Raw genomic sequence first — 230686 nt, 5'->3', positions numbered from 1 at the left:
CCTGCGCCTGGGCCACCACCGTCACATGATAAGTGGTGCCCATCGTATTGCCCGAGAAGCGTTCGAACGCCAGAGCGGCATCCGCTTCGCGTTCACACCCGACAAGCAAGGACCCAAAAATCAGACCTATAAATAAAAACGAGGCCAGCGGAACCGGCCTCGTTTTTATTGTTGTGAGAACCTTGAACAAAGTCTGTCCTCGTCTAGCCGCCAAAGTCATCGAGCATGATGTTCTCATCTTCCACGCCCAGATCCTTGAGCAACTTGATCACAGCGGCGTTCATCATCGGTGGACCACACATGTAGTATTCACAGTCTTCCGGAGCCGGGTGGTCCTTCAGGTACATGTCATACAACACGTTGTGAATAAAGCCGGTGGGGCCTTCCCAGTTGTCTTCAGGCAGGGGGTCCGACAGGGCCACATGCCATTCGAAGTTCTCGTTTTCTTCGGCCAGTTGATCGTACTCTTCGTGATAGAACATCTCGCGCATGGAGCGAGCGCCATACCAGAAGGTGATCTTACGATCGGTCTTGATCCGACGCAGCTGGTCGAAAATGTGCGAACGCATCGGTGCCATGCCCGCACCACCACCGATGAACACCATCTCGGCATCGGTATCCTTGGCAAAGAACTCACCAAAGGGACCATAAACGGTAATGGTATCGCCCGGCTTCAGACTAAAGACATAGGAGGACATGATGCCCGGCGGAATGTCTTTGGCACCCGGGGGCGGTGTCGCGATACGGATGTTGAACTTAACAATGCCCTGCTCTTCCGGATAGTTGGCCATGGAGTAGGCCCGCATGACCGGCTCGGTTACTTTCGACTCCAGGTCAAAGAACCCGAAACGTTCCCAGTCGGGGCGGAATTTCTCTTCGATGTCGAAGTCCTTGAACTTCACATGATGAGGCGGGCATTCCAGTTGGACGTAACCACCCGCCCGGAAGTCCACATTTTCACCTTCGGGAAGCTTAAGCGTCAGTTCCTTGATGAAAGTGGCCACGTTCGGATTCTTCTCGACGGTGCACTCCCATTGCTTAACACCGAAGACGTCTTCCGGCACTTCAATGACCATATTCTCTTTCACCGGCGTCTGACAGGACAGGCGCCAGCCGTCACGCGCTTCGCGCTTGGTGAAATGGCCTTCTTCGGTGGGAAGCATGGCGCCACCGCCCTCTTCCACGACGCATTTGCACTGAGCGCAAGTACCGCCGCCACCGCAGGCGGAGGGGAGGAAAAGGCCGGCGTTCGCCAGGCTTTGCAGCAATTTTCCACCGGCCGGTACCGTAATGGTTTTTTCGTGATTAATTTCAATACTGACGTCGCCACTGCTGACCAGTTTGGCGCGGGCGCTCAGGATCACAGCCACCAGTACCGCCACAATGACGGTAAACATGACCACGCCCAGAATAATTTCCAAATTCATCTAGCTTACCTCGCTGGTTACAGGTCGATGCCGCCGAAAGACATGAAGCCCAGGGACATGAGACCGACAGTAATGAAGGTAATGCCCAGACCCCGCAGGCCCTCTGGCACATCGCTGTACTTCATCTTTTCCCGAATCCCCGCCAGAGCGGTGATGGCCAGAGCCCAGCCCACACCGGAACCGGCGCCGAAAGCGACACTCTCGGCGAAGTTATAGTCGCGCTCCACCATAAACAGCGAACTACCCAAGATCGCGCAATTCACGGTAATCAATGGCAGGAAGACGCCAAGCGCGTTGTAGAGGGACGGAACGAACTTATCCAGAACCATCTCCATGATCTGAACCAGTGCCGCAATCACACCGATGTAGGTGATCAGGCCCAGGAAGCTCAAATCCACATTGGGTAGACCCGCCCACGCCAGGGCACCATCATCCAGGATATAAGTGAACAACAGGTTGTTTACGGGTACGGTCACAACCTGTACGACGATCACTGCAATGCCCAGACCCAAGGCAGCGCTGATTTTCTTGGAGATGGCCAGAAAGGTACACATCCCCAGGAAGAAAGCCAGAGCCATGTTTTCAATGAAAACGGTCCTTACAAAAATGCTCAGTAACTGTTCCACGATCAGGCCTCCTGCGGCTTGGTATTAGGCGCCATTTTGAACTCTTCCTCTTCAACTTGCTCGGGCTTCCAGGCACGCAGCGCCCAGATAAAGAAACCGATCAGGAAGAAGGCGCTCGGCGGCAACAACAGCAGACCGTTGGGCACATACCAGCCACCGTCAGTCACTGGCGTCAGGATGGTTACGCCGAACAGACTACCGGAGCCGAACAGTTCACGGATGAATGCGAGACCCAGTAGAATCACGCTGTAGCCCAGACCGTTGCCGACGCCATCAAAAAAGCTCGCAACCGGCGGGTTTTTCATGGCAAAGGCTTCCGCCCGCCCCATCACGATGCAGTTGGTAATAATCAGACCGACAAACACCGACAACTGCTTGCTGATGTCGTAAGCCACCGCTTTCAATACCTGGTCGACCAGAATCACCAGAGAGGCAATGATGGTCATCTGCACAATGATCCGGATGCTGCCCGGGATGTGGTTGCGAACCATTGACACAAACAGGTTGGAAAAGGCGGTCACTGCGGTCAGTGCAATACACATCACCACGGTGACACTCAGACTGTTGGTCACCGCCAGAGCGGAGCAGATCCCCAGAATCTGGAGCGCAATCGGGTTGTTGTCAAAAATGGGTTCAATCAGAAGTTGCTTGAGCTTCTTCATGGCTTAGGCCTCCCCTTCGCGCAAGTTCTTTAAAAACGACTTAAAGCCCAGGTCGCCCAGCCAGAACTCAACCAACCCGTCCACACCGCGGCTGGTCAAGGTGGCGCCGGACAGGCCATCGACTTTGTACTGGGACTCGGGAGCGGAAGGATCGACGCTGCCCTTCACCACGGACAGTTGGACATTGCCATCCTCACCGTAGATCTGTTTGCCCTCCCAGATTGACTTCCATTTGGGGTTGTCCACCTCGCCCCCGAGCCCTGGGGTTTCCGCGTGCTCGTAGAACGTCAGCCCCGCAACGGTATTACCATCAGGTTTGACCGCCATAAAACCGTAAAGGGTAGACCAGAGACCATAACCGCGAACCGGCAGCACAACGCTCTGCAACTCCCCTTCCGGGGTGCGAATCATGTACACCTCGGCGTAGTTCTCGCGACGGCCGATGCTGGCGATATCCTGCGCCTGAGACAGGTCCAGAGACTCACTGGGGTCATTCGCTGCCTCCCACTGATCGTAGCTCTGCGGATCCTTGGCATCGGTAAACTCGCCGGTTTCCAGATTCACAACGCGCGTTTCTACGCGCTTGGCGAACACTTCGTCCACGCTACCTTCAACGTCTTGAAGGCCTGCAGCCGAGAGAATGTTACTCCTGAAGTCCAGCTCCTGGTTTGCCTCCTGCATGGGCCGCAACAATACCGCTGCGGTCGACACCACGACAGAACAGACAATGCACAGCAGCAATGTCACCGTCACGGTTTTTTTGATCGTATCATTATTAGCCACGTGCCAACCTCCGCTTAATATTCGCCTCTACGACAAAATGGTCAATCAGGGGTGCAAACAGGTTGGCAAACAGAATCGCCAACATCATCCCCTCCGGGAACGCGGGGTTTACCACACGAATCAAAATACACATCAAACCAATCAATGCACCGAACCAGATCTTGCCGGTGTTGGTCATGGAAGCAGAAACCGGGTCGGTGGCCATGAAGATCATGCCAAATGCAAAACCGCCCACGACCATGTGCCAGTACCAGGGTACGGCAAACATGGGATTGGTGTCCGAACCGATGGCGTTGAACAGCAAGGTGGTGGCGATCATGCCCAGCATGACGCCCCCGACGATACGCCAGGAGGCAATGCCCATGGTCAACAGCACCGCGCCGCCGAGGAAAATCGCCAGAGTGGATACTTCACCAATGGAGCCGGGAATACGGCCAATGAACGCATCCATCCAGGAAAACTGCTGGGTCAGCCCCTGCATACCTTCCTGAAACGCCACTGAGAGCGCGGTCGCGCCGGTGTAACCGTCGACCGCGGTCCAAACCGCGTCGCCGGACATTTCCGCCGGATAAGCGAAGAACATGAAGGCTCGGCCAGTCAGTGCCGGATTGAGGAAGTTTTTCCCTGTGCCACCAAATACTTCCTTACCGACGACAACGCCGAAGCTGATACCCAATGCCGCCTGCCACAAAGGAACGTCGGGCGGACAGATCAAGGCAAACAGCACGGAGGTTACAAAGAACCCCTCATTCACTTCGTGACCGCGAACGGTGGCAAACAGCACTTCCCAGAAGCCGCCCACGACGAATACGACAAAGTAAATGGGAACGAAGTACGCTGCTCCATGCCAGAAAGAATCCCAGATGCTACCGGCGTCATAACCACCCAACATCTCGATGAAGGTACCGCGCCAGCCATCGACGGCCGCGATCCCCATGTCAGCCATGATGGTGTTGGCCTGAAAGCCAAGGTTATACATGCCATAGAACATGGCCGGAAAGGTACACAACCAGACGGTGATCATTATCCGCTTGAGGTCGATCCCATCGCGTACGTGGGCCGTGGTCTTGGTCACGCTGGAGGGGCGATAGAAAATGGTATCTACCGCCTCGTACAGGGCGTACCACTTTTCGTACCGGCCGCCCTTGTGAAAGTTCGGCTCGATTTTGTCGAGGAAATTGCGCAGAGCTTTCATACGTTAGCCCTCCTTCTCAATACGGGTGAGGTTGTCACGAAGGATGGGCCCATACTCGTATTTACCGGGGCAAACAAAGGTACAGAGCGCCAGGTCTTCCTCGTCCAGTTCCAGACAACCGAGTTTCTGTGCGGTATCGGTATCGCCCACAATCAGCGAACGCAGCAGTTGGGTCGGCAATATGTCCAGCGGCATGACTTTTTCGTAAGCGCCCACGGGGACCATGGCACGTTCACTGCCACCGGTGGTGGTCGTGAAGCTGAACCGCTTGCCCTTGAACAGTTTGGAGACGTAAATGCCCATGACCGAGAATGCGTTGAAACCCGCACGCAGATAATGAAGCATCGGGCGATCATTGCCCTCTTCCAGCACAGAGACCTGCTGGTGATACCGTCCCAGATAGGCAAAGGGCCCCTGGGCCGCACGCCCGCCGAACACTGAGCCGGAGATCAGACGGTTGTCAGCCGGTTTAAGCTCACCGGCGGTCAATTCTTCCAGGTTGGCACCGAGCCGGGTACGCACCAGGCGCGGCTTCTCAACCTGGGGGCCACCCAGAGCCACAACGCGCTCGACATTGAGCTTGCCGGTCGTAAACAGTTGACCGATGGCGATCACGTCCTGGTAGTTCACCGTCCAGACGCTCTTGCGCTCACTGACCGGGTCGAGATGATGAATGTGGGTACCAGCATTGCCTGCGGGATGCACACCACCAAACTCTTCGGCAACAAACTGTTCGCCGGAGGCCAACGGAACGTCCGCGCCCGCCGCCTTGCAGACAAATACCTTGCCTTCGGTCATCCGGCCGAGAACGGCAAGCCCACTCTTGAAGGCGTCCTTTTGCTCAGCGATGATAATTTCAGGGTTCGCCGCCAGGGGGTTGGTGTCCATGGCGGTCACGAAGATCGAGTGAGCCTTGTTGTCGAGCGCGGGCACCTTGCTGTAGGGGCGAGTACGCAACGCCGTCCAGAGACCGGATTCGTTCAACAGTGCACGGGCGTCCTCATCGGAGACCTGAGCCGGCTCGGCTCCCTTGTAGGCCTCGAAGGACTCGGCGTCGTCGCCTTCCACGTCGATCACAACCGACTGCAGTACGCGCCGTTCGCCACGATTGATAGCCGCTACCGTGCCGGCCGCCGGCGAGGTGTAACGCACGCCTTCGGTCTTCTTATCGGTAAACAGCAACTGACCGAGCTTGACCTTGTCCCCCACCTGCACTGTCATGGTCGGTTTCATACCGTGGTAATCAAAACCGATGACAGCCACAGAGCGGATTTTGGGACCCTCGCTGATGGCCTGCTCGGGTGCACCGGATATAGGTAAATCCAATCCCCGACGGATCTTTATCATACGTCTCTGCCTAATCACTCGTTGGATAAACTGACCTTTCGGGAACAGACCCGAACGGCCGGTGTCATATGCCGGACTTCCAGACAACACCTCGCCCACCCCATTCCTGCCACCCGGCTCAGGCCGGAATGCGTTTATGTGTGCGAAAGCGTTATTTGATCTTAGAAGCGTGTTTCAGGGTGCCCACTTGGGCGGCGCGCGCTCCTTTGAAAAGCGCAAATGCCGTGAGATTTCTCCGTCTCAACACCCTTTGAGGAGTCAGTATGGGCGAAAAACGCGCCCCGACCCATGGAAAAATCGCCGCAATTATAAAGATCACAGCGCCGAAAGGCCAGTGCGCAAGCACCTTTTTTATGCTTGCAGGACCAATACTTACCTTCCTGAGGGCCTGTTGGCGACACCGGGTTCATCACCCCCGACACAAAGCCACAAGGTCGGGTACAATGGCGCCTTTTTGGCCCGGTCAGCCGTCTTATGAGTCAATCCACTCCGCTGAATCCTCCCGTATCCAACCGCCCCGGCAATCGCCAGCATTGGGGCCAACTGCAGGGCGCCGCCCAGGCTCTCGCACTGGCCAATGCGGCCCGCCAGCACCCGGGCCTCAGCCTGGTCATCACGCCCGACACCTCGGCGGCCCAGCGGCTTGAGAGCGAGCTCAACTACTTCTGCGATGGGCAACTGCCCGTGCTGCACCTGGCGGATTGGGAAACGCTGCCCTACGACACCATCTCTCCGCATCAGGACATTGTCTCTGAACGGCTGAATACGCTCTACCGCTTGCCACAGACCCGCCAGGGAGTGCTGGTGGTGCCGGTGACAAGCATCCTACAGCGTCTGATGCCCCAACGTTACCTGCTGGCTCACAGCCTCCTGCTGGAGCCGGGCGAACGATTGGACATTGACAGCCTGCGGGTCAATCTGGAGAAGGCCGGGTACCACTGCGTGGATACCGTGTACGAGCACGGCGAGTTCGCGGTGCGTGGCGCTTTGATCGATCTGTTCCCCATGGGCAGCGACCGGCCCTACCGCATCGACCTGTTTGACGATGAAGTGGAGACCCTGCGCAGCTTCGACCCGGAAACCCAGATGACCGTGGAGCAGGTCGAGCGCATCCAACTGTTACCCGCCAGGGAATTCCCCCTGGACAAAGCGGGCATCGCGCGCTTCCGGGATCACTGGCACGCCCGATTCGACGTCGACCACAAGGCCTGCCCGGTTTACCAGGACGTGTGCAGCGGTATTGCGCCTCCCGGTATTGAGTACTATCTGCCACTGTTTTTCGATCAGTCCAGCCATCTGTTTGATTATCTGCCCGAGGATACCCAGGTCTACGCCCTGGGCGAGCTGGAAACGGCCGCCGAGCGCTTCTGGGCCGAACTTCAAAACCGTTACGAAAGCCGCAGGGTGGATCCGCAACGGCCCATCATGCCGCCCAGAGACATCTATCTCGGGGTCGATGAACTGTTTGGGCTTCTGAAGCCCATGAGCCGTACCTTCATCGAGAGTGGGCCGGTGGCCGAGGGCGAGGGACGAACCAATTTCGCCACGCAAACGCCACCCAGCCTGCCCATCAACCATCAGGCCGACAACCCGCTCACGGCGGTGGAAGCATTTCTGATGGAATATGAGGGCCGGGTTCTGTTCTGCGCGGACTCCGCCGGTCGGCGCGAAACATTGCTGGAGCTTCTCGGACGTATCCGTGTCAAACCGACCGTGGTCGAGGGCTGGTCCGGCTTTGTCGATGCCACTGAACGGCTCGCCCTGACGGTGGCACCGCTGGACCAGGGCCTGTTGCTCAACGATCCCGAGCTGGCGGTGATCGCCGAGTCACAGCTGTTTGGCGACCGCGTTCAGCAGCAGCGCCGGCGGCGTCAGGCCCAGGACGCCAGCGACCTGGTGGTCAAAAACCTGACCGAACTCAAACCCGGTGCCCCGGTGGTTCATATCGACCATGGCGTGGGGCGCTATCGCGGGCTGGAAACACTTGAGGTCGACAGCCAGGCGACCGAATTTTTGACCCTCGAATACGCCGAGGGCGCCAAACTGTACGTTCCGGTGACCAACCTTCACCTGATCAGCCGCTTCAGCGGCGCCGACGAGGAACTGGCACCGCTACACAGGCTCGGCAGTGAGCAATGGCAAAAGGCCAAACGCAAAGCGGCGGAGCAGGTTCGCGACGCCGCCGCCGAATTATTGGACATTTACGCCCGTCGGGCAGCGCGCAAAGGCTTCGCGTTCGATGATCCAAAGACCGCCTACGAAAGCTTTTCCGCCGCCTTTCCGTTCGAAGAAACACCGGATCAGCAGCGGGCCATCGAGTCGGTGGTGAGCGATATGCTGTCCCCTCAGCCGATGGACCGCCTGGTGTGCGGTGACGTCGGCTTTGGAAAAACCGAAGTGGCCATGCGCGCGGCCTTCATCGCCAGCTACAGCGGCAAGCAGGTCGCCCTGCTCGCCCCCACGACTCTGCTTGCCCAGCAGCACTTTGAGTCCCTGAAGGACCGCTTTGCCGACTGGCCCATCACCATCGAAGTGCTCTCACGCTTTCGCACCACCAAAGAGGTCAATGCGGTGCTCAAGCGGCTTGAGGAGGGCAAAATCGATATTGTGGTCGGCACCCACAAGCTGATTCAGGGCGATATCCGCTACAAAAATCTGGGGCTGCTGATCATCGACGAGGAACACCGATTCGGTGTGCGGCAAAAGGAAAAACTCAAAGCGCTGCGCTCGGAGATCGATATCCTGACGCTGACGGCCACTCCGATACCCCGGACGCTCAACCTGTCGATGTCCGGCATCCGGGATCTGTCCATTATCGCCACCCCACCGGCACGCCGCCTCTCGGTAAAGACCTTTGTGCGTCAAGAGGACGACGCCGTGGTGAAAGAAGCCATTCTGCGGGAAATTCTCCGGGGCGGGCAGGTCTACTATCTGTACAACGAAGTGAAGAATATTGATCGGGTGGCGCGCGAGTTGGGCGAACTGATTCCCGAGGCCCGCATCGGTATCGGCCACGGCCAGATGCGCGAGCGCGATCTGGAGCGGGTCATGTCCAACTTCTACCACAAACGCTTCAACGTCATGGTGTGCACCACCATTATCGAAACCGGTATCGACATCCCCAGTGCCAACACCATTATCATCCACCGCGCCGACAAGTTCGGCCTGGCGCAACTGCACCAGCTGCGCGGCCGCGTCGGGCGTTCGCATCACCAGGCCTACGCCTACCTGTTGACGCCCGAGCGCCGGGCCATGACCGGCGACGCCCTCAAACGCCTGGACGCCATTGCCGCCGCGCACGATCTGGGGGCCGGCTTTACCCTGGCGACCCACGACATGGAAATTCGCGGTGCGGGCGAACTGCTGGGCGAGGAGCAAAGCGGTCAGATCCAGACCGTGGGCTTCTCCCTGTACATGGATATGCTCGATCGGGCCATCAAGGCCATTCGCGCCGGAAAAACACCGGATATCGAGTCGCCACTGGACACGGGCATTGATGTCAATTTGCGGATTCCCGCTCTGATACCCGCCGACTACCTGCCGGATGTGCACACCCGTCTGGTTCTCTACAAGCGGCTGGCGAACGCGGAATCCGATGAGGCCTTGCGCGAATTGCAGGTAGAAATGATCGACCGCTTCGGGCTATTGCCGGAACCCACCAAAAATCTGTTCCAGGTCACGGCCTTGAAACTGCGCGCCCAAGCACTGGGTATCGCCAAGCTCGAAGCCGGCGATCGCGGCGGCCGCGTGGAATTTTCCGAACAGACCGAGGTCGATCCCCTAACCATCGTGCAATTGGTGCAAAGTGATCCACAAACCTACCAACTGGCCGGTGCCAATCATTTAAAATTCGTTCGAAATATGGAAAATGGCGAAACACGTCTGAACGTTGTTTCAGAACTGCTGGACCACCTGACGCCCGGAAAACGCTCATGAACCACGCCCTGCGCTTTACCCTTCCGCCCCTTATCAGCCTGGTCTGCGGACTGGCTCCCGCCGCCATCGCCCAGGAAACGGAGCAGGAGGCCGCCAATTGGTTTCAGGTCGAAATGATCGTGTTTTCCCGGGAGAACGCCGTCGACGGCGCCGAACAGTGGCCACGTAACCTTCAGTTGCGCTACCCCTTCAACTGGGTCGAACTCAAGGACGCGCCGGGCGATCAAAGCCGGGAGCAGCCGGAGGAAGAACTCCCCTCCTGGGACCGAGGACTGGCCCGGCTTGAGCAGGCTAAAAAGACGGACAACACTCTATACCGGCTGCCCGAGGAAGAGCGCTCCATGGACCGCTACGCCAACGCGATGGCCCGCTCAGGCGAGTACCGGATTCTGTTTCACGAAGCCTGGCGTCAGGCCATGGTTGAGCGGGAGAACTCTCCTGCGATTCTCATTACCGGTGGAGAGGCGTTTGGCAAGCACTACGAACTCGAAGGCAGCGTGACGCTGACCGTCTCCCGCTACCTGCACCTGTATACCCGACTCTGGCTCACCGAGTTCGAGCCGAATTTCGGCCAACCCCCGGGCGCCTGGCCGGAACTTCCCCGCCGCCCCAATCAACCTTTGCCCGAAGGGGCGACACCGGTAACCTCTTCGCCCGCCCCCTCATGGTCCGGCACCGAATGGGACCAGGACTGGGGCGGTGGCAACGCCTGGGACAGCAGCCTGAACACCACGTCCAGCCAACCCGATTTCCTCGGCAAGGAGTATCTGCCCAGCCGCATCGTCACCATGACCCAACAGCGGCGCATGCGCAGTGAAGAGCTGCACTATATTGACCACCCACTGTTCGGTCTCCTGATAAAAATCATTCCTTACGAACCGGAAGCCGAAAACGGAACATCGTCACCGTAATGCGAGGAAAAGGCCTGGGGAATGGAGGCAGCCCGAGAGAGGGCGGAAGAACATCGGAAAAGGAGTGGAACGGAAAAGACGAAGCGTCTGGCATGTTCAGAAGGAAGCACCCGTCCGCTACCGGCGACGGGTGGCCGCTGTTTCAGCGGCGGTCAGGCGACAGATACCACGTCGTCAGCCTGAAGTCCTTTATCGCCCTCGAGCAGCTCAAACTCCACGCTCTGACCTTCGGCCAAAGAGCGGTAGCCCTCTCCTCGAATGTTGCGGTAGTGTACGAACACGTCGTCACTGTCTTCGCCACGGGTAATAAACCCGTAACCGCGGGCGTTGTTGAACCATTTTACGGTTCCTGATGCGCGCTCAGCCATAATGATACCTCATTATTCTTATCAAAAGTCCTATCAAAATACCGATGAGACCGACGAGAACGCCGGTCTCCGCTCCGTCTCTGCGCACTCCAGCTTCACAAAAATCTCACAAAACTTTGCAAATCTGGGGTTGCAAAAAAAGGAGCTGATGTTCCGCCTTTCGCAGAACGCACACTTTTTAAGCTAAATCGATGCAATTGTCCAGAGTCAATTGCCATTTTTGCGACTTTCTTAGCTTTTTTGGTTATAAAAAACCACAACAAACGTTTGGGGCTTTAGCCACCCATTCAGTCAGACTGAGTCCGGAGCCACGTAAATTCCCGGCGCATTGCGCCACAGGCCCTGCCAATCCATCCCGAAACCAAACACAAAACGATCGGGCACCCTGAGCCCGACAAAATCGGCTTCAATGGCGGCGGGTTCGGGTAACTCTTTTTGCACCAACGCCACCGTATGCACGGAACGAACCCCCGCTTCCCGGGCGTGTTCCACCAGCGCCTTGAGCGTCAACCCGCGATCGAGGATATCGTCCACAATAAGCACCCGTCGCCCTGTAAGCGGTGTCTCAGGCCGATGCAACCAGCGCAGCTCGCTGCCCTCGGTGTCCAGACCGTAGCGAGTCGCATGAACGTAGTCGGTTTCCAGGGCCATCGGCAAGCGGGTCAACAGTTGTCCCGCCGTTACCAGCCCTCCATTCATTACCGTCAACACCAGCAGCGGATCATCTGCAGGTAGTGCCGTCGTAATCTCCGCAGCCAGTCGATCCAACGCCTGGTGTAGGCTCGTCTGATCGTAAAGACAGGTTGCACCTTCAGGCAGCTGATTATTGCTCACTTTCTTCCCCTGTCTCAGAATCATTATCGCTCACTTCGGGACCCGCTTGCGGGTCGTGCGCTGAACGGTTGCGCGACTTCCGCGGTGACTGTTTTGAGGGACGTTCCTCCTTATCGCCACTGCCCGCCACATCCTCTTTGGCATTCTCATTGTTCCCGTCATCCGTCGTCTCCCGCGTGCGATCAGCTCCTTTGGCCTCGCGCTCCGAACCGGCCCTGGCCAGGGCCACCGGGTGCGGAACATGCAGGGTTGATGTGGGGAACGCAATCTCGGCACCGTGCTTGGCGACAATCTCGGAAATCGACAGCATGACTTCCTGCTTGATCTGGTGAAACTCAACCCAGTTCACCGTTTTGGTAAAGGTGTACACGAAAAAGTCGAGGGAGCTGGCACCAAAGGTCGTGAAGTTGACGATCAACGTCTGCTTCTCCGTTTCAATCCGGTCATCGTCGATCAGCATCTGTCGGACCTCGTCGACGATGGACTTTATATGGATGACATCATCGTAACGAATGCCCACCGTTTCCAGAATTCGACGATTTTCCATCCTGGACGGATTCTCTACCGAGATCTGGGTGAAGGTGGCATTGGGAACGTAGAGTGGTCGGCGATCGAAAGTGCGAATACGAGTCTGCCGCCAACCGATATTCTCCACCACCCCTTCGATTTCCTGGTCGGGAGAGCGAATCCAGTCTCCGACCGCAAAAGGGCGATCCATATAGATGGTGAGACCACCAAAGAAATTGGCCAACAGATCCTTCGCCGCAAAACCCAAGGCGATACCGCCCACGCCACCCAGGGCCATTACCCCTGAAATGCTGTACCCGAGCGACTGCAACAGCACCAGGCCCGCCGTAACGATTACCGCCACCCGCAACAGCTTGCTGACGGCCCCGACAGTGGTCGGGTCTCCGGGATCGCCTTTGCGCGGATGCAGGAACTCTTTCTCCCCCAGGCGTATAAACCGCACAAGGAACCAGACAATCATCAACACAATGCCAACCTGGCGTACGGTTTTCACAGCATTTACCAAGTCGAATTCCATCCCCTGGTGCGTCAGGTAACCAGCCCAACTGATACCCACCAGCCAGATGATGCCTTTAGTGGGCGAACGGGCGGCCTTGAACAACATCATCAGCCAGGTGGCATCGTTATTGTCGGCCTTCTTCTCCAGCCGCTTCAAAATGAAAGTAACCACCATGGCAACAGCCAAGGTGGCCAGCACAACTCCAAAAGCGTGCACAATCCACAGCTGCTCCCGATCAGCCAGACCGGTGAGCCACTGCTTGCTCAATTCCAAGAGTTCCATGGTGTATACAGGCTCCAGACGTTAGACAAAGTTTTTATGTAAAACCCGCCCAATAGAATTTTTACGACTTGCGGCAGTATACCGACGGTCGTGAAAAAACGAAAACTGTGAGAAAAATTAGGTAATTAGCCGCGAACGTCCCGACACAGACCCTGTTGGCGAGCCCCCGTGCGCGGCCGTTACCCCCTCATGAGTCCTGGCAAGAGCCGTGGTATGGTAACTCACACTCAACCCGCTAAGGGAACCGCGTCATTTCACTCAACCTGGAGAAGTGCGTTATGGGCGTTCAATCACCAAGCATTGGTGCCTGGTACTTCGATCGAGAGGACCAGCAAGTGTTTGAAGTGGTGGCACTGGATGACGAACAGGGCACCATTGAAGTTCAATACCTGGACGGTGCGATCGGCGAATTTGATCGGGAGGCCTGGCCCCAGATGCCGCTCGTCTCCGCCGCCGCCCCCGAAGATTCCGATGCGGCCTATGAACTCAGCCAAGAGGACCGATGGCGCGACGATGACGCCATGTCCCCAGACAACTGGAACAACCCCCTGCATACCATTGAACCCGACATTTTCCCGGGGTACGACGAATAACCCCGGGGCAGCTCCCTCGGTGGGACTCCCCGCCCAATGGCTGTGACCGCAAAAGGCTTGCATACAGCGAACAACTGTATATAATCACAATAGCTGTATAAAAACCCAGATGGGCGGATTGCCGGTATCGGCAAACTGACTGCCTACCCCGGGCTGCTTTGGCGTGCACCTCATGGTGCGCCCCTTATTACACAAGCAGACCTTGCGCAAGCGATGCATAGGAGCAAGCCATGTTCAATTTGACCCCGCGCCAGGAAAAAGTGCTCCAGCTCATAAAGAGCTATGCCGAGGAAACCGGCTACCCTCCCACCCGGGCGGAAATTGCGCGGATTCTGGGCTACAAATCGGCCAACGCCGCCGAAGAGCATATCAAGGCCCTGGCCCGCAAGGGCGCGATTGAAGTCATTCCCGGCGCCTCGCGAGGCATCAAGCTGGTAGAGCCCCAACAGGGCCTGCCTCTGATCGGTCGAGTGGCAGCCGGCAGCCCGATCCTGGCACAGGAACACATCGAGGACTACTGCCAGTTGCCCCATAACTTCTTCTCACCCAGCGCGGACTACCTGCTCCGGGTACACGGCATGAGCATGAAGGATGCCGGCATTCTGGATGGAGACCTGCTCGCCGTGCACCGGACGCAGCAAGTACGCAATGGCCAGATCGTCGTGGCCCGTATCGGGGAGGAAGTGACCGTCAAGCGTTTCAAGCGAATCGGCAATCGGGCTCAGGTTGAGCTCTGGCCTGAGAACCCTGATTTTGATGTCATTGAAGTCGATTTGCGAGATCAGGAGTTTACGATCGAAGGTTTGAGTGTAGGAGTCATCCGCCGTGATTAATGCCAATGTTTTTGCCCCCACCCCCCAAGCGCCTTCGGGCGGTGTGACCGAGCTGGTACTGACCCACAATGCGCCGGAACAAACCCAACTGCTACTGCCCATGGTGGCACATCTGAGTCGCAGCCACGGGGACCGCTGGCTGACCTGGATCAGCCCCGGTCCTGTCGACCGGAGATTACTGGAGAGCTACGGGGTGGACCTGAGGGCCATCCGGGTCATTCACGCCCCGGAAACCCAGGACAACCGTTGGATTCTTTGGGAAGCCCTGGCCAAAGGCAACAGCCACACAGTGATTGCGACTCCAGGAGCATTGACCGAACGTGAACTGAAACAATTGGAGGCCGCTGCTTTGAAAGGGCATTGTCAGGCCCTGTTGCTGAGAATCCGCTAGGCGACGCGAATGACAGACAGACTTTGAAAAGAGCCGACCTAACCCCGGAAGGACAACTCGTCAGGGATGAGCGTATTGGGCGACCGATAAGGTCGCCGACTGTCAGTTTGCAACCCTCCCCCGCCGCTGAAAGCTTTACAGATGACGGAACATGGAGGGTGCCCCCTCAGTGGTAAACCGGTTTTTCCTCATCGGAACCGAATTCACCCAGGAAATCCTCGACGCCGTCATCGGCCATCTCACTGGCCGCCTCCATACCCGCTTCAATCATGGCCTTGGCCACATCCAGCTTTCCCTCCCGCATATACGACAGGGAGTCGGCGGAAAAACGAATACAGACTAACGGCTCGGCCTCTTCATCGGCCCGCTGCAGGACCACATCACCGTTTGACAGCTCTACGATTTCGTACAGGGATGATGACATAGATACTCCTCACAAGCCGCCCGAGGGTGGCGCAGTCATCTGCATTAACAATTTAATGATAGTTTAACACAGACCCGAACGTTCAGTGAGGCGTGGTCAGTACTCCGCGCTGGTCTCACGCTGGCGCTCGACGAGGTCATTGAACGCGCGATACCAGGCCTCCAGGTTCTCTCGGGAGACCTGTCGGGCGGCACCTGCGGGGGAATCCAGATCGACCACCTCAATGCGTTGCAGAGACTCCGCGACGGGCGGCTGCCAGAAGCTGTGGTAGGCGTTGTGAAGGCCGGACAGCCAGCTCTGGGCGTCCTCGCTCAACGCCTGTAGCTCACGGGCTTCGAATGAGGTCTTCCCCAACCGGTCGAGCGCCTGAAGCAGGTCCTGTTCCGTCAGGATCCGCGAGGTATCGGCCACGGTATGGTGTTCCGCCAACTCCCGCAGGTAATGACGATAAGCGCAGAGCAGGTGAAAAGCGCCGGCATCCAGCAGCGCCTGCCGCCTCAGTCGATCATCCGCCCGTTTGGGAACAGACTCCGACTGAACCAGTTTCATCAAAGCGCGGCAGTACGCCAGCTTCTGGTTTACCAGCGTAAGGCTGGAGGCGGCCATACATCTACCTCACTATCAATCTACTTGTTGGGAACCCATTTACCCTTCTGGTAAAACGCCTTCCAGCCGGTGGCCTTTCCCTCCACTTCCGACTGGACATACTGTTCTTTGGTTTTTCGGCTATAGCGAATCACCGTTTTGTTGCCATCGGGGTCCTCGGTGGGTGCCGAGAACAGGAAGTTGTACTTCGGGTCGATCGCTTTTTTGTGGGGCAATAATTCGGCCACCAACGGTGCGCGAGTCTCCCGGTTTTTGGGAAACTGACTCGCGGCCAGAAACAGGCCAGACGCCCCATCGCGCAGAACGTAAGTGTCGTCCACTTTCTCGCACTGCAGCTCCGGCATGGGCACCGGATCCATTTTCGGTGGCGCCGGCTCGCCACTTTTCAAAAGCTTGCGGGTATTTTTGCACTCGCTGTTGGTGCAGCCAAAGTATTTACCAAAACGGCCAGTCTTGAGCTGCATTTCACTGCCGCACTTGTCACACTCCAGCGTCGGCCCTTCATACCCTTTAAGTTTGAAGCTGCCCTCTTCCACTTCGTAGCCGGGGCAGTCCGGGTTGTTACCACAGATATGCAACTTGCGCTTACTGTCGAGCAGGTAGCTGTCCATGGCGGTGTTGCACAACTTGCAGCGCCGCTTGGTACGCAGCAACCGGGATTCCGCTTCCTCATCGGCGTCAGCATCCAGGGCTTCCTCCCCGGAAACCAGGTTCATCGTATTCTTGCACCGCTCCTTGGGCGGCAAGCCGTAACCGGAGCACCCAAGAAACACCCCGGTACTGCCGGTGCGTATCTGCATGTGTCGGCCACACTGGTCACATTTGATGTCGGTATCGGTGGGCGAGTTGGCCCGCATGCCCTGCTCACTGCTTTGGGCCTGTTCCAGTTTGCGAGTGAACTCGGCGTAGAATTCGTCGAGCAGTTGCTGCCAGTTCTTCTCGCCCTGGGCGACGTCGTCCAGCGACTCTTCCATACTGGCGGTGAAGCCGTAGTCCATCAGATCATCAAAACTTTCCACCAGGCGCTCGGTCACAATATCGCCCATCTTTTCCGCGTAGAAACGGCGATTTTCCAATCGGACGTACCCCCGGTCCTGAATGGTGGAAATGATTGAAGCGTAGGTCGACGGACGGCCGATAGCCCGTTTTTCCAGCTCTTTGACCAGGCTCGCCTCGGTAAACCGGGCCGGCGGTTTGGTGAAATGCTGGGACGGTTCCAGCTTGATCAGAGGCAGCGTCTGCCCCACTTTGATGTCCGGCAGCACCACGTCCTCGTCTTTCTTGGCCACCGGAGGCAAGACTTTGAGAAAGCCATCAAACCGGATGACCCGGCCGCGGGTGCGCAATTCAAAGTCAGCCGCCTTGACCACAATCGAGGTGCTCGTGAACTCGGCCGGACTCATTTGACAGGCAACAAACTGTTGCCAGATCAGGGTGTATAAGCGCTCGGCGTCACGCTCCATGCCGCTCAACTGATTCGGCTTGACCGTTACGCTGGAGGGACGAATGGCTTCGTGCGCTTCCTGTGCGCCCGCTTTACTCGAATAGACCGCAGGCGACTCCGGCAGGTAGCGTTTGCCGTACTCCTCCTGAATGTAATCACGACAGTTGGCCACCGCTTCCTGGCTCAGGTTGGTGGAGTCAGTCCGCATATAGGTGATGTAGCCTGCTTCATACAGCCGTTGGGCCATCATCATGGTTTTCTTGACCCCGTAGCCAAGGCGGGTGCTGGCGGCCTGCTGCAGGGTGGAGGTGATGAACGGCGCGGGCGGTTTGGACTTGGTGGGTTTATCCTCCCGGTCCGTCACCTCGTAACTCGCGCCCTCAAGCGCTTTGACCGCCGCCATGGCCTGGGCTTCGTTGAGCGGCTTGAAGGCTTGTTCGCCCTGCTTTTTCACTTCAAAGCGCACGGCCTCGCCTTTACCGGCGTTCAGTTGGGCCGCCAAGGTCCAGTATTCTTCGGGAACAAAGGCGCGAATGTCACGCTCGCGTTCGACCACCAGGCGCACCGCCACCGATTGAACCCGCCCGGCCGACAATCCCCGGGCGATTTTTTCCCAGAGCAGCGGCGAGAGCATGTAGCCCACCACCCGGTCCAGGAAGCGGCGGGCCTGCTGGGCGTTGACCCGGTCCCGGTCCAGCCGGCCGGGCTCCTTGAAGGCATTCTGGATCGCGGTCTTGGTAATCTCGTTAAAGACCACCCGGCGGTATTGCTCCGGCTCACCGCCGATGGCTTCCTGCAGATGCCAGGCGATGGCCTCACCCTCGCGGTCCAAGTCCGTCGCGAGGTAAATGGTATCGGCCTTGGCGGCCAGTTTGCGCAGCTCATCCACGACTTTTTCTTTGCCGGGCAGGATTTCGTAGTGGGCCTGCCAGCCGTGCTCGGGGTCGATCCCCATGCGCTTGACCAGTTGATCTTTCTGCTTCTTGGCTTTGTACTTGGCTTTTTCCGCAGGCGAGAGCTTGCGGGTCTTCGCCGCCTGGCGGGCACGCTCTTTCGGATCCACCGGTTTGGAGTTGCCGCTGGTGGGCAAGTCCCGGATATGGCCGACGCTGGACTTCACAACATAGTCGTTGCCCAAGTACTTGTTGATGGTCTTGGCCTTGGCCGGGGATTCGACGATAACTAAAGATTTACCCATGCGACTCTACTTTTCCGTTGCGATCGTGAGTGGATGGCCCGAGGCCAGAGCGCTGCAAAATGTCGGTTGAGGTGCGCATATATAAGTCCTGAACCGGGCTGGGTCAAGTCAGACCTTTTCCGAGGCCCCGTCAAGCGGACCTCGGAAATGCGCCTCCGGGGCGTAAAAGCAGGGTTTTCAGCCACCGCCGAGAGAGGTTCTATCTGCTTGATTTTGAAGGTTTTGATAACAATAATGCATAAAGCTTCGTCGCCTCCCGCCGACAACCTCTGGGGGCCAATGTCGCCCTTGTGACTTTCTCACCCTTAGCCGGACCGTATTGGGAGCCATGACCAGCCTACTGCTACTGACCTCGCTGATGCTGTTATCGCTGTTCGCGGTTCACATGGTGAACAAGCGGGAAGAGAAGTCTCGCCGGATTCGGCTGCAGCAGCGCCGTCTGCGCTGGCGCATCGATGCGCTCGAAGAGGTCTTGGTGGGCGTCGAGGAAACCCTGCCCACCCGCACCATTGCACGGTTCATCAATGCCGAGATCCTGCATTTGCTGGAACAGGCGCTGGAGCTGGAAAAAGGCCAGAACAGCCACCTGGAGACCCGCATCAATCATGTCCAGCAACGGGATGAGGAGATGGCGCAGAAGCTGCAGCAACCTTCCGCCAACCGTTTGCGGGAGAGCGATGCGGAGATGGCCCGCACAAAGGAGGCGCTGGAGCAGGCCGCACAGGTGCTGCGCCGGCAGAGTCAACAGGGGCGGCTCGCCAGGGAGTCACTGGATGACCACCTCCGGGAACTGAGCTGGACCAAGCTGATGGTGGAAGTGGTGACCTACATTGCCGAGGGCCACAAAGCAGTCATGCACGGGGATTTCACCACCTCTCAGGCCTACTACAAGAAAGCCCAGAGTCTGTTGATCAGCTCAGATGACCCCAACCCGAAACGGATGGAAGTGATTCGGGAACTCGGGGAGGTCATTCAGGGCAAGCGACAAGCGCTGAGCCAGGAGTTGATGCCGGAAGACGACTATAACCCCCACCCGTGACAAACGCTCCAGCGCTTCGGGCGTTTTCACGCAAGCTCGTTCTACGAGCCCGACTTTAAATCGTCCAGGAACGTCAGTACCGCATTCAGCGACTCCTCCCCGCCTGCTTCCGTCCAGTAGACCGACCAACCTCTGACATCGCCACTCACCGCCTTGACCGACCGGGGCAGCCTAGGCAACCGCTGGGCGAGCCACTGTTGCTCCCGGGCGCTGGCTCTCCCAGGCCCCTCCCAGGCCCAATTTTCCAGAAAATGCGATTCGTGCCGATAGGCTGACCGGATCAACATCCAGGATTGGGTGGGGCCGCCGCCTTTGGCCGCCGGGAGCTGGTAAGCCGGCATACGGCCCGGCTCTTCCATATCGGTCGCCTGGCGCGGTAACGCCTGCATGGAAACCGCAATGCCCTGCTCTCGCGCCCGCTCTCGCAGCCCGGCCAGTCGCCGATCATGAGCGCTGGGCTGTAGCAACATGACCGGCCCAAGGACCATTGCCACCACGCCCAGAAGTACCACCAGAACCCAAATATTCACTCACCACTCTCCTTCACTATCCGCTTTTCAAGCACCATAAAAGTGCTACTATCACTAATGGACGCCCGCATCGAAAGGCGTTTCCGCCGACTGCAACCGTGCATGGAGATCCAACTATATGGCCACCTACAAACACATTATCGCCGGCTTGGATTTGTCCGAGGAGTCCCCTCAAGTCCTCCAGCGCGCCACCGAACTCGCTCGGGACTGTGGCGCCACGCTAAGCCTGGCGCATGTGATCGAGCCGCTGACGTTTGCCTATGGCGGTGACATGCCCGTCGACCTGTCGGAAGTGCAGGAACAACTGCAACTGAAAGCCGAACAGGAACTGCAGCGGCTGACCCGCCAGACGGATTTTACGATCCAGCGCGAGCACGTGCTCGTGGGCCAACCGGCAACAGAGTTGCATAACCTTGCCAGTCAGGAGGGTGCGGACCTGATTATCGTCGGCAGCCATGGGCGCAAGGGCTTTGCCTTGCTCCTGGGTTCGACCTCGAACAGTGTGCTGCACGGCGCCAGCTGTGATGTGCTGGCGGTGAGGGTGGCCCACGAGGACGAGAAGGAGGGCTCCTGAAAAAACCGCTCCAAGACGCGCACCTCGGGGCTGGAAGGACAGTTAAGCGTCCTGCATGTCTTCCAGCTCCGCCCAACGTTCAAAGCATTGCTCCAGTTTCTGCTCCGTCTCCGCCAGTACCTTCAGGTGTGCATCCACGACGTCCTGAGGCTCGCTATAGAAGCCCGGGTCTGCCGCCCGGCCCTGCAGGGCCTCCAGCTCCGCTTCGAGTGCCTCGATGCGCTCGGGCAGTTGATCAAACTCCCGCTTGAGCTTGTAACTCAGTTTCTTGGTTTTAGCCTTGGGGGCCGGCTTTGTCTCCGCCGAAGCGCCGGGCTGGGCCCGGTCGTCGGGCTCGTCGGTCCGGGGCGCTCTATCATCGGTCCAACGCCCGCCCTGGCGCAGCCAGTCGTCGTAGCCCCCCACGTATTCTCGCACCTGCCCGCGGCCTTCAAAGGCGATAACACTGGTCACGATATTGTTGAGAAAGGCCCGATCGTGACTCACCAGAAGGACGGTGCCGTCATACTCGGTCACCAGATCTTCCAACAACTCCAACGTTTCCACATCCAGATCGTTGGTCGGTTCGTCCATCACCAGAAGGTTGGCCGGCTTGCTGAACAGCTTGGCCAGCAATACGCGGTTGCGCTCTCCCCCGGAGAGCGCCCGCAGGGGCGTCCGCGCTCGCTCTCCGGTGAAGAGAAAGTCGCTGAGGTAGGAGATGATGTGCCGGGACTTGCCGTTGAGCTCGATAAACTCACGCCCCTCGGCAATATTGTCGACCGCGCTCTGGTTCAGGTCCAACTGCTCGCGCAACTGGTCAAAGTAGGCGATCTGCAGGTTGGTCCCCAGGCGAACCCGCCCCTCTTGCGGTTCCAGCTCCCCCAGGATCAACTTGAGCAGCGTACTTTTACCCGCACCGTTGGCACCGATAAGGCCAATGCGATCGCCGCGCATCACCACCGTGGAGAAGTCGGAGACGATTGGTTTGTCCGGGTAGTGATAGGACACCCCCTCCAGCTCAGCCACCAGCTTGCCGGAGCGCTCACCCGTGGTGACCGAGAAACTGGCTTTACCTTGCAGTTCGCGCCGCTCACGCTGGGTTTCCCGCATGGCCTTGAGCGCCCGCACCCGACCTTCGTTGCGGGTGCGACGGGCCTTGATGCCCTGCCGGATCCAGGTTTCCTCCTGAGCCAGTTTCTTGTCAAAGAGCGCATTGTGCCGCGCCTCTTCCGCCAACGCCTGCTCCCGGTACTCCAGGTAGCGGTCGTAGGTCCCTGACCAGGTGCGCAGGTGCCCTCGGTCCAACTCGGCAATATCCGTGGCCAGACTCTGCAATAACGAGCGGTCGTGGGTAATAAAGACCAGCGCCCCCTGAAACTGCAGCAGTTGCTGCTCGAGCCACTCGATGGCGGCAATATCCAGATGGTTGGTGGGCTCATCGAGCAACAGCACATCGGGCTGCGAGACCAGGGCCCGGGCCAGAGCGACCCGACGCCGCCAGCCGCCCGAAAGGTTCGCCATCAACCAGTCTCCGTTCAGATCGAGGCGGGTTAGCGTGGTATCCACGGTCTGCTGAAACTGCCAGCCGTCCACGGCTTCAATTTTTTGCTGGAGGCGGGCAAGCTCATCCATGTCTGTGTCGCCCCCGGCCATGGAGAGACGATGAAACGCCTGCAGTAGAGCACCCACGCCGTCAAGACCGGCCGAGACCATATCAAACACGGTCTGATCGTCGGCTTCCGGCAGATCCTGAGCCAATCGGGCCACCTTCACTTCCGGGGCCAACTGAACCTTGCCGCCGTCCAGATCGACCTCGCCCGAAAGGACTTTCATCAGGCTGGATTTACCCGCACCGTTGCGCCCGATCAGGCACAGACGGCGGCCTTTTTCAATTGAGAGGTCGACGCCGTCAAGCAATACTTGAAGGCCGTAACTGAGCTGGGCATTTTCGAGTCGAATCAAAGACATGAGAGAGTTTCTTGATGTGAAGCACAAAGGGAATAAAAACCCGGTTTTTATCGCGTAACAACAGTGGCAGCGCCCTGGGCGGACTGATATGCTGATGTTATGACAACCCGGCGGACGAGCATCATACAGCCTATCGAGGCTGCACAGAAGAACAATCCCGCCCACCCCAGAGAGAACATTGAGGTAGCCGCAACTATGCGCTCGCAACGCCTTGCCACCCGACTGGTCCGTCTGACGCTGTGTGTCGCCCTGGCCATTCCGGGCATCCGCGCCGCCGCATCCGATTCACCGGCACTTTCTACCGACCTTCTGGCCACCGACCCTCTGGCCGCCCAGCGAGCCTTGTACCTTGAGGCGCGCGACGCCCTCTCCAAGCGCCAGATGACCCGTTACGAGCAACTGCGCGAGCAGTTGGGCGACTACCCGCTGACCCCTTACCTGACGTATCGTGAACTCACACGCACCCTACCCCGGGCGGAGCCCGAGCGGATAAGCCGTTTTGTCAGCGAACATGAAGGCTCCTACCTGGCGCGCCAACTGCAGCGACAGTGGTTGAACACGCTGGCCCGGCAAGAGCGCTGGGAGCAGTACCTGTCCGCCTACCGCGGCGAACTGGGGGATACCGACCTGCAGTGTTATGCCCTCCAGGCCCGGCTCAAGCAAGGCGATACCGATGTACTGGCCGAAACCGATGCACTGTGGAACGTCGCACACTCCCAACCCGAAGCCTGCGACCCGCTGTTCAATGCCTGGATGAAGGCCGGGCGCCTGACCGGGGAAATCGCCTGGGACCGGCACCGCAAGGCGGTGCAGGCCCGAAACTTGGGCCTTGCCAGCTATATCGCCCGGCAAATGCCCGAGACCGAGGGGGATTTCGCGCAATTGATGCGAGAAGTCGATCGCCATCCGCAGGTGCTGGCTCAGAACCACCGCTTCCGTCATCAGTCCGAGGCGATGCAAAGCATCATCAGCCACGGCCTGCGGCGCCTGGCCCGGCACGACGCGGTCAAGGCCCTGGAGCTGTGGCGAGGGTATGATGCCCAGCAGCTTTTTCCGGATTCCGAACGACTCCTGACCCAGGAGACCATTGCCCGCCGACTGATCGATCAGGGTCACCGCGAGCACGCTGACCGGCTCCTGGCCACCATTCCCACCCTGAGTGGCACGGACCTGGTGGAGTCCATCATCCGCGATGCGCTTCGCCAACTCGACTGGGCTCGGGCCTACACCTGGCTGAACCAGCTGCCGCCGGAGGAACAGGACAGCGAGCGCTGGCGCTACTGGCGCGCCCGCCTGATCGAGGAGCTGGACCTGAAAAATACCGGGCCCGAACCGCGGGACCTGTACGCCGCCGTCGCGGCCACCCGCAGTTTTTACGGCTTTCTCTCCGCGGACAAACTGGGGTTTGAATACCGCCTGATGGATCACCCAGCCGAGGTGTCCGAGGCCACTTTGCATACTGTGGAGAATTTGCCCGCCTTAAGGCGTGCGCGCGAACTGTTGCTTATCGGCGACATCAACAATGCCAGCCGGGAGTGGTACTACACCGTCCCTTCATTGGAAAAGACTCAAATTCTCGCGGCCGGCAAGCTGGCTGAGCGCTGGGGTTGGCACCGCAAGGGCATTCAGGCCATGGCCAGCGCCCGCTTCTGGGATGATCTGGAGGTGCGTTTTCCACTGGCCTACCAGGAACACGTGAAAACCGCCGCGGAGGCGACTTCCATTAACCCGCACCTGCTGTTCGCCATTGCTCGCCAAGAGAGTGCCTTTATGGCTCACGCCCGCTCCCCCGCCGGAGCGCTCGGCCTGATGCAGTTGATGCCGGCAACGGCGCAACAGACCGCCCGTCGGGCCGGTGTGCCCTACCGGCGCGCCGACCTGCTCAGCCCGGACACCAACATCACTCTCGGCAGCCGCTACCTGCACGAGCTGTTGAACGAGTTCAATGGCAACCGCATTCTGGCCACGGCGGCCTACAACGCCGGCCCCTATCGAGTGAAACAGTGGTTGAAAGACGGCGAGCAGAAGCTGCCTTACGATGTCTGGATTGAAACCATTCCTTTCCGGGAGACCCGGGGTTATGTCCAGAACGTGCTTTCTTATTCGGTGATCTACAGCTATCGGATGGGAGAAAAGAGCCCTTTCATTACCGACGAAGAGGCCGGCCACTCGTTCTGACCCACCTGTTGGCCACAGGCGCCGAGCCTGCGGCCGTTCAGAGAAAGCCGGGTGAGCTCACTGTGAGAGAAAGGCCCCCAACCGGGCCTGAACCACGGCCGCCAGTTCATCCGGAGCAAACTTCGACAGAAAGGCATCACAACCCACCTTCTCCACCATTGCCTGGTTAAAGCGGCCACTGAGCGAGGTATGCATGACAATGTGAAGCGAACGCAACGACGGATGTTTGCGAATCTCCGAGGTCAACCGGTAGCCATCCATTTCGGGCATTTCCGCATCGGTGATCATCATGACAATCTCCTCCTCGACCGACTTCCCCTGCGCCACCCACTCCTGCAACAGATTGAGCGCCTTGAGCCCGTCTCTGACCACAATCAACTCAAGCCCCAGGTCATTCAAGGTTTCCCTCACCTGCTTGGCCGCCGTGGCCGAATCCTCGGCCAATAGCACCTTGAGCCCCCGCGCCCTGGCCTGCTGCGCCAGAGTTTTGTCCAGGGTCTGGTCCGACACTGAGGTGTTCAACGTCGCGATCTCGGCCAGCACCCGCTCCACATCGAGAATTTCCACCAGCCGGTCATCCACGCGGGTAATGGCGGTTAAAAAGTGTGCCCGTCCCGCTCCTTCCGGCGGCGGCCGTACCTCCTCCCAATTGAGGTTCACGATTCGATCCACCGGCCCAGTCATGAACGCCTGAACCGTCCGATTGTATTCGGTCACGATGAGATTCCGCTCCAGGTCCTCCCCCAGCGGCCGGGCGCCAATAGCCTGGCTCAGATCCACCACGGGAATGGTCTGCTCACGCCAATGGGTCACGCCCACCACCTGACCGTGACTGTGAGGTATTTGACGCAAGCGCGGCATCTTGACCACTTCTTGCACTTTGAAGACGTTGATCGCAAACAGCTGGGCGCCGCCCAAGCGGAATAACAACAGTTCCAATCGGTTTTCACCGACCAACCGGGTGCGTTGATCGACATTACTGATAAAGCTGCTCATAGTCTTTTCACCCCGCTTTAAGCGGCTGTGTCGTTATGTAATCAGGGCTAGTGTAGCAGTTTTGGCACAATTTTCATCTTGTATGATGTTTTCCTGCCCACCGCCTGTTCTCTCGTTGTGCTACCCATTAACCGCGAGCTACACTGTGCAACCGATTCGCATTAAGGAAGTCGTCGTTGGTCCATGTCTGAGCTACTCCCGCTATTGGCGCGGCAACCCATATTCAACCGTTCGATGCAAGTGGTGGCGTACGAACTCCTGTGTCGGACCAGCCATCTGAATTACGCCGACTTCAACAACGGCGACTCCGCCAGCTCCCAAGTATTGCTTCACACCTTTACCGAGCTTTCGCTCGAAAGCGTTGTGGGCAAGCTCAAGGCCTACATCAACTTTACCCGCACGCTGCTGGTGACCCCGCCCCCCTTTGACCGGCGCCAATTGGTCATTGAGGTACTCGAAGACCAGACGGTGGACCAGACACTTCTGGACGGTTTGGCCCAGCTCAAGACCCAGGGCTATACCATCGCTCTGGACGACTTTGTGCTGACCGAGCGCACCCGCCCGCTGCTGGCCTATGCCGATATTATCAAGCTCGACGTTCTGCAGTTGACTGAGGCGGAACTCATTGATCATATTCAGACATTGAAACCGATGGGCCACACCCTCCTGGCGGAGAAGGTGGAAACTTACGAAATGCTTGAGCGTTGCAAGACGCTGGGCTTCGATCTGTTTCAGGGCTACTTCCTGGCACGACCGAAAATTCTCAAAGGCCATAAGGTCACCGAGAGCAAGCAGGCAGTACTGCAGCTGCTGGCCGCCCTGCACGACCCGGAGGTCCCTATTCTCCGGGTGGAGCAACTGCTGTCCCAGGACCCGGTGCTCAGCTACAAGCTCCTGCGGCTGGTCAATTCGGCCGCCTTCGCCCTGCCCCGCACCATCGACTCCCTGCGCCAGGCCATCACACTGCTTGGCCTGGATATCATCAAGAACTGGGTGAACCTGCTGGCCATGGCCAACCTGGGGAACAAACCCAAGGAACTCAGCGTGGCGGCCCTGAACCGGGCGCGCATGTGCGAGGCCCTGGCCGGTGTCATGCGCAACGAAAAACGCCAGGACGCCTTTTTTACCGTGGGCCTGCTCTCTACGCTGGATGCCTTTATGGATATTCCCCTGGAGGTGCTTTTGGCCAATCTGTCTCTGAGCCGCGAGCTTTCCGAAGCGCTGCTGCAGCACACCGGCCACGAGGGCCGGGTGCTCGATATCGTCGAGCATTACGAGCGCGGGGAGTGGGAGAAAATCGACTGGGCGTTCCTGGACCAGTTTGGCATCAGCCCGGAGTTACTGTCACAAACCTACCTCGAGTCGCTTCAGTGGGTGTCGACCACTCTGGACCAGATTGGATTGAACCGCTGACGCAGAAAACCGGTTCAGTCGCTGAGCCATTGTGCGAGCTGTCGCTCATCGAATGGCCAGTCCAGTTCCTCTTGACTGCCGGCCCGGACAACCACAGGGATTCTCACGCCGTAGCGTTCCACCAGATCGTCCGAATCGGCAATATCCACCTCTTCTAGCCTCCACCCTCCCGAGGAGAGAGCGGGCCAGAGTCGGTCCTTGGCCTGCTCGCACAGGTGACATCCCAGGGTGGTATAGAGAATGAGCGTGTTATCTCTCAATTACGCCTCGCGGTTGGTGTCGCCCGGTTCTGGGGTGGTCTCACGCTGATCCGTCACCGAATCCGTAGTGAGCGTCTCCAGCATCCGCGCCATAAACTGCCGCAGAGAGCCGGCCTCGTCAACCGTTTCGCCCACATCGCCAGAGGCCATCCGCTCACTGGTGTCCAGCAACAGTTGTTGGGGTTGGGCACTGATTTGTTCCGCTTGCGCCAAGGCCGCCTCCATATCTTTGAGGAACTGCCCAACCGGCGCCAGGCGCTCCTGCAGGCTCGCGGCGCCTGAAGGCATGCCATCGGCGCGCCCCACCTGGCCATAGCTCTCACTGACCCGGCGAATGTCCGTCTGGCTCAAGCTCAGCGAAAATTGCGCAACCTGGTCACGGTCATAGCCAAGATCCATCGCAGAGGCCATGGCGCCCTCCAGATCTCCCCCAAAAAACTGCTCGGACAAGGAATCCACCTGCCCCAGAAGTGACTCGATTGCGGCCCGCTCGTCGTCATTCAGATCGCCCTCGACACTCCAACTGGCCGAGCGGCTTGCGGCGGCGGAGAAGGACTGCCCCTGGGGGTTGCCGCTGAGCGACGCAGCGCCACTGCTGTTCGCCTGAATCGAGACCAGATCCCCTTCCGCCGTGGTCAGCTCAAAGCTGAACGAGCTGGCTCGGGCCTGCTCATAGGCATAGGCAAGCGGGGAGCGGCGAACGCTCTGGTCGGCCTCTACCTTATCGCCCTGTTCGTCACTCTCGGGGCGGTTGAAGGCGTTCTCAAGGATTCGCTGTCTCAGGTCGTCAATGCCCGACAACACCCGATCCCGGGTATCGTCGATGTCGGCCTGAATCTGCGGCGTAAACTGGCTGAGCGCCTCCAACTGCTTCTGCGCCTCGGCAAAGCCTTTTTTGAACCCGGCCAACCCTTGCTCCAGTCGATCCTGCAACTGTTCCTGGGTGGCACCCTCAGCGGCATCTTTCTGCAGGCGGCGCTCTATGAAACCGAGAATATTGCCCGCCACTTTTTCCGCTGACAGAGGTTCGAACTGGGCGAACTGACCCGCCGAGCCAGTACTTTTGGCCGCGAGCTTCTCGTACCCCATCTGTAAGGTCCGCTCAATCACCTGAAAAGCCCGCTGACGGTTTTCTTCCAGGCTGGCTCCCTTGGCATTACCGCTCGACTCCTGGCTCTTGGAGGATTGGCGATTGGACTGAATCAGATCGCGCGCTCCGTCGTTGGCGCGCGCATCGGCGGGACGTCCCGAGGAGTGGATATTGGAGACTGACATGGCGACCTCCCATGAGGCAAAAATTGCGTTCCAGCCGGGTTATCGGCCGGAAGCCCGACATCTTTAGCTCCCCTGGAACAGCCACACCCCCATCACCGCCGCCACCAGAGTAATCAGCACCAAGCCGCCAACCCAGCCCCGATAGCGGGGGCCGACTTGTGTCTCCCCGAAAGCGGGGGCGGACTCGAGTCGGGTGCGGGCGTTGGCCGCAGCGGGAGAGCGGGGCTCGGAGTCCATAGGCCGGGGGCGACGGGGCGCCGCCTGACGGGCGACGGCGGAGCTCACCTCACGGGTGGAACGCACGGTGGTCTTGCCCAGATCATCCGCCGGACCCAGCACCCCGAAGCTCAGGGTGTCAAAACGTAGCTCGTCACCTCGGCGCACGCGGGACTCGGTGATTTTTTGCCCATTGAGGAAAGTCCCATTGGAGGACCCCAGATCTTTCACATACAGGAGATCGTCAATGACCTGTAGTTGGGCGTGGCGACGCGAGAGGTGAGCCGCGGCCAGGTGAATGCCGCACTCCTTTGAGCGACCGACCAGGGTGACATCCTCCAGGGGAAACACCCGCCCGCCCATGACCGCGCTATTGGCCTTCAGGCTCCACTCGGAAGGCACGGGCATTTCCTGCTCAAGGTCTTTCTTCGGATCGATGACTTCCAGCTCCAGATCACCCAGGGCGATCTGGTCCCCCTCGCGAATCGCACAGCGATCTTCAACAGGCTCACCGTTGACGGTCAGGGGGTTGTCGGGCGCACGGTTTTTCAGTACCAGGCGGTCACCGCGAACCCCGATAACGAACTGAAGACTGGCAACGGCAGGGTTATCCAGAATCAGGTCATTTTTGGCAGATCGCCCGACCTTTACCCCGGGTTCCACCAGCCAAACCGCTTGATGTTTGTTATGTCGGGCTCGGAGTTTCAGCATAATCGTTCGTCGCAATCGTTCTTTTAGTGGTCGTTTTGTGGCCGACGGGGTGGGGCTCGGCTGCGCTACGGCAACCGCAGCGTCAGTACCCCGCCACCCAATGGGCCGTCATTTTCCAGGTGAAGGGAGCCACGGTGGCCCTTCACCTGATGAAGCTCCACCACTCGGTGGGCGAACAACAAACCGAGATTGGTACTGCCCCGGGAAAACGAGACACCGGCATTGGGCTCAAAGGGGGCATCCAGCATGGATTGGGGATACCCCGCTCCGTCATCGGCAATGGCGATGCAAAGTGTACCCTGATCCTCACTGACGCGCACTTGTAGGCGCTCTTTGGAATACCGGGCGCCGTTCACGAGCACATTGTTGATAACGCCGCCGATCAGTTCGTTGTCGTAATACCACTTCAGATCGGGATCACACACCACCTCGGCAATGATTCCCCGGGCCTGGAACAATACATCGTTGCGATCGATCTGGTCTTCGAGCGTATCGATCACAAAATGCTCATCCAACTGGACCCGAAGGGACTCGTGCTGCATTCGATACAGGGACAACAACTGAACCAGCTCGCTGTTGATTCGGGAGGCTTCGTACCCCAGCACCGCGAAGGTTCTGCGCTGACTGTCGTTCTCCGGAGGGGTTTCGGCGAGCATCGATTCGAGCGTCTGCAACAGCATTCCGAGCGAGTTCTTCATATCGTGCACGCTTGAAGCCAGCACAAAGCTGAAATCGAGCTGGTCGTCTGTGTCTTCCAGAGGCGAGTTCGCCATAGCATCTCCGTTTTTTAAACCCTTCAATGATTCAGGCACCGGTTTTCAAACGTCTTTCGCTCTGCTTCTGCAGATCCTGTAACTGTCGGAAACGGCGGAATTGTTCGTGATTCGGGGTAATGGTCTCAGAAACAAACAACAGTATTTCATTGAGTCTTTCGACTTCGGTTTCGTTGGTCTGTTCGGCCCCCATCTTGTCCAATAGCGCCTGCGCCAGGTTCAACCGCACACCGATATGTCGGGGAAACTTGCGCAGCGCCTGATCAAAGCAGTCGATCGCGTCCCGATACTGGGCGTTTTCATAGTGACCGATTCCGCGTTGATTGATTTCTGCGACCAATTGGCGATTTTTTTCACTGACCGGTTCTTCAAGCAGACGATCAATTTTTTCCAGGTCGGCCTCGCTCTGCCCATAGACCGACACCAATTCCTTAAGCAGATCTGCCGCCTCATCAAAACGCCCCAACGCCCGATAGCTTTTCACCAACTCCAGTGAGGCATCCAACCCCAGCACCACCGCCTCGTCGACCATCAGCTCTTGGGCATCGGCCAGCAACTGCTCGGCTTTTCGTTTATCCCCCTGCCCTGCGGCAATCTGGGCCTCCACCATCTGGCCCTCGGCGCGCAACTCCGGGGTTTTCCCGAAGCGTTGCTCGTACTCTCCCAACGCTCGCAGGGCGTCCCGCGAGAGCTGTTTGGCCAACGTCTTGTCTTCCTGAAACAGGCTGGCGGTGGTCCGCGCCAGGTTCAGGTGCACGTCCGGTAAATCGTAGACGGAGTTCTCCCCCAGCCGCACCGCTTTTCGATACGCCAGGGCGGCGGTAGAAAGATCGTGATTCTCCAGCGCGACCTCCGCCAGTCGTTGTTGGCGTTGAATCGCCAGAGGGGACACCTCGACCGCATCGCGCAGCACTTTCTGCAGCCGGTCCCGCGCCCCCTGCTCCCGACAAAGCTCGGCCTGCAGGTCGTAGGCGCGCATACACAGCGGATGTTCCTGCAGGGTTTCCTCCAGCCACTGCTGGGCACTCAAAGGCTCTCCCTGAGCCCGCTTGACCTCCGCCATGCCCAACATGGCCCAATCCAGCGGGCGCTGCTCGAGAGCCTCCCGGTACAGATTCTCCGCCGCCTCCAGGTCCCCCTGGTCCAGATAAACCTGGCCGAGTATCTTTTGCGCCTGGGGGGCAAACCGGCCCTGGGCTTCCATTTCTTTGCGACACAGTGCAACCGCGGTATCGATCTCTCCGGCTTTGATGGCCCGGTGAATGGGGCCGAGCTTCTCCCGCCTTGCCATCAGGCGATCGAGCCGCCGCTGCAGGGAGCGTGTGGTCACCGGCTTGGTCAGATATTCGTCCGGCTCGTAGTCGTAGGCCGCCATGACAATGCTGCGGCTGGACTCAGCGGAGATCAGGATAAAAACCGCCAGGGGATCCAGAATCCGGTGGTAACGCAAATCCTCCAGCACCTGTTGGCCGGTCTTGCCCTTGCCCAGATTGTGATCGCAGAGAATCAGGTCATAAGAGGAGGCTTTGCACAGCCTTAGCGCTTCGGCGCCGTTGCCGGCGGTATCGATGGACGAAACTCCCATGTCCATCAGCATTTTGCTGACGGTCATGCGAAAGCTGTCGAAATCGTCCACGATCAGGGCGCGCAGTTTGCTGTACCCGGCGTAGGCCATACAGTGTCTCCGAAACGGGGGAACTCCACTTTTAACACAGAATAGCGCAAAACCCCGGACGGGTAACAGAAAAGGCAGGAAATTCAAAAACCTATAGGTCGAGCGCGGACCCGATAGACCGCTCAGAAGCCGGCACGCTGGCGGGTGCCCGGCGGCGGGACTCAAACAGGACGCTACCGCCCTCGCGTTTGGCGCTGTGTTTGGCGTCGGCCAACAGATGAGCCACCTGGTGGTGGGTTTTGCAATAACGAGGGTCCGGCGTGACGCAGCCGATGGCCAGGGTCAGAGACCCGAAACGCTGACGCTGCCCGACCCGATCCAGGCTCCAGTAATCTTTCTGGCCTTCGGGCATCAACGCCGAAGCGGCCCGGGAGAACTCGGACAGAACCCGTTCACAGCGTTCGCGCCAGTCGGAGCTGCGGAACACCAGGACGAAGTCATCGCCCCCCACGTGGCCGACAAAATCCCTCACGCTGTCCACATGGCGTATCAGTAGCTCTCCGAGCATCAGAATGACATCATCCCCCATGCCGTAGCCGAAGGCATCGTTGAACGGCTTAAACTGGTTAATGTCACAATAGGCGACGGTAAAAAGCTGCCTCTCCAGCAACAGATGGTCGATCCATTCGTACAGCGGTACATTCCCCGGCAGTTGCGTGAGCGGGTTGCTGTGCCGGGCCAGGCGAAGCTTCTCCTCGGTAATGCAGCGCAGCAGTCGCCCGATGCGCACCACGCCGGCGTAAGAACCCTCCTGAGACACCAGCAGATCCACGCTCAGGTTCTGCAGCGGGTCCTCGGTGACCATCTGGCCGGCTTCCTTCAGCTCACACCCCACCTCCACCAGAATCGTGCGTTTGCAGATGAAGGTCTCGACTGGCTTGTCGGCGTGCAACTCATAGGAGTAGCGGTGGGAGAAAATATTGAGCAGTTCACTACGGCTGACCATTCCCAGCGGCCGGTCCCCCTGGACCACGGGCAGACAGGTCAATTGCGGGTCGGCCCGGAAACGCTCAACCACGGTGAGAGTCTTGGTGGAGGGTTCGATAGACGCGGCGTACTGAGTGATGTCTCCCACCGTCTGGCGAAAGCTGTCGTGGTGACGGACACGGAAACCATCCAGGGACAGCCCCTGGGTCAAGTTCACCGGTGGCGTGGCGCTCGGGCGGGCGAGCAAAAACCCCTGCACATAGTCCACGCCCAGCGAGGCCAGGGTACGCAGCTCTTCTTCCCGCTCAATGCCCTCGGCAATCACCCGGTTGCCAATACGGTGGGCGATATCCAGCATGGCGCGCACGAACTCCCGCTTGACCGGATCCGCATCAATGCCGCTGATGAAATGCCGATCAATCTTGACGTAATCCGGGTTGAGCTCGCTCCATACCCGAAGCCCGGCGTAGCCGGCACCAAGGTCATCCAGCGCCACGGCAAAGCCCTGATGACGGAAATGGTCGGTCGCCGCCCGCAAGGGGCCGAACTCATCCAGCGGCTGACGCTCGGTCAGTTCAAATACCACCCGCTCGGGCGCCAGCCCGACGCGCGCCAGTATTTCCCGGGTCACACCTTCCCGATAGTGCTTGTCGGTGAAACTCAAGGGCGACATATTGAGAAAGAGCTTGCCCGGCAGCTTCAGGTCGACAAACTTGCGACAGGAAACCTCCCGACAGGCAAATTCCAGGGCCGCCAACTGCTGACTGCAGCGGGCGGCGTCAAACAGCTGTGCCGGTGTGTAGAGGTCGCGGCCCTGCTCGCCTCGAATCAGTGCTTCGTAGCCAATAATCCGGCGATTGTCCAGAGAAACGATGGGCTGGAACAGTGGCTGGAGACGCCGCTCGTCAATCAGGCGCTGTAGCTGTTCCGAGAAGCGTCGCAACGGCTCCGAGGGCTCGGTGAGGGATAGGACCGACTCAATATCGGGAGAGGGATTCTGTATGGCAGACATATCGACATTCTGAGGCATCTTTATGAACGTTTTATGACAGAGCGCCCCTGCCAATTGCGGGCGGCAACCGGTACAATTCGCGCTCTCCGAGATTCCCGGTTGCAGGTTTATCCATGTCAGACATCCGCCCCGACCAGTTGTACGCCAACCCTTTGGGGGAGGTCAGCCGCTTCGCTTTTGATCGGGCGGTAGTCGAGGTGTTTCCCGACATGATCAAGCGCTCCGTGCCCGGCTACGCCACCATCATCAACATGATCGGGGACCTGGCCGAGCGCTACGCGCTCAGCAACAGTCGCTGTTATGACCTGGGCTGCTCCCTGGGGGCCGCTACCTTGGCCATGCGTCACCGGATTCGGGCCAGCCACTGCGAGATCGTCGCCGTGGACAACTCCCCCGCCATGATCGAGCGCTGCCGACAGGTGCTGGCCGCCGATACGGCGGAGCCGCCGGTTGAGCTGGTCTGCGAGGATTTGCAACGGGTCACGCCCGAAAACGCCTCGATGGCCGTGCTCAACTTTACCTTGCAGTTCATTCCCGTTGAGGAGCGACTGGCCGTACTCAAACGCATCGCCGATGGGTTGCTGCCCGGGGGCGTGTTGATCCTGTCGGAAAAAGTCGCCTTCGACGATCCGATTCACAATGACTTGATGATCGAGCTGCACCACAATTTTAAACGGGCCAACGGCTACAGTGACCTGGAAATCGCCCAGAAGCGCAGCGCTCTGGAACAGGTACTGATTCCCGAAACTCTGGGTGCCCACCGCGAACGGCTGCGTGAGGCGGGTTTCACCAGTGTTGATGTCTGGTTCCAGTGTTTCAACTTCGCCTCCCTGATCGCCATCAAATGATGAACTACCAATCGTTATTGACCGTCCTGCGGGACCACCCCAAGCTCGCCGCCTGGGCCGAATGCCTACCCCAGCAGATCGCCCAGGGGCTGGATACACAACGCTACGGGGACCTGCCCCGGTGGCTTGAGGCACTGGAGGCCCTTCCCACCCCTCAACCCACCACCGTGGAGCTGGAACAGGCGGTGCGCATCGACGGGGACATTAGCGAGGCCACCCGCCAGCAACTGCGGGAGGCGCTGGAAGCGCTGATTCCATGGCGCAAAGGGCCCTATCAACTCCACGGCATTGATCTGGACACCGAGTGGCGCTCGGACTGGAAATGGGACCGGGTGCTCCCCCACCTGGCGCCACTAAAGCACCGCTGGGTGCTGGATGTGGGGTGCGGCAATGGCTATCACTGCTGGCGAATGCTGGGAGCCGGGGCGGAGCGGGTCATTGGCATCGACCCCTCGCCACGTTTTGTCGTGCAGTTCGAAATGATCAAGCGGTTGATCGGCGGCGCGCCACCGGTCGATGTGCTACCCGTGGGAATCGAGGCACTGCCGCCTAAAATGGAAGCGTTTGATACCGTTTTCTCCATGGGTGTGCTCTACCACCGACGCTCGCCCATGGACCATTTACGCGAACTCAAGGAGGCCTTGCGCCCCGGTGGGCAACTGGTGCTTGAGACGCTCGTGATTGAGGGCGAGGACGGAGACGTCCTGGTGCCCGAAGGCCGCTACGCCAAAATGAACAACGTCTGGTTCCTGCCCAGTGGCCCCAGTCTCTTGCGCTGGCTACGCAAAATGGGATTCCGGGCGCCGAGAATGGTGGACTTCTGCCCCACCACCACGCAGGAGCAGCGCGCCACACACTGGATGCGGTTTCATTCGCTGGCGGAGTTTCTCGACCCGGAGGATCCGCGTTTTACCGCGGAGGGGCACCCGGCACCCATCAGAGCGGTGTTTGTGGCCGAAGCCCCTTAAACCCGGAAGTCTATTCGCTCAACGGGGTCAGCGGGGTCTTCAGGCCGAAGGCCTCGTGGATCTGGCGGCACCAGCGATTGAGCCGTTCCTGGGTCTGATCTTCCTGCTGATCTTCATCCAGCGCCAGCCCTACAAAGAGGCCCTCGCCGGGAATCTCCGCCTTGGAAGCCTCGTAGTCATACCCCTCTGTGGACCAATGCCCCACAATGCGGGCGCCACCCGCCACAATGACGTCATGAAGCATGCCCATGGCGTCCAGAAAGTAATCGCCGTAGCCAAACTGATCCCCCAACCCGAACAGGGCCACGGTCTTGCCAGAGAAATCCACGTCGGCTACGTCATCCCAGAACTCTTCCCAATCCGATTGAATCTGACCAAAATCCCAGGTGGGGATACCGAGAATCATCTGTTCGTATTCGGCCAAATCCAGTTGAGTGACATCGGCGATATCGTGCACCTCGACCTGCTCCTGCCCGAGACACGCTTGGATCAGGTAAGCCACGCGCTCTGTGTTGCCTTCATCGCTGCCGAAAAACAGACCAATTTTCGCCACATGCACCTCAGTCAAGTCAGGTCGGCCCCGCTCATTCCGGGCCGCTTTGGAGGGCGAATTCTCCCAATTCTGGCCGCCTCAGGCAAGTACCGGGTACGGGTTAGCGGCGTGTTAAAAAAGGTTAAACCCGGCGGCACGTCATGACAGACGCCCGGCACTGTTGCACACTAGCCTCACTATCCATTTTTAGAGGCTGACAATCGACGACACCATGGTGAAACTGTTACTCATCGACGACGATCAGGAACTGTGCCAACTGCTCAATGAATATTTGACCGCAGAAGGCTTTCAGGTCGACATGGCCCACGACGGGGAGCAGGCACTCGAGCAGGTGACCCGGGATAACTATGCCGCCATTGTGCTCGATGTGATGCTACCCAAGCGCAGCGGCTTTGATGTGCTCAAAGAGGTGCGGCAGAAGTACACCACACCGGTGCTGATGCTCACCGCCAAAGGCGACACCATCGACCGGGTGGTGGGCCTGGAAATCGGCGCCGACGACTATCTGCCCAAACCCTGCGATCCGCGCGAACTGGTGGCCCGCTTGCGCGCGGTCCTTCGCCGGGCCACGCCCACCCCTCAGATGCCCGGCGGCTCGGGCTCGCTTCAGGTCGAAGACCTGCGCCTGCATCTGGGCAGCCGCAGCGCCCACTGGCAGGACGAAGACGTCCCCCTGACCGGTACCGAATTCAGCGTGCTGGAGCTGTTGGTCCGCCGGGCCGGCCAGGTCATCAGCAAAGACGAACTGACCGAACAGGCACTCAACCGCAAATTGACCCCCTACGATCGCAGCATTGACGTGCACGTGAGCAACATCCGCAAGAAGCTCACCGCGGCCGGTGCCCGGCGGGAAATGATCATTAACGTCCGGGGGGCGGGCTATATGCTGACGCTCAACGAGCAGACCGAGGACGGAGCCGCGTCCGCATGACCCGGCTTTACCTGAAAGTTTTTTTCACCTTCTGGCTGATTACCGCCATGATCATCGTGGCCACCAATGTGCTCGTGCATTGGTTCGACCTGGCGCCGGATTGCAACCTCAACAGCTATCGCTACGATAAAGACTACGCACCGGCGCGCCGGCTGCTGTTCCAGATGGTCGGCTCGGCCATCAACCGCAACAAGGAAGAGCTGATTGACGACATGAAAGCCATGCCCCGCTGGTCCACACGATACTTCTATATCGTGGACGGAGAAGGCGAAGACCTGCTCGACCGCCCGCTCCCGGAGGGAGTGCGTGAGCTCTTGCCGGAACTGACCAGCATCAAGCCCTATGGCCGTCACATCGAGGGTCACCAGAAAATCTACGGCCGCTATATGTCGCTCAACGACGGCCAGCGCATCAAAGTGGTCACCGTCTCCTCCACCAAAGACGACCCCTCCGAAGCCGACATCATGCGGCAATTGTTTATCAGCAACATCTGGCCGCTGCTACTGATGTCAATCCTGATCTGCGGTGTGGCCTGCTTTTTCCTGGCACGGCATTTTTCCCGCAGCGTCGCAACCCTGCAAAAAGCGACCAAACAAATCGCCAACGGGGACCTGAGTGTTCGGGTCAGTTCGCATTTTGCTGGCCGCCGGGACGAAATTGCCTCACTGGGACGGGATTTCGATCATATGACCGAGCGCCTTGAGAAGGCCATGCTGGAGCAGAAACGGCTGATCAAGGATGTCTCCCACGAGCTGCGCTCACCCCTCGCCCGCCTCCAGGTCGCACTGGGTATCGCCCAGCAACGAAGCGATGGGCAGGTAGACAAAGAGCTGGACCGGATCAAAAAAGCGGCCGACTACCTGGGCGACGTGATTTCCGACATTCTGGCGCTGCCCGTTCACGACGCCGGCGGCTGGGAGCTGAACGACACGCTCGACCTGCGCGCCCTGATGGAAACACTGATGGACAACTACCGGGTTGACGCCGAGCGGAAAGACGTGACGCTCAAGCTGGTAACGTCACTCGACGAAGCGCTGGTCTCCACCCACGGCAACATGCTGGTAGGCGTTTTTGAAAACGTGCTGCGCAATGCGCTGCACTACACCTACCCGTCCACCACTATCCGACTGGTACTCGAGCGCCGGGAGGGCCAAAAGCCGGAAGATACCCGGTACTGCGTGAAAATCTGTGATGAGGGGCCCGGCGTACCACCGGAGAGCCTCTCCGATATCTTTCAGCCGTTCTATCGCACGGATGAAGACCGCAACCGGGAAAGCGGCGGCTATGGTCTCGGACTCGCCATCGCCCAGCGCAGTGTGGCCCTCCATCAAGGCACCATTCAGGCCTCCAACCGCCAGGGCGGCGGTCTGTGCGTAGAGGTCTGCCTGCCCACGGAAAACAGTCAGGGGTGACAAGAAACGCCCGCGGCGGTGAAGTTTTTCCGCCCGGGCGGCAACTCTTGTCGGGTTTCTGACGCTCCTGTCCCGCTCAGTCTCCCCAAAAGCCGGATAGACCGCGATGACCGGGCAAACTCTCCTTACAAATCAGTCAGTTAACACCCTCGAATGATATATGGCACAGAAATCGCTAGGTTGGGTCATCGGGCCCGAATACCGCTTTGGGCAGACCTCATAACCCCGACTGAGCGACGAACTCCCATGGTCGACGATGCGCAACAATGCCGCCCTGCCTTTGCCCTGAACTCGAAGCCGGACTCCGCCTCGCAGCGGCTGCAACTGCTTCAGCGCCTGCTGAGTTCACAAGAGCCGGCCGTGATGGTGTCTCACTTTTTTGATGCCCTGGCACCCAGGCTGGGGTTCGCCGGTCTCACTTACACACCGCCCTACCAGCGCCCACAGGTGGAATTGGGGACCGAGGGTCGGCATCAATCAGACTACGCTCTGAAGGGTGAAAACCAGAACCTCGGACACATGACGTTTCATTGGGATCGCCGTTTCAACGAACGGCAACTGGCAGAGGTGGAAGAGTGGCTCAGCGTCCTGTTCCTGCCACTGAGCAACGCCCTGCGCTACCAGGATGCACTGCGCCTGGCACTGGTGGACTCACTGACCGGGCTCGGTAATCGGGCAGCGCTGGATACCGCGTTGCATCGGGAGCTGCGCCTGGCGGAGCGTCAAGAAACCGAGTTGTCGATGCTGATCGTCGACGTGGATCATTTCAAGAAAATCAACGACCACCTTGGCCACAGTCGAGGCGATGAAATTCTCAAGCAGGTAGCGAACCTGATGTCCGACACGCTAAGGGACTCGGATCTGCTCTACCGCTACGGCGGGGAGGAGTTTGTGGTGTTGCTGAGCAACACGGGGCCGGCCGGCGCCGCTGTCATTGCCGAGCGGCTGCGCCGGACCGTGGCCCAGGTTTTCGCCCGCTCCGACCGCCCGGTGACCGTCAGCATGGGGATCAGCAGTCGCCGGCCGGAGGGGGAGATTTCAATGCACAGCCTGTTCGACCGGGCCGACCAGGCCCTCTATCGTGCGAAAGCCCAGGGGCGCAACCGGGTGGAACCGGAAATCGGTGCCACAACCCAGGCGCTCTTTTCGGCCCAAGGTTGAGCCAGCGACTTCAGAGCCCTGCAAGCCCTCAGGAGGGCTTGCGTTTGCTCGATCGCGGTGGCAGGGAGCGCTTGCCGGCGCCGGAGCGCAACCGCTTTTCCTGACGTTCCAGGCGTCGCTGCTCGTCAGGGGTCAGCTTCTTGACCGACGGGCGATTCAGACCCGCAGTCAATAACAGGTCCCGGATTTCCTTATCATTGAGCTCCACCCATTGCCCCACACGGACATGGGAGGGAATGAAGATGTTGCCATAGCGCACCCGCTTCAGACGGCTGACCTTCACCCCCTGGGATTCCCACAGGCGTCGCACTTCGCGGTTTCGCCCTTCCATCACCACACAGTAAAACCAGCGGTTACGGCCTTCGCCAGCACCTTCGACAATATCGGTAAAGCGGGCCACGCCGTCCTCCAGCAAGACCCCTTCCACCAATTGGCGTTTCATTTCATCGTCCACCGCGCCCTGAATCCGTACCAGGTACTCCCGGTCAATGACCGACGAGGGATGCATCAGCTTATTGGCCAACTCACCATCGTTAGTGAACAGCAGCAGGCCGCTGGTATTGAAGTCCAGGCGCCCGACCGAAATCCAGCGTTCGCCCGAGAGCGCCGGCAGATTTTCGAACACGGTACGGCGCCCTTCCGGGTCTTGGCGCGAACAGATTTCCCCTTCCGGCTTGTTGTACAGAATAACGCGCTGGCGGGAGACCTGTGTCCGCACCTCAACTCGCTCATCGCGGTAAAAAATGGCATCTTCCGGCGTGACACGGTCGCCCAGATGGGCCACGCGGTCATTGACACGTATTTCGCCGGCCTCGATCGCCCGCTCCATTTCACGGCGCGAGCCCAGCCCGGCACGCGCGAGGACTTTCTGGAGTTTCTCGTCCGCCGGAGCGGGTGCCCTGCCCCTACCCACCTTCTTTGAGGGAGCCTTGGTCGAGGCAGCCTCCTCGGAGGAGGGTTTGGAGGCAGGTTTGTTGCGGGAGTTTGAAGGCCCGAACGGGTTGGGTCGTTTCGATTTACTCATAGGGACGACGGCTTTGCCTCGGTGTTGGGTTCGTGCTCGGAGGAAGAGTCCGGCGATTGCGCTTGTGTCTCTGCATCGGGCGTCGACACGCTCTGGGTATCCGAAGGGTCATCGGAAGTTTCGGGTTCCTCGCCTTGGGGGTGTGGTTCATCCGCTGAGGGCTCGGATTCACCCGCGGAAGGCTCGGATTCTTCTACCGGGGAATCCGATGGTTCGGAGCCTTGATCGGCTGTTTTATCGTCGGCCTCGCTGTCATCATCGCGGTCGGTGTTCTGTCCGGCGCTGTTTCCGTCAAGGTCCAGCGCGGCATTCATGTCGCTCAGGTCCCGTATTTCACCCAGACTCGGCAGCTCGTCCAGACTTTTCAGGTTGAAATAATCGAGGAACTGGCGGGTGGTGGCATACAGTGCCGGCCTGCCCGGTACGTCGCGATGACCGACAGCCTTCACCCACTCTCGTTCGGTCAGCGTCTTGATGATATGCGAGCTGACGGCCACGCCGCGGATTTCTTCAATATCACCCCGGGTAATGGGCTGGCGATAAGCCACCAGCGCCAATGTTTCCAGCAGCGCCCGGGAATACTTCTGGGGCTTTTCCTCCCAGAGTCGGTTGACCCAGGGGGCCGTTTCCGGGCGAACCTGAAAGCGCCAGCCCGAGCCGACCTCCTTCAGTTCAAAACCACGACCCTCACAGTCGGCGGCAATGGCCTCAATGGCGGCTCGTATGTCGTCGTTTTCGGGCGCGTCCTCTTCCTCGAACAGGCCCTTCAGGCGGTTCAGGTTGAGCGGCTGGCCGGCGGCCAGAAGAGCGCCTTCAATTATCGTGCGCAGCTGGTTCAATTCCATGGTCATGCTTGGTTCACAGTGAATTCGTCGGTGACGGCGAGCGCTATTGCACTCGCGCCTTTACGTGAATGGGGCCGAAAGGTTCGCTCTGGACGATTTCCACCAACGACTCTTTGATCAGCTCCATCACCGCCAGGAAGGTTACCACGACACCCAAGCGCCCTTCTTCCGCGCGAAACAGGGCCACAAACGGCATAAACTGGTTATGCGCCAGTCTATCGAGCACCTGGGCCATTCGCTCCCGCGTGGAGAGCTTTTCTTTTTCGATATGGTGGCTTTCGAACATGTCCGCCCGGCGCAGCACTTCCGACAGCGCCAACAGGATTTCCGTCAGTTCCACTTCCGGCTCGGGCCGGGTCAGTGTGCGATCGGGGGCCTCGGCCGAGGCCTGAAACACCTCCCGACCCACACGCGGCAGTTCGTCCAGATCTTCGGCGGCTTCCTTGAAACGCTCGTATTCCTGAAGGCGACGGATCAGCGCCGCGCGCGGATCCTCCTCTTCCTCTTCTTCCGCCTGAGTGCGGGGCAACAGCATCCGGGATTTGATTTCCGCCAGCATCGCAGCCATCACCAGGTACTCTGCCGCCAGCTCAAAATGCGCGACGTCCATCAATTCCACGTAGGCCATGTACTGGCTGGTGATCTCAGACACGTCGATATCGAGAATATCAAGGTTCTGGCGCCGGATCAGATAAAGCAGAAGGTCGAGCGGCCCCTCGAACGCCTCGAGGAAGACCTCCAGCGCATCCGGCGGAATATAGAGATCCTTCGGCAGTTCCGTGTAGGCCTTGCCCTGCACGATGGCAAAGGGCATTTCCTCCTGGCTGGGGCGCCGGGCGGCCTCGCTGTCCTTCTCGGGTTCAGCGGGTACCGTTTCGGCGGTGTTGTCTGCGGATGAACTCATTAATTCTCTCGCCCCGACTACGCTCGGGATGGGTGAAAAGCACGACGGGCTCTCGCCCGGCCGCCCAGTGACCGGCATTATAACGACTAAACCCCCCGGGGCCTACTCGCCCCGCGGCGGGGTTAGTCGGGGATGAACGCCGAAGCGTCGCCCTTGCCCTGGCGGGTCACTTCCGGCACGGGGCCGGTCAAATCCACCACGGTGGTCGGTTCGAGGCCACAGTTGCCGCCGTCGATCACCAACTCAATCTGATGTTCCAGCCGTTCGCGGATGTCCAGCGGGTCACTCAGGGGCAGGTCGTGTTCGGGCATCAGCAGGCTGCTGCTCATCAGCGGCTCTCCCAGTGCTTCCATTAATGCCAGGGCGATACGATTGTCCGGCACCCGAAGACCAATGGTTTTACGTTTCGGGTGCATCAGCCGCCGGGGCACTTCCGAGGTGCCGGGCAGAATAAACGTAAAAGGGCCCGGCGTGTGGTTTTTCAACAACCGGAAGGCCTGGTTATCCACCTTGGCAAAGGTGGCCAGTTCGGAGAGGTCCCGGCACATCAAGGTAAAGTTGTGATGCTTGTCGAGTCGGCGCATCAACCGTATACGGTCGAGGGCCATTTTATCCCCGATGTGGCAACCCAGGGCGTAGGCCGAATCCGTGGGATAAGCCACGATGCCGCCGCTGCGGATAATGTCCACCGCCTGGCGTATAAGGCGGTCCTGCGGGTTGTCGGGATGAATCTGAAAAAACTGCGCCATAACACCTATGCTCTCGTCGTACTATCGGGTTTATTTTGATGGGAGCGCCCTCTTCGCCGCTCTCAGGCGGTGAAGCCGGGCAGCTCCCAGACCGGCTGGCATCCCGGCGGTAGGGGCCCAAAGTTACCCAATTCCTGCCAGGGCGCATCCGGGCGGTGGAAATCGCTGCCACAGGAAGCGGCCAGGCCCTCGCGAGTGGCAATACGCGCCAGGTCCTCGGCGGTGCCGGAGGGCTGTTGCCCGCTGATCACCTCGAGTGCATCGCCCCCCGCCTCGACAAAGTCCGCCACCAGGGCGCACATCTTGGTGCGGGTGAGTGGGTATTTTTTCGGGTGCGCGAGCACTGCCACCCCGCCAGCCTCGTGAATCCAGTTCACAACGGTGGGCATATCCGGCCACTGAAACCGGACATCGGCGGATTTACCCGCCCCCAGGTACTTCTTGAAGGCTGCATTTTGATCCTTGACGAGGCCGCGGTCCACCAGAAATTGCGCAAAATGAGGCCGGCCGATCTGCGCCTCACCCGCCAGGGCTCTGGCGCCCTCCAGCGCTCCCGGCACGCCCAGGCGCTCCAGTCGCTCAGCGATGGCCTCGGCCCGGGTAGCCCGGGCCGTCTGCTGACGTTCAATGGCCGTCTGCAGCGGGACAGAGTCAATATCGATGTCCAGGCCGACGATATGAACACCACCACGACCCCACTGACTGGAGAACTCTATGCCGGAAACCAGTGTCAGACCTTCGGCACGAGCGGCCGCCCGAGCCCGGGAGACCCCAGCGACGGTATCGTGGTCCGTCAATGCCAGAGTTTGAACCCCTTGCGCTTTGGCCCTCGACATCAGCGCCTCAGGGCTTAAAATACCGTCTGAGCAGTGACTGTGGCTGTGTAAATCAAACAAATAAGGCTCCCCGCCGCAAAAACGGCATTATGGCATGCCTGAATGCCCCAGAGCCATGAACCACCACCGAATTGGCACCAACGAGGCCCGAATGAACGACAGCAACAGCGTCACCGAGAAAAACCAAGCCCAAACCGAGCAACCGGGCAAACCCAAACGGGAGAGCCTGCTGGCGAACCTGTTGCTTAACATTGTGATCCCCACCCTGATCCTGACCAAGTTCAGCGGCGAGGATCAGTTGGGTATCAAGCTTGGCATCGTAGTGGCTTTGGCCTTTCCCCTCGCCTACGGCGCGCGGGACTTCCTGGTCAGCCGAAAGATGAACGTGTTTTCCGCCCTGGGTTTTTTCAGCATTCTGCTCACCGGCGGTATCAGTCTGCTTGAGCTGGACCCGCAGTATATTGCCATCAAGGAGGCCGCCATTCCGGCGATTATCGGGCTCGCGACTCTTCTCTCGATGAAAACCCGCTATCCTTTGGTAAAAACCTTCCTCTACAACGACAAGGTTCTGAAAGTGGATAAAGTGGCGGCCGCCCTGGAGGAATACAACAACGAACGTGCGTTCGAACGAACCTTGCAGAATGCCTCCTACCTGATCGCCGCTTCCTTTTTTCTGTCCTCAATGTTGAACTATATTCTGGCAAAAGTGATTTTGGTCAGCGACCCCGGCACCGTGGCCTTCAACGAGGAACTCGGCAAGATGACGGCGCTGAGCTTCCCGGTCATCGCCGTACCCGCGATGCTGGTGATGATGTTTGCGCTGTTTTACCTGTTTCGCCGTATCCGCGTGCTCACCCACCTGGGGCTGGACGATGTGATCAACGACGGCGGCCAATAAGAGAGCCGCTTTTAGAAGGAGCAATTATGTTTTATGCGATTATGAGTGAAGATGTCTCCAACAGCCTGGAAAAGCGCAAGGGCGCGCGCGCGGACCACATCGCTCGCCTGAACGCATTGAAAGACGCCGGTCGGTTACTGCTGGCCGGGCCTCACCCCGCCACCGACAGTGAAGACCCGGGCTCGGCGGGCATGACCGGCAGCCTGGTGGTTGCCGAGTTCGACTCGCTGGAGGCCGCCCGGGAGTGGGCTGATGCCGACCCTTACGTCGCCGCCGGTGTGTATGCAAAAGTCGTCGTAAAGCCGTTTAAGCGCGTGCTGCCCTGAGCGCTCGGCGGCGGTATGGCCGCTACAAATTTTGTGGGCCAGAACACTTGGCCCTGAGGTTGATTGACGTACAATCGCAGTCACTTGAACCACCCACCAATAAACCATGGGTATAAGCGTGAAAAAACTTTTGTCCCTCCTCTGTTTGCTTGTCCTGACGGTGCCGGCGCTCCCCGCTCTTGCTCAGGATCGCTACGTCTCGGATGTACTCTATGTCCCCCTGCGAAGCGGGATGGGCAACCAGTACCGAATTGTGCACCGAGGGCTTTCCAGCGGCACCCGGCTGGAGTTGGTGCGCGAGGCCGAAAGTGAAGACGGCGAGATCTGGAGCCTGGTGCGCACCCAGGACGGTGAAGAGGGCTGGATTCGCAGCCAGTTTCTGTTGTCCGAACCGACGGCCGCCCTCAAACTGGAACGTCTTCAACAGCGCGCCGGAAACGTCAGCGAAGAGAACCAGTCCCTGGAAGATCAACTGACCGAGGCCAGAGAGCGGGTCTCACAGCTGGAAGGTGAGCTGCAAGACGTGCGCGAACGCTACGCCGCCTTGCAGGACGAGCACGAGCGCCTGCAGTCGGTCTCATCGGACGCTGTAAGTCTGCATCAGCAGCACAAAGAGTTGAGTGAAAATTACCAGATGCTGCAGACCCGCTACGACGTCGTGCAGGCCGACAATGAACGTCTCAAACGAGACCGTCGCTATCAGGACTGGTTGTTTGGTGGCGGCATTCTCGTGGCCGGCGTGCTGTTGTCACTGATTCTACAAGCCATCGGCAAGCGCCGACGTCAGTCGGAATGGCGATAGGGGGAACCATGGGTCGTTTTGTTCAACTCAGCTATACCCTGCTCTTAAGCGCGCTGCTTGCCGCCTCGCCCTCCTGGGGACAAGAAGGCGGCGCAGCGCAGGCCGATAAACCGCGCGTCCACCTGGAGACCGATGTGGGGCCCATTGTGTTGGAGCTGTTTCCCTCTCAAGCGCCCAAGACAGTCGACAATTTTTTGAAGTACGTCGACGATGGTTTCTATAACGGAACAATTTTCCATCGGGTCATTCCCGGCTTCGTGGTTCAGGGAGGCGGCCTGACCTATGACTTTACGCGCAAGGAACCCCGCGATCCGGTCGTCAATGAATCCGCCAACGGTTTGAGCAACAAGCCGATGACCGTCGCCATGGCCCGGCATCGGGACCCGGACAGCGCGACGTCGCAGTTTTACATCAACCTGAACCACAATCAGAGCCTGGACGCGAAAGAGGACCAACCAGGCTATACCGTTTTCGGTCGGGTTGTGGAAGGCCACGAAACCGTGATCAAAATCGTCGAGGAGCCCAGGGGCAACTACAAACAGTACCCCGACGCGCCCAACACGCCCGTGCGGATTCTCAACGCCACCCGGGAGCCGACATCGCCATGACCACCCAGCTGAGCGTCAACCTGAACAAGATCGCCCTGATCCGCAACTCGCGCGAGGGGAACTATCCCGACGTGGTCCACCACGGTCAGATCTGCCTGGACGCGGGCGCCGACGGCCTGACCGTGCACCCCCGCCCGGACCAGCGCCATATACGGCCAGAGGATGTAATGGCGCTGAGCGAGCTGCTCGAGACCAAAGACGGAATCGAATTCAACATAGAGGGAAACCCCCATGCCGGAGCAACGGGCCGCTACCCGGGCTTTATGGCACTCGTACAGCAGGCTCGGCCCGATCAGTGCACTCTCGTCCCGGACAGCGACGACCAACTGACCTCGGACCACGGCTTTGATCTGACCCGTAGCGGGGAGGCTCTCAAACCCATCATTGCCGAACTGCACGATCTCGGGTGCCGGGTCAGCCTATTCATGGACCCGGATCTGGAGCAGATCGACCTGGCCCGTGCCGTGGGCGCCGACCGGATTGAGCTGTATACCGGGCCCTATGCCGCCGCCCACAAGGCCCACAACTCAGAGCTGGACGCCCTGCTCGATCGTTACCGCCTGGCGGCCAGTCACGCGCGGGAAATTGGCCTGGGCGTCAATGCCGGCCACGACCTGAACCTGGACAACCTGGAACAGTTTCTCCATATTCGCGGCATTGATGAAGTCTCCATCGGGCACGCCCTGACCGTGGATGCGCTGCAGATGGGGTTGGCCGCTGCCGTGCGCGCCTACCTGAAAATCTGCAAGGGCCACTGATCCAAACCCCACCAGCGCTGACATTATCGGCTATGCTTAAAGGGACGATCTTGCGACCAGGCCAATCAGGAGTCAGCCATGCATTCGATACTGGTGAGAGACTACATGCAGCGGAACACTCACGCGATTTCGGTCAACAGCAATACGGCCGAAGTCGTGGAGCGGCTGTTGAAAAGCGGCATGACCGGTGTACCGGTCATTGATGACAGAGAGTACGTCGTGGGCTTTGTCTCAGAGCAGGACTGCATCAAGGAAATGCTGAACGGTGCCTTTTTCTGCGACGAGCCGCCAAGCGTGCGCACCGTCATGACCACCGAGGTGCTGACGGTAACACCGAGCACCAGCATCGTCGAAATGGCGCAGACCATGCTTCATCAGAAACCGAAAAACTATCCGGTGGTCAGCGACGGCAAGCTGGTGGGCATCATTACCCGCCGCCACATTCTGCAAGCGCTGATCGACAACGACGAGGATTGCTACCTACGGGTTTGAGTTCTCCCCCCACCCGCCCGGCGTCTTTTCCAAGGAACGTCGGGCGACGCGCTTTCGCCCAATGAAGTTTGAACCGGTATAATCCGGCCCTCCACTCATCTCCCGACGCGTTTCACTATGTCCAAACCCAAAAACACCGTCGCCCCCTCCGGCGACTCCGACGCCTACCGGGCCAAAAAACAATTTTTTGATTCGCTCTTAACGGTGTACGGCCGTAAGCCGGTGCTGGAAGCCTTGCGCGACCCGGCGGTCAAGCTGTTCCGCCTGCACCTGGCGGACAGCAACAAATCCGCGTCCATTCTGGACGAGATCATCGCAATTGCCGGTGAGCACGGAGCAGAGGTGCTGTACCACGACCGCAAGGGGCTGTCGCGGATTTCGAAAAACAGTAAGCAGGATCAAGGGGTCGCAGCGGACCTTCAGTGCCGAGGCTATCAAACACTGGACGCCTTTTTGGATAAACCGCCCTCGTCGCCTTTTCGTTTGATTGCGCTCGACAGAGTCACCAACCCTCAGAATCTGGGCATGATCATCCGCTCGGCCTGTGCCGGTGACGTCGATGGTATTTTGATTCCTCAAAAAGGCGGCGCTCAGATTGATTCACTGGTGATCAAGGCGAGCGCCGGCACGGTGTTCCGCGCGCCGATCGTGCGCTGCCACTCCTTGCCGCAAGCGTTGTCGGGTCTGCGCGAGCGTGGCGCGACGGTTTGCGGCCTCTCGTCACATGCCTCACAAACCTTGGGGGATTTCAAACCGACGAGCGATTGTGTCTATGTGTTGGGCAATGAGACGGAGGGGGTTTCCAAGGAATCCAACCAATACTGCAACCAGCAGCTTCGGATTCCCATGAAAAATGGCGTCGAGTCGTTGAATGTAGCAGTAACCGCCGCTCTGATTGCGTTTCAGGGGGTGCTCTGAGCCCTCTTTGCTCCTGAGCTTCGCATTGGAGTGCTACGGGAGTGTAGGTCTGTCCGGGACACGCCGTAAACCCATCCATGGGGGCTCGATTACCCGCCGTCCAGGCGGGTAACGGTCCCGGACAGACCTACACTCCCTTCGCAGATGCCAACTGAAAGCTGGCCAGAGATAGCGCCTAAAAGTACCCCAGTTTTAAGCAGAAACACCCAAAGATTGTTCGCCAAATTGAGGCGACCTTTGCGATACCTGCGTCTACCAGCAAACGGCTCATTTGACGCGCTTTTAAAGGGTTTACTGTCTTACCTCCGCCTGATCATCAGTTGGCAGCGCGGAGGGAGGGCATCCCCCTCAGAGACCGTTACCTGCCTGGACGGCAGGTAATCGAGCCCCCATGGATGGGTTTACGGCGTGTCTCTGAGGGGGATACCCTCCCGTAGCACTCCCCTACGAAGCAAGCAGAACTATAGCTTGTACCCCTCTTCTTCATGATGGGTAATATCCAGACCAATCAGCTCTTCTTCGCGAGAAACACGCAGACCAGAAGTCACTACGCCGGTTACTTTCAGAAGGACAAACGTCACCACAGCGGTATACGCAATCGCCGCAACCACACCAATCGTCTGAATACCAAACTGCTGACCGATCGACTCCACCCCATCGGCAAAACCCTGACCACTGAACACACCCAGCTCCGTCGACGCGAAAATACCCGCCAACAAGGTGCCCAGGATGCCACCGACACCGTGCACCGGAAACACATCCAGAGAATCATCCACCTTGAACACCCGCTTCATCGCCTGAGTGGCGTAAAAGCACACCACACCGGCCGACAGACCAATCACCAAAGCCCCGCCAGGGCCGACAAAGCCCGAGGCCGGCGTGATCGTACCCAGACCGGCCACCATACCCGTGACAATCCCCAACACACTGGGGCGACTGAACTTGACCCACTCCATCGTCATCCACGCCAGAGAGCCGGCCGCTGCCGAGATATGGGTGACCAGCATCGCCATACTCGCGTCACCATTGGCTGCCAGCGCGCTGCCACCATTGAAACCGAACCAGCCCACCCAGAGCATACCGGCGCCGGTGACCGTCATCGTCATATTGTGCGGAGGCATGGCCGTTTTGGGAAAGCCGTCCCGGGGCCCCAACACCAGGGCCGCCACCAGAGCGGCCACACCGGCGGTGATGTGGACCACAATGCCGCCCGCGAAATCCAGCACGCCCATGGCGCTCATCCAGCCGCCGCCCCAGACCCAATGACAGATCGGGAAGTAGACGCCAAAGAGCCACAGCGTGGAGAAAATCAATACTGCCGAAAACTTCATGCGCTCGGCGAAGGCACCGATGATCAGCGCCGGAGTAATCACCGCAAACGTCATCTGGAACAGACTGAACAGGCTTTCGGGAATGTCGCCAGCCAGCGAATCCTCGCCCATACCGGAAAACAGAACCCGGCTGGTATCGCCAATCCAGGCGTTGCCCTCGCCGAAACTCAGGCTGTAACCCAATACCAGCCAAATCAATGAGGCAAGACAGGCGACGGCAAAACATTGCATCAGAATAGAAAGAATGTTCTTGGAGCGAACCAGGCCACCATAAAAAAGGGACAGGCCCGGTAACGTCATGAAGAGAACCAGGGCCGTGGCGGTTAAAATCCAGGCGGTGTTGGCACCGTTAAGCTCGGACTGAGCCATGGCCGAAACGGGGGCAAACGCCAGCAGAAGCAGCCCCAAGGCCGCTGTTCGCTTATTCATACGCTCTTCCTCAATTGTTCTGATTGCTTTCAAAGAAGCCATCTATTGTCAGGATCTCTTGCACTTTGTCGGTGCGCACAATGGCACCACCAGAGAGCAACCCACTGAAAATGCACAAAACCTCCCACTCTTTCCGGCTTTTACCGGAAAAGAAAACGAAGGCGTTGCACAAGAGTGCAGAGCGATTTTGAAAGCACGAACCATGCCCTTTTTATTGTTCTTATATTTCAATGACTTACGAATGGATAACGCCGAGAAACCCACAATAAAGCACCATCGTTGTGCGAAAGCCCAACAATGCGCACAATAATAATGCACTATCTGAAAGGATTGCCCCAGAATAAAGCGGAACACAAAGCAGCCGCACTATAAGTATTCATTGGCGCCGGACAGGGAGCGTTTCGGTGGCCGAAAACCGCTGGCCTCAGCCCTCAACTCCGCGAGCGCGGACCGATTGTCGGCATAGCTCACCAACTCATACAACTGCGCAATATGCGCCAGGGTTCGGCCCAGCGACGGCGAGGACCGCCCCAGCCGATGGGCCAGTGAACGGGGGGTTTCCCCCGGCTGTCTCGTCCAGCCAGCGCGCTTGAGCTTGCGCTCCACCCGAGCCCACTGTCGATCGGCGGGATAAGCGTATTGTGGCCGCTGGCGCCACAAAATCGAAAGCAGCAGCCCGAGAACCAACATTGCCCCCGCGCTCATGACCGCCAGAGCGATACGCCAGAGCTCATCCCCACCAAGCCAGTCTTCCAGGAATTGCGACTGCTGGTCCTGATCGTAACCCAGCACCCATCGGTGCCATTGGTAGTTAAAGGCATCCCAGCGCAACTGGAGGCGCTGAACCAAAGCCAGGTTGGCACCGAAGCCCCGCTCCAGCATCTGGGCGTCGGTGCTGGAGAGGCTCGAATCCAGGCCCCCTTCAACCCGCTCGGGCGCCACCGCCGCCGTGGGGTCAAACCGGACCCAGCCGCGACCTCGAAGCCAGACTTCGGCCCAGGCGTGAGCATCGCGCTGGCGAACGCTCCAGTAGTCTTCCACGGGATTTTGAGTGGCCCCCAAATACCCCACCACGACCCGAGCCGGAATTCCGGCCGCCCGCATAAAAAACACAAAGCTGCTGGCAAAATGCTCACAGAAGCCCTCCTGGCTTTGCCAGAGGAAGTCGTCCACGGTGTTCCGACCCAGTGTTTGCGGTCTTAGGGTGTACCGAAAATGGGCGCGGTAATGGGCCAGCAGCCGGTTGATCAGCATCTGCTCGGAGCCCGCCTCCTGAGCCCACTGTCGGGCGCGAGCGCGGGTCTGGGGGTTGAAATCCTGCGGTAGCTGCAGCTCTTGCTCGCGCTCCCAGTTCGCCAATCCTCCCGCCTGGAAACGATAATCAGTGTGGGAGGTGACCTGATAGGCCATTCGTTGTTGCACCGGTTCACGTCGCAGCAACCGCATTTCGTGGCCGATTCCCAAGGCGTCATCCCAGTCGGTGGGCGCCGGGAGGGCAAAGAGCCAACGCTGCCCGGTCGGCTCGAGCATCACCGAATAACTCACCGGCGAGCCAACCGGGTCGAGCAGCTTGCGCCACTGCGCCGTCGAGGCTCGATCCCAGTTGGCCAGCTCTGGGGCTTCCTGACGACGGCTGGGGCGCCACTGGCGCCCGTCAAAATAGGAGAAGACCAGCCCCCGCCAATAGCGGTCCTCGGGCGGAGGAACAGCCCCTTCATCGAACGTTACCCGAAAGGCCAGCGCGTTCGACTGCGCCAGCGCCCCAATATCCCCTGGTGACATACTGTTGCTGATGCCGGTCATGGCAGCCCGCTCATCGGAGGGCACGGACCAGAGGGCGCCGGTCCTCGGTACTGCCAGGAACAGCACCAACATCAGCGGCACCGCCTGTGCCAGCAGGATGCTGGCCTGTCTGAAGCTGGGCCAGAAACGGTGGGACAACAGCGACTGGTTGGCCGCCACTAACGTCGCTGTGAGGGCAATCAGGGACAGGCTTCCGTAGAGCCCCGCCAACGGACCCAAGTGAAACAGAAACTGCGTCGCGGCGACGAAGTACCCCAAGTAGATGGTCACCAGCAGATCCCGCCGCCCTTTGAGCTCCAACAGCTTCAACACAAACCCGGCGAGCAACAACCCCACCATGGCGGTCATATCGAACTTGACCCCGTAACTGAGCAGCAACCCTCCACCGAGCACCGCCATCATGCCGACCCGCAGCACCAACGAGGGAAACCCCCAGGCGCCACGAAAGATCTGCCAACGCCACAACACCACCCACAGCCACACCGCCCATAGCCACAGAGGTGCATGCACCGAGTGAGGCAACAGAATGATGACCTGTGCCGCCAGCAACCAGGCCAATGCCGCTCGACTTACCTGCTCGCGATCAGCCATTGCGACCGCTCCCCTGAGCCGTTGCCTCCGGCAAACCATACACCGCCAGCGCCTTCAGCACCGCCCTCTGATGCGCTGTGCCCCCGCCCTGCGCGACCGTCTGCCCCGGCAGTCGCAGACCAAACTGCGCCGAGGTCTTGCCGTACGCCACCGCCCAATAACACAAGCGACTCAAGCGACTTTCCTGATCAAGTCCTGGGAGCGCATCCCAGTCCAGCCAGACCTGCTCGCTCTGGTAGCCGCTGTAATCCTTGAGATGCATGCCCTGCTCTCGCGCATAATGCTTCCAGGCCACGTGGGCCAGTGGCGAGCCGGCCTGGTACACGCGAAAGCCCTGAAACTCTTCCTGATTCTCCCGAGACAATTCGGTGCCCTCATCGTGAGAAATACGACTTTGCGGAGACAGATCCGTGGGTCGGGGAGCCGGATAGACCAACGCGGCACCGTCCAGTTGTACCCAGGACCAGGCACGAAAGAAGCCCAGGGGGTACACGCTCTGAATGCGCAGCCGTTCCGGCACCAACCAACCGCGCCGACGTGCCTTGTGAGAGAGCGCGACACTGCGCTGAGCCCCGGCGGGAACATCCGCCTCAATCATCAGTAGACGATCCCACCCCAGCCGCAGGGCGTCGTGGCGCGAACCGGGCGCGGCCTCCAGCAGCACGTCAAATTCCGCGAACTCTCCGGCAAAAGCGGGGTGAGTCCGCACCACCGACAGGGTCAGCCCCGACAGGTTGCGGAAGGCATGGACGACCGATACCACCATCAGGCTCAGCAGCAGAAAGGTCGCGCCCAGAATGAGGTTATTTTCGTAGTTGGTACCGAGCACCCACAACAGGGCAATCACCAGCAAAAAGCCCCACCCTTGGGCCGTGGGCAACACATAAATCGATTTATGCCGCAACCGCACTGACGCCGCCCGGGGCGCACGCCGGGAGACCCAGGCCCAGAACCAGCTTTTCAGTATCGGTGAAACTCTCATGGCGTCATCATCGAGAGTGGCCTGGAAGGCTCAAGCACCAACCACATCGACGGCGTTGAGCAACTCGGTAATGAGGGTATGTTCATGGCTCTCTGAACCGGCGGAGCTGGGGGCAATACGGTGTCCCACCACGGAGGGAATCAGCGTCTGCAGGTCCTCAGCGATGACGTAGCTGCGCCCATGCATGAACGCCCAGGTCTTGGCGACTCGCAACAACGCCAGAGCCCCACGGGGAGACAACCCGGACGGAAAATCGGGGGACTGTCGGGTGTGATGAATAAGCCGCTGCAGATAATCCAGAAGGCTGTCCGAGGTTTTGACTTGCTCGGCCGCCTGTTTGATCTTGGGAAGTTGCGCGGGTTTCAGGCGCGGAGTCAGGGAAGCCAGTTGCCGACGGGGATCACCGCCCAGAAGCATTTCCCGCTCCGCGTCCGCGGAGGGGTAGCCCAGACTGATACGCATCAGGAAGCGGTCCAATTGGGATTCGGGGAGTGGAAAGGTTCCCATTTGCGACAGCGGGTTCTGGGTGGCGATCACGAAAAACGGCTCCTCCAGTTTTCGCGTCTCCCCCTCTACCGTTACCTGCCGCTCCTCCATGGCTTCGAGTAAAGCGCTCTGGGTCTTGGGCGTTGTCCGGTTGATTTCATCCGCAAGGAGCAGTTGGGTAAAAACCGGCCCGGGATGAAAGGAAAATCGACCTTTGTCCCGATCAAACACGGACACCCCGATGATGTCAGCGGGCAGCATGTCGCTGGTGAACTGGACCCGTTGATAGGACAGGCCCATGACTCGCGCCAGCGCATGGGAAAGCGTTGTCTTGCCCATCCCCGGCAGGTCTTCAATCAACAAATGCCCGTCGGACAGCAGGCAAGCCAGCGCAAGCTTGATTTTGTCTTCTTTGCCCAACAGTACTTGACTGATTTCGTTGACAATCGCCTGAACAAAATCCCGCATTCCGAAACCGTCCTCTTATCTATCCTTCAGGACAGGCCCCGCGCCAGATCCCTTTTCAGGTCTTCAACGTCTTCCAGGCCGACCGCCAGGCGGATCAGGTTATCGGCAACGCCGGCCTCTGCCCGCTGCTCTGGGGTCAGCCGACCATGGGTGGTAGTGGCGGGATGGACGATCGTACTTTTCGCATCCCCCAGGTTGGCCGTCAGGGAAAAAATCCGGGTATTGTCGATGACTTTCCAGGCCGCCGCTTTATCGCCTTTGACCTGAAATGAAAGCACTCCGCCGAACGCCGACTGCTGTTTGCGGGCCAACTCGTGCCCCGGATGGGTGGGCAGCCCCGCATAAAACACCTGCTCTACCTCCGGCCGTTCAACCAGCCATTCCGCCAGTGCCTGAGCGTTGCGCGAGTGGGCTTCCATACGCAGACGCAAGGTCTCCAATCCCTTGAGAAACACCCAGGCGTTGAAGGCGCTGAGAGTCGGCCCGGCGCTGCGGATAAAGGCGAGCACATCGCCAATGGTTTCCCGGTCACCGGCGACGACACCGCCGAGACAGCGGCCCTGGCCATCGATATATTTGGTGGCGGAGTGGATGATCAGGTCCGCGCCAAACTCAATCGGCCGTTGCAGCGCCGGGGTGCAGAAACAGTTGTCCACGACCAGCCGGGCGCCCTTAGTGTGAGTCAGGTCCGCCAGCTTTTGAAGGTCCACCACATCGCACAGCGGGTTGGAGGGGGTTTCCACAAACACCAGCCTGGTGTTGGCCCGAAACCCCTGCTCCCAGGCCGCCGGGTCCGTGGGGTCCACAAAGGTGGTGGCCACGCCGAACTTCTGTAAATATTTGGTGAAGAGCATGGTCGTGGTGCCAAACACACTGCGCGAACACAGAATGTGATCCCCCACCTGTAACAACGCCATGCAGGTGCTCAGAATCGCTGACATGCCGGAGGCCGTCGCCACGGCGCTATCGGCTTTCTCGAGAGCCGCAATACGCTCTTCGAAGGCGCGAACAGTCGGATTGGTATAGCGCGAGTAGACGTTGCCCGGCACTTCCCCTGAAAAGCGATCTGCCGCCTCCTGCGCACTGCCGAAAACGTAGCTTGACGTGAGAAACATCGCTTCACTGTGTTCCCCTTCCGGGGTGCGATGACAGCCCGCCCTGACGGCCAGGGTATCCAAGCCCGCTTCACTCAAAAAATCATCCGAATCCGTCATGCTGCTCTCGTTGAAAGTCTTCGCATTGAAAGGGTTAGTTTCAGGAGTTCTCCACCACGTCATTGTGCAGGCCGATCAAAGTCCCCTCGGCCTTGTTCGCCTTTTTACTGGCCATGCTTTTGGCGCCTTCGTTGCGCTCGGCCTCAAGCTTTTCCAGGTAGGCGTCGTCAACGTCTCCAGTCACATATTCGCCGTTGAATACCGCACAGTCAAACTCCGTGACCTTGCCGGTACCTTCCGCGGAGGCGGCGATCAGATCCTCGATATCCTGATAAATCAGCCAGTCCGCGCCGATCTCGCGACAGATTTCTTCCTGGGTCCGACCGTGGGCAATCAGTTCTTTGACCGTGGGCATATCAATGCCGTAGACGTTGGGGTAAATCACCGGGGGCGCTGCGGAGGCAAAATAGACTTTCGCCGCCCCCGCGTCCCGGGCCATCTCGATGATCTGCTGGCAGGTAGTGCCGCGGACGATGGAATCATCCACCAGCAGGACATTCTTGCCCTTGAACTCCAGCTCAATGGTGTTGAGCTTCTGACGCACGGATTTCTTGCGTTGCTGCTGACCCGGCATGATAAAAGTCCGGCCGATATAGCGGTTCTTCACCAGCCCTTCGCGGAATTTCACGCCCAGATTGTAAGCCAGCGCCTGTCCGGCCACTCGGCTGCTATCGGGGATGGGCACCACCACGTCGATGTCGTGATTGGGCCGCTCGCGCAGGATTTTGTCCGCCAGCTTCTCGCCCTGGCGCAATCGCGCCTTATAGACGGAAATGCCGTCCATGATGGAATCGGGGCGGGCAAAATAGACATGCTCGAAAATGCAGGGGGTCAGGCGGGTGTTTTCCGCACACTGGCGTTGGTGCAGTTCCCCGTCGGCGGTGATGTAAATCGCTTCGCCCGGCGCCACATCGGCAATCAGCTCAAAGCCGAGCACGTCGAGTGCCACGCTTTCCGAGGCGACCATGTATTCGGTCCCGGCATCGGTTTCCCGCTTGCCATACACCAGAGGCCGAATGCCATTCGGGTCCCGGAAGGCAATCATGCCGTAGCGGGCGATCATGGAGACCACCGCGTAACCGCCACTGACCCGTCGGTGAACACCGGCGATAGCGGCAAAAATATCATCTTCGTTGGGCTGCAGTTTGCCCTGGGACTGCAACTCGTGAGCGAACACGTTAAGCAGCACTTCGGAGTCCGAATCGGTATTCACGTGACGCAAGTCGGTCTTGAACAGCTCTTCACTGAGCCGATCCGCATTGGTCAGGTTACCGTTGTGCGCCAAAGCGATGCCGTAGGGCGAGTTGACGTAAAACGGTTGCGCCAGCGCCGGACCGGAACTCCCGGCGGTGGGATAACGAACATGACCAATACCGATGTTACCCAACAGACGTTGCATGTGGCGTGTGCGGAACACATCGCGCACCAGGCCATTGGCCTTCTGCTGAGCCAGTTTACCGCCGTCACAGGTCATGATACCCGCTGCGTCCTGGCCGCGATGCTGCAGTATGGTGAGGGCGTCGTAGAGCTGAAGATTGACATCGCTCTTACCCACAATACCGACAATGCCACACATAGAATAACCACCTTTACGTCACAAAAAACAGCGCACCGTCACCGGTGCTCCACTACTCAAACCACTGAAAAAAGAACCGGGTCGTCTCTGCCGCCAGCGCTCGGGCCCAGTGCTCGAACGCCAGAAAATGCGGAATCAATGCAGACTCCTGCCACCAGGCGTCCTGTTCCATGGGAAGGATGGACGGCAACAGAATCAGCAGCGCCATGACCACCACCAGGCCGCGCGCCAGGCCAAACAGCATTCCGAACAGGCGGTCCGTGCCGGACAGTCCCGTCATCCTGACCAGTTCGCTGATCAGGTAATTCACCATGGCCCCGACGATCAGCGTCGCAGCAAAAAGAATCACAAAGGCCGTCATTTCGCGAATGGAAGGGGTGGGGATCAGGTCCGTGAGTAACACCGCCAGGCGATCGCCGAAGAGCATGGCAATTATGAAGGCCACCACCCAGGTGGCGAGAGACAGGGCCTCTTTGACGAAACCGCGTTTGATGCTGATGAGGCTGGACACCAGAAGTATGCCCAGAATGGCCCAATCTGCCCAATTCATTCGCTGGCCCGTTTCATTAGGAAGGTCCCCGGTTTAGAGCCGGTTACCCGGCCTTGGCGCGCGCATTTTAGCAGAGGCACCGGGTATCAGATACCCCTTACCCCGCTCTGTTCACTCAACCCTAAGGCTCAAAGCGCATGATCAGGGCATCCACTTTCAACGCCTTATCCACCTCGGACTTGGTCTCTTCCGCCTCATCCCGGCTGATTTTGGGTCCGATGAAGACCCGGCTGACCTCGCCCGCACTGGTACTGGCTGAACGGATATAGGCCCGGTAGCCCTGTTTCTGGAGTCTATCCCTCAGGTCCCGGGCACTGTCCGCCGAGCGGAGGCTGGCCACCTGGATGACCCAGGCCTGACCGTCCGCCGCCTGAGTTGTGCTGTCGGATTCCGTCCCGGACTGGCTTTGCGGTTCCCGGCGTTGCTGCTCCTCCCGACTCTCCTGCTCTTGGGCCGGGGCCTCTTCAGGGGCGCTCACAGACGCCTGCGCGTCAGTCCGCTCCTCCGCCTCGTCAGCCGGCGGGGTGGACGTCTCTGGCATAAACATCTCATCCGGTTCCGGTGCCGGCTCGATGTTTTCGGGCGGTTGTGGATTATCGAAGGTCACTGTTTCCCTGGGCGGCCGATCGGGAATCAGGGTTTTGGTGCTCACAGGCTCCACCTGCCGGTCCCTGAGGAACGTCGGCACGAAGATCACCCCAATGGCCACCAATACCACCGCACCCACCAACCGCTGTGTCAAACCGCTATTCATCCAACAACTCCGTATTTTCCGCACCCGGCGCGGCCGGTTCCAGGCGCTCGCCCCGATGGGCCCATGCCGAGAGGGCCGCGCCGACGGTAAAAAAGGACCCCATTACCACAATGCGGTCGCCGGGGCTCGATCGAGACAGCAACCAATCAATCGCCCGCTCCAATGTACCACAGCCATCCGCTTCGGCCCCCAGCGTCTTAAGGTCTAGAGTCAACTGGTCCACCGTGGCGGCTCTGGGGACATCCGGCAGAGCGGCCAGCCACCAATGCTGCACCTGAGCCACCAACGGAGCCAGGGTGGCGCCCCGATCTTTATCCGCCATAATGGCAGCCAGCGCCAAGGTGCGGGGAAATGTCTCTCGAGCCAGGCGCGAGGCAAGATGTCGGGCGGCGGCGGGGTTGTGGGCCACATCCATAATAACCGTCCGCCCGCGCCAATCGAAGCGCTGATAACGTCCCGCCAAAGTCAGGGTCGACAACCCGACCGACACCGCCAGAGCACTGGCATCGAATCCCAGTTGCGCCACCGCCTGCAGTGCCGCGGCCAGACTCGGCCAGGGCAGTGTCGGCTCGGGGAGGGTCACCGACTGAGCGTTATCGTCGGCACCCGAGCCCCACCAGCGCCAACCTTCGCTCTCACTGGAAAAGCCGAAGTCAGTCCCCAAACGTTGCAGCTGCACTCCCCGTTCCGCCACGGCCGCCAACAGGCCCTCGGGGGGAGCCGGGTCGGCACACAGCGCCGGGCGACCCGCTCGGTAGATACCGGCCTTCTCGCGACCGATGCTGTCACGGTCATTGCCCAACCAGGCCTGGTGATCCAGATCAACGCTGGTAACAATGGCGACATCGGCGTCCAGAATATTCACCGCATCCAGGCGCCCGCCCAAGCCGACTTCCAATACCATCACATCGACTCGCCGACGCTGGAAAATATCCAGGGCCGCCAGAGTTCCAAATTCAAAGTAGGTCAGACTGATGTCGGGGCTGGCCTCATCAATACGGGCAAAGGCCTGGCAGAGCTCGTCATCGGAGGCGAAGGCGCCATCGATCACAACCCGTTCGTTGTAGCGCAGCAGGTGGGGAGAGGTATAGGTACCGACCGAGCATCCCGCGGCTTGGAGCAAGGCGCCGCAGGCAGCCACACAAGAGCCTTTGCCATTGGTTCCGGCGACGCTGATGACGCGGGCAGAGGGAGTCAGCAGATCCAGTCGCTCGGCCACCACACGAATGCGCGTGAGGCCGAGCTCGATTTCGGTGGGATGGTGACTCTCCAGCCACCGCAACCAGTCATCCAGACGCTCAAAGCGCATGTTTCAGACCTATCAAACGGCCTCGCGCCGGGTCAATTTGGCCAACAGGCGAGCGATCGTATCGCGCATATCGCGCCGATGAATAATCAGGTCAATCGCGCCTTTGTCGAGCAGGAATTCACTGCGCTGAAACCCTTTGGGCAGTTTCTGTCGAATGGTCTGCTCAATGATATTGGGCCCGGCAAAGCCGGCCCGGGCATTGGGTTCCGCCGCGTTGATATCCCCCAGCAGTGCGAGACTGGCCGATACGCCGCCGTACACCGGGTCGGTCATGATGGAAATATAGGGTGTGCCCTGCATCTTCAGGCGTTCGATAACGGCGCTGGTTTTGGCCATCTGCATCAGGGAGATCAAGGCCTCCTGCATGCGGGCACCGCCGGTGGCGGAGAAGCAGACCATCGGAATGTCTTCTTCCAGCGCCAGTTTCGCTGCCCGGGCAAACCGCTCGCCCACCACATAACCCATGGAACCGCCGTGAAAGGCAAATTCAAAAGCCACCGCCACGACCGGCATGCCTTTGAGCTCGCCTTTCATGGCCACAAGCGCATCCTTTTCACCGGTGCTTTTCTGGGCCGTGCTCAAGCGGTCCTTATACTTTTTAACGTCGCGAAACTTCAGCCGGTCAATCGGCTCGACGTCCGTGGCCAGCTCCTGGCGGTTGCCCTCATCCAGAAACAGGTTGAGGCGGGTGCGGGCACCGATGCGCATGTGGTGATCGCACTTGGGACACACGTCCAGGTTGCGCTCCAACTCGGGGCGATACAGTACCGCCTGACACTTGGGGCATTTTTTCCAGAGCCCTTCGGGCACTTTGCTGCTGCGCTTGACTTCGGAGCGCGCCATGCTAGGAACAATTTTCTCTAACCAGCTCATGTCGATTCTCTCTGCGAAATCGTTGTACGGTTCAATTCAAATAGTCGGTGGCATCACACCGAACCGGTGGTCGTGTGCAAACCGCTCTACTCGTCCAGGCCGCGGCGAATATCACCCACAATGGCACCAACCGCGCCCGCAATCTGCTCGGCGCTCTGATCGTGCAAACTTCCCATTTTATCCACCAGGACACTGCCGACCACGACGCCATCGGCGAGCACCGAAAGCTTTTTGGCCGTATCCGGACCCTTGATGCCAAAACCGATGCACAGAGGCAGATCCGTCAGCTGACCAAACTCCTCGAGTTTGGTTTTAACAGCATCCACATCCAGGTGGCCGGCACCCGTCACCCCCTTGAGGGACACGTAATAGATAAAGCCACTGGCCAGGCCTGCCACGCGACGGGCTCGCTCCACGCTGGTGGTCGGCGCCAGCAGCAGGATATTGTCCACGTCCACCGCTTGCAGTTCGCGCTTCAGGGGCACCGCCTCCTCGGGCGGCAGATCGACCGTCAGGAGACCGTCCACGCCGGCCTCGGAGGTCATCCGGGCAATGGTTTCGTAGCCCATGCGCTCGATCGGATTGGCGTAGCCCATCAGCACCACGGGCGTATCTTTGTCGGTCTCCCGGAAGGCTTTGACCAGTTCCAGGGTGCCGCGAAGACTGATCTTGTGCTCCAGTGCCCGTTCGTGCCCGCGCTGAATGACGGGGCCTTCGGCCATGGGATCGGAGAACGGCACACCCAATTCGATGATATCCGCTCCCTGACGCACCAATTCGTGCATGGTGGGCAGGGTGGCTTCCGGGTAGGGATCGCCGTTGACGATATAGGTTACCAGGGCTTTGCGGCCCTGCTCGCGCAATAATTTGAAGCGTTTGGCAATACGACTCATGAATTCAGTTTCCCGATACGGCGCTTATACTTCGATTCCGTCGAGCTTGGCGACGGTCAGAATGTCTTTATCCCCGCGACCGGAGAGGTTGACCACAATGCTCTGGTCCGGACGCATGGTCGCCGCCAGCTTTTCAGCGTAGGCAAGCGCGTGGCTGGACTCCAGCGCCGGCATAATGCCTTCAACCAGGGTCGTTTTGCGGAAGGCCGCCAGCGCTTCCTGATCATTGATGGCCACGTAGTTCACCCGGCCCTGATCTTTCAACCAGGAATGCTCTGGACCCACGCCGGGATAATCGAGTCCGGCGGAGACCGAGTGGGTTTCGATGATCTGGCCGTTCTCGTCTTCCATCAGGTAAGTCCGGTTACCGTGCAGCACGCCGGGAATACCGGCGCTGAGCGGTGCGGCGTGGCGCCCGGTTTCAACACCGTCGCCACCGGCTTCAACGCCATACATTTCAACTTCGTCATCAGCGAGGAAGGGGTGGAATAGGCCGATCGCATTGGAGCCACCGCCGACACAAGCCACCAGAGCATCCGGCAGGCGACCGGTCTGCTCCAGACACTGCGCCCGGGCTTCGCGTCCGATCACCGACTGAAAGTCCCGTACCAGTTGCGGATAGGGGTGAGGGCCGGCGACAGTCCCAATGATGTAAAAGGTATCATCGACATTGGTGGCCCAGTCGCGCATCGCCTCGTTCATGGCATCTTTCAACGTCCGGGAGCCGGAGGTCACGGGAATCACTTCCGCACCCAGCAGCTTCATCCGATAGACGTTGAGTGACTGACGCTGAACGTCTTCCGCGCCCATGTAAACGCAGCACTTGAGGCCCAGGCGAGCGGCAACAGTGGCGGAGGCCACGCCATGCTGACCCGCGCCGGTCTCGGCGATCACCCGCTGTTTGCCGGTGAATTTCGCCAACAGGGCCTGGCCGATGGTGTTGTTCACCTTGTGGGCGCCCGTGTGGTTCAGGTCCTCACGCTTGAGGTAAATCTGTGCGCCGCCCACTTCCCGACTCCAGCGCTCGGCGTGGTACAGAGGAGAGGGCCGGCCGACGTAGTGGGCCAGATCCTTGTCGAATTCCGCCTGGAAGTCCGGGTCGTTCTTCAGGTCACTGTAGATACGCTGCAACTCGTCGAGCGCGTAAATCAATGTCTCCGACACAAACCGACCGCCGTAGGGCCCAAAATGCCCTTCGGCATTGGGAAACTGGCTGTAGTCGGTCTCGGAGTACCGCTTTTTGGAAAACGCTTGAGTCTTAGAAGTCACCATGTTCACCGTTAATGGCATTCGCAATAAACTGATTGAGTTTTTGGGCATCCTTGATGCCCGGCTCTGCCTCGACACCGCCGCTGACATCCACGGCGTAAGGGCGCGTCTGCGCCACCGCTTGGGCGACATTCTCCGGTGTTAGCCCACCGGCGAGAATGACGGGACGGCCGCAGGACTTGGGAACCCGTTGCCAATCAAATGTATCGCCGGTTCCACCGGGCACCCCTTGACGATACGCGTCCAAGAGGAATCCGGACGCATTGGGGTGTTCAGCCATCACCGCCGCGACATTGATGTCGGGGCGCATTCGAAGCGCCTTGATGTACGGTAGACCGTACCGTTCACAGTGTTCGGCCGGCTCGTCGCCGTGGAACTGCAGCAGTTGCAAAGGCACTTGCGACAATACCGACTGGATTTCCTCCGCCGTGGCATTGACGAACAGCCCCACCAGCGTCACAAACGGCCCGACCGCCTCGGCGACTGCGCTCGCCTCTTCAACCTTCACCGCGCGCGAACTGGGCGGGTAAAACACCAGCCCCAACGCATGAGCCCCGGCCCGCAACGCCAGTCGGGCATCCTCTGGCCGGGTAATCCCGCAAATTTTAATGCGAAGGTCCTGATTCATATCGCTCCGGCGCTGATGCTCTCTTTGAGTGCGCAGGCATTCAAAGCTGCGAAAACTGAGCGCAGATACTAGCAGAAATCCACGGAAATTGCTGCCGATTCAGCACCCTGCAGTGGCCGAGGCCCTATCAACCGCCCGGCTCAAGGCCACCCAATGGCTCGGGCACAAACAGCGGCCCGGGTGCCATCGACGGCAAACCGACCTGCTCCGGGTACTCGACATTGACCAGGTAGAGGCCAAAGGGTCGAGCGGTCACGCCGCCGGCCCGGCGGTCGCGGGCTTCAAGGATATCCCGCGCCCAACCGACGGGGGCCTCACCGGCGCCAATCGCCATAAGAACGCCCACCATATTGCGGACCATGTGATGCAAGAAGGCGTTCGCCTTGACCTCCAGCACAATCAGATCGCCCCGCCGGGCGATGTGAAGATAGTCAAGGCGCCGCACGGGACTTTTCGCCTGGCACTGACTGGCACGATAGGAGGTGAAGTCATGCTCTCCCACCAGCGCCTGCCCCGCCTCCCGCATGGCATTTTCATCGAGTGGCTTACGGGACCAGGTGATCTGCTGATGGGTCAGCGCCGAATAGGTTTTGCGATCGGAAATCAGGTAGCGATAGGTCCGGGAGACGGCACTGAAGCGCGCATGGAACCGGGGCTCCACCGCTCTGGCCCAGCGTACCGCAATATCGAACGGCAGGTTTGCTCGGGTGCCGAGCACCCAGGCCTTTTCCGGCCGGTCGGCCAGGGTGTCAAAGTGGACAATCTGACCGGTGGCATGAACGCCCGCGTCGGTCCGACCGGCGCAGACCAGCGTGACCGGTTCATTGGCCACTGCACTCAGGGCCTGCTCCAGATGCTGCTGCACCGTCGCCACCCCATTCGGCTGCGTCTGGAAACCATGGTATTGGCCGCCCAGGTACTCCACCGCCAACGCGACCCGGTTCATGCCTTCGGGCCAGGGCGTATCCCCCCGGATCTCCGCATTGCGGCTGTAGGCTCGGCCCTGTCGGCCATGAGTGTCGGTCATAGTGGCTTGCGGCTGCTCTCAGTAACTTGTGGTCGCCCACAAAGGCTGGGTCAACAAAAAACAAAGCCCTGCACAGCAACTGCGCAAGGCTTTGAGAGGGTGTTGAAGCCGAAACTAGCTTTCGATGCGGCTCAGAAGCTCAGCCGCTTCCTGCTGCTGCTGCTCATTCCCCTCTTGACGCACTTCCTCAAGAATATCCCGGGCGCCGTCGGCGTCACCCATATCGATGTACGCGCGCGCCAGATCCAGCTTGGTCGCCGCCTCATCGGTATCGGCCAGGAAATCCAGCTCGGCATCCATGTCTTCGCCAGAGCCTTCTTCGGCGGTAGATTCGGACAGCGTCTCTTCAGCTTCGGGCGTCTCTTCCGTTTCCAGACCCGACAACGCTTCCTCAAACATCTGGTCTTCGTCCACATCGGCCGAGACCGATTCCTGTTCCGGGTCCTCGGATTCGAGTGACAGCTCCTCTTCCTGAGCGGGTGCCGAGGGTTTGTCATCTTCACCCAGATCCGCATCCAGTCCACTCATTTCCTCATCGAGGGAGGAGAGGTCCATATCATTCATGTCAACATCGTCGAGATCCAGATCGGCCTCACCGGCAGGCTCTGCGACCGTTTCCGGTTCGGTCGGCTGCGTATCCCCGGGCTCTTCGGTCGCCTTGGCCAGCGCCTCATCCAGCTCCGCAAACGCATCCTGGCCCGACTCCTGCTCGTCTTCTGACGTAGCGTCGTTATCCAGTCCCGCCTCGTGGACCGTCAATTCGTCTTCCCAGTCATCGGACGCTTCAGCGCTCAGATCGTCAGAGGGCTCCAGGCGAACGTCGCTGTTGCTGTGCGTTTCCTCCTCATCCAGGAGGGAGAGTTCATCGTCGAGCGTTTCCAGGTTGGCACCCGTGGAATCATCGGCTTCGAGATCGAAATTCCAGTCATCATCAGCACTGATTTTCTCATCATCGCTCTCTGATGCCAGTTCATCCTCGCCGAGCTTCAGATCGAGCTCCGGGAAGGCGTCCTCGTCCTCGTCGGTGTCTTTTTCGCGAGAGGGAGCCTGCTCTTCCAGGGTCACGGTGCTGTCTTCATCCTCCAGATCGAAGTCGAGTGCAAACTCATCTTCTTTCTCCTCGGGCGTCTCTTCGAAAGACAGGTCATAACGGCTGGAGGACGATTCAATATCCCCCTCAGAGGTGACGGCTTTGGACTCTTCCGGCGTTTCGTCCAGGTCCAGCTCATCGTCCAGATCAAAACTGAAATCATCCTCCAGGCTCAGCTCGTCATTGTCTTCGGCTTTGTCCTTGGACTCATCCAGATCAAAGCTGAAATCCAGGTCACCGTCATCCGCACTCAGGTCATAAGAGTCGTCGGAACCGGACTCGGCCGCCTTTGGTGCCTCGTCTTCTTCCAGCGCGGTAATATCAAACTCGCCTGCGCCCGGGATGGTATCCCGCAGTTCACCGGCACGCTGGATCGCCATGCGGTCGTCGGTTCCCAGGAGGTCAGCGTAGAAGCGATCAAACGCCGCCACATCGCGATTTTCGGCATACACCTCAAGCAGCTTGCTCAGAATCGCCGGTGAGCCGGGCTCTTTTTCCAGCCCTTTGAGCAACAACTCTTCCGCCTGGTCGAGCTTGCCGTAAGCAATATAGATGTCCGCTTCACCGACCACATCCCCGGTCTCGGCTTCAACGCCGGAGTCCGCGTCCTCTTCCCACGGCTGGGCTCCAGCTTCAAATTCCTCCTCCTGAGACAGATCGATACCGGCCTCTTCCTCGTCATAGTGCTCGGAATCGCTCTCAGCGGCAAAACCTTCTTCCTCGTAGGCTGGCTCAAAGTCTTCCTCAAATACCTCTTCAGACCGGTCGGCCTGCGAAGCGCGATACCGGATAAACCCGTAAATGGCCAACAGAATCGCCAGCAAACCCGCGGCAACCCAGAGGAGGTTGTCCATCAGGTGATCGATGATTGTTTTTTCCTCGGGGACGGAGCGCACTACCCGGGTCGCGCGATCATCGCGATCGGGCTCGGGCGCCGCTGCGGGCTCGGGTTTCACCTGCTCAGGCGCTTGAGAGGCCTGGGCCTGAGCCACTTCCGCACTCTCGGACTGCGAAGCGGAGGAGACCGCGGAGCTCTCTTGCTGAGCCACCTGGGCTTGCTGGGCAGCTTCGGAACGATTGGCCGCTGCGGCCTGCAGAGCACTCAATTGCTCGTTGCTGGCTTCGATCAGGCTCTCCATGGTCTCGATCTGGGATTCGAGTTCCTCGACCCGGTTGGACAGCTCACGATTTTCACGCCGGGTTTTGTCCAGTTCTTCCTCTGCCGCCGCCAACTCGGACTCAAGCTCGGCCCCGGAGTCGGTGCTGTTGCCACCGCCCTGCCCGGCATCACCGGAACCTCCCGGCGCGGCCAGACGAACCTGACCACTGGCCTCGGATGGCCCACTGCGGGCACTGCGCTCGCGTTGACCGGCGTCCAACTGGGCACCCATTGTGCTGCCCTCGGACCACTCGCGGTTGTGTTCCGCAACTTCCCGCACCGCGCGCTGCTGATCCAGACCCTGAATTTCGGAACGATCGGGAAGACGCAGTACCTGGCCTTCCCTGAGCAGATTGATATTGCCGTTGATGAACGCGTCGGGGTTCTTACGCTGGATAGCCAGCATGGTCTGGTGGACCGACAGGTCGCGCCCGGGACGCACTCGCAGAGCGATTTCCCAGAGCGTATCGCTGTTGCCAACCTCATAGGTCTCTCCCGCGTAGGCGGGCGTCTGGGGCGCCTCACGACGGGACTGTGACGGTTCTTCGCGCCGTTGCGGCTGGGTACTCGCGCGGGAGCGCTGATTCTGCGACGTGGCGGCCTGCACGGGCTGTGCCTGACGCTCTTCATCAAAGGTGGGGAGATCCAATAGGAAGGTGTATTCACGCAGCAGACGACCACTGGCCCAGCGCGCTTCAACCAGAAAGTTGAGGTAGGGCTCTTTGACCGGATCGTCAGTGGTGACGCGAACCATGGGTCCGTCGGGGTGATCCAGCATCAGCTCAAATTTAAGCTGATTGTAGAACGGCATACGATCCAGCCCGGCCCGCTCGAAGTCTTCGAGCGAAGCCAGCCGAACGATAATCTCGTTCTCACCGAGTCCCCGCAGGTTGGTCAGTCGGATATCCGCACGTAGCGGCTGATTGAGCGCCGAGTGCAACTCGGACTCCCCTAGCCCCAAGGCATAACCCTGTTGAGCCACCATTAACATGGCCAGCCCAATCACAAAAATCAGCTTACGAAGCAGATGCATAGGATGATCCTTTATTATCTCCCTGGCCCCCTTGTGCCCGACGACTGTCATCGACTATCCCGTCGATTTTGGCGGCACGGCGAACCCGATTTGGCTTAGCAGGAGTTAAACAAACCTAGAATAATTCTTCACTAATGGCTGTAAGTATTCATTATAAGTAGCTTTTTATCAACACTTAGGTCTTAGAAGTGACCAGCTTTGTGGCATGTTTTTATACATTATTTGCACCGCCGCACAAAAAAGAAGGGTTTTGACGCCAGCGATTGTGCTCTTGCCTGCCCTCTTTTTGTGAAAAAAGCCCGCCCGGGGCGACCGGACGGGCTCTATCAGCGAACCTGATCCGAAGGATGATCAGGCTTCTTTCAGGATCCGCAGAACCCGACGCAGAGGCTCTGCCGCCCCCCACAGGAGCTGGTCGCCCACAGTGAACGCGGACAGGTACTGGGAGCCGATATTCATCTTGCGCAGGCGGCCCACCGGTACGGTCAAGGTTCCAGTGACAGCGGTCGGGGTCAGATCCCGCAACGTCGCTTCGCGCTCATTGGGAACCACCTTGGCCCACTCATTGGAGTCCGCCAGCATGCCTTCGATCTCATCCAGTGGAATGTCTTTGTTGAGTTTGATGGTCAGCGCCTGGCTGTGGCAGCGCATGGAGCCGACCCGCACGCAGACACCGTCAATCGGAACCGGGTTGTTGCTGCGGCCCAGGATTTTGTTGGTCTCGGCGATCGCTTTCCACTCTTCTTTGCTCTGGCGGTTGTCCAGCTGCTTGTCGATAAAGGGCAGCAGACTGCCTGCCAGCGGTGCGCCAAACTGGTCGGTCGGGAAGTCGTCACTGCGCATGGCGGCGGCGACTTTGCGATCAATGTCCAGGATAGCGGAACGCGGGTCGGCCAGCTCGTCGGCGACGGAGTCGCGCAGCGCGCCCATCTGGTTGAGCAGCTCGCGCATGTTCTGGGCACCGGCGCCACTGGCGGCCTGGTAGGTCATAGCGGAGACCCATTCGACGGCGTTGTTACGGAACAGGCCGCCCAGCCCCATGAGCATGAGGCTGACGGTGCAGTTGCCGCCGATGTAGTTTTTCACGCCTTTGCTGATGCTGTCTTTGATCACGTCGAGGTTGACGGGGTCGAGCACGAGGGCGGCGTCGTCTTTCATGCGCAGGGTGGAGGCGGCGTCGATCCAGTAGCCGGTCCAGCCGCCTTCACGCAGTTTGGGGAAGACTTCGCTGGTGTAGTCCCCACCTTGGCAGGTGACGATGGCGTCGAGCACGCGCAGTTCTTCGATGTCGAAGGCGTCTTTGAGCGGCGCTACGCCGTCTGCCACGGCGGGGGCTTTACCGCCGGCATTGGAGGTGGAGAAGAAGACGGGTTCGATGTCGGCGAAGTCGTTTTCTGCCTGCATGCGCTCCATGAGTACGGAGCCGACCATGCCACGCCATCCAATAAAACCTACTTTCATAATCTGTCTCTCTTTCTTTAAGTGAGTGAATTCTGTTTGCTCTTAACCCCGCAGCGCCTCAACCACGGCGTCGCCCATTTCCTGGGTGGAGACCTTGCGGCTGCCTTCGGTGACGATGTCTGCCGTGCGCAGGCCCTGGTCGAGCACTTTGCCGACGGACGCTTCGATGGCGTCGGCGGCGTCTGTCATTGACAGAGAATAGCGCAACATCATGGCGGCGGACAGTATGGTCGCCAGCGGGTTGGCGATGCCCTGCCCGGCGATGTCCGGTGCGGAGCCGTGGCAGGGTTCGTACATGCCGCGTCCGTTCTTGTCCAACGAGGCCGAGGGGAGCATGCCGATGGAGCCGGTGAGCATGGCGGCGGCGTCGGAGAGGATGTCGCCGAACATGTTGCCGGTCACGATGACGTCGAATTGTTTGGGCGCCCGGACCAGTTGCATAGCGGCGTTGTCGACGTACATGTGGGACAGCTCGACGTCCGGGTACTCCGGTGCCAGGCGGTCCATGACTTCGCGCCACAGCATGGTGGCTTCGAGGACGTTGGCTTTGTCCACGGAGCAGACTTTTTTGTTCCGCTTGCGGGCCATTTCGAAGGCGGTGCGGCCGATGCGTTCGATTTCGCTTTCGCTGTATTTGTAGGTGTTGAAGCCTTCGCGCTCGCCGTTTTCCAGCGTGCGGATGCCGCGGGGCTCGCCGAAGTAGATGCCGCCGGTCAGTTCGCGCACGATGAGGATGTCCAGTCCGGAGACGACTTCGGGCTTGAGGCTGGAGGCTTCGACCAGTTGTGGGTAGAGCATGGCCGGGCGCAGGTTGGCGTACAGTTCCAGCGAGGAGCGTATTTTGAGCAGGCCTTTTTCGGGGCGAATGGCGCGATCAAGCTTGTCCCACTGGGGGCCGCCGACGGCGCCAAGCAGTATGGCGTCGGACTGGCGGGCTTTTTCGAGGGCTTCGTCGGCCAGGGGGACGCCGTGTTTGTCGATGGAGCAGCCGCCCATGAGGTCTTCGTCGAAGCTGAGTCCGAGCTGGAATTGGTCGTTGACCAGGTTCAGGACTTTTTTGGCTTCCGCGACGATTTCGGGGCCGATGCCGTCACCGGGCAGTAGTAGTATCTGTTTTCCCAAAACGTTGTTCTCCAGAATAATTTTGTGTGTCTATAAATCGTGGTGTTTGTAAGCTACACCGCCATCTTCTGCTTTGGTTCTTTGTTGTAGTCCGGCTCGGGAGGAGCAGGAGGGTTTGCAAGACACGCCGTAAACCCATCCCTGGGGGCTCGAATCGCGGGTCCCCCGCTCCACGGTCTTGCAAACCCTCCTGCTCCTCCCGAGCCTCCGTGCCAACTGAAGCTGGTAAGCTTTAGTCCACCCAACGTACCCAATGTGTGGCACTGAGGTCCGTGGAGGGCGTATACCCTTTCAAGACCGTGGAGCGCGGGACACGCGATTCGAGCCTACAGGGACGTATTCACGGCGTGTCTTGAAAGGGTATACGCCCTCCACGGACCGGACGCTACGGCCGCTGCCCAACTAAAAGTTTAACGCAGCCCATCAAACAACCAGGGTGCTTCCTGGCGGCGTTGGGCTTCATACGCCTTGATGGCGTCTTCATGCTCCAGCGTCAAGCCGATGTCGTCCAGACCGTTCAACAGACAATGCTTGCGAAATTCGTCGATCTCGAACTCAAACGTTTCACCGCTTGGTGTTTTTACGGTTTGCGCTTCCAGATCGATCGTCAACTCGTAGCCTTCCTGAGCGTACATTTCCTTGAACAGACGGTCGACAATGTCGGCATCCAGAACAATTGGCAACAACCCGTTTTTAAAGCAGTTGTTATAGAAAATCTCGGCAAAACTCGGCGCGATGATGCAGCGGAACCCGTAGTCATCCAGCGCCCAAGGGGCGTGTTCGCGGCTGGAGCCGCAGCCGAAGTTTTCCCGTGCAAGCAAAACCTTGGCGTTCCGGTAGCGCGGGAAGTTCAACGGGAACTCCGGGTTCAGCGGGCGACCGCTGCAGTCCTGGTCCGGTTGGCCTTCATCGAGGTAACGCAATTCGTCAAACAGGTTTTTGCCGAAACCGGTCCGCTTGATCGACTTCAAAAACTGCTTGGGGATGATCATATCGGTATCGACGTTCGCCCGGTCCATGGGCGCGGCGATGCCGGTTATCTTGGTAAAGGATTTCATGCCGCTTGCCCTCCGGTAATTTCACGTACATCGACAAAGTGGCCGGCGATGGCCGCTGCCGCCGCCATGGCCGGACTCACCAGGTGGGTGCGACCGCCGTAGCCTTGACGCCCTTCAAAGTTGCGGTTGGAGGTGGAAGCGCAGTGCTCCCCTGCCCCGAGTTTGTCGGCGTTCATGGCCAGGCACATGGAGCAGCCCGGTTCGCGCCATTCAATGCCCGCTTCGATAAAGATCTTGTCCAACCCTTCCCTCTCGGCCTGTGCTTTCACCGAACCGGAGCCCGGCACCACGATCGCCTCCTTGACGGAGTCGGCTTTGCGGTGCCCCCGAACCACAGCAGCGGCGGCGCGGATGTCTTCGATCCGGGAGTTGGTGCAGGAGCCGATGAAAACCCGATCCAACTGGATGGAGCGCATCGGCTGGCCGGCACTCAAGCCCATATACTGAAGCGCCCGTTTCATGCTCTCGCGCTTGACCGCGTCCTGTTCGGCCTCGGGGTCCGGCACGTTGTCGTCAATGGAGACGACCATTTCGGGCGAGGTTCCCCAACTGACTTGCGGCTTGATGTCTTCGCCCCGCATCTCCACAACGCGGTCAAAGTGGGCACCGTCATCGCTTTTGAGATCGCGCCAGGCTTGCACGGCCTTTTCCCAGTTTTCACCTTTGGGCGCATAGGGGCGACCTTCAACATAGTCGATGGTGGTCTGGTCCACGGCCACCATACCGGCGCGGGCGCCCGCTTCGATGGCCATGTTGCACACGGTCATGCGCCCTTCCATGCTCATATTGCGGAAGACGTCGCCGCCAAACTCCACGGCGTAGCCGGTGCCGCCGGCGGTGCCGATTTTGGCAATGATCGCCAACACCACGTCTTTCGAGGTCACGTCCGGGCGGAGCTGACCATCGACACGAATCAACATGTTCTTCATTTTCTTGGCCACCAGGCACTGGGTCGCCATGACATGCTCGACTTCACTGGTCCCAATACCGTGGGCCAAGGCACCGAGGGCACCGTTGGTGGCGGTATGGGAGTCGCCACAGACGATGGTCATACCCGGCAGACTGGCACCGGACTCGGGCCCGATGACGTGAACAATGCCCTGACGCTGGTCGTTGATTTTGTACTCGGTAATCCCGTACTCGTCGCAGTTGTCGTCCAGGGTTTTCACCTGAATCAACGACACCGGGTCCTGAATACCGGAAACACCGGAGGCCCGCTCTTTCAGGGTCGTGGGCACGTTGTGGTCCGGCGTGGCCAGGATGGAGTCCGCGCGCCAAGGTTTGCGACCGGCCAGACGCAACCCCTCAAACGCCTGGGGCGAGGTCACTTCGTGAATGATGTGCCGATCGATATAGATCAACGCGGAGCCGTCGTCGCGCTTCTGCACGAGGTGGGCGTCCCAGAGTTTGTCGTAAAGGGTTCTCGCACTCATAACCGCTCGATTCCAAATCACAGTTGCTGTTCAAATTGCTTTAGTGAGGCTATTTTAAGGGCGGCCAACCAATAAAACAAATTTATAATTTTTATCTATTGCATTCCAATACGGAATGGATAAACTTCCACCCTTATGGACACTCAACACTTACAGGCCTTTCTGGCCGTCGCCGAAACCGGTTCTTTTTCCGCGGCCGGCCAGCGGCTGCACCTGACGCAGCCAGCGGTCAGCAAGCGCATCGCGACGCTTGAGCACCAGCTCGACAGCCTCCTCTTCGACCGGGTGGGCCGTCAGATCAGCCTCACCCACGCCGGTCTGTCGCTGCTGCCGAACGCCAAGCGTATCCTCCAGGAAGTCGCCGACGCCGAACGGGCCATCACTGACCTACGGGGTGAAGTCCGGGGGCGGCTGAGCATCGCTACCAGTCACCATATCGGTCTGCACCGACTGCCGCCGACACTCCGGCACTTCACCGAGCGCTACCCCGACGTGAAGCTGGATTTGCACTTTCTCGACTCCGAACAGGCCTACGAGGAAGTGCTTCAGGGCCGCTTTGACCTGGGTATTGTCACTCTGGCTCCGGACGCCGACCCGCGAATGACCGAGGAAGTGATCTGGCGCGACCATCTCTACTTCACCGTCGCCCACAATCATCCGCTGGCCGAACGCGAGTCCGTCAGTCTGGAAGATCTGAGCCCCTGGCAGGCCATTTTGCCCGATGCGAACACCTACACCACCCGACTGATACAGACGCTGTTTGACGAGCGCGGTCTGGCGCTGACGGTAGGCATGGTGACCAACCATCTGGACACCCTGAAAATGATGGTCTCAATCGGTCTCGGCTGGGGGGTACTGCCGCAAACATTATTGGGGGACGGACAGGTCCAGGTGCTCAATACCGAGCAACCGATGATCACCCGCAACCTGGGGGCCATTCATCATCGCCAGCGCAGCCTGAACAATGCGGCGCGCGTGTTCCTGCAACTGCTCAAAGGATAGCGTGGATCACACTTTGGCCGATCGATCGGGAACCTTACAACGTACACTCCGTCACACTTTTCACGCAGAGCTCTGCTAAGATACAACACAGTCCACTCACCCAACCAATGATGGGAAGATGTTATGAAAAAAGTATTACTCGCGAGCGGCCTGGTCATGGCCGCCCCTTTCGCCTCCGCGGACGTTCTGGGTGTCTACGCCGGCGCCGGTCAGTGGCAAAGCGACTACTCCGGGCAACTGGGTGATACCGACAACGATATTGATGTCAACAAACTGGGTTTGAGCGAGAGTGACAACAATTACTTCTATGTCGCTTTCGAACACCCGATCCCCCTGATTCCCAACGGTCGCATACAGTACACCGATCTCAGCAGCCAACAGTCTGCGTTCGTTGACGAGACGTTTACCCTTGACGGTCAAACGTTCGTACCCGGTGACGTCGAATCCGATGTTGACCTGACACACATCGATTACACCCTGTATTACGAGCTGCTCGACAACTGGGTGAGCCTGGATGTCGGCCTGACCATGCGCCAGTTTGACGGCCACGTCTATGCCGCCAGCGAAGCCGCCGGCGCCACACTGGTAGAGCAGAATGTCACTCTGGATGAAACCCTTCCCATGGTGTACGGCAAGGCACAATTCGACCTGCCCTTGACCGGTTTCTCCGTGGGTGTACAGGGTAATGCCATCAATTATGACGACGACAGCTTGAGCGACCTGAGCGCCAACATCAGCTACAACTTCGTCGAGTCGGTGTTGGACCTGGGTATCGAGCTGGGCTATCGCCAGATGAACCTGGAGATCAATGAAGACGTCACAGCAGACGTGGAAGTGAAGGGTCCCTACGCGGCGGTCAAGCTGCACTTCTAAGCGGGCCAAAGACGACCAAAGCACTTTCCGATATCGGCCCGCTGCCAGGCAGCGGGCCGATTGTCGTCAGGGGTCCAAGGTAAAGCGATCCGCGTCCAGATAGGCAGGGAAGGATTCGCGGTAGTTCACCAGCCGTTCGGAACTCAGCGTTCCCGTGAAGCAGCCATTGCGCTCTTCCAGGTCAAGAATGGTTTCTCCCGCCGGCCCATAGATGCCACTGTCACCGGAATATTCCTGTGACTTTTCATCCTCTCCGATACGATTCACACCCACCACGTAACTCAGGTTTTCAATGGCGCGCGCCTGCAGAAGCCGACGCCAATGAAGCGAGCGCACCGCGGGCCAGTTGGCCACGTACAGGGCCATATCGTAGTCGTTGCGGTTGCGGCTCCACACCGGAAAGCGCAGGTCGTAGCAGATCATCGGAAGGATTCGCCAGCCTTTCAGCTCGACGATCAGACGCTCACTGCCACCGGCATAGCGTTTGTGCTCGCCCGCCATCCGAAACAGGTGGCGCTTGTCGTACTGCGCATACTCGCCCGAGGGCCTCATCCAGACCAGTCGATTGCTGTACTGATCATTCTCGCGGACGACGATCGAACCGGTCACTACCGCATCGAGTTCCCGCGCCCACCGGGCCATCCATTGATAGGCGCGGCCATCCACCACTTCGGCGTGATTGCGCGCCGAGGCACTGAAGCCCGTGGTAAAGACCTCCGGCAACACCACCAGGTCACTGCCCTGAGCCCGTCGCAACAACGGCTCGTAGGCCGAGAGGTTGAGTTCGGGATCGTCGGGAGTGATAAAGGTCTGGACCAGGGATAACTTGAGGTCTTGCATGACAGGCGCTCCCGAAAAATCACAACAAGGCCCGGCAGAGGTGACCAGTGCTGCAAGCCGGACCGGGCGGCCCAGCATGCCACACTATCGAGCCACGGGAAAAGCGTTTACGGGGTCGCGGGTATGACCGGTGTATCCGTACGCACATCGGCATTCTGGGCGCGGTGGCGCAGACAGTGATCCATCAATACCAGCGCCAGCATCGCTTCGGCAATCGGGGTGGCACGAATGCCTACGCAGGGGTCGTGGCGCCCGGTGGTCACCACTTCGGTGGGCTGACCGTGGACATCAATGCCGCGCCCCGGCACCCGCAGGCTGGACGTGGGTTTGAGGGCCAGGTGAGCCACGATATCCTGCCCGGAGGAAATACCGCCAAGCACCCCACCAGCATGGTTGGACAGAAAACCTTCGGGAGTCATTTCGTCCCGGTGTTCGGTCCCCTTCTGGGCCACCGAGGCAAAGCCGGCCCCGATTTCCACCCCTTTTACCGCATTGATGCTCATCAGGCCGTGGGCGATATCCGCATCCAATCGGTCAAACACCGGCTCGCCCAGCCCCGGTTTCACCCCGGTAGCCACAACGGTAATTTTCGCCCCCACGGAGTTGCCCTCTTTGGTCAGGGCCTGCATGTAGGACTCCATTTCGGGCACCTTGTCTACGTCCGGGCAGAAGAAGGGGTTCTCGGCAATTTGATCCCAATCGACTTTTTCAATCTCAATAGGGCCCAGTTGGGAGAGGTAACCGCGGACTTCAATACCGAAGCGCTCGCGCAGGTACTTCTTGGCAATGGCGCCCGCCGCCACCCGCATGGCGGTTTCGCGGGCGGACGAGCGGCCGCCGCCGCGGTAATCGCGAACACCGTATTTGTGGTGGTAAGTGTAATCCGCGTGCGCCGGGCGGAACTGGTCTTTGATTTTGGAGTAATCCTTGGAGCGCTGGTCGGTGTTTTCGATCAGCAAACCGATCGGCGTACCCGTGGTTTTGCCTTCGAACACACCGGAGAGGATCCGCACCTGATCGGCCTCGCGGCGCTGGGTCGTGTAGCGGGAGGTACCCGGCTTGCGCCGGTCCAGATCGAGCTGAAGGTCCGCTTCCGAGAGCGCCAGGCCGGGCGGGCAGCCGTCGACAACGGCGCCCAGCGCCGGGCCGTGGCTTTCGCCAAAGGTGGTCAGGGTAAAAAGCTTGCCAAAACTGTTGCCGGACATAGTCGGTTCCGAAATTCTCTATTGCCAGTGCGTATTTAGCGCGGATTATACCTCAGAAAAGGCGGCGAGCGCCTCGGCGGTCAATACAAATACCCCATGCCCACCATGCTCGAATTCAATCCAAGTGAATGGCAACTGGGGAAACGCCTGTTCAAGAGCCGCTTGAGAGTTGCCCACCTCGACCACCAGAACCCCGTGGTCCGTCAGGTATTCTCCGGCCTCGGCCAACAGTCTACGGGTGAAGTCCAACCCATCGTCTCCGGACTCAAGCGCCAACCCAGGCTCCGCATGGTACTCGGCGGGCATGCTCGCCAGATCATTGGCATCCACGTAGGGCGGGTTACTCACGATCAGATCATAGCGATGGCCCGACAACCCGGAGAACAGATCGGACTCAATGGCGGTCACGCGTTCCTGAAGGTGGTGTTCGTGGATATTGCGCTGGGCGACGCCAAGGGCCTCGGGAGAGATATCGCTGAGGTGGATATGGGCTTCGGGAAACGCATAAGCGCAGGCAATACCGATGCAACCACTACCGGTACAGAGATCGAGCACCCGCTCGGGCTCCTGTTCCAACCAGGGCTCAAACCCCGCTTCAACCAGTTCGGCGATCGGGGAGCGCGGCACCAGTACTCGTTCGTCCACGTGAAAGCGCAAACCACAGAACCAGGCTTCGCCGGTCAGGTAGGCGGCGGGCACACGCTGGTCAATGCGCCGTTGCAGCAGCGCCGCAACCGCCTCCCTCTCCGGCTCAGTCAGCGTTGCATCGAGCCATTCCTGCCGGCTGTTCTGAACGGGCAGATGGAGCGCGTGAAGCACCAGTTGGACGGCCTCATCCCAGGCGTTGTCGGTGCCGTGGCCAAAATAAAGCCCCTCGGCGGAGAACCGACTGGCGCCCCAGCGGATAAAATCACGAACAGTAGTCAATGGCGCCCACTCGGGCGAATCCTGGGTCGGTTGCACGCGGTTGTTCCTATACGTCGGTCGAAAAAGTCTATTGTAACGGTTATGGTCGCCCCTTGTGTTCCCCCGGTCAGCCCAGTCTTTTTGCAGACCTTGCACCGAGTGGCTCTGAGGCGTGATCCGGGGCCGCCGCGCAACCGTAAAAAAGGCTTTACCAAACTGGCCGCTTGACGTAGGGTTACCGCCCTCTTAAAAAGCTTGCAGGCCCCTACAGGGTTGAGGAAAACACAATGAAAGAACATTTTGCCCGGATCATCGAAGGCATCGGCGAAGATCTGACACGTCCGGGACTGGTTGACACCCCTAAGCGGGCGGCCAAGGCCTTCCAGTTTCTCACCAAAGGCTATGAGCAACGCCTTGAAGACGTCGTCAACGGCGCCCTCTTCCCGTCCGAATCCAGTGAAATGATCATGGTCAAGGACATCGAGCTCTACTCCCTGTGTGAGCACCACCTGCTGCCGTTTATCGGCAAGGCACATGTCGCCTACATTCCCACTGGCCATGTGCTCGGATTGTCCAAGGTTGCGCGCATTGTCGATATGTACGCGCGCCGGCTTCAAATCCAGGAGCAGCTGACCCTGCAGATTGCCGAATCCATCCAGAACATCACCGGCGCATCGGGTGTTGGGGTGATTATCGAGGCGCAGCACATGTGCATGATGATGCGCGGGGTCGAAAAGCAGAACTCTCTGATGAAAACCTCGGCCATGCTCGGCACCTTCCGCAGCAATCAGGCCACCCGCACCGAATTTCTCTCGCTTCTGCGCTAACCACCCCGGGGTAAACGCACGACCTCCACCCTAGCACTGCGCTCGCCCCGACCGGCGGGCGCCAGGCTTCCCAAACCATAGATGGAAACACGCTCCTCACTGATGCCTTTGTCCTTGAGAGCGTCGAGAACTTTGCCCGCATATTTCAGGGAATGGGCTTTCTGCTCTGCAAGCGTTCCCACCCCATAGTCGTGCCCCACCAGAGCGATATGCCATTGGGGCTCCTGGCGCAACAAGGCCGCGAGCGCTTCAATCGCACCACCGGACACTGTCACCTCCCAGTTGCCATCACTGCCTGTGACGTCTAGGCCGGGCATCACAAAAAAATGCGATTCCTGCAGATTGTGATGGAAGGTGGCCGGATTCATCGCCAATGTCTCATGGCTGTCTTCGGGCGTGCGCACCAGATCCAATTGCACGTAAACGCGGCGATTGCCGCGACGCACGGCATACAGACTCGCATAATAGACCCGGCCATCTTCAACCACTTCGTAGACACCGTAATATTGGTGCTGATCCAGACCATAGAGTTGAATCACGTTGAAGTGGTTGTTGGCCCAGTTGATGCTGCCCCCGCACTCGCGTTCCCGACAGGCAAACAATTCGCGCAGTGCGAATTCACTCAGTTGTTTGCGATAAAATTCAAAGCCCTCAAGCGCACTGTAGTTTTCCGCCAGCTCCAATGTCCGGCGGCTGACATCGCCTGCAACCCGCTGCTCCCGGTCGGCCGAGGTGATGCCACCTACTTTTTTATACGTCGAGAGCGCCAGGACATAGGTGCTGTCGGGGTGATATTCACGAAACACCACCCGCGCCTGAGGGAAGTCCTTCAACCCCAGAAAGCTCGGGGGCTGAACCGGCCCCTGCGCCCACGATAGCGGCACAAACCAAAGCAACATAAAAGCTTTGAACACGGCAGCGAACAAGAAGCGCGGCAACGTTCGGTGAACTCGAATCATGCGTGTTTTCAAAAATTTCTCCAGCACCATCGGTTATCCCACTGTCAGAGTTTCACCGGCAAAAAACCGTTGCAAGCAGGTGGCCACGAGCGGAGCCTGTTCCTCCATGTGCAAATGATGGCCGCCCGGCATTTCCAGCCACTGCAACCGCTCGGGAAACCGCTGCAGGGCGTCTTGATAGTGTTCAAATAATTTCGGAATGCCGGACCGCCCCAGAATCAGACACATGGGCGCGGTGGACCGGGCCAGAAAGGCTTCCAGGTGCGCCTCGGTAAACTTCACCGCGGAGGGCAGCAACAGGCGCGGGTCACTGCTCCAGGAGTAGCCTTCCGCCACCGGCTTTAGACCGCGCTCGGTCAACAGCCGGGCCGCGCCATGACTGAGCGGGAACATGCCCTTTTCCCGCGCCCGTATGGCGCGCTCCAGATCGCCGTATACCGTCAACTTTTTCTGACTCAAAGCGCGGGTTTCCAGAATCGCACGGGCCAGTTGGCGCGGAGCATCGCTGACTTGATGAACCTCCGGCCACAAGGCCTCCACCAACCCGAGCGCCTGTATTCGCTCGGGAAAGGTTCCTGCGGCGAGCATCCCGATAATGCCACCACGGGAATGGCCCAACAAGTTGAATGACGACCAGCCAAGCTGGTCCGCCACAGCAAACACATCACCCACATCGTCCCAAATGCTATAGGGACCGACACCGAGGCGGTGGTCACTACGTCCGTGCCCCGCCAAGTCCAACGCCACCAGTTGGACCTCGCCAAGCTGTTGGGCCAGCGCGTCAAAACTGGCGCTGTTGTCCAACCAACCGTGCAGCGCCAGAACTGGCCGAGCCCCCGCCTCTCCCCACACCTGAGCGTTCAGCGACAAACCGTCAAGCTCAAACCGTTGTTCCCGTTTCATTCTGCCCTCGCTTCACTCTTCACCTCGGGCTTCCACCACAGGGCCTCACGCTTTAGTGGAACCGTGTCGGGTAACAAGGGGTTTTCCAGGCGAAAAACTCGCCGTTGCTGATACTGGCTTTTGGAAAACATCACCTTGTGGTCGGGGTGGTTGAAGAACAGTTTTTCAAGACTGCCGTCCGCCAGCGCCAGCTCCAGGCCGCGCCTCAGACGCTCGGCCAAGACCCTGTTATCGCGCTCGACAAAAAAATAATTGGCTGCCGGATAATGCAGCATCAGCGTTGGCTCGACCACCAGATCAAGCTCCGGGCGCGCGGCCACCTCTGCCCAGGGCTCGTTCAACGCTCGGGGAATGTAATCGATACGGCCGTGGCGCAACATCATGAACAGAGAGTCGTAGCCACTGGTGGTCACACTCAAACCGTTGTGGCGGAGGATGTCCGTATCCGGCCAAGACGGGCCCTGCCCCGCCACCTTTTCGGACAGCTGCTCAATCGATGTTATCTCGGCAAAGGCCGCGCGGTCTTCCGCCCGAATAACCAACAGGCGGTAGCCAATCAGGCCCCGCCCCAAAGGGATTCGCACCGGCCTCAAATGGGTTTCGCGGCTACGGCTGGTCATACTCCACAGCACATCGACCGACTCGCCGGTAGAGAGCATTCGCATCAAGCGCCCCTGCGGCACATTCAGGCCGACCGGCTGCAATTGATAGGGGCCAAACTCGGGCTCGGTTTTCGCAAGAACAAGGCGGAGTAGGTCAACAAAATAGTGGTTTCGCTGTTGTCGCACCTCAGCGGCCTCGGGGTAGCGGACGAGCGTTGGCTCCTGAGCGGCCACCACCGGGAAAGCGATCAGCAAAGAGACCAGCCAGAGGGACCAACGGAGCACCGTCAACACTTACTCCTCCCGGTGATGCAACCACTGCAGCTGGCCCAAGCCGGCCGCGACCACATCGAGGGTGACACAGGCAACCGAGGCCGTTCCCATGCTATAGCGCCCGGGCTCGGCACCGGTCAGGTAATGAAGCAACTCACCAACCAACGGCATGTGACTGACCAGCAGCAGCGAAGACTCCTGGCAATTCTGGATCTGTTCACACAGGGGCTCAACACGGCCCTCCGGCACCAGCAGTTCAGTGAGCGTAGGCTCGGCGCCGCGCCCCAGCACCTCGCTGGCGATAACCGCGGTCTGGCGCGCACGCCGGTAAGGGCTGGCCCACACTTGCTCCAGCCCCACCATTTCACCGGCCAATGAAGCAACCATCTGGCGGACCTCGGCCTCACCTCGATCAGTCAATGCCCGCTCGGCGTCAGTCGCGGCACGGGCCTGCGCCTGGCCGTGACGCATGATGTACAGGGTTTTCATAACACCACCTTACGACGGTTGAGTATCATCCTTGTCAGTCGCCCCAGGTTTTTCGTCGGGCGCTTTCGTGGCCGTTTTGGCTTTTGGCGTGGTCTTGCGACGGGGTGTCGGGCGGGTTTTAGTCGCCACCACCTGCTCTTCGGGTTCCGGCCAGTCGCTGAAAGGGAACGGCTTGTCCTCCCGGCTGTACGTCAGAAACTGGAGCACCCGGTAAATATACAGCGCGAGGGATTCGCCAAACTGGCGCAGGTTCTTGTTGGCGCTGCCACTCAACAGCGCGAACAGAAACTGCAATACAATGATAAAACCCATCACAAAGCCGGCCACATACAGCAGGACCGCAAACAACAACATGTACACCAGGCGAAGCCAGTGTTCGCCGGAGGTGATATTGGTTTTTACAGATTCGGTATCCATCAGTCCTCTCCCATGTATTCCACATCGTGGTTTTGCTCGCCCAGCATCAGCTTGCGAGCGACGTCGGCAATTGCCTCCCCCTCGAACAATACCGCAAACAGCCCGGTGACCAAAGGCATATAGACACCGAGCTCATCCGCTTTCTGCTTAACCTGACGCAAGGTGTTAACCCCTTCCGCCACCTGGCCCAACCCGTCAATAATTTCCTCGAGCGGTTTGCCCTGGCCCAGGGCATAACCAACCCGATAGTTGCGACTCAGGTCAGAGGTACAGGTCAAAATCAGGTCACCGACCCCAGACAGCCCCAGAAACGTCATGGGGTTGGCTCCCATGGCGGCGGCAAAACGGCCCATTTCGGCCAGGCTGCGGGTCAGCAGCATCGCCTGGGTATTGTGACCTGCCCCGAGCGCAGACGCCATACCGCAGATAATGGCGTAAATATTCTTCAGGGCGCCACCGAGCTCGACCCCATAACGGTCCGGGTTGGCGTAGACACGAAAGGTCTCCGAGCGCAGACACCCCTGCACGCACTTGATCAGCGCCTCGTTCTCGCTGGCCACCACCGTGCCGGTCTGCTGCTTGGCCACCACCTCTTTGGCAAAGTTGGGACCACTGAGCACACCAATCGCATGGTCGGGCAACTCCTGCTCCAGAATCTGGCTCATGAGGGTAAAGCCTTCGGGCTCAATGCCTTTGGCCGTGCTGACCACCATGGCGTCAGCCCTGAGCATGGGGGCAATCCGACGGGTTACGGCGCGAAAGGAATGGCTGGGAATGGAGACGAACACCAGATCACTCTGGCTCACCGCCCGCTCCAGGTCCGCGGTGACTTCCAGCCCATCGGCCAGACGGTGGCCCGGGAGGTAGCGCCGATTCTCGCGGCTGCTCTGCGTCTCGGCGGCGCTGGCGGGGTCCCGCATCCACAAATAGGTTCGATGGCCGTTATCGGCCACGATGTTGGCGATCGCCGTTCCAAAGCTGCCACCGCCAAGAACAGTCACCGTCAAAGCTTCTGTCATAGAATTACATCCGTCCTGCGTTTCTTGGTTCAATGCCTAAGTGTAGCCTCCCCGGGACGACGAAGTGATGACCTTCGCCCCGGACGCTTATCAGGGCCTTCTCAGACACAAAAAATTCACAATTCCATTGTCCACATTTTCTGTGGATAACTTAGTGGATACTTTTTGGGAAACTCCCCCAAGGCCGCATCAACTCTGACCACTGCACAGATTGTCCAAATTTTAACCTAGCTATTTTTTTCTATATTTATCAATAAGTTACGATTGTCAACACAGATAAAAGGCTTTTCGAAGAAGAGTGTCGAGGGGCTTGACAGTCTTCGCACCGGCAATGTGCATAAAACAGTTAGTGAACCTTAACCGCAAAACTCCCGTAGCCACAAAACTTTCACATTGCAAGAGTAAAATAGAGCGCTGTTAAAGCGCGTTTGGCAGAAAAATCGCCCCGGAAGGTGGCGCCTCCCACCACAATTCACTGCCCCGTTTCAGGTCAAATCTGTCGTCAGTCCCGACGTATCGATGCATAACCGCCATCGACGTAAACCAGAGGATCGACCCTCAACTCCCCCAGGACCACTTCCACGATACGGGCGATCACAATATGGTGGGTCCCGTAGGTCGTCACCTGATCCGACTCACAGAAGAACGTGGCCTGGGCGTCGGCCAGGTAAGGCACCGAGTCACGCCCCTGCCGCCAGTCGCCCAGACTGAAACGGGGCTCGTCGCCCATAAAACCGGCGCACAGGTTCGAGATGTCCCGCTGCTCAGAGGCCAGAATATTGATCGCAAAGGGCGTGCCCAGTGTAGAGAGATGCCCTTCCAGGGCGACCTGCTTGTTCACGCACACCAGCAGCGAGGCGGGGTTATCCGAGACCGAGGTTACCGAGGACACGGTCATGGCAAACCGATCGCCGTTGTCGGTACGCGTGGACAAAACCGACACGCCCGAGGCCAACCGGCGCATACCCAGTTTCATGGACGTGCCCAGATCATCACCCTGGTGCTTTGGTGTTTCTTGCATGCTGACTCCTCTTTCTACAGAGCAGCTATTCTGACGAGCCACCGGGTTGGACACAAGTACCCGTGGAATTCGAGCCCAATTTCCCGTTGACGGAGGCCGGTGCCATGGGTATTATGCGCACCTCGCGAATGACGGCGTTCGTTAAACGGCGGAGTGTAGCGCAGCCTGGTAGCGCGTCTGCTTTGGGAGCAGAATGTCGGGGGTTCGAATCCCTCCACTCCGACCACTCGCCTGCGAGACTTCCCAGCCATGCGCCCGTAGCTCAGCTGGATAGAGCACCCGCCTTCTAAGCGGGTGGCCGCAGGTTCAAGTCCTGCCGGGCGCGCCATTTTGGTCTCCTGTCGAGATCATCGCTTGGTGAGAAGCTCGAGCAGAACCCCCGCTCGTCACGCGAGTAAAAAGGGCTGGATTCACTCCACCAACTCCGGTAGAGTACGCGCCCTGAAAAACGCACTGCAATGGTGGCTGTAGCTCAGTTGGTAGAGCCCTGGATTGTGATTCCAGTGGTCGCGGGTTCGATCCCCGTCAGCCACCCCACTCCCCCGCGTTTCACCCCACACATCAAACACTCACGCTCTCTCAGGTTCATCTTTGCCTGAAGCAAGCACTGTGGGACAATAGCGCCCCATTTCAGTCTGCATGAGGAATTCGGTCCATGCCTGCACAGCTACTCGATGGTAAAGCCCTCGCCAAGAAAACCGAACAGGAACTGTCCGAGCGCGTTTCGGATCTGAAAGCGCGCAATGGCGGCCGTGCCCCGATTCTCGCCACCATCCTGGTGGGCGATGACCCGGCCTCGGCCACCTACGTCAAAATGAAAGGCAACGCCTGCGAGCGGATCGGCATGGAGTCCCTTCGGGTCGAGATGCCCTCGAGCACCACCACCGATGAACTGCTCGCCAAGATTGACGAACTGAACAACGACCCCAACGTCCACGGCATCCTCCTGCAGCACCCGGTACCGGAGCAGGTGGACGAGCGCGCCTGTTTCGACGCCATCAGCCTGGCCAAGGACGTGGACGGCGTCACCTGCCTGGGCTTCGGTCGCATGAGCATGGGAGAGAAAGCGTACGGCTGCGCCACGCCCAAAGGCATCATGCGCCTGCTCGAAGCCTACGATATTCCCCTGGAAGGCAAACACGCCGTGGTCGTCGGCCGCAGCCCGATCTTGGGCAAGCCCATGGCCATGATGCTGCTGAATGCCAACGCGACGGTCACCATTTGCCACTCCCGCACCAAGAACCTGGCGGAGATCATCGGCCAAGCGGACATTGTCGTGGGTGCTGTAGGCCGGCCCGAGTTCATCAAGGCCGAGTGGATCAAGGATGGCGCCGTGGTCGTCGACGCTGGCTACCACCCCGAACACAAGGTGGGCGACATCGAGCTGGCACCGCTGACCGGCAGGGTCAGCGCCTACACCCCGGTACCCGGTGGCGTCGGCCCCATGACCATCAACACGCTGATCTATCAGTCGGTCGACTCCGGCGAGAACAGCATCGGCGGGTAACGTCCATCCCTTGACAATGCGACTCGATAAATACGTCAGTCAGTGCAGCGGCCTGTCGCGCAAGTCCGTAAAGCAGGTGCTGCACCAGCGGCGTATTGCCGTCGACGGCGAGCCCGTGCGAAACGCCGGGCTCATTCTCTGCGGTGAGGAAACCGTAACTCTTGACGGCCACCCCCTGGCCCTGCCCCGCGCACGCTATCTGATGCTCCACAAACCCGCCGGCGTGGTCTGTGCCACCGAAGATTCCAGCCAGCGCACGGTCCTGGACCTACTCCCCAGCACCCTCGCGACGGGACAGCAGATTGTCGGCCGGCTCGACAAGGACACCACCGGGCTGCTGTTACTGACCGACGACGGCCAGTGGAACCATCGCATCACCTCGCCGCGCCGCGCCTGCGCCAAAGTCTATCAAGTGACAACGGCCGATCCGATTGAGCCCTCGGCAATTGACGCGTTTCACGACGGGATCGTATTGAAAGACGACCCCAAGCCGACACAACCGGCGACATTGGTGATTGAAGGTTCACATCAAGCGAGTATCACGCTCGTGGAGGGACGCTACCATCAGGTAAAGCGCATGTTCGCCGCGCTGGGCAACCGCGTCACGGCCCTGCACCGGGCTTCAATCGGTTCCATCCGACTGGATCCGGAGCTTCCCGAGGGACAATTCCGCTCACTGACCGAGGACGAAATCAACTGTGTCTGAACGAGCCGACCCGGCGACTGAGTGGCTAGTCGAAGCCATGGACCAAGAGCCTCACCTGAAGCGGCTCTGGTGCCTGGATGAAAACAGCAACGCCCGATTGCCCAGTGGTGCGCCGGAAACACTGACGATCGTCAGCAATCGGTGGGACGCGACCGAGACTGCCCGAGTGGCCGGCTTTACAGCCCTGTTCAATGACTTTGACGAGCAGACTCTGGATCAGGGCCCCTTCGACCGGGTGTATTGCCGTGTGTCCAAGGAAAAGTCTCTGGTTCACCACCTGATCAACCTCGCTGGCCGCCACCTGAAACCCGGCGGTGAACTGGTACTCTGCGGCCACAAGTCCGAGGGCATCAAGACGTACTGTGACAAAGCCGCCCGTTACCTCGGGGCTTCAAACAAAGCACGGAAGCAGGGAGAGCTTTACACCGCCCGATTCCAACGCGGTGCAACGCTCGGCGCAGCCCTGCCCGACAACAACTACGCCGACGCGCGCCCCACTGCCGACCATCAAGGGCTGACGCTCCACAGCAAACCCGGTCTTTACGGCTGGCAGAAAATTGATCGCGGCAGCGAATTACTGTGGCAACAGGCGCACCCCATTTTGCAAGAACGCCAGCCGGAGACGCTGCTCGACCTGGGTTGCGGTTACGGTTATCTGGGTTTGATGACCAAAACCCTGCCGCTCAACCGCCGGGTGATGACCGACAACAACGCCGCCGCCATTGCCATGGCGCAGCTCAACGCCGAGCGCAATGCGGTAAATGCCGAGGTTATCGCCGATGACTGTGCCCGGCATATCGAAGAACACTTTGATGCTGTGCTGTGCAACCCGCCCTTCCACCAGGGGTTCAGCACCAGTGGCGATCTCACGGAGCGGTTCCTGCAAAGCGCTTATCAACACCTGAACCGGGAAGGTGTCGCCCTGTTTGTGGTGAATCAGTTCATTCCACTGGAACGCAAGGCGAAAGAACTTTTCCGACGAATCGAAACCCTGATCGATCGTGACGGGTTCAAAGTGGTGCGCCTCGAGCTATAACGGTTTTCGTCGGTACCGAAGCCGACAGTGGGATCGGCTGGCGTCCAGCTCCGGATGGGTTTTCAGCCGTTGTTCAAAACGGCTCCAGTCCGGCGCCTGTCGGAAAAAAGCACCGATGGCGTTCTCATAATGGGGCGTCGTCAGCACCTGCCCCTCGGCCCAGCGCCGGCGCAACAGCGGATCGCGCCAGGTGGCCGCTCGACGCAGCTGTTTTTCGCTTTCAAAATTCATCACCAGGGCACCGCCGGGCGAGAGCACCCGCATCAACTGCCCACACCAGGCAGAGTCCGCCGCGATGGCCCGCGCCGCTTCGCCCTCTACATGCCCAAACAGGTCATCGATCACCAGATCGAAAGCCGGCCCGCGGTATGCCGCCAACCACTCCCGGGCATCCGCCTCCAACAAGCAGACATTGGAAGCCGCGGTCCCGAAGTGGGATTGAGCCACCTCCAGATGCACCGGGTTCAGCTCCACGCCCACCACCAGATCCGGCGATAAAAACCGGTTGAGCTGACGGATCACCGCGCCGCCACCAACGCCCAACACCAGCACCCGCGCCGGTCGTCCGGCCGGCAGCGCAAAGGCGGGCAACAGCAGCAGATCCCAGACCCCGCCGGTGACCGGCTGGGCCGGGTTGTACTGACTGTGAAAAACGCCGTTGCTGTACAGGCGAAGCGCGCTCCCGGCACTGCGGATCTCATACCGGACCCCCTCTTCCTGTCGCAACCAGCGTAGCGCCACCGCTATTGACCGCGCTCGAGAATAGCCATAGCGGCGTTGATCCGCTGCAGGCGAGCCTGGGAACCGCCACGGTCCGGATGATGGTCCATGGCGAGTCGCCGATAACGGCGTTTGATCTGCTCCGGCGCGACCGGGTCTTCCAGGTCCAACTCCGCCAGCGCCCGGGCCCGCTCCTGGGCATCCGGCGCCGTGCCCCGCTCCATCTTCCGCCAGAAACCAGCGAGCAGCTCAATCACGGTGTCCTCGGTTGCCGCATCGTACTGGCTCCAGTCCAGGTAGAAGTCACGCAGCGCGCTGTCACCCTGCTCGGCCAACGCCCGGGCGCTCTCGCCTTCTCGGAACGGACGACGGTAGGTCGCCAGGGGAGAAATCACCAGCGCCCAGCCCTGCTCGGCCATGATCGGCTGCAACCGATAGAGCGCATTGAATACCTGGAAGTGCACGCGAAACAGCGTTAGCGGGTGAAAGCTGTAATCCCGCGGTACCAGGCCACGGGCCTTCAGGCCCTGGATCAGGGTGAATTCGCTTTGCGGGGTTTCGCCGGCGCGCTCCAGGAGCGACTGCACCGGCCCGAGCAGCGGGTTACGTTCGGCCTCTTCGGGCCAGTAGGAAGACTCTTCAGACATGCCCTCAGTATAGGGCAAGACGGCCTTCGAAGCAGCCCACCAAACTCCTGACATCCCACCGGGGGTATCCGCTAACCCGTTGAAAACGCCCGGGATTTAGCAATAACTGGGTAAGGATTGCACAATTTGCATAAAGACCCACCAGAACCGGGACTTTTTCCTAAAAAAGGGTTGACCACGACAAAATCGGACTATAGGATACGCACCACTTCCAGACAGGAAGGCGCTACTCCGCCTTAGCTCAGTTGGTAGAGCAAATGACTGTTAATCATTGGGTCGCTGGTTCGAGCCCAGCAGGCGGAGCCAAATTAAGTACGAAATCAAGGGGTTAGACCTAGCGGTCTAACCCCTTTTTTCTTTCGTTTTGCCTAATAGCTGTCCAATAACACACCCCTTGCAATCACACCCAACTCCGCAAATACTGTACGTCTAAACAGTAAGTTACACCAAAGAGTGCCCTGCACCGGGCTCTACGAATGGATGAAGACTTCAAGGGGGAAGGTTAAGGTATGGTTTCACCACCGCGAGGGTGGCGCTCCTTACATGGGCGCCTTCTGGTATCCAGACGAGGCACCGGAACTAGTGGCCCCCAGGAGGGATGCGCTCAAGGAGCACATGCACATATTCATTACCAGTTCCCTGTATTTATTGACCCGTCTCAGGCAACCATATGGCTCGATGCGAGCCCAAGGAACGCCCAAGCCATATGCGCTGATCAAGGCGCAAAATTCACCTATATAGAACCAAGCCGCTACTAAAGGAGTAGGTTTGTGCAGTACGATGACCCGAACTCAACACGTCGCAATCTCGTAATGACCTCTATGGCATTCATTGTGCTCAACGCCGCTGGAACAGAGCCCGCCAGCGGTGACAGAGCACCCACCTCAATTTTCTACGTGTCCTTAAAGAACCCAGGCGCGATTGTCATAATCGGCACCATCTGCCTGTTTTGGTTCGCTTATAGGTATTGGCAGCGTAGTCCGGAGACATACGAGGAGTCGCTTAAGAAAAGGGGCTTTTCGGGGCACTCAATGCAAGTGGTCAAACTATATAAAAACGATTTCTATAGTGAAGAGGTTACTATCACGCAACCAAACCGTACCAAAGTCACGGTTTTTTTGGTTCCTCACCTCGAGTCGATAAAAACTCTAAAACCGGTGACAATGGAACGCCAAATACGGAAGGCTCCCGCCGAGGTGGTGAAGTTGTCAGGTGATAGAATGCCACTAACAGATGAACAGCGCGAAGCGCTGATTGGGAATTATAAAAAGCCTTGCGCTCTATTATGCATCCTGTTCGCCAACTCGATTCGAAAAAAAACACTAGACGCATCCCACTCATACGCGGAATGGCTTGTTCCTTGGCTTCTCTTTTTAGCCGCATCCGCACTAGCAGTGATGAATAGCTGGAGCTACATTAGCCATTGGATGTCTAATTAATCCCATCACTGAGAAAGAAGCCACCGCACAAGCAACCTCAACCATTACTTGCCTTCATGGAGTCAAGCTTGCTCAACAATGCATCACTTCCAGAATCAGGACGCTGTACTTCCCCATCGAAGAGTATGAGCTGGCGTATTCCGCGCCCGGTGCAGACTGACAACCTAAAGGAAGATTCCCCGTCTGACCTGATGTAAGCGATAACCGACCGACACCGCGACTCGGTCCCCTAGAAGAAGGCCCGGAACACCCAAAAGGCACAGGAGAAGCAGCTCGATCGCCTCGACAAGGCCTTTGGGCAAATGAGCCCCTCTGATATCCGACCGGCACACATTGCCCGGTGTCACGATCTGGTGGGTCAGTCAACGCCCTACCAGGCCAACCTCGAGCTGGCACTGATTACCCATGTGCTCAGATACGCCGTGCGGTGGGGCTACACCCGCCCAGAAGATCCAGAGGTACCCAGAGCGCGCTACATCGCCGGTCAGCGACGCGTGGATCTGCTGAGCCTAAAACATTCCCAGCTCAGCGCCGAGGGCATCGGCATCCAGCAGAGTAAAACCGGAAAGCGGCTACTGATTGAATGGAGCCCAGACCTGAAGGAGGCGATCAACAGGGCTCTGAACACACAGAACAAAGTTGGCATCGATTCTGTCTACGTGATATCTGACAACCGGGGATAGCGCCTGCGGGACGCCGCCTTCACAACTGCGTGGACGCGCCTGCAAAACAAGGCCATGACGTTGGACATCATTACCGAGAAGTTCCAGTTTCGCGACATCCGCGCCAAAGCCGGCTCTGACAGCGACGGCGAGCAGCTAGGCCACAGCAGTAGGGCAATCCTGAACCGCCACTACAAGCGCTTACCAAAGCGTGTCCAGGCTACCCGGTATCCCCGCTTCTGATCGTCAGCATCAGTCCAATTAGCGGCAGGTAAAGGATTCCTTCCACGATAGAATTCGGTTTGAAAGACTAATTTAGCGCCTTAGGAGTTTGTCTCCTTGCCCAAATCAATTTTTTACAATGCTTGCATTTTTTAATTTGCAAGCATATGCTTGCAAAATAGAAATGCAAGCATATGGTGAACTCCAATGACCGACGAACATAACTCTAGGGCTGCAGGCGGACACGCAAGAGCTAAAGCCCTCACTAGTCGAGAGCGCTCTGAAATTGCTAAACGCGCCGCTGCCGCAAGGTGGGAAAAAGACTCCCCAGAGGCTATTTTTGAAGGGGATTTTAACTTAGGCAATAAGACGATTGACTGCGCAGTGCTGCCCGATGGCACACGTGTTATTAGCCAGGCGACCTTTCTTCGAGCTTTAGGCAGGTCCCGCTCCCCCAAAGCGGGCACAGGGGTTTTGAGCTCGGGCGAGCAGCTTCCTTTTTTCCTAAGCGCAGCTGCACTTAGACCTTACATATCCGAAGACCTGATTGAATCGACTAAACCAATTTTCTATAGAAGCCAAAAAGGTGGGAAAGCGGTGGGCTACGATGCAGCAGCATTGCCCAACGTGGCCGAGGTCTACTTGAAGTTTCGGGATGATCTTTTGGAAAGCGGCAAAAAAATCCCCTTACAATTCGCTCATATCGTCAAAGCGGCGGATGTACTGATACGGGGTTTAGCCAACGTCGGTATCATCGCTTTAGTCGACGAGGCGACTGGGTATCAAGATGTAAGGGACCGGCGTGCGCTGCAAAAAATCCTAGACACCTACCTTGCAAGGGAACTCGCAGCCTGGGCCAAGAGGTTTCCCGACGAGTTCTATAAACAGATATTTAGGCTTAGAGGATGGCACTGGAGAGGCGTCAAAGTAAACAAACCACAGGTAGTCGCCAAATATACCAATGACATTGTCTATGATCGGTTAGCTCCGGGGATTCGAGAAGAGCTGGAACAAAAGAATCCCAAGGACAAAAAAGGTCGCAGGAAAGCTAGGCACCACCAATGGCTTACTGACGACGTTGGGCATCCAGCGCTAGCTCAACACTTACACGGCGTTATCATGCTTATGAAGACAAGCACATCTTGGGACGAGTTCATGGTTAGACTGGACATGGCAGCCCCTAAGAAAGGGCAGTCACTTTCCATGCCATTTGACTAATAACTCCAACGACGCATGTCTGCGAGCGAGGCGGCGTCGACATAGGGCACCCACGGTGCAGCGGATACGGCTGTTGGCATAAGTCAGCATCGTAGTCGATTTCGAGCAAAGGTTTTAGTAGAAAGATGTTTGCTAGCCTGCCCCAGATAGAGTTAGGCACGAACAAGCCAGATAACCTTATATTGCTACAAGAAACACTCTCAAATCAGGCTCAACCGGAAAATAAGCCGGCTATTGGGCATCAGCGTTTAATGGGGTACCGTCATCAGGCACCTTTCCGTACAGGTTTTTGAGCCATGATAGCTGTCCATTCCTGGCCTTCTTCTGTCCATCCTTTGTACAGATTTCTCTAAGCTGCTTCTCGGATAGACCAGCCTGTTTTGCCATCGATTTAATGAGCTTGATATGGAACGGCGAGAGATGGGCGTCGACGGTGACGACCCACTTGTGAGGTTTGTTCTTACGCCCAATAAAACCTTTCCTCTGCCACTTGGCGTGAGAAGTAGCTGTGGTGGGAAGCTTCTCGAAACCTAGGGCCGCCAGGCCCCGCTCAACATCCTTAACTTTCAGCGGAGCCTTGCCAGACATTACGCGCAACGCACCTCGTGTGTGTCCACGCGATGCTCACTCGGGCGAGTGAAGCTAGAAATCAGTTGCCCTATTGGCTTGCACTTCACGAAGAAAGTATACATAGCGTACTCAAGGCGGAAGCCAATCGGAGCCTTTCGGCTCAGCAGCTGATCTCTATATTCAGGCTCCCTAAGGGCCTCCTTAATATAGTCATCAACCTGCGCAAACAGCTTCTGTTGCGCCTCTTCAGGACTATCACCTTGGGCTGCTAATCCAAACTCGACACTTTGGGCAACCCACAGCGTCTCGCCCTTCCGCTTACTTACCAAACAGCGAACGATCAACTTTTGAGCTTTCATGCCTATCTCCAGATTAGGTATTCGGCCATTCCCCACCAAGCTTATCGGCGGAGACACCTCAATGTTTACTTTGGCCAGTTTTATTATTAGAGCTAATTGTAAACCGTAGGTTCACTTAAGTGTGGCACCGGGCGCGGTTTTTATCAAATATGATTAATAAACGTCAATAAGGCAAAAACCACGAAAAACGCCAAAAATAGCGAAAACCATGAAAAATCAACAAATTACAGCTAATTGCTATTTTTGATAAAAATTACAAATTTACCTATTTACAACCTATTACCTCCCTTTTTCCGACTTATTTTCTGCTCAAAAATCCTCTAATAGAGGGAAACCCCGGCTTGACCAGAGGGCTTCAGAAGTCAGATCATTAGACAAAACAACCGTAAATCATTGATCTGATAGATTTTTGCTATTAACTGTTAATCATTGGGTCGCTGGTTCGAGCCCAGCAGGCGGAGCCAAATTACTAGCCACGTGCTAGACCGAAGAAACCACCCAACCGGGTGGTTTTTTTATGTCCGTGTTTTTACTCCCACCACCATCACTACTCACAGGGTTCCCGCTTTCCCTTCGGCCCGCGCGGTGCCATCGGGGTCCACTGCGCTTTCGGATTATCCAGAAAGGCGCCCAGGCTGGACTCGGCGCAGGTGTCTGACCAGAGAACGGAGTGACCGATATTGTCAGCCACGTAGAGCTGCGCCGAGGGCCAGGATTGGGCGAGGTCCCGCGCCCACTGGGCGGGGGTGACCGGGTCCTGTTCACCGGCCATGATCAGGGTTGGAATTGGCAAGGGCTCCAAGGTCGGTAGCGGCTTTTCCGCCGTGCCCAGCCAGCGACAGACGTGGGAGTCCCAACGGCCGAGGTACTGGCGGTACTGTGGGTACTGCGCCAGCTGCGCAACGTATTCCGCTTCCGTACCCAGTGTGTGATCCAGGCAATCCACCGCCATAAAGGTCAGGTAGGAGAAGCTCCCGTCCAGCGCCTGATTGATAAACACTTCAATTAAGGGCTTGAGTTTTTCCGCATCCCGTTCAACCGCCCCTCTTAATCCTTCGACAATGTCGGGCCAGCGGTAGCGGTCATAGATGGCCCCGAACATGGCGGTAAACAGTCGCCGGTCATCCACTGCGACGGATCGACTTTCATCCCGGGACCAGGAGGGAATACTCAGATACATGGGCTCTTGGGCCAGTGACTCGAGAGCTTCGGCCAGCAACGCGTCCAGGTCGGCAACGGATTCGGCGCACCCTGCCCGGCCTTCACACCAGGCGAGAAAGCGCTCGACGCTGTGGGTCACCACGCCGGGCCAACTGATCAGGCCGCCCTGGTCCGGCGGGTAGACCGAATCCAGCACCAGGCTGCGAACCCAGCCCGCTTGCCGCACGGTATCGAGATCAGCGGTGGCCAGCGCCAGGCGGGTGCCGTAGGAAACGCCCACCAGGTTGTATTTCTCGTAGGGAAGGAAACCCATCAGGGCCGCGAGGTCACGGGCGCTGACAATCGTGCCGAACTGATCGGAGCGAAAAGTGCCGGACGCTTCGAGTTGTTCGAAACAACGCTGGAGAATGTCCCCCGCTTCACGATTTTCCTGTTGTTCGGAGATGGCCTCGGAGAGAATGGCTTCGCTGTAGCGGTCGTACTCCGGACATGTAAGGGCGGGATCGCTTTTGCCCACGCCGCGTCGGTCGATCAGTATCAGGTCGCGCTGACTTTGCGTGTACAGCTGCCAGGATTGCCAGAACTCGATCCCCTCTTCGGTCAGTTCCGCCGAGCCACCCGGCCCCCCCGGCAAATAGATAATGGGGTCCTCGCGCCGCTGGCGCGCATCGGATTTGAGCACGGCGACCGGCAGCCGAAAGCGTCGCGGACCTTCGGGCGTGACATACAGGGGCGTCAGTAAATCTCCGCAGAGCACGTCGGTGCGCCAGTCGGCCTCAAAGTCACAGGCTCGTTCACGCCATTGATAGCCGCTGGGGTCGGGCTGTTCAGCCAGTACGGGGTCATCAGGCGGAGAACTGAACCACCACCCGGCCTCTGTGCCTGCGATCGCGACGGCAACCAACAACAATGCTCCGGCACCAAGCGAGAGAAACCATACTTTCACGCTTTGCGGTACTCCGTTTGCAGCAGCGCCTGGTAGTCATCGGCGGGCAGTGGGCGGGACAGCAGAAAGCCCTGCAGATAATCCACCCCGATGTCCCGCAGAGCGGTTTGCTGGCCCTCAGTTTCCACGCCTTCCGCCACCACTTTCAGTTCCAGGGCTCGAGCCATCCTGAAGCTGGCCTCTACCAGCGCTCGATCTTTGGGAGAGCGCTCCATCGTCTGAATAAAGCTGCGGTCGATTTTCAAATAACGAAATGGATGGTCGCGCAAATAACTCAGGGAGGAGTAACCCTGCCCAAAATCGTCCATTGAGATGGAAACACCCAATGCAATCAACCGATGAAGCCACTCCGAAACATCATGCACGTTATTCAGGAGTACGCCTTCGGTAATTTCGAGAATGACGCAGCGCGGGTCGATCCCCGTCGAGGCCAGCGCCTGCTCCACATCGCGGACAATGCGCCCTTCCACAAAATGCTTGGGAGAGACGTTGACGGAGATGGTCAACGACACATCAAGCGTTTTCATCAACGCCACGGTGTGGGTAAAGGCCCGATTGAGCACAAAAATACCAACGGCCCGAATCTGCCCGGTTTGCTCAGCGACGGGAATAAACTCCGAGGGCGGGATAAATCCGTCCTCCGTCGGCCAACGCACCAACGCTTCCGCGCCGGTGCAGCGGCGAAGCACCGTGTCGTAAATCGGTTGAAAATAAACGGTCAGCGCTTCACTCTCCAGAGCGTCACTCAAGCGTTGTTGCAAATCGAAGCGGTGCAGGAGGGTTTCAGCGAAGGCCGGTTGATAAAAATTGAAACAGTTTTTGTAGCGTTTGCTTTGATGAAGTGCAAGATCCGCGTTGCGGGTCAACTCCGAAAGCTGACCGCCATCCTCCGGATAGCAGGCGATGCCGGCGCTGGCACTGATATTCAGTTCCATGCCCTGCAGCTCAAAAGGTTCGGCCAGAGAATCCAGAAACGCCGAGACTCTTTGGCCAATGCGGTGGCGGCCCTCTATGCCGGCACACAACAACATGAACTCATCCCCGCCCTGTCGAATCAGATGCTCACCGGTTTGCAACTGGCGCTGCAGTCGCAGTGCGACCGCGACGATGAGGTCATCCCCCGCGTTCTGATCCAGGTTGTCGTTGATACGCTTGAAGTCATCCACATCCAGCAGAATCATGCCGAAACCGCTGCCGCGCTCCTCCGCCCGCCGAATCATACGGCGCGCAGTGCGCAGCCCGAAGCGCCGGTTGGGCAATCCGGTCAGGTAGTCGGTGTAGGCTTTGCGACGGAGGACATTCAGATGGCGCCGCTTCATCTCCAGCTGCCGGGCCAGTGCCCGGTTCAAGCGCTCCGCCAAAAAATAAATGATTACGCTGGAGGCGCCCACAAACAACCAGCCCTTGGCCGTCTGCCAGAACAGAAAGCTGGTGGAATCAGCGGCAACCCATCCGAACAGCAGTCGGTCCGAGAGCAAAATCCAAAGGGAGGCGAGTGAAAGGTATATCAGTGCTATCCGAACCGGGGTCATAGAGGCGCAAGCATTCACAGGCTATCGTTGACCAGAGCATAGCAGCCATATGTCAGTGAGGCCATATGCGTCACTGTTTTTGCTCCGCAATAGACTATCCCACCGCTATCGAACCCCGCCCCAGTTGCTATACTTACAACAGGTGTCCGCCGCGGGCTGTGCAGTGACGGGATTAACCCCTATGAGTGCCCATCTCGGCGCTCCTGATGCCGGTCCCCCGCCGCCCTTTTTTTAAGTGGCAGCGGGTCTCCCCTCCGGGCCGGTCAATCAGCCATCAGACGGCAGCCCAGCGGACACCCTCTCACCTGCGGTGCCTCTAGCGGTACATGGCGGGCAAGTCACCTTCAAACAACGTCGCCGGGTGCCGGTAAAACTCCATGAAATTCTCTTCCGTTGGATGCCCCGGGTATGGGACGTAGAAATGGTCCTTTTGCTCTCGCTCGCGGTTGGCATTGCGCCAGAGTTGCACATAGGCAATTTGCCGCGTCCACTCATTGGCGAGCAATCCACTGAGCAACCGCCCCGTGAAGAAGTCGGCTTCGAACAGCGTATCCTGCCCGCCTTCGGTCATGGCCGGCAATTTTTCGTGTGTTGCAGCAAGTTTCGCCAACCCGGTCAGACTCGCGACGAACTGCTCAAGGTTCTGTTTTTTTGAGGCCTCGTTGCTCGGGTGGCCCAGGTCCCAGTAGTTGTCGATACCCATGATGTCGACGTAGTCATCCCCGGGATATCCGTATAGGTAAGCGGACTCGAAATTACTCAGTTCCAGACGACTGCGGTCCGGAGAGAAGGCGAAGAGCAGATTGTCCAGGCCCTGAGTTTTTGTCAGGTAATTCACGGTAAATTGCCAGAGGGCGATGTAGTCCTGCTCGGACGTGGCGCCTTTGCCCCACCAGAACCAGTCCCCATTGTGTTCGTGCCAGGGCCGGAAGATCAGGGGCATCAAGCCGCGCTCTCCGTCGGGCAAAGTGACTTCCAGAGAACGGGCGAACTCGACAAAACGGTCCAGAGAGGCCTTCAGGGCCCCGTGGTCTTCGCCGCCGGGTAGCAACGATTCAGCGCCGGTGTCAGTGTTCCAGGAGCCTACGCCCGTGCCCGGGTGAGTCATATGCCAGGAGACCGTGACTACCCCTCCCCGCTCAAAGGCATCCAGCATCCATTGGCGCATTGATTGAAAATTGACGCTATCGAGGTTGCTGGCATCGCCCCGCTCCAGGTGACCAATATCCCAACCATAAAGCGCCGGGTAGGCGCCCGTCACCCGCTTGATGTCAGACTGGTCGGGCTGGTTCTGCCACTGGACGCCGTACGCCATGGTGTCCTGGTGGCCAAACATAAAGCCTTCGCCTTTGAGCTCGTGCATATTGCTCAGCAGCGCCTGCGTTGCGGGCGTGGCATCGGGGTTGGCGGGCTCAGCGGCCGCCGGGCGATCGACCGATGCGGAGTGACATGCAGCGAGGAGGAGCAGTAAAGCCGGCATCAGAACCCGGCCGCCCAGGGCGTGAAAAAACGTGGTCATAAAACACCTTCATCGTTATCTGTATTAGCGGCTTATTGTAACCGGTTACAACAGGAAGCGGAAGCCTTTGGGCTTTAGGCCTGCTATTCGGTGAGTGAGTCGGGAAATCGGTAAGGCGCCCACTCCGGGCGCCTTGATCAACGGCGTGTTCAATCGAACAATGAGCGGACCTTGTCGACCGTTTCCTTGTCCTCATCGGACAGACGCTCTTCAAGCTCGTCTTTGAGCGCTCCCTCGGCCTCCGACTTGATTTCCTCCTCCACGCGAGCGCGAGCCCTTTTTAGCAGCGGGTCGAGAATGGCGCGGGTCAATTGGGCCGGTGTCAGGCCGGTCTCCCGGTCCCCCAGATCCGTCAGCCGCACATCGCCCATGGACAGTTCGCGCTGACCGAGCTCCTCGGAACGCAGGTCCAAGGTCGCATTGGTGAAATTGAGCTTTTCCACCATAAAGCGCACATCGGGACTGGCGGTGGTGGACTTGGGTGGCTGCTCGGGTGAGTCGGGGCTCATCTGGTCGAGCAGTGTCTTGACGTTGATATCCGTCAGCCCTTTATGCTCGGCGTTAAGCCGCGCTCCGTCGACGGTAATTTCGCGAATGACCACCACGTCATCGGTAATCGAGCTGGGTAAGATCTGCAACACCGCCTCGTCCACAAGGAATATCGGGCGGTCCGAGTAACCCTCGGGGTTGGCGACCGTCAGACCATGGATGGCGCCACGCCCTTCGGTCAGTTCAATATTGACACTATCGACCTGAACGTCGGTTTTGGTGACGGTGGGCCCCACCGATTCAATCGCCGCTTCCACCAGGGTATTCAGGTTTTTAAAACCGATGAATACGACAATGGCAATGACGACCAACAGCGCCACTACAATGCTGGCGATAATTTTTATGGCTTTCATGAAGAATCCTCTTTTCGCGCGTCGCATGGCCTGGGGCCGGTAAAAGCCTTATCATAGCGCCCTGTTTGTGACAGCGCCAATCCCAAACCACCGCCGGAGCCCGCGCCCCTATGTTTGACGACGCTTTTGCCCTTAAGTTGCTGACCATCATGGTCTTGATCTTTGTGACCCTCATAGGGGTCGGCCTGCTGGTCATCGCCGGCATGTACGTGGCGGACGTTACCCAGCGCCGGCATACGATTCGGCGGAATTACCCCGTGATCGGGCGCTTCCGCTACTGGTTTGAGCACCTGGGCGAGTTTTTCCGGCAGTACTTTTTCGCCATGGACCGGGAGGAAATGCCGTTCAACCGCACCGAGCGCGCCTGGGTCTACCGCGCGGCGAAGAATCTGGACCTGAACCTCGGTTTCGGCTCCACCCGGGACCTGACCCCCTCGGGTACGGTGTTGTTCCTGAATTCAGCCTTTCCCACCCTGGAGCAGGACGCCGCCCTGCCCTCGGCCGTGACCATCGGCCCCTACTGCCGCCAGCCCTACTCTACCAGCGAATTCTTTCACATATCAGGCATGAGCTACGGTGCGCTCTCGCGCCCCGCCGTGCGCGCCCTCTCCCGCGGCGCCGCCAAAGCCGGCTGCTGGTTGAACACCGGCGAGGGTGGCCTCTCTCCCTACCATGAAGAGGGCGGCTGCGACCTCGTTTTTCAATTGGGAACCGCCAAATACGGTGCGCGCGATCAAAATGGCAGGCTCTCCGATGAGCGGCTCGCGGCGCTGGCGGCGAAGGAAACGGTCAAAATGTTTGAGATCAAACTGAGCCAGGGCGCCAAACCGGGCAAGGGCGGTATTTTGCCGGGCGAAAAAGTCTCAGCGGAAATTGCCGCGATCCGCGGTATTCCGGAAGGCCATCCGTCCATCAGCCCTAACGGTCACCCGGACATTCGCTCGGTGGACGATCTGCTGGATATGGTGGACCACATCCGCCAGGTGACCGGCAAGCCCGTGGGTTTTAAAACCGTCCTCGGCGAGAAGCAGTGGCTGCGGGACATGGTGGCTGCCATTCGGGTGCGCGGGATCGATCGCGCCCCGGATTTCATCACGCTGGATAGCGCCGACGGCGGCACCGGCGCCGCACCCCAACCACTGATGGACTATGTCGGCCTGCCACTGAAAGAAAGCCTGCCCTGGCTCTGTGACCTGTTGCAGGAGGCCGGCCTGAAAGGCCGTATCAAAGTCATCGCCTCGGGCAAGCTGATCAACCCCTCCATGGTCGCCTGGGCCATTGCCTGCGGCGCCGACTTTATCAACAGCGCCCGGGGCTTCATGTTTTCCCTGGGTTGCATCCAGGCCATGCAGTGTCACCGGAATACCTGCCCCACGGGCGTCACCACCCACGATCCCAAACTGCAGAGAGGCCTGGACCCGACCGACAAGGCCGAGCGCGTCGCCCACTACCACCGCAATATGACCTACAGCGTGGGCCTGATCGCCCATGCCTGCGGTGTACCCGAACCCCGCCTGCTACGGCGCCAGCACGTGCACATGGTATTGCACTCGGGCCTGTCTCAACCCTTGGATGAACTCTACCCCGAACCCATTACTCTAATAGACAACGGCGAGCCAACGCCCGACCAGACATCCAACGCAACCCAGAAGTCCACCGAACAAGAGGTAAGCCATGAATCCTAAAGCGCTGCTGAGCCTTGGTCTGCTAGTGTCACTCTTCGCTTCGTTCGCACAGGCTCAAGAAGCCACTGTGAGCGATTTCGCCTGGATGGACCGCAACCATATGGCACAACAGATCGAAAGTATCGAAAAAATCACCCGGATCAAATTCGGTACGCCCATTCGCGAAAACAAAAGCGACCTCGACACACTCCAGCGAATTATCGACCGGGACCTGATCGACCGGAGCGACCAACTGAAACTTCAGGCGCTGGGAGCCGTGCTGGGCAACGTCATGGCCAACGAGGTTGACGAACTGGAGTGGAAGGTCTATGAAGACAAACTCGGCCGCAGCCGCGCCCTCTGCATTGAGGGCACCCGGCAGTGCCTGTTCCCGATCACCATGCTGTCCCGACGTATGGAAGTGGGCCTCAAGCCCAATGTCGAGCGGGTCTACAATGAAGCCATGGAACTGGTAGAGCCCTACCTGCCGGAAGTCCCCTACGGCGCGCCCTGACACACCGACACCCCCGAGGCGGGAGCTCCGTTACACCTCGGCCTCGGAATGCCCCTGCGCAACCAGCACTTTTCGAATAGCCGCTGCCGCCGTCGCCAGATCATCGGCGTCGGCACTGCTGGCATGCTCAAAACTCAAATCCCCCATGGAATCGAGCGGCACCAGGTGAATATGCGTATGGGGCACTTCCAACCCGGCGATCATCATCCCCACGCGCTTGGCCGGATAGGCTTCTTTCAAGCCCTTGGTCACTTTCCGGGAAACCTGGATCAAGTGACTCAGCAACTCGGGGGACAGGTCGTCCCAGTGGTCCACCTCCTCACGCGGCACCACCAGCACATGCCCTTCGCGGATGGGCTGAATGGTCATAAACACCACGGCTTTGTCATCTTTCCAGACAAAGTGGCCGGGAAATTCGCCGGAAATCACTTTGGTAAATACACTTGCCATGGGACGTCTCCTTCTTAACGATGGGTTTGTTGGGGTAAGGATAACATTGGTGGTGTTTTTGGCGGGTGCGCTTCGCTTACCGCGCCCTACGGATACTGTTGATAAGGGAGGTCCGGAAGTCGGTGCATTGTCCCAAGACTCTCTGAGGCATGGATGCCGATGAGAAGCCCCCATGGATGGGTTCACGGCGGGTCTTGGGACAATGCACCGACTTCCGAACCGGGCTAAGAACACCATAGGCCCAAGAAATAGTACTGGCAACTGACTAAAAATCCGCCTATACTCCGCGCCTCTTCAGTAAAGCCCTCTATGCGTTTGGGGAAATGGTGTTACAGGGCAGCACTGAAACCGACATGGACTTGTCCGGCTGACACCCAGCCCAGGCGAACGCAACATGCGAACCGCCCAAAACGTGCCGCGATAAGGCCCCGGAACCGCCGAGATCGCACCCCCTGTTCACCCGACAACACCCCAACACCACCGCGCCCATCTTCCCGCTGCCCTACCCGGCTGCCGCGCGCCTATTGCATATTGAGGCAATCTATGACCGAACAAACCCCCGTCCTGTTTACCGACCTGGGCCTCTCCGACGCCGTACTGAAAGCCATTCAGAGCGTCGGCTACGAGCAACCCTCGCCCATTCAGGCCGCCGCCATCCCCCCGCTGCTGGCTGGCAAAGACATCCTGGGCACCGCCCAGACCGGTACCGGCAAAACCGCCGCCTTCGCCCTGCCCCTGCTGTCCAAGTTCGACGCCAAGCAGCGTGAACCGCAAATTCTCGTGCTGGCCCCGACTCGTGAGCTCGCCATCCAGGTGGCCGAAGCCTTCCAGCGCTACGCCAGCGGCATTCCCAACTTCCAGGTTCTGCCCATCTACGGCGGTGGCGACATGGGCGGCCAACTGCGTCAGTTGAAGCGCGGTGCCCAAGTTGTGGTGGGAACACCCGGTCGCGTCATGGACCACCTGCGCCGCGGCACCCTGGACCTGTCCAAACTGCAAAGCCTGGTGCTCGACGAAGCCGATGAGATGTTGCGCATGGGCTTTATTGACGATGTCCAGTGGATTCTGGAGCACACCCCGGCCGAACGTCAGACCGCCCTGTTCTCCGCCACCATGCCCGCTCAGATCCGCAAGGTGGCCAACACTTACCTGCGCGACCCCCAACAAATCAAAATCGACAGTCAGACCTCCACCGGTGACAACATCGAACAGGTTTACTGGATGGTCAGCGGCACCAACAAGCTGGACGCCCTGACCCGCATTCTGGAAATCGAGCCGTTCGACGGCATGATCATTTTCGCCCGCACCAAAAACGCCACAGTTGAACTGGCGGAAAAACTCGAAGCGCGCGGCTACTCCGCCTCGGCGCTCAATGGCGACATGAACCAGCAGTTGCGCGAACGCACGATTGAGCGCCTGAAAAACGGCAAACTCGACATCGTCGTCGCCACTGACGTCGCCGCTCGCGGTATCGACGTGGAGCGCGTGAGCCACGTATTGAACTACGACATTCCCTACGACAGTGAAGCCTACGTGCACCGCATCGGTCGTACCGGTCGTGCTGGCCGCACCGGCAAGGCGATCCTGTTTGTCGCCCCGCGGGAAAAGCGCCTGCTTTACGTCATCGAAAAGGCGACCCGCCAGCCCATCAAGCACATGGAGCTGCCCAGCGGCGAAGCCGTGACCGCGCACCGCATCGATCAGTTCAAGCAGACCTTACAACAGGTATTTGATCAGAGCGTGGATCTGAGCTTTTACAATGAGCTGCTGGCGGACTTCAGCCACCAGACCGACCGTGCTCCTGAGGAAATCGCCTCGGCGCTGGCGTACCTGGTGCAGAAAGAACGTCCGCTTCAGGTGAAGTTTGCCGAGATCAAGAAGCCCTCGACCAAGGGTAAGAACAAGCTTGAGCGTGAGGCGAACGCCTCGAGAGAGAGCAAACCACGCGTGCCGGAGAGCGATCTGCAGCGCTACCGCATTGAGGTGGGCCGCAGCCATGAGGTTCGCCCAGGGGATATCGTGGGTGCGATTGCCAATGAGGCGGGCATTGAGAGTCAGTTTATTGGTCACATCAAGTTGTTTGATGAGTTTTCAACGGTCGATTTGCCCAAGGGCATGCCCCCTGAGGTGATGCGGGTGTTGAAGGGTTTGCATGTGCGCAATCGTCCGCTGAACATCAGTGAGGACAATGGTCCGCGCACGGCCGGTCCGGCACCGAGTGGGGATTTCAAGCGTCGTGGCCCGAAGCCGGATGCGAAGCGCGGTGCTCCGAAGAAGTTTGATGCGAAGGCGAAGAAGCCCAAGGCGAAGGTTCGGACGAAGGATCAGAAGAACAAAGGCTATCGTGGGAAGACTGGCGTTTAGCTGTAGAACGCTCTCAACTGTTGTGGTCCCGTGTGCGGCTAGACCGGAGCTCACGGGCCCATACCCATCGTAGACCCGCCGTGAACCCATCCCTGGAGGCTTCTCATCGGCATCCATGCCTCAGAGAGTCTACGATGGGTATGGGCCCGTGAGCTCCTCCGAGGCAAACTGCAAGTAATGCGTAGGGTGTGGTAAGCGAAGCGCACCCACCAATAATGGTTGCGGCTGGGACTTTTGGCGTGACGAGGTTTGGTAGGTGGCGCTTCGCTTACCTACCCTACACTCCTACGCAGCTTTTTGGGTAGTAGTGGCACTGAGGTGCGAGCGGGGGATACCGGACTCAGACTCAAAACTCCAAAACGCTACTCATCAAACATCTGAATCATGTAGCCGCCTTCAATGGCGGCTTTCATGGCTTTGTCGGCCTCGACAACGCGGGGGTCGTTTCTCAGCTTTTCCTCGACAAACTTACGCTTCTCGATCTCAATATCGGTAAAGCCTGCGCGCATCAAATAAATTTTGCACAACTGCTCCGCGCCAAACAGATCCAGAAAATCAATGTAAACGATGAACGGCTTCTTATCGCCCTTCTTGATATCGTCTCGATCTGCGCGTGCCGTGCCATTGGCGGAAAAAATATACATAAACGTCTCTCACTCACGCCTAAGCGCTACACCGTCATAATGACACGCACCGCGTCCAGACGCAGTTGCGCACGATCCAAATACTTCTCCGAATCCGACAGCTGGCGTTGCAGCGCATCGATCTCACCTTGGCGCACATTCGGATTGACCTCGGCCAGGGATTTCAAACGGGACAACTCCGCCTCCAGACTCTGCCGAACGCTGTTCTTCGCCGCCGCGACCAATTTTTCCTGTTGCGGTGCGGCCAGCGCTTCGGCCTGGTCGATCATCTCCGACAGTTGCGGGCGGGCGTGGCGGACCACGTCTTGGGCGCTCGGACGGGGAACTTTTTTCAGCAGTGAATCCAGCTTGCCCGCTTCCAGGGCCGCACTCAGGTCCTTGCCTTTCGGGTCGAGCAAAACCCTCAGTACCGACTGGGGCAGATAGCGATCCAGTTGCAGGGCTCGGGGCGCCGGGCAGTGCAGGACGAACAACCCTTCGAGCAACAGCGTCCCGGGTTTGAGCGGCGGCAGCTTGATGGTGGCCAGAGCCGTGTTGCCAAACTCGCTGTGGGCGATCATCTCCTGAGCGCCGTGTACCAGCGGGTGCTCCCAACTCAGGAACTGCATGTCTTCCCGGGACAGAGCAAGGTCACGATCGAAGGTGACGGTCATGCCCTCCTCCGGTAAGCCCGGGAAGTGAGGCACTCGCATATGTTCGCTCGGGTGCACCAACCAAGCCCGCTCCGAGTGTTCTTCCTGGTCGATGCCAAAGGCATCAAACACCCGCTCAAGATACGCCGGTAACGTCTCGTCGGTTTCGCTCAGAGCCTCCACCAGCGGTGCGGCTTTCTCGGGCTGGCAGGAATTCAGCTCCAGCAGGCGATCGCGACCGGCCTGCAGTTGCTTGCGCAAGGTCTCAGCGCGGGTGCGGGTGTCATCCAATAGTGTGTCGAAGGCCGAGTCGTCAGCGTCAGTCAACGCCGCGAGCAGCCGCGCTTCAAATTCGTCGTAAAGCGTGCGGCCGATGGCGCAGGTGTGTTCAAACGCGTCCAACCCCCGGTGATACCAATACAGCAGATGCTCTTGGGCGGTATCAACGTAATGGGGGACATGAATGTTGACCTGCCCCGTCTGGCCGATTCGATCCAGTCGGCCGATGCGCTGCTCCAGTAAGTCAGGGTTCAGCGGCAAATCAAACAGCACCAGTTCCTGAGCGAATTGGAAGTTGCGGCCTTCGCTGCCGATTTCCGAACAAATCAACACTTGGGCACCGGCGTCATGGTCGGCGAAGTAGGCGGCAGCGCGGTCTCGTTCCAGCAGGCTGAGGCCCTCATGGAAAACCGCAGAAGCAATGCCCTTGCGCAGGCGCAGGTACAGTTCCAACGCCTGGGCGCTATCCGCGCTCGCGCAGATCACCAGAACCTTCTGCCCCTTACTGTCTTTCAGAAACTGACCGAGCCAGTCCACGCGCGGGTCGACTTGCCACCAGTCGGCGCCGGCGTGCTCAAACCAGAAGTCTTCCGGGTGCAGTTGTTCCTCGAGGGGACGTTCGCACAACGCCATCAGATCTTCATCGTCCAGATCGAGCGGATGGCCGTGCAGTTTACGTTCGGGAAAGCCCGAGACCGAAGCGCGGGTGTTGCGGAACAGCACTCGGCCGGTGCCGTGTCGGTCCAGTAGCTGATGAATGGCGCTGTCCAGCGCCTCCCGGGGCTGATCCTCGGCGCGAGCCGCGAGGTCACCAATGTCGTCTTTGGACAGGTATTTCGCGAGTGAAGCTTCCAGCTCCTTTGGCCAGGCCGCCGGCTCTGCATCTCTGGCCGCCAACAGTGACTGGACCAGTTCATTCAGCGGAGCGTATTGATCCTGCTCGGCCAAAAAGGCGTCCAGATCGTGGTAGCGGTCCGGGTCGAGTAAGCGCAACCGCGCAAAATGACTCTCAACCCCGAGTTGCTCGGGGGTGGCGGTGAGCAGCAGCAGGCCCTCGGCGATTTTTGACAGGGCTTCAATGCAGCGATAAGCCGCGCTGGGCTCGCCGTCGTGCCATTGCAGGTGATGGGCTTCGTCCACCAGCAACAGGTCCCAGTCAGCCGCCAGGGCCTGTTCGTGACGCTGGGGATTGTTGGTGAGGAACTCCAGAGAGCAGAGAATCAACTGTTCGCTTTCGAACGGATTGTCTTCCGCCTCGGCAATTTCGATGTCTTCGTCGTCGGGCAGCAACGCCGGGTCGATGTCGTCCAGCCCACCCATAGCCTGACAGCGAGCCTCGTCCAGCAACGTAAAACCCAGATTGAAACGCCGCAGCATCTCCACCAGCCACTGATGTTGCAGGCTGTCAGGCACCACCACCAGGGCTCGCTTCACCCGGCCGGTCATCAGTTGCTGGTGCAGAATCAGACCGGCTTCAATGGTTTTACCCAAACCGACTTCATCGGCCAACAGCACTCGCGGCGCAGGTCGACGGCCGACTTCACTGGCGATGTACAACTGGTGAGGCAAGGGCTGGACCCGCGGACCGGTCAAGCCGAAGGCCTGGCTCTGGCGGTGACGGTGCAGGGTTTCCAGGCTCTGGTGACGAAGGCTGAAGTGGCTGTATTTATCGATCTGGCCGGAAAACAGCCGCTCTCGCGGGGTGCTGAACTGCACGAAGCTGTCCAGTTCGAACTCGGGAATCAGTTTCTCCTCACCGTCTTCCGTGTAGCCCTGATAGGCCAGCAGCAAGCCCTGTTCCAGGACTTCGGCAATGGTGATGGTGGTGCCGTCCTGGTGGCTGACCACTTCATCCACCTGATAGCGCACCCGGCTCACCGGGGCGCTGCGCAGCGCGTAGGTGCGACGCTGGCCCGCCGCAGGAAAGCTCAGTGTCACCTGGCGCTCATCCACTTCCAGTACGACACCCAGGCCCAGTTCCGCTTCGGTGTCACTCACCCAGCGCTGACCGATCATAAATTGCTGTTGACTCACGCCCGCCTCTTTTTTCGTCACTGATTTCAGGGTGCGCATGATACTGGCTGCGTCGCCGAAAGCCAAAGGGTCCTGCCGATCTTCCGTCAGGTATCCACAGGACCGTCACCCTAACTGCCCCCAAGGATAGTCCGGTTTGGGGTGAATATCGTAGAATGGACGCAATAATCTCACTTATACGATGTTTTGAGAGGATAGCCCATGGCAACGCTCGCCGAGCTCGTAGCGCCCTACAAGGGCGTGACTCTGACTGACAGCCGAACCCTTTTCCCGAGCGCGGAGGGAGAGGGTCTGCCTCTTATCCGTGTCGAAACGCACCGGTGTGAAGCCATCATTGCGCCTCAGGGGGCGCAGCTGCTCTCTTTCACCAAGGCCGATGGCACGCCTCTGCTGTGGCTCAGCCCCCAGTGCCACTTTCAGCCGGGCAAGGCGTTGCGCGGCGGCGTTCCCGTCTGCCTGCCCTGGTTCGGCCCCCACCCGGACGGCGACAAACCGCAACACGGCTTCGCCCGTACGAGCGACTGGACGCTGACCCAGGTCGCTGAAGGCGACGACGGCCGGTGCGAGCTCTGGTTCGAGCTTCGGCACCCCGGCAGCGAGCTGTTTGCAGCGCCGTTCAAGGCCGAGTTGAGAATGATGCTCGGACACCAGATTGAGTTGGAGTTGAGCCTGACCAATGAGGCGGAACAACCGGTCGAATTCACCTGGGCGCTACACAGCTACCTGCCGGTGGGCGATCTCGACAACGCACAGGTACCCGCCCTGGCCGGGCGCACGTACCTCGACAATCTGAAACACCACGAGCCGGCACAACAGTCCGGACCCTTAACCTTCGACGATGAAGTCGACCGGGTCTACCCCGCGGTTGAGACAGCGGTGACGCTCGAGCCCACCCCAAGACTCGAGATTGAACACCGGAACTGCCCAAGCCTGGTTGCCTGGAACCCCGGTGCCGACAAGGCGGCGGACATGGTGGATATGGGCGCCGGCAACGAACGCGGCTTTGTGTGCCTGGAGCGGGGGGCGGTTCTGGATGAAGGTTGGAGGCTGACGCCCGGGGAGACCCGTCGAGGCAGCGTGGTGATCAAAACCGCCTGAGGCTCACTTTCGGATCTGTACCGAACCCTTCTCAATACAGAGACCCACAATAAAAAAGGTCGGCATTGCGCCGACCTTTTTGCGTGACTTCGAAAAAACGGACCGCGCGGTTTAGGCCGGCAGCAGTTCCTTCACCGCGTCGCGCTCTTCCTGCAGCTCTTTTTCGGTGGCCTGCATTTTCTCGCGAGAGAACTCATTGATCTCCACGCCCTGAACGATTTCCCAGTCGCCGTTTTTGCACACACACGGGAAGGAGTAGATCAGGCCCTTGTCGATGCCGTAACTACCATCGCTGTAGACACCCATGCTCACCCAGTCACCCTCGGCGGAGCCCAGGGCCCAATCGCGCATGTGGAAAATGGCGGCATTGGCAGCCGAGGCAGCGGAGGAAGCACCGCGGGCTTCGATGATCGCCGCGCCGCGCTTTTGAACCACGGGGATGAACTCATTCTCGTACCAGGACTGCTCGACCAGTTCCATGGCGTTGGTGCCGGCCACTTTGGTCTGGTGAATGTCGGGGTACTGAGTGGACGAGTGGTTGCCCCAGATGGTCAGGTGGGTCACATCGTTGATGGTTTTCCCGGTTTTCTGTGCCAGTTGGGTCAGAGCACGGTTGTGGTCCAGGCGAGTCATGGCGGTGAACTGACGCGGGTCCAGATCCGGCGCGTTGCGCTGGGCAATCAGGGCGTTGGTGTTGGCCGGGTTACCCACCACCAATACCTTCACATCGCGCGAGGCGTGGTCGTTCAGTGCCTTGCCCTGGACCGAGAAGATCTTGGCGTTGGCTTCCAGCAGGTCCTTACGCTCCATGCCGGGGCCACGGGGACGGGCGCCGACCAACAGTGCGTAGTCAGTATTTTTGAACGCGACGGCCGCGTCGTCCGTGCATTCCATACCCGCCAGCAGCGGGAAGGCACAGTCATCCAGTTCCATGGCCACGCCCTTGAGGGCTTTCAGTGCAGGGGTAATTTCCAGCAGCTGCAGGATCACCGGCTGATCCGGGCCCAGCATCTCGCCCGCGGCGATACGAAACAGAAGGGAGTAGCTGATTTGGCCGGCGGCGCCGGTGACGGTAACGCGTACAGGTGCTTTCACAATGTGTCTCCGTTTTGGGTATGAATTCATTGACTTGCTCCCCGAGGTTCTCGCTGGCACTGATCCAGCGGCTCCGACCCGTGGGGATGGTCGGCTGTCTTGTTGTGGGAGGTTGAACCGATGCAGCCTGACGGCCGGTCATTATAGGGAATTCGGAGAAAATTTCACCTGAGACGCAACTTTTCGGGACCCGACCCCACAATGAAGGGGGAAAACAGAGCCCGATGCGGCCGCGACTCCCCGCCGCTACTCGCCCTCCACCCCGGTAATCGGGGTAATGCTGCCCCAGGTTTTGCAGCCGGGACACAGCCAATGCAGCTGATTGCCGGCGAAGCCGCATTTGCGGCAGTGGTGGCTGGGTTTGGCTTCCAAGACCTGATCGACGAGCTGCTTGAGTAACTGCAGGTTATCCCGGGCACGCCCCTCGGAGTGCAGCAGGTACAGCTCCACCAATCGGTTCAGCATTTTGATCGTGGGTCGGCGCCGGAGATGCTCGGCGATGAAGTCCGCCGCCGCGTAATCGTCCTTGGCCCAGCGTACCTGCTCGGCCATTTTGATCACCAGGGAACTGCTGGGGTACTGAGCCAACAGCTCTTCGAGATAGCGTTGAAGCCCCTTGTGGTCACCCAGTCGCTCGTAGCAGGCGCAAATCAGGTCCAGGCTTTCCACCAACAGTTCCGGCTCCTGGTGGGGGATGCGCTGCAGGGCTTTCAACGCTTCGCGTTCGTTACCCAGGCTGTGTTCAAGCTGGCCCCACAGCAGGCTGGCCCGAACCGACTGCCGGTCAAAGCTCAGTGCTTTCTGCAGGTACCGACGGGCGCTCAGCCCGTCATTGCGCTTCAGCATATCCTCGGCCAGCTCGCAGCAAAAGTGCGCCCGGGCGATCGCCCGGTTGCCGTTGCTGCGACCGAAGCGGCGCTGACTGAGCTGATTGGCCGCTTCGATGGCTTTGTCCCAATCCTTCTCGTCCTGGTAAATCTCGATCAGGTGACCCAGTGCCTCGGGTTTGTACTGGCTGTTCACATCAACCAGCTCTTGAAGCAGGCCTTCCGCCCGGTCGAGCAGCCCGGCACGAATAAAGTCACGAGCCAGTTCAAGCTGGGCTTCGTGCAGTTGCGGGGTCGTCAGGCTGGGGCGGGCGAGCAGGTTCTGGTGGATGCGGGTGGCTTTGGCAATTTCACCCCGGCGACGCAGCAGGTTGCCCAACGCCAGGTGGGTTTCCAGGGTGTCCGGGTTCACTTCGAGAGATTCGATGAAGGCGTCGACGGCACTGTCGGCCTGGTCATTGAGAAGGTAGCTCAGTCCCTTGAAGTATTTGGGGCCGAAGTGCTGGGTATCCTCTTGAAGGCGCCGCCCCCGCTGCCGCCACCCGAGAAAGAAACCGGCAGCGATGGCGACCACGATCAGGCCGAATAAGCCGATATCGACCATAGCGATCAGTCCCGAATGGGTTGCAGGCGCAATTGTTTGATTTCTTTCTCACACCGGGCGAGTTGCCGCTCTTTGGCCCGCAGCCGACGGCGCAGGCCCATGACGGGCAGCAGGCTTACGGCCATACCAAGCAGGACCCCCAAGCCGGTAAACAGGAGTAGCCACACGCCCAGAGAAAGGGCGGGCAGTTCCAGGCCCATCAGGCTGACGGAAATGGCCTGGGCGTTTTCCAGTGCGAACCAGATGCCCAGTACGAAGGCGAGCACGATGAGCGCAATTTTGACCCAGCGTGTGAGGGTTTTCATGGGGTCGTATCCTTGGGCCCTGGGGCGCCGGGGTTAGTGCTGAAGACTTTCGTTAACACGGTCGCGCATCTCCTTTCCCGGTTTGAAGTGAGGAACATATTTGCCGTCAAGCTCGACGGTTTCGCCGGTTTTGGGGTTGCGGCCCATGCGCGGGGCTCGATAATGCAGTGAGAAGCTGCCAAAGCCTCGGATTTCGATTCGCTCTCCGGAGGAGAGGACGTCGGCCATGTGGTCGAGCATCAGTTTGACGGCCAATTCGATGTCTTTGACGGGGAGTTGGTCTTGCTGTTCGGCGATGTACTCGATCAGTTCCGATTTGGTCATGGCGGCTGCCCTGTTATTGGAGAAGGGGGCGCTTTTGTGCCCCGTGCTGGCCCTGCACTTATTTTTGTCCAATTTCAACAACTTAGGCTTAGCTTATACCGGACTTTCGACACACGCAAGGGGGCCACTCCAGGCCCTTTAGGCGTATTCTATTGCTTTTTGCCCTCCAGAAAGTCCGGTCCGAGGTTCCGTACACCATCGGTAGACCCGCCGTAAACCCATCCATGGGGGCTTCTCATCGGCATCCATGCCTCAGAGAGTCTACCGATGGTGTACGGAACCTCGGACCTCCATGCCGCATTGAGATGTAGGGCACGGTAAGCGAAGCGCACCTGCCACAGGAGGCTTCAACTTACCACCCTACCCTTCACTTTAATGACTCAATTCCAACAACAGTTTGTTCAACCGATGCACGTAGGCCGCCGGGTCCTCCAGGTGGGTGCCTTCGGCCAGGTTGGCCTGATCGAACAGGACTTTGGCCAAGTCGGCGAAGCGGGCTTCGTCGGCTTCCTGGTCGAGTTTTTTCACCAGCGGGTGGTCCGGGTTGAGCTCGAAGCTGGGTTTGGATTCCGGCAGTGCCTGGCCGGCCTGTTCCAGTATCCGGCGCATCTGGGCGCCCATTTCGTGCTCGGCCACGACCACACAGGCCGGGGATTCGGTCAGCCGGTGGGTGATGCGTACGTCGGAGACGTCGCTTTCCAGGGCTTTTTTGACCCGCTCGATCAACGGCTTGAGCTCTTCGGCCTGTTTTTCCTGGGCTTCTTTCTCGTCTTCGCTGTCGAGTTTACCCAGATCCAGTTCGCCTTTGCCGGCGTCCTGGAAGGATTTTCCGTCGTATTCCATCAGGTGGCTCATCAGCCACTCGTCCACGCGATCGAACATCAACAGCACTTCGATGCCTTTTTTGCGGAAGACTTCCAGGTGCGGACTGTTTTTGGCGGTGTTGAAGTTTTCCGCCGCGATGTAGTAGATCTTGTCCTGCCCTTCTTTCATCCGAGCGATGTAGTCGTCCAGGGACTGGTCCTGTTCCGGCTTGTCGGTGTGGGTGCTGGCGAAGCGCAGGAGCTTGGCAATTTTTTCGCGGTTGGCAAAGTCTTCGGCGGGGCCTTCTTTGAGGACCTGGCCGAACTCTTTCCAGAAGGTCGTGTATTTTTCGCTGTCGTTTTTCGCCACTTTTGACAGCATGTCGAGCACACGTTTGGTCAGCGCGGTGCGCATGGTGTCGATGTTGGGGTCTTTCTGCAGGATTTCCCGCGAGACGTTCAGTGACAGGTCGTTGGAGTCAATCACGCCTTTGATGAAGCGCAGGTACAACGGCAGGAACTGCTCGGCATCGTCCATGATGAAGGTGCGATGTACGTAGAGTTTCAGACCCCGGGCGCCGTCGCGGTTGTACAGGTCAAACGGTGCGTGTTCGGGCACGTACAGCAGGCTGGTGTAGTCCAGTTTGCCTTCAACCCGGTTGTGACTCCAGGTCAGCGGGTCAGCATAGTCGTGGCTGATGTGCTTGTAGAACTCTTTGTACTCTTCGTCGCTGATGTCGGAGCGAGAACGGGTCCAAAGCGCGGTCGCGGTGTTGACCACTTCGTCCTCGGGCTCTTTATCCTTGTCTTCTTCGGAGCTCTGCTGTTTCTGCATGACCACGGGGATGTCGATGTGGTCGGAGTACTTTTTGATGATAGAACGCAGGCGCCAGTCGTCGGCAAACTCTTCGGCGTCTTTGCGCAGGTGCAGCTCGATGGTGGTACCGCGATCGGCTTTTTCGATGTTCTCGATGTTGAATTCGGCTTCGCCTTCGCTTTCCCAGCGCACACCCAGGTTCGCATCGGTCCCGGCTTTGCGGGTAGTCACAACGACTTTGTCGGCAACGATGAACGCCGAATAAAAGCCCACACCAAACTGGCCGATAAGCTTGGAGTCTTTTTTCTGGTCACCGGTGAGGTTTTTCAGGAACTGGGCGGTACCGGACTTGGCGATGGTGCCGAGGTTGTCGATCACCTCATCCCGGTCCATGCCAATGCCGTTGTCGCTGATGGTGAGGGTATTGGCTTCTTTATCGACGCTGACGCGTACTTTGAGGTCGCTATCGCCTTCGTACAGGGCGTCGTTTTCGAGGGCCTGGAAGCGCAGTTTGTCGGAGGCGTCGGAGGCGTTGGAGATGAGCTCCCGCAGGAAGATTTCCCGGTTGGAGTACAGGGAGTGGATCATCAGGTGCAGCAGTTGTTTGGCTTCGGTCTGAAAGCCGAGCGTTTCTTTATGGGCATCCACGGTCATGGGAGTGTTTCTCCTGTTTTTACCAATAGCGTTAAACATGGACTCCCCTACCGTCATTGGTCGGGGAGGCTGAATCTGGATGGGAAGGATTTGGGGGCACACGGGGGAATATCAAGGGGCATTGGTACTTATTGGCGGGAGAGGTAAGGACTCCGCATTTTAGCGCTACGGGAGGGCATACCGCCGCGAGACCCGCCGTGAATACGTCCCTGTAGGCTTCTCATCGGCATCCATGCCTCAGAGAGTCTCGCAACGGTATGCCCTCCCTTCGCTGGCAAAAGCCGAACGTAAGGTAGAGGTAGCACCTGTGAATAGCCAAACCATTCAGCTGTCGCCTTCGGAGCGACGTCTAAAGAAACCGGTTGGCGACCTGCTCGCCGACTGTCTCCCTAGAAACAATGGAGGTTGAGATCCTGCTACCTCCTCGAACTCTCAGCTGGCACAGCGGAGGGAGGGTAGGTGTCTGCGAGACCGTGGAGCGGGGGACCCGCGATTCGAGCCCCCATGGGCCGCTCCATGGCATCCATGCCATCGCGGCATTAGTGAATCCCTTCACGTCATGGGTTTACGGCGTGTCTCGCAGACACCTACCCTCCCGCAGCGCTCTACTTCGAAGCGCCTCTATTCCGCCACTCAAATCAAGCCCGACTCTTCTCGATCCGGATGCCCGAGAATGTCAGATCCAGAGTGCCCTCGGTGGTCAGAGTGAAAGGCTCCAGGACGCGGGTGAAGAACTCTTCGGGAGGCAATACCAGACCGAAATCCGAACCCACATCCGGGAAGCGGTCCAGGGCAATGACCAGCGTCTGCCAACCCTCCCCTTCCAAGTCCCGCAGCTCCGACGTCACATCCACCTCCGACGCCGCGGAAGGACCGCAGCCCACCAGCCACTTCACCGGTGCCGAGGGCGCGGCGTCCACCTTAATATCCACCACCAAAGCGCCTTTGGAACGCCAATAGTCGGTCAGCACCTGCCGATCCCGAGTGGCCAGCGAGACCAGACCAAAACCCTCGCCATTCCATCGGGCGTGTCGGGCGTCCTCCTGAACCTCCCGATCCACCGAGTCCACCACCACCGTGGAAACCTCAATCCGGTTGCCCGACATCACGGCGCGGTCGTTCTTGCCGCCCTCAACCTCAATCTGCCAGGCATCCAACGGACGGAACTTGAACAGCTCCCACACCGCCTCGGTGGCCGGCAGTTGCAACCCCTCCTCCGACAGGTTGTCGGCCAGTTCGTCGCGCTGCCCGTATTCCAAGCCATAACCAAACGGGAATAGCGGCTGGTAGCCCGCCTCACCCATGTTCAGCGGGGCCTGATCCGGCCTTGAGGGCCAGGAGAAGCTGAGTTTGCCTTTAACCGGGTGCTGAACCTGGCCCTGGGCGTCAGTAAAGAGCACATCGGTCACGCCCGCCCCCTCGGTACCGGGCTGCCAGATCACCATGAAGGCGTCCGAGGCGTTCAACTCGCGGTTCACCCAGAGCGGGCGGCCGGTAACGAACAGGGAGACGACGGGAATCCCCTTGGCTTTGAGCGACTTCAACAACTCCCAATCTCGGGTATCCCGGGGCTTGTATTGCACGTTCTGGACGTCCCCCTGCATTTCCGCGTAGGGGTCTTCCCCGAACACCACCACGGCCACGTCCACGGGCTGATCGGTTTCTCCCGCCGGGCTGACAACCAGTTCACCCCCGGCGTCACTGACCACCGACTCAAAGGCGGAACGGATCGTCGTCGCGCCGGGGAAATCCTCCATGCTGGTGCCGGTCCCCTGCCAGGTAATCGACCAACCGCCGACCTGCTTGGAGATGTTATCGGCGCCGTCACCCGCCAGCAGGATGCGCTGCTTGGGGTTGAGGGGCAGCAGGTCGTTGCGATTCTTGAGCAGCACCAGCGACTCCCGCACTGCACGGCGGGCCACGGCCCGGTGTTCGGCGGCGCCCAGTTCGGACTGCTTGCCCGCCAGCGCACGGCTGGAGGGCTTTTTCCGCTCGAACAGGCCCGCTCTCAACTTGACGCGCAAGATACGACGCACGGCGTCGTCAATACGACTCATGGGAATGGTGCCGTCTTTCGCTTGATCAACGGTATTGTGGAAAAGGGTTTTCCACTCGGGGTGCGGCACCATAAAAATATCCAGACCCGCATTGATGGCCTGGGGGCAGTTGAGCACTTCGGCGCCGGGAATAAACGCGTGACCGTTCCAGTCTCCAACCACCAGCCCGTCAAAGCCCAGTTGCTCTTTCAGTACGGTGGTCAACAAATGGTAGTGCCCGTGCAGCGGCTCGCCGTGCCAGCTGTTAAACGAGGCCATCACTGCCTGGACACCAGCTTCAATGGCGCTGAAATAGCCCGCGCCGTGAATGTCGCGTAGCGTGGCTTCCGAGTCGACGTTGTCGCCCCGGTCGATGCCGTTCACCGTGCCACCGTCCCCGATAAAGTGTTTGGCGGTAGCAATCACATGATGTTCATCCAGGCATTCGCCGCCCTGCCCCTGCAACCCTTTGACCATCTCGCCGGCGTAGGCCCGAACCAGGTCCGGATCTTCCGACCAGGACTCGTAAGTGCGCCCCCAACGGTCATCGCGAGCCACCGCTACAGTGGGTGAAAAGTCCCAGTCCAGGCCGGTCGCGGCGATTTCCCGGGCGGTGACTTCCCCGATCTGGCGAAGCAACTCCGGGTTCTGGGCCGCACCCAGCGCGATGTTGTGGGGGAACAGCGTCGCTCCCACCAGATTCCCCACACCGTGGACCGCGTCGGTCCCCCACATGATGGGAATGGGCAAGTGGCCTTCGGACTCATCCATGGACGCATTCCAGAACTGATCCGCCAGCGCCACCCAGTCGCTCGCCTGGGCGTAGCGGTCGTTATTGGGCACACTCCCGCCGCCGTTGAGCACCGAGCCCAAGTGATACTCCCGGATATCCTCCGGCGTCACCTGCTTGATCTCGGGCTGAATCATCTGCCCGACCTTCTGCTCCAGCGACATTTTCCCGAGCCACTCCTCGACACGGTGCTCGATGGCATTGTCCTTTTCCAGCGCGCTTTTCAGCCGGGGCCAGGTCACTTGGCGGGAGGCGTTGAACATAACGACAAACACTCCATTTTCATGGTTAATTCGACTATAAGGCCGCGCATTCTACCATAGTCCCTTCGAAAAAAAGACAGCGCTGTCAATTGTGTGACCCTGCGCAAGCTTGCACCTCAGCGGCAGTGCGTTACTCTTGAAAGCGTTTTTTGAACCGTTGAGGGTCTTTTTCCTATGTGGCAGCAAACCGAATTTCGCCTTCCCGCCAAAAGTCGTGGTTTTCATTTGGTCACTAATGAGGTGTTGAAGGCTATTCCGCCCATTGAAAACCTTCGCTGTGGGTTGTTGCATCTGTTTATTCAGCATACCTCGGCGTCGCTGTCGATCAATGAGAATGCGGATCCGACGGTACGCGGTGACCTGGAACGGCATTTCAATGAGTTTGTACCGGAACGCGCGCCCTATTACGAGCATGATTATGAGGGCGATGATGATATGCCCGCACATATCAAGTGTTCGATTCTGGGGGCGAGCGTCACGGTGCCGATCACGGACGGGCGCCTGAATCTCGGTACCTGGCAGGGTATCTATCTGTGCGAGCACCGCAACCGTGCCGGTGGCCGAACTCTGGTGGCGACGGTCCAGGGGGACGATCAAGGATAAACGCTCTATGAGTTAGTCACTTATCTGCACGTCCGGCCACCGAAGGGGTGTATGGGGCCGGGACCCGCCGTAAACCCTTCCCTGGGGGCTTCTCATCGGCATCCATGCCTCAGAGAGTCCCGGCCCCATACACCCCTTCGGTGGCCTCCGAGTAATTTGAAAGTTTGTGACCAACATTGAGTCGAAGTGCTGAGGGAGGGGGTGGGGTACACCCTTCGGAGACTCTCTGAGGCATGGATGCCGATGAGAAGCCTTCATGGATGTATTCACGGCGGGTCTCCGAAGGGTGTACCCCACCCCCGACCGGACGAAATGCATCCACAACCACTCCAAAAACACTTGATAGACATCAACACGCCCCCACAATAAAGACTGTATATTAAGAGTAAGCCACCTCGCCTACTGTATTTTCGGGTGATTCAAGAGGTCACGTATGGAATACAAGGACTACTACAAAACCCTGGGCGTCGAACGAACCGCCTCCCAGGACGATATCAAACGGGCCTACCGAAAACTGGCCCGCAAATACCACCCCGACTTGAACAAAGACCCCAACGCCGAAGACCAGTTTAAAGAACTGGGCGAAGCTTACGAAGTCCTCAAAGACCCCGAAAAACGCGCCGCCTACGACCAACTGGGTAGCCAATGGCAGCGCGGGCAAGACTTCGAGCCACCACCGGACTGGGGACAGGACCGCGGCTTCAGTGAAGGCGGCTTCTCCCATACGGGAGGCATGGGAGGCATGGGCGCCGGAGACTTCAGCGACTTCTTCGAAAGCCTTTTCGGCCAGCGAGGCTTTCGCGCCAGTGGCTTCCAACAGGGTGGCGGCTTTCGCAGCCGAGGGGAAGACCAACACGCCAAGGTCCAGATCGACCTTGAAGACGCCTACAACGGCGCCACGCGTCAGATCACCCTGCGCCAGCAGCAGGTCGATGACCAGGGGCGGGTTATTAATAAGCCCCGGACCTTGAACGTCAAAATTCCCAAAGGCATCAAGGCCGGACAGAACATTCGCCTCGCCGGGCAGGGTTCCGCCGGAATGGGGGGCGGGCCCAGCGGCGACCTCTACCTGGAAATCGAATTCAAACCCCACAGGCACTTCCGCCTGGAGGGCAAGGACCTGTTTCTCAACCTCCCCCTGACGCCCTCGGAAGCCGCTCTGGGGACCAAGGTCCAGATCCCGACGCCATCGGGCAAAGTGGACCTGAAAATTCCCGCCGGCTCCCAGTCCGGGCGCAAGTTGCGCCTAAAGGAGAGGGGGCTGCCGGGCACTCCGCCCGGAGACCTCTATGCGGAGCTGAGTATTCACGCCCCACCCGCTCACGATGAAGCGGTGGCCGAACTCTACCGGAAGCTGGCCCAGGCCGCTCCCTACAACCCCCGTCGTCATCTGGAGGCGTGACCCATGAATAGCCTGACCGGAACCATACTGGAAGAAGACATTGAGCTGACCCTGGGAGAGCTTTGCCGCAACTGTCACGTGGAAGTCGACTTTGTGGTCGAACTCGTGCAGGAGGGCGTGATTGATCCGCTTGAGCCAGACGCCAGCCGCTGGGCATTCGCCGGGCACAACCTCGTGCGGTTGCGCCGGGCGGTCAACCTCCACCGGGATCTGGGTATCAATCTCGCGGGCATTGCCCTGGTATTGGATTTACTGGAGGAGAGCGAGCGGCTGAAAACAGAGCTTGCCCGTTGGCGTTCACCCTCGTAAAACAGGCTCCCGCTAAAAAGGCGCGAGGGAAGAGAAAGTCAGTGTTTCGCCCGTCTCAGGATCTTCAAACGCCAGACTGGATGCATGCAACAGCAGACGGGGCGCCATGGCCACCACCTCCGCCGGCGCATAAAACTCACACCCCAAAATGGGGTGACCGATGGCCTGGCAATGTAGGCGCAGTTGATGGGACCGCCCGGTCACCGGGTGCAGCGCCAACCGCGTGGTGCCCCGCTGCTCATCCCGCGCCAGCACCCTGAAGCGGGTCAGCGCCGGCTTGCCGTCTTCAGTGATTTTACTGCGCGGGCGCGCTTCAGGGTCCGGTGCCATGGCCAGATTGATTTCACCCTCGTCCTCTTTCACAATGCCCTGAACGACCGCCGTATAGACCTTCTCCACCGAACGGGCCTGAAACTGACGACTGAGGTGCGATAGACTGGCTTTGGTCAAAGGCACGACCAACAGCCCCGACGTATCAAAGTCCAGACGATGCACCGCGTGCACCTGCGGGTGCTCGACCCGCAGCCGTTCAATGACGCTGTCGCGATTTGCCGGATGCCGGCCGGGAACGGTCAACAGCCTCGGGGGTTTATTCAGCACCACAAAGCTTGACGCCTCGCGTACAATCTCCAGTGATTCGTCACAGGGCGGCAGCACCGTCAGTTGGTCGATCGGTTTTGTCATAGACCTTCTACTTTCAACCCTTGGCTTTCAACAGTCTCTCGCGTAAACGGGCCTTCTAATGAGCAACCAGAACGACGACCAAACCCCTAAAAAGCCCAACGTCTTCCAGATCATACTCAGTACCCTGGCGGCCGCTTTCGGCGTGCAGAGCAGCAAGAACCGCGAGCGGGATTTTACCAGTGGCAGCGTCGCCACTTATATCATTGCGGGCGTTATTTTCACCGCCGTGTTTGTATTCGGAGTGCTCTTCATCGTACGGCTGGTGCTGGCAAACGCCGGTTAGCGAGCGGCGCGGCTATACGTGCTTCCAGAGCTGGCTGCTATCGATATCCACCGCTCGAAGCAGTTTCTGGATATTGCCCTTGAACGCTCTGAGTTCGGTGGGATGCAGCTGATTCAGGAACCGGTTCTGATGGTTGACCGCCTGCTCATTGAGATTCTGGACCAACTGCTTTCCGGCCCGCGTCAGGTGAATTTTGACCGATCGCCGATCCAGGCCATCGTGCTCGCGTTGAACCAGGTCTTTCGCCTCCAGTCGGTCCAGTAGGCGAGTGACGGCGGAGCGATCCACAGCGATATTGTCGGCGATCTGTGCCGGGGTATTGGCCAGCTCGTGGAAGAGGACGTTCAGGATCATCCACTGGGGCCAGCTGACATCGTGCTCCGCCAGCGCCTCGTTAAAGGCCTCGCGCATGCAGCTCGCCAGCCGGGCGATCCAGAACGTGAAACTGTTGTGAAGGTGAAACGCCGAACCGGCGGTACGATCGGAGCCGAGCATAAGTCCCTCGCAGGAGTGGTCAACAGATAACCTTATCCTGCCAGACATTAGTTGACAGTGCAATTATCTCAAAAAAGACCACCTGCCAAACGGAGCCTGGCGACCGTGCTTGTTATTGAGCGGGAGCTTGGCTCCTGAAGCGGAGCCAACGCGGGGTCGTCCGGCTATTGACCGCTGACCCAGTAGATACAGGTGACCACAAAAATGGCAATCAGCGCGACGGCCGCAATGGCGTCGGCGACACCGTCACCCTGATCTTCGTGTTCTGCGTTTTGGTGCATGACGTCAGTATTCTCAGCCATTATTTTTATTCTCCCCTGTCGTTCAAATGATGGGTTTCAGTCAAGGATCATCGCTGGACCTGAGCCTACCGACCAGCGCCTTTGAAGAGCAGATCTAATCACAACGTCCGGAGATTGACAAGTCCGTGCCGGGAGGCCCGGGTTCTGCCCGGCGGGGCGGCATATAACCACCGGGCATTAGATTAGCCCAAATCGATTGTTCAGTTGCCACCCCCTTTTTTGCTATTTTACGCACCTCATTAGAGTCTCGACTCGCGCCCGAGCCGCCGCCGAGGGTCGCCTCCGGCGTGGTTTTCGTGTATCCTCCGCGGCGTCTAACCACCGCCCCAGGGCTGGCCGACACCGGCTTTCCGCCCCATGGCAACAACGACTGGCAGTACAGGTAAATCAGCCCTCTATGTACATTTATGACGAATACGACCGCCGTATCCAGGGCCAACGCGTCAAGCAGTTTCGCGCCCAAATGGAACGGTATCTGGACGGGCAGTTGGAGGAGGCGGAATTTCTGCCACTTCGGCTGCAGAATGGCCTCTATGTTCAGCGCCTGGCGCCGATGCTGCGTATCTGTGTGCCCTATGGCCTGCTGAACAGCCGCCAACTGCGTAAACTCGCGCACATTACCCGTACCTATGACAAAGGCTACTGCCACGTCAGCACCCGCCAGAACATCCAGCTCAACTGGCCTCAGTTGGAAGAGGTGCCGGATATTCTGGACGAACTGCTGGAAGTGGAGATGCACTGTAACCAGACCAGCGGTAACTGCATCCGAAACACCACCACCGACCAGTTCGCCGGCGTCGCCACCGACGAGCTGGTGGACCCGCGCCCCTACTGCGAGCTGATCCGCCAGTGGTCCACCTTCCACCCGGAATTCGCCTTCCTGCCGCGCAAATTCAAGATTGCCGTGAGCGCGACCGAGGAAGATCGCGCCGCTATTCGCGTGCACGACATCGGCCTGCAGATCGTGCGCAACGACGCCGGCGAGCTGGGCTTCAGCGTTTTCGTCGGCGGAGGCCTGGGCCGCACACCGGTGGTGGGCAGTCTGATCAACGAGTTCGTGCCCGAGCAACACCTGCTGACTTATCTGGAAGCGATCCTGCGGATCTACAACCAGTTCGGGCGGCGCGATAACAAGTTCAAGGCCCGGATCAAAATTCTGGTCCGCGCCATGACGCCCGACGTTTTCGCCGAGAAAGTCGCAGCGGAGTGGGAACACCTCAAGGACGGGAGCGCCACCCTGACCGGCGAGGAAATCGACCGGGCCAAGAGCTACTTTACCGAGCCGGACTACGAAGCGGCCGATGATACCGCCATTCAGGCGGAAATCGACCGCCTGGCGAGCGAGAACAAGGCCTTCTCAAACTGGCTCAAGCGCAATGTGCGCGACCACAAAAAGCCCGGCTATGCCGCGGTCAACCTGTCGCTGAAGCCCACCGGTATCGCGCCGGGGGACATTACCGACCGGCAACTGGAAACCCTGGCAGACCTGGCCGATACCTACAGCTTTGGCGAAGTGCGAACCACTCACGAACAGAACATGGTGCTGGCGGATGTGCGCAAGGCCGACCTCTACGACCTATGGCAGAAAGCCAAGGCCGCCGGCTTCGCCACCCCTAACATCGGGACGCTGACCGACCTGATCTGCTGCCCGGGGGGCGATTTCTGCTCCCTGGCCAACGCCAAGTCCATCCCCATCGCCGAGGCGATCCAGCGTCAATTTGACGATATGGATTACCTCTACGACCTGGGCAACATCGACCTGAACATTTCCGGGTGTATGAATGCCTGCGGCCACCATCATGTGGGCCACATCGGTATTCTGGGCGTGGACAAAAAAGGTGAGGAGTTCTACCAGGTCACTCTGGGTGGCAACTCCAGCAACGACGCCTCGCTCGGTAAGGTGATTGGCCCCTCGTTCAACGCCGAGGATATGCCCGGCGTGGTCCAGAAGATCATCGATGTGTACGTCGAGACACGTACCGAAGAAGAGCCTTTTATCGACACTGTCAACCGGGTGGGTATCGCCCCCTTCAAGGAGCGCGTTTATGCCAAAGCTAGTTAAAGACGGCGCCATTGTCGACAACGACTGGACGCTGATGGCAAAGCCCGAAGGCGAAGCAGCCGAGGCAAAGGTTCCCGGCGGCAAGGTGATCGTGCCGTTGAAAGTCTGGCAGGCCCAGCACGACGCTCTGGCGGAGCGCTCCGATATTGGCGTATGGCTGGATACCGACGAGACCGCGGACGAACTGGGCGATGAAGCCAAACGCTTTCCGCTGGTGGCGGTACACTTTCCGGCGTTCGCCGATGGCCGTGCGTTCAGTACCGCCCGGCTGCTGCGCGAGCGTTTTGACTTCACCGGAGAGCTTCGGGCCGTGGGGTACTTCCTGGCGGAGCAGGCCTGCTACCTGCGCCGCTGCGGTGTCAACGCCCTGGATTTCGGACCGGAGCGAGAGCACCATCTGGAGCCGGCCATTGAGGCACTCAAAGACTTTACCGAGTACTACCAGACCTCGGTCGATCAGCCACTGCCGCTGTTCCGTCGACGAGCGTCCTGAACACAGATATGCAAAAGCGCCGTGGCTCCAACGCCCGGCGCCTATCCCTATAGCGTCACTGCAGCAGTGACTCCTGCCGATAGCGATGGATCGTCAACAATAAAAACAGTGCCGCGACCAGCGTCGTTGATACCATCGAGAGGCCCGCCTGAGACCAGGCGAGTTCTTGCCCCTGAACAATGCTACCCATCAACTGATACTGCCCCAAGAGCGGCGTTGCCGTGGTCAGGGAGTCTTTGGGAACGTCCATGAACTGAAGGACAAAGAACGGGATCATGGGCACCATCATTGCCAGGCCCAGTTGGGTCTGCGCCTCTTTGGTCGAGCGGGCAAACGCGGCGATCATGACCAAAAACGCCGTCAAGAAAAAAGCGACGGGCAAGTGCAAAACCCCTGCGGTTACAAAGGTCATTGCAGAAAAGTCGTACTGGCTGGTAAAGCCGCTGTCATCCAGCAGGTTGAACAGGAAGAATGCCGTCAACAAAGGCGCCAGGAGGGAGATCAGCACGAAACTCAGCACGGCAGTGAACTTCCCAAGCACCAGATGCACTCGCGACACAGGAAGCACCAACAACGGCTCGAGCGAAAGGCGTTCGCGCTCCCCCGCCGTGCTATCCACCGCCAGGTAGAACCCGCCCATCATCATGGAAAACAGCAGCAGAAAGGGAATCATCAGCCCCACCATCACCTCGCCACCCATTTCCCTCGACAGATCATGCTCGCTGATCTGCAGGGGTTGAAACACCTGGGGGTCCATCCCTCGGGCCAGGAAACGAAGCCGTCCCATTTGCTCATCGTACCGGTCCAGCACCCCGCGCAAACGACGCCGCTCCCGGTCGGCACCATCTTCGCTGCTGTTGTAGTGGAGCACCAGAGGTGCGGGCTCGCCCGACCGGAAGGCATCGCCATAAGAAGTGCGCACCTCCAGCACCAATTTTTGTCGCCCCTCCCTCAGAGGCGACAAAAAGTTCTCATCCGCCTCGACCACATCGATATTATGTTGAGAGAGAAAACGCATCAGGTTGGGGGCGCGCTCGCTACCGGCCACCGTCACACTCAGCGGCTGCTCGAAGTTCACGGTGTGTTTGTTGACGTTGAACACCAAGGGGCCAATCATCAGGGCGGGCAGCAGCAGCGGACCGTACATCAGGGTAAAGAACATGGACCGGCGATCGCGCAAATTATCCCGTATCTCTTTAAGAACGATGATCCAGAAGGCTTTCATGCGCTCACCTCCAGCCGCTCACCAATGGCGACGACGAAAGCGTCTTCCAGATCCTGCTGACCGGTTTTTTCCAGAATACCGGGCACCGTTCCGGTCATCGCCACCCGGCCATCACTGATGATGGCGACCTGATCGCACAGGCGTGCCACTTCCTGCATGACGTGGCTGGAAATCAGCACACAGTGCCCTTCATCGCGCAACCGCCGGAGAATGGCCCGAAGATTTCGCGTCGCCATCACATCCAGCCCATTGGTGGGCTCATCCAGAATCAGGGTGCGGGGGCGATGAATCAGCGCGCGCCCGAGTGCCACCTTGGTCCGCTGCCCCTGGGAGAAGCCATCGGTTCGCCGGTCGGCAAACGCCTCCATGTCGAGCAGTTCCACCAGATTCTCCGCACGAGCTTTTGCCTCGGTGCCGGACAGACCGCACAGACGCCCGTAGTACACAAGGTTCTCACGGCTGGTCAGGCGCGGGTACAGGCCAGCGTTGTGGGGCAAGTATCCCAGGCTGCGACGCACCGCGAGCGGATCCTTCAGAACGTCGTAACCATCCACCCGAGCGCTTCCGCTGTCGGGCCGTATAAGCCCGGCCAAAATCCGCAGACTGGTGGACTTTCCCGCGCCATTGGGGCCAAGCAAACCGGTGATTTCTCCGTCTGAGGCGCGAAAGCTGACATCGCTCAGCGCTGTGACCCGGCTTTTCTTCTGTCCCTTGGCCTTAAAACATTTGGCCAGCTGTTCGGTTTCGATCACGGGGTTGCTCCTTCAGGGAGAGGGTCCATTCACATTGAGAAATAGAGGCACGGTTTCAAGCCGACCAAGACACTCTACTTGCAGGCCTTCGGTTTGCGCCGATTCTACAAACTGAGCAATCACCCTCGGCATACAGCCGGTGATGCCTACGTGGTGACCGCGATGGGGGACGGTAATGTGACGGGCACGCTCCAGCCCCTCAAGCAACGCCTCGCCATACGCGGGAGGTGTCACCGGGTCCCGTTCGCCACTGAGTAGCAGCGTGGGAATAGCGGAGCGCAGTGGCTGCTTGTAAGAGGCGTCGATATCTCCTCTGGGCCAGACCTCACACAACCCTTTCAATGCCTCCACCATTTGCGTTCCCATGTAGGTATTTTTAAGGGCATCGGTGGGCACATTTTCAATAAAGGGAACATCTTCAGAACACATGACACTGTTGTGCATTCCCATGGCCAACTGGTCAGAAATGTCCAATCGACGAGACATCCTCGCCAACGCGGCAAAGTCGTCCTCGCGATAGGCCTGGGCGAGCATGGGCGGAAGCACCGACAGCACCTCACTGTTATAGAGGGCCATCCGCACGATCGATACCAGGTGCGCGCGACGCAAGGTTTCCTGCACTTGATCGCCGCTACTGATTTCCCGATAGTGAAATTCGACAGGCGCCGTATCAAGCCGCTCGAACAACGCCTCGAGACCGGAGCCGAGGTCGGGGTAAGCCTCTCGGCAAGCCTCGTCCGCTTGACACTGCACCACCAAAGCGTCAAGAGCGGCCTGGCTGTGTAGCGCAATTTGAGGGCCAAAATTTTCCTGGGCCGGAAGCACGCCGTCCAGCACCGCCGTGCGAACCGCCGTCGGGTAGGTCCGCATATAGCTCTGGGCCACGCGGGTCCCGTAAGAAACACCGTAGAGATTCCACTGGGCAACGCCCAAGGCTTCACGCACCCTTTCGAAATCCCGAACCGCTACAGGCGTCGTATATTGACGCGGGTCACCCTTAAACTGGGCAAGGCACTCTCGCCCCAGCTCCCGAAAGCTTTCCCGGTCATCAGCCAGCAACAGGTCTTCCCGGTGACTCAGGTCGCAGGTTTGCGCATTGGAATGGCCAGTACCACGCTGATCAATCAGGTAAATATCCCGCTGCCGGGCGAGATCCTGAAAGGCCCGATCCAGCCACAGGAAACTGTCACTGGCAGCCTGACCGGGCCCACCAGCAATCGCCAATACCGGATCATCCGTGGTGCGCGCCGCCGAGGCGGGCAAGCGAATAACCAACAGCTCCAGACGACGCTCTTCGGGCTCATCATAGTTTTCCGGAACCTCAACGAAAGCACACTGAACATATCGCTGATGATAGGGTGTAGCCAATGCACAATCTCGAAACTCGAGGCTTCCGATTCGGGCGACTACTTCATCAGTCACTGCAAGCTCATTGGCCCCGGCGATTGATGCGTAAAATAATAGTAACAGCCAACAACATCCTCGCTTCATTTACTTTTCCCTTTTTCCGGTTGTTCGACCTCAAAAAAAGAACGCAGCCGCTCCGCCTCCCACATGGTGTCCTGATAACCCAGCTCCATCAGTTCGCTAATAAAAGACTGATGAAATAGAAGATAACTGGCGGCGGTCGCCCCTCCACCTTTGGTGGTGGCCCCGATGGCCCGCAAGAAAAACCGAAGACTCTTGGGCAGGTAGCGCACTTTGCGACCCGCGATGTCGTCGAGTTCGCGTGACGGTGAAATGATTCGGTTATCCACCGCCCGCAACGGCATGCCGGATTCGGCCAGTGTGCCCGGCGGGATCATCTCCACCAGTTCGTTAATTCGCTCCAGGTGCTCCAGATCGCCTTCCAGGGCATCAATAAAAGCACTATTAAACAGCTGGCCAACAATTTGAGCCATGGAGGGTGAGTGGCGAACCGACCGGCGCTTGATCGCCTTTTTGGCTTCGCGATTACCGCTGACACCCACGATGAAAAGCGATTCCGCTCCCAGATGCAGGGCGGGGCTGATTGGCGCCAACTGCCGCAAGGCCCCATCCCCAAAATACTCGCGATTGATTCTTACTGCGGGAAAAATAGTCGGAATCGCCGAGGAAGCCAACAGATGCTCAAGCTTCAAACGGGTGGGCACGCCCACGCGGCGATAGCGGTTCCACCCATTCAATGACTCCTCACCCTGGAAGAAGCTGACGGATTGCCCCGAGCTATAGCCCATGGCGTTCACCGCCACGGCCGACAGCTTGCCGCTGGCAATCGCCGCGTCGAGGTTTTCAAAGCGAATGGCGGTGCCCAGCAGGTGCCAAAGGGGGCCGTTATCCAGCATTGACAGGGGGCGGGTCCGGCCCACCCCCTCATTAAACAGGGAGAATCCAAGCAACCCGAGCCCGCGCCCGAGATCACTCCAACCGTGCTTGTAGATTTGTCCAGGCGTCAGGTTCTGCCAGATACCCGCCAGGGAGGCGACCGAGTCCCGGAAATTTCCGGGATGACAGGCCAGTGCCAGGGCATTGATGGCACCCGCAGAGGTACCGCAAATAATGGGGAAAGGGTTGCGCGTCTCCGCCGGCAGAATGTTCGCCAGCGCCTGCAGTACACCCACCTGGTAGGCGGCGCGAGCGCCACCACCAGAGAGAATCAGGGCTCTTTTCATAAAGTCTCTCGTCAGCGTCAGGCAGAACCCGAGGCCGGCTCCTCATCCCTCAACTCGCGCCGCAACACTTTCCCCACGTTGGACTTGGGCAGCTCGTCGCGGAACTCGACCGCATGCGGCACCTTGTACGCCGTCAGATTTTCCTTGGCGAAAGCCCTGACCGCTTCCTCGGTCAGGGCCCCCGAGGTAACGATGTAAGCTTTTACCAGCTCGCCACTTTCCTCGTCGGGCACTCCCACCACCGCTGCTTCGACGATGTCCGGGTGGGTGCACAATACATCTTCCACCTCATTGGGAAACACTTTGAAACCCGAGACATTAATCATGTCTTTCTTGCGATCCACAATTCGTATGTAACCGTCCTGCTCAATGATGGCCATATCACCGGTTTTAAACCAACCATCCTCACTGAGCGACGCTTCGGTTTCCTCAGGCCGATTCCAGTAACCCTTCATCACTTGCGGCCCGTGAACACAAAGCTCGCCCGACTCACCCTGAGGCAAAACATTTCCCTCATCATCAATAACGCGGCATTCAGTTTCGGGCAAGGGAACACCGACGGTGCCCTCCCGAATGCCCCCGGGCGGATTGATGGACACCACCGGGGAGGTTTCGGTCAGCCCGTAACCTTCGTAAATCGGCACTCCGGTCACTTCTTTCCAGCGTTTGGCGGCCGCGGCGGTCAGGGCCATGCCACCGGATGCGGTCAGACGCAGATGACTGAAATCCAATGCACGGAAATCCGGGTTGCGACACAGAGCGTTGAACAGCGTATTCAAACCGACGAAACAGGTAAAGGGTTGGCCTTTCAGTGATTTCACAAAGCCTTTGATGTCCCGGGGGTTTGGGATCAGAAGGTTGTGATTCCCAAGCGACATGGCCGATGTAATGTGTAGGGTGAAGGCATAGATGTGATAGAGCGGCAGGGGCGCGACGTAAAATTCCTGGTTGACCCGAAACTGCCCTTCCATGTGCTCGTTGACCTGATACATATTGGCAACCAGGTTGCGGTTGGTCAGCATTGCACCCTTGGCCACTCCCGTCGTACCTCCGGTGTACTGCAGTACCGCCACATCCTGCGCGCTCCGGTCCACCGGCTGATACTGGCCCTTGGCCGAGCCGAGGGCCTCACGCAGGCCAATGGCGTTGGGGAAAGAGGCTTTGGGGACCATTTTTTTGATGTATTTGATGACGGCGTTCAACAGCACGCGTTTGACCGGAGGATGCAGATCCGCCAACTCGGTCACGATGACCTGCTCGACATCGGTCTCCTCAATAATCGACGCCGAGCGGTCGGCGATATTGGCCAACACCACCAGTGCCTTGGCCCCGGAGTCCTGAAGCTGATGTTTGACTTCGCGCGCCGTATAAAGGGGATTGGTGTTGACCACCACCAACCCGGCACGCAGGGCGCCGAGTAACACTACGGGGTACTGCAGGACATTGGGAAGCTGGATCGCTATACGATCGCCCGGCTGCAGCCTGGTTTGTTGTTGCAGGTAGGCGGCAAACTGGCTGGAAAGGCGGTCGATATCCCGGTACGTCAGCGTGTGGCCGAGACAGGTAAATGCCCTGCTCTGGGAAAATTCTTTGAGGGCCCCATCCAGGACCGACACCACAGTACGGTCGTAATCGTGCTTCATGGTTACAGTACTCCATTCTGTTAGCGCAAGCGCCGCGACATCCATGAGTTGCGGTATTAGGCGCCAATTGACCTGTTATCGTTGCCCCGGCACCGAGCCGAAACCGTCTTGGTTATAAAGCCTCACTGACGGTTTAGCCACCCAGCGGGGGATTCTGAGATTATCGGTGTCAGAACAGGGACTTGCAACCATGACCATGGGATTTTGCCGATTCCCCCAAAGATTCGCTCCTCAAGTGGAACCGGCAAAGGCGCGACGGGAATCAATCGAAAATGCGATTGAAGAACCGCTGGGTTTTATGCCAGGAATCAGCATCGGCTTTGGCATCATAGGCCAGAGGCAAATCGTACTGCTTGCCGGCCTCAGTCGCGGCCGGGTTGGTGAAGGCGTGCTTGGCGCCCGGATAACTGTGTACTTTGAAATCCACGTTGGCAGCGGTCATTTCCTGTTTGAAAGCTTCCACCTGCTGCGCCGGCACCATCGGATCCGCCTCGCCGGTAAATACCAGCAGGTCCGCCTCAATATCTCCGGGCTGCGCTTCGGCATCGGTTGACAGCATACCGTGATAGCTCACAACACCATCCAGATCAATTCCGGCACGGGCCATATGCAAAACCACGGCCCCACCGAAGCAGTAACCGATGGCGGCAATGTCATCATCTTCGACCATCGGCTGCTCACGCAGCACCGATAACGCTTTGAGAAAGCGCTGCTCGGCCTCGGCCTTGTTGCTCATGACCGATTGCATGAACTCGTTCGCCTTACTCGGGTGTTCGGCATATTTTCCGGAGCCGTACATATCCAGGGCAAAGGCGGCGTAACCAAGCTCGGCCAGCATATCGGCCCGCTTGCGCACGTAGTCGCCATGGCCCCACCATTCGTGGACCACCAACACGCCGGGCCGGTCGCCCTCTATCCGGTCGTCATAGGCGAAATAGCCGGTGAAGGTCTGGCCATCCACCGTATAGTCGATCTCCCGGCTCTGGGCTTCGGCCTGGCTCAGGGAAGCACTTCCTAATAGAAGTCCAATCGCGCTCAGGCGACACAAGAAAGGGGCAAACGACGTTAACAACAATGGGCGTTTCATATCGTGATTCTCCTTGAATAAAAAATTCGTTCAGACAATGTTGGTTCTATACGCCTCAAAGCACAAGCTGTATCACTGCCATGATTCAACCCCGGTTTCCAGTAACGATCAGTGTGGCAGCGGCCTCCTAAAGATCGGCCAGCTGCCAGACATCATACGCGGGCTCTTCGTAGGGGTGGGCCTCACGCAACGCCGCCAGTGCCGGGCGGATCAGGTCGTCCTCGCACACCAGCTCTACCCGAAACTCCGATACCCGCTCCACCTGCCCTGTCTGCCCGATAAAGGGCTGGCTGCCGTCAAGGGGGCGAAACTGCCCTTGGCCGAGCACTTGCCAGCAACAACTGTCGTAGTCGCCTATGCGACCGGCGCCGGTGGCGAATACCGATGCCTTTACCGATTCAACATGGGTTTGCGGAACGTAGAATACCAATTTATACAAAGTCCAGCCTCCTGATCGTACGACAAGGGGTCGGGGTCATTGCCACTGAACCGAAGGTCAGCGGGCGCGGTAGAGAATTCCCGGCTCACACCGGACCATTTCAAAGCGCCCGGCGGCGCCACCCAGGCCTTCGGATGAGCCGAGAAACAGCAGTCCCCCCGGCTTGAGGGCGCCGTGTATTTTTTCCAGAATTCGTTGCTTCAACTCGGCGTTGAAGTAAATCAATACATTGCGGCAAAACACCACGTCAAACTTACCCAGTCCGGCATAGGAGTCAAGCAGGTTCCAGGCTTTAAACTCGATCCGGTCCCGGATGATCGGCTTGACCCGCCACACATTCTCTGCAGGACTATCAAAGTACCGCTCCTGACGCTCGGAGGACAGCCCCCGAACCACCGATAGCCGATCGTATTCACCGCGCCGGGCCTGGTCCAGCACAATCGACGACAGATCGGTAGCAACGACCTGCACGGGACGCGCCAAGGCCCCCATTCTCTGCCGGCGAAACTCCTCGACCATCATGCTGATCGAATAAGGCTCCTGGCCCGAGGAACAGGCGGCCGACCAGATGCGAATCGGGCCGGCCGCCCTGTGCTCAGCCTGCATCCATTGGGGCAGGAGCTGATTGCGCAGGTATTCAAAGGGATAAGTGTCTCGAAACCAGAAGGTTTCGTTGGTCGTCATCACATCAATGACTTGTTCTTTGAGGCGGCGATTGGTGTTCTGCTTGAGTGCACGCACCAGATCACTGAACGAGGAGAGCTTATACTCCTCCAGAAGCCGGCGAATGCGATTGGAAACCAGGTATTGCTTGTTATCACCCAAGGCAATACCGCAGGCTTCCTGAAGAAATTGACGAAAGTGGTCAAACTCCGCCTGATCAAAGTTGTCGCGCTTTCCCGCTGCGTTAGTCATGCATTGATACCGCTCAAACCAAATCCTCCAGTGACCGCGGCCACCCCTGTAATTGGGACGCTGTTCAGGCGCTACCGTCCTGAATCAGGTCTACACCGGTAATCGCCTTGATCCGGTCGTTAACCTGACGCGCCAGCTCATCGGGACTGAATTTCGCCAAAAAGTTGTCTGCCCCGACTTTTTTGACCATCGCCTGATTGAACACGCCGCTGAGTGAAGTGTGCAGCAAAATGTGCAGGTCTTTCAATTCCGGCTTGTTCCGCACCTCCGCGGTAAAGGTGTAGCCGTCCATCTCCGGCATCTCGATATCGGAGATGATCATCACCAACTCCTCGTTCGGGTCTTTGCCCTGGGCAATCATATCGAGCAGATAATCCAGTGCTTCCCGGCCGTCTTTGCGCAAGGTCGTCTGCACGCCGATGGACTGCATCACGCGCTGCACCTGCTTGCGGGCAACCACCGAATCGTCCACGATCAAGACGTGCTTCTGGACCACCCGTTCGCCGATCCCGTCTTCCAGCACCCCCTCACTGATCTGCTCATTGATGGGCGCGGCTTCGGCCAGGATTTTCTCCACATCGACAATCTCCACCAGCTCGCCCTCGACTTCGGTAACCGCCGTCAGGTAGTGCGCCCTGCCAGCCCCTCGCGGTGGCGGGTGAATGTCGCTCCAGTTCATGTTCACAATCCGCTCCACTCCGCGCACCAGAAAGCCCTGCAGCGTGCGGTTGTACTCGGTAATGATAACAAAGCACTTTTTGATGTCTTCCAACTGAGTGCTGCCCATGGCCTGGTTCATATCCATGATCGACAGCGTGCCGCCGCGAATATGCGCCACACCCCGGACCACGCGGTTCCGGCCGGGAATGGCATTCAGAGGTGGACAGGGAAGAACCTCTTTGACCTTGAACACGTTGATACCGTATAGCTGCTTCCCCCCCAGCCGGAACAGCAACAGCTCCAGTCGGTTCTCCCCCACCAGTTGGGTACGTTGATTCACATTATCCAGAACACCGGCCATAAAACGCCTCTTGCTTAACCTTTGCTTTCGCTTTGTTCGACGGAACCGACGGCGCTTTCACCGCAGGGCCCCCAAGGCTTGCCACCCTGAGGCACCCAACGAAAGAGAATCCGGACCGGCACATTCTTTGCTTTAACCAATAACATACAGCCTATAGCGGCTGAAATCCGACACTCTTAAGGGGCGCCGCCTTCGCGATCGTCATCTGCTGAAAGAATAGGACAAAAAATGCGGCTCTGTCGCTTTTTGCGCAAATTCAATACAGTACCCAAAGCGCTCCCTCAAAGGGGGCGTCACCCGCTATTGGCCCTGGCACTGCTGGGGGCGCTCGTCTCCCCCGCTCTGGCGCAGGCCCCTCAGGACCTGGCCGAGCTGCAGGCCCAAGTGACTGATTATCTTCAACAATATTACCAGACCTCCGAGATTGAGCGGGCAAAAGTCACCGTCGGGCGACTGGACCCCAGACTGAGACTGGCCGCCTGTCCTTCTGCGCTTGAGCTCAGCCACCAGGACGCCGAGCGGCGTGGGGGCAATCTCACCGTGCATACCCGCTGTCCCGGACCGACGCCCTGGGCTTTATACGTTCCGGCAGAGGTGGCAGTCTACCGCCAGATCGCCGTGGCCAGCCGCAGTCTGGGGCGAGGCCACAGGCTGAGCGCCGGAGATATCACGCTGGCAGTGCGCGATACCGGGCAACTGCGTCAAGGTTTTGTCACTCAAGCGGAAACCGCTGTCGGTATGGCGTTGCGGCGCCCCCTGCAAGCCGGAGACCCTGTGCGCCTGAGCCAGTTGGAGGCGCCCACGGTTGTGCGGCGCGGGGACCAGGTGAGACTGAAGGCCAAAACCGGTACCATAACCGTCGATACCAAGGGGACTGCTCTCAGCGATGGGCGTGTCGGAGACCAGGTGCGGGTGCGCAATGACCGGTCCGAGCGGGTCGTTCGGGGGCGGGTGATTGGCCCTGGCACCGTGGAAGTGGTTCTATAACGCGAAACGCATCACATTTATGCCAAAATAGCATTAAAGTTATAAAAATGCCGGCCGATACGCGAGGTACAGGGCGAAAAATCGCCTGCCCGCAGACCGAAACCCGGTCGGCATCATCGATTATTTTGTTGGGGAACAAGATTATGGTTATCGACTCAAACAACGGCATCAAGCCCGGAAGCAGTAACAGTGGCAGCAGCCGTCCCGCCGGTGTCACGCCCAAAGACACCGGAGCACCGTCCAAAGCGGACAGCCAGAGCAGTACCACCCGCCGTGACAGTGTCAACCTCAGCGCGGAGGCCCAGAGCATGAACCGCCTGGAAGAGAATCTGGCCAAGCTGCCGGACGTGGACAGCGAACGCGTCACCAGTCTGAAGAACGCGATCGCCGAAGGCCGCTTCGAGATCGATGCTGAGCGCATTGCCCAGAATATGCTGAATCAGGACGACCTGCTCGGCTGATAGCGCTCTTTAGTGTGCCGGCGGTTCCCCCAACGCCGTCGGACACACGATTCCCTATTCGATGATTACCCGAACCGAGGTTCCCATGACACCCTCCCCCGAGCAAGTCAGCCAGATGCTGGCCCAAGACACCCAGAGTATTGAGCAGCTACAGCAGAGCCTCGAGCAAGAACGGTCCGCTCTGGAAAAACGCGACGCTGCCGCCCTGCCCCCCATTATCGAAGCGAAAAACCAGCTGATGGCCGCTTTGGGAGAGCACGCACTGCAACGTCAGGCGTGGCTGGATAGCGCCGGACTCAGTCACGACCACGAAGGCTGGCAGCAATGGTTACAACAACGACCCGAGACCGCCGCCCAGTTGGATCAGTGGCAGCACCTCGCTGACCGGTTTGCGTACTGCCGGGAACTGAACGAGATAAACGGGAAAATCATTCACCGGGCGCAGCAGACGCTCGGACAAATGCTCAACCTGATGCGGGGGCAAAACAACGAGGGTCCCTCACTGTATAATGCACAGGGGCGTTCTGGCTCCAATCCCGGTTCCCAGACGTTAGGAAAAGCCTGATCAGCCGACTCTCGCTTGTGCCCCCTGAGCGCTTTTTGTATAGTGGCGACCCTTGTCGACCCTGCCGTCCCCGTCGATTAACAGGATAAATCCTCCGCCTCCTAAGCGGAAGCTCCAGGTTCGAGTCCTGGCGGGGACGCCATTTCCTTTTTAGACTTTCTACGGACACACGGGCCATGAATCTACTCCTGCTCAAGGATCAGGAATTGATCGCCCCCGGGCTGGCCCGGGTCACCGACAAACGTCGCATCGAGCACATTACCCGCGTACTGAAAGCCGGCATCGGTGACACCCTGACGGTGGGTGAAATCAATGGCAATCTTGGACAGGGGCTCATCGAGCACCTGGACAACCACGAGTTACGGCTGGCGTTGACGCTGAACCAGACACCCCCATCACCCATGCCCCTGACATTGATCCTTGCCCTTCCCCGGCCCCAGCAGATCAAACGTATCCTGCAAACCGTGGCGAGCGCAGGCGTCAAGACGCTACACCTCATCCACTCGCGTCGTGTCGAAAAGAGCTACTGGCAATCACCGGCGTTGGCGCCCGAAGAGGTTGAACGGCAGCTGCATCTGGGGCTGGAACAGGGGCGCGATACGGTGGAGCCTCGGGTGCACTTTCATCCCCGTTTCAAACCCTTTGTGGAAGACGAACTGCCCGTTTTGATGACCGAGCGCCTGGCGTTGGTGGCCCACCCCTACCACGCGGCCCCCTGCCCGTCACAGGTGCAACAAGCGGTCATTATGGCCGTTGGGCCGGAGGGAGGATTCAACGATTTCGAAATCGAACAGTTGTCGACCCGGGGGTTTCAAACGGTGCATCTGGGGGAGCGTATATTGAAGACTGAGACGGCGATTCCCTTCTTGTTGGGGCGTCTGTTCTGACTCAAGCGGTCAGTACTGTTCTTGCTCCACTTTCTCCACCAGGAGCGCATCAAATGCTTCCAACTCGACACCCGGACTGAAGTAAAACCCCTGAAAGTAGTGGCAACCGTACTTTTGCAACAAGTCGAACTGCGCCTCTTCTTCCACCCCCTCGGCAATGACATCCAGATCCAGCAAACGACCCATGGTGATGATGGTTTCCACCAGAACCCGATCGTTCCGGTCTTCAATAATATCCCGGATAAAGCTTTTGTCGATTTTCAGCACCGTGACCGGCAACTGCTTGAGATAGCTGATGGAAGAATAACCGGTACCGAAGTCATCCAGAGAGAAACTGATACCGCGCTCTGCCAAGCGTTCCATGGTCACAATGGCTTCGTCGACATGCTGAATCACAATACCCTCGGTCACCTCCATTTCCAGCGAGTTCTCCGGAATGGGGTATCGCTCCAGTGTATTCAAGACGTCATCCGCAAACGCGGTGCGGCGAAACTGGCGGGGGCTGATATTGATGCTCAGCTTCATGCCGCGTTTCCACCAACCTTTGGATTGCCAGTGCACCAGGGTTTCACAGGCGGTTTCCAGTACCCATTGGCCTACATCCAGAATCAGGCCCGAGGTTTCCAGAATGGGAATGAATTCCGCCGGTGAAATGACACCTTTCTCCGGATGACGCCAGCGCAATAACGCCTCGGCACCCACAATCTGTCCCGTACCCAGGTCCACTTTAGGTTGATAGTGAAGCGTAAACTGCCTTTGTTCCAGCGCCCGATGCAGGTCGCCCTCCATGACCAGTTGACGGCTGACTTTGTCCGCCATTTCTTCGTTAAAGAACTCTATGGCATCCCGACCCTTTTCCTTCACCTGGTACATGGCGGTATCCGCGTACCGAAGAAGTTCGTGCACGGTGCTGTCCTTGTCGGGATACAACGCCACGCCCACGCTGCAGCTGATACGCAGCTCCAGGTTTTCCGTTTTGAACGGGCGGGAGATGATGCGCCGGATCTTCTCGCTGATTTCCCCCGCCCTCAATGCTGCCGTAGGCATATGCTCATCCAGCACCGTAAGCACCACGACAAACTCGTCACCACTGAGGCGGGCCACCAGGTCCTCCTCACGCACGGAGCTGACCAACCGGTTGGCCACTTCTTTCAAAACCTTGTCGCCCACCGGATGCCCGAGAGAGTCATTGATGTTCTTGAACTGATCCAGATCAATGAACAACACGGCACCACAATAACCATGGCGCGAGGCGCGTCGTAGCTCCAGATCGAGTCGCTCAACCAGCTGCACCCGATTCGGCAGATGGGTCAAGGCATCGTGATGGGCCATGAATTCCATCTCGGCCTGAGCTTTTTTGCGCTCGGTAATGTCCACCGACACCACCAGAGCAATCACTTCATCATAGTAACGGATGGGCAGGATGTGGCTTTGCAGGTAGAGCGTTCGGCCCTCAGGGGTCACAAACGCCTCTTCGTTGATTTCGATATCGATGCCCTGACGAATGACGCGTTGGTCGTTCTGGAGAACCTCGTCCACATCCTCAAGCACGTTCGTCAGCAGTTCGCGAGCATCCCGCTCGCGCATTTGATCGGGGGTCGAACCCAGTAATTCAGCCAGGGTTCTATTGGCGAACAGGTAGCGGCCCTGCGCGTTGCGAGCGCCCACCAGCACCGGCAGGCTATCGATAATCTGGCGCAAGTGCTCCTCACTTTTGCGCAGTGCCAGCTCTACCGCTCGCCGCTTGGCCAATGAAAGGTCCACCGCATCCAACAATTGGTTGCCGCTATCGACCAGTTGAGCCAGTTCGTCTCTGCGCTTGCGCAGCGGCGTCAGGCGCCTGACGCCCGGCTCTTCCGGGTTAATGCTCTTGATTTCGCGCGAGAGGCGTACCAACGGCTTGGTCACAATAAAGTAAAATGCAAAGAACAGCAGAACCACCAGCATGGCATTACGCGCAAGCCCAGTGGCCAGGTTGAGCAAAGAGCGTTCGTAAAAACCCGCCAGCGCCTGATCCATATCCACGGTGAACGACAATTTCCCGGCGGCGGTCTCACCATAACCGGGTATCGCCAGGTCGGTTTCCAGTGTGAGACTTTCTTCATGGAACAGGCGAGTGATCCAGCGGGTGTTGGAGGGCCGTGGCTCAGCCTCGCCCTGAGCCAGCGTATTGCCCAGTTCATCGGTGATCCGGACACCGGTTACGAAATCGTAGGCAAGCAGGCCGTTCACCACTTCGGCGGAAAGATCGTCATCCAGCGTATGGACCGCTCTCACGGCAGGCGGGGTCGCCACTTCCAGCACCCGTTGAAACAACTGGTTCAGCTCGTGGCGCTGATTGCGCAAGTCCAGATACAATTGGAACGAGCTCATCAGCAAACCCAGCAGAAATGCCAGGATAATGCCGATCTTGGCCAGGCGGAACGAGACGCCCTGAAAAAAGGAAGGTGCCTGCGTCATTTTATGGTTATATTCCCATGCCTCATGAAGTCGGAGCGACGAACCGGAGTAGCGGACACTGCGAACGACGCCACCCAAGCGATTATAAAGGATTCTCCCACAGACGGCTCTTGTCGTCCATTTCAACACAAATCAGTGGTCGATTCAGCCTCCCGATCGGCTAGGTTTTCCCGAGGGCTCGGGCCACTGCCTCGTGGGTCAGGCGGCCCTGGTGCACATTGAGCCCGGCGGCAAGACCCGGATCGCGATCCAGCGCATCCAGCCCCTCGCCCGCCAATGCCTGCACGTAGGGCAGCGTCGCATGACTGAGGGCCAATGTCGCGGTTCGGGCGGCCGCCGAAGGAATGTTGGCGACACAGTAATGGATGACCCCTTCCTCGACAAACGTCGGCTTGCCGTGCGTGGTGGGTCTTGAGGTTTCAAAACACCCGCCCTGGTCAATGGCGACGTCCACCAGCACCGCGCCCTTGGGCAGGTTTGCCAGTTGCGTCCGTGACAGTAGTTTCGGGGCGGCATCCCCCGTGACCAGCACCGCGCCAACAAGCAGGTCAGTGTCGGGCAGCAGCCGCTCGAGGCCATCCGCCGTGGCATATTCACAGACTACGCGCCCCCGGAACATGGCATCGAGCTCGCGCAAGCGGCGGGGGGATTTATCCAGAATGGTCACCCGCGCTCCGAGCCCCACGGCCATGCGCGCGGCCTGGACGCCCACCACGCCCCCACCGACCACTGTGACGCCCGCTGGCGGTACGCCGGGGACCCCGCCGAGCAGAATGCCCCGCCCCCCTTGGTGCAGCTCCAGATGATGGGCCCCCGCCTGGGTTGCCAACCGCCCCGCCACCTCGGACATGGGGGCAAGCAGCGGCAGGCCGCCGTGACCATCGGTTACGGTTTCATAGGCAATGCAACTGGCTCCGGAGGCCAGCAGTGCCTCGGCTTGGCGCGGGTCCGGCGCCAGATGTAAAAAGGTAAACAGGAGATGGGAGGGCCGTAGGCGCGAATATTCTTCGGGTTGCGGCTCTTTGACTTTAACCAACAAGGTCGCCCGCTCAAACAGCTCATCGGCGCCCTTCAGCAAAGTTGCGCCGGCCTGGCGGTATTGTTCGTCATCGAAACCGATTGCCTCTCCAGCGCTGGCTTCCACCAACACCTCGTGACCGGCCTCGGTCAGCTCTCGGACCGCCGTGGGCGTCAGCCCCACACGATACTCGTCCGCTTTGATTTCCCGGGGAACGCCAATCCTCATAACTACCCCTCCTGTAGGAGAACGTCGGGCTCTGCTCTCAGTATAGAGGTTGGTCAGGACACCTGCAGGGCGGGGATGAACTGTTGCACCCCCGCATCTTCCTCGGACTCCTCCTGCGGCGCGGCCTCCGGATCAATGCGCAGGCCGGCAAAATCAAACAGATTGGTATCCGCCAGTTGAGACGGCGCCACGTTACGGATGGCAGAGAAGATGGTTTCTGTCCGCCCCGGGTGCTGCTTCTCCCAGTCAGTCAGCATCTGCTTGATAACCTGGCGCTGCAGGTTTTCCTGGGAGCCGCACAGGTTGCAGGGGATGATGGGAAAGGCTTTGTACTCGGCATATTCGGCCAGGTCCTGTTCCTTGCAATACGCCAGGGGGCGGATCAATACGTTGCGCTTGTCGTCGGCCAGGAGCTTGGGCGGCATGGCTTTGAGCTTGCCACCATAGAACATGTTGAGAAAGAGGGTTTCAATAATATCGTCCCGGTGGTGACCCAGGGCGATTTTGGTGGCGCCAATGTCGTTGGCGTAGCTGTAGAGGGTGCCGCGCCGCAACCGTGAACACAGGCCGCAGGTGGTCTTGCCCTCGGGAATGACGTCTTTGACGATGCTGTAGGTGTCGCGCTCGATAATATGGTACGGCACGCCGACGTTGCTCAGGTACTCGGGCAGGATGTGCTCGGGGAAACCGGGTTGTTTCTGGTCCATGTTGACGGCGATCAATTCGAACCGTATGGGGGCGGTTTTCTGGAGGCTCATGAGGATGTCGAGCATGCCGTAGGAGTCTTTACCCCCGGAGAGGCAGACCATGATTTTGTCGCCCTCTTCGATCATGTTGTAGTCGGCAATGGCGCTGCCCACTTGCCGGCGCAGTCGTTTTTGCAGTTTGTTGTATTCCAGGCGCTCTTTGCGCACGACGGGCTGACTCATAACGCTCTCGGTCTATCTTGTGGGTGGCCAATATTCGATGTGCCGTCATTGTACGGATTTTAGCCGAGGCTGGGAATTGCCGCTTCGGCGGCAGAGCCTTGCCGCCACCTTTTGTGTTTTAGGCCCAAACAGTAAGTACTCGTCCAGCCCGGTTCGGTGAGGCGTATGGTCTTCGGAGACCCGCCGTAAATACATCCCTGTAGGCTTCTCATCGGCATCCATGCCTCAGAGAGTCTCCGAAGACCATACGCCTCACCGAACCTCAGTGGTAACGGCAACCAGCGGTGGAACTTGGCACTGAGGCCCTGAGGGGGATCGACCGGTTGTAGACTCTCTGAGGCATGGATGCCGATGAGAAGCCCCCATGGATGGGTTCACGGCGGGTCTACAACCGGTCGATCCCCCTCAGGGCCGGCCTCTCCAACAACCACTTTTTCGCCATCACCTTGTCCATGGCACACCCCTTGCAGAGCTGGGAGAGAAACAACAATACCGCCAGCCGACTGACGAGAGAGACCCTATGGCCCTGTTGCGCGCCCTGATGAAAAAGCTGTCCACCGAAGAACCCGCAACGAGCGCCCCGCCTGAAAACGAAACTCCGCGTGCAGAACTCCCGTGCGTCCGCCACCTGCGCCCGCTGGAACAACGCAAACAACTGCTCACCATCCGGCACAACCAACGCGACTACCAAAGCCTCATACTCGCCCTCGACACCGAACGGGAACTGCTCTGGCTCGACGAACTCTTCCCGCGCGCGCTCAACCTGGAGCCCGGTGACGACCTCACCGTCAGCCACCACCACAACGGCCAACTGTTCGAATTTACCGCCCCACTCGTCGGCTGGAGCACACCCCACCGCTCCGGCGGCGTGGCGCTTCCCCTACCCCAACAGTTTTACAGCGGTCCGCGGCGACGCTGGCCGCGGCTGAATGTGTTTGGCTGGCACCCCATCAGCGCTCGGGTCGCCGTGCCCGGGCTTTCGCCCCTCAGTGGCGAGGTGCTCAACATTTCCGCCGGCGGCGTGCGCCTCAGTCTGACCGGCGACTGGCGTCCGTTTCTTCATCACCGCGACCTCTTGCCTCTGTGTGAATTTACCGTCGCCCCCGGCCTGCGAGTACGCTGCCGGGCTCGTGTCTGCGCATTCCAGCTGAGCCTCCGTCCCTGGCGGCAGACCCGCGTCAGCCTGGCCTTTGAGGACCTTGCACCGGAGACGCGTCAGGCGTTGGCGCACTTTGTCCTCGAACAGCGCGAGCGCGCCGCAGCGGCGGCGTAATCTTTCAGAAAATACGCTCAACTTTCCGGGGGCGTCGCCGACAACCTCCCCCACCTGCGCCGGTCGTTGTTCCCGAGGTCCGGTGGCACTGGTCTACACTGATTGAACGGCTTTGAGAGTAACGGCAACGCTAAGGACACCTGACTATGCGTAATAATGGACCCACGACCGGGAAGAATATTCCCGTGAAAGCGGGAGAGGAGCTTGTTTCCTCCACGGATACCAAAGGTACCATCAAGTTCTGCAACGATACCTTCCGCGATACCTCCGGCTTTACTCGCGAAGAATTGATCAACCAGCCTCACAACATTATCCGGCACCCGGAAATGCCCGAAGCGGTGTTCGGTCTGATGTGGAGCGCACTCAAAGCGGGCCGCCCCTGGATGGGGATTGTCAAAAACCGTTGCAAAAATGGCGATCATTATTGGGTGGACGCCTACGTCACCCCACTACGGGACAAAGGCGCGGTGCAGGGCTACGAGTCAGTCCGCGTTCAGCCGGACCCCGTCCGAGTGGCTCGGGCAGAGGCAAGCTACCAGCGCATGCGTTCGGGCAAGAGCGCCTGCCCGAAAACGACCCGCCTCTGGCAAGCCTCGCGCACCGCTATCGAAGTGGCTCTGGTCGCACTCACGGTTCTCGTTATAGGTGCCTGGTTTAACGACACGCTGACGGCAGGCGCCGCCGCGTCCGCCGCCGTTGGCAGCGTGGTTATCGGGGTTGTCACTCAACTGTTGATTCAACAGCACTTGAAGCCGAGTCTCGAGAGAGCCAGGGCCATTTTGCACGATCCGGTCGCGGCCTATATCTATACCGGACGCAGTGACACCCTGGGCGAAATCGAGTTCGCCCAACTGGCGTTGCGCGCCCGCCTGCGCACGGCGCTGGGACGCTTTGGAGAATCCGCACGCGAGCTTCATGAACAAGCTGCACAGGCGCAACTTCAGGCCGCTCAAACCCATCGGGGCATGGACGAGCAACAGCGGGAAACCACCCGCGTGGCCAGCGCCATGCAACAGATGGCGCTGGCGGTCCAGGAAGTGGCCAGCGGTGCCTCCGACACGTCCGAGGCCACCCGAAGCGCGATAACGGAGGTCCAGCAGGGTGAACAGGTCATGGCCTCCGCAGGGACCGCCGTGGGAGAACTCTCCCGTCAGGTGGACGCCCTGGGGCAGGTGTTGGACCGTTTGCGAGCCGACAGCGGGGAAATCGCCAAAGTCATTGATGTGATCCGCGGCATCGCCGAGCAAACCAACCTGCTCGCTCTGAATGCCGCCATTGAGGCGGCCCGTGCCGGAGACCAGGGGCGAGGCTTTGCGGTCGTGGCGGATGAGGTTCGCACGCTGGCCCAGCGCACCCAGGATTCCACCGGCCATATTCAGGCGATCATTACCAAGCTGGGCGAAGCGACGGGCCAGGCCGGCGAGGATATGGATCGCTGCCAGGAGTGGGTGGAGCGCAGCGTGGGCGAAATGGACAACGTCAAAACCGCCCTGCAGGCCATTGCAAAAGCCGTGCAGACCATTGATCAGATGTCTCACCAAATCGCCGCCGCGTCGGAAGAACAGTCCGCGACCGCAACGGATATTGAGCAGAACACTCAGCACATCAGCGACATCGCCGATCGTACCCAAAAAGAAGTCGCGCAGGCAGAAGCGCTCAACAAGGAAATGGAACGGTTGTCGGAGCGCCAACTCAGCCTGATTGTACGCTTTGACGGGGGGCGATAAGCCCCTCGGCCAGAGCCGAAACCCCAAGAGACCGTTGCTCAGCATGTCGAGCGAAAAGGAAAGTCGCTCGCTAGCTCTCGACGGGCTGCCTCAAAGTCACAAACTCTTCCGCCAACGTCGGATGTATGCCGATGGTACGATCAAAATCCGTTTTGGTCGCCCCCGCCGTCATCGCGACGCCGAGCCCTTGCATGATCTCCCCTGCTTCGGGCCCGACCATGTGACACCCCAAGACGCGATCGGTATCCCGATCCACCACAAGTTTGACCAGCGCCCGCTCGTTGATATCCGGAAGCGTGTACTGCATCGGGCGAAAAGCACCGCGATAGATATCGATGTTCGCGTATTCCGCCCGGGCCTCTTCTTCGGTCAAACCGCAGGTGGCCATCGTGGGCTGACTAAATACCGCCGTGGGAACAATGCGGTAGTCCAATGGTGCACTTTTCTCGTTACCGAATAGGTGCCGCGCCAGAATCATTCCCTGGGCCAACGCCACGGGGGTCAACTCCGCCGGCCCGGTCACATCCCCCAGAGCATGAATGGACGGCTCATCGGTCTGAAAAAGCGCATTTACGCGAATGTGGCCGTCGTCGGTCAACGCCACCCCCGTATTCTCAAGCCCCAACCCTTCGGTTTTCGGGTGACGACCAGTGGCGTACATCACCTGCCCCGCTTCGAATGTTGCCCCCTGATCGGTGTGGACGGTGAGTCGCCCCTTCTCTGCTTTTTCAATGCGGTCAATATCGGAATTGAAGTGAAGGTGAATCCCTTTCTTGGGCATTTCCTGGGCCAGATGTTTTCGCAGGTCACTATCGAAACCGCGCAGAAACAGGTCGCCGCGATAGCACAGGTGCGTCTCCACCCCCAGGCCATTGAAAATGCCAGCAAACTCGACGGCGATATAACCTCCGCCGACGATCACAATCCGCTCAGGCAACTCGTCCAGATAGAACGCTTCGTTGGAGGTAATGGCGTGTTCCGCACCGGGAATGTCTGGCACCCAGGGCCAGCCCCCGACGGCCAGCAGTAGGTGTTTGGCAGTGTAGGTTTTATCCCCCACCGCGACTTCATGGGGCCCTTTCAACTGGCCGGAACCGTCGATGATATCGACTCCGGCGGTGTCCAGGAGCCGTTCGTAGATGCCGTTAAGCCGTTCGATTTCCTTGTCTTTATTCTGACGCAGTTGGTTCCAGTCAAATTTGATACTGCCAGCCTGCCAACCGTAACCGGGTGCACTGTGAAAGGTTTCGCGGTAGTGGGAGGCGAAGACAAAGAGTTTTTTGGGCACACAGCCCACATTGACGCAGGTGCCCCCCAGGTAACGCTCTTCGATGATACCTACCTTCGCACCGTACTGGGCCGCAAACCGGCTCGCCCGGACGCCGCCGGAGCCAGCCCCTATAACCAGTAAGTCGTAATCGTATTGGCTCATGTTTTTGTGTCCACCTCTGTGTTCTAGAGCCCAACTTGGGGCGTCCGAGTCCGGTCAGAAGAGAGGAACACCATACCAGGACACGCCGTAAATACGTCCCTGTAGGCTCGAATCGCGGGTCCCCCGCTCCACGGTCCTGGTATGGTGTTCCCCTCTTCTGACCTCCGAGGCACGAATTAACCTTATGCCCCTTATGGGTATCATTCAGTGGCGTAGGGCTGGTAAGGCCGGAGCCGCACCTGCCGTATTTCGTTGAGAGTGAGTCGTGGTCTTACGCTCGATTATGGTAGGTGGCGGCTATCGCCTTACCAACCCTATACGTAAACCACGTTACGAAAATTGGGTGAATCCACCAAACAGCATTTATTGGCACTGAGGCGTCGGTGGGGTAAAGCCTCCCGGGACCGTGGAGCGGGGGACCCGCGATTCGAGCCCCCAGGGATGGGTTTACGGCGTGTCCCGGGAGGCTTTACCCCACCGACGCCGGACTCGATGCAACACACCAAAGTCGCACCACTCTCCAGCTTTTCTTACAACACCCAACTTGTGGATTCTTCTTGGGCGAAGGCTTCTTCCAGGGAGAGCTGCAACTGCGCCTGCACCCAGCTTACCAAAGCATCCTGATGTTTGGGTTGCCAGCGGCCCTGCTGGAGGCGTTTCGCCCAGCCCAACAGCCGCACCTGATCCTCACGGGACCACTGCTCCGCCTCCGCCCGCAACACCACCGCACTGCGCTCCGCATGGGGCCGCAACCACAACTGCCGGGTGAACGTCAGCGCCCGAGCCATCACCACCAACGGAAAATTCGGATGCCGCACCGGCCCCATCACCTGCCGCTGGCGGGCCAACGGCAACCAACCAAACCGGCGCCCGGGTAGCTCCCGGCTCGCCAACCAACCGCCCACCGAACCCAAGACCCCGCCCGAAATCGCACCGGCCAACAGGGAAGTCCCCCCAAGACCCGCATCCAGCGCCAGCCCCGTGGCGGCGCCCGCACTGCCACTGACCCAGAGCAAGTCCCGCTGTTTCAGGCCCCAGAGATACCAGGTTTCGGTATTCATCAGATGGTCGCTGTCCAGCTCCCACGGGCTCTGACGCTCCAGAGAGCGGTGATGGTGGCCCCAGGCTGATCTCAAACGCTCGAAAAACCGGGTTTCATGTTCATCCAGCGACTGACGCAAAACCGCTTCCGCGCGCTGGCGACCAATCGCGCCCGGAATCTGCACCGGGACACTCTTCAACAACTGCTCGGCCCAATAGGCCGCCAATGCCTCGCTCACATCGGTCAGGCGTCGCTGGTCGCGCACCGCCAGCCCCTGCATGAGCTTCTGAACCGGCTCGGACCAGGACGGGGTCAGCTCGCCAACCGCCCGCAACAGGGCCTGCCGCGCCGGCATGGTGGCCGTCAGCGGATTGAAGACCCTCACCCACTGAAAGAACTGCCCCAGAGTGCGCTCCCAGGCTTGCTGGTGCGCCTGGGTATCCATCGGGTTGATCACCGCCAGGCGCGGCTGACCGGTCCAGCGGAGGATTTCCATTTCGGCTTCATCCAGCGGCGACGGCGATTGGGCACCATCCACCACATAAAGAATGCCGGCACCTTCCATAATCGGGCGGAGCAACTGTACTTCGTCGGGGAAGCGCTCCGGATGGCCCGGCTCCGCGAGAAAAGCCTTTACTCGATTCGGTCGATCCCCGGGGCTCACAGATTCGCGCTGCAGCCAGGACAGTACCTGCCGAGCCCGCTGGAAGCCGGGGGTGTCGATCAGCGTCAGCAGGACCCGGCCGTCCAGCTCGAACTCAAACGCGTCCGCGCTTCGGGTCGTACCCGACTCCGGGCTGATACTGACACTATCATTTTCAGTCAATGTGGAAACAATAGACGATTTACCCCGGTTGGGGTGGCCGACGACACACAACCGGGGATGAGCGCGTTCATTCATTGTCACTCACCCATGTCAGTTCGTGAGCTTGGGCGAAGTGGCGCCAACTGGCCAAGTGCCGCTCCGGTCGGGTTCGACTGTCCGCCAGCACCCAGAGACCCTGCTCCCTCACGCCCGACATTCTGGCCCGCTGAACCAGGTCCGCCAATTCTTCCACCGGCGAACGGTTGGCGGGCACCCGCCAGAGCAGGCGCTCGGGGTGTGAGCCCAGCAGGCGCGTCAGCATCTGTTCATCCTCATCCCAGGGGGAGACGCCCAACACGGGGGCCTTGGTGTCTCTCAGTTCCCAGTTGAGTGCAAGCACGCTCTTCCAGTCATCAGAGCGCCCCCGGCGCAATGAGGGGCTTGGGGCAGAGGCGGACGATAGCTCCGGTGCTCTCACGCGCGTCTGCCCCCGTCGCCGCTCCCAACGCCGCCACCACAGCAGACTGAACGCCGCCAATAAAGCCCGTGGAATCAAGTTGTAGAAGACCAGACTGGCCATCAGAAAAGGCCACCAGTCTCCCGCGCGCTCGACGCCGCCGCTCGACGGAGCGATGCGCACATACCGGGTGGCCTCCAGCAACGTGGCCTCGGGCACGGCGGCAGGCCACAAGTCCCGCCAGGGCATCGAGAGCCATTCGAACAACACGACAGGAGGTGTTTCGCTGTTCAGCAGTGTCGAGCTCCAGCCAAACGCCAGGTCTGAAAACAGCAGCAGAATCGAAAAGCCCAACAACAGGCCAACACCAGCGACCAACCAGAGCAGTTGCAGGTAATAGAGCATTTGCCAGCGTTGAGCGCGAGAGGGATACCAGTGAAGTCGCCACCCCCGCCAGTGAAACAGCCAGGGACGGCTTCGTCCCGCGGTGCTGACCGCCAGGGAAGCCAGGGCTCCCAATAAGGGTAGCCCGGCCCACAGCAACCAGAGCCAGAGCACGTTCAAGCGGCCTGAGGGGGCATAACTCAGGGAGCCAGCAGCTACCAGTACACCGGCGAGGGCCGCCAGCGGCCAGCTCCACCAGGGAAGAAATAGACGACCTTCAGGGCCGCCGATGGTGTGGGTGCTCCCCATTCCCTCTCCAATCCGTCAAAACGCCCTCTATCAGGCGGGAAAATCAGTGAGGATTTAACCATATTCGCGCGGGTGGGGGCGAGCCTGCGTCCAGGTCGGGACGGGGAAAGCGCACAAAACGCCTGAACTGAAGGCCGGGTCAGACTTCGATATCAATTCGCCGGCGGCGGCGGCGATCGTTGGAACGCATATCCACCAGCGGTTTCAAATTTCGACGCCGACGGTCCCGCTGACGCCGCTCACGGATGGGCGCCACGGGCGTCGTGTCCAGTACCTGCTCGTCCACCGGCAAGGTCTCGTCCTGAGCGCGGGTGGTGTTGATTTTGGTTCGCGCCGCCGGGGGCAAGGTGCTTGTAGGGCCCACGTAGGTCATAACGGCCTCCCGAATGAGTTGACACCGTCAACCTGACGGCGGTTACCCTATCCTATCGGCCTTTGACCGTCTTTCTTGACGATTTATCCGTCAGTTTGTGACAGGCCTCTCACTATCGTCAAGTTTCTGTCGGTCCGGCGTAAACCAGCTGAGCTGATGATGAAGCTGCACCACTTCGCCCACAATCAGCAAGGTCGGGCCGTGGACGTCGCTCTTCGCGACCAACGCCGGCATGGATTCAAGCGTACCGATCAGGACCCGCTGCGCCTGCAACGTGCCCTTCTCCACCAGCGCCACCGGGGTGTCCGGCATACGCCCATTGTGGATGAGTGTCTGACAGATGTCCTCAAGCCCCACCAGGCTCATGTAGAACACCAGAGTCTGCCCCGGGAGGGCCAGTTCGGGCCAGGTCAGGTTGGGATTGTCAGTTTTCAGGTGACCGGTGATAAACCGCACCGACTGGGCATAATCCCGATGGGTAAGCGGAATACCGGCATAGGCCGCGCAGCCGGAGGCCGCCGTGATGCCCGGCACCACCTGAAACGGAATCCGGTGCGCCGCCAGCAGGTCAATTTCTTCCCCGCCCCGACCGAAAATAAAGGGGTCCCCACCTTTGAGGCGCAACACCCGTTTGCCTTCCCGGGCCAGGTTGAGCAGCATCTCGTTGATGCTCTCCTGCTCCAGGTGATGGTGGCTGCGCCGCTTGCCGACATAAATTCGGTCCGCATCGCGGCGCACCAGCTCCATCACCTCCGGTGACACCAATCGGTCGTACAGGACCACATCGGCCTGCTGCATCAAGCGCAGGGCCTTTAGGGTCAGGAGTTCGGGATCTCCGGGCCCGCCGCCCACCAGGTAGACTTCACCCTGGGTGTCGACAAACGCCGGGTTGGCCAGATCTTCTTCAATCGCCCGCTCGGCCCGTTCGTCCTGGCCACTGAACACCAGCTCGGCAATGGGCCCCTGGAGTACCTTTTCCCAGAAGCGGCGGCGATTCTCTTCGGAGAACGACTGTTTCACGGTGTCCCGCCAGCGACTGGCCAACTGTGCCAACCGACCGTAGCTTTTGGGAATCAGGGTTTCGAGCTTGGCTCTGACCATTCGTGCCAGCACCGGCGCTTCGCCCCCGCTCGAAATCGCAATCACCAGGGGCGAGCGATCGACAATGGCCGGAGTGATAAAGCTGCACAGCGCGGGGCTGTCCACCACATTCGTAGGCAAATAGCGGGCCTGGGACTCCCGGGAGATTCGCTCATTGAGGGCGTGATCATCCGTGGCCGAGCACACGAGCACCACATCGTCGAGATCCTCACTCTGATACTCGCGATAGTGCAACTCGCCTTCGCCCTGCTCGGCAAGCTGTTTGAGCTCCTCGGATATCTCCGGTGCGACGATACACAGGCGAGCGCCCGCACGGGCCAACAATCGGCCTTTGCGGGTCGCAATATCACCGCCGCCCACCAACAGGCAACGGCGATGTTTGAGGTCCAGAAAAACGGGAAAATAATCCATAAGGCGATACGGCCGAGCTTAAAGCGATACGTTCGGGCCCAGTACTTTGACGCCACCCATGTAGGGCTGCAGCACGTCGGGAATGGCGATATTGCCGTCGATCTGCTGGTAGTTTTCCAGCACTGCCAGCAGCGTGCGGCCAATCGCCAGGCCGGAACCGTTCAGGGTGTGCAGCAGCTCCGGCTTCCCGGTTTCCGGGTTGCGGTAGCGGGCCTTCATGCGGCGGGCCTGGAAGTCGCGGAAGTTACTGCAGGAGGAAATTTCCCGGAAACGTTCCTGAGACGGCACCCAGACTTCGATGTCGTAGGTTTTGGCCGCTGAGAAGCCCAGGTCCCCGCCACACAGAATGACGGTGCGATACGGCAGGCCCAGTTTCTGCAAAATGGCTTCGGCGTGGCCGGTCAACTGCTCCAGCGTCGCCTCGGACTCCTCAGGGCGGACGAACTGCACCAACTCCACTTTCTCAAACTGATGCTGGCGAATCAGACCACGGGTGTCCTTGCCGTGGGCACCCGCCTCACTGCGAAAACAGGGCGTGTGGCTGACAAACCGCATGGGCAGTTGTTCGGCGCCGTCGAGCAGCACGTTGCGCAGAATATTAGTCACCGGCACTTCCGCGGTGGGGATGAGGTAAAAGCACCGCTCGTCGGAGAGCTTGAACAGATCTTCCTCAAACTTGGGCAACTGCCCGGTGCCGGTCAGCGAATCCGCGTTCACAATGAACGGGACATTCACCTCCTCGTAACCGTGAGCCTCAATGTGGGTGTCCAACATGAACTGGGCCAGGGCCCGATGCAAACGGGCGATACCCGAGCGCAACAACGCAAACCGTGCGCCGGTCAGTTTACTGGCCGTGTCAAAATCCAGACCGCCCAAACGCGCCCCCAGATCCACATGGTCGGCAATCGGAAAATCAAACTCGCGTGGCGTCCCCCAGCGGCGCACTTCCACATTGTCATCCTCGGAGGCCCCTTCCGGCACGTCGTCGGCCGGGATATTGGGGATACCGCTCAGGATATCGTCCAGTTCCGCCTGAATCGCATCGAGCTGGGATTCGGCGTCCCCCAGTTCCTGCTTCATCTGGTTGACCTGGGCCAACAGCGGCTCGATATCCTCACCACGACTTTTCGCCTGCCCGATCGACTTGGCGCTGGCATTGCGCTCTTTCTGCAGATTCTCGGTCTTGATCTGCACCTCGCGGCGCTGCTCTTCCAGCGATTTCAGACGCGCGATGTCCAGCTCATAACCACGCGTTTTGAGGGCTTCCGCCACCGCTTCCGGATTGTTACGAACAAGTTTTGGATCCAGCATAAAAAAGTCTTATTTGTGTCAGTAGGTTAAAAGTGAAAGTCAAAAAATCGTTCTCGCCAGATAAACTGATAAAAAGACGGCGAGTAGACAACCGAGCAATGTCACCAGTGAGTAGGTCACTGCCAGCGCCAGGGAGCCATTCTCCCACAGTAGCAGGGCATCCAGTGAAAACGTCGAGAAGGTGGTCAATGCTCCCAGAAAGCCGGTCACCACAAACGGGCGATACTCCGGTGGCACAACGCCCTTATCCACGATCAGCACGAAAGCCAGCCCGACCAGAAAACAACCGAGCAGGTTGGCGACCAGCGTTCCCAGGGGAAAGCGGGTGCCCATCACGGGAAACAGCCAGGTCGTCAAACCGAACCGGCCCATCGCCCCCAGGGCTCCTCCCAGCGCTACCGCCAACCACTGCATCATCGTCCCCCGGAATCATTACCGCCCGAATATCGCTTGACCGGACTTTTTGCATCCAGCTCACGGAAATACGCCATCTTCTCCCTGATCCGCTGCTCAAGCCCGCGTTCCACCGGCTCGTAATAGTGGCGGTCGGCCAGCTCCGGCGGCAGATAGCACTCTCCCGCGGCGTAGGCACCGGGTTCGTTGTGGGCGTAACGGTACTCCGCCCCATAATCCATCGATTTCATCAGTTTGGTGGGCGCGTTGCGCAGATGCACCGGAACTTCATACCCGGGCTGCTCGCGTACCTCCGCCATCACCTGATTAAAAGCATTATACACAGCATTACTTTTGGGTGCCGAGGCCATGTACACCACGGCCTGGGCAATCGCCAGCTCCCCCTCCGGGCTACCGAGGCGCTCCTGGGTATCCCAGGCGGCCAGGGCCAACGGCAGCGCCCTGGGGTCGGCGTTGCCGATATCCTCACTGGCAATACGCACGATGCGCCGGGCGATGTAGAGCGGGTCACAGCCACCGTCGAGCATTCGGGCGAACCAGTAGAGCGCGCCGTCCGGGGAGGAACCGCGCACCGATTTGTGCAGGGCGGAAATCTGCTCGTAGAAGAGATCGCCCCCCTTGTCGAAGCGGCGCACGTCAGCCGCCAGCACCTCTTCCATGACCCGCTGGCCGATCACTTTTTGCCCGCCCTGCTCTTCCGCCAGATCCGAGGCGATTTCCAGCAGGTTCAGGGCCTTTCGGGCGTCACCATCCGCCGACTTCGCCAGTGTTTCCAGCCAGTCCTCCTCGATCCGGATGCCCTGGCCGCCCAGACCGCGCTCGGCGTTCTCCAGGGCCTGATCCAGCACCTGGCGAATGTGCTTGTGCTCCAGCCCTCTAAGTACATAGACCCGACACCGGGACAGGAGGGCATTATTGAGTTCAAAGGACGGGTTTTCGGTAGTGGCGCCAATAAATATCAGGGTGCCGTCTTCGACGTAGGGCAGAAACGCATCCTGCTGGGCCTTATTGAACCGGTGGACTTCGTCCACGAACAGAATGGTTTTGCGCCCCCGGTTAACGCGCTCCTGCTCGGCCACCTGGACCGCCGCCCGGATATCTTTGACTCCGGCGAGCACGGCGGAGATGGTCTGAAAACGGGCATCGGCCTGCTCGGCAAACAACCGCGCCAGGGTGGTTTTGCCCACACCGGGTGGCCCCCACAGAATCATGGAGTGCAGGTGGCCACGTTCGACCGCATCCCGCAGCGGTTTCCCAGGCGCCAGCAAATGCTCCTGGCCGATGTAGTCCGCCAGGGTTCTGGGCCGCATACGGGCGGCCAGGGGCTGGTAGACGGGTTCGGTCTGGAAAAGGTCGTTGGTCATTAATCTACCAGTACGTCCACGCCGTCGGGCACCTGGAAGTTGAAGCGCGCCGGATCGACATCGGTGTTGAGCTTCAGGTCCGACAGGGAAAAGCGGGTCACCTGGTCAAGGTTGTCGTGCATGGTAATTTCTTTGAGAAGTTTGCCATCGAACGTCAGGACCAGGGCGCCGAACAGGCTTTCTTCGTCTTTGGGTGCCAGCGTGAAGGCGGTCCAGCCGTTGTTGGTGGTGGCCTGCTCGATGTCAAACTGTTGGTTTAGGGCGGTCAGCTCGTCGCTGAGGATGAGGGCCGGGGTGTTCTGCAGTTCGGCGTCGAAGTCACGCACGGTGACCTGCATGAGGTCGGGGTCGTAGAGCCAGATTTTGTTGTGGTCGGAGACCAGGCGCTGTTCGAAGGGCTTGTGGGTATGCCAGTCGAATTTGCCCGGCCGGGCCATGGCGAAGTCGCCACTGCTTTCTTCGAGCACTTCGCCTTCGCTGTCGTAGAGGGTCTGAGTGAAGTCGCCTTTGAGGCTGTCCATCTGGTCCAACCGCGAGCGCAGTTCGGCAGCGGGGTCTTGGGCCTGTGCCCCCATACCCAAAAGTAGCAAAAGGGCAAATACTGGAACGTTGAGTTTCTTCATGTCATTAACCAACTTGGAAAATTGTTTGTGTTTGACCTTTGGTGGTGGTTGGGTAGTTCCGGCCGTTGAGGGAAAGACTGATCGTAGACCCGCTGTGAACCCATCCATGGGGGCTTCTCATCGGCATCCATGCCTCAGAGAGTCTACGATCAGTCTTTCCCCCAACGGCCTCTGTGCCACACTGGACCAAGTCCACTCTTAGATTCGAACGACACACCTACAAGGCTCAGTCTGATCAATCGAATTGAAGTAGCAGATCGTGAACTCCGCTCTTACACCACCATACGCCAAGCTCCTGAACCCACCATGAAGCGATTGTGGCACTGAGGCGGGGGAGCGGGTATACCCTTCGGAGACTCTCTGAGGCATGGATGCCGATGAGAAGCCTACAGGGATGTATTCACGGCGGGTCTCCGAAGGGTATACCCGCTCCCCCGCCGGACTATCAAAGCACCACCAAACCAGAATCAGTTTTTAGGAACCAGAACCTCCCGATTCCCGTTATGCCCCGCCTCGGAAACAACACCCGCCGCTTCCATGGTATCAATCAACCGAGCCGCCCGGTTGTACCCAATACGCAACTTACGCTGAACCCCCGAGATCGACGCCTTGCGCGAATCTATCACATGCGCCACCGCCTGATCGTAAAGCGCATCACCCTCACCATCATCGCCGCCCTCTTCCCCACCGGGCATACCGGGAACCGGTATCGAACTGGTCGTCCCCTCATCCGTAATCCCATCAATATAATTGGGCTCGCCGCGCTTCTTCCAATCCGCTACCACCTTATGCACCTCGTGATCATCCACGAAGGCCCCGTGCACACGCACCGGCACACTCGTGCCCGGCGGCAGGTACAGCATATCCCCATGGCCCAGCAGCTGCTCCGCCCCACCCTGGTCCAGAATGGTCCGCGAATCGATTTTCGACGATACCTGAAAGCCAATCCGGGTCGGGACGTTGGCCTTGATCAGACCGGTAATCACATCCACCGACGGGCGCTGGGTCGCGAGGATCAGGTGAATACCCGCCGCCCGAGCCTTTTGGGCGATACGGGCGATCAGTTGCTCTACCTTCTTCCCGACAATCATCATCATGTCGGCGAACTCGTCGATAACCACCACAATGGCCGGCAGGTGTTCCAGGTCGGGGGCGGTCGCTTCTTCCTGCCCCGCCTCGTAATGCTCATCGGGCTTGAACAGCGGGTCTTTCAGCGGTTCGCCGGCCTTGCGGGCTTCGTCCACTTTGCGGTTGTAGCCGGCCAGGTTGCGCACGCCCATGGCCGCCATCAATTTGTAGCGGCGCTCCATTTCGCCCACGCACCAGCGCAGGCCGTTGGCGGCGTCTTTCATGTCAGTGACCACCGGGGTCAGCAAGTGCGGGATACCCTCGTACACTGAAAGTTCCAGCATTTTCGGATCCACCAGCATCAGTCGCACCTCCTCCGGGGAGGATTTGTACAGCAGACTGAGGAGCATGACGTTCACGCCCACCGACTTACCCGAACCGGTAGTACCGGCCACCAGCAGGTGGGGCATTTTGGCCAGGTCCGCCACCACCGGCTGCCCGGAGATGTCGCTGCCCAGCACCATGGTGAGCACGGATTTCGATTTGGCGTAGACCTCGGAGGCCACTATTTCGCTCAGACGCACGATTTCGCGGTGCTCGTTGGGAATTTCGATTCCGACCACGGACTTGCCGGGGATCACCTCTACCACCCGCACGCTGATGACCGCCAGAGAGCGGGCCAGGTCTTTCGCCAGATTGGTGATCCGGCTTGCCTTGACGCCGGGGGCCGGCTGAATTTCAAAACGGGTCACCACCGGGCCGGGCTGAACCGAGACCACTTCCACTTCGATGCCGAAATCCTTGAGTTTGAGCTCCAGCATCCGGGACATGGCCTCCAGTGATTCCTTGGAGAAGGCCTTATCGCTGTGCTCATCCGGCGGATCCAGCAGCTCGATGGACGGCAGATCCCCCACCGGCGGGGTATTGTCCCTGGTATCGAACAGAGACCCCTGCTGGGCCGGCTTGGGCTGGGGCTTGGGAGGCGTTTTCTTGGGCGGCTCGGAAATGGTGGGCGGCACCCGTTTGGCGGTTTTTTCCACCTGCTTGGCCACCGCTTCGCGACGATGCTGCTGTGCCGCCTTGGCGGATTTATGCTCGGCGCGCCGACGCTGCCATTGCTGCCAGTAACCCCGCACCCGGTCCAGCAACATCAGAGTAATACGGCCGGTTTCGTCCATCAGCGCCAACCAGGACAAGTCCGTGAAGATCGTGATCCCGAACAGAAACACCGCCAGGAGGATCAGGGTGCCTCCGGTGTAACTGAAAGCACCTTCTACCCCTTCCGCCACAGAGGCGCCGAGCAGGCCGCCGGTGGAGAATGGCAGATCGACGCCATCGGGATAATGCATGCTCGCGATGGCCGTACCGGCCACCATCACCAGAATCAGGCCGACAATGCGCAGGGAGATCAGCAGCCAGTCAAACCCCGGCTGGCGCTCCCGGTCCCGGAACACCTGCCAGGCCCGGTAGGCCAGCAACACCGGGAACAGATAGGCCAGGTAACCGAACAGCGACAGAAACACATCCGCCAGCCAGGCGCCCGCCGGGCCGCCAGCATTGCGAATGCGGCTGTTTTCCCCGGTGTGGGACCAACCGGGGTCGCCGGGATCATAGCTCAGCAGCGCCAACATCAAGTACACGCTGATCGCCACCAGACCGATCAGCGCCCCTTCCTTGACGATTCGCACCAGGAGGCTATCGACCGATGTGGCGTCGTTACTGGCAGTTGTGGGTTGAGAACGTTTCAAACAGGATTCCTATCAAGTCGAAACAGGCTGCATCATCTACCTGTACGGTTGTCATGCAGCACTGTTGGCGTCATGGCTGGTTGGCAATGGCGGCTATTCTAGCGGTCCGGGAGGGGTTTGCAAAAGCGACGCCGTCATAGTGTCAGACTCAGCCTTGGGAGCTTACCATTAATGAAAGCAATACCTCGCATTGGTTCATACTATTTTGCGCCCTGTTGGTGATTCACTTATGATGAGCGCCATTCAACGACCCCTAACGTTTAACGCAAAGGAACTCACATCATGAGCGAAGCACAGCATCATCGCCTGATTATTCTCGGTTCGGGCCCCGCTGGCTACACGGCGGCCATTTACGCCGCCCGCGCCAACCTGAAGCCGGTGCTGATTACCGGTATGCAACAGGGCGGACAACTGACCACCACCACCGACGTGGAAAACTGGCCGGGTGGCATCAGCGAGCTGCAAGGGCCGGACCTGATGGTACAGATGCAGGAACACGCCGAACGCTTTGACACCAAAATCATTTTTGATCACATTCACGAAACCGACCTGAGCGAACGACCCTACAAGCTGGTGGGCAGCGAGACCTACACCTGTGACGCTCTGATCATCGCCACTGGCGCCTCCGCCCAGTACCTGGGCCTGCCCTCGGAAGAAGCCTTCATGGGCAAAGGCGTAAGCGCCTGTGCCACCTGTGACGGTTTCTTCTATCGGGACCAGAAAGTCGCCGTGGTCGGCGGTGGCAACACCGCCGTGGAAGAGGCGTTGTACCTGTCCAACATCGCCAGCGAAGTGACCCTGATTCACCGCCGGGACAAGCTCAAAGCCGAAAAAATCCTGCAGGACAAGCTGTTCGCCAAGGCAGAAAATGGCAATGTTCGTCTTATCTGGGATCACACCCTGGATGAGGTACTGGGGGATGACAACGGCGTGACCGGCGCCCGCATCCGCAGCAAGCTGAACGATTCCACCCAGGACCTGGACGTACAAGGGGTGTTCATCGCCATCGGCCACAAGCCCAACACCGATATTTTCGAAGGGCAGCTGGACATGAAAGACGGCTATATCAAGATCAAGAGCGGTCTGAACGGCAACGCCACCGCGACCAGCGTGCCCGGCGTGTTCGCTGCGGGGGACGTCTCCGACCACGTGTACCGTCAGGCGATCACCTCTGCCGGTTTCGGTTGCATGGCGGCGCTGGACGCCGAAAAATACCTGGACGATCTGTAAACCCGAGTGCGGTCGGCCTCCCGGGCCGACCCTCCCCCCTATGATCACACTCCCCTGGCTCGACCCAACCACGCTGGACTTTCCGCCCTCTGAGGAAGCCCTGGACGACCCCAACGGTCTTCTGGCCGGCGGCGGCGACCTGTCCCCAGAGCGTCTGCTCCACGCCTATCGCAACGGTATTTTCCCCTGGTACGAAGACGGCCAGCCCATTCTCTGGTGGACACCGGATCCCCGTGCCGTGGTCTACCCGGACCACTTCCATCTCGCCCGCTCCCTGCGCAAGACCCTGAAACGCGGGATTTTCACGGTAACGGCCGACACCCACTTCGAAGCGGTCACGCGCGCCTGCGCTGAACCGAGAGATGGCGCCGCGGGCACCTGGATTACCGAGGAGATGTTGCAGGCCTACATTCGGCTGCATGAGCAAGGCGTGGCGCACTCTATCGAAGTCTGGCAAGCGGACGAGCTCGTGGGCGGGTTGTACGGTCTGGCGCTCGGACGGGTGTTCTTTGGCGAGTCCATGTTCAGCCGGGTGGACAACGCCTCCAAGGTGGCCTTTGCCCATCTGGTGGCCCAATTGAAGGCCTGGCAGTTCCGGCTGATCGACTGTCAGGTCAGCAGCGGGCATCTGTTCAGTCTGGGCGCCGAGGAGATTCCCCGTGAAGTCTTCGAAAAAATCCTGCTAGACTATGCCTATCTGCCCTCGATTACCGGCCGGTGGCACCTCAACGCCCCCGTGCTTTGAACGCCCAGGCAGGAGGAGACGATATGACCGACCTGTCGAACCTCAAGCTCTTCGCCACCCAGCCTCACCCCTGCAGCTATCTGGACGGTGAGGAGGCGACCACGCTGTTTATTGACCCTAATGCGCCGGTGGATAAGGAGCTGTACACCCAGCTCTCGCAGATCGGGTTCCGCCGCAGCGGCGCGCACCTGTACCGCCCTCACTGCGCTCAGTGCAACGCCTGCGTCTCCTGCCGCATTCCGGTGGAGCACTTCCGACCCAACCGCAACCAGCGCCGCTGCTGGCGCCGAAACCGGGATCTGACACTGAAGATGGTGGAGCATGCGGATTCCGATGAGCATTATCAGTTGTATGCGCATTACATCAACACCCGCCACCGGGACGGGGATATGTACCCGCCCTCTCGGGCTCAGTACGATGCGTTTTTGAACCGTGCCTGGGGAGTAACGCAGTATCTGGAGGTGCGCGATCAGGGGCGTCTTGTGGCGGTTGCCGTGTGTGACCGGCTGAAGGATGGTCTCTCGGCGGTGTATACGTTTTTCGACGGTACGGAGGAGCGTCGCAGTCTCGGGGTGTTCGGGATTCTGGCACAGATTGAGGAGGCAAAGGCGTTGGGGCTTCCCAACGTGTACCTCGGTTATTGGATCAGGCAGTGCCGTAAGATGGATTACAAGACTCAATATCGGCCGTTGGAGATGCTGGTTAACCGGCGTTGGGTGCGGGTGACCTAAGGTTCGTCGTTTTTTGGCTTCAGTTTTTTCTTCACGCCCGGTCCACTGAAGGGGTGCACCCTCCAGAAACCCGCCGTAAATACCTCCCTGTAGGCTTCTCATCGGCATCCATGCCGCGGCTTTGGCTCCTGCGTCGCTCTAGCACCTACATCCATGTAGGCGTCAGAGAGTTTCTGGAGGGTGCACCCCTTCGGCGGACCTCAGTGCCATCCCTATCCTTTGACGCCCACTTTTTCAGTCGAGAGGTGGCGGCTTTCGCCTTACCTACGCTACGCGATAATAAGTCGCTACGAAGCTCTTAGGCCGAGGCAGTGGAATACCGTTCGGAAACTCTCTGAGGCATGGATGCCGATGAGAAGCCCCCATGGATGGGTTTACGGCGGGTTTCCGAACGGTATTCCACTGCCTTGGCCGGACCTTGCAGTTCTCGAGTGGGGTTCATCATGGCCGGCTTTCAAACAACACTCCCCTCACAGAACCGGACGTGAAGCCTCAAAAACAGCGATAAACCACCTTTTATCCCCCCAGCACTTGGCCTTTCGGCTCATTTCAGGCACAATTCACGCCTATTTTTAGCCCGACCGGGCAACAATTCAGACTTAACCTGTGCAAGATGTCTGAAGTTCAACGACGATGCACACACAGAAAGCTGAGGAAACGGCCGAATGGCGAAAGAAGACAATATCGAATTTGAAGGCGAAGTCGTCGACACCCTGCCCAACACCACCTTCCGGGTCAAACTGGAAAACGGGCACGTGGTCACCGCGCACATCTCCGGGAAAATGCGCAAAAACTATATTCGAATCCTGACTGGAGACAAGGTCAAGGTCGAAATGACTCCTTACGATCTCTCCAAAGGTCGTATTACCTACCGCTCCCGTTAAGGTCCCGCCTGGCACGACCGCTCAGGGACACAACCCATAGCGGTCATGCAGTGAGCCCCCCAAGACATAAAAAAACCCGCGCCACCTTGGGGTGGCGCGGGTTTTTGTGCGGCTAACTAGCGAGCGTCAGTCGTCTTTGCCCTGGATATGGATTTCCAGCTCCTTGTTCTCGGCATCCACATCAACCTGCACAACACCGCCGCCGTCAGACAGGGAACCGAACAGAACCGCTTCAGCCAAAGGTTTCTTGACCTTTTCCTGAATCAGACGGGCCATGGGTCGGGCGCCCATCTTCTCGTCGTAGCCGTGCTCCGCCAACCACTGGCGAGCGGCATCGGTCACTTCGAGAGAGACCTTCTTGTCATCCAACTGGGACTGCAACTCCACCAGGAACTTGTCCACCACCGTTTTGATGACATCCATGCTCAAGGCACCGAACTGCACCGTGGCGTCCAGGCGGTTGCGGAACTCCGGCGTGAACATCTTCTTGATAGCTTCTTTGCCATCCAGGCTGTGATCCTGCTGAGTAAAGCCGATGGAGCGGCGGCTGATATCCTCCGCGCCCGCGTTGGTGGTCATGATCAGGATCACGTTGCGGAAGTCCGCCTTGCGACCATTGTTGTCGGTCAACGTACCGTGGTCCATGACCTGCAACAGCAGGTTGAACACTTCGGGGTGAGCTTTTTCAATTTCGTCCAGCAACACCACACTGTGGGGATGCTTGCTGACCGCGTCGGTCAACAGCCCGCCCTGATCAAAGCCAACATAGCCCGGGGGCGCCCCGATAAGACGGGACACGGTGTGCCGTTCCATGTACTCGGACATGTCGAACCGAACCAGCTCGACCCCCATGCACTTGGCCAACTGCCGGGAAACCTCGGTTTTGCCCACACCAGTGGGCCCCGCGAACAGGAAGGAGCCGATGGGCTTTTCCCCGGAGCTCAAACCAGCGCGGGACAACTTAATGGCGGTAGAGAGAGTATCGATCGCCTCATCCTGACCAAACACCGTCATCTTCAGGTTGTCATCGAGCTTGCGCAATTGCTCTTTGTCGGAAGAAGACACGCTTTTTGGCGGGATTCGCGCAATCTTGGCGACAACCGCCTCGATATCGGAAACCCCCACGGTTTTCTTGCGCTTGCTGGGCGGCTGCAACTGTTGAAAGGCACCCGCCTCATCAATCACGTCGATGGCCTTATCCGGCAGGAAGCGCTCGTTGATGTAACGCTCCGACAGTTCCGCCGCCGTGCGCAATGCCGGGTCGGTATAGCGCAGACCGTGGTGCTTCTCAAAGCGGCTCTTGAGCCCCTTCAGAATCTGGTAGGTTTCATCCACCGTCGGCTCTTTTACATCCACCTTCTGGAAACGACGGGACAGTGCCCGATCTTTCTCGAACACCCCGCGGTATTCCTGATAGGTGGTGGAGCCCATGCACCGCAGCTCCCCGGAGGACAACAGCGGTTTGAGCAGGTTGGAGGCATCCATCACGCCGCCGGAAGCAGCGCCGGCACCGATGATGGTGTGAATTTCATCGATAAACAGAATCGCGCCTTTCTGCTTCTTCAGTTCACTGAGCAAACCTTTGAAGCGCTTCTCGAAATCGCCCCGGTATTTAGTGCCGGCCAGCAGCGCCCCCATATCCAGGGAGTAAACAACGCTGTCTGACAGAGCCTCGGGGACGCTACCGTCGACAATCCGCTTGGCCAACCCTTCGGCGATCGCGGTTTTACCCACACCGGACTCGCCCACCAACAGCGGGTTGTTCTTCCGGCGCCGGGAGAGAATCTGGCTGACCCGCTCGACTTCGTACTCGCGCCCGACCAGCGGGTCGATCCGCCCCTGCATGGCCTGCTCGTTCAGGTTGGCCGCAAAGCTTTCAAGCGGGCTCTGACTGGGGGCATCGCCCCCTACCGCGTCCTCGTCGTGTTGTTCCTGGCCCGCATCGCTGCCGTGATCCGATTGACCCGCCACCTTGTGAATGCCGTGAGTGATGTAGTTGACCACATCGATACGGGCAATGCTTTGCTGCTTCAGGTAGTAAACCGCCTGGCTTTCCTGCTCGCTGAAAATCGCAACCAGGACATTCGCCCCCGTCACCTCCTGCTTGCCGGAGGACTGAACGTGGAACACGGCGCGCTGGAGCACTCTCTGGAATCCGAGCGTGGGCTGGGTTTCGCGTTCGGTATCATCTTCCGGGATCAGCGGCGTCGTGGAATCGACAAACTCTATCAATTCCTTACGCAACTGCCCGAGATCGGCTCCGCAGGCTCGCAGCACATTGGCCGCCGACTCGTTGTCTATCAACGCCAGCAACAGGTGCTCGACGGTCATGAACTCATGCCGTTTGGAGCGCGCGCCCTTGAACGCCAGGTTCAGGGTAATTTCGAGATCTTTACTTAACATCGCTGATAACCTCTAACAACAGAGTCACCGGTCGTCTTCGCCCGCTGCTTCGATTTCACAAAGCAGCGGATGTTCATTGTCCTTGGCGTACTGATTGACCTGAGCCGCCTTGGTTTCCGCTATATCACGAGTATAGACACCACATACCGCCTTGCCTTGTGTATGGACTTTGATCATTACCTGAGTCGCTTTCTCCCGGTTCATGGAAAAAAAGACCTCCAGGGTTTCGACCACAAAATCCATGGGAGTGTAGTCGTCGTTGAACATGATCACCTTGTACATGGACGGGCGCTTGAGCTTGGGCTTTTCCGTCTCAATCGCCACATTACCGTCGCCCTCATCCTGATCAGGGTCTTTACTTAAGGTTAGATGAAAGATTGCCATTTTTCCCACAACTACTCAAAAACGATACGTAAAATTTTGTTCAGCCGTCGGCGCTTCCCGGCCTGTGTATACGCCCCATTGTACCGGATCGATGCCCGCACACCTACACCTCAACTCGAGCAAAACACTTGACAGACTTAGCAATCTCGGCTAAAACACCCAAAGTTGGTTAAAAAAGCAACAAGATCAGCGCGTCAATAGACCTCACTGTTCTTAACCAACTCACTCTAATAACGATTAATGATGAGACGACCCCGTCTCTCCGCAAAAGAAGGATTCCCCCATGCCTACAGGTACTGTCAAATGGTTCAATAACGCCAAAGGTTATGGCTTTATTCTGCCGGATGAAGGCGGCGAAGACCTATTCGCCCATTACTCGGCCATCCAGATGGATGGTTATAAAACCCTCAAGGCAGGCCAATTAGTCGCGTTTGATATCACCAAAGGCGATAAGGGCTATCACGCGACCAACATTATGTCCTCGGACTCTCCAAGAGAGACGGACACTCCGCATGCGAAAGCAGAGCAGAGAAGGGATTTTGACGGCGCGGACAGCAAAACCGCCAACGTCACCACCCACTGAGTCTTGGTCGGCGAGAAACCTTCCTCGGGCAACAAACAAAACCCCCGGGCCCTTTCGGACACCGGGGGTCGAGTTTTAACGCTCTTCACTCAGGTTTGCACCTGAAACGCGGGAGCAGAGAGTCCCGAGGCAGGCATCACGCCTGCTTCAGCGCCTCCAGGGCCCGATTCAACGTCTCGCTCGGGCGCATGGCGGACAACGTTTTCTCCGTGTTCGGCCGGTAGTACCCGCCGATATTCACCGGCTTGCCTTGTACACCGTTCAGTTCACCCACAATGGTTGCCTCTTCGGCCTCCAGGGTCTTTGCCAACTGGGTGAAGCGGGCTTTCAGCTCCTCATCCTCGGACTGACTGGCCAGCGCCTGGGCCCAGTACAGCGCCAGGTAAAAGTGGCTGCCACGATTGTCGAGCTCGCCGGTCTTGCGGGAGGGAGACTTGTTGTTCTGGAGAAAGTCCGCATTGGCTTTGTCCAGAGCGTCCGCGAGCACACCAGCTTTGGCATTGCCAGTCACTTTACCGAAGTGGCGCAGTGACTCCACCACCGCCAGAAACTCACCCAGTGAATCCCAACGCAGGTGATTCTCCTCCAGGAACTGCTGAACGTGCTTGGGTGCAGAACCGCCAGCGCCGGTTTCAAACAGACCGCCACCATTCATCAGGGGCACGATGGACAGCATCTTGGCGCTGGTGCCCAGTTCCATGATCGGGAACAGGTCCGTCAGATAGTCACGCAGCACGTTACCGGTCACCGAAATGGTGTCTTTACCCTGACGAATCCGCTCAAGGGAGAAACGCATCGCATCAACCGGGCTCATGATGTGGATTTCCAGCCCGGTGGTATCGTGGTCTTTCAGGTACTGTTCCACTTTCTGGGTGACCTGGGCATCGTGAGCACGCTTCGGATCGAGCCAGAACACGGCGGGAGCGCCGCTCTCACGAGCACGATTGACAGCCAGCTTGACCCAATCGCGAATCGGGGCGTCTTTCACCTGGCACATCCGGAAAACATCGCCCTCTTCCACCGGTTGCTCAATCAGCACCTGGCCGCTGGCATCCACGACCTGAACCTTACCGGTCGCCGACACTTCAAAGGTTTTGTCGTGCGAGCCGTATTCCTCGGCCTTCTGAGCCATCAAACCGACGTTCGGAACGCTGCCCATTGTCGTCGGGTCAAATGCGCCATTGGCCTTGCAGTCGTCAATCACGGCCTGGTAAATAGTGGCGTAGCAGCGATCGGGAATCACCGCCTTGGCATCGTGCCGTGCGTTGTCCGCCCCCCACATTTTCCCGGAGTCGCGCAGCATAGCCGGCATGGAGGCATCGATAATCACATCACTCGGTACGTGCAGGTTGGTAATGCCTTTGTCCGAGTTCACCATCGCGAGCGAGGGCCGCTCTTTGTAAGTCGCCTCAACATCCGCAATGATCGTCTTGCGCTGGTCTTCCGGCAACTTCTCGACACAGGAATAAAGATCACCAATGCCGTTGTTCGGATCAAAGCCAACGTCCTTCAACGCCGCTTCGTGTTTTTTCAGTGCGTCTGCATAGAATACGGAGACCGTGTGGCCAAACAGGATCGGGTCGGACACTTTCATCATGGTCGCTTTCAGGTGCAGCGAGAACAGAACGTCTTTCTGTTTCGCGTCCTTGATCTCCGCTTCCAGAAATTCGTGCAACGCCTTCTTGCTCATCACGGCGGCATCGATAATTTCACCGTCAAGCAACGCGGTTTTTTCTTTCAGAACCTGGGTGTCACCGGCATCGGTTACCAACTGAATTTTGACGTCACCCGCCTTCTCCACCAGAACTGATTTCTCACTGCCGTAGAAATCACCGTGGGACATATGTGACACGTGAGACTTGGAGTCGGCACTCCACTCACCCATTCTGTGAGGGTTGCTCCGCACGTACTGCTTCACCGAGGCCGGCGCGCGACGATCGGAGTTACCTTCGCGCAGCACCGGGTTGACCGCGCTGCCCTTGACCTTGTCGTACTTGGCGCGAATGGCTTTTTCGTCGTCGTTCTTGGGGTCTTCGGGATAATCCGGCAGATCGTAACCCTGCTGCTGCAACTCTTTGATGGCCGCCTTCAACTGCGGAATTGAGGCGCTGATGTTCGGCAGTTTGACGATGTTCGCTTCGGGGGTTTTTGCGAGCTCACCCAACTCCGCCAGGTCATCGTTGATGCGCTGGGCGTCGGTCAGCCTTTCCGGAAACTGAGAAATGATACGGCCGGAAAGGGAAATGTCGCGAGTCTCGATGGCCACACCGCAGGGTTCGGCAAAGGCGCGCACAATGGGCAGCAGCGAATAGGTCGCCAGCGCCGGAGCTTCGTCAGTTTCCGTGTAGATGATTTTGGATTCGGTCATGATAAGCTGTCACTCCATCTAGTCAGGGGGTGTGCCGGTTTCTGATCGGGCGCATTATACCAGTAATGGCCACACCGGGCATGAATCGAGGTTGATCTGTGGCAAGTCTGCTGTTGTTCAATAAGCCATTTGGGGTACTCTCCCAGTTCACTGACGCCGAGGGCCGCGAGACTCTGGCGCGTTATATCGACCGCCCGGGTGTGTACCCCGCCGGCCGTCTGGACCGAGACTCCGAAGGCCTGCTGTTGCTGACAAATGACGGCCAGGTTCAGCATCAGATTGCTCACCCACTCCACAAGCTGCCCAAAACGTATTGGGTGCAGGTAGAAGGCGAGCCTGACAAGTCCGCTCTTCAGGCGTTGCGTCAAGGCGTCAGGCTGAATGACGGTCCTACTCGCCCCGCCAAGGTGAAGGTGATCTCCGAGCCGTCGCTCTGGCCTCGTCATCCGCCGGTTCGGGCGCGCAAGTCGGTGCCGACCACGTGGCTGGAGCTGACGATCACCGAGGGCCGCAACCGTCAGGTACGACGCATGACGGCGGCGGTGGATCACCCTACTCTACGTCTGGTGCGAGCACGAATCGGGACCTGGGGTCTCGATCAGCTACAACCCGGTGAGTATCGGGTGGAGCGGCTGCATCTTCCCAAAGCACCTTTTAAGGCATCACCTCGTAAGCGCTAACCCCAAACATCAGTTACTTCGCATAGTAGCGCTGCGGGTGTGCATATCCCTGCGAGACCCGCCGTGAACCCATCCATGGGGGCTTCTCATCGGCATCCATGCCCCGGCTTTGGCTCCTGCGTCGCTCTAGCACCTACATCCATGTAGGCGTCAGAGAGTCTCCGAACGGTATGCCCTCCCTGACGCCTCAGTGCCATTAGATTCCTAACCGCATTACCAACCCCGCTACCTGCGCAACTTTTTTCGTGCAATCTGCACCACGATAAGCGGTTGTGGGGAGTGGCAATACCCATCCCATTGGTGGGTGGCGGCGCTTCGCTTCTTACCCACCCTACGCATCCAACAGACTTGAAATTGGCACTGAGGCAGAGGAGGGGGAATACCGGTTGGAGACTCTCTGAGGCATGGATGCCGATGAGAAGCCTACAGGGATGTATTCACGGCGGGTCTCCAACCGGTCTTCCCCCTCCTCTGCCGGACTCAACTCGTAATGCAAAAAGTCCGAAACAGCAGACATAAAAAAGGCGACCCTGAGGCCGCCTTTTTGGGTGAAAGAGTTACCAACCAGTGGCTTCTTTCAATGCTTCGCCGATGTCAGCCAGGCTGCGGACCGTCTTCACGCCCGCATCTTCCAGGGCGGCGAACTTCTCATCCGCCGTGCCCTTGCCGCCGGCAATAATCGCACCGGCATGGCCCATACGCTTACCTTTCGGCGCAGTCACGCCCGCGATGTAAGACACCACCGGCTTGGTCACATTGGCCTTGATGTAAGCCGCCGCTTCTTCCTCGGCGCTACCACCAATCTCACCGATCATCACAATCGCTTCGGTCTTCGGATCGTTCTGGAACATCTCCAGAATATCGATGAAGTTTGAGCCCGGGATCGGATCGCCGCCGATGCCCACACAGGTGGACTGACCGAAACCGTGATCAGTGGTCTGCTTGACCGCTTCATAGGTCAAGGTACCGGAACGGGACACAATGCCAACCCGGCCAGCCTTGTGGATGTGGCCCGGCATGATGCCGATTTTGCACTCGCCCGGCGTGATCACACCCGGACAGTTCGGGCCGATCAGGCGCACGCCCAGCTCGTCACATTTCACTTTGCAATCGAGCATATCCAGCGTCGGGATCCCTTCGGTGATGCAGACAATCAGCTTGATGCCCGCATTGGCCGCTTCCAGGATAGAATCCTTACAGAACGGCGCCGGCACGTAAATGACAGAGGCTTCCGCACCGGTTTCTTCCACGGCTTCCGCCACGGTGTTGAAAACCGGCAGACCCAAATGAGTCTGACCGCCCTTACCCGGAGTAACGCCACCGACCATCTTGGTGCCGTACGCAATGGCCTGCTCGGAGTGGAAGGTGCCCTGAGCACCGGTAAAACCCTGACAGATAACTTTGGTGTCTTTGTTGATCAAAATGCTCATTATTTACCCTCCGCTGCTTTAACCACTTGCTGAGCAGCGTCAGTCAAGCTGGTCGCGGCGATGATGTTCAAACCGCTGTCCGCCAACACCTTGGCACCCAGTTCGGCGTTGTTACCTTCGAGCCGGACAACCACCGGCACTTTCACGCCCACTTCTTCAACGGCGCCAATCACGCCCTCGGCAATCAGGTCGCAACGAACGATACCGCCAAAGATGTTGATCAGTACGGCTTTGACGTTTTCGTCGGACAGAATGATCTTGAACGCTTCAACCACGCGCTCTTTGGTCGCGCCGCCGCCCACATCCAGGAAGTTGGCCGGCGCGCCGCCGTGCAGCTTCACGATATCCATGGTACCCATGGCCAGGCCAGCGCCGTTGACCATGCAACCGATGTTGCCATCCAAAGCAACGTAGTTCAGCTCCCATTTGGCGGCGTGCGCTTCGCGCTCGTCTTCCTGGGAAGGATCGTGCATTTCGTGCAGGTCCGGGTGACGGAACAAGGCGTTGCCGTCGATACCGACTTTGGCATCCAGGCAGTGCAGATCGCCCTGCTTGGTGATCACCAGCGGATTGACTTCGATCAGCGCCAGATCTTTCTCTTTGAACAGTTTGGCCAGGCCCATGAAGATCTGGACGAACTGTTTGATCTGCTTGCCTTCCAGGCCCAGCTTGAACGCCAGGTCCCGACCTTGATAAGGCTGAGCACCGACCAGCGGGTCGATGGTGGCTTTCAGAATCTTCTCCGGGGTTTCCTCGGCAACCTTCTCAATTTCCACGCCACCTTCGGTGGACGCCATGAAAACGATACGACGGCTGGAACGATCTACCACCGCGCCCAGGTACAGTTCCTGGTCGATGTCAGTGCAGGTTTCCACCAGAATGCGGCTTACCGGCTGACCCTTTTCGTCAGTCTGGTAAGTCACCAGGTTCTTGCCCAACCACTGCTTGGCGAAGGCTTCAATTTCCCCTTTGGTTTTGACCAGCTTGACGCCACCGGCCTTACCGCGGCCACCCGCGTGAACCTGAGCTTTTACGACAAACTCACTACCACCGATCGTGTCGGCAGCGGCGACCGCTTCCGCGGGGGTTTGGGCTGCCACGCCTTTGGAAACGGGCAATCCGTACTGGGCGAACAGTTGCTTACCCTGATATTCATGCAAATTCATGGTGCAATTCCACATTGTCTGTTGCCGGACCGAGGTCTACGATTCCGGCAAAAATGACCTAACGACAGGCCGCCTTAGTGCGGCCTGTCCCCTGGGTTGAGTTCACTGACTCAATGTCGGTTCTATTTATTATTTATCGCTTCTTCTTGTTGGCGATATGGATCGCATGCCCATGGATCGCCAGGGCTGCTTCATGCACAGCTTCAGACAGAGTCGGATGGCCAAACACCATCAGACCCAGATCCTCGGAGCTGCTGCCGAATTCCATTGCGATCGCTACCTGCTGAATCAGATCGGCGGCGCTGGGGCCAACGATATGTGCACCCAGGATGCGATCGGTTTCCGCGTGCGCAATGATCTTGACCAGACCGTCAGTATCGTTGGCGGCCAAGGCCCGTCCACTCGCGGCGAAAGGAAAAGTACCCACATTGTAGGGCTCGCCGTCGGCTTTGACCTGTTCTTCGGTCCGACCAACAGAGGCGACTTCGGGGTGAGTGTAAATCACATTTGGAATCACGTCGTAGTTCATGACGGTTTTCTGGCCAGCGATACGCTCGGCTACCATCACGCCCTCTTCCGAGCCTTTGTGGGCCAGCATCGGACCGCGCACCACGTCTCCGACGGCCCAAACGCCCGGAGCGTCCGTCGCGCACAGATCATTGACGTAAATGAAACCGCGCTCATCCAGATTGACGCCGCTATCTTCCGACAGAAGGCCTTCAGTGTAGGGGCGACGGCCAACACAGACAATCAACTTGTCGAAGGTTTCTTTCTGCTCCTTACCGTCTTTGTCGGTAAAGGTCACAGTCACCTTTTTGCCTTTCACTTCCGAGCCGGTCACGCGGCAGCTCAGACGGATATCCAGTCCTTGCTTGGTCAGAATTTTCTGGGTTTCTTTGGCCACCTGCTGGTCCATGATCGACAGGAATTTTTCCATCGCTTCCAGCACAACCACTTCCGAGCCCAGGCGTTTCCAGACGCTGCCCAGCTCCAACCCGATCACGCCGGCGCCAATCACACCCAGGCGTTTGGGAACGGAATCAAACTCTAGCGCACCGGTAGAGTCCACGATCACGTCGTTATCAATTTTAGCGACGGGAATATCGATGGGCTTGGAGCCGGACGCGAGGATCACATTGTCCGCATCCAGGGTCTTGGTTTTACCATCGCTGTCGGTCACTTCCACTTTATGGTTGGCAAGCAGCTTGCCGGTACCAAACACCGACGTAACGCCGTTCGCCTTGAACAGAGAGGAAATTCCACCGGTCAGCTGTTTCACGATTTTGTCTTTACGCTCAAGCATCGAGGGCACATTAATATCAACCCCCTTGGTGGTGATGCCGTGCACTTTGAAGTCTTCTTTGGCTTCATAAAACTTCTGGGAGCTGTCCAGCAACGCCTTGGAAGGAATGCAGCCCACGTTCAGACAGGTACCGCCGTTGACACCTTTACCTTCTTTGTTCTGCCACTTCTCGACACAGGCGGTTTTCAAGCCCAGCTGGGCTGCACGAATGGCAGCCACATAACCGGCCGGGCCGGAACCAATCACAACCACATCAAACTTATCAGACATATCATGTTTCCCGATGTTTCGGTGCGTCCTGACGAGCCGGGCCGCCAGGCGCTTTATTCGATGAAAGAACCCTTACAGTAAAGCGGGCCCGAGAGGCCCGCCTGACGGTGCTTAAATTTCCAGAAGAATCCGCGCCGGGTCTTCCAGCAGATCCTTGATGGTCACGAGGAACTGAACCGCCTCTTTACCATCCAGCAGTCGGTGGTCGTAAGACAGGGCCAGATACATCATGGGAAGAATCTTCACCTCGCCGTTAACCGCCATGGGGCGTTCCTGAATTTTGTGCATACCCAGAATCGCGGACTGCGGCATATTCAGAATCGGCGTGGACAGCAGAGAGCCAAACACCCCACCGTTGGTGATGGTGAAAGTGCCACCGGTCATCTCTTCAATGCCCAGCTTGCCGTCACGGGCGCGCAGACCGTAGTCGCGAATGGTGCTTTCAATGTCGGCCAGCCCCATGTTCTCGGCATTGCGCAGAACCGGTACGACCAGCCCTTTATCGGTCGAAACCGCCACGCCGATATCCTGATAACCGTGATAGACCACATCGTTGTTGTCGATGGAGGCATTCACCGCGGGGAAGCGACGCAGCGCTTCCGCTGCCGCTTTTACAAAGAAGCCCATAAAGCCAAGACGAGTACCGTCGTGCGCTTTTTCAAACTTGTCTTTGTAACGCGAGCGCAGCTCCATGATCGGGCCCATGTTCACCTCGTTGAAGGTGGTCAACATGGCGGTTGTGTTGGAGGCCTCCAGCAGACGCTCGGCGATGCGCTTGCGCAAACGGGTCATGGGGACGCGCTTCTCGGCGCGCTCGCCCTGAGGTGTTTCCACTTCCGCCTGCTTCGCCGGCGAGCTGGTATCACTGCTCTTGGGTGCTTCGCTCTTCTCCCCACCGGACTTAAGGAAGTTCGCAACATCCTCCTTGGTGACACGACCGTCTTTACCGGTGCCGGGAACACTGTTGTGGTCAATATTGTTCTCGTCCGCCATTTTCCGGGCGGCAGGACTCAGAAGCTTTTCACCGTCATCGGATTTCTGCTCACTGCTGTCCTTTTTCTCGGAACTATCAGATTTCTCATCAGAGCCTTTTCCGGAAGCGTCCTCTTTTTTCTCTTCTTTCGGCTCCGATTTAGCGCCACCAGCGCCTTCTTCAAACTTGGCGATCACCTCGTTGCTGAGTACCGTTTCGCCTTCGTCTTTGATGATTTCAGAGATGCTGCCATCAGCCGGGGCAACGACTTCCAGCACCACTTTATCGGTTTCGATGTCGACGAGCAGTTCGTCGCGGGAAACCGACTCACCGGGCTTTTTATGCCAAGTGGCAATGCTGCCGTCCTGAACGGATTCGGGAAAGGTCGGGGCTTTGATCTCAATACTCATTCTTTGTCCTTAGCAATCGCTGTGGATTCTTTGTCGAACACTGGCTCGAGCGTCAAACGCTCAGGGCCTCGTTAATGAAACGCTTCTGCTCTTCCAGGTGCACAGAGGCATACCCCGCCGCAGGCGCGGCTGAGGGGTCGCGCCCCACATAACTGAGATAGAGCTCCGGGTTGTGGTCGTTGACCACACGTCGCATGTGGTGCTGGCTGCTGTACCAGGCACCCTGGTTCATCGGCTCTTCCTGACACCAGACAACGTCCTTCAGGTTCTTGAACGGCGCCAAGGCCTTCTTCAGCTCGTCTTCCGGGAACGGATACAGCTGCTCGAGGCGGATCAGGGCCACATCGTCCTGCTCGCGCTCCATTCGCTCCTCCAGCAAGTGGTAATAAACTTTGCCGGAGCACAGCACCACCCGCTTGGCCTTCTTCGGGTCAACCTGCTCTTCGGTGATCACATTGTGAAAATGACCGTTGGCCAGATCTTCCAGGCTTGAGGTCGCCAGCTTGTGGCGCAGAATCCATTTGGGGCTCATGACCACCAAGGGGCGGCGCATCGGGCGAATCACCTGGCGACGCAGCATGTGGAAGACCTGCGCTGGCGTCGTGGGCACACAGACCTGGATATTGTGCTCGGCGCACAACTGCATGAAGCGCTCCAGTCGGGCGGAGGAGTGCTCCGGCCCCTGCCCTTCGTAGCCATGAGGCAGCAACATGGTCAGGCCACACAGGCGTCCCCATTTGTGCTCACCGCTGGTGATGAACTGGTCGATCACCACCTGGGCACCGTTGGCAAAATCACCGAATTGCGCTTCCCAGATAATCAGGCCGTGGGGCGTTGTCGTGGCATAACCGTATTCGAAAGCCAGCACGGCCTCTTCCGACAGAAAAGAGTCATACAGGTCAAACGCCGGCTGGTCATCTTTCAAGTGGCGCAGCGGAATATAGGTGGAACCATCTTTCTGACTATGCACCACGGCGTGGCGGTGAGAAAAGGTGCCCCGACCAATATCCTGGCCCGTCAAGCGCACGCCATAGCCCTGATCGAGCAACGTCGCGTAAGCCAGAGTCTCTCCCATGCCCCAGTTGATGGGCAAAGCGCCGCCCGCCATTTTACGGCGGTCGTCGTAGATTTTGCCCACCTGCTTCTGCACGACCACGCCATCGGGAATCTCGCACATTTTGTGTCCGAGCTCCTGCAGGCGCTTGAGGTCAAAGCTGGTGTCCCCCGGCGTATTCCAGTCGTGCCCGATGTACGGTGACCAGTCGACAAACAGGGAACTGTCGGGCTCGGATACCAGCCCGTCGGCGACGTTTTCACCACGGTCGAGCGCGGCGCGGTACTTGTTCATCATCTCATCGGCGTCTTCCGCCTTGATGATTCCAGCCTCGATCAGCTTGTCAGCATACAACGCGCGGGTTGTCTTGTGCTTGCGGATGTTCTGGTACATCAGCGGTTGAGTGGCCGAAGGATCGTCCGCCTCGTTGTGGCCGCGGCGGCGATAACAGACCAGATCGATCACCACATCCTTCTTGAATTCGTAACGGTAATCCGCCGCCAACTGAGCCACAAACAACACCGCATCCGGGTCATCGCCGTTGACATGGAAAATGGGTGCTTCCACCATTTTCGCCACGTCGGTGCAGTACTCGGTGGAGCGCATGTCTTCGCGCTTGCTGGTAGTGAAACCCACCTGGTTGTTGATCACCAGGTGAACAGTGCCGCCAGTGGAATAGGCCCGGGTCTGGGACATCTGGAAGGTTTCCATGACCACGCCCTGCCCGGCAAAGGCCGCGTCGCCGTGTACGCTGATGGGCAGTACTTTGGCGCCGATGGGGTCTTCACGGCGATCCTGGCGGGCGCGTACGGAGCCCTCGACCACGGGAGAGACAATCTCCAGGTGCGACGGGTTGAACGCCATCGCCATGTGCAGCTCGCCACCGGGCGTCATGATGTTGGAGGAAAAGCCCTGGTGGTACTTCACATCCCCCGAGGTATCCACCAACCGCTTTGTGCCTTCAAACTCACCAAACAGCTCGGCCGGGCTTTTACCAAAAATGTTCACCAGCGTATTCAGACGCCCCCGGTGGGCCATACCGAGCACGATTTCTTTGGCGCCGTAACCACCGGCACGCTTGACGATGGCATCCACCAGAGGGATAAAGGTTTCACCGCCTTCCAGGCCGAAACGTTTCGTTCCCGGGTACTTGCTGTCGAGGTGACGTTCAAGGCCTTCGGCCGCGACAAGCCGGTCCAGCACTGCCAGCCGTTGCTCATCGCTGAAGTCCGGCTTGGAGCGAACGCTTTCGAGGCGCTGCTGAAGCCACTGTTTCTCGGCCAGGTTGGTGATGTGCATGATCTCCGGACCGACATGCCCGCAGTAAGTCTGCTCCAGGGCACCGACGATGTCACGCAGGGGCGCGTCTTCACGCCCGATAAACAGATTGCCGGTATTGAATTCGGTGTCGAGATCCGCTTCGGTCAGGCCGTGAAAGCCCAATTCCAGATCAGGCACCCGCTCGCGCTCCATAATGCCCAAGGGGTCGAGCTGGGCCTTCTGGTGGCCGCGAAACCGATAGGAGCTGATCAGTTGGAGGACTTTGACCTGCTTTCGCTCATGCTCGACGCTGACTGACCCGGCCACAGTCGGGGAGGCATTGATGGATCGGGTTTTGGCGAGACGTTGGAACTGCTCGCGAATGACGGAATGAGGGACATCCTGGGTAACGACACCATCGACGCGGGGCAACTGTTCGAAATAGTTGCGCCACTGTTCGGGCACCGCATTGGGATCGTGTAAATATGTGTCGTAGAGCGCTTCGACGTAGGCGGCATTCCCTCCGGAGATATGGGACGTGCGCCAAAAATGCTCCATGATGCTGTCTTGCATTACACCCACCTTGTCATGGGGTTCGCCACCCGCCGGGAATCCGGCCTGGCCGACGGTCGGATCGGGTGTTACCCGATACTCCCCCCTGCTAGTCTCTAGCCATTAGCTACCATAACGCTCTCCGCTTGTGGCAGGGAGCGCCGCTCATTAATACAGAAGCACGCCTGGGAGCTTCCGGGGCAGTCGACAAAGTGACCGCCGCTTTATAAAAGCGGCCGACATGACGTCGACCGCTAAATAGGCCACCCCTTCAGGTCGCACTCTGCAACAGCATGGTGCGAATATGGCCAATCGCCCGCGTGGGGTTCAGGCCCTTGGGGCAGACCGCTACACAATTCTGGATACCGTGACAGCGGAAAACACTGAAAGGGTCATCCAGGTTCGACAAGCGCTTTTCCGTCGCCTCATCCCGGCTATCCGCCAGGAAGCGGTAGGCCTGCAGCAGACCGGCCGGACCAATGAACTTGTCCGGATTCCACCAGAATGACGGGCAGTTGGTGGAACAGCAGGCACACAGAATGCACTCGTAGAGCCCGTCCAGCTTGGCACGATCCTCCGGAGATTGTAACCGCTCAATGGCCGGAGCGGGGCTATCATTTTGCAAATAGGGCTCAATTTTCTTGTACTGATCGTAAAATTGAGTCATATCGATAACCAGGTCCCGAATAACGGGCAAACCGGGCAGCGGACGCACAACCAGCTTGTTCTTCTTCACCACCTGTGACAGCGGCGTGATACAGGCCAGACCGTTGACGCCATTGATGTTCATACCATCAGAGCCGCATACCCCTTCGCGGCAAGAGCGCCGGTAGGCCAGCGACTCGTCCTGTTCCTTGATCATGCCCAGTACGTCGAGCACCATCACGTCCTTACCTTGCGTGTCCACTTCATAGGACTTCATATAAGGCGCTTTATCGGTCTCGGGGTTATAACGGTAGACTTCAACTTTCAACATAATTCACACCCCTTAGTAAACACGTGCTTTCGGTTCGAACGCGTCCATGGTGCGCGGAGCGAAATTGACGACCCGCTTGCCCACTCGCTTGTCAACCGGGTAGTACATGGAGTGGCACAGCCAGTTTTTGTCATCACGCTCCTGATAGTCTTCCCGGGCGTGGGCACCGCGTGATTCGGTGCGCTCATTGGCCGCAATAGCGGTTGCCTCAGCGACTTCCAGCAGGTTCTGCAGCTCCAGAGCTTCAATACGGGCCGTATTGAAGGCATCGCTTTTGTCGTCAATGGACACATTTTCGATGCGCTCGCGCAGGGCCGCCAGTTTCTTGATGCCCTCCGCCATGAAATCGCCTTTACGGAAAACGCCGAAGTGGTTCTGCATCACATCCTGCAGTTCCTTGCGCAGCACTGCACTGCTCTCCCCATCAGTAGAGCGGTTCAGGCGGTTCAGGCGATCGAGGGCCGCCTCGATGTCGCTATCCCGGGGCGCCAGCTGTTCGGCGCCCTCACGCAATACTTTCTCGATATACTTGCCGGCAGCGCGGCCAAACACCACCAGATCCAGCAACGAGTTACCACCCAGGCGGTTGGCGCCGTGCACCGACACGCAGGCCGCTTCACCACAGGCGAACAGACCGTCAATCGGCACATCCTTACCGTCGGCGTCCACCGTCAACGCCTGACCATTCACGTTGGTCGGAATACCGCCCATCATGTAGTGACAGGTCGGCACCACCGGAATCGGTTCTTTGACCGGGTCCACGTGAGCAAAGGTGCGAGACAGCTCGCAGATACCGGGCAGACGGCTTTCCAACACGTCTTCGCCCAGGTGATCCAGCTTCAACAGCACATGATCCCCGTCAGGGCCGCAGCCGCGCCCTTCCAGAATTTCCATCACCATCGAGCGAGCAACCACATCGCGGCCGGCCAGGTCTTTGGCGTTGGGGGCGTAACGCTCCATAAAGCGTTCACCGTCCTTATTGATCAGGTAACCCCCTTCACCCCGACAACCCTCGGTCACCAGCGTGCCAGCACCGTGAATACCGGTGGGGTGGAACTGCCACATTTCCATATCCTGCACAGGGAAACCGGCGCGCAGCGCCATGCCAATACCGTCGCCGGTATTGATGTGGGCGTTAGTGGTGGAAGCGTAAATGCGACCGGCACCGCCAGTGGCCAATACCGTCGCCTTGGAGCTTACAAAAACGACCTCGCCATCTTCAATATTGATGGCGATCACGCCCACGACGGCGTTATCCTCATTTTTCACCAGATCCACGGCATACCATTCGTTCAGGAACACCGTGTTGCTCTTGATATTGCCCTGGTACAACGTATGCAGCAGGGCGTGACCGGTGCGGTCCGCTGCGGCGCAGGTACGCGCCGCCTGGCCACCACGGCCGTAGTCTTTGGACTGTCCACCAAAGGGCCGCTGGTAAATCCGTCCCTCTTCGGTCCGGGAGAAAGGCAACCCCATGTGCTCGAGCTCAAAAACCGCTTCCGGGCCCACGGAGCACATATACTCGATCGCGTCCTGATCACCGATGTAGTCAGAGCCTTTAACCGTGTCGTACATGTGCCAGCGCCAATCGTCATTGGGGTCCGAGCTGGCGATGGCACAGGTGATCCCCCCCTGCGCGGATACGGTGTGGGAGCGGGTCGGAAAGACTTTGGTGATCACCGCGGTTTTGTAACCGGAGCTGGCCAGTTGCAGGGCAGCGCGCATACCCGCGCCGCCGCCGCCGACGACAATACCGTCAAAAGAAATCGTGCGCATTGCTTAAAACCCCCAGATAATTTCGACACCCCAAAGGGTGTATGTCACGGCGACCAAGGCCAATAACCCCTGAGCCAGCAAACGCATGATGGTGCCCTTGAAGCCCATCAAACGCTCAGTGAGGTAGTCGGTCAGAACCGACCAGAGGCCGATCCAGGCGTGGGTCACGATGGACAGCAGCGTCAGCAGTGTAAAGATGCGCATCCACAGTTGACCGAACAGCGCCTGCCATTGGTCATAGGTCAAATCGGGGGTAAACAGAATATAAGCTGTAATAAACAGCGTGTAGGCCGTCAGCACCAGGGCACTTGCGCGCTGGATCAGCCAATCATAGAGGCCGCTCCGGCCCAGGTTCGTTACCGCAGTTACCATACCCACACTCCTGCCAGAACAATCAGTACAACGGACAATACGACGACCACGATGGCGCCGAGGCGTCCACCTTTCAGGCTTTCACCCAGACCGCAGTCCATCAGCATATGGCGCACTCCGGCAACCAGGTGGTACGCAAGCGCGGCCAGCACCGCCCAGATGATCACTTGCCAAACGGGGTTGGTCAGCGTTTCCTGCAGGGCCACAAACTGCTCTTCCGAGGCCAGACTGGCATCGAGCATCCATAACAACACAGCCACGCCTGCAAAGAGGAAAACACCGGAGACACGGTGAAGAATGGAAACAATGGCAGCGATAGGAAGCTTAATGGTGGAGATATCGAGATTGACAGGTCTTTGGTTTTTCACGGTTGATAGTCACCTTCTAGCTCCCCGACGGGAGCAGGTTAGCGAAATTGCGCTTCGCGCATCTCTCCAAAGCACACAGTGTAGTCGCCAGGTTGATTTGGTTTTACGCCCCATTTCAGCCCTTCGGCGACCATTCAAATCGCCGGGCCTGATGAAGGCGATTGGCTCTCTAACCACTGCCTGCAAGTCGCGGCGTATTATAGAGAGTCAAACCGTGAAACACAAACGAAAACCCGGCACCGAAAACCGCGAAAGCGCCCAATTGGCGTGCACTTCAGAGCCAGCTCGCCCCACATTGAAGCACCCTTCCCTGCAGGGCTACCCACAAACTGACTCGGCGGTCAAACTTTGTTCATTGTGGGTGTACGCTTCTCCTTGCACTGACGGATCACTTGCGAAAATCCGCTCATATCCATGAAAAAAGCTTATAACCGAACCGATCTGGTGCATATAAATGATATATACGCCCCATTTCATGGCACCGCTCAATTTTTTGCGCCACAGTCGCCCCAAACCTACCGAAACCGCCTCTTCTCCTCTATAATGCCGCCTCCCAATCAACCCGTGGGCCCGTTTGACAATCCCACGCCGGGGCTTATAGTGACGTCCCGATTTCAGCCCGGACTGGCCATCCTGCCATTCCTGGAAGCCTTAAAAAGTTTGTAAACCACAGGAGTCCGTAATGACTGACAGAAACGCACGGTTAACGGTCGACGGCCTGGATGCGCCCATTGATCTGCCTGTTTACCCGAGCACTGCCGGCCCCGACGTGATCGATGTCTCCGGTCTGACGAAAAAGGGCTTTTTTACGTACGACCCGGGCTTTATGTCCACTGCGCCCTGCGAGTCCAAAATCACTTACATTGATGGTGCCAAGGGCGTGTTACTGCACCGCGGCTACCCTATCGAGCAGTTGGCCGAGCACTCTGACTACCTTGAAACCTGTTACCTCCTCCTGAACGGCGAACTCCCCACCGACCAACAAAAAGCCGCCTTCTTCAAGCAGGTGAAAGAGCACTCCCAGGTTGACGATTCCGTCGCCAATGTCATCAAAGGCTTCCGCCAGGACGCGCACCCCATGGCCATTTTGGGCGGCGCTGTAAACGCTCTTGCCGCGGTTTACCACGACGACACCGACATCACCAAAGAAGACAGCCGTCGGGTCACTGGGTACCGCCTGATCGGTCAAATGCCCGCCCTGGCAGCCATGGCTTACAAACACCGTCGCGGCGAAGAGTTCGTCGCCCCGAATAGCGACCTGGACTACGCTGAAAACTACCTGAACATGACCTTCGGCAACGCCGGTCAGACCCCCAAAGTCAACCAGGTTCTGGCCAAGGCCATAGATCGCATTTTCCTGCTCCACGCCGATCACGAACAGAATGCGTCCACCTCCACTGTGCGCCTGTCAGGCTCCTCGGGCACCAACCCCTTTGCTGCCATCGCGGCGGGCATTGCCACTCTCTGGGGGCCGGCTCACGGCGGTGCCAACGAAGCCGTGCTCAATATGCTGGAAGAAATTGGCAGTGTGGACAACATTGACACTTACGTCGCCAAAGCGAAAGACAAAGAAGACCCCTTCCGCTTGATGGGCTTCGGCCACCGGGTTTACAAAAATTTCGACCCACGGGCCAAGGTCATGAAGCAGGCGGCGGACGAGGTGCTGTCTGAGCTGGGTCTGGAAAACGACCCGCTGCTGGCCATCGCCAAGCGTCTCGAGAAGATTGCCCTTGAGGACGATTACTTCGTTCAGAAGAAGCTCTACCCCAATGTGGACTTCTATTCAGGCATCATCATGAAAGCCATCGGCATCCCCACGGAAGTCTTTACCGTGATCTTCGCCACCGGCCGCGCGGTGGGCTGGTACGCTCACTGGCAGGAAATGGTCAGCGCACCCTACAAAATCGGCCGTCCGCGCCAGCTGTACACCGGTTACGCCAAGCGGGACTACCCCGGCTAACCCCGGCTAACCCCGGGCTTCACCGCCCAGCGCAAACGGGGGCCGCACTGAGGTGCGGCCCCCGTTGCATTTACAGTGCCTCGCGCGGAACTTTACGCCAGCTTAACCCTTCTAAACTTCCAGCTTTAGCCCTCGGTAGCGAATCACCCGATGCTATAGTAGTATGAAACTCAGGCAGAAAGTCGCCCGAACATCCCGCGACCAGGCCCTTAAGAGGGGCGCCCGACAACGCATGAAGCCAATGCAGGATTGAAAATCTATGCTCAACGTTCCGAAGTTCCTGCGCAACAGCACCACCCTGCTCGCGCTACTGCTCTCCTCCTCACTGCTTTGGGCCAGCACTCTCGACCCGCTTGAGATCAGTGATCAACACCAGGCCGTCGCCGCCAGCGTGGTGCAACAATTGGACAAGCACCACTATCGCGAAAAGGCCCTCAACGATGCCCTGTCGTCAGACTTTCTGGATAATTACCTGAAAACTCTGGACCCCAGTAAAAGCTATTTCTTCCAGGCCGATATCGACGGATTCAACCAGCATCGCAAAGAGTTCGACAACTGGCTGGCCAAGGGCAACCTGGAGCAGGCCTTTCACATCTTTGATGTCTACCGCCAGCGCCTGGTGACCCGGCTGGAGTCCGTAATCGAACGCTTGAACAGCGAAGAAATCAGCTACGACTTCACCAAGGATGAAACCCTGGTGGTCGATTGGGAACAAGCCGAATGGCCGAAAGACAAGAAAACCGCCGACGAACTCTGGCACAAGCGGGTCAAAGCCGGCCTGCTGGACCTCAAACTGGCGGGAAAGGAGCTCAAAGAGAGCAAAGAGTTACTGCAAAAGCGCTATAGCAACCAGCTCCGGCGGGTTCGGCAGCAGCAGAGTGAAGACGCCTTCGAGGTGATCATCAACTCACTCACCACCCTCTATGACCCTCACACCAACTACCTCTCACCGCGCACGCTGGAGAACTTCAACATCAATATGTCCCTGTCACTGGAAGGCATTGGCGCGGTACTGCAAACTGAGGATGAATACACCAAGGTCATGCGTCTGGTTCCGGCGGGGCCGGCAGATAAACAGGGCGACCTGCGCCCGGCAGACCGTATCATCGCAGTCGGTCAGGGAGACGAAGGCGAAATGACGGACGTCGTCGGCTGGCGCCTGGATGAGGTCGTGGATCAGATTCGAGGCAAAAAAGGCACGATTGTTCGCCTGGAGGTATTGCCGGCCAAAGCGCCTGCCGATAGCACCACCAAAACCATCACCATCAAGCGGGACAAGGTCAAGCTTGAAGAGCAAGCCGCCAAGCATGAAGTATTTGATCTGAACAGCGGCAAGGCACGTTATAAAATCGGCGTGATCAATGTCCCGACGTTCTACATGGATTTTGAGGCGTACCGCAAGCGTGACCCGAACTTCAAAAGTACCACTCGCGACGTGCACAAGATTCTTCAGCAGTTGGAAAAAGAGAATGTCGACGGCATTGTGCTGGACCTTAGAGGCAACGGTGGCGGCTCTCTTCAGGAAGCCACTACCCTGACGGACCTGTTTATAGACCGGGGCCCGGTCGTGCAGATTCGTCAAACCAACGAGCTGATTTCACGCAACTACCAGTCCCACTCCCGGGCGGCCTACCGCGGCCCGTTGATCGTTCTGATCGACCGGCTGAGTGCCTCCGCATCGGAGATTTTTGCGGGTGCCATCCAGGATTACGGACGGGGCATCATTGTCGGCAGCCAGAGCTTCGGCAAGGGTTCAGTGCAATCCCTGGTGCCCGTGGACGCCGGGCAATTGAAGCTCACCGAATCCAAATTTTACCGGGTCTCTGGCGACAGCACCCAGCACCGGGGCGTCATTCCCGATATGAAGCTGCCGAGTCTCGTTGATGCCAGCGAGGTGGGTGAAAGCGCTTATGACAACGCCCTGCCCTGGGATAAGATCCACGCCGTGCCGCATTCTCAGTACTTCGATATCGACGCACTGATGCCGCAGCTGAATCCTGCCCACGAGAAGCGGGTGGCGCAGAACCCCGATTTCATCTACCTCCGCGAACAGATGGAATTGATGGCACGCAACGACGACAGAAAAGAAGTGTCTCTGAACGAAAAGGCTCGGCGGGCCGAGCAGGAAAAATTGGAGTCGCAAATGCTGGCGCTGGAGAACCAGAGACGCAAGGCCAAAGGCCTATCCTTGTACGAAAGCTATGAGGACATCGACGGAATCGACGATGAACAGAACGGGTCAGAGGACGAAAGCGCTACCGACGAAGCGGCCAATGACGACGATTCCGATACAGCCAAAAAAGATAGCGACGAAGAAGACGACCTGGTCAACTTCTCCGCCCGCTCTCACAGCGAAATTGACCCGGAAAAAGACCCCTTCCTGAACGAAGCGGGCTTCATCCTGATCGACTTCATCGAACAGCTGGAAGCCATGAACGAAAAGGAACGGGACCGCGTCGCCAACTGGTAGCCACGGACTCCAAGCCCCGGTCCGCCGCTCTCCTTAACCGAGAGCCGCGCCGGGGTATTTTTTTAACCAAAATCTCCGCAAGCGGGAAGCCATTGCATGAAAGCGATCTCCTTCAACGTCAACAGTATTCGTACTCGCCTGCACCAGTTGCAGGCGGTCATCGACAAATACCAGCCTGACTTCATCGGCCTTCAGGAAACCAAAGTGACCGACGGAGAATTTCCCGAGCAGGCCATCAGAGACCTAGGTTATGAAGTCGCTTTCTACGGCCAGAAAACCCACTATGGCGTCGCCCTACTTTCTCGGCTGCCGTTCAAAGAAGTCATCAAAGGCTTTCCCGGCGACCTGGAGGAATCTCAGCGGCGGTTTATCGGCGGCGTCTTTGACTCACCGCTGGGCGGTGAAATTACCGTTCTCAACGGCTACTTCCCCCAGGGCGAGAACCGGGATCACCCAACCAAGTTCCCCAACAAGCGAAAGTTCTATGCTGACTTGATGGCGTACCTGAACAACCACTGCGATGCGACACAACCATTAATTCTGATGGGAGATGTGAACGTCTCCCATACGGATCGGGATATCGGCATCGGCGAACAGAACCGAAAACGCTGGCTTCGCGAAGGCAAATGCAGCTTTCTGCCGGAAGAGAGAGAGTGGCTTGAACAGGTGTTGGAGTGGGGCCTTGAAGATACTTTTCGCTATCATCAGCCCGAAGAGGAGAACACCTTCAGCTGGTTTGACTACCGCAGCAAAGGCTTTGAGCGGGATCCAAAGCGGGGGCTGAGAATTGACCTGATCCTGGCTACAGAGCCTCTCCTAAAACGTTGCGTCGACGCAGGGGTGGATTACGATATTCGCGCCATGGAGCGCCCCTCGGACCATTGCCCCATCTGGGCCTCATTCTCATAAACAGCGATACACGTACCGAGCTCTTGCAACAAAAAACGCCGACACAAAGTGTCGGCGTCAATGTAATCAACGGCTTCCCTGCCAACTGTGATCCCTAACTAGAAGTTGGCTCTGAGTGTCAGAGCATAACGCGTGTCATTGAGGAAGTATGAGGCATAATGATCACCGGCCGCATTCTGCTTCATGATAGTACGTGTCTCCGAATTGAGAATATTATTCACCTCCAGCCCCACGGACAGCATATCGGTGATATCGTAGAAAATTGACCCGTCCATCTGGCCATAATCGTCGTTATACACCGGCAAACGCCAAGTAATATCCCGATCAGTTCCATTAAAGCCGTTGGGGCCAACCGACATCAGAAATTCACTGCGCCAGTTATACGCTAAACGGACGGACAAGGGACCTTTTTCATACATACCCACCAAGTTGTAGGAATGCTCTGACAGGCCTTCAAACGGAAGCTTTCCGTACTCACTGCCATCGGTATCCACCGGACTGGAACCTTCGTCGTGGGGCACCTTGGTACTACTGTCAATGTAGGTGTAGTTCGCCTGCATGCCCAAACCATCAAAAGGTTCGGGCAACTGGTCGAAGAACTGACTCCAGCCTAGTTCAATACCACGAATTTCGGCCGAGCCTATGTTCACCGGGCGGGTTACGGTGTATTCCCAACCGCCATGCTCTTCCCGAATTGTCTGGTTGCGGATGAACCCGTCGATATCCTTACTGAACGCGTTGACGTGGGCCATACCACCAGCGTCGTCAAAGTACCACTCCAGCGACACATCAAATTGAGTGGCTTCCATCGGCTCGAGCATCGGGTTGGAGCCTGATGACGAGGTCAGCCGGAAGTCCTCCGGTGGCACGTACTGGTCCTCCGGAATTCCTTCCGGGCGGTCCGCACTCAGGGTCTGAAACGCCTGCATATCGCTATAAGCCGGTCTCGCCATTGCCTTAGAAGCCGCAAACCGCAAAAACAAATCATCTCGCAGTTCCACCTTGAGGTTCAGGTTCGGCAGCACATTGGTATAGGAGTTTTCCGCAACAATATCCTCTGGGTCCTGGTACCAGGGACGAGTTTCCGTTTCGCCGTCCTCACCCACAACGACGGTCTCAGGATAGCGGATCATGCCGGAAGCAGCGCTCTCGGTTTGCACCAAGCGAACCCCGATATTACCGTCAACCGGCAATGCCCAATCGTCGAAACCAAAGCCCAAAAGGAAGTAAGCAGCATAAGTCTGCTCTTCTTGCTCGTTGATACGGCTTGGGTCATCCATCGTGGCCGGAGTGTAATCATCACAACAAATATAATTTTCGCTCGCATCCGCATGGAGCTGATCGAAACTCTCCGGATACCCCTCAATCAGCGAAATGTCAGGGGCGTACACCACGCCCGGACTGGGTGCCTTTCCACGGAAGAAGTTCTCGAATGTATTGAGCGACATCTGGCTCGGGTCTTCCACTGGCGGCATCTGGTCATTCGGCAATTTCCACCAGGCCATCCAGGGTTGATAGATCGCCTGCCAATGATAGCCACTGTTGATGTTGGTTGCTTCCCGATCCGTCGCCCGGACACCGGCTTTTACGTAACGTACAACGTCAGCGTCAGCGTCATTGAAGTTGTATTTAACGTCCGCGCGCCAAGCAAGCTGCTCCGCTTCATTGTCTTCGATAAAGGGCATGGTAAAGCCCCAATAGTAGTTGCCCGGATCAGCCAGATACTCATTGTCGGCCTGTACCACCGGACGTTCGCCTCTGAGATCAATATCGATATAAGGCAAGTTGATGCCGGTAGCAATGGTTGCGTCCAGGCCTTCGGTGGTCGCTTTGGTGTACTGGATATCGGTGCTGAACTCGAGCCGATCATCGGGCGTCCACTTGTAACCACCGGAGAAGTCACTGGTCACCGACTCTCGGTTGGCCACCCGGATATCGGCTCCAAAGGGGATGCCGCCCGGCTGGGTTAAACGACCCGATAGAAAGACATTATTACTATCGACAATAAACTCCCGTCCTTCACCGGGCTGAGTGGCATAGGCATCGTTTTGGACAAAAATGGCGTCTTCATCCCACTGCATATCGTACTCGGAGCGAAATGCCTGAAAGTAGAATTCCGAAGTATCGCTGGGACGCCACTGCGTCGCCAGATAAGTTCCCAGTCGCTCGCGATTGAAGTCCATAGAGCGCCAATCCGCGCCGCGAGGCACCTGGATGGTGGTGTCATCATAGCCCTGTAAATCGTCTCTCGGGAAAAACGGACGATTAAAAATACCATCAGTTCGGGTCGAGATTTCGGAAAAGGCGATATCCACCAATACGCCAAACTCCCCGGCCGATGTATCCCAACGATTACTATACAGCGCCGAAACCGAGGGGTCCGCCTCTTCAATAAAGTCCCCATAGTTCACGCTGGCCGTGGCCGCCACCACTTGGCCGTCGCTGTCAAAAGGCATACGGGTCCGCAGGTTGACCGTTCCCCCCAGACCGCCTTCAATCATGTCGGCCGACGGATTTTTATAAACATCCACACCAGCCATCAGTTCGGCAGGCACATCTTCAAAGCTCAGACTGCGCCCCCCATTGGCCGTGAAGCTATCACGGCCGTTCAATTCACTACGCACCTGTGTCAGGCCGCGCACCGCGACACCGCTGCCTTCCGCGGAAAAATGCTCGGGATCCCCCAGTGACATGAAATGGTCAATGGTGACGCCAGGAATGCGTTGCAACGTTTCTGTGACGGAGCGGTCCGGCAATTTGCCAATGTCGTCCGCCACAATCGAGTCAACAATTTGGTCGGCACTTTGTTTGATCATCTGTGCCGATTGAATGCTGCTGCGCTGGCCCGAGACAACGATCTCTTCCAGAGCCATTGAAGGCTCTTGCGCGGTGTCTTGCGCAAAACCGATGCTGTGCCAACCGATTGCCCCAGCAATCAATAGCTGCGAACCGTGTTGAACCGCTCGAGCCAATTTGTCTTTTTGAAACGTCGAGCGACGAGTCAAACCGTGTGTCTTATTCTTTGTTGTCATCGTAGATTCTCCACTTGCCCAGTTGTTGTTAATCATCGTTGCTTATCATTTTTACCTTATGCTCCCCCGCTCCTGCCGTAGCGAGCCGCCTTGCGGCGATCACCACGCAGGTACTCCAGAGGCTACCTTCAGCGATTGCCGACGACCGCTCACTCATCGGATTGAACAATTCGCTCTACCCGATAGCGATGCCCGGCCTGAGCAGACCATTGCCGAACCGCACCCTCACCCGAAACAACCACCACCTTGCGTGTGGGTAGGTGCTGCACACGAAAATTTTCTCGAAACAGGTCCGAGCGTAACCGAACCGGTCCATCGACGCCGACGATGAAATCCGCCGACTGCAACTGCCCATCCTGCCAAGCCATGCTGACGGTAACGTCGCCTCGAGCCCTCAGCCCGCTAACCGAACCGGTTGCCCATGCGTCCGGCAATGCTGGTAAAAGATGAATGGTTTCACCATGACTCTGCAGCAACATCTCGGCAATGCCCGCCGTCGCCCCGAAGTTTCCATCGATCTGGAACGGAGGATGCGTGTCCCACAGGTTCGGTAAGGTGCTGTCCTGTAACTGGTCAGCCAAAACCTTGTGAGCCCTGTTGCCCTCTTTCATGCGAGCCCAGAGGTTGACCTTCCAGGCCTGGGCCCAGCCCGTACCGCCGTCGCCCCGGGCATTGAGTGTGGTTTTGGCGGCTGCCAGCAGCGCCTCTTGTTCGGCAGTAATCTGGCGGCCCGGGTGCAGTGCAAACAGATGCGAAACATGGCGGTGGGTGTTTTCCGGGTCGTCCAGGTCCGCGCGCCATTCCTGCAATTGGCCCCAGCTTCCAACTCTCAGGCCGGGATCCAACCGCTCCAGTACGCCTGACAGCTTCTTCGCATAGGCCCGTTCATCGAGTTCCAGGGCGGCGGCTCGGGTATTGTTCAGCAGGTCCCACACCAGCTGTTGGGACATGGCGGCCCCTTCGGTGAAATCACCGTGCTCAGGGGAATAACTGGGCGAGACCAACAGCGCCTCGCCGTCCGGGCCTGCCACCAGAGCGTCCAACCAGAACTCAGTGGCGCCTTGCATGATCGGGTAGGCCCGGTTCTCCAGAAACTCCCGGTCGCGGTTAAACAGGTAGTGTTCGTAATAATGCTGGGCCAGCCACGCTCCCGCTTCCGGCTGCCAGAAGGCCGTGGGCCAGTCGATTACCCCGACGAACCCCCAAATATTGGTATTGAGAAATAGCGTCCAGCCATCGGCGCCGTAGAACTGCTCAGCTGAACGCCGGCCGGGCTCGACCAGCGCGTCGACAAAATCAAACAGCGGCCCGGTCGTTTCAGACAAATTGGTGACCTCAGCGGGCCAGTAATTCATCTGCAAATTGATGTTGACGTGATAATCCGCGTTCCAGGGGGGCGTCTTGGAATGGTTCCATACCCCCTGGAGGTTGGCGGGCAAGGAGCCGTCTCGCGAGGACGCAATCAACAGGTAGCGCCCAAACTGAAAATAAAGCGCCTCCAGCAGACGGTTTTCGGCCGGGGTATTATTCGAAGGGTAGTCCGCCAACAGCATCGGAGTCGTCTTGTCCGAAGGAGACTGTCCCAGATCCAGAGCAACCCGCTCAAACAGAGCACGATGATCGGCGCGGTGACGCGTTAACAGTGCGTCGTATTTCTTCTCCACCGCAGCAGCAATAACGGCCCCGACTTTGGGCGCTGGGGGTTTGCCCTGGTAATCAGGGTATTGCAGGGCGTAGCCGGTCGCCGCACTTAACCGGATAACAACGGAGTCAGCCTGTTCAACCGTCCAGCTTCCCTTCTTTTCCGCGCGCACAAGCTTGCCGCCGGTGTGCTCGATGTGAAATTCCCCCGCGTAAGCCAACTGATTGTCCTCAAGCGCACCACTCACTCGGGTACCGGCCTCACGCCACTGGCGCTTGACCGAGCGGTTGTCAGGCACATTCAAAGCGGCCTGGAGACTGATTTTACCGGGGTGGTCCGCACTCAGGCGCATCACAATGACCTGATCGGGATAACTGACGAAATACTCTCTGCGGTATTGGACACCATCCTTGCGAAAGCTCACCGAGGCGATGCCATCCTGCAAATCGAGGTGGCGGCGGTAATCTTCTACGGCCCCGTCGAGGCCAGGATAGCTCAATTGCAGCGCACCGAAGCTCTGATAGTGACCATAGTGCTGTGCCTTGCGTCCGAGACTTTTCACCACGGTCTCGGGCGAAAGCGCACCTTTTTCTCGCAACAGCTTCCGCACACGGGCGAGACGATCGGTATAGGATTGATCGGGAATACCGTAGTCGTATGCGTCTCCCGCCCCCGGACCGCCGGTCCAGAGGGTTTTTTCGTTGTACTGCAAGGTCTCTTGAGCCACACCGCCCTGCACGGCGGCGCCCATTGCCCCGTTGCCGATGGGCAATACCTCCCCTTCCCATTGCTGGGCGGGACGATCAAACCAGATATGCGGTGCGGAAGCCGTCCATGCGGGCAGGGAGCAGAATAGGGATAGCAGCGCAACAACGGAGGGGCTCCACCGGCGCTTTTGCCTTGTCCAAGCTGTGAGGATAGCCAAATAAGTACCCATGATCTGTTATCTTTATAGTCAACGGCACGAACACGACCCCGAACATTCGATGTCACGCACGGGTCGGGCTGCTCGTCGGATTGACTATTTATAGCTCGTTTTTTTCATTAGCACAAGTTTTTTCTTATATGATAAACGCATGCCCGTAACAGGCACTTATTACTACATTGGGCTCCCCATGACGACAGAGACACCCCCGCAAAAACACTTTCGCCTGCTGGAGGGACCAGAAGCATTCCGGGAAGCGCTCATCGAGGCCGCCCGGCACAGCCGGCGAGACTTTCTGGTCTTCAGCCCCACCCTTGACCCGACGGTTTACGACAGTGTGGAACTGATTGAGACTCTATCGGCATTGGCTCGCTCCCACCGGAGAGCGACACTGCAGTTTCTGGTTCAGGACACCCGCCCCCTGGCCGCTCAGGGTCATGGACTGGTCCGGCTCTGTCAGCGCCTGCCCAGCAAGGCCGGCATTCGCCGGATCACCACTGACATTGAAACCAAAGCCGCGGCATTCGCACTGGGTGACCGAGAACAACTGGTGTATCAAAATGACCCCGATACCTACCGGGGTTTCTGGGACTGGCGAGCGGGTGCCCAGGTAAAAACCCTGCGCGAAATCTTCGCCAGAGCCTGGGAGACCGCCGAAGACGACCCACAATTGCGACAACTGACTCTATAGCGCGAAAAAAGCCGCTTTTTGGGTTGCTGATATCGGTTTTATCCTTTATATATAGCTCCAGCCGCACCCGATGTGGCTTGCTACTCTATTTCCACAGGCTCTTTAAGCCACGTGGTTTGATAGACGGTTAATAAGCAGACTTTACATCACCAATTCTACAATCAATAAGGATCACACTATGGCTGCTCGCAAAGCTACCGCCAAAAAGGCGACTGCAAAGAAAGCAACTGCCAAAAAAGCTGCCACCAAGCAGCCGGCTGCTCGCAAAGTGAAAGCGATTACTGAGCGCTACAACAAGACCCAGATTCTCAACCAAATCGCCGAGAACACCGAGCTGAGCAAGAAGCAGGTGCAGTCGGTGCTGGACGAGTTGTCTGAAATTATCGAAGGTCACGTGAAGAAACGCGGCTGTGGCGAGTTTGTCATGCCCGGCCTGCTGAAAATCACGACCGTCAAGAAGCCCGCCACCAAGGCTCGCAAGGGCATCAACCCCTTCACTGGCGAAGAGACGGTATTCAAAGCCAAGCCCGCCTCTACCGCCATCAAGGTTCGCCCCTTGAAGAAACTCAAGGAAATGGCGCTGTAAGCGCTTTATCCTTCCCGGGCCTCAACGGGGCCCGGGAGCACCCCTCTCTCCCCGAGCCCTACCTGCTTACAGGCTACTTCAGTGTCTGGAAGTCCTCTCCCACCAGCGCTGCCCGCAAGTGATCGAGCCGGTCGTTCAACTGATCTTCCGTATACGACACTGCAGGCCTTTGCCCCCAGATGGGCTGCGGCCACGCCGGATCCTTCTCAAACCGGGCGATATGATGCAGATGCAATTGCCTGACGACGTTTCCAAGCGCCGCAACGTTCATTTTGTGGGCGTCGAACACGCTCGTCATCACCTCGGCCAGCCGACAGGATTCACGCATCAATTGCTGCTGGTCCTCTTCACTGAGGTGGTGAATTTCGAACACGTCGTCCCGCTGGGGAACAAGAATACACCAGGGATAGTTGGCGTCCTTACTGAGCAACAGCAGTGAAAGTGGAAAACGGCCCACGGGGACCGTATCAGCCGCCAGGCGCGGATGCAGTTCAAACATGGCCTTCTCCTTCATAACATCGAATAGGGGCGGACTCTCTTGCCCCGGTTCTCAAACCGGTGCATTGTCGCGCGCCGAAGTCTGTACCCGGGCCCACAAGCACCGTAGAATAAGCGTTTATCTTGACTCACAGTATAGCCATTAAGAAGCCCATTTATGCGAGCCAGTCGTTTTCTGATAGCCACGTTAAAAGAAACCCCCTCCGATGCGGAAGTAATCAGCCACCAGCTGATGCTACGCGCCGGCATGATCCGCAAACTGGCCTCAGGCCTCTACACCTGGATGCCCCTGGGCCTGCGCGTGCTGCGCAAGGTCGAACGTATCATCCGCGAGGAGATGGACCGTTCCGGGGCCCAGGAGGTACTGATGCCCGTCGTTCAGCCCTCTGAACTGTGGGAAGAATCCGGTCGCTGGCAGCAGTACGGTCCCGAACTACTGCGAATTCACGACCGTCACGACCGATCCTTTTGTCTGGGCCCCACCCACGAAGAGGTCATTACCGATCTTATTCGTGGCGAGATCAACAGCTACAAGCAGCTTCCGGCCAACTTTTACCAGATTCAGACCAAGTTCCGGGATGAAATCCGCCCACGCTTCGGGGTCATGCGGGCGCGCGAGTTCACCATGAAGGACGCCTACTCCTTCCATTTGACCCAGGCCTCCCTGCAAGAAACTTACGAGGTCATGCACGGGACCTACTGTGCCATTTTTGACCGTATCGGCCTGGCCTATCGGCCGGTATTGGCGGATACCGGTTCCATTGGTGGCGCTTTTTCTCACGAGTTTCACGTACTGGCCGACAGCGGCGAGGACGACATTGTCTTCAGCAATCGCAGCACCTATGCGGCCAACATTGAAAAGGCCGAAGCCGTGGCACCGTCCGGTGACCGGCCCGTCCCCTCGCAAGAAATGACCGAGGTCGCCACACCCGGACAGGAAAGCATCGCGCAAGTGGCCGAGTACCTGAAAGTCGCGCCGGCGCAAACCGTCAAGACGCTGATCGTACTCGGAGAAGAGCCCGAAGAGGGCAAAGCCCCGCTAATCGCACTGGTGCTGCGCGGCGACCACGAGCTGAACGACATCAAAGCGGAAAAAATGCCGGGCGTCGCCTCACCCCTGACATTCGCACCCGAGGAACGGATACAGGCGGAGCTTGGCGTCGGGACCGGCTCCCTCGGGCCGGTTAAACTGGACCTGCCCATCCTCCTGGACCGCGCTGCGGCGCACTTGGCGGACTTTGTCTGCGGCGCCAATCGCGATGGCTACCACCTGACCGGCGTCAATTGGGAGCGCGACCTGCCCGTTCAGGAAGTGGTGGATCTTCGCAACGTGGTCGCCGGAGACCCGAGCCCCGACGGTGAGGGCCAACTGGAAATCAAGCGCGGCATTGAGGTCGGCCACATCTTCCAGCTTGGAACCAAATACAGTGAAGCGATGAATGCCCGGGTACTCGATGAAAATGGCAAGGAGAAGCCGATGATCATGGGTTGCTACGGCATCGGCGTTTCCCGCGTCGTGGCAGCAGCCATTGAACAGAACCACGACGACCAGGGCATCATCTGGCCGGAAAGCATCGCGCCTTTCCAACTGGCCCTGGTGCCCATCAACCCCCACAAGTCTCCGGCTGTCGCGGAAAAGTGTGAAGCGCTTTACGAGGCACTGACCCAAATGGGCATCGAGGTTCTCTATATGAATGAGGAAAAAGCCCGCCTGGGGGTCATGCTGGCCAACACCGACCTGATGGGCATTCCCCACCGTATCGTGGTGGGCGATCGCGGCCTCGACAAAGGCACGCTGGAATACAAGGGACGGCGAGACAGTGAAGCCCGGGACATTCCGGTCGACGAAGTGCTCGATTTTGTTCGCGCGCAACTCTCTGTTCGGGGCTGACCCGTGTACCGTTCGCTCAGGCTCCCCGGCCACGCTCTGATCAGCGCGTTGATCTGGCTGGGGAGCCTTTTGCCCGGCGCTGGCTGGGCCCAGAGCGGGACGCTCGCTTACGCCGAACCGGCTATCGAGGTAGAAGACAGTCTGCGGGAGAAGCTGATTGAGAACATTAAGGCCGCCGACAGTTTTGACGACCACTACCACGCCGAAGCCTGGCTGCTGCTCATGTCGGGCCGCATGGAACGTTTTGTCAAAAACCCCGATCAACGCCTCAGGTTATTGCGCAAAATCCACTCCGCCGCCCGTCAGACCGACCTTCAGCCAGAGCTGGTGCTGGCTGTCATCGAAGTGGAAAGCCATTTTAACCGCTACGCGGTCTCATCGGTAGGAGCGCAAGGCATGATGCAAGTCATGCCCTTCTGGAAGAATGAAATCGGACGACCGGAAGACAACCTGATCGATCTGGATACTAACCTGCGTTACGGCTGTACCATTTTAAAGCACTACATGGAGCGCTCGGAGGGGCGTTTGGCCGAAGCGCTGGCCCGTTATAACGGCAGCTATGGTAGCTACCGTTACTCTGCCAAGGTCATGGATGCCTGGGAACGCTGGCGATAGCCTCCCGGACCTGTTCGTGGGAAAAGCCGCGGTACTGCAAAAAACGCATCTGTCGCGCTTTTTCCCGAGGCGTCTGAATGGGTCCATCGCCAAATCGCTTCGATCGAACCTCTCGCGCCAGTCCCGCCCAACACTCGTCGGCCTCATCCAGGTATTGCGCCACAAGAGCTTCTGCAACGCCCTTTTGGCGCAGCTCTTGCTCAATCCGTAATGGCCCTTTGCCCTGCCGCTCTCTGGAGGTGATAAACGCCTCGGTAAAGCGCTCGTCACTCTGAAGCCCCTGCTCAGCCAGCCGGCTGAGCACAGAGTCTATGTCGAGCCCGTGCGCCTCGTCGGCAAAGCGTTTTACCAGTTTTTCCCGAAGTTCCAGAGCGGAATGTTCACGCCTGGCGAGCAAATTCATCGCTGCCAGGCGAACATCGCTTTCAGACGGGTCAGAGGTTTTCTCGCGACTCAAGGTCCACCCCTATTTAACCGGAGGGAAGTTCGCCAAAATGTCGGTCACCGCGGCGGACAAGCGGACTCGCTGCTCCTGAGGTGTCAGCCCATCGTAGAGCCGCTGCTCGGAGACACCACGCCATAAGGGCTTGTTATCTTCACCGCTGGCGATATCGATAATCAGAGTGCCCTGGCGATAGACCCTCGGGCTCGGGGAATGAGCATAAGGATAGCGATACCAGGGCCCATAGCCGTAATAACCGAAGCCGTAGCGCTGATCGTAACTGCGCACGTCAATACGGTCTTCCACCACAATGTGATATCGCACCACAAAGTCGGGGGTCTCGCCCTCTTCTACCGGGTTGTAACGGGCATCAAGCTGGTTGCGCACCACCGTCTGCAGGTGGTTGAGGGTAAACGGGGAGATCAGAATGCTCTTCTCATTGTCCTCTTGAGTCTGCTCCACCCGGAAGGTCTGCAGTTGCCCAAAGGCAAAATCGGGATTGTAATCCGTCACCACGGAAGGTGTGCTGCTACAGCCCGCAAGTGCCAACAGCGCCAAACCTGTCAGCCACCAATAGCCAAAGGAGAACCGGCGTGCGCTGCGCTGCGCCCATATGCGTCGAATCATAGTATCCTCGCTGTACTCACCAAACCGTGGTAGCCAAAGAGGTGGCAACCAGAGACACCTTAGACCACAAAGTCGGCGCCGCGTTTCACACGGCGCCGACTCATGTCAATCAGGTCCAGTGGGGCCGAATTAGGCCTCACTCTCCTCCTCGGACTTTTTCTCCGCCTTGCCTTCCTCCTTGGGCGGAATGTTCAGCAGTTCGCCGCGAACCCGCCTTTCCATTTCTTCAGCGATCTTCGGGTTTTCGTGCATGAACTTCACAACATTGTTCTTGCCCTGGCCGATCTTGTCGCCCTGATAGCTGTACCAGGCCCCTGCCTTATCGACAATACCCAGCTTTACGCCGTAGTCGATCACTTCCCCGAACCGGTTAATACCGGTGCCGTAAAGAATCTGGAACTCGGTCTGCTTGAACGGCGGCGCCACCTTGTTCTTCACCACCTTGACGCGGGTCTCGTTGCCGATCACCTCGTCCCCTTCTTTAACCGAACCGATACGACGGATATCCAGACGTACGGAGGAGTAGAACTTCAGGGCATTACCCCCGGTGGTGGTTTCGGGGCTGCCGAACATCACGCCAATTTTCATACGAATCTGGTTGATGAAAATCACCAGGCAATTGGCGTTTTTGATATTACCGGTAATCTTACGCAGCGCCTGGGACATCAGACGAGCCTGAAGACCCACGTGCTGATCGCCCATTTCGCCTTCGATCTCGGCCCGCGGCGTCAAGGCCGCAACCGAGTCAATCACCAGCACATCCACTGCGCCGGAGCGCACCAGCATGTCACTGACTTCCAGCGCCTGCTCACCGGTATCGGGCTGAGAGATAATCAGATCATCGACGTTGACCCCAAGCTTCTCGGCGTAAATCGGGTCGAGGGCGTGCTCGGCGTCAATGAACGCACAGGTGCCGCCCTGTTTCTGGGCTTCGGCCACCACCTGTAGGGTCAACGTGGTTTTACCCGACGATTCCGGACCGTAGATTTCCACCACACGCCCTTTGGGCAGACCGCCAATACCGAGAGCGGCATCCAGCCCGAGCGAACCGGTGGAGATCGAGGGAATCGCTACCCTCTCCTGGTCACCCATGCGCATAACCGTGCCTTTACCAAATTGTCTTTCAATTTGGCCCAACGCGGCCTGTAGCGCCTTCTCTTTATTCGCGTCCATCCGACACCTCGATCAATATGCTGAAAAAATGTAACGGTTCGGCGGCCTGGCCGCCCCTGATAACTGCCCACAGCATACACAGAAAAACCTGTATGCGCAAACAGTACACTCGATATCTATACAGTAGTTTTTTCCAGAGTCGCCAAGCTCAACAGTATCTCCAGAGCGGCGACTACCGACTGCTCACGCACACTGGCGCGATCGCCTTCAAACCGGTAACAATGGGCACCGACTTGCGGGTTTTCCCCGCCCAGAGCCCACCCCAGCCAGACGGTTCCCACGGGTTTCTCCGGCGTTCCTCCCGCCGGCCCGGCAATACCGCTGACGGCGATGGCAAGCTCGGCGCCAGACACGCGCAACGCGCCTGCGGCCATTTCCCTCACCACCGCTTCACTGACCGCCCCTTCCCGCTCCAGACTCTGTTCGGAGACCCCGAGCAGTTGCTGCTTGGCACGGTTGGCGTAGGTCACCAGCCCATATTCAAACCAGGCGGAACTGCCAGCCACTTCGGTCAGGGCGGCGGCAATTCCCCCGCCCGTACAGGACTCGGCGGTCGCTACCCGCCAACCCCTGGACTGCAGTTGCTCCCCCAGCTGTTCAGCCAGTCGGCGGTGTCTTCCCGCATCTGGGGAGGCAGTGGATTCAGGGGGAGTGGTCGCGATCATGGCACCAAGGTATGCCAGCCTTGAACCGAGTGCAAGCCCCGGATGATTTCCGTAGAATAGCCACGCTTCATTCACCGCCACGAATCGCGAAAATCGATCCTATGCCCAATACCTCGGATGTCCAAAGCCCGCACACACCCATGATGCAGCAGTATCTGCGGATCAAGGCGGAGCACCCGCAAGAGCTGGTGTTTTACCGGATGGGCGACTTCTACGAGCTGTTCTACGACGACGCCAAACGCGCCGCGGAACTGCTCGATGTGACCCTCACCGCCCGGGGCAAATCCAACGGCGAGCCCATTCCCATGGCGGGCATTCCGTTCCATGCCGCCGACGGTTACCTGGCCAAGCTGGTCCGGGCAGGGGTGTCGGTCGCCATCTGCGAGCAGATCGGTGACCCGGCCACGGCCAAGGGACCGGTCGAGCGCAAAGTCGTGCGAATTGTCACGCCCGGCACGGTCAGTGATGAGGCCCTGCTCGACTCCGGACGCGACAACCTGTTGGTGGCGCTTCACAGCAGCGGCGACACCTACGGCCTGGCCTCGCTCGACATCGCCAGCGGCCGCTTTCAGGTGCTGGAAGTCGAAGGGCTCGATGCCGCTCTGGGCGAACTTCAGCGGCTGCGCCCCGCAGAGTTGCTGGTCAGCGACGATCTGACCAACCCAGAACTTGTAGAGAACCGCCGGGGCCTGCGGCGCCGTGGCCCCTGGGAATTTGAGCTCGATACCGCCCGGCGTCTGCTGACCCAACAATTCGGCACACAGGACCTGGCGGGCTTCGGCTGCGACCACCTGCACACCGCCATTGCCGCCGCCGGCTGCCTGCTGGGCTATGCTCGCGAAACACAGCGCGCTGCCCTCCCCCATGTGCGCGGTCTCAGCCACGAGAACCGCGAACAGGCGGTGATCATGGACGCGGCCACGCGCCGCAACCTGGAGCTGGATATCAACCTGGGCGGTGGCGACGAAAACACCCTGTTCAGCGTGCTCAATCGCTGCGCCACCGCCATGGGCTCGCGCCTTCTGCGCCGCTGGCTGAACCGGCCCCTGCGCGACCTGCCGGTCCTGGCCGCGCGCCAGGCCGCTGTGGCGGAGCTCAAGGGCAACTATACCTTCGAAGTCATTCATCGAATTCTGAAACGGGTGGGTGATATGGAGCGCATTCTGGGCCGCCTGGCCCTGCGCTCTGCCCGGCCCCGCGATTTGTCGCGCCTGCACGCGTCGCTCTCCTGTTATCCGGAGTTGCAGGCCGAGCTGGCACGTCTTGAAGCGCCACACCTGAGCGAGCTGGCCCAACAACTGGGGGAATTCCCGGAGGCGGTTGAGTTGCTGGGTCGAGCCCTGGTGGAAAACCCACCGGTGGTCATCCGGGACGGTGGGGTCATCGCCGAAGGCTATGATCAGGAACTGGATGAGCTGCGCAACATCAGCAATAACGCCGGTCAGTATCTGGTGGATCTGGAAACCCGGGAACGCGAGCGCACCGGCATTGCCAACCTCAAAGTGGGTTACAACCGGGTCCACGGCTACTTTATCGAGCTGACACGCTCGCAGGCGGAGCAGGCCCCGGCGGACTACATTCGCCGCCAGACCCTGAAAAACGCCGAGCGCTTTATCACCCCGGAACTGAAAGAGTTCGAGGACAAGGCCCTTTCCGCCAAAAGCCGGGCCCTGGCCCGGGAAAAGCTCCTGTACGAACACCTGATCGACCAGCTCAACGACGATCTGATTCCGCTTCAGCAATCCGCCGCCGCCGTGGCGGAGCTGGACCTGTTGACCAACCTGTCCGAGCGGGCAGACAGCCTGGGCTGGAGCCGCCCGGAGCTGAGCCCCGAACCGGGTATCCAGATCCGGGCCGGGCGACACCCGGTGGTGGAGCAGGTCAGTGACGCGCCTTTCGTACCCAATGACCTCAACTTTAGCGAGCAACGGCACATGTTGGTGGTCACCGGCCCCAACATGGGCGGTAAGTCCACCTACATGCGCCAGGCGGCACTGATTGTTCTGCTGGCGCATATCGGCAGTTTCGTGCCGGCCGAGAGCGCCAGCGTCGGTATGCTCGATCGTATTTTTACCCGCATCGGCTCCTCCGATGACCTGGCCGGTGGACGCTCGACGTTCATGGTGGAAATGACCGAAACCGCCAACATCCTGCACAACGCCACCCCGCGCAGCCTGGTGCTGATGGACGAAATCGGCCGCGGGACCAGTACCTTTGACGGCCTGGCTCTCGCCTGGGCCTGCGCCCGCCACCTGGCTGAGCGGGTCAAGGCCTACACCCTCTTTGCCACCCACTATTTCGAACTCACGCGGCTGCCCGACGAGTTGCCCGGCATCGCCAACGTCCACCTGGATGCGACCGAGCACCACGACAGCATCGTGTTCCTGCACAAAGTCCAGGAGGGGCCGGCCAGCAAGAGCTATGGCCTGCAGGTGGCCCGCCTGGCGGGCATACCCGAAGGCGTGCTGAGCCAGGCGCAAACCCAATTGACCCAGTTGGAAGGTGACGCGGAGCGACAGGCCCCCGCTGAAGCCTCCACACCCAAAAGTGCGCCCGAAGCCAAAGATCAACCGGGAGCCCCCGTTCAGGGCGCCCTGTTTGATAGCGGGCCGCACCCCGTGGTGGAGGCGCTCAAGGGCGTGCACCCCGACGACCTCTCACCCCGGGAGGCCCTGGAGCAGCTCTACACCTTAAAGGCGCTCATGGCTGGTAAAAAATAGGAATACTGCTAGAATAGCCGCCCAAATCAGAACCGTGTTCGTGGAGTCCGCTATGACTTTTGTTGTTGGGGAAAACTGCATTAAATGCAAACACACAGACTGCGTTGAAGTCTGCCCCGTTGACTGCTTTTATGAAGGCCCCAATTTTCTCGTGATTCATCCCGACGAGTGCATCGACTGCGCGTTGTGTGAGCCCGAGTGTCCAGTGGATGCCATTTTCTCCGAGGATGAGCTACCGGAGGGTCAGGACGTATTCCTGGAATTGAACGCCGAGCTCTCCGAGGTGTGGCCCAATATCACCGAGAAGAAAGACGCTCCGGCTGATGCCGAGGAGTGGGATGGCGTTGAGGGCAAGCTGCAATACCTGGAGCGGTAAGCCGCGCCACAAAAAAAGCCGGGTGGACTGCCACCCGGCTTTTTATTGCTTGCCTGTTAAACAGGCCGTTGAGCGTTAAACGCTGAACAACGCCTCACTGTTGAGGCCCTGCTTTTCGATGATTTCCCTCAGCCGTTTCAAGGCTTCCACCTGAATCTGCCGAACCCGCTCGCGCGTCAGGCCGATCTCGTGGCCCACTTCTTCCAGGGTGCAGACTTCGTGACCGCGCAGGCCAAAGCGTCTCGCCAGCACTTCCCGCTGCTTTTCACTCAGGTCGTCCAACCAGCGATCCAGGCTGGAGTTCAAGTCGCCATCCTGCATCAGTGAGGCGGGGTCGGAGTTGTTGATATCGGGGATGGTGTCCACCACCGAGCGGTCCGAGGCATTCCCTATGGGGCTGTCGACGGACGTTACCCGCTCGTTGAGCCCGAGCATGCGCTCGACATCCGCCACCGGCTTCTGCAACAGCGTCGCAATTTCATCGGACGATGGCTCGTGGTCGAGCTTCTGGGTGAGCTCACGCGCGGCTCTCAGGTAGATGTTGAGCTCTTTCACCACATGAATGGGCAGACGGATGGTACGAGTCTGATTCATGATGGCCCGCTCAATGGTCTGGCGAATCCACCAGGTCGCGTAGGTGGAAAAGCGGAAACCACGCTCTGGATCGAATTTTTCCACCGCTCGAATCAGGCCCAGATTGCCCTCCTCGATCAGGTCGAGCAACGCCAGGCCCCGATTGACGTAACGGCGGGAAATCTTGACGACCAGGCGCAGGTTGCTTTCAATCATGCGGCGCCGGGCCGCGTCATCGCCCCGAAGCGCGCGGCGAGCGAAGTAGACTTCCTCTTCGGCGGTCAGCAGTGGGGAGAAACCAATTTCGTTGAGGTAGAGTTGAGTCGCATCGAGACTCTTGGAGAAATGATCGTCGACGGATCGGTCGACTCTGGCGCGCCCTCGCCGGGCGGTGGGTACAGTGGCAGGCTCCTCTTCTGCCAGCGTCACGGCCTCTTCATTAAAGTCAATTTCGTGAACCGCAACGGCCTGTTCACGTTCCATTTTGGCATCCTGTTCTCGCAGAGCCATAGATCACCCCTCTCTTTGTCTTGGCCGATTTGAGCCACCCCTAGGCACTCATCGGCCGAACCCAATTTATCTTTATACTGCGGACTTCCTGTATACGGTGGAGTTCACCGTTTGGGTAAATACCCTATTGGGTCAACGGGCTTGCCATCGCGCCGAATTTCAAAGTGCAAACGCACACTATCGGTGCCGGTAGAGCCCATTTCGGCAATGACTTCGCCAGCTTTCACCGAATCGCCTTCGGAAACCCTCAAGCGTCGGTTGTGGGCATAAGCGCTTAAAAAAGTGTCATTGTGTTTAATGATCACCAGATTGCCGTACCCACGCAGACCGTTGCCAGCGTAAACCACTTGCCCAGCGGCGGCTGCCACTACAGAGTCTCCCAAATTCCCATCGATATCAATACCCTGATTCAAGCCGGTAGAGGCACCGAAGGCACTGAGGACCCGACCAGTCACCGGCCACTGCCATTTGGGCGCACCACTGATCAAACTGGGGGTTGGTTGAGCGGGGGCGCTCTTCGTTTGATTTTTCGAACGGGTGTTCGTCTTTTCTGGAGGCTTTGACTGGCGGGCGATGGCAGCGGGAGGGTCGGCAGCCTGAGCCGACGTATTGCCCACGTCCAACCGGAGCATCTGGCCGGGGTAAATCGTGAAGGGCGGGCTGATGCCGTTATGCCGAGCGAGCTGGCGATGCTCTATATCATAGCGCCAGGCGATGGAATAAAGGGTTTCACCGGGGCTCACCCGGTGATGTTGAATCTTGCGACTGGGGGGTTGCTCGCGATTAACCACCTGGGCCGGCTGGGAAGAACAGGCAGACACCAACAACAGAGCGATCAAAATATAAATCACTATGCCGGCTTTGAAAGCCCTGGAAGCTGGCCTGTCCAAAATAGTCACATTCACATCAAGTGCCCGTAACTCCACACGCTTTATTTGAATTGGCGATTAACGCAAATCGCTTATTAGGAAATACTCTAAAATTAAGGTTGTAACACCGTTTGTAACCTGCCGCAATCGTCACAAAAGTTTCACAAAGCCAGGTTCTTGCGCGAAATAACGGCGCGCACCCTCAAAGCGCTTTGCGCTTTTCGTCGTTTTGGGTCGCCCAGTGTTCCAACCCCAACACCAGAAACAGACCCAGAGCCATCAGCACCAGAACCATCGCGGTCTGCGGATCGTTGCCGGTAACCGCGGCATAGTCCGTGGGCCAGAGATTCTCCTGCACCACAGGTATTTCCTCTCCGTGACGATCCACGAACGTTTGCAGTGCGTGTTTCCAGGGCCAGATGATATTGAGCGAACCGATCAGAAAGCCGGTCAGAACCGCAAGGGTCTGTTCTCTGAACCGGTGCAACAACCAGCTCAGGAAATGGGAAAACAGCAGCAGGCCGGTCACACACCCGGCCAGGAAACAGCCCAGTATCAACCAGTTCAAATCCGCCACCGCCTGAATGAAAACAGGATACATCCCCATTAACAACAGTAAAAAACTGCCCGAAACACCGGGCAGAATCATGGCACAAATGGCGATACTACCGGCAAGGAACACCATCCACCACTCGTCCGGCAATTGCATGGGTTTACCCAAGGAGATGGCCAGGGCCACCACCGTTCCCACCGCCAGCCCAATCCACACCTGGGGACTGCGCAGCGCCAGCCCCCGGCCGATATAGACCACCGAGGCCACGACCAGACCAAAAAAGAACCCCCAAACCAGGAGAGGGTGATACTCCAGAGCGTAGCTCACCACATTCGCCAGCGAGAAAATACTGAGCAGCACACCACCGAATACGGTCAACAAAAAATTGCCGTTGGTGTGCTTCCAGAAGGCACCGAAGCCTTCCCGATACCAAATGCCCAGGGCCGCCGGCGTCCAACGACGCAACGAGTCAAGCAGCTCATCATAAATACCGGAAATAAACGCGATGGTTCCCCCGGAAACGCCGGGAACGACGTCCGCAGCCCCCATGGCCATTCCTTTAAGACAAAGTAAAAGTCTCTCTTGCACGGAGGGCGTCCTTTTTTCGTGGTGGTTCATTGCGGCTTGAGGGTGAGCCCCGACAAACTCAGCGGCTGGTGCCGGAGAGCAGCGGAACAAATTTGACGGGTTCGAGCACCTGGGTAACGAATTTATCGGAATCGCCGTCGCGCACGATCAGGTTGAGGGACTGGGTCTGATCCCCGACCGGAATCACCAGAACCCCGTTGGGCCCCAATTGATCCAACAACCCCTGTGGTACAAAGCGCGGCGCGGCGGTGCTCAGTATGCCGTCGAACGGGCCCGCCTCCGGCCAGCCGAAGCCGCCATCGGCGTGTTTGAGATGAACGTTGCGCAAGCCCAACTCCCGCAGGCGATCACGGGCCTTATCCTGCAGGGGTTTAATGCGCTCGACGCTATACACCTCTTTCACCAACTGGGCCAGCACGCTGGTTTGATAACCCGAGCCAGTGCCCACTTCAAGCACCTTGTTCAGCTTGCCGCCCGAGGCGCCCAGAAGGATTTCGGTCATACGCGCGACCACATAGGGCTGGGAGAGCGTCTGGCCGTAGCCAATCGGCAGTGCGGTATCCTCGTAGGCCCGGTGGGACAGCGCCTCGTCCAGGAACCAGTGACGCGGTGTATTGCGCAGGGTATCAAGCACCTGCAGATTGCTTACCCCTTTGTCCGCCAGACGTTGTACCAACCGTTCCCGCGTACGCTGGGAGGTCATTCCTACACCTTCCAAAGTCAGACTTGTCACTGCGTGTATCCCCAGAACTCTAACCGTCAATATCGCGCTGTTGCAAAGCGCTCACTATAGCACAGTGGTCGCCGTCATCGCTTCCGTGGAGACCGTATCCAGCTCGGCCACTTCGGCGAGCACCGCGGTGGCGAAGGTGCCCGGAGGCAGGCCAAACGCCAACACCAGATCGTCCGCCTCCCGCCGCCAGGTCAGCCCCTCGGGCCGAAGGCATAAGGCGCGCCGCTCCTGACTCAACCCCACATGCTCAAGCCTCGGGAGCCAATCACTCCACGGCGCCAGCGCCTCGTTTTCCAACGCCAGGGCGTCACCCTCCACCAACGGGCGACCCCGTCCCCACAACGGGCCGGTAGCCTCCGCCAAAGGTTCGCCGGGCATGGCAATGCGCCAACCGCCCTCTCGCACGCGTGCTTCCAGTACGCGGTTGAACAACCAGGAGCGGGCGGCGGACAGCGCCATGGAGCGTTGTTGCCGCTGGCGGATGGAACGCCCCCCCACCAGCCAATCGCGCGCGCGCACCAGGTTGCCACCGTCCCGACCAAAGCGCTGCGGGCCGAAATAGTTGGGAACCCCGTTCGAGGCAATCTGTTGCAGGCGCTCATCCAGTCGCTCCAAGGCGCCGGATTCAAGCGGGGTGATATCCCGCAGTCGAATAACAAAATGGTTGCTCTGATGCTGGCCGCGACGCAGCTTGCGCTCGTGTCGTGCCCAGCGCAACGGCATAATCCCCTGGGCTTCCAGGTCTGCCCAGCGGGGTTCCTCACCGCGCGGCTGGTAAATACTGAACCACTGGGTGGTCACGGCGTGTCGATCCTTCAAGCCGCAGTAGCCCACATCCTTGACACCGACTCCGGCGCAATGAGCGAGCTGACCGGCGACCCAGGCGGTATTGTCGCCACGTTTGCGGATCTGGACCAACCAATGCTCGCCCTGCCCCTCCGGCTCGAAGCCCAGTGACTCATCTACCTGGAAGTCTTCCGGTTCCACCCGAAAGCGCCCTCGAATCAAGGGCTTTCCCCAGGCGGGGGTATTGGCAAGATCAAATTCTGTTGTACTCATAAGGAAGCTCCCGCCAAGTGCCGGATCAAACGCCGTTCCAGCCACCAGCCACCGGAACCCTGCCAAAAGCCCACATGGCCACCGTCGGCCGGCGCTTCGAACGTGAAATGCGGATGCTGCCGCGCTTCGTCCACGGGAAAACAGGTCTCATTAAAGAACGGGTCGTTGCGTGCGGTGACCAAAAGGGTCGGTATTTGAATACCGGAGAGAAAGAAACGGCCACTGCAACGGGCGTAGTAATCCGCCGCGTCGCGAAAGCCGTTCAGAGGGGCGGTGTAATGCTCGTCCACCTCCCAAAGCGTGCGCACGCTTTTCAGGCGACGGAGGTCAAAATGCTCAGGGAACTGAGCGGCTTTAACCAGCAGACGCTTCTTCATCGAACGCACAAAGTGTTTGTGATAGACCCAGTTCGCCGGCCGCTCAAGGGTGCGCACACAAGCGTGCAGGTCGAGGGGCACCGAGGCCGCCACGGCGGCTTCCACCCCACGGCTCAATGCTCGCTCGCCCTGCTCGCCCAACCATTTGAGGGTGACATTGCCTCCCAGGGAAAAACCGGCAAGACGAATCCGCTGGAACCCTGCGCGCTCGGCCCAGCCAATTACCTGGTCCAGGTCGTCGCTACAACCGGAATGGTAAATCTTGGGGGTTCGATTAAGCCTCTCGCCGCAGCTGCGCAGATTCCAGGTCAACACCGACCAACCCTCAGCCAGTGCCGCCCGGGTCGCGCCCAGCATGTAGCCACTGCGGGCACTGCCCTCAAGCCCGTGCGAGAGAATCAGCAGCGGCGCCTCCGGGCTGGCCCCCCGGTATAGTTCACCGTACAACACATCGTCGTCATTGAGCTCGATTTCTACCGGCGCCCCAGTGAGGGCCAAACGGCGCATGTAGCGCGGCACCAGGGTCTGCAGGTGACCGCCGGGCAGCCACCAGGGGGAACGATAGTCGCTGGGGTTCAACGGCATGAGGCTCCCTCCACTGGTCGATAACAGCGCTCTACAGACTCACCCATTGGCGGACTGCAACAGCACGACGGCCTGGGCAGCGATGCCCTCCTTGCGCCCGGTAAACCCGAGGTGCTCGGTGGTCGTCGCTTTGACATTGATCTGACCGCGCTCGCTTTCCAGGTCATCGGCGATACGATCGACCATGTGAGGCACGTGCCCGGACAGCCGGGGCGCCTGGGCAATCACCGTCATGTCGGCATTCGCCAATACCCAACCCGCGGCTTTGACCTTGGCGTAAACCATACGCAAAAGAGCGCGACTGTCCGCATTTTTGTAACCGGGGTCAGTGTCGGGAAAGTGCCGACCGATATCCCCGAGCCCGGCCGCACCCAGCAGCGCGTCGCACAGCGCGTGCAGCAGTACATCGCCATCGGAATGGGCAACCAGTCCGCGTTCATGGGGAATGATGACGCCGCCGATAACCACCTTGTCGCCGGGTCCAAACGCATGGACGTCAAAGCCGTGCCCTACTCGCATTTACCGTTGCTCCTGTCGTTGAAGAATGGCCTCGGCCAGCGCCAGATCCTCCGGCCGGGTCACTTTGATATTGTCAGAACGCCCCTCGACGATCAGCGGTTGGTAGCCGGCCAACTCCAGCGCGGAGGCTTCATCGGTAATGGCTTCACCGTGAGCCAGCGCCCGCGCCAGGCACTGGTGCAGCAGTTGGTAGCGGAACAGTTGCGGGGTTTGCGCCTGCCAGAGGCCGCGCCGGTCGCAGGTATCCAGAATGACATTGCGCGGGCCGACCCGCTTGAGGGTATCTCCCACCGGGACGCCGAGAATACCCCCCACCGGGTGGTTCGCGGTGTGCCGACACAGCCCGGCAATGCTGCTTGGGGTAATACAGGGGCGGGCCGCATCGTGCACCATGACCCAGTCACTGGCGTCCGCCTGCAGAGTGAGGTAGTTCAGAGCATTGAGTACTGAACGGCTGCGCTCGCTGCCCCCGTCCACGACCGCCACCCGAGGGTCGCCCGCCAGCGGCAACCGTTCCCAGTAAGGGTCAGAGGGGCTCAGGGCCAACACCAGGCCGGCCAGGTCGGGAATCGCCAACAACCGCTCCACGGTATGTTCCAGCAGCGTTTTACCCTGCAACTGCAAATACTGTTTGGGTAGATCCGAGCGCATGCGGGTGCCAATGCCCGCAGCCGGCACAATTACCCAGTAGCGGCTCGTCGAAGTTGGCCCGGTGTGTTTTGCCATAGTGTTTTGCCGATGCCTGTGCGATCAATAGCCGGTGTAATTATTCAGGGGCCACCATCATATAGAACGTCTCGCCTTCGCGAATCATTCCGAGGTCTTCCCGCGCCCGCTCTTCCACACTGTCGAGGCCGTTTTTCAGCGCTTGCACTTCGATGGACAGGCGACGGTTACGCTCTATCAGCCGTTCGTTCTCGGACGCCTGCTTTTCAATTTCCCGTTCCAGACGAGTGACATCCGCCCAACTGCCCTCGGCCACCCAAAGGCGGTATTGCAGGCCGGTCAACAGAACGAGAAGTACAGCCAATAGTGCTTTCATGACGGTGTTATCCGGGGTTTCCAAATCGGATGTGCCATTTAAGAGCGGCAACCAATCCCAAGCGTGTGACGAGAGTTTACACCAAAGCGTGGCGCTTGTTCAGTCGTGCCATCGGAGACAGGAGCAAGGAGGGAGAAGCGGGAGTAAGAGAAAGGGCGGTAAAAATGAAAGAGGCGCCGTCAGGCGCCTCTTTCATTACGCTCACGATACCGCTTAGGCCTTGAATTCAGCCCGGCCGCGATAGGGAGCAGAACCGTTCAGCTCCGCTTCGATGCGCAGCAGACGGTTGTACTTGGAAACGCGATCGGAGCGACACAGTGAACCGGTCTTGATCTGACCGGCCGCAGTGGCCACGGCCAGGTCCGCGATGGTGGTGTCTTCGGTTTCGCCGGAACGGTGAGAAATCACGGCGGTGTAGCCGGCGTCCTGAGCCATCTTGATGGCATTCAACGTCTCGGTCAGAGAACCGATCTGGTTGAATTTGATCAGGATGGAGTTACCGATCTTCTTGTCGATACCTTCTTTCAGGATCTTGGTGTTGGTCACGAACAGGTCGTCGCCCACCAGCTGAATTTTGTCGCCCAGTTTCTTGGTCAGGTACGCCCAACCGTCCCAATCGCTTTCATCCAGCCCATCTTCGATGGAGATGATGGGGTACTTGGCTGACAGGTCCGCCAGGTAGTCGGAGAACTCTTCCGCGCTGAAGGTTTTGCCTTCGCCAGACAGGTCGTACTTGCCGTCTTTGTAGAACTCAGAGGCGGCGCAGTCCAGGGCCAGCGTCACATCCTCGCCCAGTTTGTAACCGGCATTGGCCACGGCCTGACCGATCACCTGCAGGGCTTCTTCGTTCGAGGGCAGATTGGGCGCGAAACCACCTTCATCACCTACTGCAGTGCTCAGACCTTTCTCGCTCAACACCTTTTTCAGGGCGTGGAAAATTTCCGCACCGGTGCGCAGCGCTTCGGAGAAGTTCTTGGCGCCCACGGGCTGGATCATGAACTCCTGGATGTCGACGTTGTTGTCGGCGTGCTCGCCACCGTTGAGGATGTTCATCATCGGCACGGGCATGGAGTACTTACCGGCAGTACCGTTGATTTCGGCAATGTGCTGATACAGCGGAACCTTCTTGGAAATAGCTGCCGCCTTGGCCGCCGCCAGGGACACCGCCAGAATGGCGTTGGCGCCCAGGTTGGTTTTGTTTTCGGTACCGTCGGCATCCAGCATGGCCTGATCCAGCGCGCGCTGATCGGTCGCGTCTTTACCCAGCAGCAGGTCACGGATGGTGGTGTTGATGTTCTCTACCGCTTTCAGTACACCTTTGCCCAGGTAACGGGACTTGTCGCCGTCGCGCAGTTCCAGCGCTTCGCGCGAACCGGTGGAGGCACCGGAGGGGGCACAGGCCGAACCGACCGCGCCGCTTTCCAGAATCACTTCCGCGCTGACGGTCGGGTTGCCCCGGCTGTCCAGAACTTCAAAAGCTTTGATATCAACAATTTTGCTCATGCGTAGATTGCTCCGTTTGCGAATAAAAAGTTACTGAATATCCAGAGGCGGCAGGGACTTCACCACCTCATCAATGGCTTTGATCTGAGCCAGAAACGGCTCGAGCTTATCCAGCGGCAAAGCGCTGGGGCCGTCGCACTTGGCGTTATCCGGGTCGGGGTGCGCCTCCAGAAACAGGCCCGCCAGGCCCACGGCCATGCCCGCCCGAGCCAGCTCCGCCACCTGGTGGCGACGTCCGCCCGAGGCCTCACCCAGTGGGTCCCGGCACTGCAGGGCGTGGGTGGCATCGAAAATAATGGGGGCGCCGCCGCTGACGTCGCGCATGGTCCGAAAACCCAGCATGTCCACCACCAGGTTGTCATAGCCGAAGTTGCTGCCGCGCTCACACAGAATGATCTTGTCGTTGCCGCACTCGCGGAATTTTTCCACGATGTTTTTCATCTGGCCGGGGCTCAAAAACTGCGGCTTCTTGATATTGATGATGGCACCGGTCTCGGCCATCGCCTTCACCAGATCCGTCTGACGGGCGAGAAACGCCGGCAACTGAATCACGTCACAGACATCGGCCACCGGCTGGCACTGCCAGGTTTCGTGCACATCGGTAATGACCGGCACACCGAAGGTTTCTTTGATCTCACTGAAAATCTTCAACCCCTCTTCCATGCCGGGGCCACGGAAGGAGTGGATGGAGGAACGGTTGGCCTTGTCGAACGACGCCTTGAACACATAGGGAATGCCCAGCTTCGTGGTCACTTCCACGTAGGCTTCCGCCACACGCATGGCGTCATCCCGGGACTCAAGCACGTTCATGCCACCAAATAAGGTGAACGGACGGTGGTTGCCTACCGTCAGATCGGCAATGGCAATATCTCGATCAGTCACTACAGTCTCACTTTGTCAGAGGAGCGGGCCGCATGGGCCCGCTCGGGAATTCAAGCCGTTTGCTGATGAGTCAGCGCCGCCTGGACGAAACTGGTAAACAGCGGGTGACCGTCACGCGGGGTGGAGGTGAACTCGGGGTGGAACTGGCAAGCGACAAACCAGGGGTGGTCGGGCAGCTCTACCACTTCCACCAGGGTATCGTCGGAGGACCAGCCACCAATGCGAAGGCCGGCTTTCTGCAACCGGTCCACGTAGTTGTTGTTGACTTCGTAGCGGTGACGGTGGCGCTCGACAATCACATCCTTGCCGTAAATCTCGCGGGTTTTGGAGCCCGCGACCAGTCGGCTTTCCTGGCCGCCCAGACGCATGGTGCCGCCCAGGTCGGAGCTGTCATCGCGCTTTTCCCGACGACCGCTGTTGTCCACCCACTCGGTGATCAAACCGACCACGGGATGGGGGGTATGTTTGTCAAACTCGGTGCTGTTGGCGTCTTTAAGGCCGGCAACGTTGCGGGCAAACTCAATTACCACCGACTGCATGCCCAGGCAAATGCCCAGGTACGGCACCTTGTTCTCACGGGCATAACGCACGGCCATGAACTTGCCTTCCACACCGCGGTTGCCGAAGCCACCGGGCACGAGAATGGCATCCGCTTCGCTCAGCAGATCCGTGCCGTGCTCTTCCAGCTGCTCGGCATCGATGTAAATCATGTTGACCTTGGTGCGGGTATGAATGCCGGCGTGGGTCAGGGATTCAATCAGGGATTTGTAGGCATCCAGCAACTCCATGTACTTGCCCACCATGGCAATGGTCACTTCGTGCTCGGGATGCAGTTTGCCATCCACCACCCGGTCCCACTCGCTCAGGTCGGCCGGACCGCATTCCAGCTCGAACTGCTCGACAATAATGTCGTCCAGGCCGAACTCGTGCAGCATACGCGGAATGGCGTAAATGGTACCGGCATCCGGTAGCGGAACCACTGCGCGTTCATCCACGTTGGTAAAAAGCGCAATCTTGCGGCGGGAATCTTCATCCACCTGCCGCTCGGAACGGCACAACAGGATGTTGGGCTGCAGGCCGATGGAGCGCAGCTCCTTCACCGAATGTTGGGTGGGCTTGGTTTTGGTCTCGCCGGCGGTGGCGATGTAGGGCACCAGGGTCAGGTGCATCAATATGGAATTCTTCGGGCCCAGCTCGACTTTGAGCTGGCGTACCGCTTCAAGAAACGGTTGGGATTCGATATCCCCCACCGTGCCACCGATTTCCACCAGTGCCACGTCGGCATCGCGCCCGCCTTCGAGAATGCGGCGTTTGATTTCATCGGTAATATGAGGAATCACCTGAACAGTGCCACCGAGGTAGTCACCCCGGCGCTCTTTGCGCAGCACCGTTTCATACACCCGGCCCGTGGTGAAGTTATTGCGCCGGGTCATCTTGGTGCGGATAAACCGCTCGTAGTGCCCAAGGTCCAGGTCCGTTTCCGCACCGTCTTCCGTCACAAAGACTTCGCCGTGCTGGAAGGGACTCATGGTTCCGGGATCCACGTTGATATAGGGATCCAGCTTCAGGATGGTGACCTTAAGGCCACGCGATTCCAGGATGGCCGCCAGCGAGGCGGAGGCAATCCCCTTACCCAAAGACGAAACCACACCACCGGTTACGAAAATATATCGCGTCATGTAAAACCTTGTTCAGTACGATAAGAGGAACAGACAAATACCGGGGGGCGAAGCGCAGCGGACAAACGCTAAACGGCTCAGGTATTTCTCTTCAGGACGGGGCACCAGAGTACCAGAAAGGCCTAATCGCCTCAATCAAAACTTACCCCTCAAGCCGCGCCGGGCCAGCCTCCGGGAACCAGCGCAGGCGGTAGCCGGGCTCGCCCGCAGCGGCCTGGAAACCCTCGCACACCCAGAGCGAAGGCACCGCCACCAGCGTCTCACCCACGTAAACCAGGGGAACGCGCTCCCGCCACCAGGGCGGCAGGTCGTACTCTTGCAGCAACTTCTTCAGGGTCTGGGAGTGGGCGCGCCCGACCGGCCGGCAGCGCTCCCCGCCCCGTCGCCAACGGAGCATCAGGGGCCCCACATGGGCACTCAAGCAAATATCTTCTGCACCGCCCCAGTCCACCTGAAGCGCCGCCCCGCCCGGCAAAGCCACCGGGGCGCCTTTACCCTCCAAAGACAGCGGCTCCTCGGACCACTCCCCACCGGCAAGAGCGGGAACCAGATAAAGGCCACCCCGAAACCGCCGAACCGTCCGGTTGCCCACGGACACAAGGGCGTGAGCATCCTCCCGCCCCTGTACCAACTGCCCCTCAATCTGCGCCAACGCCTCCCGCGTGGGCAATCCAGCGCCATTGTTCTCGCACCAGCACCGAAGCACCCACTGGCGCCGACCAGGCGAAAGCCCCCAAAGCCCGCTGAGTGACAGCACCGGCGAGGGTTCCGACACCGGCCCCGGAGCCGCAACCGTCAACCGCTCAAGATCTTCCCGAGCATACTCGCGTAGCAGCTGATCCGCCTCGCCACACAGCGCCGCACTGTTCCCCCACCGCTCGCCCAAGTCCGGCCAACGCCGGCGCAGCGGTGGCAGCACCTGGTGGCGCAGGTAATTCCGGTCAAAGTGCAGGTCCTCATTGCTTTCGTCGTCGATCCATTGCAATTGGTGCTCCCGGCCATAAGCCAGCAGAGTCTCCCGGGCTATGGGCAGCAGTGGCCGCCAGAGCTCGCCCTGCCCGAGCGGACGGGAAGCGGCCATGCCCGCAAGCCCTCGGGGGCCGGAGCCGCGCGCGAGGCGAAGCAGGAGGGTTTCCACCTGGTCATCGCTGTGGTGGGCGGTGAGGAGGATGTCGTTGCTTTGGAGCTGCTGTTCAAACACGCGATAGCGGGCCTGCCGGGCGGCGTCTTCGAGGCCTTTGCCGTCGGTCTGTACGTTGACCCGGACGGTGGTGAGTGGAACGTTCCATTGGGCGCAGGTGGTTTCGCAGTGTTGTTGCCACTGATCGGCGTTGGGGGAGAGGCCGTGATGGATATGAACCGCCCTCACCTGCCCTTTCGGCAATGCTTTCACCACGGCATGCAGTAACACGGTGGAGTCCAGCCCACCGCTCAACGCAACACAGTAATGTTTATCTCGCGGTAACTGCTTCAGTAGCTGAGAAATGACGCTCATTATCGGTTGGCTTCATCAGTCAATGTTCAGTGAAAGCATAGAGCCCGGCGAAGGAGGGAAATAGCCATTGGAGACCCGCCGTGAACCCATCCATGGGGGCTTCTCATCGGCATCCATGCCTCGGCTTTGGCTTCCTGCGTCGCCCTAACACCTACATCCATATAGGCGTCAGAGAGTCTCCAATGGCTATTTCCCTCCTTCGCCTCAGTGCCAAAATAAACGTTAGAGGGCACTTTTTCCCATTTGGAGGTTCTCTATCAGAGGTTCGACTGGCACTGAGGTGGGTGCGGTGTAGACTGGTTGAAAACTCTCTGAGGCATGGATGCCGATGAGAAGCCTACAGGGATGTATTCACGGCGGGTTTTCAACCAGTCTACACCGCACCCACCGGACTCAATGCCATATCAGCAGTCTTATTGACGCAATTCGTCAGACCCGTTGATTCAAGTCCAGTGATCGCTGACAATTGAAGCATTGTCACCGTTCGGTCATCGCTTGTCCATGACCGTTGGCCGGACGACAGAGCGCCAAACCAACAGACACAAAGGACCCCCATGGCTACCCCCTACGGCAGTTGGCAATCCCCCATCAAAGCCCACACCCTCACACAGGGAACCGTCCGCCTCAGCGAACCCCACATAGACGGCGACGACATCTACTGGCTCGAATCGCGCCCCAGCGAAAAAGGCCGCTCCGTCCTCGTCCAACTCGACGCCCAAGGCCTGCGCTCCGATCGCACCCCCGCTCCCCACAGCGTGCGCACCCGCGCCCACGAATACGGCGGCGGCAGCTATTGCGTGGAAGACGGCGTGGTGTACCTGGTGCTGGACAGCGACCAACGTATCTACCGCCTTGTGGGCGAGGATATGGAAGCCGTGACGCCCGAGGGGCCCTACCGCTACGCCGACCTGACCGTGGATACCGAGCGCCAGCGGCTGATCTGCGTGCGGGAGGACCACTCCGAGGAGGGCAAAGAGGAGCGCAGCGAGGTGGTGGCCATTTCGCTGCAAGGGTCAAACGAGGTCGACGTGCTGGCCAGCGGCGCGGACTTTTATTGCACGCCCCGTCTCAGCCCCCACGGGCAAGAGTTGAGCTACCTGTGCTGGAACCATCCGAACATGCCCTGGGACGGCACCGAGTGCCACCTGGCCGCGCTGGACGAAGCCGGCGCCGTCATTGACGACCGAGTGATCGCGGGCGGCGAAAAGGAATCCATTTTCCAGCCCCAGTGGTCGCCGGATGGCACATTGTATTTTGTCTCTGATCGCACCAACTGGTGGAACCTTTACCGTTGGAATGGCGAGGAGGCGGAGGAGCTCTGCCATCTGGACGCCGAGTTTGCCACGCCCCAGTGGGTGTTCGGCATGTCCACTTACGATTTTCTCGGGGCCAACACCCTGTTGTGCACCTATACCCAGGAAGGCCACTGGCAACTGGCCCGGTTGGACCTGACCCACGGTAGCCTCACCTCGATCGACACCGGGCTGACCGAAATCAACAGCGTGCGCTGTGGCGGCGGCAAAGGCCTGTTCCTGGGGGCCAACGCTCAGCACAGTCCATTTCTCTGGGCCTTCCGCCCGGAAGAAGCCGAAGCACTGATGCCCCTGGCCCGCTCGGCCCAGTCCGACCCGGACCCGCGCTACTTGTCCTCACCGGAAGCGACCACCTTTGAAACCACGGACGGGGAAACCGCCCACGGGTTTTACTATCCCCCTCACAACCCGGACTTCGAAGGCCCCGAACAGGAGCGTCCGCCGCTACTGGTGATGTGCCACGGCGGGCCCACCGGCGCGACCCAAACCGCGCTCAACCTGAAAATCCAGTTCTGGACCAGCCGCGGCTTCGCGGTTCTGGATGTGAACTACCGGGGCAGCACCGGTTACGGCCGCCGCTACCGGGACCGACTCAAGGGCAACTGGGGCGTGACCGATGTCATCGACGTCTGCAGCGGCGCCACCTACCTCGCAGACAAAGGCTGGGCCGACCCCCAGCGCTGCGCCATTCGCGGCAGCAGCGCCGGTGGCTACACCGTGCTGGCCGCCCTGACGTTCAGCGACACCTTCCAGGCCGGCGCCAGCCTCTACGGCATCGGCGATCTGGAAGCCCTGGCGAAAGACACCCACAAGTTCGAGTCCCGCTACCTGGACACCCTCGTGGGCCCCTACCCCGAGGCCCAAGCCACCTATCAGGAGCGCTCACCGATTCGCCACGTCGAACAACTGCAGTGCCCGGTCATCTTCCTGCAGGGTGAGGAAGACAAAATCGTACCGCCGAATCAGGCCGAGGCCATGGTGAACGCCCTGACGGAAAAAGGCATCGCCAATGCGATGGTGCTGTTCCCCGAAGAAGGCCACGGCTTCCGGCAGGGGCCGAACATTGAGCGCGCCCTGGAAGCCGAACTTTACTTCTACGGCCGGGTGTTCAACTTCACCCCGGCGGACCCGATTGAACCGCTGGAAATCGCCAACCTGCCGGAGGGACACTGACCATGGGCCGTTGGCGTCCGCCCCGCCCCAAAGGCTCCGCCTACATCACCCCAGCCGGCGCCCGCCGGCTGAAGGAAGAGCTGGTGCAGCTCTGGAAAGTCGAGCGCCCGCAAGTGACCAACGTGGTACACGAAGCCGCCAAGAACGGCGACCGCTCGGAAAACGGGGACTACATCTACGGCAAAAAACGCCTGCGGGAAATCGACAGCCGGGTTCGCTTTCTGACCAAGCGGTTGGAAGAAGTGACCATTGTCGATCGCCTGCCGGATGACCGAGGCAAAGTGTTTTTCGGAGCCTGGGTTACCGTGGAGAACGAGGAAGGCGACGAGACCACCTATCAGATTGTGGGGCCGGATGAGTTTGATGTCAGCCGCGGCCAACTGAGCGTCGACTCGCCACTGGCGCGGCAACTGCTTGGAAAGCGAATCGATGACGAAGTGGTTGTGCGCACGCCAGAGCATGGAGAGCAGGCGTATTGGGTGACGGAAATTGAATACCGACCCTATGACGACCCCTTGTTCCTTGGCGACATAGATGCACAAAGACCACATTAGCTGTCAACCCGAAGGAATTGTTAAGAGCTGCATTGCAAAGTCCAATCTGCGAATAGATGGAGACCTAGCATCTTGTCAGAAACGCAGAAGGAATCCCTCGATTCGCCAGACCGATGCTTTACATAAAGAGGTTCTATCATTCTCTTATCAACACCGACAAATACCAAGGACCGCTCACACAAGCGAGAAGGCAACAATCTTTCACGCCATGATTCGTGATGATCATCTATACCAAGAGGCTACAATTTTAAGACTGCGAGGGGAGGCCCGAGATCACAGCCGCTTGTTATTTCATTTGCATCTAATCAAACAACCAACCAGTTCGATTTTTTCTATCTAACTCTCCCTTCCTACTTTCGACCAGCCTTGACCCCACTATATCGCACGGCTTACACCATAAACCATGAGAGTCTTTCCTCCTTTCGAGACTGATACGCGCTTTTTTTCGGACAATAATGTCGCTTAACGCAACAAAATGTCTTCATCAGTTAAAGAAACAGAGGTTTGGTACGCCGCTACTCTCGAGCACCAAATTAGAAGTTCCGTTCCTAACCACCATCAGGTAAAGTGAATAAAGGATCGTACCCCAACTCAGCCACCGAGACCTAACAACTATGGTTGAGTGGTATTTCCGCGACATCCTTTTAGTGAAAGCTTGGTCGAACACTAAGCTGACGTTTGCAACAGATAGCGTGTAAAGGAAACTCGTCTTATCATCCATAAAAATCAGGAGAAAGCTCATGGGCAGAACCTGTCGTGAGGTACATGAATGGATTGAAGAAGAAGTTGAGAGGCCTATCGAAGAATGGGAAGATCGCCAAGAAGAGAGGTGCCGCGAGGAGCCATGTAACTGGTGGTTGCTTTGTCTGAACAAGCTTGTGTGTTGGTTAGTTTGGGTTACAGTAAAGGTGGTGCGATGGGTTGTAGTGACAGTGGGAAAATGGGTCGTGCGTACCGTCTGCACTGTAGTCAACTTTTTACTGGATCTCCTAGGCGCTATATGGGGACTGATTCTGTCAATCCCCATTCTCGGCGGGATAATCCGAACAGTCGTCAACTGGCTCCTAGAAATTTTCTGGAGAGCCGTTGGGATATTTGACTTCATACTGAGTCTCGCCGGAGTACGGCCACGAAAGAAAATGTATTTCAGCATTATTGTTCCTTCAAATGGCCGCACACCCTTAATGTCCGAGGCAGCGCTTCAACCATGGATAGAGACGGCAATCGAAGTTTTTGACAGAACCAGCAACATAGATCTCAGATTTACAGGTATCTGCAATACATCCGTCAGCCCTCCAGGGGGAGAGATTATCCTTGACTGTGGCGCCGGCGGGTTCTTTTCAGATTGGTGGGTTTTAGGTAGTTGGTTCGAGTTTGTTGCCAACCTCTGCAAATTTGAATCTAACTGGCGCAGACGTTCCGGTTATGGCGGGGAAATCATCGTTTTTGTTATCCATGGCTATTCTTCCAACTCTCTTGGCTGCTCCATGGGTTTCACACACGACTACGTCACAGTGCAACAAGCGCCAGGTCCGTTCAATGATACTGTTGCCCATGAAATTGCCCATGCCTGCGGATTGCTTCATCGCACTACCGATGGCGGAAACAACTTGATGGATAGCGGCCCGCGTACAACATCGCAGCCAGATTTAACAAACTGGCAGAGTTCTGTAGTGCGCTCTTCACGGCATTGCACGTACCTTTAAAAGGTCCAGAGGCATGCGAGATCACCTTACACTCAAAACGAGAGACGATCTCGCGTGCCTGCGAGTCAACCCAGCACGCTATAGGCGAATTGAAGTCGTTCTTCCGTGTCTTGACAGCATCGAACGAAATCAAGCCCAGCAGCGGCTAGAAAAGCTGTCAAGTGAATGTGGGTGTGGAGCCGGCGGTACAGCGGCATTTATTGCGCTGTTATTAACCATTCCCTTTACGATCTGGCAGAGCCAGGAAAGGTCCCACCCAACCCAACTGCTTTGGGTTGGTGGCGTTGCATTGGTTGTAATAATAGTTTCCTCATTGGGCACGAAATTAATGATACTTCGGCGATCCAGGTCAAAGCTACGACAGGAGATCGCGCGACTTGAAAACCTCTGTATGACTCGAGAGTCCGCAAAAACTTCTACTACCCTAAGCGAAGAGATCAACCTCTAGCGTATCGATAGACGCAGCGCCATCGTCATTCATTGGGTAGACTAGAGCGATTTCGCTGCCCACATCGCGCAAGCGTGGCGTTAGCAGGTTTGGCCAGCCCCAGAGCCAAGGCGCTATCTTGAGGGGCACCATGACAACCGTATTGTGGCAAGACTCCGGCATGTAGCCTGTCCAGCCAAGGGCCATATAGCGCTTGAGGCAGTCCTTCACGCTGGCACGGGAAAAGCCGAGCAGGCCATCTCCCAATAGCTCTGTAGCTCGCCACGCGGGCTCATCCCCGCCATATACACCCCATACCTTCGGTGCGGCAATCCAGCATCCAATCATGCATTACGGCGAAATAGCCGTCCGTAGCGGGGTGAACATCCAGCTCCACCACGCCTGCTCCAGCCGCGAAGGCGGCGCGCATGGAGGAATGATGTTTTCAATGTAAGGGGGCGTGGACGGGGCAAGTGTTTGAGCGGTGCAGGTTTCGTCACCAGCGAACGCAGGCATTCACAAAAAAGTGTCTGGACAAGAGCAGCTCAGCTGACGGGTGCTGTTAAGAGATGATTGCGCTAGTGAATACCAGCCGGTTGCCAAAGGGGTCGGAAATCGCCATATCCTTGCTGCCCCATGGCATTTCTTGTACTCCTGGCCTGGCGTATCCATAGTTTTTACCAAGCAGAAGTTTATGATACGGCTCAACATCATCGACTTGAATTCGAAGCGCCGCGCCGGGGCTACAGTCTCCATGGTGCTCCGATATATGAAGAACACAGCCATCCTTTGACACCTGCATATAGAGCGGCAGCCCCTCTTCAAACCTGTGCTCCCAATCCAGATTGAACTCTAGAAAATCAAGGTAGAATTCCTTGGCTTTAGCTTCATCAAAGCTTCTCAGTATTGGTGTTGTATTTCCAAATTTCACAGAAATTCCCTTTTGACTCACAGGATCATTACCGCATCAGCGATTCCGGGGGACTTACTGAATGGCAGAGTACTCTGTCGCGGTCATAAAAACGGAGTCAATGTGTTTGACGATAGCGCCGTCTTCTCTCGATTCCTTATGGACCTTCTGCCAATCTGGGTCCTCCCCAAAAGCCTGCCAGCTTTGAGCGGCGGCTTCGCGGCTTTTGTGCTCCAGAATATAAATGAGAGTGTTATCTGCCCGCTCCGGATCGCTGGGTACCCAGTAGCCGACACTATGCATTCCGTGTTTCTCGAAAAGCTCGATGGTGTGGTTCTCGAAACGCTCATGCAAGGCGGGGAGCCGACCCTCGTGAGTCGTATAAGTTCTCAGCTCAAAGACCTTGTCTGATTCCGCTTGAGTGGTCAGTGACAGAGAGAAAAGCAGGCAGGCCGAAAGCGCCTGAGCGACGGTTCTGATGTTCATTATTGTTAGTCCTCACGTTGTAATATCAATAAACACCGGGCGCTAGCTGAAAAGTCCCGGAAAGGCCAGTTCAAGCGGTCAAGCGCCCTATTGGACGTGCTCTAAAAGTCTTGGGGACAAAGTGTGCACGATTTTGGAGCCGCTGCCAACACACCCTATGATCAGGCGGTTATTTGAGCGGCAGAAGGCGACTACCGGGGCCGGCGCGGCCTCGCGGGGCGCTTTGTTTTACCCCCAGCGCTCTGCTAAGCTGCTTTCCACCCTCGAGCACAAGGAACTCCCCATGTCTTTTGCCCCTTTCACCCGTGCCGGTGAGTACAACGAATTCCGCGAGCACGAACTGCGCAAGCGCCAGATCGTATTGGTCGACGGTAACCTCATGGCCAATAACAGCTCCCACACCAGCGGTCAGTCCGCCCGCGCCTACCAGAACGGCTACTGGGGGTTCGCCTCCACGACCCAGCCCAGCGGTTCCGACAAGCTCGGCAACATCGCCCTGGCCAATGCCAAGGCCATGCAACTGTTTGGCGGCGAAAGTCGGCCCCTGCCCCAGGAGGGGTATCAGGGCGAGCACGGCACCGCCTGCAAGCCCAACTGGTCTTCACAGCAGTTAATCGAATGGCTGCAATCGGTCACGGACCTGGTCCGGCGTCGCTACGACAAGGTGGTCTCGGTCACCACAGTGGCGCTGGATGAGTATCACGACAAGTACATTCAGAACAGCGTGGGCGCGCGGGCCTACAACAACATCTCCCGTGCCATGGCCTACCTGAAACTGACCGTCACGGACAAGGACGGAAAACCGGTTGAACTGGGTCACGTCATCAGCAGCAAAGGCAGCTTCGGCAACCTGGACCTGTCGATGGCGTCCGTAGAATCCCAGCTCGACGGACTCTATGAGCACCTGCTGGCCAAGCGCGAGGCCGTGCACGCCAAAGGCGGCCTGCAGACCATCGTCCTGGCTTCCGACCTGGCCGGTATTCTGGCTCACGAAGCCATGGGCCACCCCTGCGAGGCCGACCTGGTGCTCGGCGGCGCCGTGACCGGTGACATGCGCGGCCAGCGGATCGCCAGCGACCTGGTGACCATGGTCGACTTTGCCCACAGCTACAACGGTGAAGAACTCCCCGTTCCCGTCTACGCCGATGACGAAGGCACACCCGCGCAGGACGTGACCCTGATTCAAGACGGCATACTCACAGACTTTATGCACAACCGGGAAACCGCCTCGCGCTTCGGCGACCAGGCCACCGGCAACGCCCGCGCCTACGCGCCCGACGATGAGCCGCTGATCCGCATGCGCAATACCGCCATTTTGCCCGGCACCAGCAAGCTCGACGACATGATTGCCGATGTTGAGGATGGCTACTACCTGATGAAAACCAGCAACGGCCAGGCCGATATGACCACCGAATTCATGTTCGGTGTGCCCCTCGGCTACGAGATCAAAAACGGAAAACTCGGGCGCGCCATCAAGGACACCACCCTGTCCGGCTCCGCCATCAAAATGTTGCAGTCGGTGGATGCGGTTTCCAGTGACATGCATTGGGAAAGTGCCGGCTACTGCGGCAAGAAACAGCCGATGGTGGTGTCGATGGGTGGCCCCGCCTTGCGGGCAAAAGCACAGTTGGGAGGTGAATAATGCTCACACAAGCGAAAACCATCCTGAGCGCGCTGACCCGCGCCGGATTTGATGATGCCCGGGTAACGATTACCGAGACCGACGCCAACGAGCTTAACATTGCCCACAACCATGTGAGCCTGATGCGCACGACCCAGAGCCAGTCCCTGGCAGTGTTGGTCATTCAGGACAGTCGGCGGGCCACGGCGTCGGTATCCAGCCTGGAAGACGCCGTCATAGAACAAATGATCGCCGACCTGAAACGGGACGTGGTCACCTCACCCCAGGACGAGGCCAATGCCGTCGCCCCGAACCAGATGGGCAGCTTTGAGAAAGGCCCGCAGTCGGTCGACCGGGACGCCATCGCGGCCAGCGCGAAAACCCTGCTGGAAACCCGCGCCGAACACTACCCGACCTTCCAGATCGAAGAATGCGCCATCAAGCATACTCTGGACAAAACCGCCCTGGTTACCACGCTCGATACCGAGCTGACCTCGTCCGTCGGCAGCTACAGCGTGGGGATGATGGGCTCCAGCAAGGACGAGCACGGCAGCAGCTCCTTTAATTTCACCGGTGGCGAACTGAATGCTTTACCCGAACGGTTGACGGACGTGCTGGAAATCGAGCAACTGATGGCCAACAGCGTGCAGGAAACCCGCACCGAGATGCTGGGCGATAAGTTTACCGGTGAGGTCGTACTGATGCCCATGGCCGTGATGGACCTGATCGGCTGGCTGATCCGTCAGCTCGGTGACGGCGCGCTCCTCAGTCAGACCTCCGTCTACCAGAAGGCGGTGGGCGATATGATTGCGGCACCCTGCCTGACATTACGCAATCACCCACAGGGTGTAGACCGAGTGCCCTTCGATGGGGCGGGATTTGTCGTCAAGCCCATCACTCTGGTCGACGCCGGCCGACTGACCTGTCAGCTGCCGAGCTACTACGCCAGCCGTAAACTCGGTATTCCCCACACAACGGCCGGCGATGGCTGGCGCATTGATGCCGGCGACACCAGCCGGGCCGACATGCAAGCCAGCGTCGAGCGCGGCGCCCTGGTCAGCCGCCTCTCCATGGGCAACCCGGCCCCGAACGGGGACTTTTCCGGGGTGATCAAAAACAGCTTTCTGCTGGAAAACGGCAAGCGCACCAAAGCCCTGTCGGAAACGATGATTACCGGCAATGTGGCTCAGATGCTGAAAGACATTCAGGCCATCAGCGCGGAAGTGTCGGATTTTGGGGGTTACCAGCTGCCCTGGCTGAAGATCAGTGGGTTGCGATTTTCCTGACTAAAAACTGTCGCCTTTCGGTATCACAGCAAGGACGCTGAGAGCCTATCGTTAGGCGTAAATTTAATGGCTATTTTCTACTACCTTTTAAAAAATTAAGAACAGCCTGGTTAAAGGTGGCTGGCTGATCCATAAGCGGTAGATGCCCGGCATTCGAAATTCGATAAAATCTTGCGTTGGGAAGAATACGAGCGGCCGCCTCGCCATACTCAATAGCAAAAAGTTGGTCGTCTTCCCCCCACAAAATCAACGATTCATTTTCTATCTGACGAAGAGAGTCCTCCGGCATCTTTGACACAGCAGCCCCTTTTCCCTGACGGAACGCATTTTTACCACCCTTGCTCTTCAAAACTTGGACGGAATAACGCGCGTGGTTGGGGTCTCTATTGTCAGGATCGAACAATATATAACGCGAATAAAATCTATTGGCCAGACTGGAAGGAATACTATTCAGCCAGAGCATCCCCAAAAAAGAAGCAAGAGAAGGCTGAGCACCAAGCGCTCCCGAATCTACCAGAATGAGCTTGTCGACCATTTTCGGGTTATCCAGCACAAACTGGAGGGCAATGGCTCCTCCCTGAGACAACCCAACAACATGGGCTTTGGCGATGCCCAATGCCGAAAGAAAGTCCTTTAGCCATTTGGCAAAATAAGCCCGATCATAGGAAGCATCAGGTTTATCCGATTCGCCATAACCCACTATGTCGGGAGCAACCACATGAAAGTGTTTTGACAGAGCGCCAATAGACGGATACCACGTTACTGCCCCCGCCCCGGCTCCGTGTAGACAGATCAAAACTGGGCCAGCGCCTGAGGACAAATAGGCCGTTTCAACCGATCCCGCCATCACATTGCTTTGAGTGACAGGCGCTTCAATTTTATCGATAAGAGCCTGCCGATAGTTTCTTATAGTCATCTTGCTACAGTTTTAAGCAGCTCTGAAAGTGAGCTTAGCCGTTTCTTGTCGAGGGGCTCGAACAACGCCACTGATGCATACTCGAAAGAAATGCTTGCCTCTTCAGTAATTTTCTTTCCAACCTCTGACAAACTGACCAGGCTGGATCTGGCGTCACGAGGGTTACTTTCCTTTTCAACAAGCCCTATTTTCTCCATTGGATTCAGAAGACGAGTAACGCCAGACGGGCTTAAACCTACCTGCTCGGCAAGATCGCTGCGTCGCATTCTCTGATTTTTTGCAATATATAGCTGATTTAGAACAAGATATTCCGATAGACCAATACCGTGCGTGGACAGAGCGGCGCCGATCCGTTTCTGAATTTTGCTTTGCATATTGATGATATTTATCACCAACCCAGCCTCTACACTTTTCGACACAGGCGCCTCTTTACGCAATACAGTAAGTGCGAACTATAGGCTCATTTATTTGCTAAGTCAAACACTACGCAAACATCATCACTCTAAAAACCGAAGGTGAGAGCCTAGAACCCGCTTTCTAACAGCCTCCGCTTGCTCGCGCTGCTCTTTATCCTTTTCTTGAACGACTTTGTCGACTTTTTCAAAAGGAATCGAAGGGTCATGGTTAAACTCTTGGCTCACGATATTTGTCAGCTCGTACACATTCTTAAGCTCCACATGATCGAACTCATAGGGAGGGAGTGACTCCGACAAGACTTCACCAGGGTGGTCTTTCTCCACTTGCGCCTTTTGGGCCGCCGCGTCCGATGAAAGCTCAATGGTGAAACTGTTCATCACCGCATCAATGACTTTTTGGAAGGCCTGTTTCAGGTTCGTCCGCTTTAGGGCAATGACCTGCACGAACTCCACTGTCAGCAGGTGCTCATCCGTAACCGGAATCTGCCAAAAGGAGGTATAGACCTCCTCGGCGTTGTACATCGCGGTCCAGCCAATCATCCCGTAATTGACCCACCGGGAACCATTGATATCGATTACCCGCCAATCAAGGCGGTTGGTACCGGGATACTGGGTCGACGAAGGAGACATATAAATATAGCGTTCTACGGCACACTCCAAGCTTTTAGGTCGAAACAGGCTGGAAAACGCCGGCATATGGCTCAAATAGACCTGAAATTCAATTCGCCCCAAGTAGCCGGTGCCGTCCAGAATCGGAAGCCCCGTGTATTCCCACCATTTAACGGCTAAAGCTCTAGTCGGAATCTCATCGGAATTACTTTTTTCAGACTGCCCAAACCGTTTCGGATCGTAAATATTCAGGTTGATAGCCAAGTCGCTCTGATCCGGAACCAGAGCATCATTGTGCCTCGGCGCTTCGAACTGAACTTTCGTACCCGACAAGTCAAGACGGTGGCTTTCAGGTCGAGACAGGCTCGGCCCTTTAGGGTTTTTACGTGTACCAATTAACCGCATAGTTACGCTTTAGCCACCGTTTTATGAACCGGGTTCGAACAGTTACCAGATTTACTAGCGTTCTCTTCGGAACGTAACTAACACACACCCACCAATGCTATTCAAAAAACCGGAGGTGGGACTGTAAAACCCTCTCTCGTATCGCCTTCAGCTCTTCCTCCTGCTTTTTCTCCTCCTTAGCCACTATTTCATCAAAATCGGCTTTAGGGATGCTCAAATCGTGATTGAGAGACTCACTGACTTTTTGAACCATCTCTAAACCAGTGAGAGCCTCCAAGTGGTCAAACTCGTAGGGAGGGAGCGACTTCGACAAGGTTTCACCGAGGTACTCCTTCTCCACTCGCGCCTTTTGGGCCGCCGCGTCCGATGAAAGCTCAATAGTAAAACTGTTCATCACCGCGTCAATGACCTTTTGGAAGACCTGCTTCAGGTTTGTTCGCTTTAGGGCAATGACTTGCACGAACTCCACTGTCAGCAGATGCTCATCCGTAATCGGAATCTGCCAAAAAGAGGTATAGACCTCCTCAGCGCTGTACATTGCGGTCCAGCCAATCATGCCGTAATTGACCCACCGGGAACCATTGATATCAGCAATCCGCCAATCAAGGCGGTTAGTACCTGGATACCGAGTTGAGGAGGGAGATGTATAAATGTAGCGCTCGACCGCACACTCCAAGTTCTTCGGTCTAAACAGACTAGAGAACTCTGGCATACGATTCAAAAAAATACGGAACCTGATCTGCCCCAAGTAACCCGTACCGTCCAAAATCGGAAGGCCCGTGTACTCCCACCATTTTACGGCCAGCTCCATTCGAGGAGGCTCAGCCGCGTTGTCCTCATAAAACCGACTGAAAAGAGCATCATCGTAGATATTCTTCTCCATCGACAACTCGGTCCGGTCAGGCACTTGGGAATCCCGATGCTCAGGAGCATCAAAACGGATTTTCGTCCCAGACAAGTTCAGCCTGTGACACTCAGACCGGGTTAAACTAGGCCCCTTCGGGTATCGGCGAGTACCAATCAACGGCATAATCAAGCTCTGGCCATCATTTTGTGAATCGGGTCCCAGACCAACTTCTTCATCTGTTTAACCCGGTGTTGAACAATCTTACCTTCGGAGTCCAGGATTTCTGAGTTACCACTGCGCCCTTGTCCAAGAGCATAAGGAAGAAGCGCCACGGCCCAACTGGCTGAAAACACGGCCCCGGTGGCCAAAGCAAGAGGCTTAAGAGCGGAATACCCACCATCTACGAAAGCAGCGACACCATTATTCGGATCGGCGCGACCCGCTACAACCGGCAGACTGGCAATGTTACCCGACAAAAGAGATTGTCTGGCATTATAGCCGTTAATTAGCGGCTTCTTAGAGGAAATCTTCATTCCCGTTTTCTGACGCCACTCATCCACTTTTTCCAGGTTGTGGGTAGCGTTAGCGTAATACACCGTGTAGTTTTCCAGCGACGCGCCCTCTCGGTGTACCTTTCTGAGTGCCTCCTTGAACAGAGCGTGGCCCGCCTCATGAACCGTCAGGTAAATACCATTTTCTTGTTTGGATGAAGCCACCAAGACGCCCGCCAACTTATGGGAGGCCTGAGTGGTGCCTACGCCGGAGCTGTCCGCCAACGCCCGCCAGTCACCACTGATAAGTCCGTGACAAGGGTTAAAGAATAGGTTGTAACTATTCTTTAACGATTCTCTTCCATGACCGTGCTCAATGAACTTCGGCATATAGTCCGCCGCATGAGCGATGTTCTTGCAATGACCGTTAATGGCGAGATGATCGCCATTAACCGACGCTTGCAAACTGACATTGTCACCACCCTTCCCTTCAGCCTCCCATGACTTCCCATCGGTTGAAGACTTTTTCACCTTGTAGACTCCGGCAGGGACACGACATTCGGTCTTATAATCCGCTTGAATCCGAATCTCGGTAATATACACACGACCGTGCCAGACACTGTACAAAATTTGACCACCTTCCAGAGGCAACATTCTCGACAGAACCGTTTTGGTGCTCAGGTAGCTACTCAGCGTCCCGACGCCCTTCAGGCTGGCGATCTGCTTGTAGATATAAAGGTGATTAAAATCGGTGTTTCGAGACGCCATAATTTCGTCATAGAAGCGGGCGGTACTCTTCTCGACGTAAATCTTTCGTCCGTACTGGTTGAGGGGGTCCTTCAACTCGACAAAGTTCTCGTTGAAGTACTGATCAAGGTTCGCTCGGCTATTCTGCAATGACGACAACATCACTGTTCCTCCTGTCGTTAAGCGGCTGGTGCCGCGTTCCTTCGGTTCCTGAAAATTGATTCGCTGCAATGGGTCGAGGAAAGGCATTAAGGCGGGCCAAGCTCCCTCTCACCAACAGCTCCGAAACGAGACTTTAGCTGGAAAAAAACCACAAGCCAATAGTCAACGGATTAGGTGCCCTTGTAGCGTGAACTTTGTCACATATAATGCTCTGCAAGTTGAGGGAGCGCCCGGTTTTTCGGTCAATGAGACCCAGAAATTGCGTTAGCCCCCTCTCTCACACGGCATCGCATTCTGTAATGAGCCCTTAGTTGCGCGCAGTAGTAACACCAATAGTGATGCTGAACCACCGCATGCGAACAGCCCCCAGCCAAGTCTTCAACTACCTGCGCTTCCCGGTCCAACTGGCGCTGCAATTCGTTCAACCCCACCAGAAGGTCCGCCTCCCTCACTCCCAGCCGCTTGAACCACAAATCAAATGCGGTAATGGGATAATTGGGGACTTGGCGGTACTGGCACACCCATAACTGTAAATCCGACTTCAAGGACATAAAACCTCCCTATTAGACGAAAAATCTCCTTAAATTCTCATATGCAGCCCTATAAGGGCTAATAATGCCCCAATCGGAGAGCGGTCGTCAACCCCGGATGATATCAATTGCCCAGCAAATAAACGGGGTAAGGTATGTTGGACAGAAAACAACTGGGGGAGCGCCTGAGAATCGCTCGGCAGCGCATGAATATGAGCCAGTTAGAGCTCTCCTTGGCACTGGAGGATCACGATATCAAACTCAACCAGACGGCCATCGGCAAGATCGAGCGCGGAGAGCGGAACATGTACGTTCACCAGCTTGTCGCTTTTGCCGATGTTTTGGATGTATCGGTGGTTTGGGTACTGGAAGGAGGTGATATTAGTATCCCCTAACCTTCCCGATCATTTTCCTTGGTCATCATCGTGCCGCAGCCAGCTTGTCCACGCGCGAGCGCGAACCAGCGCAACCTCATGTATGGCCGGCTGCGAATAACAGCGGCCCGGTTTAAACCAAACTGGACAAGCCCTGGACTACCTTTACGGCAACGAAAGATTGTGCAAACGACAGGCCGATAGTTTCTGAACTGCCTGTGCGGCAGGTAACGTAGCCCTCCGGCACCGCTGCGGGGGCGGGTGTTTCTGAGCTGCCTGTGCAGCAGCAAACCCGAGAACGCGTGGGACCAGCACTTTGACTATTTCTAAACTACCTGCGCAGCAACGAACTTGGAGGGGGGCGCCTATTATGCGCTGCGCGCATTTTCTGAACTGCCTACTCGGCAGTGAACGGAGAGGCCTTGGTTGGCCTTGCTTGTTCTCGTTTATGAGCTGCCTGTGCAACAGCGAGCCGTGCCGCCGCCACATTCGGGGCAACCCTGGATTTCTGAGCTGCCCACGCGGCAGCGAACGGAAAGACGCCTGCGCACGGCTGGGGCTGAATTTTCTGAGCTGCCTGCGCGGCAGCGAACGTAGCCTTACCTCTTGCCAGCGCCTGATTGATTTTCTGAGCTGCCTGCGCGGCAGCGAACGATGCTGCGCGACGACATGCTCTTCCGTGCGCTTTCTGAGCTGCCTGCGCGGCAGCGAACGGTTTGTCACCGCCACCACGAGACGCCCGCAATTTCTGAGCTGCCTGCGCGGCAGCGAACGCAGAATAGCGTCATGCTGCGGCCCGCCCACTTTTCTGAGCTGCCTGCGCGGCAGCGAACCGGTCCCGGGAGTCGCGCATCATGTCGCGGCGTTTCTGAGCTGCCTGCGCGGCAGCGAACTTTATACTCAATACTGGGGAGGCTCCGGTCAATTTCTGAGCTGCCTGCGCGGCAGCGAACCTGCTGAGCCGTCCTCGCCGCCATCCCCAATTTTTCTGAGCTGCCTGCGCGGCAGCGAACCTTGTCGCGGCGGGATTTGCGCCCCGCCTCTTTTTCTGAGCTGCCTGCGCGGCAGCGAACACGTTATTGACCATCCGCGCGTACCTCTCCCGTTTCTGAGCTGCCTGCGCGGCAGCGAACCCGGCCATGGTAATAACCAAGACGGCCATGATTTTCTGAGCTGCCTGCGCGGCAGCGAACGGG

At 58.5% G+C, this 230686-nt stretch carries 207 protein-coding genes, 5 tRNA genes and 1 pseudogene (1 of these 213 cut by a window edge); 74 read left to right on the top strand and 139 right to left on the bottom strand.

The features are described from left to right. The 7 genes from G547_RS0117490 to G547_RS0117460 all read right to left on the bottom strand — a co-directional run. A protein-coding gene (locus tag G547_RS0117490; protein WP_245573504.1) for an FAD:protein FMN transferase crosses the window boundary here: on the bottom strand, positions 1-109 show its start. Its footprint begins 878 nt before the window's first position; 109 of the gene's 987 nt are visible here — the first part of the coding sequence; the start codon lies at positions 107-109; its stop codon lies off the left edge, out of view. A gap of 94 nt (positions 110-203) precedes the next feature. Continuing rightward, complete coding sequence (gene nqrF, locus G547_RS0117485; protein WP_027330937.1) at positions 204-1427, bottom strand: NADH:ubiquinone reductase (Na(+)-transporting) subunit F; 1224 nt, start codon at positions 1425-1427, stop codon at positions 204-206. Positions 1428-1444: 17 nt separating this feature from the next. Beyond that, positions 1445-2053, bottom strand: coding sequence for an NADH:ubiquinone reductase (Na(+)-transporting) subunit E (gene nqrE / locus G547_RS0117480; RefSeq protein ID WP_027330936.1), 609 nt, complete (start codon positions 2051-2053; stop codon positions 1445-1447). Between the two features lie 2 nt (positions 2054-2055). Continuing rightward, a complete protein-coding gene (locus G547_RS0117475; RefSeq protein WP_027330935.1) occupies positions 2056-2715 on the bottom strand; it encodes an NADH:ubiquinone reductase (Na(+)-transporting) subunit D in 660 nt (219 codons plus the stop codon). A 3-nt stretch (positions 2716-2718) separates the two neighbouring features. Then, positions 2719-3498: a Na(+)-translocating NADH-quinone reductase subunit C gene (locus tag G547_RS0117470; protein ID WP_027330934.1), complete on the bottom strand. Its 780-nt coding sequence runs from the start codon at positions 3496-3498 to the stop codon at positions 2719-2721. Next, positions 3491-4693 (bottom strand): NADH:ubiquinone reductase (Na(+)-transporting) subunit B, encoded by a 1203-nt coding sequence (locus G547_RS0117465; protein ID WP_027330933.1) that lies wholly within the window; start codon positions 4691-4693, stop codon positions 3491-3493. Before G547_RS0117465 ends, G547_RS0117470 begins: the two co-directional genes overlap by 8 nt. 3 nt (positions 4694-4696) lie before the next feature. Beyond that, positions 4697-6040 (bottom strand): Na(+)-translocating NADH-quinone reductase subunit A, encoded by a 1344-nt coding sequence (locus G547_RS0117460; RefSeq protein ID WP_027330932.1) that lies wholly within the window; start codon positions 6038-6040, stop codon positions 4697-4699. Between the two features lie 474 nt (positions 6041-6514). Between G547_RS0117460 and mfd the strand changes: the two genes are divergently transcribed. Both mfd and G547_RS0117450 read left to right on the top strand, forming a co-directional pair. Next, positions 6515-9976: a transcription-repair coupling factor gene (gene mfd / locus G547_RS0117455; protein WP_051235689.1), complete on the top strand. Its 3462-nt coding sequence runs from the start codon at positions 6515-6517 to the stop codon at positions 9974-9976. Further along, positions 9973-10887, top strand: a complete 915-nt coding sequence (locus tag G547_RS0117450) for a CsiV family protein (RefSeq protein ID WP_027330930.1) — start codon at positions 9973-9975, stop codon at positions 10885-10887. The genes mfd and G547_RS0117450 overlap by 4 nt, the downstream gene beginning before the upstream one ends. A gap of 152 nt (positions 10888-11039) precedes the next feature. Here the strand turns inward: G547_RS0117450 and G547_RS0117445 are convergent, their stop codons facing one another. The 3 genes from G547_RS0117445 to G547_RS22105 form a co-directional block, all read right to left on the bottom strand. Continuing rightward, entirely contained in the window at positions 11040-11255 is a 216-nt protein-coding gene (locus G547_RS0117445) for a cold-shock protein (protein WP_027330929.1), read from the bottom strand. Positions 11256-11546: 291 nt separating this feature from the next. Further along, positions 11547-12089 (bottom strand): hypoxanthine-guanine phosphoribosyltransferase, encoded by a 543-nt coding sequence (locus G547_RS0117440; RefSeq protein ID WP_027330928.1) that lies wholly within the window; start codon positions 12087-12089, stop codon positions 11547-11549. Further along, positions 12079-13398 (bottom strand): mechanosensitive ion channel domain-containing protein, encoded by a 1320-nt coding sequence (locus tag G547_RS22105; RefSeq protein ID WP_084646172.1) that lies wholly within the window; start codon positions 13396-13398, stop codon positions 12079-12081. Before G547_RS22105 ends, G547_RS0117440 begins: the two co-directional genes overlap by 11 nt. A 278-nt stretch (positions 13399-13676) precedes the next feature. Between G547_RS22105 and G547_RS0117430 the strand changes: the two genes are divergently transcribed. The 3 genes from G547_RS0117430 (at position 13677) to G547_RS0117420 (ending at position 15215) form a co-directional block, all read left to right on the top strand. Then, positions 13677-13991: a DUF6763 family protein gene (locus tag G547_RS0117430; protein ID WP_027330927.1), complete on the top strand. Its 315-nt coding sequence runs from the start codon at positions 13677-13679 to the stop codon at positions 13989-13991. 230 nt (positions 13992-14221) lie between these two features. Then, complete coding sequence (gene lexA / locus G547_RS0117425; protein ID WP_027330926.1) at positions 14222-14824, top strand: transcriptional repressor LexA; 603 nt, start codon at positions 14222-14224, stop codon at positions 14822-14824. After that, positions 14817-15215, top strand: coding sequence for a cell division inhibitor SulA (locus tag G547_RS0117420; RefSeq protein ID WP_027330925.1), 399 nt, complete (start codon positions 14817-14819; stop codon positions 15213-15215). Before lexA ends, G547_RS0117420 begins: the two co-directional genes overlap by 8 nt. A gap of 166 nt (positions 15216-15381) precedes the next feature. On the opposite strand, the gene G547_RS0117415 is transcribed toward G547_RS0117420, so the two are convergent. The 3 genes from G547_RS0117415 to topA form a co-directional block, all read right to left on the bottom strand. Continuing rightward, the gene (locus G547_RS0117415; RefSeq protein ID WP_027330924.1) at positions 15382-15639 is read right to left on the bottom strand and encodes a hypothetical protein; all 258 of its coding nucleotides are present in this window, start codon (positions 15637-15639) and stop codon (positions 15382-15384) included. Positions 15640-15735: 96 nt separating this feature from the next. Then, the gene (locus G547_RS0117410; protein ID WP_027330923.1) at positions 15736-16245 is read right to left on the bottom strand and encodes a DUF6586 family protein; all 510 of its coding nucleotides are present in this window, start codon (positions 16243-16245) and stop codon (positions 15736-15738) included. A 20-nt stretch (positions 16246-16265) separates the two neighbouring features. Continuing rightward, the gene (topA, locus tag G547_RS0117405; protein ID WP_027330922.1) at positions 16266-18887 is read right to left on the bottom strand and encodes a type I DNA topoisomerase; all 2622 of its coding nucleotides are present in this window, start codon (positions 18885-18887) and stop codon (positions 16266-16268) included. Between the two features lie 328 nt (positions 18888-19215). Between topA and G547_RS22100 the strand changes: the two genes are divergently transcribed. Beyond that, positions 19216-19926, top strand: coding sequence for a hypothetical protein (locus G547_RS22100; RefSeq protein WP_036189274.1), 711 nt, complete (start codon positions 19216-19218; stop codon positions 19924-19926). Between the two features lie 41 nt (positions 19927-19967). Here G547_RS22100 and G547_RS0117395 read toward each other — a convergent pair whose 3' ends face one another. Next, positions 19968-20456, bottom strand: coding sequence for a hypothetical protein (locus tag G547_RS0117395; RefSeq protein ID WP_027330921.1), 489 nt, complete (start codon positions 20454-20456; stop codon positions 19968-19970). Between the two features lie 118 nt (positions 20457-20574). Between G547_RS0117395 and G547_RS0117390 the strand changes: the two genes are divergently transcribed. Further along, positions 20575-21030: a universal stress protein gene (locus G547_RS0117390; protein WP_027330920.1), complete on the top strand. Its 456-nt coding sequence runs from the start codon at positions 20575-20577 to the stop codon at positions 21028-21030. 42 nt (positions 21031-21072) lie between these two features. Here the strand turns inward: G547_RS0117390 and uup are convergent, their stop codons facing one another. Then, complete coding sequence (gene uup, locus G547_RS0117385; protein WP_027330919.1) at positions 21073-22980, bottom strand: ATP-binding cassette ATPase Uup; 1908 nt, start codon at positions 22978-22980, stop codon at positions 21073-21075. Between the two features lie 195 nt (positions 22981-23175). Between uup and G547_RS0117380 the strand changes: the two genes are divergently transcribed. Continuing rightward, the gene (locus G547_RS0117380; RefSeq protein WP_084646170.1) at positions 23176-25158 is read left to right on the top strand and encodes a transglycosylase SLT domain-containing protein; all 1983 of its coding nucleotides are present in this window, start codon (positions 23176-23178) and stop codon (positions 25156-25158) included. A 57-nt stretch (positions 25159-25215) separates the two neighbouring features. Here G547_RS0117380 and G547_RS0117375 read toward each other — a convergent pair whose 3' ends face one another. After that, positions 25216-26154: a chemotaxis protein CheV gene (locus tag G547_RS0117375; protein ID WP_027330917.1), complete on the bottom strand. Its 939-nt coding sequence runs from the start codon at positions 26152-26154 to the stop codon at positions 25216-25218. A 183-nt stretch (positions 26155-26337) separates the two neighbouring features. On the opposite strand from G547_RS0117375, the gene G547_RS0117370 reads away from it, so the two are divergent. Further along, the gene (locus G547_RS0117370) at positions 26338-27567 is read left to right on the top strand and encodes an EAL and HDOD domain-containing protein (RefSeq protein WP_027330916.1); all 1230 of its coding nucleotides are present in this window, start codon (positions 26338-26340) and stop codon (positions 27565-27567) included. A gap of 14 nt (positions 27568-27581) precedes the next feature. Here the strand turns inward: G547_RS0117370 and G547_RS0117365 are convergent, their stop codons facing one another. From G547_RS0117365 to G547_RS0117340, 6 genes are all read right to left on the bottom strand, one after another. Next, positions 27582-27827 carry a glutaredoxin family protein gene (locus G547_RS0117365; RefSeq protein WP_027330915.1) on the bottom strand — a complete coding sequence of 82 codons (246 nt, stop codon included), beginning with the start codon at positions 27825-27827 and terminating at the stop codon, positions 27582-27584. Further along, complete coding sequence (locus G547_RS22095) at positions 27828-29102, bottom strand: DUF5610 domain-containing protein (RefSeq protein ID WP_036189270.1); 1275 nt, start codon at positions 29100-29102, stop codon at positions 27828-27830. 63 nt (positions 29103-29165) lie between these two features. Beyond that, a complete protein-coding gene (locus G547_RS22090) occupies positions 29166-30029 on the bottom strand; it encodes an FHA domain-containing protein (RefSeq protein WP_051235687.1) in 864 nt (287 codons plus the stop codon). Between the two features lie 65 nt (positions 30030-30094). Then, complete coding sequence (locus G547_RS0117350; protein WP_036189267.1) at positions 30095-30802, bottom strand: sensor histidine kinase; 708 nt, start codon at positions 30800-30802, stop codon at positions 30095-30097. A 31-nt stretch (positions 30803-30833) separates the two neighbouring features. After that, complete coding sequence (locus tag G547_RS0117345; protein ID WP_027330913.1) at positions 30834-32477, bottom strand: tetratricopeptide repeat-containing response regulator; 1644 nt, start codon at positions 32475-32477, stop codon at positions 30834-30836. A gap of 91 nt (positions 32478-32568) precedes the next feature. After that, complete coding sequence (locus G547_RS0117340; RefSeq protein WP_084646168.1) at positions 32569-34416, bottom strand: bifunctional diguanylate cyclase/phosphodiesterase; 1848 nt, start codon at positions 34414-34416, stop codon at positions 32569-32571. Between the two features lie 113 nt (positions 34417-34529). Here G547_RS0117340 and cmoA point away from each other — a divergent pair, with 113 nt between their 5' ends. Together cmoA and cmoB are read left to right on the top strand one after the other, a co-directional pair. Beyond that, the gene (gene cmoA, locus G547_RS0117335) at positions 34530-35264 is read left to right on the top strand and encodes a carboxy-S-adenosyl-L-methionine synthase CmoA (protein WP_027330911.1); all 735 of its coding nucleotides are present in this window, start codon (positions 34530-34532) and stop codon (positions 35262-35264) included. Then, entirely contained in the window at positions 35264-36232 is a 969-nt protein-coding gene (cmoB, locus tag G547_RS0117330) for a tRNA 5-methoxyuridine(34)/uridine 5-oxyacetic acid(34) synthase CmoB (RefSeq protein ID WP_084646242.1), read from the top strand. The genes cmoA and cmoB overlap by 1 nt, the downstream gene beginning before the upstream one ends. Positions 36233-36242: 10 nt before the next feature. On the opposite strand, the gene G547_RS0117325 is transcribed toward cmoB, so the two are convergent. Next, on the bottom strand, positions 36243-36785 hold the full coding sequence (locus G547_RS0117325; protein WP_027330909.1) for a flavodoxin: 543 nt from the start codon (positions 36783-36785) through the stop codon (positions 36243-36245). A gap of 211 nt (positions 36786-36996) precedes the next feature. Here G547_RS0117325 and G547_RS0117320 point away from each other — a divergent pair, with 211 nt between their 5' ends. The 3 genes from G547_RS0117320 to G547_RS22085 all read left to right on the top strand — a co-directional run bounded on the left by G547_RS0117320 (position 36997) and on the right by G547_RS22085 (position 40289). Further along, positions 36997-37716 (top strand): response regulator transcription factor, encoded by a 720-nt coding sequence (locus G547_RS0117320; protein ID WP_027330908.1) that lies wholly within the window; start codon positions 36997-36999, stop codon positions 37714-37716. Further along, complete coding sequence (locus G547_RS0117315) at positions 37713-39128, top strand: ATP-binding protein (protein ID WP_027330907.1); 1416 nt, start codon at positions 37713-37715, stop codon at positions 39126-39128. The genes G547_RS0117320 and G547_RS0117315 overlap by 4 nt, the downstream gene beginning before the upstream one ends. A 246-nt stretch (positions 39129-39374) precedes the next feature. Beyond that, complete coding sequence (locus tag G547_RS22085; protein ID WP_051235686.1) at positions 39375-40289, top strand: GGDEF domain-containing protein; 915 nt, start codon at positions 39375-39377, stop codon at positions 40287-40289. 28 nt (positions 40290-40317) lie between these two features. On the opposite strand, the gene rluB is transcribed toward G547_RS22085, so the two are convergent. From rluB to G547_RS0117285, 5 genes are all read right to left on the bottom strand, one after another. After that, a complete protein-coding gene (gene rluB / locus G547_RS22080) occupies positions 40318-41313 on the bottom strand; it encodes a 23S rRNA pseudouridine(2605) synthase RluB (protein ID WP_084646164.1) in 996 nt (331 codons plus the stop codon). After that, complete coding sequence (gene scpB / locus G547_RS22075) at positions 41310-42164, bottom strand: SMC-Scp complex subunit ScpB (protein WP_084646162.1); 855 nt, start codon at positions 42162-42164, stop codon at positions 41310-41312. The genes rluB and scpB overlap by 4 nt, the downstream gene beginning before the upstream one ends. A 37-nt stretch (positions 42165-42201) precedes the next feature. Further along, on the bottom strand, positions 42202-43062 hold the full coding sequence (locus G547_RS0117295; RefSeq protein ID WP_084646160.1) for a segregation and condensation protein A: 861 nt from the start codon (positions 43060-43062) through the stop codon (positions 42202-42204). 122 nt (positions 43063-43184) lie between these two features. After that, a complete protein-coding gene (locus G547_RS0117290) occupies positions 43185-43811 on the bottom strand; it encodes an L-threonylcarbamoyladenylate synthase (RefSeq protein WP_027330905.1) in 627 nt (208 codons plus the stop codon). A 62-nt stretch (positions 43812-43873) separates the two neighbouring features. Continuing rightward, on the bottom strand, positions 43874-44707 hold the full coding sequence (locus G547_RS0117285) for a PHP domain-containing protein (RefSeq protein WP_027330904.1): 834 nt from the start codon (positions 44705-44707) through the stop codon (positions 43874-43876). A 91-nt stretch (positions 44708-44798) separates the two neighbouring features. Here G547_RS0117285 and G547_RS0117280 point away from each other — a divergent pair, with 91 nt between their 5' ends. The 7 genes from G547_RS0117280 to G547_RS0117250 all read left to right on the top strand — a co-directional run bounded on the left by G547_RS0117280 (position 44799) and on the right by G547_RS0117250 (position 49449). Further along, positions 44799-45545: a VC0807 family protein gene (locus G547_RS0117280; RefSeq protein ID WP_036189262.1), complete on the top strand. Its 747-nt coding sequence runs from the start codon at positions 44799-44801 to the stop codon at positions 45543-45545. Positions 45546-45571: 26 nt separating this feature from the next. Further along, positions 45572-45871, top strand: a complete 300-nt coding sequence (locus G547_RS0117275) for a YciI family protein (protein WP_027330902.1) — start codon at positions 45572-45574, stop codon at positions 45869-45871. 118 nt (positions 45872-45989) lie between these two features. Then, on the top strand, positions 45990-46673 hold the full coding sequence (locus G547_RS0117270; RefSeq protein WP_169449470.1) for a TIGR04211 family SH3 domain-containing protein: 684 nt from the start codon (positions 45990-45992) through the stop codon (positions 46671-46673). Between the two features lie 8 nt (positions 46674-46681). Further along, positions 46682-47281, top strand: a complete 600-nt coding sequence (locus G547_RS22070; RefSeq protein ID WP_036189259.1) for a peptidylprolyl isomerase — start codon at positions 46682-46684, stop codon at positions 47279-47281. Continuing rightward, a complete protein-coding gene (locus G547_RS0117260; protein WP_027330900.1) occupies positions 47278-48039 on the top strand; it encodes a pyridoxine 5'-phosphate synthase in 762 nt (253 codons plus the stop codon). The genes G547_RS22070 and G547_RS0117260 overlap by 4 nt, the downstream gene beginning before the upstream one ends. Positions 48040-48117: 78 nt before the next feature. Continuing rightward, positions 48118-48531, top strand: coding sequence for a CBS domain-containing protein (locus G547_RS0117255; RefSeq protein WP_027330899.1), 414 nt, complete (start codon positions 48118-48120; stop codon positions 48529-48531). Between the two features lie 117 nt (positions 48532-48648). Further along, positions 48649-49449, top strand: coding sequence for a TrmH family RNA methyltransferase (locus G547_RS0117250; protein WP_027330898.1), 801 nt, complete (start codon positions 48649-48651; stop codon positions 49447-49449). 461 nt (positions 49450-49910) lie between these two features. On the opposite strand, the gene G547_RS0117245 is transcribed toward G547_RS0117250, so the two are convergent. From G547_RS0117245 to leuC, 19 genes are all read right to left on the bottom strand, one after another. Further along, positions 49911-51149 carry an ammonium transporter gene (locus tag G547_RS0117245; RefSeq protein ID WP_245573520.1) on the bottom strand — a complete coding sequence of 413 codons (1239 nt, stop codon included), beginning with the start codon at positions 51147-51149 and terminating at the stop codon, positions 49911-49913. Positions 51150-51575: 426 nt separating this feature from the next. Next, a complete protein-coding gene (locus tag G547_RS22065; RefSeq protein WP_051235684.1) occupies positions 51576-53603 on the bottom strand; it encodes a transglutaminase TgpA family protein in 2028 nt (675 codons plus the stop codon). Beyond that, positions 53596-54585, bottom strand: coding sequence for a DUF58 domain-containing protein (locus G547_RS0117230; protein WP_027330896.1), 990 nt, complete (start codon positions 54583-54585; stop codon positions 53596-53598). The genes G547_RS22065 and G547_RS0117230 overlap by 8 nt, the downstream gene beginning before the upstream one ends. A gap of 30 nt (positions 54586-54615) precedes the next feature. Further along, on the bottom strand, positions 54616-55539 hold the full coding sequence (locus G547_RS0117225) for an AAA family ATPase (RefSeq protein WP_027330895.1): 924 nt from the start codon (positions 55537-55539) through the stop codon (positions 54616-54618). 26 nt (positions 55540-55565) lie between these two features. Then, positions 55566-56753 (bottom strand): O-succinylhomoserine sulfhydrylase, encoded by a 1188-nt coding sequence (locus G547_RS0117220; protein ID WP_027330894.1) that lies wholly within the window; start codon positions 56751-56753, stop codon positions 55566-55568. Between the two features lie 40 nt (positions 56754-56793). Continuing rightward, on the bottom strand, positions 56794-58329 hold the full coding sequence (gene purF, locus G547_RS0117215; RefSeq protein WP_027330893.1) for an amidophosphoribosyltransferase: 1536 nt from the start codon (positions 58327-58329) through the stop codon (positions 56794-56796). 52 nt (positions 58330-58381) lie between these two features. Then, positions 58382-58879, bottom strand: a complete 498-nt coding sequence (locus tag G547_RS0117210; RefSeq protein WP_027330892.1) for a CvpA family protein — start codon at positions 58877-58879, stop codon at positions 58382-58384. 121 nt (positions 58880-59000) lie between these two features. After that, entirely contained in the window at positions 59001-59633 is a 633-nt protein-coding gene (locus tag G547_RS0117205) for an SPOR domain-containing protein (RefSeq protein ID WP_027330891.1), read from the bottom strand. Next, on the bottom strand, positions 59626-60942 hold the full coding sequence (gene folC / locus G547_RS22060; RefSeq protein WP_084646156.1) for a bifunctional tetrahydrofolate synthase/dihydrofolate synthase: 1317 nt from the start codon (positions 60940-60942) through the stop codon (positions 59626-59628). The genes G547_RS0117205 and folC overlap by 8 nt, the downstream gene beginning before the upstream one ends. Positions 60943-60954: 12 nt before the next feature. Further along, positions 60955-61815 (bottom strand): acetyl-CoA carboxylase, carboxyltransferase subunit beta, encoded by an 861-nt coding sequence (accD, locus tag G547_RS0117195; protein ID WP_027330890.1) that lies wholly within the window; start codon positions 61813-61815, stop codon positions 60955-60957. Between the two features lie 86 nt (positions 61816-61901). After that, positions 61902-62708 (bottom strand): tryptophan synthase subunit alpha, encoded by an 807-nt coding sequence (gene trpA, locus G547_RS0117190; protein WP_027330889.1) that lies wholly within the window; start codon positions 62706-62708, stop codon positions 61902-61904. 24 nt (positions 62709-62732) lie between these two features. Further along, positions 62733-63977, bottom strand: coding sequence for a tryptophan synthase subunit beta (gene trpB / locus G547_RS0117185; protein WP_027330888.1), 1245 nt, complete (start codon positions 63975-63977; stop codon positions 62733-62735). Continuing rightward, the gene (locus G547_RS22055) at positions 63967-64641 is read right to left on the bottom strand and encodes a phosphoribosylanthranilate isomerase (protein ID WP_281167798.1); all 675 of its coding nucleotides are present in this window, start codon (positions 64639-64641) and stop codon (positions 63967-63969) included. Before G547_RS22055 ends, trpB begins: the two co-directional genes overlap by 11 nt. 91 nt (positions 64642-64732) lie before the next feature. Continuing rightward, complete coding sequence (gene truA / locus G547_RS0117175; RefSeq protein WP_027330887.1) at positions 64733-65632, bottom strand: tRNA pseudouridine(38-40) synthase TruA; 900 nt, start codon at positions 65630-65632, stop codon at positions 64733-64735. A gap of 114 nt (positions 65633-65746) precedes the next feature. Further along, positions 65747-68914: a FimV/HubP family polar landmark protein gene (locus G547_RS0117170; protein WP_027330886.1), complete on the bottom strand. Its 3168-nt coding sequence runs from the start codon at positions 68912-68914 to the stop codon at positions 65747-65749. A gap of 351 nt (positions 68915-69265) precedes the next feature. Next, positions 69266-70375, bottom strand: coding sequence for an aspartate-semialdehyde dehydrogenase (gene asd / locus G547_RS0117165; protein ID WP_027330885.1), 1110 nt, complete (start codon positions 70373-70375; stop codon positions 69266-69268). 42 nt (positions 70376-70417) lie between these two features. Then, positions 70418-71497: a 3-isopropylmalate dehydrogenase gene (leuB, locus tag G547_RS0117160; RefSeq protein WP_027330884.1), complete on the bottom strand. Its 1080-nt coding sequence runs from the start codon at positions 71495-71497 to the stop codon at positions 70418-70420. Positions 71498-71907: 410 nt separating this feature from the next. Continuing rightward, positions 71908-72555, bottom strand: coding sequence for a 3-isopropylmalate dehydratase small subunit (gene leuD / locus G547_RS0117155; RefSeq protein WP_027330883.1), 648 nt, complete (start codon positions 72553-72555; stop codon positions 71908-71910). Beyond that, positions 72552-73988 carry a 3-isopropylmalate dehydratase large subunit gene (leuC, locus tag G547_RS0117150; RefSeq protein WP_027330882.1) on the bottom strand — a complete coding sequence of 479 codons (1437 nt, stop codon included), beginning with the start codon at positions 73986-73988 and terminating at the stop codon, positions 72552-72554. Before leuC ends, leuD begins: the two co-directional genes overlap by 4 nt. Positions 73989-74123: 135 nt before the next feature. Here leuC and G547_RS0117145 point away from each other — a divergent pair, with 135 nt between their 5' ends. Next, positions 74124-74990, top strand: a complete 867-nt coding sequence (locus tag G547_RS0117145; RefSeq protein ID WP_027330881.1) for a LysR family transcriptional regulator — start codon at positions 74124-74126, stop codon at positions 74988-74990. Between the two features lie 123 nt (positions 74991-75113). Next, positions 75114-75863, top strand: a complete 750-nt coding sequence (locus tag G547_RS0117140; protein ID WP_027330880.1) for a TIGR04219 family outer membrane beta-barrel protein — start codon at positions 75114-75116, stop codon at positions 75861-75863. A 66-nt stretch (positions 75864-75929) separates the two neighbouring features. On the opposite strand, the gene G547_RS0117135 is transcribed toward G547_RS0117140, so the two are convergent. From G547_RS0117135 to prmB, 3 genes are all read right to left on the bottom strand, one after another. Further along, positions 75930-76703, bottom strand: coding sequence for an amidohydrolase (locus G547_RS0117135; protein ID WP_027330879.1), 774 nt, complete (start codon positions 76701-76703; stop codon positions 75930-75932). A gap of 107 nt (positions 76704-76810) precedes the next feature. Then, the gene (gene aroC / locus G547_RS0117130) at positions 76811-77908 is read right to left on the bottom strand and encodes a chorismate synthase (protein WP_027330878.1); all 1098 of its coding nucleotides are present in this window, start codon (positions 77906-77908) and stop codon (positions 76811-76813) included. A gap of 45 nt (positions 77909-77953) precedes the next feature. Then, on the bottom strand, positions 77954-78871 hold the full coding sequence (gene prmB / locus G547_RS0117125) for a 50S ribosomal protein L3 N(5)-glutamine methyltransferase (protein ID WP_051235682.1): 918 nt from the start codon (positions 78869-78871) through the stop codon (positions 77954-77956). A 227-nt stretch (positions 78872-79098) separates the two neighbouring features. Here prmB and folE point away from each other — a divergent pair. Beyond that, a pseudogene (gene folE / locus G547_RS0117120) lies at positions 79099-79641 on the top strand (GTP cyclohydrolase I FolE); the annotation flags it as partial. Here folE and G547_RS22050 read toward each other — a convergent pair. From G547_RS22050 to G547_RS0117085, 7 genes are all read right to left on the bottom strand, one after another. Further along, positions 79638-80612, bottom strand: a complete 975-nt coding sequence (locus tag G547_RS22050; RefSeq protein WP_169449469.1) for a DUF4892 domain-containing protein — start codon at positions 80610-80612, stop codon at positions 79638-79640. The pseudogene folE and the gene G547_RS22050 sit on opposite strands and share 4 nt — an antisense overlap. Positions 80613-80633: 21 nt before the next feature. Next, on the bottom strand, positions 80634-81503 hold the full coding sequence (locus G547_RS22045; protein WP_036189250.1) for an alpha/beta fold hydrolase: 870 nt from the start codon (positions 81501-81503) through the stop codon (positions 80634-80636). Next, the gene (locus tag G547_RS0117105) at positions 81500-82399 is read right to left on the bottom strand and encodes a substrate-binding periplasmic protein (RefSeq protein WP_051235680.1); all 900 of its coding nucleotides are present in this window, start codon (positions 82397-82399) and stop codon (positions 81500-81502) included. Before G547_RS0117105 ends, G547_RS22045 begins: the two co-directional genes overlap by 4 nt. Beyond that, on the bottom strand, positions 82400-82867 hold the full coding sequence (gene sixA / locus G547_RS0117100; RefSeq protein ID WP_027330874.1) for a phosphohistidine phosphatase SixA: 468 nt from the start codon (positions 82865-82867) through the stop codon (positions 82400-82402). A gap of 9 nt (positions 82868-82876) precedes the next feature. After that, a complete protein-coding gene (locus tag G547_RS22040; protein ID WP_084646150.1) occupies positions 82877-83284 on the bottom strand; it encodes a DUF4389 domain-containing protein in 408 nt (135 codons plus the stop codon). Next, complete coding sequence (locus G547_RS0117090; protein ID WP_027330873.1) at positions 83284-84303, bottom strand: NAD(P)H-dependent glycerol-3-phosphate dehydrogenase; 1020 nt, start codon at positions 84301-84303, stop codon at positions 83284-83286. The genes G547_RS22040 and G547_RS0117090 overlap by 1 nt, the downstream gene beginning before the upstream one ends. A gap of 502 nt (positions 84304-84805) precedes the next feature. Continuing rightward, complete coding sequence (locus G547_RS0117085; protein ID WP_027330872.1) at positions 84806-85324, bottom strand: flavin reductase family protein; 519 nt, start codon at positions 85322-85324, stop codon at positions 84806-84808. Between the two features lie 149 nt (positions 85325-85473). On the opposite strand from G547_RS0117085, the gene G547_RS0117080 reads away from it, so the two are divergent. From G547_RS0117080 to G547_RS22035, 6 genes are all read left to right on the top strand, one after another. Further along, positions 85474-85550: transfer RNA gene (locus G547_RS0117080), tRNA-Pro, on the top strand. A gap of 25 nt (positions 85551-85575) precedes the next feature. Then, positions 85576-85652 (top strand) — tRNA-Arg (locus G547_RS0117075). A 133-nt stretch (positions 85653-85785) separates the two neighbouring features. Beyond that, positions 85786-85861: transfer RNA gene (locus tag G547_RS0117070), tRNA-His, on the top strand. A gap of 118 nt (positions 85862-85979) precedes the next feature. Further along, on the top strand, positions 85980-86831 hold the full coding sequence (folD, locus tag G547_RS0117065) for a bifunctional methylenetetrahydrofolate dehydrogenase/methenyltetrahydrofolate cyclohydrolase FolD (protein ID WP_027330871.1): 852 nt from the start codon (positions 85980-85982) through the stop codon (positions 86829-86831). A gap of 16 nt (positions 86832-86847) precedes the next feature. Further along, entirely contained in the window at positions 86848-87537 is a 690-nt protein-coding gene (locus G547_RS0117060) for a pseudouridine synthase (RefSeq protein ID WP_027330870.1), read from the top strand. After that, positions 87530-88573: a methyltransferase gene (locus G547_RS22035; protein ID WP_157209926.1), complete on the top strand. Its 1044-nt coding sequence runs from the start codon at positions 87530-87532 to the stop codon at positions 88571-88573. The genes G547_RS0117060 and G547_RS22035 overlap by 8 nt, the downstream gene beginning before the upstream one ends. Here the strand turns inward: G547_RS22035 and G547_RS22030 are convergent. Together G547_RS22030 and G547_RS0117045 are read right to left on the bottom strand one after the other, a co-directional pair. After that, positions 88568-89314, bottom strand: coding sequence for a spermidine synthase (locus tag G547_RS22030; RefSeq protein ID WP_036189244.1), 747 nt, complete (start codon positions 89312-89314; stop codon positions 88568-88570). The two genes, G547_RS22035 and G547_RS22030, sit on opposite strands and share 6 nt — an antisense overlap. A gap of 2 nt (positions 89315-89316) precedes the next feature. Continuing rightward, entirely contained in the window at positions 89317-89958 is a 642-nt protein-coding gene (locus tag G547_RS0117045) for a DNA-J related domain-containing protein (protein WP_211224586.1), read from the bottom strand. 212 nt (positions 89959-90170) lie between these two features. Between G547_RS0117045 and G547_RS0117040 the strand changes: the two genes are divergently transcribed. The 5 genes from G547_RS0117040 to G547_RS0117015 all read left to right on the top strand — a co-directional run bounded on the left by G547_RS0117040 (position 90171) and on the right by G547_RS0117015 (position 93481). Further along, positions 90171-90246 (top strand) — tRNA-Asn (locus G547_RS0117040). A gap of 464 nt (positions 90247-90710) precedes the next feature. Beyond that, positions 90711-91379 carry a hypothetical protein gene (locus G547_RS0117030; protein WP_027330867.1) on the top strand — a complete coding sequence of 223 codons (669 nt, stop codon included), beginning with the start codon at positions 90711-90713 and terminating at the stop codon, positions 91377-91379. A gap of 302 nt (positions 91380-91681) precedes the next feature. Further along, positions 91682-92062, top strand: coding sequence for a site-specific integrase (locus tag G547_RS0117025; protein ID WP_027330866.1), 381 nt, complete (start codon positions 91682-91684; stop codon positions 92060-92062). Positions 92063-92116: 54 nt separating this feature from the next. After that, positions 92117-92284 (top strand): site-specific integrase, encoded by a 168-nt coding sequence (locus G547_RS23535; RefSeq protein ID WP_157209925.1) that lies wholly within the window; start codon positions 92117-92119, stop codon positions 92282-92284. Between the two features lie 186 nt (positions 92285-92470). Next, positions 92471-93481 (top strand): P63C domain-containing protein, encoded by a 1011-nt coding sequence (locus G547_RS0117015; protein ID WP_027330865.1) that lies wholly within the window; start codon positions 92471-92473, stop codon positions 93479-93481. Between the two features lie 231 nt (positions 93482-93712). On the opposite strand, the gene G547_RS23530 is transcribed toward G547_RS0117015, so the two are convergent. From G547_RS23530 to G547_RS0116985, 6 genes are all read right to left on the bottom strand, one after another. Further along, entirely contained in the window at positions 93713-94069 is a 357-nt protein-coding gene (locus tag G547_RS23530; RefSeq protein ID WP_051235678.1) for a type II toxin-antitoxin system HicA family toxin, read from the bottom strand. Next, the gene (locus G547_RS22855; protein WP_051235677.1) at positions 94069-94410 is read right to left on the bottom strand and encodes a hypothetical protein; all 342 of its coding nucleotides are present in this window, start codon (positions 94408-94410) and stop codon (positions 94069-94071) included. The genes G547_RS23530 and G547_RS22855 overlap by 1 nt, the downstream gene beginning before the upstream one ends. Positions 94411-94957: 547 nt before the next feature. Next, positions 94958-96517 carry an alpha/beta hydrolase gene (locus tag G547_RS0117000; protein WP_027330864.1) on the bottom strand — a complete coding sequence of 520 codons (1560 nt, stop codon included), beginning with the start codon at positions 96515-96517 and terminating at the stop codon, positions 94958-94960. Then, positions 96514-98049, bottom strand: coding sequence for a putative bifunctional diguanylate cyclase/phosphodiesterase (locus tag G547_RS22015; RefSeq protein ID WP_051235676.1), 1536 nt, complete (start codon positions 98047-98049; stop codon positions 96514-96516). The genes G547_RS0117000 and G547_RS22015 overlap by 4 nt, the downstream gene beginning before the upstream one ends. A gap of 316 nt (positions 98050-98365) precedes the next feature. Next, positions 98366-99568: a glycoside hydrolase family 26 protein gene (locus tag G547_RS22010; protein ID WP_036189241.1), complete on the bottom strand. Its 1203-nt coding sequence runs from the start codon at positions 99566-99568 to the stop codon at positions 98366-98368. 149 nt (positions 99569-99717) lie between these two features. Continuing rightward, complete coding sequence (locus tag G547_RS0116985) at positions 99718-100470, bottom strand: DUF748 domain-containing protein (protein WP_027330863.1); 753 nt, start codon at positions 100468-100470, stop codon at positions 99718-99720. 110 nt (positions 100471-100580) lie between these two features. Here G547_RS0116985 and G547_RS22005 point away from each other — a divergent pair, with 110 nt between their 5' ends. Both G547_RS22005 and G547_RS0116975 read left to right on the top strand, forming a co-directional pair. Then, positions 100581-102155 carry an FMN-binding glutamate synthase family protein gene (locus tag G547_RS22005; protein ID WP_051235675.1) on the top strand — a complete coding sequence of 525 codons (1575 nt, stop codon included), beginning with the start codon at positions 100581-100583 and terminating at the stop codon, positions 102153-102155. Next, positions 102145-102648 carry a DUF3806 domain-containing protein gene (locus tag G547_RS0116975; protein WP_027330862.1) on the top strand — a complete coding sequence of 168 codons (504 nt, stop codon included), beginning with the start codon at positions 102145-102147 and terminating at the stop codon, positions 102646-102648. The genes G547_RS22005 and G547_RS0116975 overlap by 11 nt, the downstream gene beginning before the upstream one ends. A 30-nt stretch (positions 102649-102678) precedes the next feature. Here the strand turns inward: G547_RS0116975 and G547_RS0116970 are convergent, their stop codons facing one another. Next, positions 102679-103098, bottom strand: coding sequence for an HIT family protein (locus G547_RS0116970; protein WP_027330861.1), 420 nt, complete (start codon positions 103096-103098; stop codon positions 102679-102681). Between the two features lie 543 nt (positions 103099-103641). On the opposite strand from G547_RS0116970, the gene G547_RS0116965 reads away from it, so the two are divergent. Beyond that, complete coding sequence (locus G547_RS0116965; RefSeq protein WP_027330860.1) at positions 103642-105462, top strand: DEAD/DEAH box helicase; 1821 nt, start codon at positions 103642-103644, stop codon at positions 105460-105462. A gap of 362 nt (positions 105463-105824) precedes the next feature. Here G547_RS0116965 and G547_RS0116960 read toward each other — a convergent pair whose 3' ends face one another. Together G547_RS0116960 and rapA are read right to left on the bottom strand one after the other, a co-directional pair. Then, positions 105825-106106, bottom strand: coding sequence for a hypothetical protein (locus G547_RS0116960; protein ID WP_027330859.1), 282 nt, complete (start codon positions 106104-106106; stop codon positions 105825-105827). A gap of 26 nt (positions 106107-106132) precedes the next feature. After that, entirely contained in the window at positions 106133-109051 is a 2919-nt protein-coding gene (rapA, locus tag G547_RS0116955; RefSeq protein ID WP_027330858.1) for an RNA polymerase-associated protein RapA, read from the bottom strand. Between the two features lie 201 nt (positions 109052-109252). Between rapA and G547_RS22000 the strand changes: the two genes are divergently transcribed. Then, positions 109253-110149 carry a D-hexose-6-phosphate mutarotase gene (locus G547_RS22000; protein ID WP_036189238.1) on the top strand — a complete coding sequence of 299 codons (897 nt, stop codon included), beginning with the start codon at positions 109253-109255 and terminating at the stop codon, positions 110147-110149. A 111-nt stretch (positions 110150-110260) separates the two neighbouring features. On the opposite strand, the gene G547_RS0116945 is transcribed toward G547_RS22000, so the two are convergent. The 6 genes from G547_RS0116945 to G547_RS0116920 form a co-directional block, all read right to left on the bottom strand. Beyond that, on the bottom strand, positions 110261-111244 hold the full coding sequence (locus tag G547_RS0116945) for a malate dehydrogenase (protein WP_027330857.1): 984 nt from the start codon (positions 111242-111244) through the stop codon (positions 110261-110263). Positions 111245-111490: 246 nt separating this feature from the next. Then, positions 111491-112675 carry a lipopolysaccharide assembly protein LapB gene (gene lapB / locus G547_RS0116940; protein ID WP_027330856.1) on the bottom strand — a complete coding sequence of 395 codons (1185 nt, stop codon included), beginning with the start codon at positions 112673-112675 and terminating at the stop codon, positions 111491-111493. Positions 112676-112680: 5 nt separating this feature from the next. Beyond that, on the bottom strand, positions 112681-112980 hold the full coding sequence (locus G547_RS0116935) for a LapA family protein (RefSeq protein ID WP_036189235.1): 300 nt from the start codon (positions 112978-112980) through the stop codon (positions 112681-112683). Positions 112981-113013: 33 nt separating this feature from the next. Beyond that, positions 113014-113376, bottom strand: a complete 363-nt coding sequence (gene ihfB / locus G547_RS0116930; RefSeq protein WP_281167787.1) for an integration host factor subunit beta — start codon at positions 113374-113376, stop codon at positions 113014-113016. A gap of 300 nt (positions 113377-113676) precedes the next feature. After that, on the bottom strand, positions 113677-115578 hold the full coding sequence (gene htpG, locus G547_RS0116925; RefSeq protein WP_027330853.1) for a molecular chaperone HtpG: 1902 nt from the start codon (positions 115576-115578) through the stop codon (positions 113677-113679). 638 nt (positions 115579-116216) lie between these two features. Continuing rightward, on the bottom strand, positions 116217-118667 hold the full coding sequence (locus G547_RS0116920) for a glycoside hydrolase family 3 protein (protein ID WP_281167786.1): 2451 nt from the start codon (positions 118665-118667) through the stop codon (positions 116217-116219). A gap of 174 nt (positions 118668-118841) precedes the next feature. Between G547_RS0116920 and G547_RS0116915 the strand changes: the two genes are divergently transcribed. The 3 genes from G547_RS0116915 to G547_RS0116905 all read left to right on the top strand — a co-directional run bounded on the left by G547_RS0116915 (position 118842) and on the right by G547_RS0116905 (position 120981). Further along, a complete protein-coding gene (locus G547_RS0116915; protein WP_027330851.1) occupies positions 118842-119270 on the top strand; it encodes a secondary thiamine-phosphate synthase enzyme YjbQ in 429 nt (142 codons plus the stop codon). Positions 119271-119703: 433 nt separating this feature from the next. Beyond that, entirely contained in the window at positions 119704-120672 is a 969-nt protein-coding gene (locus tag G547_RS0116910) for a DnaJ C-terminal domain-containing protein (protein WP_027330850.1), read from the top strand. A 3-nt stretch (positions 120673-120675) separates the two neighbouring features. Further along, a complete protein-coding gene (locus G547_RS0116905) occupies positions 120676-120981 on the top strand; it encodes a chaperone modulator CbpM (RefSeq protein ID WP_027330849.1) in 306 nt (101 codons plus the stop codon). Positions 120982-120993: 12 nt separating this feature from the next. On the opposite strand, the gene G547_RS0116900 is transcribed toward G547_RS0116905, so the two are convergent. Further along, on the bottom strand, positions 120994-121665 hold the full coding sequence (locus G547_RS0116900) for an RluA family pseudouridine synthase (protein WP_027330848.1): 672 nt from the start codon (positions 121663-121665) through the stop codon (positions 120994-120996). Positions 121666-121723: 58 nt separating this feature from the next. Between G547_RS0116900 and G547_RS0116895 the strand changes: the two genes are divergently transcribed. Beyond that, complete coding sequence (locus G547_RS0116895; RefSeq protein WP_027330847.1) at positions 121724-121948, top strand: DUF2970 domain-containing protein; 225 nt, start codon at positions 121724-121726, stop codon at positions 121946-121948. 12 nt (positions 121949-121960) lie between these two features. Here G547_RS0116895 and G547_RS22850 read toward each other — a convergent pair whose 3' ends face one another. Further along, positions 121961-122443, bottom strand: coding sequence for a MarR family winged helix-turn-helix transcriptional regulator (locus G547_RS22850; protein ID WP_051235674.1), 483 nt, complete (start codon positions 122441-122443; stop codon positions 121961-121963). Between the two features lie 164 nt (positions 122444-122607). Next, positions 122608-122745: a hypothetical protein gene (locus G547_RS23525; RefSeq protein WP_157209924.1), complete on the bottom strand. Its 138-nt coding sequence runs from the start codon at positions 122743-122745 to the stop codon at positions 122608-122610. A 397-nt stretch (positions 122746-123142) separates the two neighbouring features. On the opposite strand from G547_RS23525, the gene G547_RS0116880 reads away from it, so the two are divergent. Then, entirely contained in the window at positions 123143-124807 is a 1665-nt protein-coding gene (locus tag G547_RS0116880; RefSeq protein ID WP_027330846.1) for a nitrite/sulfite reductase, read from the top strand. Continuing rightward, a complete protein-coding gene (locus tag G547_RS0116875) occupies positions 124791-125300 on the top strand; it encodes a DUF934 domain-containing protein (protein ID WP_027330845.1) in 510 nt (169 codons plus the stop codon). The genes G547_RS0116880 and G547_RS0116875 overlap by 17 nt, the downstream gene beginning before the upstream one ends. Before the next feature lie 55 nt (positions 125301-125355). Here the strand turns inward: G547_RS0116875 and G547_RS0116870 are convergent, their stop codons facing one another. The 9 genes from G547_RS0116870 to G547_RS0116830 form a co-directional block, all read right to left on the bottom strand. Then, positions 125356-126525 (bottom strand): ABC transporter permease, encoded by a 1170-nt coding sequence (locus G547_RS0116870; protein WP_027330844.1) that lies wholly within the window; start codon positions 126523-126525, stop codon positions 125356-125358. Then, the gene (locus G547_RS0116865; protein WP_027330843.1) at positions 126522-127277 is read right to left on the bottom strand and encodes an ABC transporter ATP-binding protein; all 756 of its coding nucleotides are present in this window, start codon (positions 127275-127277) and stop codon (positions 126522-126524) included. Before G547_RS0116865 ends, G547_RS0116870 begins: the two co-directional genes overlap by 4 nt. A 12-nt stretch (positions 127278-127289) precedes the next feature. Then, complete coding sequence (locus G547_RS21990) at positions 127290-128699, bottom strand: alpha/beta hydrolase (RefSeq protein WP_051235673.1); 1410 nt, start codon at positions 128697-128699, stop codon at positions 127290-127292. A gap of 65 nt (positions 128700-128764) precedes the next feature. Continuing rightward, entirely contained in the window at positions 128765-129928 is a 1164-nt protein-coding gene (locus G547_RS0116855) for a patatin-like phospholipase family protein (RefSeq protein WP_027330842.1), read from the bottom strand. Between the two features lie 17 nt (positions 129929-129945). Further along, positions 129946-131571: an AMP-binding protein gene (locus G547_RS0116850; RefSeq protein WP_036189231.1), complete on the bottom strand. Its 1626-nt coding sequence runs from the start codon at positions 131569-131571 to the stop codon at positions 129946-129948. Between the two features lie 262 nt (positions 131572-131833). Next, complete coding sequence (locus G547_RS0116845; RefSeq protein ID WP_051235672.1) at positions 131834-132658, bottom strand: dienelactone hydrolase family protein; 825 nt, start codon at positions 132656-132658, stop codon at positions 131834-131836. Positions 132659-132785: 127 nt separating this feature from the next. After that, on the bottom strand, positions 132786-133097 hold the full coding sequence (locus tag G547_RS0116840) for a YqfO family protein (protein ID WP_027330839.1): 312 nt from the start codon (positions 133095-133097) through the stop codon (positions 132786-132788). Between the two features lie 57 nt (positions 133098-133154). Continuing rightward, positions 133155-134012 carry a CheR family methyltransferase gene (locus G547_RS0116835; RefSeq protein ID WP_027330838.1) on the bottom strand — a complete coding sequence of 286 codons (858 nt, stop codon included), beginning with the start codon at positions 134010-134012 and terminating at the stop codon, positions 133155-133157. A 64-nt stretch (positions 134013-134076) separates the two neighbouring features. Next, positions 134077-135033 (bottom strand): chemotaxis protein CheV, encoded by a 957-nt coding sequence (locus G547_RS0116830; RefSeq protein WP_027330837.1) that lies wholly within the window; start codon positions 135031-135033, stop codon positions 134077-134079. Positions 135034-135261: 228 nt separating this feature from the next. Between G547_RS0116830 and flgA the strand changes: the two genes are divergently transcribed. From flgA to G547_RS0116805, 5 genes are all read left to right on the top strand, one after another. Beyond that, the gene (gene flgA, locus G547_RS0116825) at positions 135262-136020 is read left to right on the top strand and encodes a flagellar basal body P-ring formation chaperone FlgA (RefSeq protein WP_051235670.1); all 759 of its coding nucleotides are present in this window, start codon (positions 135262-135264) and stop codon (positions 136018-136020) included. A 143-nt stretch (positions 136021-136163) separates the two neighbouring features. Beyond that, the gene (flgM, locus tag G547_RS0116820) at positions 136164-136481 is read left to right on the top strand and encodes a flagellar biosynthesis anti-sigma factor FlgM (RefSeq protein WP_027330835.1); all 318 of its coding nucleotides are present in this window, start codon (positions 136164-136166) and stop codon (positions 136479-136481) included. A gap of 85 nt (positions 136482-136566) precedes the next feature. Continuing rightward, positions 136567-137046: a flagella synthesis protein FlgN gene (locus G547_RS21985; RefSeq protein WP_169449468.1), complete on the top strand. Its 480-nt coding sequence runs from the start codon at positions 136567-136569 to the stop codon at positions 137044-137046. A gap of 66 nt (positions 137047-137112) precedes the next feature. Beyond that, positions 137113-137188, top strand: a tRNA-Arg gene (locus tag G547_RS0116810). 34 nt (positions 137189-137222) lie between these two features. Continuing rightward, on the top strand, positions 137223-137933 hold the full coding sequence (locus tag G547_RS0116805) for a 16S rRNA (uracil(1498)-N(3))-methyltransferase (protein ID WP_027330834.1): 711 nt from the start codon (positions 137223-137225) through the stop codon (positions 137931-137933). A gap of 9 nt (positions 137934-137942) precedes the next feature. Here G547_RS0116805 and G547_RS0116800 read toward each other — a convergent pair whose 3' ends face one another. From G547_RS0116800 to ttcA, 3 genes are all read right to left on the bottom strand, one after another. Next, positions 137943-140393, bottom strand: coding sequence for a putative bifunctional diguanylate cyclase/phosphodiesterase (locus G547_RS0116800; RefSeq protein WP_027330833.1), 2451 nt, complete (start codon positions 140391-140393; stop codon positions 137943-137945). A gap of 160 nt (positions 140394-140553) precedes the next feature. Next, positions 140554-141639, bottom strand: coding sequence for an alanine dehydrogenase (gene ald, locus G547_RS0116795; RefSeq protein WP_027330832.1), 1086 nt, complete (start codon positions 141637-141639; stop codon positions 140554-140556). A gap of 53 nt (positions 141640-141692) precedes the next feature. Continuing rightward, positions 141693-142568 carry a tRNA 2-thiocytidine(32) synthetase TtcA gene (gene ttcA / locus G547_RS0116790; protein WP_027330831.1) on the bottom strand — a complete coding sequence of 292 codons (876 nt, stop codon included), beginning with the start codon at positions 142566-142568 and terminating at the stop codon, positions 141693-141695. A gap of 520 nt (positions 142569-143088) precedes the next feature. On the opposite strand from ttcA, the gene G547_RS21980 reads away from it, so the two are divergent. Together G547_RS21980 and G547_RS0116780 are read left to right on the top strand one after the other, a co-directional pair. Then, the gene (locus G547_RS21980) at positions 143089-143841 is read left to right on the top strand and encodes a flagellar brake protein (protein WP_051235665.1); all 753 of its coding nucleotides are present in this window, start codon (positions 143089-143091) and stop codon (positions 143839-143841) included. Between the two features lie 146 nt (positions 143842-143987). Continuing rightward, a complete protein-coding gene (locus G547_RS0116780) occupies positions 143988-145568 on the top strand; it encodes a methyl-accepting chemotaxis protein (RefSeq protein ID WP_027330830.1) in 1581 nt (526 codons plus the stop codon). Between the two features lie 70 nt (positions 145569-145638). Here the strand turns inward: G547_RS0116780 and gorA are convergent, their stop codons facing one another. From gorA to G547_RS0116725, 10 genes are all read right to left on the bottom strand, one after another. Beyond that, entirely contained in the window at positions 145639-147000 is a 1362-nt protein-coding gene (gene gorA / locus G547_RS0116775; RefSeq protein WP_027330829.1) for a glutathione-disulfide reductase, read from the bottom strand. Positions 147001-147530: 530 nt separating this feature from the next. After that, positions 147531-148943 carry a DUF3482 domain-containing protein gene (locus tag G547_RS21975; RefSeq protein WP_051235662.1) on the bottom strand — a complete coding sequence of 471 codons (1413 nt, stop codon included), beginning with the start codon at positions 148941-148943 and terminating at the stop codon, positions 147531-147533. Continuing rightward, positions 148936-149997: a DUF2868 domain-containing protein gene (locus G547_RS0116760; RefSeq protein ID WP_027330828.1), complete on the bottom strand. Its 1062-nt coding sequence runs from the start codon at positions 149995-149997 to the stop codon at positions 148936-148938. Before G547_RS0116760 ends, G547_RS21975 begins: the two co-directional genes overlap by 8 nt. 139 nt (positions 149998-150136) lie before the next feature. Then, entirely contained in the window at positions 150137-150370 is a 234-nt protein-coding gene (locus G547_RS0116755; RefSeq protein WP_027330827.1) for a hypothetical protein, read from the bottom strand. A gap of 90 nt (positions 150371-150460) precedes the next feature. After that, entirely contained in the window at positions 150461-151882 is a 1422-nt protein-coding gene (cysG, locus tag G547_RS21970) for a siroheme synthase CysG (RefSeq protein ID WP_051235660.1), read from the bottom strand. 18 nt (positions 151883-151900) lie between these two features. After that, positions 151901-153193 (bottom strand): serine--tRNA ligase, encoded by a 1293-nt coding sequence (gene serS / locus G547_RS0116745; protein ID WP_027330826.1) that lies wholly within the window; start codon positions 153191-153193, stop codon positions 151901-151903. Positions 153194-153232: 39 nt separating this feature from the next. Next, the gene (gene crcB, locus G547_RS0116740) at positions 153233-153610 is read right to left on the bottom strand and encodes a fluoride efflux transporter CrcB (RefSeq protein ID WP_027330825.1); all 378 of its coding nucleotides are present in this window, start codon (positions 153608-153610) and stop codon (positions 153233-153235) included. After that, on the bottom strand, positions 153607-154971 hold the full coding sequence (locus G547_RS0116735) for a replication-associated recombination protein A (protein WP_027330824.1): 1365 nt from the start codon (positions 154969-154971) through the stop codon (positions 153607-153609). The genes crcB and G547_RS0116735 overlap by 4 nt, the downstream gene beginning before the upstream one ends. Next, positions 154971-155594, bottom strand: coding sequence for an outer membrane lipoprotein periplasmic chaperone LolA (gene lolA, locus G547_RS0116730; RefSeq protein WP_027330823.1), 624 nt, complete (start codon positions 155592-155594; stop codon positions 154971-154973). The genes G547_RS0116735 and lolA overlap by 1 nt, the downstream gene beginning before the upstream one ends. 467 nt (positions 155595-156061) lie before the next feature. Beyond that, entirely contained in the window at positions 156062-158410 is a 2349-nt protein-coding gene (locus tag G547_RS0116725) for a DNA translocase FtsK (protein WP_027330822.1), read from the bottom strand. Between the two features lie 282 nt (positions 158411-158692). Here G547_RS0116725 and trxB point away from each other — a divergent pair, with 282 nt between their 5' ends. The 4 genes from trxB (at position 158693) to infA (ending at position 162000) form a co-directional block, all read left to right on the top strand. Continuing rightward, entirely contained in the window at positions 158693-159640 is a 948-nt protein-coding gene (gene trxB, locus G547_RS0116720; protein WP_027330821.1) for a thioredoxin-disulfide reductase, read from the top strand. A gap of 40 nt (positions 159641-159680) precedes the next feature. Then, entirely contained in the window at positions 159681-160385 is a 705-nt protein-coding gene (gene aat / locus G547_RS0116715) for a leucyl/phenylalanyl-tRNA--protein transferase (RefSeq protein ID WP_027330820.1), read from the top strand. Positions 160386-160408: 23 nt separating this feature from the next. After that, positions 160409-161116 carry an arginyltransferase gene (locus tag G547_RS0116710; protein WP_027330819.1) on the top strand — a complete coding sequence of 236 codons (708 nt, stop codon included), beginning with the start codon at positions 160409-160411 and terminating at the stop codon, positions 161114-161116. 665 nt (positions 161117-161781) lie between these two features. Next, positions 161782-162000 carry a translation initiation factor IF-1 gene (gene infA / locus G547_RS0116705; RefSeq protein ID WP_027330818.1) on the top strand — a complete coding sequence of 73 codons (219 nt, stop codon included), beginning with the start codon at positions 161782-161784 and terminating at the stop codon, positions 161998-162000. Between the two features lie 126 nt (positions 162001-162126). On the opposite strand, the gene clpA is transcribed toward infA, so the two are convergent. Both clpA and clpS read right to left on the bottom strand, forming a co-directional pair. Next, positions 162127-164403, bottom strand: a complete 2277-nt coding sequence (gene clpA, locus G547_RS0116700) for an ATP-dependent Clp protease ATP-binding subunit ClpA (protein WP_027330817.1) — start codon at positions 164401-164403, stop codon at positions 162127-162129. Positions 164404-164427: 24 nt separating this feature from the next. After that, positions 164428-164787: an ATP-dependent Clp protease adapter ClpS gene (gene clpS / locus G547_RS0116695; RefSeq protein ID WP_027330816.1), complete on the bottom strand. Its 360-nt coding sequence runs from the start codon at positions 164785-164787 to the stop codon at positions 164428-164430. Between the two features lie 283 nt (positions 164788-165070). Between clpS and cspD the strand changes: the two genes are divergently transcribed. After that, positions 165071-165370 (top strand): cold shock domain-containing protein CspD, encoded by a 300-nt coding sequence (gene cspD, locus G547_RS22845; RefSeq protein ID WP_051235659.1) that lies wholly within the window; start codon positions 165071-165073, stop codon positions 165368-165370. 136 nt (positions 165371-165506) lie between these two features. Here cspD and G547_RS0116685 read toward each other — a convergent pair whose 3' ends face one another. Then, positions 165507-167738, bottom strand: a complete 2232-nt coding sequence (locus G547_RS0116685) for an NADP-dependent isocitrate dehydrogenase (RefSeq protein WP_027330815.1) — start codon at positions 167736-167738, stop codon at positions 165507-165509. A 98-nt stretch (positions 167739-167836) separates the two neighbouring features. Between G547_RS0116685 and G547_RS21960 the strand changes: the two genes are divergently transcribed. Beyond that, positions 167837-168418 (top strand): pseudouridine synthase, encoded by a 582-nt coding sequence (locus tag G547_RS21960; RefSeq protein ID WP_084646139.1) that lies wholly within the window; start codon positions 167837-167839, stop codon positions 168416-168418. 557 nt (positions 168419-168975) lie between these two features. On the opposite strand, the gene sucD is transcribed toward G547_RS21960, so the two are convergent. From sucD to sdhC, 9 genes are all read right to left on the bottom strand, one after another. Continuing rightward, the gene (sucD, locus tag G547_RS0116675) at positions 168976-169848 is read right to left on the bottom strand and encodes a succinate--CoA ligase subunit alpha (protein WP_027330814.1); all 873 of its coding nucleotides are present in this window, start codon (positions 169846-169848) and stop codon (positions 168976-168978) included. After that, entirely contained in the window at positions 169848-171014 is a 1167-nt protein-coding gene (gene sucC / locus G547_RS0116670; RefSeq protein ID WP_027330813.1) for an ADP-forming succinate--CoA ligase subunit beta, read from the bottom strand. Before sucC ends, sucD begins: the two co-directional genes overlap by 1 nt. 133 nt (positions 171015-171147) lie before the next feature. Next, entirely contained in the window at positions 171148-172587 is a 1440-nt protein-coding gene (lpdA, locus tag G547_RS0116665; protein WP_027330812.1) for a dihydrolipoyl dehydrogenase, read from the bottom strand. Positions 172588-172698: 111 nt separating this feature from the next. Further along, the gene (odhB, locus tag G547_RS0116660) at positions 172699-173970 is read right to left on the bottom strand and encodes a 2-oxoglutarate dehydrogenase complex dihydrolipoyllysine-residue succinyltransferase (RefSeq protein ID WP_027330811.1); all 1272 of its coding nucleotides are present in this window, start codon (positions 173968-173970) and stop codon (positions 172699-172701) included. Between the two features lie 52 nt (positions 173971-174022). Continuing rightward, entirely contained in the window at positions 174023-176857 is a 2835-nt protein-coding gene (locus tag G547_RS0116655; RefSeq protein WP_027330810.1) for a 2-oxoglutarate dehydrogenase E1 component, read from the bottom strand. Between the two features lie 250 nt (positions 176858-177107). Then, on the bottom strand, positions 177108-177812 hold the full coding sequence (locus tag G547_RS0116650; protein WP_027330809.1) for a succinate dehydrogenase iron-sulfur subunit: 705 nt from the start codon (positions 177810-177812) through the stop codon (positions 177108-177110). Positions 177813-177824: 12 nt separating this feature from the next. After that, complete coding sequence (gene sdhA, locus G547_RS0116645; RefSeq protein WP_027330808.1) at positions 177825-179588, bottom strand: succinate dehydrogenase flavoprotein subunit; 1764 nt, start codon at positions 179586-179588, stop codon at positions 177825-177827. A 3-nt stretch (positions 179589-179591) separates the two neighbouring features. Next, a complete protein-coding gene (gene sdhD, locus G547_RS0116640; RefSeq protein ID WP_027330807.1) occupies positions 179592-179960 on the bottom strand; it encodes a succinate dehydrogenase, hydrophobic membrane anchor protein in 369 nt (122 codons plus the stop codon). Beyond that, positions 179954-180328 carry a succinate dehydrogenase, cytochrome b556 subunit gene (sdhC, locus tag G547_RS0116635; protein WP_027330806.1) on the bottom strand — a complete coding sequence of 125 codons (375 nt, stop codon included), beginning with the start codon at positions 180326-180328 and terminating at the stop codon, positions 179954-179956. Before sdhC ends, sdhD begins: the two co-directional genes overlap by 7 nt. A gap of 682 nt (positions 180329-181010) precedes the next feature. On the opposite strand from sdhC, the gene G547_RS0116630 reads away from it, so the two are divergent. From G547_RS0116630 to xthA, 3 genes are all read left to right on the top strand, one after another. Then, the gene (locus G547_RS0116630) at positions 181011-182288 is read left to right on the top strand and encodes a citrate synthase (RefSeq protein ID WP_027330805.1); all 1278 of its coding nucleotides are present in this window, start codon (positions 181011-181013) and stop codon (positions 182286-182288) included. Positions 182289-182547: 259 nt separating this feature from the next. Beyond that, entirely contained in the window at positions 182548-184758 is a 2211-nt protein-coding gene (locus tag G547_RS0116625; protein ID WP_051235657.1) for a carboxy terminal-processing peptidase, read from the top strand. 96 nt (positions 184759-184854) lie between these two features. Next, positions 184855-185667: an exodeoxyribonuclease III gene (gene xthA, locus G547_RS0116620; RefSeq protein ID WP_027330803.1), complete on the top strand. Its 813-nt coding sequence runs from the start codon at positions 184855-184857 to the stop codon at positions 185665-185667. Positions 185668-185765: 98 nt separating this feature from the next. On the opposite strand, the gene G547_RS0116615 is transcribed toward xthA, so the two are convergent. Both G547_RS0116615 and G547_RS21955 read right to left on the bottom strand, forming a co-directional pair. Further along, positions 185766-188699, bottom strand: coding sequence for a TonB-dependent receptor (locus G547_RS0116615; RefSeq protein WP_027330802.1), 2934 nt, complete (start codon positions 188697-188699; stop codon positions 185766-185768). A gap of 149 nt (positions 188700-188848) precedes the next feature. Next, a complete protein-coding gene (locus G547_RS21955) occupies positions 188849-191278 on the bottom strand; it encodes a glycoside hydrolase family 95 protein (protein ID WP_084646135.1) in 2430 nt (809 codons plus the stop codon). Positions 191279-191417: 139 nt separating this feature from the next. Here G547_RS21955 and G547_RS21950 point away from each other — a divergent pair, with 139 nt between their 5' ends. Together G547_RS21950 and G547_RS0116600 are read left to right on the top strand one after the other, a co-directional pair. Further along, positions 191418-191957 (top strand): DUF7931 domain-containing protein, encoded by a 540-nt coding sequence (locus G547_RS21950; RefSeq protein ID WP_051235650.1) that lies wholly within the window; start codon positions 191418-191420, stop codon positions 191955-191957. Positions 191958-192135: 178 nt separating this feature from the next. Continuing rightward, positions 192136-192543, top strand: a complete 408-nt coding sequence (locus G547_RS0116600; RefSeq protein ID WP_027330801.1) for an HU family DNA-binding protein — start codon at positions 192136-192138, stop codon at positions 192541-192543. 73 nt (positions 192544-192616) lie between these two features. Here the strand turns inward: G547_RS0116600 and G547_RS0116595 are convergent, their stop codons facing one another. Further along, positions 192617-193042 (bottom strand): HIT domain-containing protein, encoded by a 426-nt coding sequence (locus tag G547_RS0116595; protein ID WP_036189223.1) that lies wholly within the window; start codon positions 193040-193042, stop codon positions 192617-192619. A 156-nt stretch (positions 193043-193198) separates the two neighbouring features. Between G547_RS0116595 and G547_RS0116590 the strand changes: the two genes are divergently transcribed. Together G547_RS0116590 and G547_RS0116585 are read left to right on the top strand one after the other, a co-directional pair. Beyond that, positions 193199-194932, top strand: coding sequence for a proline--tRNA ligase (locus G547_RS0116590; protein ID WP_027330799.1), 1734 nt, complete (start codon positions 193199-193201; stop codon positions 194930-194932). A gap of 3 nt (positions 194933-194935) precedes the next feature. Then, positions 194936-195547, top strand: coding sequence for a lytic transglycosylase domain-containing protein (locus tag G547_RS0116585; RefSeq protein ID WP_027330798.1), 612 nt, complete (start codon positions 194936-194938; stop codon positions 195545-195547). Here the strand turns inward: G547_RS0116585 and G547_RS0116580 are convergent. From G547_RS0116580 to G547_RS0116565, 4 genes are all read right to left on the bottom strand, one after another. Continuing rightward, entirely contained in the window at positions 195519-196004 is a 486-nt protein-coding gene (locus tag G547_RS0116580) for a regulatory protein RecX (RefSeq protein WP_027330797.1), read from the bottom strand. The genes G547_RS0116585 and G547_RS0116580 overlap by 29 nt on opposite strands. 9 nt (positions 196005-196013) lie before the next feature. Continuing rightward, positions 196014-196616 carry a DUF4136 domain-containing protein gene (locus tag G547_RS0116575; protein WP_084646133.1) on the bottom strand — a complete coding sequence of 201 codons (603 nt, stop codon included), beginning with the start codon at positions 196614-196616 and terminating at the stop codon, positions 196014-196016. Between the two features lie 129 nt (positions 196617-196745). Continuing rightward, positions 196746-197789 (bottom strand): recombinase RecA, encoded by a 1044-nt coding sequence (recA, locus tag G547_RS0116570; protein WP_027330795.1) that lies wholly within the window; start codon positions 197787-197789, stop codon positions 196746-196748. 116 nt (positions 197790-197905) lie between these two features. Further along, positions 197906-198454: a CinA family protein gene (locus tag G547_RS0116565; RefSeq protein WP_051235648.1), complete on the bottom strand. Its 549-nt coding sequence runs from the start codon at positions 198452-198454 to the stop codon at positions 197906-197908. A 101-nt stretch (positions 198455-198555) separates the two neighbouring features. Here G547_RS0116565 and mutS point away from each other — a divergent pair, with 101 nt between their 5' ends. Beyond that, positions 198556-201174, top strand: coding sequence for a DNA mismatch repair protein MutS (gene mutS / locus G547_RS0116560; RefSeq protein WP_027330793.1), 2619 nt, complete (start codon positions 198556-198558; stop codon positions 201172-201174). A 52-nt stretch (positions 201175-201226) separates the two neighbouring features. Next, positions 201227-201550 (top strand): ferredoxin FdxA, encoded by a 324-nt coding sequence (fdxA, locus tag G547_RS0116555; RefSeq protein WP_027330792.1) that lies wholly within the window; start codon positions 201227-201229, stop codon positions 201548-201550. 75 nt (positions 201551-201625) lie between these two features. On the opposite strand, the gene rpoS is transcribed toward fdxA, so the two are convergent. The 13 genes from rpoS to tilS all read right to left on the bottom strand — a co-directional run bounded on the left by rpoS (position 201626) and on the right by tilS (position 214517). Continuing rightward, entirely contained in the window at positions 201626-202633 is a 1008-nt protein-coding gene (gene rpoS / locus G547_RS0116550; RefSeq protein ID WP_027330791.1) for an RNA polymerase sigma factor RpoS, read from the bottom strand. 104 nt (positions 202634-202737) lie between these two features. Further along, complete coding sequence (locus G547_RS0116545; RefSeq protein ID WP_245573502.1) at positions 202738-203484, bottom strand: peptidoglycan DD-metalloendopeptidase family protein; 747 nt, start codon at positions 203482-203484, stop codon at positions 202738-202740. Positions 203485-203704: 220 nt separating this feature from the next. Next, positions 203705-204604 carry a DUF368 domain-containing protein gene (locus tag G547_RS0116540; RefSeq protein ID WP_211224585.1) on the bottom strand — a complete coding sequence of 300 codons (900 nt, stop codon included), beginning with the start codon at positions 204602-204604 and terminating at the stop codon, positions 203705-203707. Positions 204605-204701: 97 nt separating this feature from the next. Further along, positions 204702-205346 carry a protein-L-isoaspartate(D-aspartate) O-methyltransferase gene (locus tag G547_RS0116535; protein ID WP_027330788.1) on the bottom strand — a complete coding sequence of 215 codons (645 nt, stop codon included), beginning with the start codon at positions 205344-205346 and terminating at the stop codon, positions 204702-204704. A gap of 84 nt (positions 205347-205430) precedes the next feature. Next, positions 205431-206435 (bottom strand): tRNA pseudouridine(13) synthase TruD, encoded by a 1005-nt coding sequence (truD, locus tag G547_RS0116530; RefSeq protein WP_027330787.1) that lies wholly within the window; start codon positions 206433-206435, stop codon positions 205431-205433. Further along, positions 206432-207397, bottom strand: a complete 966-nt coding sequence (locus tag G547_RS0116525; RefSeq protein WP_027330786.1) for a YheT family hydrolase — start codon at positions 207395-207397, stop codon at positions 206432-206434. Before G547_RS0116525 ends, truD begins: the two co-directional genes overlap by 4 nt. Before the next feature lie 39 nt (positions 207398-207436). Further along, positions 207437-207916: a 2-C-methyl-D-erythritol 2,4-cyclodiphosphate synthase gene (ispF, locus tag G547_RS0116520; RefSeq protein WP_027330785.1), complete on the bottom strand. Its 480-nt coding sequence runs from the start codon at positions 207914-207916 to the stop codon at positions 207437-207439. After that, a complete protein-coding gene (ispD, locus tag G547_RS0116515) occupies positions 207917-208642 on the bottom strand; it encodes a 2-C-methyl-D-erythritol 4-phosphate cytidylyltransferase (RefSeq protein ID WP_027330784.1) in 726 nt (241 codons plus the stop codon). It lies immediately after the preceding gene. A gap of 40 nt (positions 208643-208682) precedes the next feature. Then, positions 208683-208958, bottom strand: a complete 276-nt coding sequence (gene ftsB / locus G547_RS0116510) for a cell division protein FtsB (RefSeq protein ID WP_027330783.1) — start codon at positions 208956-208958, stop codon at positions 208683-208685. Positions 208959-209171: 213 nt separating this feature from the next. Beyond that, positions 209172-210461 (bottom strand): phosphopyruvate hydratase, encoded by a 1290-nt coding sequence (gene eno, locus G547_RS0116505; protein WP_027330782.1) that lies wholly within the window; start codon positions 210459-210461, stop codon positions 209172-209174. 30 nt (positions 210462-210491) lie between these two features. Then, positions 210492-211343, bottom strand: a complete 852-nt coding sequence (gene kdsA, locus G547_RS0116500) for a 3-deoxy-8-phosphooctulonate synthase (protein WP_027330781.1) — start codon at positions 211341-211343, stop codon at positions 210492-210494. 50 nt (positions 211344-211393) lie between these two features. Continuing rightward, positions 211394-213022, bottom strand: a complete 1629-nt coding sequence (locus G547_RS0116495; protein ID WP_027330780.1) for a CTP synthase — start codon at positions 213020-213022, stop codon at positions 211394-211396. 142 nt (positions 213023-213164) lie between these two features. After that, positions 213165-214517, bottom strand: a complete 1353-nt coding sequence (tilS, locus tag G547_RS21945) for a tRNA lysidine(34) synthetase TilS (protein WP_051235646.1) — start codon at positions 214515-214517, stop codon at positions 213165-213167. A gap of 554 nt (positions 214518-215071) precedes the next feature. On the opposite strand from tilS, the gene G547_RS0116485 reads away from it, so the two are divergent. The 3 genes from G547_RS0116485 (at position 215072) to G547_RS0116470 (ending at position 219263) form a co-directional block, all read left to right on the top strand. Continuing rightward, on the top strand, positions 215072-217003 hold the full coding sequence (locus G547_RS0116485; protein ID WP_027330779.1) for a S9 family peptidase: 1932 nt from the start codon (positions 215072-215074) through the stop codon (positions 217001-217003). Between the two features lie 2 nt (positions 217004-217005). Beyond that, positions 217006-217557 carry a transcription elongation factor GreB gene (gene greB / locus G547_RS21940; protein ID WP_051235645.1) on the top strand — a complete coding sequence of 184 codons (552 nt, stop codon included), beginning with the start codon at positions 217006-217008 and terminating at the stop codon, positions 217555-217557. A gap of 740 nt (positions 217558-218297) precedes the next feature. Further along, positions 218298-219263 (top strand): zinc metalloprotease, encoded by a 966-nt coding sequence (locus G547_RS0116470; RefSeq protein WP_027330777.1) that lies wholly within the window; start codon positions 218298-218300, stop codon positions 219261-219263. A gap of 719 nt (positions 219264-219982) precedes the next feature. On the opposite strand, the gene G547_RS24095 is transcribed toward G547_RS0116470, so the two are convergent. The 3 genes from G547_RS24095 to G547_RS0116455 all read right to left on the bottom strand — a co-directional run bounded on the left by G547_RS24095 (position 219983) and on the right by G547_RS0116455 (position 221086). Further along, a complete protein-coding gene (locus G547_RS24095) occupies positions 219983-220120 on the bottom strand; it encodes a glycerophosphodiester phosphodiesterase family protein (RefSeq protein WP_157209922.1) in 138 nt (45 codons plus the stop codon). A 132-nt stretch (positions 220121-220252) separates the two neighbouring features. Beyond that, positions 220253-220621 carry a glyoxalase superfamily protein gene (locus G547_RS0116460; RefSeq protein ID WP_027330775.1) on the bottom strand — a complete coding sequence of 123 codons (369 nt, stop codon included), beginning with the start codon at positions 220619-220621 and terminating at the stop codon, positions 220253-220255. A gap of 54 nt (positions 220622-220675) precedes the next feature. Then, a complete protein-coding gene (locus G547_RS0116455; RefSeq protein WP_027330774.1) occupies positions 220676-221086 on the bottom strand; it encodes an NIPSNAP family protein in 411 nt (136 codons plus the stop codon). A 283-nt stretch (positions 221087-221369) separates the two neighbouring features. On the opposite strand from G547_RS0116455, the gene G547_RS0116450 reads away from it, so the two are divergent. Together G547_RS0116450 and G547_RS0116445 are read left to right on the top strand one after the other, a co-directional pair. Next, positions 221370-222728, top strand: a complete 1359-nt coding sequence (locus G547_RS0116450; protein WP_027330773.1) for a TldD/PmbA family protein — start codon at positions 221370-221372, stop codon at positions 222726-222728. Beyond that, positions 222728-223993 (top strand): metallopeptidase TldD-related protein, encoded by a 1266-nt coding sequence (locus G547_RS0116445; protein ID WP_027330772.1) that lies wholly within the window; start codon positions 222728-222730, stop codon positions 223991-223993. Before G547_RS0116450 ends, G547_RS0116445 begins: the two co-directional genes overlap by 1 nt. A 70-nt stretch (positions 223994-224063) precedes the next feature. Here G547_RS0116445 and G547_RS0116440 read toward each other — a convergent pair whose 3' ends face one another. From G547_RS0116440 to G547_RS0116420, 5 genes are all read right to left on the bottom strand, one after another. Further along, positions 224064-224909: an alpha/beta fold hydrolase gene (locus tag G547_RS0116440; RefSeq protein WP_027330771.1), complete on the bottom strand. Its 846-nt coding sequence runs from the start codon at positions 224907-224909 to the stop codon at positions 224064-224066. Next, the gene (locus tag G547_RS0116435) at positions 224906-225328 is read right to left on the bottom strand and encodes a MarR family winged helix-turn-helix transcriptional regulator (protein WP_027330770.1); all 423 of its coding nucleotides are present in this window, start codon (positions 225326-225328) and stop codon (positions 224906-224908) included. The genes G547_RS0116440 and G547_RS0116435 overlap by 4 nt, the downstream gene beginning before the upstream one ends. 78 nt (positions 225329-225406) lie before the next feature. Next, positions 225407-226339 (bottom strand): hypothetical protein, encoded by a 933-nt coding sequence (locus tag G547_RS0116430; protein ID WP_157209921.1) that lies wholly within the window; start codon positions 226337-226339, stop codon positions 225407-225409. A gap of 97 nt (positions 226340-226436) precedes the next feature. Then, entirely contained in the window at positions 226437-227222 is a 786-nt protein-coding gene (locus tag G547_RS0116425; RefSeq protein ID WP_027330768.1) for a hypothetical protein, read from the bottom strand. A 149-nt stretch (positions 227223-227371) separates the two neighbouring features. Then, complete coding sequence (locus G547_RS0116420) at positions 227372-228673, bottom strand: hypothetical protein (RefSeq protein ID WP_157209920.1); 1302 nt, start codon at positions 228671-228673, stop codon at positions 227372-227374. A 598-nt stretch (positions 228674-229271) separates the two neighbouring features. Here G547_RS0116420 and G547_RS0116410 point away from each other — a divergent pair. Together G547_RS0116410 and G547_RS24090 are read left to right on the top strand one after the other, a co-directional pair. Next, positions 229272-229511 (top strand): helix-turn-helix domain-containing protein, encoded by a 240-nt coding sequence (locus G547_RS0116410; RefSeq protein WP_027330765.1) that lies wholly within the window; start codon positions 229272-229274, stop codon positions 229509-229511. A gap of 415 nt (positions 229512-229926) precedes the next feature. Further along, a partial coding sequence (locus G547_RS24090) for a hypothetical protein (RefSeq protein WP_425411504.1) occupies positions 229927-230686 on the top strand: 760 nt, incomplete at its 3' end.

The organism is Marinimicrobium agarilyticum DSM 16975, assembly GCF_000423345.1.
Lineage (GTDB): Bacteria > Pseudomonadota > Gammaproteobacteria > Pseudomonadales > Cellvibrionaceae > Marinimicrobium > Marinimicrobium agarilyticum.
Note: the sequence above shows the minus strand (reverse complement) of the source record. Positions and strands in the feature narration are given on the sequence as shown.

Excerpts from the sequence above, each read along its gene's own strand:
- cmoB (WP_084646242.1), top strand. The coding sequence starts at position 35,264 with ATGAACTACCAATCGTTATTGACCGTCCTGCGGGACCACCCCAAGCTC.
- G547_RS0116935 (WP_036189235.1), bottom strand. The coding sequence starts at position 112,980 with ATGAAAACCCTCACACGCTGGGTCAAAATTGCGCTCATCGTGCTCGCC.
- G547_RS0116735 (WP_027330824.1), bottom strand. The coding sequence starts at position 154,971 with ATGACCAACGACCTTTTCCAGACCGAACCCGTCTACCAGCCCCTGGCC.
- G547_RS0116965 (WP_027330860.1), top strand. The coding sequence starts at position 103,642 with ATGACCGAACAAACCCCCGTCCTGTTTACCGACCTGGGCCTCTCCGAC.
- G547_RS0116485 (WP_027330779.1), top strand. The coding sequence starts at position 215,072 with ATGGCTACCCCCTACGGCAGTTGGCAATCCCCCATCAAAGCCCACACC.
- G547_RS0116915 (WP_027330851.1), top strand. The coding sequence starts at position 118,842 with ATGTGGCAGCAAACCGAATTTCGCCTTCCCGCCAAAAGTCGTGGTTTT.
- mfd (WP_051235689.1), top strand. The coding sequence starts at position 6,515 with ATGAGTCAATCCACTCCGCTGAATCCTCCCGTATCCAACCGCCCCGGC.
- G547_RS0117390 (WP_027330920.1), top strand. The coding sequence starts at position 20,575 with ATGGCCACCTACAAACACATTATCGCCGGCTTGGATTTGTCCGAGGAG.
- G547_RS22005 (WP_051235675.1), top strand. The coding sequence starts at position 100,581 with ATGTTTGACGACGCTTTTGCCCTTAAGTTGCTGACCATCATGGTCTTG.
- G547_RS0116590 (WP_027330799.1), top strand. The coding sequence starts at position 193,199 with ATGCGAGCCAGTCGTTTTCTGATAGCCACGTTAAAAGAAACCCCCTCC.
- G547_RS0116430 (WP_157209921.1), bottom strand. The coding sequence starts at position 226,339 with ATGCGGTTAATTGGTACACGTAAAAACCCTAAAGGGCCGAGCCTGTCT.
- G547_RS0117295 (WP_084646160.1), bottom strand. The coding sequence starts at position 43,062 with ATGAGTTCATCCGCAGACAACACCGCCGAAACGGTACCCGCTGAACCC.
- G547_RS0116535 (WP_027330788.1), bottom strand. The coding sequence starts at position 205,346 with ATGACCTCCCAGCGTACGCGGGAACGGTTGGTACAACGTCTGGCGGAC.
- G547_RS0117450 (WP_027330930.1), top strand. The coding sequence starts at position 9,973 with ATGAACCACGCCCTGCGCTTTACCCTTCCGCCCCTTATCAGCCTGGTC.
- G547_RS0116540 (WP_211224585.1), bottom strand. The coding sequence starts at position 204,604 with ATGGGGGCTGCGGACGTCGTTCCCGGCGTTTCCGGGGGAACCATCGCG.
- G547_RS0116575 (WP_084646133.1), bottom strand. The coding sequence starts at position 196,616 with ATGATTCGACGCATATGGGCGCAGCGCAGCGCACGCCGGTTCTCCTTT.
- G547_RS0116800 (WP_027330833.1), bottom strand. The coding sequence starts at position 140,393 with ATGACGCAGGCACCTTCCTTTTTTCAGGGCGTCTCGTTCCGCCTGGCC.
- G547_RS0116910 (WP_027330850.1), top strand. The coding sequence starts at position 119,704 with ATGGAATACAAGGACTACTACAAAACCCTGGGCGTCGAACGAACCGCC.
- G547_RS0117445 (WP_027330929.1), bottom strand. The coding sequence starts at position 11,255 with ATGGCTGAGCGCGCATCAGGAACCGTAAAATGGTTCAACAACGCCCGC.
- G547_RS0116755 (WP_027330827.1), bottom strand. The coding sequence starts at position 150,370 with ATGACCTACGTGGGCCCTACAAGCACCTTGCCCCCGGCGGCGCGAACC.
- folD (WP_027330871.1), top strand. The coding sequence starts at position 85,980 with ATGCCTGCACAGCTACTCGATGGTAAAGCCCTCGCCAAGAAAACCGAA.
- ispF (WP_027330785.1), bottom strand. The coding sequence starts at position 207,916 with ATGCGAGTAGGGCACGGCTTTGACGTCCATGCGTTTGGACCCGGCGAC.
- rluB (WP_084646164.1), bottom strand. The coding sequence starts at position 41,313 with ATGAGTAAATCGAAACGACCCAACCCGTTCGGGCCTTCAAACTCCCGC.
- infA (WP_027330818.1), top strand. The coding sequence starts at position 161,782 with ATGGCGAAAGAAGACAATATCGAATTTGAAGGCGAAGTCGTCGACACC.
- G547_RS22015 (WP_051235676.1), bottom strand. The coding sequence starts at position 98,049 with ATGACCCCGGTTCGGATAGCACTGATATACCTTTCACTCGCCTCCCTT.
- sucD (WP_027330814.1), bottom strand. The coding sequence starts at position 169,848 with ATGAGCATTTTGATCAACAAAGACACCAAAGTTATCTGTCAGGGTTTT.
- ispD (WP_027330784.1), bottom strand. The coding sequence starts at position 208,642 with ATGGCAAAACACACCGGGCCAACTTCGACGAGCCGCTACTGGGTAATT.
- fdxA (WP_027330792.1), top strand. The coding sequence starts at position 201,227 with ATGACTTTTGTTGTTGGGGAAAACTGCATTAAATGCAAACACACAGAC.
- G547_RS0116450 (WP_027330773.1), top strand. The coding sequence starts at position 221,370 with ATGTCTTTTGCCCCTTTCACCCGTGCCGGTGAGTACAACGAATTCCGC.
- G547_RS0116440 (WP_027330771.1), bottom strand. The coding sequence starts at position 224,909 with ATGACTATAAGAAACTATCGGCAGGCTCTTATCGATAAAATTGAAGCG.
- serS (WP_027330826.1), bottom strand. The coding sequence starts at position 153,193 with ATGCTGGATCCAAAACTTGTTCGTAACAATCCGGAAGCGGTGGCGGAA.
- G547_RS0116615 (WP_027330802.1), bottom strand. The coding sequence starts at position 188,699 with ATGACAACAAAGAATAAGACACACGGTTTGACTCGTCGCTCGACGTTT.
- nqrF (WP_027330937.1), bottom strand. The coding sequence starts at position 1,427 with ATGAATTTGGAAATTATTCTGGGCGTGGTCATGTTTACCGTCATTGTG.
- G547_RS0117230 (WP_027330896.1), bottom strand. The coding sequence starts at position 54,585 with ATGAGAGTTTCACCGATACTGAAAAGCTGGTTCTGGGCCTGGGTCTCC.
- cysG (WP_051235660.1), bottom strand. The coding sequence starts at position 151,882 with ATGGATTATTTTCCCGTTTTTCTGGACCTCAAACATCGCCGTTGCCTG.
- G547_RS0116410 (WP_027330765.1), top strand. The coding sequence starts at position 229,272 with ATGTTGGACAGAAAACAACTGGGGGAGCGCCTGAGAATCGCTCGGCAG.
- G547_RS0116445 (WP_027330772.1), top strand. The coding sequence starts at position 222,728 with ATGCTCACACAAGCGAAAACCATCCTGAGCGCGCTGACCCGCGCCGGA.
- G547_RS0117210 (WP_027330892.1), bottom strand. The coding sequence starts at position 58,879 with ATGAATTGGGCAGATTGGGCCATTCTGGGCATACTTCTGGTGTCCAGC.
- uup (WP_027330919.1), bottom strand. The coding sequence starts at position 22,980 with ATGTCTTTGATTCGACTCGAAAATGCCCAGCTCAGTTACGGCCTTCAA.
- G547_RS0117060 (WP_027330870.1), top strand. The coding sequence starts at position 86,848 with ATGCGACTCGATAAATACGTCAGTCAGTGCAGCGGCCTGTCGCGCAAG.
- G547_RS0117090 (WP_027330873.1), bottom strand. The coding sequence starts at position 84,303 with ATGACAGAAGCTTTGACGGTGACTGTTCTTGGCGGTGGCAGCTTTGGA.
- leuC (WP_027330882.1), bottom strand. The coding sequence starts at position 73,988 with ATGAGTGCGAGAACCCTTTACGACAAACTCTGGGACGCCCACCTCGTG.
- rpoS (WP_027330791.1), bottom strand. The coding sequence starts at position 202,633 with ATGGCTCTGCGAGAACAGGATGCCAAAATGGAACGTGAACAGGCCGTT.
- G547_RS22000 (WP_036189238.1), top strand. The coding sequence starts at position 109,253 with ATGGCAACGCTCGCCGAGCTCGTAGCGCCCTACAAGGGCGTGACTCTG.
- G547_RS0116625 (WP_051235657.1), top strand. The coding sequence starts at position 182,548 with ATGCTCAACGTTCCGAAGTTCCTGCGCAACAGCACCACCCTGCTCGCG.
- G547_RS0116900 (WP_027330848.1), bottom strand. The coding sequence starts at position 121,665 with ATGACAAAACCGATCGACCAACTGACGGTGCTGCCGCCCTGTGACGAA.
- G547_RS0116710 (WP_027330819.1), top strand. The coding sequence starts at position 160,409 with ATGACCGACCTGTCGAACCTCAAGCTCTTCGCCACCCAGCCTCACCCC.
- G547_RS22045 (WP_036189250.1), bottom strand. The coding sequence starts at position 81,503 with ATGAAACGGGAACAACGGTTTGAGCTTGACGGTTTGTCGCTGAACGCT.
- G547_RS0117085 (WP_027330872.1), bottom strand. The coding sequence starts at position 85,324 with ATGCAAGAAACACCAAAGCACCAGGGTGATGATCTGGGCACGTCCATG.
- G547_RS0116780 (WP_027330830.1), top strand. The coding sequence starts at position 143,988 with ATGCGTAATAATGGACCCACGACCGGGAAGAATATTCCCGTGAAAGCG.
- G547_RS24095 (WP_157209922.1), bottom strand. The coding sequence starts at position 220,120 with ATGCGCGCCGCCTTCGCGGCTGGAGCAGGCGTGGTGGAGCTGGATGTT.
- G547_RS0117220 (WP_027330894.1), bottom strand. The coding sequence starts at position 56,753 with ATGACGGATTCGGATGATTTTTTGAGTGAAGCGGGCTTGGATACCCTG.
- crcB (WP_027330825.1), bottom strand. The coding sequence starts at position 153,610 with ATGATGCAGTGGTTGGCGGTAGCGCTGGGAGGAGCCCTGGGGGCGATG.
- topA (WP_027330922.1), bottom strand. The coding sequence starts at position 18,887 with ATGGGTAAATCTTTAGTTATCGTCGAATCCCCGGCCAAGGCCAAGACC.
- G547_RS22065 (WP_051235684.1), bottom strand. The coding sequence starts at position 53,603 with ATGGCTGATCGCGAGCAGGTAAGTCGAGCGGCATTGGCCTGGTTGCTG.
- truD (WP_027330787.1), bottom strand. The coding sequence starts at position 206,435 with ATGAGTACAACAGAATTTGATCTTGCCAATACCCCCGCCTGGGGAAAG.
- G547_RS0116845 (WP_051235672.1), bottom strand. The coding sequence starts at position 132,658 with ATGAAACGCCCATTGTTGTTAACGTCGTTTGCCCCTTTCTTGTGTCGC.
- G547_RS0117275 (WP_027330902.1), top strand. The coding sequence starts at position 45,572 with ATGTTTTATGCGATTATGAGTGAAGATGTCTCCAACAGCCTGGAAAAG.
- G547_RS0117320 (WP_027330908.1), top strand. The coding sequence starts at position 36,997 with ATGGTGAAACTGTTACTCATCGACGACGATCAGGAACTGTGCCAACTG.
- ald (WP_027330832.1), bottom strand. The coding sequence starts at position 141,639 with ATGAGGATTGGCGTTCCCCGGGAAATCAAAGCGGACGAGTATCGTGTG.
- G547_RS0117460 (WP_027330932.1), bottom strand. The coding sequence starts at position 6,040 with ATGATAAAGATCCGTCGGGGATTGGATTTACCTATATCCGGTGCACCC.
- G547_RS0116960 (WP_027330859.1), bottom strand. The coding sequence starts at position 106,106 with ATGTATATTTTTTCCGCCAATGGCACGGCACGCGCAGATCGAGACGAT.
- G547_RS0117410 (WP_027330923.1), bottom strand. The coding sequence starts at position 16,245 with ATGGCCGCCTCCAGCCTTACGCTGGTAAACCAGAAGCTGGCGTACTGC.
- G547_RS0116870 (WP_027330844.1), bottom strand. The coding sequence starts at position 126,525 with ATGAAAGCCTTCTGGATCATCGTTCTTAAAGAGATACGGGATAATTTG.
- G547_RS0117250 (WP_027330898.1), top strand. The coding sequence starts at position 48,649 with ATGTCCAAACCCAAAAACACCGTCGCCCCCTCCGGCGACTCCGACGCC.
- greB (WP_051235645.1), top strand. The coding sequence starts at position 217,006 with ATGGGCCGTTGGCGTCCGCCCCGCCCCAAAGGCTCCGCCTACATCACC.
- leuD (WP_027330883.1), bottom strand. The coding sequence starts at position 72,555 with ATGAAATCCTTTACCAAGATAACCGGCATCGCCGCGCCCATGGACCGG.
- G547_RS0117015 (WP_027330865.1), top strand. The coding sequence starts at position 92,471 with ATGACCGACGAACATAACTCTAGGGCTGCAGGCGGACACGCAAGAGCT.
- G547_RS0116875 (WP_027330845.1), top strand. The coding sequence starts at position 124,791 with ATGCCAAAGCTAGTTAAAGACGGCGCCATTGTCGACAACGACTGGACG.
- G547_RS0116850 (WP_036189231.1), bottom strand. The coding sequence starts at position 131,571 with ATGAAGCACGATTACGACCGTACTGTGGTGTCGGTCCTGGATGGGGCC.
- G547_RS0116880 (WP_027330846.1), top strand. The coding sequence starts at position 123,143 with ATGTACATTTATGACGAATACGACCGCCGTATCCAGGGCCAACGCGTC.
- trxB (WP_027330821.1), top strand. The coding sequence starts at position 158,693 with ATGAGCGAAGCACAGCATCATCGCCTGATTATTCTCGGTTCGGGCCCC.
- clpA (WP_027330817.1), bottom strand. The coding sequence starts at position 164,403 with ATGTTAAGTAAAGATCTCGAAATTACCCTGAACCTGGCGTTCAAGGGC.
- G547_RS21955 (WP_084646135.1), bottom strand. The coding sequence starts at position 191,278 with ATGGGTACTTATTTGGCTATCCTCACAGCTTGGACAAGGCAAAAGCGC.
- G547_RS0117260 (WP_027330900.1), top strand. The coding sequence starts at position 47,278 with ATGACCACCCAGCTGAGCGTCAACCTGAACAAGATCGCCCTGATCCGC.
- sucC (WP_027330813.1), bottom strand. The coding sequence starts at position 171,014 with ATGAATTTGCATGAATATCAGGGTAAGCAACTGTTCGCCCAGTACGGA.
- sdhD (WP_027330807.1), bottom strand. The coding sequence starts at position 179,960 with ATGGTAACTGCGGTAACGAACCTGGGCCGGAGCGGCCTCTATGATTGG.
- G547_RS0116650 (WP_027330809.1), bottom strand. The coding sequence starts at position 177,812 with ATGTTGAAAGTTGAAGTCTACCGTTATAACCCCGAGACCGATAAAGCG.
- accD (WP_027330890.1), bottom strand. The coding sequence starts at position 61,815 with ATGAGCTGGTTAGAGAAAATTGTTCCTAGCATGGCGCGCTCCGAAGTC.
- G547_RS0116895 (WP_027330847.1), top strand. The coding sequence starts at position 121,724 with ATGAGCAACCAGAACGACGACCAAACCCCTAAAAAGCCCAACGTCTTC.
- G547_RS0116970 (WP_027330861.1), bottom strand. The coding sequence starts at position 103,098 with ATGGCAAGTGTATTTACCAAAGTGATTTCCGGCGAATTTCCCGGCCAC.
- lexA (WP_027330926.1), top strand. The coding sequence starts at position 14,222 with ATGTTCAATTTGACCCCGCGCCAGGAAAAAGTGCTCCAGCTCATAAAG.
- mutS (WP_027330793.1), top strand. The coding sequence starts at position 198,556 with ATGCCCAATACCTCGGATGTCCAAAGCCCGCACACACCCATGATGCAG.
- G547_RS0117350 (WP_036189267.1), bottom strand. The coding sequence starts at position 30,802 with ATGGCGAACTCGCCTCTGGAAGACACAGACGACCAGCTCGATTTCAGC.
- G547_RS21950 (WP_051235650.1), top strand. The coding sequence starts at position 191,418 with ATGCCCGTAACAGGCACTTATTACTACATTGGGCTCCCCATGACGACA.
- ttcA (WP_027330831.1), bottom strand. The coding sequence starts at position 142,568 with ATGAGTCAGCCCGTCGTGCGCAAAGAGCGCCTGGAATACAACAAACTG.
- G547_RS0117245 (WP_245573520.1), bottom strand. The coding sequence starts at position 51,149 with ATGGCTCAGTCCGAGCTTAACGGTGCCAACACCGCCTGGATTTTAACC.
- G547_RS22855 (WP_051235677.1), bottom strand. The coding sequence starts at position 94,410 with ATGAAAGCTCAAAAGTTGATCGTTCGCTGTTTGGTAAGTAAGCGGAAG.
- G547_RS0116595 (WP_036189223.1), bottom strand. The coding sequence starts at position 193,042 with ATGTTTGAACTGCATCCGCGCCTGGCGGCTGATACGGTCCCCGTGGGC.
- G547_RS0117140 (WP_027330880.1), top strand. The coding sequence starts at position 75,114 with ATGAAAAAAGTATTACTCGCGAGCGGCCTGGTCATGGCCGCCCCTTTC.
- G547_RS0117170 (WP_027330886.1), bottom strand. The coding sequence starts at position 68,914 with ATGCATCTGCTTCGTAAGCTGATTTTTGTGATTGGGCTGGCCATGTTA.
- G547_RS0117465 (WP_027330933.1), bottom strand. The coding sequence starts at position 4,693 with ATGAAAGCTCTGCGCAATTTCCTCGACAAAATCGAGCCGAACTTTCAC.
- G547_RS23525 (WP_157209924.1), bottom strand. The coding sequence starts at position 122,745 with ATGGCTGAGAATACTGACGTCATGCACCAAAACGCAGAACACGAAGAT.
- truA (WP_027330887.1), bottom strand. The coding sequence starts at position 65,632 with ATGACCGACACTCATGGCCGACAGGGCCGAGCCTACAGCCGCAATGCG.
- aroC (WP_027330878.1), bottom strand. The coding sequence starts at position 77,908 with ATGTCCGGCAACAGTTTTGGCAAGCTTTTTACCCTGACCACCTTTGGC.
- eno (WP_027330782.1), bottom strand. The coding sequence starts at position 210,461 with ATGAGCAAAATTGTTGATATCAAAGCTTTTGAAGTTCTGGACAGCCGG.
- G547_RS0116455 (WP_027330774.1), bottom strand. The coding sequence starts at position 221,086 with ATGAACATCAGAACCGTCGCTCAGGCGCTTTCGGCCTGCCTGCTTTTC.
- G547_RS0117135 (WP_027330879.1), bottom strand. The coding sequence starts at position 76,703 with ATGCAAGACCTCAAGTTATCCCTGGTCCAGACCTTTATCACTCCCGAC.
- tilS (WP_051235646.1), bottom strand. The coding sequence starts at position 214,517 with ATGAGCGTCATTTCTCAGCTACTGAAGCAGTTACCGCGAGATAAACAT.
- G547_RS0116420 (WP_157209920.1), bottom strand. The coding sequence starts at position 228,673 with ATGCCTTTCCTCGACCCATTGCAGCGAATCAATTTTCAGGAACCGAAG.
- aat (WP_027330820.1), top strand. The coding sequence starts at position 159,681 with ATGATCACACTCCCCTGGCTCGACCCAACCACGCTGGACTTTCCGCCC.
- G547_RS0117255 (WP_027330899.1), top strand. The coding sequence starts at position 48,118 with ATGCATTCGATACTGGTGAGAGACTACATGCAGCGGAACACTCACGCG.
- flgM (WP_027330835.1), top strand. The coding sequence starts at position 136,164 with ATGGTTATCGACTCAAACAACGGCATCAAGCCCGGAAGCAGTAACAGT.
- G547_RS0116525 (WP_027330786.1), bottom strand. The coding sequence starts at position 207,397 with ATGCCGTTGAACCCCAGCGACTATCGTTCCCCCTGGTGGCTGCCCGGC.
- G547_RS0117340 (WP_084646168.1), bottom strand. The coding sequence starts at position 34,416 with ATGTCTGCCATACAGAATCCCTCTCCCGATATTGAGTCGGTCCTATCC.
- scpB (WP_084646162.1), bottom strand. The coding sequence starts at position 42,164 with ATGACCATGGAATTGAACCAGCTGCGCACGATAATTGAAGGCGCTCTT.
- gorA (WP_027330829.1), bottom strand. The coding sequence starts at position 147,000 with ATGAGCCAATACGATTACGACTTACTGGTTATAGGGGCTGGCTCCGGC.
- G547_RS21975 (WP_051235662.1), bottom strand. The coding sequence starts at position 148,943 with ATGAATGAACGCGCTCATCCCCGGTTGTGTGTCGTCGGCCACCCCAAC.
- G547_RS0116600 (WP_027330801.1), top strand. The coding sequence starts at position 192,136 with ATGGCTGCTCGCAAAGCTACCGCCAAAAAGGCGACTGCAAAGAAAGCA.
- G547_RS0117280 (WP_036189262.1), top strand. The coding sequence starts at position 44,799 with ATGAACGACAGCAACAGCGTCACCGAGAAAAACCAAGCCCAAACCGAG.
- G547_RS23530 (WP_051235678.1), bottom strand. The coding sequence starts at position 94,069 with ATGTCTGGCAAGGCTCCGCTGAAAGTTAAGGATGTTGAGCGGGGCCTG.
- G547_RS0116425 (WP_027330768.1), bottom strand. The coding sequence starts at position 227,222 with ATGGAGAAGAATATCTACGATGATGCTCTTTTCAGTCGGTTTTATGAG.
- trpA (WP_027330889.1), bottom strand. The coding sequence starts at position 62,708 with ATGAGTCGTATTGCCAAACGCTTCAAATTATTGCGCGAGCAGGGCCGC.
- G547_RS0116830 (WP_027330837.1), bottom strand. The coding sequence starts at position 135,033 with ATGGCCGGTGTTCTGGATAATGTGAATCAACGTACCCAACTGGTGGGG.
- G547_RS23535 (WP_157209925.1), top strand. The coding sequence starts at position 92,117 with ATGACGTTGGACATCATTACCGAGAAGTTCCAGTTTCGCGACATCCGC.
- G547_RS22105 (WP_084646172.1), bottom strand. The coding sequence starts at position 13,398 with ATGGAACTCTTGGAATTGAGCAAGCAGTGGCTCACCGGTCTGGCTGAT.
- G547_RS0117145 (WP_027330881.1), top strand. The coding sequence starts at position 74,124 with ATGGACACTCAACACTTACAGGCCTTTCTGGCCGTCGCCGAAACCGGT.
- G547_RS0116470 (WP_027330777.1), top strand. The coding sequence starts at position 218,298 with ATGGGCAGAACCTGTCGTGAGGTACATGAATGGATTGAAGAAGAAGTT.
- odhB (WP_027330811.1), bottom strand. The coding sequence starts at position 173,970 with ATGAGTATTGAGATCAAAGCCCCGACCTTTCCCGAATCCGTTCAGGAC.
- lapB (WP_027330856.1), bottom strand. The coding sequence starts at position 112,675 with ATGGTCGATATCGGCTTATTCGGCCTGATCGTGGTCGCCATCGCTGCC.
- flgA (WP_051235670.1), top strand. The coding sequence starts at position 135,262 with ATGCGGCTCTGTCGCTTTTTGCGCAAATTCAATACAGTACCCAAAGCG.
- G547_RS0116975 (WP_027330862.1), top strand. The coding sequence starts at position 102,145 with ATGAATCCTAAAGCGCTGCTGAGCCTTGGTCTGCTAGTGTCACTCTTC.
- G547_RS0116495 (WP_027330780.1), bottom strand. The coding sequence starts at position 213,022 with ATGACGCGATATATTTTCGTAACCGGTGGTGTGGTTTCGTCTTTGGGT.
- G547_RS0116985 (WP_027330863.1), bottom strand. The coding sequence starts at position 100,470 with ATGAAAGCCATAAAAATTATCGCCAGCATTGTAGTGGCGCTGTTGGTC.
- G547_RS0117290 (WP_027330905.1), bottom strand. The coding sequence starts at position 43,811 with ATGGCGCAGTTTTTTCAGATTCATCCCGACAACCCGCAGGACCGCCTT.
- G547_RS22100 (WP_036189274.1), top strand. The coding sequence starts at position 19,216 with ATGACCAGCCTACTGCTACTGACCTCGCTGATGCTGTTATCGCTGTTC.
- G547_RS0116835 (WP_027330838.1), bottom strand. The coding sequence starts at position 134,012 with ATGACTAACGCAGCGGGAAAGCGCGACAACTTTGATCAGGCGGAGTTT.
- G547_RS0116805 (WP_027330834.1), top strand. The coding sequence starts at position 137,223 with ATGAATCTACTCCTGCTCAAGGATCAGGAATTGATCGCCCCCGGGCTG.
- sdhA (WP_027330808.1), bottom strand. The coding sequence starts at position 179,588 with ATGCGCACGATTTCTTTTGACGGTATTGTCGTCGGCGGCGGCGGCGCG.
- G547_RS0117315 (WP_027330907.1), top strand. The coding sequence starts at position 37,713 with ATGACCCGGCTTTACCTGAAAGTTTTTTTCACCTTCTGGCTGATTACC.
- G547_RS22085 (WP_051235686.1), top strand. The coding sequence starts at position 39,375 with ATGGTCGACGATGCGCAACAATGCCGCCCTGCCTTTGCCCTGAACTCG.
- G547_RS21985 (WP_169449468.1), top strand. The coding sequence starts at position 136,567 with ATGACACCCTCCCCCGAGCAAGTCAGCCAGATGCTGGCCCAAGACACC.
- G547_RS22095 (WP_036189270.1), bottom strand. The coding sequence starts at position 29,102 with ATGTCAGTCTCCAATATCCACTCCTCGGGACGTCCCGCCGATGCGCGC.
- recA (WP_027330795.1), bottom strand. The coding sequence starts at position 197,789 with ATGGACGCGAATAAAGAGAAGGCGCTACAGGCCGCGTTGGGCCAAATT.
- folC (WP_084646156.1), bottom strand. The coding sequence starts at position 60,942 with ATGCGCTTTGAGCGTCTGGATGACTGGTTGCGGTGGCTGGAGAGTCAC.
- cmoA (WP_027330911.1), top strand. The coding sequence starts at position 34,530 with ATGTCAGACATCCGCCCCGACCAGTTGTACGCCAACCCTTTGGGGGAG.
- G547_RS0117475 (WP_027330935.1), bottom strand. The coding sequence starts at position 2,715 with ATGAAGAAGCTCAAGCAACTTCTGATTGAACCCATTTTTGACAACAAC.
- G547_RS0117345 (WP_027330913.1), bottom strand. The coding sequence starts at position 32,477 with ATGGCCTACGCCGGGTACAGCAAACTGCGCGCCCTGATCGTGGACGAT.
- lpdA (WP_027330812.1), bottom strand. The coding sequence starts at position 172,587 with ATGTCTGATAAGTTTGATGTGGTTGTGATTGGTTCCGGCCCGGCCGGT.
- clpS (WP_027330816.1), bottom strand. The coding sequence starts at position 164,787 with ATGGCAATCTTTCATCTAACCTTAAGTAAAGACCCTGATCAGGATGAG.
- asd (WP_027330885.1), bottom strand. The coding sequence starts at position 70,375 with ATGAAAGTAGGTTTTATTGGATGGCGTGGCATGGTCGGCTCCGTACTC.
- G547_RS0117370 (WP_027330916.1), top strand. The coding sequence starts at position 26,338 with ATGTCTGAGCTACTCCCGCTATTGGCGCGGCAACCCATATTCAACCGT.
- htpG (WP_027330853.1), bottom strand. The coding sequence starts at position 115,578 with ATGACCGTGGATGCCCATAAAGAAACGCTCGGCTTTCAGACCGAAGCC.
- G547_RS0116905 (WP_027330849.1), top strand. The coding sequence starts at position 120,676 with ATGAATAGCCTGACCGGAACCATACTGGAAGAAGACATTGAGCTGACC.
- lolA (WP_027330823.1), bottom strand. The coding sequence starts at position 155,594 with ATGAAGAAACTCAACGTTCCAGTATTTGCCCTTTTGCTACTTTTGGGT.
- G547_RS21980 (WP_051235665.1), top strand. The coding sequence starts at position 143,089 with ATGGCCCTGTTGCGCGCCCTGATGAAAAAGCTGTCCACCGAAGAACCC.
- G547_RS0116855 (WP_027330842.1), bottom strand. The coding sequence starts at position 129,928 with ATGAAAAGAGCCCTGATTCTCTCTGGTGGTGGCGCTCGCGCCGCCTAC.
- G547_RS0117225 (WP_027330895.1), bottom strand. The coding sequence starts at position 55,539 with ATGCGGGATTTTGTTCAGGCGATTGTCAACGAAATCAGTCAAGTACTG.
- G547_RS22090 (WP_051235687.1), bottom strand. The coding sequence starts at position 30,029 with ATGCTGAAACTCCGAGCCCGACATAACAAACATCAAGCGGTTTGGCTG.
- G547_RS0117375 (WP_027330917.1), bottom strand. The coding sequence starts at position 26,154 with ATGAGCAGCTTTATCAGTAATGTCGATCAACGCACCCGGTTGGTCGGT.
- G547_RS0116760 (WP_027330828.1), bottom strand. The coding sequence starts at position 149,997 with ATGGGGAGCACCCACACCATCGGCGGCCCTGAAGGTCGTCTATTTCTT.
- ftsB (WP_027330783.1), bottom strand. The coding sequence starts at position 208,958 with ATGAAAGCACTATTGGCTGTACTTCTCGTTCTGTTGACCGGCCTGCAA.
- G547_RS0116630 (WP_027330805.1), top strand. The coding sequence starts at position 181,011 with ATGACTGACAGAAACGCACGGTTAACGGTCGACGGCCTGGATGCGCCC.
- G547_RS0117380 (WP_084646170.1), top strand. The coding sequence starts at position 23,176 with ATGCGCTCGCAACGCCTTGCCACCCGACTGGTCCGTCTGACGCTGTGT.
- G547_RS0117430 (WP_027330927.1), top strand. The coding sequence starts at position 13,677 with ATGGGCGTTCAATCACCAAGCATTGGTGCCTGGTACTTCGATCGAGAG.
- purF (WP_027330893.1), bottom strand. The coding sequence starts at position 58,329 with ATGTGTGGCATTGTCGGTATTGTGGGTAAGAGCGATGTCAATCTTCAG.
- G547_RS0116655 (WP_027330810.1), bottom strand. The coding sequence starts at position 176,857 with ATGCAAGACAGCATCATGGAGCATTTTTGGCGCACGTCCCATATCTCC.
- cspD (WP_051235659.1), top strand. The coding sequence starts at position 165,071 with ATGCCTACAGGTACTGTCAAATGGTTCAATAACGCCAAAGGTTATGGC.
- G547_RS0117415 (WP_027330924.1), bottom strand. The coding sequence starts at position 15,639 with ATGTCATCATCCCTGTACGAAATCGTAGAGCTGTCAAACGGTGATGTG.
- G547_RS0116685 (WP_027330815.1), bottom strand. The coding sequence starts at position 167,738 with ATGACCGAATCCAAAATCATCTACACGGAAACTGACGAAGCTCCGGCG.
- G547_RS22010 (WP_036189241.1), bottom strand. The coding sequence starts at position 99,568 with ATGACCACGTTTTTTCACGCCCTGGGCGGCCGGGTTCTGATGCCGGCT.
- xthA (WP_027330803.1), top strand. The coding sequence starts at position 184,855 with ATGAAAGCGATCTCCTTCAACGTCAACAGTATTCGTACTCGCCTGCAC.
- G547_RS22850 (WP_051235674.1), bottom strand. The coding sequence starts at position 122,443 with ATGCTCGGCTCCGATCGTACCGCCGGTTCGGCGTTTCACCTTCACAAC.
- G547_RS0116565 (WP_051235648.1), bottom strand. The coding sequence starts at position 198,454 with ATGATCGCGACCACTCCCCCTGAATCCACTGCCTCCCCAGATGCGGGA.
- G547_RS22040 (WP_084646150.1), bottom strand. The coding sequence starts at position 83,284 with ATGGATACCGAATCTGTAAAAACCAATATCACCTCCGGCGAACACTGG.
- sixA (WP_027330874.1), bottom strand. The coding sequence starts at position 82,867 with ATGAAAACCCTGTACATCATGCGTCACGGCCAGGCGCAGGCCCGTGCC.
- G547_RS0116920 (WP_281167786.1), bottom strand. The coding sequence starts at position 118,667 with ATGTTCAACGCCTCCCGCCAAGTGACCTGGCCCCGGCTGAAAAGCGCG.
- G547_RS0117025 (WP_027330866.1), top strand. The coding sequence starts at position 91,682 with ATGAGCCCCTCTGATATCCGACCGGCACACATTGCCCGGTGTCACGAT.
- G547_RS22070 (WP_036189259.1), top strand. The coding sequence starts at position 46,682 with ATGGGTCGTTTTGTTCAACTCAGCTATACCCTGCTCTTAAGCGCGCTG.
- G547_RS0117205 (WP_027330891.1), bottom strand. The coding sequence starts at position 59,633 with ATGAATAGCGGTTTGACACAGCGGTTGGTGGGTGCGGTGGTATTGGTG.